This is a genomic window from Streptomyces fungicidicus, assembly GCF_003665435.1.
GTDB lineage: Bacteria > Actinomycetota > Actinomycetes > Streptomycetales > Streptomycetaceae > Streptomyces > Streptomyces fungicidicus.
On record NZ_CP023407.1, the window covers coordinates 286,339 to 512,631 of the forward strand.

General features: G+C 72.7%; 190 protein-coding genes, 6 pseudogenes and 1 riboswitch (2 of these 197 cut by a window edge). Of the genes and pseudogenes, 78 read left to right on the forward strand and 118 right to left on the reverse strand.

Annotated features, from left to right (window positions below; genetic code table 11):
- Together CNQ36_RS01145 and CNQ36_RS01150 are read left to right on the forward strand one after the other, a co-directional pair.
- Positions 1-571, forward strand: partial view of an NAD(P)-dependent alcohol dehydrogenase gene (locus tag CNQ36_RS01145; RefSeq protein WP_121544550.1) — the 3' portion only. The gene continues 530 nt to the left of window position 1, outside the view; only the last 571 of its 1,101 coding nucleotides appear in the window; the start codon falls outside the window, past its left edge; it ends in the stop codon at positions 569-571.
- Between the two features lie 52 nt (positions 572-623).
- Positions 624-1,532, forward strand: coding sequence for a class I SAM-dependent methyltransferase (locus tag CNQ36_RS01150; protein WP_121544551.1), 909 nt, complete (start codon positions 624-626; stop codon positions 1,530-1,532).
- A gap of 57 nt (positions 1,533-1,589) precedes the next feature.
- Here CNQ36_RS01150 and CNQ36_RS01155 read toward each other — a convergent pair whose 3' ends face one another.
- The 6 genes from CNQ36_RS01155 to CNQ36_RS01180 all read right to left on the reverse strand — a co-directional run bounded on the left by CNQ36_RS01155 (position 1,590) and on the right by CNQ36_RS01180 (position 10,311).
- On the reverse strand, positions 1,590-3,422 hold the full coding sequence (locus CNQ36_RS01155) for an AMP-dependent synthetase/ligase (protein WP_121544552.1): 1,833 nt from the start codon (positions 3,420-3,422) through the stop codon (positions 1,590-1,592).
- 41 nt (positions 3,423-3,463) lie between these two features.
- Positions 3,464-5,644 carry a 3-hydroxyacyl-CoA dehydrogenase NAD-binding domain-containing protein gene (locus tag CNQ36_RS01160; RefSeq protein WP_121544553.1) on the reverse strand — a complete coding sequence of 727 codons (2,181 nt, stop codon included), beginning with the start codon at positions 5,642-5,644 and terminating at the stop codon, positions 3,464-3,466.
- 51 nt (positions 5,645-5,695) lie between these two features.
- Positions 5,696-6,910, reverse strand: coding sequence for an acetyl-CoA C-acetyltransferase (locus tag CNQ36_RS01165; RefSeq protein ID WP_121544554.1), 1,215 nt, complete (start codon positions 6,908-6,910; stop codon positions 5,696-5,698).
- Positions 6,911-6,986: 76 nt separating this feature from the next.
- Positions 6,987-8,135: an acyl-CoA dehydrogenase family protein gene (locus tag CNQ36_RS01170; RefSeq protein WP_121544555.1), complete on the reverse strand. Its 1,149-nt coding sequence runs from the start codon at positions 8,133-8,135 to the stop codon at positions 6,987-6,989.
- Entirely contained in the window at positions 8,132-9,157 is a 1,026-nt protein-coding gene (locus tag CNQ36_RS01175; RefSeq protein WP_121544556.1) for an LLM class F420-dependent oxidoreductase, read from the reverse strand. Before CNQ36_RS01175 ends, CNQ36_RS01170 begins: the two co-directional genes overlap by 4 nt.
- Positions 9,157-10,311: a CaiB/BaiF CoA transferase family protein gene (locus CNQ36_RS01180; protein WP_121544557.1), complete on the reverse strand. Its 1,155-nt coding sequence runs from the start codon at positions 10,309-10,311 to the stop codon at positions 9,157-9,159. The genes CNQ36_RS01175 and CNQ36_RS01180 overlap by 1 nt, the downstream gene beginning before the upstream one ends.
- A 249-nt stretch (positions 10,312-10,560) precedes the next feature.
- Here CNQ36_RS01180 and CNQ36_RS01185 point away from each other — a divergent pair, with 249 nt between their 5' ends.
- The 4 genes from CNQ36_RS01185 (at position 10,561) to CNQ36_RS01200 (ending at position 14,280) form a co-directional block, all read left to right on the forward strand.
- On the forward strand, positions 10,561-11,295 hold the full coding sequence (locus CNQ36_RS01185) for a TetR/AcrR family transcriptional regulator (protein WP_121544558.1): 735 nt from the start codon (positions 10,561-10,563) through the stop codon (positions 11,293-11,295).
- 32 nt (positions 11,296-11,327) lie between these two features.
- The gene (locus tag CNQ36_RS01190; protein WP_121544559.1) at positions 11,328-11,837 is read left to right on the forward strand and encodes a DUF4334 domain-containing protein; all 510 of its coding nucleotides are present in this window, start codon (positions 11,328-11,330) and stop codon (positions 11,835-11,837) included.
- A complete protein-coding gene (locus CNQ36_RS01195) occupies positions 11,834-12,925 on the forward strand; it encodes an NAD(P)-dependent alcohol dehydrogenase (RefSeq protein WP_121544560.1) in 1,092 nt (363 codons plus the stop codon). The genes CNQ36_RS01190 and CNQ36_RS01195 overlap by 4 nt, the downstream gene beginning before the upstream one ends.
- Before the next feature lie 158 nt (positions 12,926-13,083).
- Positions 13,084-14,280, forward strand: coding sequence for a TetR/AcrR family transcriptional regulator (locus tag CNQ36_RS01200; protein ID WP_121544561.1), 1,197 nt, complete (start codon positions 13,084-13,086; stop codon positions 14,278-14,280).
- Between the two features lie 98 nt (positions 14,281-14,378).
- Here CNQ36_RS01200 and CNQ36_RS01205 read toward each other — a convergent pair whose 3' ends face one another.
- Positions 14,379-15,578, reverse strand: coding sequence for an oxygenase MpaB family protein (locus CNQ36_RS01205; RefSeq protein WP_004936459.1), 1,200 nt, complete (start codon positions 15,576-15,578; stop codon positions 14,379-14,381).
- 312 nt (positions 15,579-15,890) lie between these two features.
- Here CNQ36_RS01205 and CNQ36_RS01210 point away from each other — a divergent pair, with 312 nt between their 5' ends.
- Positions 15,891-19,175, forward strand: a complete 3,285-nt coding sequence (locus CNQ36_RS01210; RefSeq protein WP_121548316.1) for a GH92 family glycosyl hydrolase — start codon at positions 15,891-15,893, stop codon at positions 19,173-19,175.
- A 65-nt stretch (positions 19,176-19,240) separates the two neighbouring features.
- On the opposite strand, the gene CNQ36_RS01215 is transcribed toward CNQ36_RS01210, so the two are convergent.
- The 8 genes from CNQ36_RS01215 to CNQ36_RS01250 all read right to left on the reverse strand — a co-directional run bounded on the left by CNQ36_RS01215 (position 19,241) and on the right by CNQ36_RS01250 (position 29,745).
- Positions 19,241-21,172, reverse strand: coding sequence for a helix-turn-helix domain-containing protein (locus CNQ36_RS01215; protein WP_040908086.1), 1,932 nt, complete (start codon positions 21,170-21,172; stop codon positions 19,241-19,243).
- A gap of 140 nt (positions 21,173-21,312) precedes the next feature.
- Positions 21,313-22,701: an MFS transporter gene (locus CNQ36_RS01220; RefSeq protein WP_121544562.1), complete on the reverse strand. Its 1,389-nt coding sequence runs from the start codon at positions 22,699-22,701 to the stop codon at positions 21,313-21,315.
- 118 nt (positions 22,702-22,819) lie between these two features.
- Positions 22,820-23,617 (reverse strand): 3-hydroxybutyrate dehydrogenase, encoded by a 798-nt coding sequence (locus tag CNQ36_RS01225; RefSeq protein ID WP_121544563.1) that lies wholly within the window; start codon positions 23,615-23,617, stop codon positions 22,820-22,822.
- Between the two features lie 152 nt (positions 23,618-23,769).
- Positions 23,770-25,194 (reverse strand): 3-hydroxybutyrate oligomer hydrolase family protein, encoded by a 1,425-nt coding sequence (locus CNQ36_RS01230; RefSeq protein ID WP_121544564.1) that lies wholly within the window; start codon positions 25,192-25,194, stop codon positions 23,770-23,772.
- Positions 25,195-25,370: 176 nt separating this feature from the next.
- A complete protein-coding gene (locus tag CNQ36_RS01235; protein ID WP_228312890.1) occupies positions 25,371-26,903 on the reverse strand; it encodes an extracellular catalytic domain type 1 short-chain-length polyhydroxyalkanoate depolymerase in 1,533 nt (510 codons plus the stop codon).
- A 178-nt stretch (positions 26,904-27,081) separates the two neighbouring features.
- A complete protein-coding gene (locus tag CNQ36_RS01240; RefSeq protein ID WP_121544565.1) occupies positions 27,082-27,741 on the reverse strand; it encodes a CoA transferase subunit B in 660 nt (219 codons plus the stop codon).
- 1 nt (position 27,742) lies between these two features.
- Positions 27,743-28,525 carry a CoA transferase subunit A gene (locus tag CNQ36_RS01245; protein ID WP_121544566.1) on the reverse strand — a complete coding sequence of 261 codons (783 nt, stop codon included), beginning with the start codon at positions 28,523-28,525 and terminating at the stop codon, positions 27,743-27,745.
- A gap of 290 nt (positions 28,526-28,815) precedes the next feature.
- The gene (locus CNQ36_RS01250) at positions 28,816-29,745 is read right to left on the reverse strand and encodes a helix-turn-helix transcriptional regulator (RefSeq protein WP_121544567.1); all 930 of its coding nucleotides are present in this window, start codon (positions 29,743-29,745) and stop codon (positions 28,816-28,818) included.
- Between the two features lie 56 nt (positions 29,746-29,801).
- Between CNQ36_RS01250 and CNQ36_RS01255 the strand changes: the two genes are divergently transcribed.
- Positions 29,802-30,401 (forward strand): NIPSNAP family protein, encoded by a 600-nt coding sequence (locus tag CNQ36_RS01255; protein ID WP_121544568.1) that lies wholly within the window; start codon positions 29,802-29,804, stop codon positions 30,399-30,401.
- 29 nt (positions 30,402-30,430) lie between these two features.
- Here CNQ36_RS01255 and CNQ36_RS01260 read toward each other — a convergent pair whose 3' ends face one another.
- Entirely contained in the window at positions 30,431-30,865 is a 435-nt protein-coding gene (locus tag CNQ36_RS01260; RefSeq protein ID WP_004936428.1) for a VOC family protein, read from the reverse strand.
- A 67-nt stretch (positions 30,866-30,932) separates the two neighbouring features.
- On the opposite strand from CNQ36_RS01260, the gene CNQ36_RS01265 reads away from it, so the two are divergent.
- Positions 30,933-31,652 (forward strand): 2-phosphosulfolactate phosphatase, encoded by a 720-nt coding sequence (locus tag CNQ36_RS01265; RefSeq protein ID WP_121544569.1) that lies wholly within the window; start codon positions 30,933-30,935, stop codon positions 31,650-31,652.
- An 8-nt stretch (positions 31,653-31,660) separates the two neighbouring features.
- Here CNQ36_RS01265 and CNQ36_RS01270 read toward each other — a convergent pair whose 3' ends face one another.
- On the reverse strand, positions 31,661-32,617 hold the full coding sequence (locus CNQ36_RS01270) for an SMP-30/gluconolactonase/LRE family protein (protein ID WP_121544570.1): 957 nt from the start codon (positions 32,615-32,617) through the stop codon (positions 31,661-31,663).
- 133 nt (positions 32,618-32,750) lie between these two features.
- Between CNQ36_RS01270 and CNQ36_RS01275 the strand changes: the two genes are divergently transcribed.
- Complete coding sequence (locus tag CNQ36_RS01275; RefSeq protein WP_228312891.1) at positions 32,751-33,749, forward strand: winged helix-turn-helix domain-containing protein; 999 nt, start codon at positions 32,751-32,753, stop codon at positions 33,747-33,749.
- Between the two features lie 52 nt (positions 33,750-33,801).
- Positions 33,802-34,512, forward strand: a complete 711-nt coding sequence (locus tag CNQ36_RS01280; RefSeq protein WP_121544572.1) for a helix-turn-helix domain-containing protein — start codon at positions 33,802-33,804, stop codon at positions 34,510-34,512.
- Here CNQ36_RS01280 and CNQ36_RS01285 read toward each other — a convergent pair.
- The 5 genes from CNQ36_RS01285 to CNQ36_RS01305 all read right to left on the reverse strand — a co-directional run bounded on the left by CNQ36_RS01285 (position 34,494) and on the right by CNQ36_RS01305 (position 39,096).
- Positions 34,494-35,072, reverse strand: a complete 579-nt coding sequence (locus CNQ36_RS01285) for a dihydrofolate reductase family protein (RefSeq protein WP_121544573.1) — start codon at positions 35,070-35,072, stop codon at positions 34,494-34,496. The genes CNQ36_RS01280 and CNQ36_RS01285 overlap by 19 nt on opposite strands.
- 131 nt (positions 35,073-35,203) lie before the next feature.
- Positions 35,204-36,244: an NAD(P)-dependent alcohol dehydrogenase gene (locus CNQ36_RS01290; RefSeq protein ID WP_121544574.1), complete on the reverse strand. Its 1,041-nt coding sequence runs from the start codon at positions 36,242-36,244 to the stop codon at positions 35,204-35,206.
- Between the two features lie 200 nt (positions 36,245-36,444).
- The gene (locus CNQ36_RS01295) at positions 36,445-37,311 is read right to left on the reverse strand and encodes a nuclease (RefSeq protein ID WP_121544575.1); all 867 of its coding nucleotides are present in this window, start codon (positions 37,309-37,311) and stop codon (positions 36,445-36,447) included.
- A 105-nt stretch (positions 37,312-37,416) separates the two neighbouring features.
- Entirely contained in the window at positions 37,417-38,421 is a 1,005-nt protein-coding gene (locus CNQ36_RS01300; RefSeq protein WP_121544576.1) for a MerR family transcriptional regulator, read from the reverse strand.
- A gap of 3 nt (positions 38,422-38,424) precedes the next feature.
- Positions 38,425-39,096 carry a HEAT repeat domain-containing protein gene (locus CNQ36_RS01305; protein WP_121544577.1) on the reverse strand — a complete coding sequence of 224 codons (672 nt, stop codon included), beginning with the start codon at positions 39,094-39,096 and terminating at the stop codon, positions 38,425-38,427.
- Positions 39,097-39,239: 143 nt separating this feature from the next.
- Here CNQ36_RS01305 and CNQ36_RS01310 point away from each other — a divergent pair, with 143 nt between their 5' ends.
- A complete protein-coding gene (locus CNQ36_RS01310) occupies positions 39,240-39,782 on the forward strand; it encodes a GNAT family N-acetyltransferase (protein ID WP_121544578.1) in 543 nt (180 codons plus the stop codon).
- 33 nt (positions 39,783-39,815) lie between these two features.
- Here the strand turns inward: CNQ36_RS01310 and CNQ36_RS01315 are convergent, their stop codons facing one another.
- The gene (locus CNQ36_RS01315) at positions 39,816-40,655 is read right to left on the reverse strand and encodes an endonuclease/exonuclease/phosphatase family protein (RefSeq protein WP_121544579.1); all 840 of its coding nucleotides are present in this window, start codon (positions 40,653-40,655) and stop codon (positions 39,816-39,818) included.
- A gap of 156 nt (positions 40,656-40,811) precedes the next feature.
- On the opposite strand from CNQ36_RS01315, the gene CNQ36_RS01320 reads away from it, so the two are divergent.
- The gene (locus tag CNQ36_RS01320) at positions 40,812-41,345 is read left to right on the forward strand and encodes a hypothetical protein (protein WP_121544580.1); all 534 of its coding nucleotides are present in this window, start codon (positions 40,812-40,814) and stop codon (positions 41,343-41,345) included.
- A gap of 40 nt (positions 41,346-41,385) precedes the next feature.
- On the opposite strand, the gene CNQ36_RS01325 is transcribed toward CNQ36_RS01320, so the two are convergent.
- From CNQ36_RS01325 to aztB, 6 genes are all read right to left on the reverse strand, one after another.
- Positions 41,386-41,622, reverse strand: a complete 237-nt coding sequence (locus tag CNQ36_RS01325) for a hypothetical protein (RefSeq protein WP_121544581.1) — start codon at positions 41,620-41,622, stop codon at positions 41,386-41,388.
- 51 nt (positions 41,623-41,673) lie between these two features.
- Positions 41,674-42,579 (reverse strand): hypothetical protein, encoded by a 906-nt coding sequence (locus CNQ36_RS35155; RefSeq protein ID WP_228312892.1) that lies wholly within the window; start codon positions 42,577-42,579, stop codon positions 41,674-41,676.
- An 81-nt stretch (positions 42,580-42,660) separates the two neighbouring features.
- Positions 42,661-43,860, reverse strand: coding sequence for a zinc metallochaperone AztD (gene aztD, locus CNQ36_RS01335; protein WP_121544582.1), 1,200 nt, complete (start codon positions 43,858-43,860; stop codon positions 42,661-42,663).
- Positions 43,861-43,948: 88 nt separating this feature from the next.
- A complete protein-coding gene (gene aztC, locus CNQ36_RS01340) occupies positions 43,949-44,908 on the reverse strand; it encodes a zinc ABC transporter substrate-binding protein AztC (protein WP_121544583.1) in 960 nt (319 codons plus the stop codon).
- Positions 44,905-46,152 (reverse strand): hypothetical protein, encoded by a 1,248-nt coding sequence (locus CNQ36_RS01345; RefSeq protein WP_121544584.1) that lies wholly within the window; start codon positions 46,150-46,152, stop codon positions 44,905-44,907. The genes aztC and CNQ36_RS01345 overlap by 4 nt, the downstream gene beginning before the upstream one ends.
- Positions 46,153-46,166: 14 nt before the next feature.
- The gene (gene aztB / locus CNQ36_RS01350; protein WP_004936386.1) at positions 46,167-47,021 is read right to left on the reverse strand and encodes a zinc ABC transporter permease AztB; all 855 of its coding nucleotides are present in this window, start codon (positions 47,019-47,021) and stop codon (positions 46,167-46,169) included.
- A 15-nt stretch (positions 47,022-47,036) separates the two neighbouring features.
- Here aztB and aztA point away from each other — a divergent pair, with 15 nt between their 5' ends.
- The gene (gene aztA, locus CNQ36_RS01355; protein ID WP_004936384.1) at positions 47,037-47,780 is read left to right on the forward strand and encodes a zinc ABC transporter ATP-binding protein AztA; all 744 of its coding nucleotides are present in this window, start codon (positions 47,037-47,039) and stop codon (positions 47,778-47,780) included.
- Positions 47,781-47,809: 29 nt separating this feature from the next.
- On the opposite strand, the gene CNQ36_RS01360 is transcribed toward aztA, so the two are convergent.
- Positions 47,810-48,184 carry a hypothetical protein gene (locus CNQ36_RS01360; protein ID WP_004936382.1) on the reverse strand — a complete coding sequence of 125 codons (375 nt, stop codon included), beginning with the start codon at positions 48,182-48,184 and terminating at the stop codon, positions 47,810-47,812.
- 98 nt (positions 48,185-48,282) lie between these two features.
- On the opposite strand from CNQ36_RS01360, the gene sigJ reads away from it, so the two are divergent.
- The 3 genes from sigJ to CNQ36_RS01375 all read left to right on the forward strand — a co-directional run bounded on the left by sigJ (position 48,283) and on the right by CNQ36_RS01375 (position 52,173).
- Positions 48,283-49,200 carry an RNA polymerase sigma factor SigJ gene (sigJ, locus tag CNQ36_RS01365; protein ID WP_121544585.1) on the forward strand — a complete coding sequence of 306 codons (918 nt, stop codon included), beginning with the start codon at positions 48,283-48,285 and terminating at the stop codon, positions 49,198-49,200.
- Between the two features lie 145 nt (positions 49,201-49,345).
- A complete protein-coding gene (locus tag CNQ36_RS01370; RefSeq protein ID WP_121544586.1) occupies positions 49,346-50,596 on the forward strand; it encodes an MFS transporter in 1,251 nt (416 codons plus the stop codon).
- A gap of 209 nt (positions 50,597-50,805) precedes the next feature.
- Positions 50,806-52,173 (forward strand): PP2C family protein-serine/threonine phosphatase, encoded by a 1,368-nt coding sequence (locus CNQ36_RS01375; RefSeq protein WP_228312893.1) that lies wholly within the window; start codon positions 50,806-50,808, stop codon positions 52,171-52,173.
- A gap of 35 nt (positions 52,174-52,208) precedes the next feature.
- On the opposite strand, the gene CNQ36_RS01380 is transcribed toward CNQ36_RS01375, so the two are convergent.
- The 4 genes from CNQ36_RS01380 to CNQ36_RS35935 form a co-directional block, all read right to left on the reverse strand.
- Entirely contained in the window at positions 52,209-53,036 is an 828-nt protein-coding gene (locus CNQ36_RS01380; RefSeq protein WP_004936370.1) for an ABC transporter ATP-binding protein, read from the reverse strand.
- Positions 53,033-54,046, reverse strand: a complete 1,014-nt coding sequence (locus CNQ36_RS01385) for a FecCD family ABC transporter permease (protein ID WP_121544587.1) — start codon at positions 54,044-54,046, stop codon at positions 53,033-53,035. Before CNQ36_RS01385 ends, CNQ36_RS01380 begins: the two co-directional genes overlap by 4 nt.
- The gene (locus CNQ36_RS01390; RefSeq protein ID WP_121544588.1) at positions 54,043-55,095 is read right to left on the reverse strand and encodes an ABC transporter substrate-binding protein; all 1,053 of its coding nucleotides are present in this window, start codon (positions 55,093-55,095) and stop codon (positions 54,043-54,045) included. The genes CNQ36_RS01385 and CNQ36_RS01390 overlap by 4 nt, the downstream gene beginning before the upstream one ends.
- A gap of 60 nt (positions 55,096-55,155) precedes the next feature.
- A riboswitch (cobalamin riboswitch) is annotated at positions 55,156-55,367 on the reverse strand.
- Positions 55,368-55,703: 336 nt separating this feature from the next.
- Positions 55,704-55,868 (reverse strand): hypothetical protein, encoded by a 165-nt coding sequence (locus CNQ36_RS35935; RefSeq protein ID WP_476756070.1) that lies wholly within the window; start codon positions 55,866-55,868, stop codon positions 55,704-55,706.
- Positions 55,869-55,993: 125 nt separating this feature from the next.
- On the opposite strand from CNQ36_RS35935, the gene CNQ36_RS01400 reads away from it, so the two are divergent.
- Together CNQ36_RS01400 and exaC are read left to right on the forward strand one after the other, a co-directional pair.
- Positions 55,994-57,271 carry a GAF domain-containing protein gene (locus CNQ36_RS01400; RefSeq protein WP_121548319.1) on the forward strand — a complete coding sequence of 426 codons (1,278 nt, stop codon included), beginning with the start codon at positions 55,994-55,996 and terminating at the stop codon, positions 57,269-57,271.
- Positions 57,272-57,373: 102 nt separating this feature from the next.
- On the forward strand, positions 57,374-58,897 hold the full coding sequence (exaC, locus tag CNQ36_RS01405) for an acetaldehyde dehydrogenase ExaC (RefSeq protein ID WP_121544589.1): 1,524 nt from the start codon (positions 57,374-57,376) through the stop codon (positions 58,895-58,897).
- Positions 58,898-58,955: 58 nt separating this feature from the next.
- Here the strand turns inward: exaC and CNQ36_RS01410 are convergent, their stop codons facing one another.
- The 9 genes from CNQ36_RS01410 to paaA all read right to left on the reverse strand — a co-directional run bounded on the left by CNQ36_RS01410 (position 58,956) and on the right by paaA (position 66,549).
- Positions 58,956-60,215: a kynureninase gene (locus tag CNQ36_RS01410; protein ID WP_121544590.1), complete on the reverse strand. Its 1,260-nt coding sequence runs from the start codon at positions 60,213-60,215 to the stop codon at positions 58,956-58,958.
- Positions 60,212-61,060 carry an alpha/beta hydrolase family protein gene (locus CNQ36_RS01415; protein ID WP_121544591.1) on the reverse strand — a complete coding sequence of 283 codons (849 nt, stop codon included), beginning with the start codon at positions 61,058-61,060 and terminating at the stop codon, positions 60,212-60,214. The genes CNQ36_RS01410 and CNQ36_RS01415 overlap by 4 nt, the downstream gene beginning before the upstream one ends.
- Entirely contained in the window at positions 61,050-61,880 is an 831-nt protein-coding gene (locus CNQ36_RS01420; protein WP_121544592.1) for a tryptophan 2,3-dioxygenase, read from the reverse strand. Before CNQ36_RS01420 ends, CNQ36_RS01415 begins: the two co-directional genes overlap by 11 nt.
- Before the next feature lie 24 nt (positions 61,881-61,904).
- Positions 61,905-62,681: an SDR family oxidoreductase gene (locus CNQ36_RS01425; RefSeq protein WP_004936310.1), complete on the reverse strand. Its 777-nt coding sequence runs from the start codon at positions 62,679-62,681 to the stop codon at positions 61,905-61,907.
- Positions 62,682-62,757: 76 nt separating this feature from the next.
- Positions 62,758-63,891, reverse strand: coding sequence for a 2Fe-2S iron-sulfur cluster-binding protein (locus CNQ36_RS01430; protein ID WP_121544593.1), 1,134 nt, complete (start codon positions 63,889-63,891; stop codon positions 62,758-62,760).
- A gap of 7 nt (positions 63,892-63,898) precedes the next feature.
- A complete protein-coding gene (paaD, locus tag CNQ36_RS01435) occupies positions 63,899-64,420 on the reverse strand; it encodes a 1,2-phenylacetyl-CoA epoxidase subunit PaaD (protein WP_387912179.1) in 522 nt (173 codons plus the stop codon).
- Positions 64,414-65,205, reverse strand: a complete 792-nt coding sequence (paaC, locus tag CNQ36_RS01440; RefSeq protein ID WP_206278396.1) for a 1,2-phenylacetyl-CoA epoxidase subunit PaaC — start codon at positions 65,203-65,205, stop codon at positions 64,414-64,416. Before paaC ends, paaD begins: the two co-directional genes overlap by 7 nt.
- A 10-nt stretch (positions 65,206-65,215) precedes the next feature.
- Entirely contained in the window at positions 65,216-65,527 is a 312-nt protein-coding gene (paaB, locus tag CNQ36_RS01445) for a 1,2-phenylacetyl-CoA epoxidase subunit PaaB (RefSeq protein ID WP_121544594.1), read from the reverse strand.
- Positions 65,524-66,549 carry a 1,2-phenylacetyl-CoA epoxidase subunit PaaA gene (paaA, locus tag CNQ36_RS01450; protein ID WP_121544595.1) on the reverse strand — a complete coding sequence of 342 codons (1,026 nt, stop codon included), beginning with the start codon at positions 66,547-66,549 and terminating at the stop codon, positions 65,524-65,526. The genes paaB and paaA overlap by 4 nt, the downstream gene beginning before the upstream one ends.
- 324 nt (positions 66,550-66,873) lie before the next feature.
- On the opposite strand from paaA, the gene CNQ36_RS01455 reads away from it, so the two are divergent.
- From CNQ36_RS01455 to CNQ36_RS01465, 3 genes are all read left to right on the forward strand, one after another.
- Positions 66,874-67,122, forward strand: coding sequence for an acyl carrier protein (locus tag CNQ36_RS01455; RefSeq protein ID WP_077799511.1), 249 nt, complete (start codon positions 66,874-66,876; stop codon positions 67,120-67,122).
- A complete protein-coding gene (locus CNQ36_RS01460) occupies positions 67,122-68,606 on the forward strand; it encodes a class I adenylate-forming enzyme family protein (RefSeq protein WP_121544596.1) in 1,485 nt (494 codons plus the stop codon). Before CNQ36_RS01455 ends, CNQ36_RS01460 begins: the two co-directional genes overlap by 1 nt.
- A gap of 181 nt (positions 68,607-68,787) precedes the next feature.
- Entirely contained in the window at positions 68,788-69,417 is a 630-nt protein-coding gene (locus tag CNQ36_RS01465) for an enterobactin synthetase (RefSeq protein ID WP_121544597.1), read from the forward strand.
- Between the two features lie 49 nt (positions 69,418-69,466).
- On the opposite strand, the gene CNQ36_RS01470 is transcribed toward CNQ36_RS01465, so the two are convergent.
- From CNQ36_RS01470 to CNQ36_RS01485, 4 genes are all read right to left on the reverse strand, one after another.
- Complete coding sequence (locus CNQ36_RS01470; protein WP_121544598.1) at positions 69,467-69,664, reverse strand: antitoxin; 198 nt, start codon at positions 69,662-69,664, stop codon at positions 69,467-69,469.
- A gap of 67 nt (positions 69,665-69,731) precedes the next feature.
- Positions 69,732-70,961, reverse strand: coding sequence for a crotonyl-CoA carboxylase/reductase (ccrA, locus tag CNQ36_RS01475; protein WP_121544599.1), 1,230 nt, complete (start codon positions 70,959-70,961; stop codon positions 69,732-69,734).
- A gap of 23 nt (positions 70,962-70,984) precedes the next feature.
- Positions 70,985-74,875, reverse strand: coding sequence for a type I polyketide synthase (locus CNQ36_RS01480; RefSeq protein WP_206278397.1), 3,891 nt, complete (start codon positions 74,873-74,875; stop codon positions 70,985-70,987).
- Positions 74,868-83,504, reverse strand: coding sequence for a non-ribosomal peptide synthetase (locus CNQ36_RS01485; protein WP_121544600.1), 8,637 nt, complete (start codon positions 83,502-83,504; stop codon positions 74,868-74,870). The genes CNQ36_RS01480 and CNQ36_RS01485 overlap by 8 nt, the downstream gene beginning before the upstream one ends.
- 492 nt (positions 83,505-83,996) lie before the next feature.
- Between CNQ36_RS01485 and CNQ36_RS01490 the strand changes: the two genes are divergently transcribed.
- Positions 83,997-85,304, forward strand: a complete 1,308-nt coding sequence (locus CNQ36_RS01490; protein ID WP_121544601.1) for a phthiocerol/phthiodiolone dimycocerosyl transferase family protein — start codon at positions 83,997-83,999, stop codon at positions 85,302-85,304.
- 64 nt (positions 85,305-85,368) lie between these two features.
- Complete coding sequence (locus CNQ36_RS01495) at positions 85,369-85,887, forward strand: RNA polymerase sigma factor (protein ID WP_121544602.1); 519 nt, start codon at positions 85,369-85,371, stop codon at positions 85,885-85,887.
- Between the two features lie 100 nt (positions 85,888-85,987).
- On the opposite strand, the gene CNQ36_RS01500 is transcribed toward CNQ36_RS01495, so the two are convergent.
- On the reverse strand, positions 85,988-86,668 hold the full coding sequence (locus CNQ36_RS01500; RefSeq protein WP_121544603.1) for a PAS domain-containing protein: 681 nt from the start codon (positions 86,666-86,668) through the stop codon (positions 85,988-85,990).
- Between the two features lie 686 nt (positions 86,669-87,354).
- Between CNQ36_RS01500 and CNQ36_RS01505 the strand changes: the two genes are divergently transcribed.
- Complete coding sequence (locus tag CNQ36_RS01505; RefSeq protein WP_121544604.1) at positions 87,355-88,701, forward strand: helix-turn-helix domain-containing protein; 1,347 nt, start codon at positions 87,355-87,357, stop codon at positions 88,699-88,701.
- Between the two features lie 267 nt (positions 88,702-88,968).
- Positions 88,969-89,241: a DUF3253 domain-containing protein gene (locus CNQ36_RS01510; RefSeq protein ID WP_121544605.1), complete on the forward strand. Its 273-nt coding sequence runs from the start codon at positions 88,969-88,971 to the stop codon at positions 89,239-89,241.
- Between the two features lie 212 nt (positions 89,242-89,453).
- On the opposite strand, the gene CNQ36_RS01515 is transcribed toward CNQ36_RS01510, so the two are convergent.
- The 4 genes and pseudogenes from CNQ36_RS01515 to CNQ36_RS01530 form a co-directional block, all read right to left on the reverse strand.
- Complete coding sequence (locus tag CNQ36_RS01515; RefSeq protein WP_121544606.1) at positions 89,454-90,407, reverse strand: DUF5996 family protein; 954 nt, start codon at positions 90,405-90,407, stop codon at positions 89,454-89,456.
- A gap of 93 nt (positions 90,408-90,500) precedes the next feature.
- Complete coding sequence (locus tag CNQ36_RS35675; protein ID WP_323135669.1) at positions 90,501-90,770, reverse strand: CDGSH iron-sulfur domain-containing protein; 270 nt, start codon at positions 90,768-90,770, stop codon at positions 90,501-90,503.
- 40 nt (positions 90,771-90,810) lie between these two features.
- Positions 90,811-90,915 (reverse strand): annotated as a pseudogene (locus tag CNQ36_RS35680) ((R)-mandelonitrile lyase); the annotation flags it as partial.
- A gap of 47 nt (positions 90,916-90,962) precedes the next feature.
- Positions 90,963-91,979: a zinc-dependent alcohol dehydrogenase family protein gene (locus CNQ36_RS01530; protein WP_121544607.1), complete on the reverse strand. Its 1,017-nt coding sequence runs from the start codon at positions 91,977-91,979 to the stop codon at positions 90,963-90,965.
- A gap of 129 nt (positions 91,980-92,108) precedes the next feature.
- Between CNQ36_RS01530 and CNQ36_RS01535 the strand changes: the two are divergent.
- Positions 92,109-92,252, forward strand: a pseudogene (locus CNQ36_RS01535) (transcriptional regulator); the annotation flags it as partial.
- Positions 92,253-92,395: 143 nt separating this feature from the next.
- A complete protein-coding gene (locus CNQ36_RS01540) occupies positions 92,396-93,280 on the forward strand; it encodes an aldo/keto reductase (protein WP_121544608.1) in 885 nt (294 codons plus the stop codon).
- Positions 93,281-93,427: 147 nt separating this feature from the next.
- On the opposite strand, the gene CNQ36_RS01545 is transcribed toward CNQ36_RS01540, so the two are convergent.
- From CNQ36_RS01545 to CNQ36_RS01560, 4 genes are all read right to left on the reverse strand, one after another.
- Positions 93,428-93,721 (reverse strand): DUF1330 domain-containing protein, encoded by a 294-nt coding sequence (locus CNQ36_RS01545; protein WP_121544609.1) that lies wholly within the window; start codon positions 93,719-93,721, stop codon positions 93,428-93,430.
- 33 nt (positions 93,722-93,754) lie between these two features.
- The gene (locus CNQ36_RS01550; RefSeq protein WP_121544610.1) at positions 93,755-95,188 is read right to left on the reverse strand and encodes an MFS transporter; all 1,434 of its coding nucleotides are present in this window, start codon (positions 95,186-95,188) and stop codon (positions 93,755-93,757) included.
- A complete protein-coding gene (locus CNQ36_RS01555; protein WP_121544611.1) occupies positions 95,185-95,547 on the reverse strand; it encodes a MarR family winged helix-turn-helix transcriptional regulator in 363 nt (120 codons plus the stop codon). Before CNQ36_RS01555 ends, CNQ36_RS01550 begins: the two co-directional genes overlap by 4 nt.
- Before the next feature lie 127 nt (positions 95,548-95,674).
- Positions 95,675-96,487: a Rossmann-fold NAD(P)-binding domain-containing protein gene (locus CNQ36_RS01560; protein WP_121548323.1), complete on the reverse strand. Its 813-nt coding sequence runs from the start codon at positions 96,485-96,487 to the stop codon at positions 95,675-95,677.
- Between the two features lie 88 nt (positions 96,488-96,575).
- Between CNQ36_RS01560 and CNQ36_RS01565 the strand changes: the two genes are divergently transcribed.
- Positions 96,576-96,998 carry a winged helix-turn-helix transcriptional regulator gene (locus tag CNQ36_RS01565; RefSeq protein ID WP_004936220.1) on the forward strand — a complete coding sequence of 141 codons (423 nt, stop codon included), beginning with the start codon at positions 96,576-96,578 and terminating at the stop codon, positions 96,996-96,998.
- A gap of 280 nt (positions 96,999-97,278) precedes the next feature.
- The gene (locus tag CNQ36_RS01570; protein WP_121548324.1) at positions 97,279-98,112 is read left to right on the forward strand and encodes an alpha/beta fold hydrolase; all 834 of its coding nucleotides are present in this window, start codon (positions 97,279-97,281) and stop codon (positions 98,110-98,112) included.
- A 45-nt stretch (positions 98,113-98,157) separates the two neighbouring features.
- Here the strand turns inward: CNQ36_RS01570 and CNQ36_RS34555 are convergent, their stop codons facing one another.
- From CNQ36_RS34555 to CNQ36_RS01600, 7 genes are all read right to left on the reverse strand, one after another.
- Positions 98,158-98,325 carry a hypothetical protein gene (locus tag CNQ36_RS34555; RefSeq protein ID WP_163013174.1) on the reverse strand — a complete coding sequence of 56 codons (168 nt, stop codon included), beginning with the start codon at positions 98,323-98,325 and terminating at the stop codon, positions 98,158-98,160.
- 174 nt (positions 98,326-98,499) lie between these two features.
- Positions 98,500-100,266 (reverse strand): lectin, encoded by a 1,767-nt coding sequence (locus CNQ36_RS01575; RefSeq protein WP_121544612.1) that lies wholly within the window; start codon positions 100,264-100,266, stop codon positions 98,500-98,502.
- Positions 100,267-100,283: 17 nt separating this feature from the next.
- Positions 100,284-103,145 carry a lectin gene (locus CNQ36_RS01580; RefSeq protein WP_121544613.1) on the reverse strand — a complete coding sequence of 954 codons (2,862 nt, stop codon included), beginning with the start codon at positions 103,143-103,145 and terminating at the stop codon, positions 100,284-100,286.
- Between the two features lie 243 nt (positions 103,146-103,388).
- Positions 103,389-104,288 carry a DMT family transporter gene (locus tag CNQ36_RS01585; RefSeq protein WP_121544614.1) on the reverse strand — a complete coding sequence of 300 codons (900 nt, stop codon included), beginning with the start codon at positions 104,286-104,288 and terminating at the stop codon, positions 103,389-103,391.
- Between the two features lie 118 nt (positions 104,289-104,406).
- Positions 104,407-105,129, reverse strand: coding sequence for a DinB family protein (locus tag CNQ36_RS01590; RefSeq protein WP_121544615.1), 723 nt, complete (start codon positions 105,127-105,129; stop codon positions 104,407-104,409).
- A 144-nt stretch (positions 105,130-105,273) separates the two neighbouring features.
- Positions 105,274-106,794 (reverse strand): family 43 glycosylhydrolase, encoded by a 1,521-nt coding sequence (locus tag CNQ36_RS01595; RefSeq protein ID WP_121544616.1) that lies wholly within the window; start codon positions 106,792-106,794, stop codon positions 105,274-105,276.
- 111 nt (positions 106,795-106,905) lie between these two features.
- Positions 106,906-107,409 (reverse strand): MarR family winged helix-turn-helix transcriptional regulator, encoded by a 504-nt coding sequence (locus CNQ36_RS01600; protein WP_004936197.1) that lies wholly within the window; start codon positions 107,407-107,409, stop codon positions 106,906-106,908.
- 66 nt (positions 107,410-107,475) lie between these two features.
- Between CNQ36_RS01600 and CNQ36_RS01605 the strand changes: the two genes are divergently transcribed.
- On the forward strand, positions 107,476-109,599 hold the full coding sequence (locus tag CNQ36_RS01605; protein WP_410177114.1) for an MMPL family transporter: 2,124 nt from the start codon (positions 107,476-107,478) through the stop codon (positions 109,597-109,599).
- A 179-nt stretch (positions 109,600-109,778) separates the two neighbouring features.
- The gene (locus CNQ36_RS01610; RefSeq protein WP_121544618.1) at positions 109,779-110,678 is read left to right on the forward strand and encodes an NAD-dependent protein deacetylase; all 900 of its coding nucleotides are present in this window, start codon (positions 109,779-109,781) and stop codon (positions 110,676-110,678) included.
- Positions 110,679-110,709: 31 nt separating this feature from the next.
- Here the strand turns inward: CNQ36_RS01610 and CNQ36_RS01615 are convergent, their stop codons facing one another.
- Positions 110,710-111,021, reverse strand: a complete 312-nt coding sequence (locus CNQ36_RS01615; RefSeq protein WP_163013142.1) for a hypothetical protein — start codon at positions 111,019-111,021, stop codon at positions 110,710-110,712.
- Between CNQ36_RS01615 and CNQ36_RS01620 the strand changes: the two genes are divergently transcribed.
- The 4 genes from CNQ36_RS01620 to CNQ36_RS35685 all read left to right on the forward strand — a co-directional run bounded on the left by CNQ36_RS01620 (position 111,020) and on the right by CNQ36_RS35685 (position 113,004).
- Complete coding sequence (locus CNQ36_RS01620; protein ID WP_121544620.1) at positions 111,020-111,793, forward strand: methyltransferase domain-containing protein; 774 nt, start codon at positions 111,020-111,022, stop codon at positions 111,791-111,793. The two genes, CNQ36_RS01615 and CNQ36_RS01620, sit on opposite strands and share 2 nt — an antisense overlap.
- Positions 111,794-111,901: 108 nt before the next feature.
- Positions 111,902-112,336: a DoxX family protein gene (locus tag CNQ36_RS01625; protein ID WP_121544621.1), complete on the forward strand. Its 435-nt coding sequence runs from the start codon at positions 111,902-111,904 to the stop codon at positions 112,334-112,336.
- A 22-nt stretch (positions 112,337-112,358) separates the two neighbouring features.
- Positions 112,359-112,703, forward strand: a complete 345-nt coding sequence (locus CNQ36_RS01630; RefSeq protein ID WP_050782573.1) for a hypothetical protein — start codon at positions 112,359-112,361, stop codon at positions 112,701-112,703.
- A 142-nt stretch (positions 112,704-112,845) separates the two neighbouring features.
- Positions 112,846-113,004 carry a hypothetical protein gene (locus tag CNQ36_RS35685; protein WP_206278399.1) on the forward strand — a complete coding sequence of 53 codons (159 nt, stop codon included), beginning with the start codon at positions 112,846-112,848 and terminating at the stop codon, positions 113,002-113,004.
- A 10-nt stretch (positions 113,005-113,014) separates the two neighbouring features.
- On the opposite strand, the gene CNQ36_RS01640 is transcribed toward CNQ36_RS35685, so the two are convergent.
- Both CNQ36_RS01640 and CNQ36_RS01645 read right to left on the reverse strand, forming a co-directional pair.
- A complete protein-coding gene (locus CNQ36_RS01640; RefSeq protein WP_004936180.1) occupies positions 113,015-113,362 on the reverse strand; it encodes a DUF1330 domain-containing protein in 348 nt (115 codons plus the stop codon).
- A 683-nt stretch (positions 113,363-114,045) separates the two neighbouring features.
- Positions 114,046-114,456 (reverse strand): hypothetical protein, encoded by a 411-nt coding sequence (locus CNQ36_RS01645; RefSeq protein ID WP_121544622.1) that lies wholly within the window; start codon positions 114,454-114,456, stop codon positions 114,046-114,048.
- On the opposite strand from CNQ36_RS01645, the gene CNQ36_RS35565 reads away from it, so the two are divergent.
- The 3 genes from CNQ36_RS35565 to CNQ36_RS01655 all read left to right on the forward strand — a co-directional run bounded on the left by CNQ36_RS35565 (position 114,455) and on the right by CNQ36_RS01655 (position 118,334).
- Positions 114,455-114,589 (forward strand): hypothetical protein, encoded by a 135-nt coding sequence (locus CNQ36_RS35565; RefSeq protein WP_266104743.1) that lies wholly within the window; start codon positions 114,455-114,457, stop codon positions 114,587-114,589. The genes CNQ36_RS01645 and CNQ36_RS35565 overlap by 2 nt on opposite strands.
- A gap of 87 nt (positions 114,590-114,676) precedes the next feature.
- Positions 114,677-116,764, forward strand: a complete 2,088-nt coding sequence (locus CNQ36_RS01650; RefSeq protein WP_121544623.1) for a DUF4139 domain-containing protein — start codon at positions 114,677-114,679, stop codon at positions 116,762-116,764.
- 7 nt (positions 116,765-116,771) lie between these two features.
- Positions 116,772-118,334 (forward strand): mucoidy inhibitor MuiA family protein, encoded by a 1,563-nt coding sequence (locus CNQ36_RS01655; RefSeq protein ID WP_121544624.1) that lies wholly within the window; start codon positions 116,772-116,774, stop codon positions 118,332-118,334.
- A 13-nt stretch (positions 118,335-118,347) separates the two neighbouring features.
- Here the strand turns inward: CNQ36_RS01655 and CNQ36_RS01660 are convergent, their stop codons facing one another.
- Positions 118,348-119,835, reverse strand: a complete 1,488-nt coding sequence (locus CNQ36_RS01660) for an MFS transporter (protein WP_121548325.1) — start codon at positions 119,833-119,835, stop codon at positions 118,348-118,350.
- A 246-nt stretch (positions 119,836-120,081) separates the two neighbouring features.
- On the opposite strand from CNQ36_RS01660, the gene CNQ36_RS01665 reads away from it, so the two are divergent.
- The 4 genes from CNQ36_RS01665 to CNQ36_RS01680 all read left to right on the forward strand — a co-directional run bounded on the left by CNQ36_RS01665 (position 120,082) and on the right by CNQ36_RS01680 (position 124,910).
- Positions 120,082-120,948, forward strand: coding sequence for a hypothetical protein (locus CNQ36_RS01665; RefSeq protein WP_004936172.1), 867 nt, complete (start codon positions 120,082-120,084; stop codon positions 120,946-120,948).
- A 160-nt stretch (positions 120,949-121,108) separates the two neighbouring features.
- Complete coding sequence (locus CNQ36_RS01670; protein WP_004936170.1) at positions 121,109-122,023, forward strand: AurF N-oxygenase family protein; 915 nt, start codon at positions 121,109-121,111, stop codon at positions 122,021-122,023.
- A 45-nt stretch (positions 122,024-122,068) separates the two neighbouring features.
- Positions 122,069-123,628, forward strand: a complete 1,560-nt coding sequence (locus tag CNQ36_RS01675; RefSeq protein ID WP_121544625.1) for an FAD-dependent oxidoreductase — start codon at positions 122,069-122,071, stop codon at positions 123,626-123,628.
- A gap of 181 nt (positions 123,629-123,809) precedes the next feature.
- Positions 123,810-124,910 carry a DUF475 domain-containing protein gene (locus CNQ36_RS01680; RefSeq protein WP_121544626.1) on the forward strand — a complete coding sequence of 367 codons (1,101 nt, stop codon included), beginning with the start codon at positions 123,810-123,812 and terminating at the stop codon, positions 124,908-124,910.
- Between the two features lie 257 nt (positions 124,911-125,167).
- Here the strand turns inward: CNQ36_RS01680 and CNQ36_RS01685 are convergent, their stop codons facing one another.
- Together CNQ36_RS01685 and rpmG are read right to left on the reverse strand one after the other, a co-directional pair.
- Complete coding sequence (locus tag CNQ36_RS01685) at positions 125,168-126,226, reverse strand: NAD(+)/NADH kinase (protein WP_121544627.1); 1,059 nt, start codon at positions 126,224-126,226, stop codon at positions 125,168-125,170.
- A gap of 198 nt (positions 126,227-126,424) precedes the next feature.
- Complete coding sequence (gene rpmG / locus CNQ36_RS01690) at positions 126,425-126,589, reverse strand: 50S ribosomal protein L33 (protein WP_121544628.1); 165 nt, start codon at positions 126,587-126,589, stop codon at positions 126,425-126,427.
- Positions 126,590-126,688: 99 nt separating this feature from the next.
- Here rpmG and CNQ36_RS01695 point away from each other — a divergent pair, with 99 nt between their 5' ends.
- Positions 126,689-127,198 (forward strand): hypothetical protein, encoded by a 510-nt coding sequence (locus CNQ36_RS01695; RefSeq protein ID WP_004936152.1) that lies wholly within the window; start codon positions 126,689-126,691, stop codon positions 127,196-127,198.
- 7 nt (positions 127,199-127,205) lie between these two features.
- Here CNQ36_RS01695 and CNQ36_RS01700 read toward each other — a convergent pair whose 3' ends face one another.
- From CNQ36_RS01700 to CNQ36_RS01725, 6 genes are all read right to left on the reverse strand, one after another.
- Positions 127,206-127,772 carry an MSMEG_1061 family FMN-dependent PPOX-type flavoprotein gene (locus tag CNQ36_RS01700; protein WP_121544629.1) on the reverse strand — a complete coding sequence of 189 codons (567 nt, stop codon included), beginning with the start codon at positions 127,770-127,772 and terminating at the stop codon, positions 127,206-127,208.
- Between the two features lie 75 nt (positions 127,773-127,847).
- Positions 127,848-129,623, reverse strand: coding sequence for an SWIM zinc finger family protein (locus CNQ36_RS01705; RefSeq protein WP_121544630.1), 1,776 nt, complete (start codon positions 129,621-129,623; stop codon positions 127,848-127,850).
- Positions 129,620-133,153: a vWA domain-containing protein gene (locus tag CNQ36_RS01710; protein WP_163013177.1), complete on the reverse strand. Its 3,534-nt coding sequence runs from the start codon at positions 133,151-133,153 to the stop codon at positions 129,620-129,622. The genes CNQ36_RS01705 and CNQ36_RS01710 overlap by 4 nt, the downstream gene beginning before the upstream one ends.
- A 5-nt stretch (positions 133,154-133,158) precedes the next feature.
- The gene (locus CNQ36_RS01715; RefSeq protein ID WP_121544632.1) at positions 133,159-134,328 is read right to left on the reverse strand and encodes an ATP-binding protein; all 1,170 of its coding nucleotides are present in this window, start codon (positions 134,326-134,328) and stop codon (positions 133,159-133,161) included.
- Positions 134,329-134,363: 35 nt separating this feature from the next.
- The gene (locus CNQ36_RS01720; RefSeq protein WP_121544633.1) at positions 134,364-139,406 is read right to left on the reverse strand and encodes a hypothetical protein; all 5,043 of its coding nucleotides are present in this window, start codon (positions 139,404-139,406) and stop codon (positions 134,364-134,366) included.
- On the reverse strand, positions 139,403-140,257 hold the full coding sequence (locus CNQ36_RS01725) for a DUF4132 domain-containing protein (RefSeq protein ID WP_121544634.1): 855 nt from the start codon (positions 140,255-140,257) through the stop codon (positions 139,403-139,405). The genes CNQ36_RS01720 and CNQ36_RS01725 overlap by 4 nt, the downstream gene beginning before the upstream one ends.
- A 230-nt stretch (positions 140,258-140,487) precedes the next feature.
- Between CNQ36_RS01725 and CNQ36_RS01730 the strand changes: the two genes are divergently transcribed.
- On the forward strand, positions 140,488-141,060 hold the full coding sequence (locus CNQ36_RS01730; RefSeq protein WP_163013178.1) for a hypothetical protein: 573 nt from the start codon (positions 140,488-140,490) through the stop codon (positions 141,058-141,060).
- 104 nt (positions 141,061-141,164) lie between these two features.
- Here the strand turns inward: CNQ36_RS01730 and CNQ36_RS01735 are convergent, their stop codons facing one another.
- Positions 141,165-141,863 (reverse strand): restriction endonuclease, encoded by a 699-nt coding sequence (locus CNQ36_RS01735; RefSeq protein ID WP_121544636.1) that lies wholly within the window; start codon positions 141,861-141,863, stop codon positions 141,165-141,167.
- 659 nt (positions 141,864-142,522) lie between these two features.
- Between CNQ36_RS01735 and CNQ36_RS01745 the strand changes: the two genes are divergently transcribed.
- From CNQ36_RS01745 to CNQ36_RS35805, 4 genes and pseudogenes are all read left to right on the forward strand, one after another.
- Positions 142,523-143,131 carry a YdeI/OmpD-associated family protein gene (locus CNQ36_RS01745; protein ID WP_206278404.1) on the forward strand — a complete coding sequence of 203 codons (609 nt, stop codon included), beginning with the start codon at positions 142,523-142,525 and terminating at the stop codon, positions 143,129-143,131.
- Between the two features lie 184 nt (positions 143,132-143,315).
- A complete protein-coding gene (locus CNQ36_RS35795) occupies positions 143,316-143,618 on the forward strand; it encodes a transposase (RefSeq protein WP_410177129.1) in 303 nt (100 codons plus the stop codon).
- Positions 143,570-143,992 (forward strand): annotated as a pseudogene (locus CNQ36_RS35800) (transposase); the annotation flags it as partial. The gene CNQ36_RS35795 and the pseudogene CNQ36_RS35800, both read left to right, overlap by 49 nt.
- Positions 143,931-144,110, forward strand: a pseudogene (locus CNQ36_RS35805) (hypothetical protein); the annotation flags it as partial. The pseudogenes CNQ36_RS35800 and CNQ36_RS35805, both read left to right, overlap by 62 nt.
- Here CNQ36_RS35805 and CNQ36_RS01755 read toward each other — a convergent pair.
- The gene (locus tag CNQ36_RS01755) at positions 144,085-144,705 is read right to left on the reverse strand and encodes a hypothetical protein (protein ID WP_240659410.1); all 621 of its coding nucleotides are present in this window, start codon (positions 144,703-144,705) and stop codon (positions 144,085-144,087) included. The pseudogene CNQ36_RS35805 and the gene CNQ36_RS01755 sit on opposite strands and share 26 nt — an antisense overlap.
- A gap of 287 nt (positions 144,706-144,992) precedes the next feature.
- Here CNQ36_RS01755 and CNQ36_RS01765 point away from each other — a divergent pair, with 287 nt between their 5' ends.
- The 3 genes from CNQ36_RS01765 (at position 144,993) to CNQ36_RS34560 (ending at position 146,866) form a co-directional block, all read left to right on the forward strand.
- Complete coding sequence (locus CNQ36_RS01765) at positions 144,993-145,580, forward strand: SMI1/KNR4 family protein (protein WP_121544638.1); 588 nt, start codon at positions 144,993-144,995, stop codon at positions 145,578-145,580.
- Between the two features lie 131 nt (positions 145,581-145,711).
- Positions 145,712-146,701: a phosphotransferase family protein gene (locus CNQ36_RS01770; RefSeq protein ID WP_121544639.1), complete on the forward strand. Its 990-nt coding sequence runs from the start codon at positions 145,712-145,714 to the stop codon at positions 146,699-146,701.
- Between the two features lie 27 nt (positions 146,702-146,728).
- A complete protein-coding gene (locus tag CNQ36_RS34560) occupies positions 146,729-146,866 on the forward strand; it encodes a hypothetical protein (protein WP_163013180.1) in 138 nt (45 codons plus the stop codon).
- Here CNQ36_RS34560 and CNQ36_RS01775 read toward each other — a convergent pair.
- Together CNQ36_RS01775 and CNQ36_RS01780 are read right to left on the reverse strand one after the other, a co-directional pair.
- On the reverse strand, positions 146,863-147,669 hold the full coding sequence (locus CNQ36_RS01775) for a helix-turn-helix domain-containing protein (RefSeq protein ID WP_121544640.1): 807 nt from the start codon (positions 147,667-147,669) through the stop codon (positions 146,863-146,865). The two genes, CNQ36_RS34560 and CNQ36_RS01775, sit on opposite strands and share 4 nt — an antisense overlap.
- The gene (locus CNQ36_RS01780; protein ID WP_121544641.1) at positions 147,666-148,496 is read right to left on the reverse strand and encodes a helix-turn-helix domain-containing protein; all 831 of its coding nucleotides are present in this window, start codon (positions 148,494-148,496) and stop codon (positions 147,666-147,668) included. Before CNQ36_RS01780 ends, CNQ36_RS01775 begins: the two co-directional genes overlap by 4 nt.
- Before the next feature lie 334 nt (positions 148,497-148,830).
- On the opposite strand from CNQ36_RS01780, the gene CNQ36_RS01785 reads away from it, so the two are divergent.
- Together CNQ36_RS01785 and CNQ36_RS01790 are read left to right on the forward strand one after the other, a co-directional pair.
- The gene (locus tag CNQ36_RS01785; RefSeq protein ID WP_121544642.1) at positions 148,831-149,178 is read left to right on the forward strand and encodes a hypothetical protein; all 348 of its coding nucleotides are present in this window, start codon (positions 148,831-148,833) and stop codon (positions 149,176-149,178) included.
- A 171-nt stretch (positions 149,179-149,349) separates the two neighbouring features.
- Positions 149,350-149,565: a hypothetical protein gene (locus tag CNQ36_RS01790; RefSeq protein WP_040908036.1), complete on the forward strand. Its 216-nt coding sequence runs from the start codon at positions 149,350-149,352 to the stop codon at positions 149,563-149,565.
- Positions 149,566-149,610: 45 nt separating this feature from the next.
- Here CNQ36_RS01790 and CNQ36_RS01795 read toward each other — a convergent pair whose 3' ends face one another.
- Entirely contained in the window at positions 149,611-150,084 is a 474-nt protein-coding gene (locus tag CNQ36_RS01795) for a DUF4396 domain-containing protein (protein ID WP_121544643.1), read from the reverse strand.
- A gap of 103 nt (positions 150,085-150,187) precedes the next feature.
- Positions 150,188-151,183, reverse strand: a complete 996-nt coding sequence (locus CNQ36_RS01800; protein ID WP_121544644.1) for an aldo/keto reductase — start codon at positions 151,181-151,183, stop codon at positions 150,188-150,190.
- A 127-nt stretch (positions 151,184-151,310) separates the two neighbouring features.
- Here CNQ36_RS01800 and CNQ36_RS01805 point away from each other — a divergent pair, with 127 nt between their 5' ends.
- Complete coding sequence (locus tag CNQ36_RS01805) at positions 151,311-152,171, forward strand: helix-turn-helix domain-containing protein (protein WP_121544645.1); 861 nt, start codon at positions 151,311-151,313, stop codon at positions 152,169-152,171.
- Between the two features lie 84 nt (positions 152,172-152,255).
- Here CNQ36_RS01805 and CNQ36_RS01810 read toward each other — a convergent pair whose 3' ends face one another.
- Positions 152,256-152,867, reverse strand: coding sequence for a DUF998 domain-containing protein (locus CNQ36_RS01810; protein WP_004936101.1), 612 nt, complete (start codon positions 152,865-152,867; stop codon positions 152,256-152,258).
- Positions 152,868-152,982: 115 nt separating this feature from the next.
- On the opposite strand from CNQ36_RS01810, the gene CNQ36_RS01815 reads away from it, so the two are divergent.
- Complete coding sequence (locus CNQ36_RS01815; RefSeq protein WP_121544646.1) at positions 152,983-153,813, forward strand: alpha/beta fold hydrolase; 831 nt, start codon at positions 152,983-152,985, stop codon at positions 153,811-153,813.
- Positions 153,814-153,841: 28 nt separating this feature from the next.
- Here the strand turns inward: CNQ36_RS01815 and CNQ36_RS01820 are convergent, their stop codons facing one another.
- The 5 genes from CNQ36_RS01820 to CNQ36_RS01840 all read right to left on the reverse strand — a co-directional run bounded on the left by CNQ36_RS01820 (position 153,842) and on the right by CNQ36_RS01840 (position 160,293).
- Positions 153,842-155,032: an MFS transporter gene (locus CNQ36_RS01820; protein WP_121544647.1), complete on the reverse strand. Its 1,191-nt coding sequence runs from the start codon at positions 155,030-155,032 to the stop codon at positions 153,842-153,844.
- A 54-nt stretch (positions 155,033-155,086) separates the two neighbouring features.
- Positions 155,087-156,031, reverse strand: coding sequence for a carbohydrate ABC transporter permease (locus tag CNQ36_RS01825; protein ID WP_121544648.1), 945 nt, complete (start codon positions 156,029-156,031; stop codon positions 155,087-155,089).
- A gap of 1 nt (position 156,032) precedes the next feature.
- Entirely contained in the window at positions 156,033-156,965 is a 933-nt protein-coding gene (locus CNQ36_RS01830; protein ID WP_121544649.1) for a carbohydrate ABC transporter permease, read from the reverse strand.
- Positions 156,966-156,987: 22 nt separating this feature from the next.
- On the reverse strand, positions 156,988-158,358 hold the full coding sequence (locus CNQ36_RS01835) for an extracellular solute-binding protein (RefSeq protein WP_084828291.1): 1,371 nt from the start codon (positions 158,356-158,358) through the stop codon (positions 156,988-156,990).
- Between the two features lie 108 nt (positions 158,359-158,466).
- Complete coding sequence (locus CNQ36_RS01840) at positions 158,467-160,293, reverse strand: glycoside hydrolase family 2 protein (protein WP_121544650.1); 1,827 nt, start codon at positions 160,291-160,293, stop codon at positions 158,467-158,469.
- A 175-nt stretch (positions 160,294-160,468) separates the two neighbouring features.
- On the opposite strand from CNQ36_RS01840, the gene CNQ36_RS01845 reads away from it, so the two are divergent.
- The 7 genes from CNQ36_RS01845 (at position 160,469) to CNQ36_RS01875 (ending at position 170,756) form a co-directional block, all read left to right on the forward strand.
- A complete protein-coding gene (locus tag CNQ36_RS01845) occupies positions 160,469-161,482 on the forward strand; it encodes a LacI family DNA-binding transcriptional regulator (RefSeq protein WP_004936082.1) in 1,014 nt (337 codons plus the stop codon).
- A 253-nt stretch (positions 161,483-161,735) separates the two neighbouring features.
- Positions 161,736-162,767: a LacI family DNA-binding transcriptional regulator gene (locus tag CNQ36_RS01850; RefSeq protein WP_121544651.1), complete on the forward strand. Its 1,032-nt coding sequence runs from the start codon at positions 161,736-161,738 to the stop codon at positions 162,765-162,767.
- A 772-nt stretch (positions 162,768-163,539) separates the two neighbouring features.
- On the forward strand, positions 163,540-164,634 hold the full coding sequence (locus tag CNQ36_RS01855; protein ID WP_004936073.1) for an ABC transporter substrate-binding protein: 1,095 nt from the start codon (positions 163,540-163,542) through the stop codon (positions 164,632-164,634).
- Between the two features lie 67 nt (positions 164,635-164,701).
- Positions 164,702-166,261: a sugar ABC transporter ATP-binding protein gene (locus tag CNQ36_RS01860; protein ID WP_121544652.1), complete on the forward strand. Its 1,560-nt coding sequence runs from the start codon at positions 164,702-164,704 to the stop codon at positions 166,259-166,261.
- On the forward strand, positions 166,254-167,216 hold the full coding sequence (locus tag CNQ36_RS01865; RefSeq protein ID WP_004936065.1) for an ABC transporter permease: 963 nt from the start codon (positions 166,254-166,256) through the stop codon (positions 167,214-167,216). Before CNQ36_RS01860 ends, CNQ36_RS01865 begins: the two co-directional genes overlap by 8 nt.
- Complete coding sequence (locus CNQ36_RS01870) at positions 167,213-168,250, forward strand: ABC transporter permease (protein ID WP_121544653.1); 1,038 nt, start codon at positions 167,213-167,215, stop codon at positions 168,248-168,250. Before CNQ36_RS01865 ends, CNQ36_RS01870 begins: the two co-directional genes overlap by 4 nt.
- Positions 168,251-168,386: 136 nt before the next feature.
- Positions 168,387-170,756 (forward strand): AbfB domain-containing protein, encoded by a 2,370-nt coding sequence (locus tag CNQ36_RS01875; protein ID WP_121544654.1) that lies wholly within the window; start codon positions 168,387-168,389, stop codon positions 170,754-170,756.
- A gap of 62 nt (positions 170,757-170,818) precedes the next feature.
- Here the strand turns inward: CNQ36_RS01875 and CNQ36_RS01880 are convergent, their stop codons facing one another.
- The gene (locus CNQ36_RS01880; RefSeq protein ID WP_121544655.1) at positions 170,819-174,094 is read right to left on the reverse strand and encodes a LamG-like jellyroll fold domain-containing protein; all 3,276 of its coding nucleotides are present in this window, start codon (positions 174,092-174,094) and stop codon (positions 170,819-170,821) included.
- Between the two features lie 307 nt (positions 174,095-174,401).
- Here CNQ36_RS01880 and CNQ36_RS01885 point away from each other — a divergent pair, with 307 nt between their 5' ends.
- Complete coding sequence (locus CNQ36_RS01885; protein ID WP_121544656.1) at positions 174,402-175,472, forward strand: glycoside hydrolase family 43 protein; 1,071 nt, start codon at positions 174,402-174,404, stop codon at positions 175,470-175,472.
- A 1-nt stretch (position 175,473) separates the two neighbouring features.
- On the opposite strand, the gene CNQ36_RS01890 is transcribed toward CNQ36_RS01885, so the two are convergent.
- Together CNQ36_RS01890 and CNQ36_RS01895 are read right to left on the reverse strand one after the other, a co-directional pair.
- Positions 175,474-176,661 (reverse strand): GDSL-type esterase/lipase family protein, encoded by a 1,188-nt coding sequence (locus tag CNQ36_RS01890; RefSeq protein ID WP_121544657.1) that lies wholly within the window; start codon positions 176,659-176,661, stop codon positions 175,474-175,476.
- Positions 176,662-176,707: 46 nt separating this feature from the next.
- On the reverse strand, positions 176,708-177,280 hold the full coding sequence (locus CNQ36_RS01895; protein WP_121544658.1) for a TetR/AcrR family transcriptional regulator: 573 nt from the start codon (positions 177,278-177,280) through the stop codon (positions 176,708-176,710).
- A 110-nt stretch (positions 177,281-177,390) separates the two neighbouring features.
- Here CNQ36_RS01895 and ligA point away from each other — a divergent pair, with 110 nt between their 5' ends.
- A complete protein-coding gene (gene ligA / locus CNQ36_RS01900) occupies positions 177,391-179,478 on the forward strand; it encodes an NAD-dependent DNA ligase LigA (RefSeq protein ID WP_163013181.1) in 2,088 nt (695 codons plus the stop codon).
- A 46-nt stretch (positions 179,479-179,524) separates the two neighbouring features.
- On the opposite strand, the gene CNQ36_RS01905 is transcribed toward ligA, so the two are convergent.
- Complete coding sequence (locus CNQ36_RS01905) at positions 179,525-180,367, reverse strand: NmrA family NAD(P)-binding protein (protein ID WP_121544660.1); 843 nt, start codon at positions 180,365-180,367, stop codon at positions 179,525-179,527.
- Positions 180,368-180,442: 75 nt separating this feature from the next.
- On the opposite strand from CNQ36_RS01905, the pseudogene CNQ36_RS35810 reads away from it, so the two are divergent.
- Together CNQ36_RS35810 and CNQ36_RS01910 are read left to right on the forward strand one after the other, a co-directional pair.
- Positions 180,443-180,566: pseudogene (locus tag CNQ36_RS35810) on the forward strand (ATP-binding cassette domain-containing protein); the annotation flags it as partial.
- A 126-nt stretch (positions 180,567-180,692) separates the two neighbouring features.
- Positions 180,693-181,346 (forward strand): phosphoribosyltransferase, encoded by a 654-nt coding sequence (locus tag CNQ36_RS01910; RefSeq protein ID WP_206278406.1) that lies wholly within the window; start codon positions 180,693-180,695, stop codon positions 181,344-181,346.
- Positions 181,347-181,414: 68 nt separating this feature from the next.
- Here CNQ36_RS01910 and CNQ36_RS01915 read toward each other — a convergent pair whose 3' ends face one another.
- The 7 genes from CNQ36_RS01915 to CNQ36_RS01945 all read right to left on the reverse strand — a co-directional run bounded on the left by CNQ36_RS01915 (position 181,415) and on the right by CNQ36_RS01945 (position 189,060).
- Complete coding sequence (locus CNQ36_RS01915; RefSeq protein WP_121544661.1) at positions 181,415-182,212, reverse strand: VOC family protein; 798 nt, start codon at positions 182,210-182,212, stop codon at positions 181,415-181,417.
- A 91-nt stretch (positions 182,213-182,303) separates the two neighbouring features.
- Entirely contained in the window at positions 182,304-184,040 is a 1,737-nt protein-coding gene (locus CNQ36_RS01920) for a CocE/NonD family hydrolase (protein ID WP_121544662.1), read from the reverse strand.
- An 18-nt stretch (positions 184,041-184,058) separates the two neighbouring features.
- The gene (locus CNQ36_RS01925) at positions 184,059-185,000 is read right to left on the reverse strand and encodes an MBL fold metallo-hydrolase (protein ID WP_121544663.1); all 942 of its coding nucleotides are present in this window, start codon (positions 184,998-185,000) and stop codon (positions 184,059-184,061) included.
- A 35-nt stretch (positions 185,001-185,035) separates the two neighbouring features.
- The gene (locus tag CNQ36_RS01930) at positions 185,036-185,959 is read right to left on the reverse strand and encodes an alpha/beta hydrolase (protein WP_121544664.1); all 924 of its coding nucleotides are present in this window, start codon (positions 185,957-185,959) and stop codon (positions 185,036-185,038) included.
- Between the two features lie 5 nt (positions 185,960-185,964).
- Positions 185,965-187,080 carry an FAD-dependent oxidoreductase gene (locus CNQ36_RS01935; protein ID WP_004936024.1) on the reverse strand — a complete coding sequence of 372 codons (1,116 nt, stop codon included), beginning with the start codon at positions 187,078-187,080 and terminating at the stop codon, positions 185,965-185,967.
- A gap of 13 nt (positions 187,081-187,093) precedes the next feature.
- Entirely contained in the window at positions 187,094-188,050 is a 957-nt protein-coding gene (locus tag CNQ36_RS01940) for a phosphotriesterase family protein (protein WP_121544665.1), read from the reverse strand.
- A gap of 44 nt (positions 188,051-188,094) precedes the next feature.
- Positions 188,095-189,060, reverse strand: coding sequence for a phosphotriesterase family protein (locus CNQ36_RS01945; protein ID WP_228312899.1), 966 nt, complete (start codon positions 189,058-189,060; stop codon positions 188,095-188,097).
- Between the two features lie 250 nt (positions 189,061-189,310).
- On the opposite strand from CNQ36_RS01945, the gene CNQ36_RS01950 reads away from it, so the two are divergent.
- Genes CNQ36_RS01950 through CNQ36_RS01965 form a run of 4 tightly spaced genes read left to right on the forward strand, consistent with a single transcriptional unit; the run spans position 189,311 to position 192,741 of the window.
- Positions 189,311-190,483 (forward strand): cytochrome P450, encoded by a 1,173-nt coding sequence (locus CNQ36_RS01950; protein ID WP_121544667.1) that lies wholly within the window; start codon positions 189,311-189,313, stop codon positions 190,481-190,483.
- A complete protein-coding gene (locus CNQ36_RS01955; RefSeq protein WP_040908015.1) occupies positions 190,480-190,668 on the forward strand; it encodes a ferredoxin in 189 nt (62 codons plus the stop codon). The genes CNQ36_RS01950 and CNQ36_RS01955 overlap by 4 nt, the downstream gene beginning before the upstream one ends.
- A complete protein-coding gene (locus tag CNQ36_RS01960) occupies positions 190,665-191,807 on the forward strand; it encodes an NAD(P)/FAD-dependent oxidoreductase (protein ID WP_121544668.1) in 1,143 nt (380 codons plus the stop codon). The genes CNQ36_RS01955 and CNQ36_RS01960 overlap by 4 nt, the downstream gene beginning before the upstream one ends.
- 10 nt (positions 191,808-191,817) lie before the next feature.
- A complete protein-coding gene (locus CNQ36_RS01965; RefSeq protein WP_121544669.1) occupies positions 191,818-192,741 on the forward strand; it encodes a LysR family transcriptional regulator in 924 nt (307 codons plus the stop codon).
- 4 nt (positions 192,742-192,745) lie between these two features.
- Here CNQ36_RS01965 and CNQ36_RS01970 read toward each other — a convergent pair whose 3' ends face one another.
- The 10 genes from CNQ36_RS01970 to CNQ36_RS02015 all read right to left on the reverse strand — a co-directional run bounded on the left by CNQ36_RS01970 (position 192,746) and on the right by CNQ36_RS02015 (position 201,585).
- Complete coding sequence (locus CNQ36_RS01970; protein ID WP_121544670.1) at positions 192,746-193,891, reverse strand: RNA polymerase sigma factor; 1,146 nt, start codon at positions 193,889-193,891, stop codon at positions 192,746-192,748.
- 8 nt (positions 193,892-193,899) lie between these two features.
- Positions 193,900-194,307 (reverse strand): YciI family protein, encoded by a 408-nt coding sequence (locus CNQ36_RS01975; RefSeq protein ID WP_004936008.1) that lies wholly within the window; start codon positions 194,305-194,307, stop codon positions 193,900-193,902.
- A 124-nt stretch (positions 194,308-194,431) separates the two neighbouring features.
- Positions 194,432-195,040, reverse strand: a complete 609-nt coding sequence (locus CNQ36_RS01980) for a TetR/AcrR family transcriptional regulator (protein WP_121544671.1) — start codon at positions 195,038-195,040, stop codon at positions 194,432-194,434.
- 94 nt (positions 195,041-195,134) lie between these two features.
- Positions 195,135-195,803: a 3-oxoacid CoA-transferase subunit B gene (locus tag CNQ36_RS01985; protein ID WP_121544672.1), complete on the reverse strand. Its 669-nt coding sequence runs from the start codon at positions 195,801-195,803 to the stop codon at positions 195,135-195,137.
- Entirely contained in the window at positions 195,803-196,495 is a 693-nt protein-coding gene (locus tag CNQ36_RS01990) for a 3-oxoacid CoA-transferase subunit A (protein WP_121544673.1), read from the reverse strand. The genes CNQ36_RS01985 and CNQ36_RS01990 overlap by 1 nt, the downstream gene beginning before the upstream one ends.
- Complete coding sequence (locus CNQ36_RS01995) at positions 196,492-197,685, reverse strand: thiolase family protein (RefSeq protein ID WP_121544674.1); 1,194 nt, start codon at positions 197,683-197,685, stop codon at positions 196,492-196,494. The genes CNQ36_RS01990 and CNQ36_RS01995 overlap by 4 nt, the downstream gene beginning before the upstream one ends.
- Positions 197,682-198,935, reverse strand: coding sequence for an FAD-dependent oxidoreductase (locus CNQ36_RS02000; protein WP_121544675.1), 1,254 nt, complete (start codon positions 198,933-198,935; stop codon positions 197,682-197,684). Before CNQ36_RS02000 ends, CNQ36_RS01995 begins: the two co-directional genes overlap by 4 nt.
- A 28-nt stretch (positions 198,936-198,963) precedes the next feature.
- Positions 198,964-199,599, reverse strand: coding sequence for a maleylpyruvate isomerase N-terminal domain-containing protein (locus CNQ36_RS02005; RefSeq protein ID WP_121544676.1), 636 nt, complete (start codon positions 199,597-199,599; stop codon positions 198,964-198,966).
- Positions 199,596-200,423: a fumarylacetoacetate hydrolase family protein gene (locus CNQ36_RS02010; RefSeq protein ID WP_121544677.1), complete on the reverse strand. Its 828-nt coding sequence runs from the start codon at positions 200,421-200,423 to the stop codon at positions 199,596-199,598. Before CNQ36_RS02010 ends, CNQ36_RS02005 begins: the two co-directional genes overlap by 4 nt.
- Before the next feature lies 1 nt (position 200,424).
- Entirely contained in the window at positions 200,425-201,585 is a 1,161-nt protein-coding gene (locus CNQ36_RS02015; RefSeq protein WP_121544678.1) for a cupin domain-containing protein, read from the reverse strand.
- A gap of 72 nt (positions 201,586-201,657) precedes the next feature.
- Here CNQ36_RS02015 and CNQ36_RS02020 point away from each other — a divergent pair, with 72 nt between their 5' ends.
- Together CNQ36_RS02020 and CNQ36_RS02025 are read left to right on the forward strand one after the other, a co-directional pair.
- Positions 201,658-202,434, forward strand: a complete 777-nt coding sequence (locus tag CNQ36_RS02020) for an IclR family transcriptional regulator (protein ID WP_121544679.1) — start codon at positions 201,658-201,660, stop codon at positions 202,432-202,434.
- A gap of 221 nt (positions 202,435-202,655) precedes the next feature.
- Positions 202,656-204,293, forward strand: coding sequence for an MFS transporter (locus CNQ36_RS02025; protein WP_228312900.1), 1,638 nt, complete (start codon positions 202,656-202,658; stop codon positions 204,291-204,293).
- Here CNQ36_RS02025 and CNQ36_RS02030 read toward each other — a convergent pair.
- The 6 genes from CNQ36_RS02030 to CNQ36_RS02055 all read right to left on the reverse strand — a co-directional run bounded on the left by CNQ36_RS02030 (position 204,290) and on the right by CNQ36_RS02055 (position 214,704).
- On the reverse strand, positions 204,290-207,301 hold the full coding sequence (locus CNQ36_RS02030) for a 3-keto-alpha-glucoside-1,2-lyase-like domain-containing protein (protein WP_121544680.1): 3,012 nt from the start codon (positions 207,299-207,301) through the stop codon (positions 204,290-204,292). The two genes, CNQ36_RS02025 and CNQ36_RS02030, sit on opposite strands and share 4 nt — an antisense overlap.
- A 213-nt stretch (positions 207,302-207,514) precedes the next feature.
- Positions 207,515-208,261, reverse strand: a complete 747-nt coding sequence (locus tag CNQ36_RS02035) for a class I SAM-dependent methyltransferase (RefSeq protein WP_121544681.1) — start codon at positions 208,259-208,261, stop codon at positions 207,515-207,517.
- Between the two features lie 46 nt (positions 208,262-208,307).
- Complete coding sequence (locus tag CNQ36_RS02040) at positions 208,308-209,120, reverse strand: SAM-dependent methyltransferase (protein ID WP_121544682.1); 813 nt, start codon at positions 209,118-209,120, stop codon at positions 208,308-208,310.
- 151 nt (positions 209,121-209,271) lie between these two features.
- Positions 209,272-212,646: a pyruvate carboxylase gene (locus tag CNQ36_RS02045; RefSeq protein ID WP_121544683.1), complete on the reverse strand. Its 3,375-nt coding sequence runs from the start codon at positions 212,644-212,646 to the stop codon at positions 209,272-209,274.
- Positions 212,647-212,805: 159 nt separating this feature from the next.
- A complete protein-coding gene (locus CNQ36_RS02050; protein ID WP_121544684.1) occupies positions 212,806-214,014 on the reverse strand; it encodes a S8 family peptidase in 1,209 nt (402 codons plus the stop codon).
- A gap of 363 nt (positions 214,015-214,377) precedes the next feature.
- Positions 214,378-214,704, reverse strand: coding sequence for a nuclear transport factor 2 family protein (locus CNQ36_RS02055; protein WP_121544685.1), 327 nt, complete (start codon positions 214,702-214,704; stop codon positions 214,378-214,380).
- Positions 214,705-214,831: 127 nt separating this feature from the next.
- Between CNQ36_RS02055 and CNQ36_RS02060 the strand changes: the two genes are divergently transcribed.
- On the forward strand, positions 214,832-215,377 hold the full coding sequence (locus CNQ36_RS02060) for a DoxX family protein (RefSeq protein ID WP_121544686.1): 546 nt from the start codon (positions 214,832-214,834) through the stop codon (positions 215,375-215,377).
- 28 nt (positions 215,378-215,405) lie between these two features.
- Here the strand turns inward: CNQ36_RS02060 and CNQ36_RS02065 are convergent.
- A pseudogene (locus CNQ36_RS02065) lies at positions 215,406-215,546 on the reverse strand (DNA-binding response regulator); the annotation flags it as partial.
- On the opposite strand from CNQ36_RS02065, the gene CNQ36_RS34565 reads away from it, so the two are divergent.
- From CNQ36_RS34565 to CNQ36_RS02075, 3 genes are all read left to right on the forward strand, one after another.
- Positions 215,533-215,688: a hypothetical protein gene (locus CNQ36_RS34565; protein ID WP_163013143.1), complete on the forward strand. Its 156-nt coding sequence runs from the start codon at positions 215,533-215,535 to the stop codon at positions 215,686-215,688. The pseudogene CNQ36_RS02065 and the gene CNQ36_RS34565 sit on opposite strands and share 14 nt — an antisense overlap.
- Before the next feature lie 277 nt (positions 215,689-215,965).
- A complete protein-coding gene (locus CNQ36_RS02070; RefSeq protein WP_121544687.1) occupies positions 215,966-217,882 on the forward strand; it encodes an AMP-dependent synthetase/ligase in 1,917 nt (638 codons plus the stop codon).
- A gap of 140 nt (positions 217,883-218,022) precedes the next feature.
- Positions 218,023-219,990 carry an APC family permease gene (locus tag CNQ36_RS02075; RefSeq protein ID WP_121544688.1) on the forward strand — a complete coding sequence of 656 codons (1,968 nt, stop codon included), beginning with the start codon at positions 218,023-218,025 and terminating at the stop codon, positions 219,988-219,990.
- A gap of 81 nt (positions 219,991-220,071) precedes the next feature.
- On the opposite strand, the gene CNQ36_RS02080 is transcribed toward CNQ36_RS02075, so the two are convergent.
- Positions 220,072-221,271 (reverse strand): cysteine desulfurase-like protein, encoded by a 1,200-nt coding sequence (locus CNQ36_RS02080; protein WP_121544689.1) that lies wholly within the window; start codon positions 221,269-221,271, stop codon positions 220,072-220,074.
- 40 nt (positions 221,272-221,311) lie between these two features.
- Positions 221,312-222,409, reverse strand: a complete 1,098-nt coding sequence (locus CNQ36_RS02085; RefSeq protein ID WP_121544690.1) for an AI-2E family transporter — start codon at positions 222,407-222,409, stop codon at positions 221,312-221,314.
- Between the two features lie 114 nt (positions 222,410-222,523).
- On the opposite strand from CNQ36_RS02085, the gene CNQ36_RS02090 reads away from it, so the two are divergent.
- A complete protein-coding gene (locus CNQ36_RS02090) occupies positions 222,524-225,148 on the forward strand; it encodes a SpoIIE family protein phosphatase (protein ID WP_121544691.1) in 2,625 nt (874 codons plus the stop codon).
- A 78-nt stretch (positions 225,149-225,226) separates the two neighbouring features.
- Here the strand turns inward: CNQ36_RS02090 and CNQ36_RS02095 are convergent, their stop codons facing one another.
- Positions 225,227-226,293, reverse strand: the 3' portion of a protein-coding gene (locus CNQ36_RS02095; RefSeq protein WP_121544692.1) for a glycoside hydrolase family 64 protein. Its footprint extends 139 nt past the window's final position; the window shows 1,067 of its 1,206 coding nt (coding positions 140-1,206); its start codon lies beyond the right edge, outside the window — the gene reads right to left on this strand; the stop codon is at positions 225,227-225,229.

Genomic DNA, 226,293 nt, shown 5'->3' on the forward strand with positions numbered 1-226,293 from the left:
GGCGGTGCTGAACTCCTTCGGCGCCGGTCCGGGCGACACGGTCGCGGTCTTCGGCGCGGGGGCGGTGGGCCTGGCCGCGGTGATGGCGGCCACGGCCGCCGGGGCGGTGACCGTGGCGGTCGACCGGCATCCCGAACGGCTGGCCCTCGCCGAACGGTTCCACGCGCTGCCCGTGCACGCCGCGTCGTCGGACCTGCCCGGCCGCATCCGGCGGCTGACCGACGGCGGCGCGCAGTACGCGCTGGACACCACGGGCTCCGCCCGGCTGATCAACGACGCGCTTCGCGCCCTGCGTCCGACCGGCCACCTCGGTCTGGTGGCGCGGCTCCACACCGCGCTGTCCCTCGAACCGGGGACCCTGGACCGGGGCCGGCGGATGTCCCACATCTGCGAGGGGGACGCGGTTCCGGGACTGCTGATTCCGAGGCTGACGGCGCTGTGGCGGGCCGGACGGTTCCCCTTCGACCAGCTGACCCGTACGTACCCGCTCACCGGCGTCAACGAGGCCGAACGCGACTGCGACGCGGGGCGCGTGGTCAAACCCGTCCTGATTCCGCACAGCGGAAGCTGACCGCGAGCTCGCCCTCTCCCTTCCATGATTTGGCGTTACCCAAGGAGGACACATGGTCGTCACCGCACAGCGGAATCCCGGCGGGGAGGGTGTGGACGGCGGAGTCGGCGTGACCGCTCTCATGGTCGCCGCGGCACGCGCCCTGGAGACCCACCGCGACGACAGCCTGGCGCAGGACGTCTACGCGGAGCACTTCGTGCGCGCCTCGTCCGTGTCCGCCGGCTGGCCCGTCCGGCCGCAGCAGGTTCCGGACGGGGACGCCAATCCCCTGTGGGGACGTTTCGCGCGCTACTTCGGTCTGCGCACGAGAGTCCTCGACGACTTCCTCCTGAGGTCGGTGAGCGAGGGCGTGCGCCAGGTGGTCCTGCTCGGTGCGGGACTGGATTCGCGGGCGTTCCGGCTCGACTGGCCCGCGGGCTGCGTCGTCTTCGAGGTCGAGAGGGAGGGTGTGCTGGCGTTCAAGCACGCGGTGCTCAGCGCGTTGTCGGCCACTCCGACGGCGGCGGCGCGGGTACCGGTTCCGGTCGATCTGCGCGCCGACTGGGCGGGGGCACTGACCGACGCCGGATTCGACGCGACCCGACCGACGGCGTGGCTCGCGGAAGGGCTCCTCTTCTACCTGCCCCGTGCCGTCGAGACCCGTCTCATCGGCACGGTGGACCGGCTGAGCACGGGCGGGAGTGCCCTGGCCTTCGAGGTCAAGATCGAGAAGGACCTGAGGGAGTACCGCGACAGCCCGCTCTACACCTCGACAAGGGAACAGATCGGCATCGACCTGCTGCACCTCTTCGACGGAGAGCCGCGGCCCGACTCCGCCGGGGACCTGGCGGACAGGGGCTGGTCGACATCGGTTCACACCCCCTTTGACTTCACCCACCGCCACGGGCGCGGTCCCCTGCCCGAGGGGAACGACGCCCTGGAGGGCAACCGCTGGGTGTTCGCGGACAAGCCCCCGGTGTGAGTGCTGCGACGCCCGCGGGCCCGTGCGGGCACGGGCCCGGACGGAACGCGGTCCGGGTCAGTCCCGGTAGAGACCGGACAGCTCGCCGGCGTACTTGTCCCGGATGACGCGGCGCCGCATCTTCAGCGACGGGGTCAGCTCGCCGGTCGCCGGGCCCCATTCCTCGGCCAGCAGTTCGTACCGCTTGACCTGCTCGGTGCGGTTGAGCCGGGTGTTGGCGGCGGCCACCGCACGGTCCACCTCCGCACGGACGGCGGGGTGTTCCACCAGCCCCGTCAGTCCGCCCTCCGTCTCGACGCCGTGGGCCGCGGCCCACGCGGGGGCGGCCTCCGCGTCGAGCACCAGCAGGGCGACCAGGTAGGAGCGGTTGTCGCCGTGTACGAGCGCCTGGCCGATCAGGGGGTGTTCCTTGAGCGCGTTCTCCACCAGTGCCGGCGAGACGTTCTTGCCGGTGGAGGTGACGATCATCTCCTTCTTGCGGTCCGTGAGCCAGAGGTAGCCGTCCTCGTCGATCCGGCCGATGTCGCCGGTGGCCAGCCAGCCGTCGGCGTCGAGGGCGGACCGCACCGAGCCGTCCGCCTGGAGGTAACCGGAGAACACGGACGAGCCCCGGACCAGGATCTCGCCGTCCTCGGCGACGCGGATCTCCACGGAGTCGACCGGGCGTCCCACCGAGCCGAGCCGGAAGCCGGTCTTCGGGCTGTTGCTGGTGGCCACGCCGGTGGTCTCGGTGAGTCCCCAGGCGTCCATGATGACGATGCCGAATCCGGCCCAGAAGCGCACCACGTCGATCGGCATCGGCGCCGACGCGCTCGCCGACCAGGTCACCCGGTCCAGGCCGCCCGCGGCCAGCAGGGGCAGCAGTACGTCCTTGCGGGCGCGGTCGTAGCGCTCCTCGAGATCGGCGGGCGGCGTCTCGCCCCGCTCGCGGTAGCCGACGTGCTCACGGCCTGTCTCGAACGCCTGGTCTATGGCCTCCCGTTGCTCGGGCGGCATCAGCGAGAGGACGGCCCGTACGGCGGCGGAGAGTTTCTCCCAGATCCTCGGCACGCCGAAGAACTGCGCGGGCCGTACCTTGCGCACCACCTCGCCGACACGTGTCGGGTCGGCGCAGAGATGGACGTGCGAGGCCCGGTGGCAGGGCAGGTAGATGCCCAGCATCCGCTCGGCGATGTGGGCGAACGGCAGGTAGCAGATGTGCTCGACGTGCGGGGGCAGTTCCACCACGGCGTCCAGGGCGAGGGCGTTGGACATCACCTGGCGGTGGGTGAGGACGACGCCCTTGGGCTCGCCGGTGGTGCCGGAGGTGTAGACGACGGTGAGCGGATCCTCGGGGCGGGCGGCGTCCAGTTCCTTGGCGAACTGCTCCGGCAGCGGTTCGCGCAGCAGCGCGGCGTACGGGAAGTGGTCCTTCTCGGCCCCCGCCTCGGCCACCACCAGCCGTTCCAGCGGGGTGTCGGCGTCGGTCAGCAGGGGCTCCCACAGGGCGACCTGGGCGGCCCCCTCGACGACGGCGAGGCGGGCCCGGCAGTTGCGGGCGATGTGGGTGATCTGCTCGGGGGCCGCGGTGCCGTAGACACTGACCGGGACCGCGCCGAGGCGGACCAGCGCCAGGTCGGACAGCCAGTGTTCGGACCGGTTGGCCATCATCAGCAGGACGTGATCACCGCGGCCGACGCCGAGGGCCCGGTAGCCGGCGGCGAGGCCGCGGGTGTGCTCGTCGATCTCCCCCCAGCCGAGCGTCGTCCAGTTGCCGTCCGAATCCGCCGACTGCCAGGAAAGTGCCGGGAGTTGGGCGTACTCGCGGGCGTTTCGGGTCAGCAGTTGCGGCAGGGTCCGGTCGGCGGGGGCGCCGGGCAGGTCGCCGGTGGTGCGGGGTGCTGATGTCATCGGGGCCTCCTTGCGGGTCGAAGGGGAACGCTCGGAGCGGATCAGGAGTCGGTGAAGGTCTCGCCCCGCTCGGCCTTGCGCAGCAGCAGTTCGGGCGGGGCGAAGCGGTCGCCGTGCTTCTCCGCCAGTTCACGGGCGCGGGCCACGAAGCCGGGCAGCCCGCCCTCGTAGCCGTTGATGTACTGCAGCACGCCGCCCGTCCACGGCGGGAAGCCGATGCCGAGCAGCGAGCCGATGTTGGCGTCCGCCACCGAGGTCAGCACGCCTTCCTCCAGGCAGCGCACCGAGTCCAGCGCTTCGACGAAGAGCATCCGCTCCTTCATCCCGGTCAGGTCGGCGGGTTGCCCGGCGGGGTCCGTGAAGTGCTCCCGCAGTCCCGGCCAGAGCCCGGCGCGCTTGCCGTCGACGTAGTCGTAGAAGCCCGCGCCGCCGGACCGTCCGGGGCGGCCGAAGTCGTCGATCATGCGGTCCACCACGGCGTCCGCGGGGTGCGGCTCCCACTCGCGGCCCGACGCCTCGACCGCGCGGCGGGTCTCCTCGCGGATCCTGCGCGGGAGGGTGAGGGTGAGTTCGTCCATCAGGCTGAGGACCTTCGCCGGGTAGCCGGCCTGGGCGGCGGCCTGCTCGACGGAGGCGGGTTCGATGCCCTCGCCGACCATGGCGACGCCCTCGTCGATGAAGCGGCCGATGACCCGGGAGGTGAAGAAGCCGCGCGAGTCGTTGACGACGATCGGCGTCTTGTGGATCTGCCGCACCAGGTCGAAGGCCCGCGCCAGCGCCTCGTCCCCCGTCTTCTCGCCCTTCACAATCTCCACCAGGGGCATCTTGTCGACCGGCGAGAAGAAGTGCAGGCCGATGAAGTCCCGGGGCCGCTCCACCCCCTTGGCGAGGACGGTGATGGGCAGGGTGGAGGTGTTGGAGCAGAGCAGCGCGTCGGGGGCGACGACCTGCTGTATCTCCTGGAACACCTGGTGCTTGATGCCGGTGTCCTCGAAGACGGCCTCGATCACCGCGTCACAGCCGGCCAGGTCCTGGATGTCCGCGGTCGGGGTGATGCGTGCCAGCAGCGCGTCCGCCTGCTGCCGCGTCGAAGCGCCGCGTGCGACGGCCCTGGCGCACAGCGTCTCGGAGTGGGACCTGCCCTGCGCCGCCGCCTGCGCGGAGACGTCCTTCAGGACGACGTCGATGCCCGCCCTGGCGCAGGAGTAGGCGATGCCGGCGCCCATCATGCCCGCGCCGAGCACGGCCACCCTGGTCACCTTGCGCGGGGCGGCGCCCTTGGGGCGGCCGGCTCCCGAATTGACCGCCTGGAGGTCGAAGAAGAACGCCTGGATCATGTTCTTGGTGATCTGTCCGGTGACCAGTTCCGTCAGGTACCGGGCTTCCACCTCGAAGGCCGTGTCCAGGTCGACCTGGGTGCTCTCCACGGCCGCCGCGAGGATGTTGCGCGGGGCCGGGTAGGGGGCTCCCCCCGTCTTCTTCAACAGTGCTGGCAGGGAAGGGAGTTGCGCGGCCAGCTCCGGGTGCGAGGGGGTGCCGCCGGGGATGCGGTGGCCGGGTGCGTCCCAGGGCTGTGCGGAGCTCGGGTGGGCGTCGACGAACGCCCGTGCCCGGGCCAGGAGTTCGGACGGGTCGGCGGCGATCTCGTCGACCAGGCCGGCCTCCAGCGCGCGGGCCGGTCCGTACTGGGTGCCCTCCAGCAGAACCTTCCGCAGGGCGTCCGTCACGCCGAACATGCGGACCGTGCGGGTCACTCCCCCGCCGCCGGGCAGCAGGCCCAGGGTCACTTCGGGGAGTCCGACGCGGGCGGCCGGGCTGTCCAGGACCACCCGGTGGTGGCAGGCCAGGGCGATCTCGTAACCGCCGCCCAGCGCCGCGCCGTTGAGGGCGGCGACGACCGGCTTGCCCAGGGTCTCCAGGACCCGCAGCGAGCGCTTGACGCGCATCCCGGCCTCGAAGGAGGCCTCCGCGGTCCCGGGGCTGACGGAGATCAGGTCGCGCAGGTCGCCGCCGGCGAAAAAGCTCTTCTTGGCGGAGGTGACGATGACGCCCCGGATCGCGTCGCGGCGTTCCGCGAGCCGCGCCGCCACGGCGTCCAGCGAGTCGATGAACGCGGCGTTCATGGTGTTGACGGACTGGTCCGGGTCGTCGAGGACGAGGGTGACGACGTGGTCGTCGGACTCTTCCCAGCGGATGGTGGTGGGGCGTGTGGTGGTGTCCATGGCTGATGTCTCCCGTGAAGGCGAACGTGCGGCGGAGGCGGACGGCGCCGGTCAGAGGCGTTCCACGACGGTGGCGATGCCCATGCCGCCGCCGACGCACAGGGTCGCCAGCCCGTACCGCAGGCCGCGGCGCTCCAGTTCGTCGACGAGGGTGCCGAGGATCATCGCGCCGGTGGCGCCGAGGGGGTGTCCCATGGCGATGGCGCCGCCGTTGACGTTGACCCGGTCGGGGTCCAGTCCCATGTCCTTGACGTAGCGCAGGACGACCGCCGCGAACGCCTCGTTGATCTCGACCAGGTCGATGTCGTCGACGGTGAGTCCGGCCTTGGCGAGCGCCTTGCGGGAGGCGGGCGCGGGCCCGGTCAGCATGATGGTGGGATCGGCTCCGGAGACCGCGGCGGAGACGATCCGGGCTCGCGGGGTCAGGCCGTGCCGCTCGCCGGCTTCCTGGCTGCCGAGGGCGACCAGGGCGGCGCCGTCGACGATGCCGGAGGAGTTGCCCGCGTGGTGGACGTGGTCGATCCGCTCCACCCAGTGGTACTTCTGCAGCGCCACCGCGTCGAATCCGCCGAGTTCGCCGGTCCGGGCGAAGGACGGCCGGAGCGCGGCCAGGCTCTCCGCGGTGGTGCCGGGCCGGATGTGCTCGTCGTGGTCGAGGAGCAGCAGCCCGTTGCGGTCCCGGACGGGGACGACGGAACGGTCGAAGCGCCCCTCCTTCCACGCGGCGGCGGCCCGCTCCTGGGAGAGCGCGGCGTAGCAGTCCACGTCGTGCCGGGAGAAGCCCTCCAGCGTGGCGATCAGATCGGCGCCGACGCCCTGCGGCACGAATCCGGTGGCGTGGCTGGTACGCGGGTCCAGCGCCCAGGCGCCGCCGTCGCTGCCCATCGGGACGCGCGACATGGACTCCACGCCGCCCGCCAAGACCAGGTCCTCCCAGCCTGAGCGGATCTTCATGGCGGCCATGTTGACGGCTTCGAGGCCGGACGCGCAGAAGCGGTTCTCCTGCACTCCTGCCACCGTCTCCGGCAGACCCGCGAGGACCGCGGCGGTGCGGGCGATGTCCGCGCCCTGGTCGCCCAGGGGGCTGACCACACCGAGGACGATGTCGTCGATCGCCGCCGGGTCGAGGTCCGGGAAGCGGCGGAGGGTCTCGTGGAGGAGGCCGACGACCAGGTCGATCGGCTTGGTGCCGTGCAGGGCCCCGTCGGCCTTGCCGCGACCGCGCGGGGTGCGGATCGCGTCGTACAGGTACGCTTCGGTGCTCACCTTGGGTGCCTTTCCTGTCATTGTGCAGCGGGCCGCGGACGTGGCGCGGGTGCCGGCGAGTGGGACCGACCGGCGCTCAGGCGAGCAGCGAGCGGCCGATGATCTCCTTCATGATCTCGGTGGTGCCGCCGTAGATGGTCTGGATGCGGCTGTCGACGAAGGCCTTGGCGACCCGGTACTCGCTCATGTAGCCGTATCCGCCGTGGAGCTGGAGGCAGCGGTCGACGAGCCGCTTCTGCAGTTCGGTGGCCCACCACTTGGCCATCGAGGCGTGCACGGCGTCGAGCCGGCCCTGGCTGTGCTCGGCGACGCAGCGGTCCAGGAAGGTGCGGGTGACCGCGGTCTCGGTGGCCATCTCCGCGATCTCGAACCGGATGTGCTGCAGCTTCGCCAGCGGTCGCCCGAACGCCTCGCGCTCCTTGACGTACCGCGTGGTGACGGCGAGGGTCTCCTCGGCCGCGGCGGCGGCGCCGACGGCGATGGCCAGCCGCTCCTGTGCGAGGTTGCCCATGAGGTAGGCGAAGGCCTGGTTCTCCTCACCCAGCAGGTTCTGCTTGGGGACGCGCACGTCGTTGAAGAACAACTCGGCGGTGTCCTGTGCCTTCTGGCCGATCTTGTCGAGGTTGCGGCCGCGTTCGAAGCCCGCCATGCCGCGCTCGACGACGAGCAGGCTCTGCCCGCCGCTGCCGCCTTCGGGGGTGGTGCGGGCGACCACGACCACGAGGTCGGCGAGGATGCCGTTGGAGATGAAGGTCTTCGCGCCGTTGAGCAGGTAGTGGTCGCCCTGGTCGGTGGCGGTGGCGCGGATGCCCTGCAGGTCGGAACCGGCGCCGGGTTCGGTCATGGCGATGGCGGTGACGAGGTCGCCGGAGGTGAAGCCGGGCAGCCAGCGCCGTTTCTGCTCCCCGGTGGCGAGCCGGGTCAGATACGGCCCGACGATGTCGTTGTGCAGGCTCAGGGCGAGCCCGGAGGCGCCCGCGCGGGCGAACTCCTCGATGAGTACGGCGCTGTAGCGGAAGTCGCCGGTCCCTCCGCCGCCGTACTCCTCCGCGACGGCCATGCCCAGCAGGCCCTGCCTGCCCGCCGAGCGCCACACCTCACGGTCGACGACGCCGTCCTTCTCCCAGCGTTCGTGGTGCGGGACCACCTCCTTGGCGAGGAAGGTCCGCACGGTCTCGCGGAAGGCCTCGTGGTCGGGGCCGTACAGGTCTCGTTCCAGGGTCACAGCCAACTCCTCACGCGTTCGACCAGCCGGGCGGGATCGGGACCGACGGGGGTGACGTTGAGCATGGTCACGCCTGCCTCACGGAAGACCTCTACGCGGTCGCGGACGTAGCCCTCGGGGCCGGCCAGGCAGAGGAGTTCCAGCAGCTCGGCCGGTACGGCGGCCTCCGCGTCCCTCTTGCGGCCCGCCAGGTAGTGCTCCTGGACGGCGGCCGCGGCGGACTCGTAACCGTAGGAGCAGACCAGGTCGTGGTAGAAGTTGCGGCCTGGTGCGCCCATGCCGCCGACGTAGAGGGCGACGGTGGGGCGCATCAGGTCGCGGACGGCCTCGGCGTCGTCGCCGATGGCGAGCAGTCCGCCCGCGACGACGGACAGCGGTCCGAGCGCCGGGTCGCGGCGTGCGGCGCCCTCGGCGAGGGGTCCGCCCCAGACCTTGGCCGCGTGCTCCGGGACGTAGAGGAACGGCAGCCAGCCGTCGGCGAGTTCGGCGGTCATCCGGACGTTGGCCGGGCCGAGCGCCGCGACGTACACGGGGATGGTGTCGCGGACCGGGTGGGTGAGCAGCTTCAGGGGTTTGCCGAGGGTGCCGCCCTTCTCCGCGGGCAGGGGCAGGTCGGTGATGCCGTGGTGCTCGATCACCTCGCGCCGCCAGATCCGCCGGGACAGCCCGATCACCTCGCGGGTGCGGCCCAGCGGGCGGTCGTAGCGGCGGCCGTGCCAGCCCTCGACGACCTGCGGGCCGGAGGCTCCGACGCCGAGGAGGGCGCGGCCGCCGGTGAGGGCGTCGAGTCCGGCGGCGGTCTGGGCGATCAGGGCGGGGGTGCGTGAGTAGACGTTGAGGATGGCGGAGCCGATCCGCATCCGCTCGGTCCGCGCGGCGAGATAGCCCATGATCGTCGGGGAGTCGAAGCCGTAGGCCTCGGCCACCCAGACGGCGTCGAGCCCCGCGGACTCCAGAGCGGCGGCCCGGTCGGCGGCGGCGCGTGGGTCGCCGGCGTACACCAGGGGTGTGGACAGTTCCATCAGCGGTGGTCCTTCAGCAGTTCGGGGACGTCCCAGTCGCGGGCCACGTCGGGGGTGTGCGCGCCGGGGACGGCCGGGGGCAGCCGGAGGGTGCCGGGGGTGTCGGAGAAGCGGGGGGCGGGGGCGGGCTGGGTGATGCCGTACGCCTCGGTGTAGGTGCCCCGGGCGGTCAGGTGCGGGTGGCCGGCCGCGTCGCGCAGCGAGAGCACGGGCGCGACGCAGGCGTCGGTGCCTTCGAAGAGGGCCGTCCACTCCGCACGGGTGGCGGTCTTGAAGCGGGCGGTGAACACGGCGCGCAACCCGGGCCAGTTGAGCGGGTCGGCGCGGTCCGGCAGGTCCTCGTCGTGCAGGCCGAGCAAGGAGACGAACACCGCGTAGAACTGCGGTTCCAGCGCGCCCACCGCCATCCAGCAGCCGTCGGCGGTCTCGTAGACGCCGTAGTACGGGCAGCCCCCGTCGAGCAGGTTGCGGCCCCGGGCGTCCTGCCAGGTGCCCTCGGCGAGCATTCCCCAGAACATGGCGGTGAGGTGTGCGGTGCCGTCCACGATCGCGGTGTCCACCACCTGGCCGCGGCCGGTGGCGCGGGCGGTGAGGAGCGCGGCGAGGACGCCGGTGGTCAGGTAGAGGGAGCCGCCGGCGTAGTCGCCGAGCAGGTTGGCCGGGACGACGGGTTGTCCGTCCGGCGCGCCGATCATGGACAGGGCGCCGGCGGTGGCGATGTAGCCGATGTCGTGTCCGGCCAGGGACGCGAGGGGGCCTCGCTGCCCCCAGCCGGTCATCCGGCCGTACACCAGCGCGGGGTTGACCGCCATGCAGTCGTCGGGGCCGACTCCGAGCCGCTCCGCGACACCGGGCCGGTATCCCTCCACGAGGATCTCGGCGCGCGCCGCCAGCGCCCGTACCGTGGGCGGCCCTTCGGGCGACTTGAGGTCCACCAGGACGGAGCGCTTGTTGCGGTTGGTCACGTCGCGGGCCGGATCGCCGCCGAGCGGCGAGGGGCCCGGCCGGTCCACGCGCACCACATCCGCGCCCAGGTCGGCGAGCAGCATCGCGGCGAAGGGGCCGGGGCCTATCCCCGCCAGTTCGACCACTCGCACACCGTCCAGCGGGCCCGCGGTGGCGTGGCCGGGAGGGTCGGTGGAGTACGGGCTCATGGGTTCCTTTCTCGGTGCGGGGCGGTCCCGCCGCCGCCGACCGGGGACTTACTGAGCGTTCGCTAAAACGTAGAAGCGGACGACCGGGCGGTCAACTCTCCTCGCAGCACTTGTTTTTGTGGCCCGGCACCGGGAAAGTGACATCAGGCCGCCGGATCCACTGAGCGATCGCTAAGCAGCGAAGGGGAAGCGTTCCGGATCTCCCGGCCGTACGATGGCGCCGATCGCCACCCGTCCCTAGGAGAGTCGTTGAACGCCGCGCCGAGCCAGGACAGCACACCCCCAGCGGAGCACTGGCGCCACTACGGACCGCTCGATCTGCACCCGATCCTGCTGCGCGCCATGGAGGCCTTCAACGAGCAGGGCTACCACGGCACTTCGGTCCGGGACATAGCCGGCCGGGTCGGCGTCACGGTGCCCGCGCTGTACTACCACTACGAGAACAAACAGGCACTGCTGGCCACGCTGCTGGAGACGTCCATCAAGGACGTCCTGGACCGCTGCCGGGCCGCGGCGGGCGAAGCCGGGGACGATCCGCTGGCGCGGTTCTGCGGCATGGTCGAGTCGATCGTGCTGTACATGGCCCACCGACAGCAGCTGGCCTTCCTCGACACCGAGATACGCAGTCTGGAGCCCTCCAACCGGGCGCGCTACGTCGCCCTGCGCGACTATCTCGAGCACATGCTGCTGGACACGGTCGAGGCGGGCCGCGCCCAGGGCGTGTTCTCCACGCCGATCCCCGCCGACGCGGTGCGTTCGGTGCTCGTGATGTGCCAGGGGGTCGCCAACTGGTTCCGCGAGGACGGTCCGCTCACCGCGGAGGAGGTCGCCGAACGCCATGTGCTGCTGAGCCTCGGCACCGTGGGCCACCCGGGCGCGGTCAGGGGCGAACCGCCCCGGCGGTTCGCACGGCGCTCCGCCCTCCAGCACCCCTCCCCCGCCGGTTCCGCCGCAGACCGCCGGCATCCGCACGTCTCACCGTGACGTCAGTCAGCACCGACGAGAGGACACCGCTCATGGACCTGATCGAAGCCCGCGCCCGGTTCCAGGAGCTCCGGGAGCAGGACGGGCCCGTCAGCGCCACCGAACTCGACCGGATCTGGGCGGCGTTGGACACCGTCCGCCCCGAGGACATCCTCGGCGAGTGGAAGGGCGGCGAGTTCGCGACCGGTCATCCCCTCAACGGCATGCTCGAGAAGGCAGGCTGGTACGGCAAGACGTTCACCTCCGTGCACGACGTGAAGCCGCTGATGTGCCGTGACGAGAAGGGTGAGTTGTACTCCAACCGCGAGCTCGGCAAGGGCGAGGCCAGTCTGTGGACCGTCGAGTTCCGCGGCGAGACCACGGCCACCATGGTCTACGACGGGCAGCCGGTCTTCGACCACTTCAAGCGGGTGGACGACACCACGCTGATGGGGATCATGAACTCCAAGGGGGTCCCCGCCGAGGGGCCCTTCTACTACTTCTTCCTGGAGCGCGTCTCCGGGGACCCGCACGGGAGTCCGCGTGCGGGAGAGGATTCGTGAGGCGCGTCCGCGCCGCGGTCAGCGGGGCGCCCGGCGCCCCGTTCACCCTCCGGGACGCGGACCTGGAGGAACCGCGCCCGCGTGAGGTGCTGGTGCGGATGACCGCGGCCGGCATCTGTCACACCGACCTGGCGATGCGGGACACCTGGCCCCGCCACCTCACCCCGATGGTCTTCGGCCACGAGGGCGCCGGCCGGGTCGAGGCGGTGGGTTCACGGGTGACCGGCGTCGCGCCGGGAGACCATGTCTGCCTCACCTTCGCCAGCTGCGGCGAGTGCGCGCAGTGCGCGGCGGGCCATCCGGCCTACTGCCGGGCCTCGCGGGCCCGGAACCTCTCGGGTGGGCGCGACGACGGCAGCACGCCGCTCGCTCTCGACGGCGCACCGCTGCACGGCTGCTTCTTCGGCCAGTCCAGCTTCGCCACGTACGCCGTCGTCCACGAACGCGGCGTGGTCGGGGTGCCCTCCGACCTGCCGGCAGAGGTCGCCGCGCCGCTGGGGTGCAGCGGCCAGACGGGCGCGGGCACCGTGCTCAACCGGCTGCGTCCCGAACCCGGCTCCTCGCTGGTCCTCCTGGGCGCGGGCGGGGTCGGCCTGAGCGCTCTGATGGCCGCGGTGGCCGTCGGATGCGGCCCGGTGGTGGCCGTCGACCCGGTCGCCTCCCGCCGTGCGCTGGCCATCGGGCTCGGAGCCACGGCGGCCCTGGCACCGGGGGACGATCTGGTGGCGGCGGTGCGCGAGCTCACCGGCGGCGGTGCGCACCACGTCGTCGAGACCACGGGGCGTCCGGAGATGGCCCGCCGGGCCCTGGGCGCACTGCGCCCGCGCGGCGAACTCGCCCTCCTCGGTCTCGGCGGTGAGGTGACGTTCGACGTGATGGCTCTGCTCGCGGGCGGCGTCCGCGTCCACGGGGTGCTGGAGGGGGACTCCGATCCCGGCCGCTTCGTCCCCGAGCTGATCGCTCTGCGCGAGCGGGGCCTCTTCCCGCTCGAGCGGCTGGTCACCACCTTCCCGTTCGAGGACATCGGGGAGGCCGTGGCCGCCATGTCGGAGGGCCGTGCGGTGAAGCCGGTCCTCACGTTCGGCTGACCGGCCGCACCGGCACCGGGAGGGCGGGGTTCGCCGGAGGGCCTGCCCCGGCCGCACAGGCCCGGGAGCCGCCCGCGGGAAATGCTCCCGCGCGCGTGGCCTGTGCGGTCCGCGCCGAGGCAGCACGGGCTCCCGAGGGCTGTGATTGACTGATCGGCATGGCTCCCGCCTCCCCGTCCGCCCGTTCGGCCACGACCGCCGGTCCGGCCGCGGCCACCCGTCCCCGCAACCGCAGACAGCTCATCGTCGGCGCGGCCGGTCGGGTCTTCAGCGAGCGCGGCTACCACAAGGCGTCCATGGAAGAGGTCGCCGCCGGTGTGGGCATCAGCGCGGCCGCTCTGTACCGGCATTTCCCGAACAAGTACGCGCTGTTCGCCGAGTGCGCCCACGTCATGGTGGACGGACTGGTCGCCGCGCTCGACGAAGTGCCGCCCGGGGCGCCCCTGACAGACGTGCTCACCGCGCTCACCCGGGTCACCGTCGCCCATCGCGCGTCGGGCGGCGTGTACCGGTGGGAGGCGCGGTACCTGAACCGCGAGGACCGTCGCCGCCTCGCGGTCAAGTTCGGGCGCCTCGTCGAGCGGGTCGACGAGGCGGTGCAGCGCGAACTCCCCCTGTCCGACGGACGCCTGCGGGCCATGGCGGCCCTCGGCGCGATCGGGTCCATCACGATGCACCGCACCACCATCGCCCAACGCCGGGCCGAGAGCCTGCTGGTGGCGTCCGCGCTGCGGGTGGCCACGACCGACCCGGCGGCGGGCCGGCCGGCCGCGCACCCCGTCGAGCTGCCCGCCCGGCCGGTGCCGCGCACGCGACGCGAGGAGATCCTCGCCGCCTCCATCCCGCTGTTCGCCCGCAACGGGTTCGCCAGTGTCACCAACGGACAGATCGCGCAGGCGGTGGGACTGACCCCGTCAGCGCTCTACCGCCATTACCCCGGCAAGATCGACATCCTGGCGGCGGCATGCCTCCAGGCGGCGGGGCTGCTGGCTCAGGGCGTGGAGCGGAACCTGCACGAGGTGTCCGGTCCGCACGAGGCCGTCGTCGCGCTGGCGGCGACGTATGTGGCCTACAGCTTCGAGTACACCGAGCTCAACAGCGTCGCCGAGGCCGAACTGGTCGGCCTGCCGGACGAACTGCGGCGCCCCCTGGTCCTCGCCCAGCGCAAGCACATCGCGGTCTGGGAGCGGCAGTTGCGGCTGGCCCGTCCCGAGCTGGACCCGGCCCAGGCCCGCGTGCTGGTGCACGCGGGGTTCGGCGCGGTGGTCGAGACGGGACGCAGGCTGCGGTGGCGGGACAGCCCCGGCCATCGCGAGTCCGTGACCGCCCTGGTCGTGGGCACGCTGGGGCTCTGAACGGCGGCCGAAACCCCGCGGCGACGGGCGCCGCGTCGTGCGGAGCCTCCGATGCCCGCCCCCTGGGCCCCGCTGCCGGGGGCGGGCACAGGTGAGGCTCAGCCCGCCCTGTTCCCGGTGGGTATCGTGATGGGGGTGGTGCTCCCGGAGGAGCCCTTGTTCAGGAACAGCATGGCCAGGGCGCGCACGAACTGGTCGAACATGTAGAAGGTGCCGGGCATGACGGGCGACAGCCCCTCACGGAACAGGATGAACGCCGGCCACGCGGTGCGGACCAGGGCCGCCGACGCGTAGTCGCGCTTCAGGCCCAGCCAGTCGCCGACCTCGTCGCTGAGGACGTAGCGCACGAACTCGTTGAGGAAGCCGCGCGTGACGCCGAGGTCGATCTGCGCGGTCAGACCGAGCAGTTCCTCGGCCAGTGCGATGCCCTCGGTCGACGGGGTGAGGATCGGGGTGAGCACCCGCGCCGACTGCTTCTCGGCCTCCGCCCAGGTGCGGGGGATGTGCTCGTACGGCACACCGAGCAGATGGATGGCGACCTGCCACGAGTGCAGGAACGCCTCCTGGTCCGCGGCCGGGAACGGGACCTTCCAGTCGAGCAGCTTCCTGTACACGTAGGTGCCCAGGCTGTGGAAGGTGACGAGGATGTCGGCCGCGCTGATCGGGATGGTCTCGTCGGCGACCGCCCGCCAGTGCGGCGACTGCGGCAGCAGATGGCGCACCGCGGCGTGGACCACGCGCGTCTTGTTGGCGGTGACGACGAACTGTCCCGTCGGCCCGAAGGCTCCCAGCTCGGACAGGTCGTAGCCGAAGGTGAACGTCTTCGCCGCACGGTCCTGCATGTCGGCGCCGCCGGCGGACCAGTAGACGCTCTTGGCCTCGCGCGGGATCACGGTGCTCATGATGCCGCTGCCCAGGCCGTACAGCATGAAAAGGTACGTGTCCTTGCGGCGGTTGAAGTCGGCGGCCCGGGCGAGCTTGGCGGGGTCGGCCCAGGAGGGCAGCCGGTTGACCTGCCGCAGATACGCGGCGAAGTCGGCCGGCAGGCCGCTGGGCAGTGGGTCGTTGTTGTTCACCCAGGACGCCCACGCGGTGTTGATCGCCGGGACGTGACCCTTGTCGAGCATCGACGCCATCAGCGGGTCCGCCGCGTCGTCCCAGATCCACTCCGGACCGGTCCCCGCGGCGGCTCCGGTGCCCGAGCCCGTCGACGCCCACGCGTGGACGGGGTTCGCCACCCCCACGAGGCCGAGCGCGACACCGAGCGACAGGGCCTTCCGCCTGCTGAGGTTCTCCATTGCCTTACCTGCTTCCCTGATGGGTCAGAGGGTTTCAGATGCCTTCGCAGACTTGCCAGTTGCGCGGCCGATGCGTGATGGACGACGTCGCGCAGATGTGATTTCTGATTAACATAGCGAGGTGCGTCACGGTCGGCAATGGTGAGGACGAAGGGCTCGTCGCGGACCCGCGGACCGGTGGCGGGCGACCGTCGGCGCCAGAAGTGTTGACAACGATGTCAGAGCGTGATCTAGTCCGCTTCCGTCCGTCGCCCGGAGATCACCTCTCATGTCGCGCAGCACATGACGGGTGAGGAACAGGAGACCGCTTCCATGCACAGACCCCTCCGCCGATTGCGCGACCGGGCCTCCACGGTCCTCGCAGCACTGCTCGTCGCGGGCGGCGCCCTGGCACCGACGCCGGCCGTCGCGCAGGCCCCTTCGACCGCCGGTCAACTCACCTCTCTGGTCAACCCGTTCATCGGCACACAGAACTTCGGCAACACCTTCCCCGGCGCGAGCGCCCCGTTCGGCATGGTCCAGGTCAGCCCGGACACCGGCGGCCAGGGAGGCTACGACTACCAGCAGGACAGGATCCACGGGTTCAGCCAGACCCACCTCTCCGGCGTCGGCTGCTCCGTCATGGGCGAGCTGCCCCTCATGCCGACGACCGGAGCGGTCGACGACGTCGACCCGGCCGCCTACCGTTCGGCCTACTCGCACGACGACGAGGACGCCGAACCCGGCTACTACCGGGTGGGGCTGAAGACGTACGGCATCGACGCCGAGCTGACCGCCACGCCCCGTACGGGATGGCAGCGCTACACCTTCCCCTCGACCGGCCGGGCCAACGTGCTGTTCAACACCGGCAAGGCCAACCAGAAGGTGTACGGCTCGGAAGTACACGTCGTCGGCGACCGGACGGTGGAGGGCCGTGTCGAGGCCGGCAACTTCTGCGCGGGCAAGGACCGGCACACCGTCTACTTCACGGCGACCTTCGACCGGCCGTTCGCGTCGCACGGCACCTGGCGGGGCACCACGCCCACCCCGGGTGGGCGGGACGCGGCCGGCGAGGGCGGGAACGGCGCCTGGGTGACCTTCGACGCCGGCTCCGACCGCGACGTCGTCGTCAAGGTGGGGCTCTCCTACACGGGCGTCGAGGGCGCCCGGAAGAACCTCGAGGCGGAGACGGCCGACTCGTACGACTTCGACGCGACGCGCGCGGCACTGCACGAGACCTGGGAGCGGCAGCTCTCCGCAGTCAGGATCGACGGCGGGTCCACCGAGCGCCGACGCGCCTTCTACACCGCCCTCTACCACGCACAGCTGCACCCGAACCTCGCCGGTGACGTCGACGGCCGGTACGCGGGCTTCGACGGGAAGACCCACACCGCGTCCGGTTTCACCCCCTACCAGAACCTGTCCCTGTGGGACACCCATCGGCCGCAGAACCAACTGCTGCAGATGCTGCAGCCGAAGGTCGCCCGCGACGTCGCGCTGTCGGTCGTCGCGATCGGACGGGACGGCGGCTGGCTGCCGCGCTGGTCACTCGCCAACAGCGAGACCAACATCATGACCGGCGACCCGGTGACTCCCTTCCTCGTCGAGGCGTGGTCCAAGGGCCTGCTCGCCGGCCACGAGAAGGAGGCGTACGCGCTTCTCCGGAAGAACGCGCTCGGCACACCGCCGGACGACTCCCCCTACAACGGCCGTGCGGGAGCCGCCGCTTACCAGGAACGCGGGTACATCCCCAGCGGGCTGGAACCGGGCAAGGACTGCCCGGACAAGGGCGGCGACAACGAATGCCGTCATCCCGCGTCGGCGACGCTGGAGTACGCGGCTGCGGACGCCTCGCTGGCGCTGATGGCCGAAGGGCTCGGACACCGCGCGGACGCCCGGCTGTTCGCGGCACGCGGCCAGTGGTACCGGAACCTGTGGGACTCCTCCCTCGGGCAGTTCCGGCCGCGCACCACCGACGGCACCTGGCTGACGCCCTACGACCCCGTCGAAGCGGGCCACCAGTTCCATGAGGGCGGCGCCTACCAGTACCAGTGGCTGGTCCCCCAGGACCCGGCGGGGCTCGTGTCCCTGATGGGCGGCAAGCGGGCGACGGAGAAGCGCCTCGACGCCTTCTTCGCGTACGAGAAACTCCTCGAGGACCCTGCCGGGACCGCGCGCGAGGACTGGATCTCGGCGCCGTACGACTACTACGGGAAGCCGACCTACAACCCGAACAACGAGCCCGATCTGCACTCCCCCTACATGTACTTGTGGGCCGGGGCGCCCGCCAAGACCGCCACCGTGGTCCGCGCCGCGATGACGCTCTTCACCGACGGGCCCGACGGCATGACCGGCAATGACGACCTGGGAACCATGTCGGCCTGGTACGTCTTCTCCTCCCTGGGCCTGTACCCGACGACGAACGGCGGCGACTTCCTCGCCGTCTCCAGCCCGCAGTTCCCCTCCGCGGTCATTCGCGTCGGCGCCCACGGGAACAAGCAGGGCGGCACCCTGACGGTCCGGGCCCCGGGCGTGAGCGACACGCGACGCTACATCGAGCGGGCGGAGTTCGGCGGGAAGGACCTGCGCGCCACCTGGCTGGACTGGGACGCGGTCGCCAAGGGCGGGAACCTCGCCTTCGAGATGGCCGGCGAGCCGTCGGCGTGGGGGACGGGCAAGGGCGCGGAGCCGCCGTCCGTGAACCGGGCGCCGGCCGATTCCCGCCGGCACCTCGACGCGTCGCTCCGCACCGCTTCGGACGTCCTGCCGACGGCTGACACGGCGCAGAGCCTCCGTCTGAAGCTGGACGTGCTGGGCCAGTCCCCCGGCACCCTGCGGGTGCGCATCGGCGCCAAGGCTCCCAGCGGCTGGACCGTGCGGACCTCCGAGCCGTTCTCGCTCACCTCCCACCGGCTCCCCGTCCAGCGGACGGCGGAGGTGGACGTGAGCGTGCCGGCCGGAACCGCGCCGGGCTCGTACACCGTGCGGGTCACGGCGACCGCGAACGGCGTGAAGGGCGTGGAACGGCTCGCGACCGTCGAGGTGCGCGACGCGGCCCGCTGCGCGACGGACGCCGGGAAGGAGTGTGCCGTGGACCTCGCCGAGGAGGTGAACCACGACGGGACCGCGACCGTGGCGGCTTCCGGCGAGGGGGACTTCGACGGAGCGGGATGGAGCTACGACGGTGATCTGCTGCCGGCGGCGGGCCCGGTCGTCTGGGACGGGGTCACCTACGACGCTCCCGACCCGTCCGGGACGGCCGCGAACTTCGTCGAGGCCCGCGGTCGGGCGATGCTGCTCCCGGCCGGATCGTACGGCGCGCTGCGGCTGGTCGCCTCGGCCCACCACGGCCCGGTGACGACCGCGCTCACCGTCCGCTACACCGACGGAACCACCGCCGAGGTGCCGGTCACCGTGGGCGACTGGGCGGGGGCGGCACCGCAGGGCGGCTCCGTGGTACTGGAGATGCCGCACCGGATCAAGCGCGGCCAGGGAGTGGACGGGCCGCCGGTGCGTCTGTTCGGTTCCTCCGCGGACCTCGACGCGTCGAAGACCGTCCGTTCCCTCGGACTGCCGGACGATCCCCGGGTGCAGGTCTACGCGATCACTCTGAGGTAGTACCGCGTTCGTTCCCCGGCCCCGTCCCGTGATCGGAAGGCCCCTCGGCACAGCGGTGCCGCCGATCACGGTTCGGGGTCGAGCCTGCCTTGCCGGGCGAGGCGGTGCAGCCGCAGGGCGACCTGGATCTCCAGGGCTCTGCCGGGGGTGTTCCAGTCGGGGCCGAGGAGTTGTGCGACGCGGTCGAGCCGCTGCACCACGGTGTTGACGTGGACGTGAAGGGCGTCCTTGGCCCGGGAGAGGCTGGCGCCGTGGTTGAAGTAGGCGGTGAGGGTGCGGGCGAGTTCCGTGCCGCGCTGCGCGTCGTAGGTGAGAACGGGGCCGAGGACGTGGTCCACGTACCCCGTGATGTCCGTCCGGTCGCCGAGGAGGACCCCGAGGAAGCCGAGGTCGCTCACGGCGGCGCCGTCGCCGGTGCGGCCGAGCGCCTCGAGCGCCTGGAGGCAGCGGTGTGCCTCGTCGTGGGTGTGGGGAAGGTCCTCCGGTCCCGTGGCGGGGCCCGCCGCTCCGACGGTGATGGGGATGCCGAGGCCGCGGGTCAGTTCGTGGGCCAGTTGCTGGGCGAGTGCGCCCGGATCCGAGGTGGGCGCGAGCAGGACGGTGTGCCCGCTGCGGGTGCCTGCCAGGCCGCCGAGCGCGCGTGCGCGGCGGGCGACCTCGGTCAGCAGCCGGGAGCGCAGGGCCGGGTCGCAGGTGAGGACGAGGACCGCGTGGGGCTGGGCGAGGTTGATGTCCAGCTTTCTGGCGCGCAGCGTCAGGCTGCCCGCGTTGCGGTGGCCGCCCGGGGGGTGGGCGGTGAGCAGGTCGTCGAGGAGTTCGCCTCGGACGCGGTCCTCCGCCTCGGCCACCGACCGGCGCAGGAGGAGCAGCAGCGCGGTGACCAGACCGGCTCGTTCGAACAGACGCCGGTCGGCGTCGGTGAGATCGGCACGGCCGGTGAGGACGAGACTGCCGAGGAGTTCGGGGCCGGCCAGGACGGCGCACACCCAGTTGCCGTCGACGGGTACGGCCCGCCCGCCTCTGCGGGACGCTTCGACGCCCTGCTCGGGGAGGACGACGGGACCGGTCTTCAGGCGGGCGAGTTCGGTGCCGTCCGCGTCGTGGACGGCCAGGCCGCCGTCGAGGAGGGCCGCGATCTCGCGGGTGACGTCGTCGACGTCGCCGCCCCTGAGGACCAGGTCGGTGAGCCGGTCGTGGGTGTCGGCCGCGCGGTGCAGGGCGTCGCTGTGGGCGCGGGCCGTTCCGTTCGCGGCGTTCAGTTCGACGAGGGCGGAGCGGGTTTCCTCCAGCAGACGCGCGCTGTCGATGGCGACTGCGGCGTGGTCGGCGAGGGAGGACAGCAGGGCGATGGCCTCGGGAGTGAAGTCACGCGGAGTGCGGTCCGCGGCGAACAGCACGCCGATCACGCGTCGGCCGACGCGCAGGGGTACGCCGAGGATGCCGCGCAGGCCCTCCTCGTTGACTCCCTCGTCGATGGCTCCGGTGTGCCTGAAGCGGTGGTCGGTGCGGTAGTCGGGGCTCGCGTAGGGGCGGGCGGTCTGCGCGACCAGACCGCCGAGTCCTTCTCCCATGCCGAGGCGCAGTTGCTGGAACTTGGCGGAGACCGAACCGGCGGTCACCCGCATGAACGTGTCGCCCGCGGCGGGGTCGTTCAGGGTGAGGTAGGCGACGTCGGTGCCCAGCAGGGTGCGCGCCCGGTGCACGATGGCACGCAGTACGGAGTCCAGGTCCCGCAGGGCGGCCAGGTCGCTCGCGGTGTCGAACAGGGCGGCGAGCTCGGCCTCCCGCCGCCGGCGCTGGGTCAGCGTCCGGTGGATGCCGAGCGCGGTCCGGGTGGCCTCGGCGATGACGTCCTGGTCGTGCGGGCCGACGCCGGCGGCGCGTGCCTGCGCCGCGGGCTGGGCCAGTTGTTCGGCCGGAGCGTCCGCGGCGAGAAGGGCGAGCAGCTGCTGGAGTGCCGCCGTCACCGCGGTGGAGGCGTCGTTCTGGGTGGTCATGACGGCAGTCCTACCTCCGGCGCCGCGGCTGATGCGTGGATGGTCTGAGGGTGGCGGGTCCGGAGGGCGCCGGGCCCCGTGCGCACCCGCGGCGGTCCGCCCGTCCCCCATGGCCGGGCGGACCGCCGCACGGTGGCCTCTCAGACCCGGTTGGTGTCGGCGACCGCCGCCTCCCGCTGCTTCGGCGGCGCATCCGTGGTCGAGACGGTCAGGTCACGGCCGCGGGTCTCCTTGATGACGAGCACGGTGATGGCGGTGATCACCGAGGCGGCGCAGAGGTAGAGGGCGATGGGGGTCGACGATCCGTAACGCCTGAGCAGTTCCACCGCGATGATGGGGGCGAGGGCGCCGGCGACGATGGACGCGAGCTGTGAGCCCACGGAGGCCCCGGAGTAGCGGACCTTGGTGTCGAACATCTCGGAGACGAAGGCGGCCTGGGGCCCGTACATCGCGCCGTGCAGCAGCAGGCCCGCGGTGACCGACAGGGTGATCACGGCGAACGACTCCGAGTCGACCAGGGAGAAGAAGAAGAACGCCCAGACCGCCATGCCGACGGCGCCGATCAGCGTCACGGGCCTGCGGCCGATGCGGTCGGAGAGCGCTCCCCACAGCGGGATGGTGACGAAGTGGACGGCGGAGGCGATCAGCACGGCGTTCAGCGCGGTGCTCTTCGGCAGTTCGAGGTGGGTGGTGACGTAGACCAGCAGGAAGGAGGTGACGATGTAGTAGGAGATGTTCTCTCCGAACCGGACTCCGATGGCCGCGAGCACCTCACGCCAGCTGCGGCGGAAGACCTCGACGACGGGCGCCTCCTCCTTGACCCCGTCTGCGGCGTCCGCCTCGGCCTTGGCCTTGGCGGCGAGGAAGACCGGGGACTCGGTCACCGAGATGCGGATCCACAGGCCGACCACGACCAGGACGCCGGAGAGCAGGAAGGGAACGCGCCAGCCCCAGGACTCGAACGCCGCTTCGGACTGCACCGAGGCCAGCACCGCGAGGACCGCGGTGGCCAGCAGGTTGCCGGCGGGGACGCCGCACTGGGGCCAGGAGGCCCAGAACCCGCGGTGCTTGTCGCCCCCGTGCTCGGAGACGATCAGCACGGCGCCGCCCCATTCGCCGCCCAGGGCGAAGCCCTGGATGAGGCGCAGGACGGTGAGCAGGATCGGGGCGCCGACGCCGATGGTGCCGTAGGTGGGCAGCAGGCCCATCGCGAAGGTGGCGCCGCCCATCATCAGCAGGCTGAGCACGAGCAGCTTCTTACGGCCGATCTTGTCGCCGTAGTGCCCGAAGACCATGCCGCCGATCGGCCGGGCCAGGAACCCGATCGCGTACGTCATGAAGGCGAGCAGCGTGCCCACCAGCGGGTCGCTGCTGGGGAAGAAGAGGGTGTTGAAAACCAGCGCGGCGGCGGAACCGTAGAGGAAGAAGTCGTACCACTCGACGGTGGTGCCGATCAGGCTCGCGCCGACGATTCTGGCGATGCCGCCGGAGCGGGGCTCGCCCGGCTTGGCGGTCGTGGTCTCGGTCATGGGTTCACCGATTCTCGGGTGAGGGTGCGGGGACGGGCGTGGGGGGACGGGTGTGGGGGGCGGTCGTGGGGACGGGGCGGCGCGTGAGCGGCGCGTGGCCGGTGTCCGGGGCGGGGGGTCAGCCGGCTCCCCAGCCGCCGTCGAGGGGCAGGGAGGTGCCGGTGATGTAACTGCTGTGGTCGGCGCAGAGCCACAGCGCGGCCGCGGCGACCTCCTCCGCCTCCAGCAGGCGCTTGATGGGCGAGCGGGTGAGCAGTACGTCGGTCAGGACGTCCTCGGGGCTGATGCCGTGTGCGAGGGCCTGGTCGCGGATCTGGTTCTCGACCAGGGGGGTGCGGACGTAGCCGGGGTTGATGCAGTTGCTGGTCACGCCGTGGGGGGCGCCCTCGAGCGCGACCACCTTGTTCAGGCCCTCCAGGGCGTGTTTGGCGGCGACGTAGGCCGACTTGAAGGCGCTGGCCCGCAGTCCGTGGACGCTGGAGATGTTGATCACCCGGCCCCAGCCCTGCGCGTACATGTGGGGCAGGCTCCGGCGCATCAGCAGGAATGGAGCGGTCACCATGACCTGCTGGATGAGGGCGAAGCGCTCGGGCGGGAACTCCGTCACGGGCGCCACGTGCTGCAGGCCGGCGTTGTTGATCAGGATGTCGACCTCGGCCGGCAGCGCGTCGATCGCGGCCGGATCGGCCAGGTCGGCGATGTGCGCCTCGCCTCCGATCTCGGCGGCGACGGTCTTGGCCGCCTCGGCGTCCCGGTCGACCACGTGCACCACGGCGCCCGCTGCTGCCAGGGCGGCCGCGCACGCCCTGCCGATACCGCTGCCGCCGCCGGTGACCAGGGCGGCCCGGGAGGTCAGGTCCACACCGGCACCCGTCGATGCCGAGGGGGCGGTGGGCGGACGGAATTCGCTTGTCATGGCCGGAAACAGTAGGGAAACCTTCATGTCACACCTATGTATTCGACAGACACAATGAGTCCTCGGCCTGTAGTGGCATCCACCACATACAGAGGTATGCGGTCGGGCAGGGCAGGGGGCGGCCGTGGCGCGGGGCCACGGCCGCGGAGTGGTCACCCTTCGAGGCGGCAGCTGGTGAGCAGGCTCGCCGGGGTGGCGTCCTCGGGCCGGGCCACGGTGTGGCTCGCGGGCGGGCGGTGCCCGGTGGTGAGCCAGCTCTCCAGGGCGGTGAAGGACGAGCGGTGGCAGGGCAGCAGGGGCCGGAGCCGGTCCGGGAACGCGTCGGCGAGGGAATCGGTGTGCGTGCCGTCCTCGATGCGGTAGTAGCGGTGCAGGTGACCGCGGCCCGCCTCACGGATCATGCGGGCGTAGACGTCGGAGTCCTTGGTGATGGGCAGCAGGACGTCCAGCGTGCCGTGAAGGGTGATCAGCGGTTTGCCGATGCGGCCGGTCAGCGCGACCCGCTGGACGGCCTTGTGGACCTCGGCGGGACGGGCGGCGTAGTCGTAGTCGGCGTCGCAGCCGGGGGTCCTGGGGGCGCAGTAGGGGGTGCCGGCCTCCGTCGCACCGTCGTAGGAGGGGTCGAACTCCTCGCGGTAGATGCGCTGGGTCAGGTCCCAGTAGACCTGGTGGTGGAAGGGCCACAGGAACTCCGAGCCGGCCGGGAAGCCCGCCTCGTGCATGGCCGCGCGTGCCGCCTCCGCGTCGGGGCCGCCCGCCGCGTAGGCGGGGTAGTGGCGCAGGGTGGGCGGCAGGAAGGTGAACAGGTTGGGACCCTTCGCGTCCCAGAGGGTGCCTTCCCAGTCGACGCCGCCGTCGTACAGCTCGGGGTGGTTCTCCAGCTGCCACCGCACGAGGTAGCCGCCGTTGGACATCCCCGTGGCCAGGGTGCGCGTGGGCGGACGGTGGTAGCGCTGGGCGACCACGGCCCGGGCGGCGCGGGTCAGCTGGGTGACCCGGTTGTTCCACTCGACGACCGCGTCACCGGGCCGGGAGCCGTCCTGGTGGAACGCCAGACCGGTGTTGCCCTTGTCGGTGGCCGCGTAGGCGTAGCCGCGGGCGAGCACCCAGTCGGCGATGGCCCGGTCGTTGGCGTACTGCTCGCGGTTGCCGGGGGTGCCGGCCACGACCAGTCCGCCGTTCCAGCGGTCGGGCAGCCGGATGACGAACTGCGAGTCGTGGTTCCAGCCGTGGTTGGTGTTGGTGGTCGAGGAGTCGGGGAAGTAGCCGTCGATCTGGATGCCCGGCACGCCCTCGGGAACGGTGAGGTCCTTCGGGGTGAGGCCGGCCCAGTCGGCCGGGTCGGTGTGGCCGGATGCCACGGTTCCCGCCGTGGTCAGCTCGTTCAGGCAGTCGGACCGCTGATGGGCGGCGCCCGGTACGCGGAGGTGGGACTGGTTGGCGCAGTGGCCCGCGCGGTCGGAGGCCGGACGGGCCGAGGCCGATGTGGGAAGCAGGGCCACGGCAGTGGACAGAGCGAGAGCACCGAGTACGGCGCGCCCTCTCCAGCCCGCACTGATGCCGGTGGACAACACCATGGAGACCTCCAGTGGACGGCGGTGGATGGACGGGCTGGAGGCTAGGCGGCATGTCCGACACGGCGACATGTGTGTGCCCACCACGACCGCGGCCTCTCTGCAGTGGGCCGCAACCATGACGGGCACAAGACCGTGGACGCCGCGGGACGACGACCACGGTCATGACCGGCTCGCCTTCAGCTGCAGGTGCCGTCCGCGAGGGTGAAGTGGCCCGCGGGTGACTCCTTCAGGGTGTGGGTGACGAATATGTTGTACAGCCCCATGTTCTGGCCCGATCCCTTGGCATAGGTGTAGCCGCCGCTGGTGGTGGCGCGTCCTGCCTGCACATGGGCGTAGTTGCTGGCGGTCCAGCAGGCTGCCGTGCCTCCGGTGGTCCACGCGGTGACGAGGCCGGAGAGGCGCCCGGTGGTGCCGTCGGCACCGCGGGCGGCGACCGCGTAGGTGTGGGAGGTGCCCGGGGTCAGACCGCTGTCGGTGTACGACGTGGCGCCCACCGTGGTGAGCGGCGCCCCGTCGCGGTGGACGAGATAGCCGTCGGCGCCGTCGACGGGTTCCCAGCTCAGGCGGAGGGTGGTGTCGGTGGCGTCGCCCACGGTCAGACCGGTGGGGGCGGGCAGCCCGTCGTCCTCCACGGGTTCCGCCAGGCCGAAGAACTCGGTGATCCAGTGGCTGGAGCAGAGGGAGTCCTGGAAGTTGACGGTGCCGGTGCTGCCGCACTGCTGAGGTCCGCTGCCGGGGTCGACCGGCGTGGCGTGCCCGATGTCCGGGACGCGGTTCACCTCGACGGCCACCGAGCCGTCGGCGGCGGTGTATTCCTCGTGCCGGGTGGAGTTCGGGCCGATCAGGGAGATGCGGGCCGGCGTCTGGGAGAGGCCGTGCAGTGCGGTCCACTGGTCGCGCAGTTCGTCGGCGTTGCGGGGGACGACCTTGGTGTCCTTGTCGCCGTGCCAGACGGCCATGCGGGGCCAGGGGCCGGACCACGAGGGGTGGGCGTCGCGCACCCGCTGCGCCCATTGGGCCGGGGTGAGGTCGGTTCCCGGGCTCATGCACGTGCCGGCGGCCACGAGGTCGCCGGCGCAGCCGTAGGGCAGGCCCGCGACGACCGCGCCGGCCTGGAAGACGTCCGGGTACATGGCGAGCATCACCGACGTCATGGCGCCGCCGGCGGACAGGCCGGTGACGTAGGTCCGCCCGGAGTCCGCCCCGTAGGCGGAGACCGTGTGCGCCGCCATCTGACGGATCGACGCGGCTTCGCCCTGGCCCCTGCGGGTGTCGGCGGGCTGGAACCAGTTGAAGCACTTGCTCATGTTGTTCGCGGTCGTGGTCTCGGCGAAGACCACCAGGAACTTGTGCCGGTCGGCGAGTTCGGGCAGGCCGGAGTTGTCGGCGTACAACTGGGCGTTCTGGCTGCAGCCGTGCAGCGCGAACACCACCGCCGGGCGGTCGGGCAGGGACGCGGGACGGTAGACGTACATGTTCAACTGGCCCGGGTTGGCACCGAAGTCGGTGACCCTGGTCAGGCCGGCCGCGGCGTGGGCCGTCGGCGCCGGGCCGGCCAGGGCGGCCGCGAGGACCAGGGCCGCGACTGCCACGAGGCGGGACAGCAGTCCGCGCCACCCGCGCCCCGAGGGGGCGGGCGAGGCGACCGGGGGCGGTACGGACGGGATACGGGACGGCGGGACGGTGGTTCCCCGCGACGGCGACTGCATGGCGGCTCCCTCGGTGTCATGGGACACCGGGCGCTGTGCCGGCTCGATTCAGCCGGAGCGGCCCGGTGTCCGGCACCGTAGGGTGTGGCCGGCGGGCCACGGTATGGCAGGGACCCCCACAGCCCGACCGTCGCCACGGGAACGCGCGGGGATTGTGCCGCCGGCACGCTTCTGTTAGTCAGACACCGGCAGGCGCTTCCAGGTGCGCGGGCACGAGCAGGTCGGCGCCCGTCGCGGTGCGCACGTCGTCGACGCCCACTCCCGGGGCGAGTTCGGCCAGGGAGAACCCGTCCGGGGTGATGTCGATGACGGCGAGATCGGTGATGACGCGCTGCACGACACCGGTGCCGGTCAGGGGCAGGTCGCAGGTGGCGACGAGCTTGGGGCTGCCGTCCTTGGCGGTGTGCTCCATCAGCACGATGACCCGGCGGGCCCCGTGGACCAGGTCCATGGCACCGCCCATGCCCTTGACCATCTTCCCCGGGATCATCCAGTTGGCCAGATCCCCGGAGCTCGCCACCTGCATGGCCCCCAGCACGGCGGTGTCGATGTGCCCGCCGCGGATCATGCCGAAGGACAGCGCGGAGTCGAAGAAGGACGCGCCGGGCAGCACCGTCACCGTCTCCTTGCCCGCGTTGATCAGGTCGGAGTCGATCTCCTCCTCGAGCGGGTACGGGCCGACGCCGAGGATGCCGTTCTCGGACTGCAGCACCACCTCGACGCCCGGCGGCAGGTGATTGGGGATCAGGGTGGGCAGGCCGATGCCGAGGTTGACGTAGGTGCCGTCCACCAGTTCGCGGGCGGCCCGGGCCGCCATCTGCTCGCGCGTGAGTGCCATGTCAGGCACCGCCTTCCTGCTCGCTGCGCACACACCGTCGTTCGATCCGTCGCTCGGCGGCCGGATCGTCGGGGAAGACCCGGACCACCCGCTGCACGAACACCCCCGGCAGGTGCACCTCGTCCGGGTCCAGTTCACCGGGCTCCACCAGGTGCTCGACCTCGGCGACGGTGACCCGGCCGGCCATCGCGGCCAGTGGGTTGAAGTTGCGGGCCGAGGAGCGGAACACCAGGTTGCCGTGGCGGTCCCCGATGGTGGCCCGCACCAGGCCGTAATCGGTCCTGATGCCTTCCTCCAGCAGGTACTCACGGCCGTCGAACGTCCGTGTCTCCTTCGGCGGCGACGCCACCGCGACCTGCCCGTCCGGCGCGTACCGCCAGGGCAGCCCGCCGTCGCCGATCTGCGTCCCGGCCCCGGCAGGCGTGTAGAAGGCCGGGATGCCCGCGCCGCCCGCGCGCAGCCGTTCGGCGAGGGTGCCCTGCGGCACCAGCTCCACCTCCAGCTCGCCGCTCAGGTACTGGCGGGCGAACTCCTTGTTCTCGCCCACGTACGAGCTGGTCATGCGCGCGATCCGGCCGGCCCGCAGCAGGAGGCCGAGCCCCCAGTCGTCCACTCCGCAGTTGTTGGAGACGACCTTGAGACCGCCCGCCCCCTGCTCCAGCAGGGCGGCGATCAGCGCACTCGGTATGCCGCACAGTCCGAACCCGCCGACGGCCAGTGACGCCCCCTGAGGGATGTCCGCCACTGCCTCGGCCACGCTGTCGACCGTCTTGTCCAGCCCCATACTGCCCCTCTCCGTCAAGGGGCGCGTACGCCCCGAACGGCCCAGGCGCGCACATCGTCCGACCTGTGCGCCCATGGCCTTTCCCACGACGCGACGACACTAAGGACGCACGAGGGCCCCTCGGTATGGCTGCTTCCCCTACCTTCCGATGGGTCGGAGTGTGGCTCGTGACCAGGGCCGACCGGTGGGCGCCCGCCCGGGCTCACCCACCGCGCGGGCGAATGCGGTGTCACCCGTGCCCACACCTGTGGCCTGCGGGTATGTGTTCCGGCCATAGCGGTGCCGTGTGTTCAGACTCCGTAGCGGGTGGCCAGGGTCCGTGTCGTCGCGGCGATGCGGTCGCGGAGTTCGGCCGGTGCCATGACCTCGACGTCGGCGCCCAGCCGGAGGAACTCTCCGTGGGCGTGATCGATCGATTCGATGGGCACCCGGGTCTCCGTCCACCCCTCGCCCTCGGGTGTCACGCCGATACGGCGGGCACCCTCCGGAGTGAGCCGTACCAGAGCTTCGCCGGTGTGCAGCCGGGCCCGAAAGTCCTCCAGGTGGCCCTTCCAGTGCGCGGCGAGGTCGAAGTCGTCCGGGACGGTGAACCGATCCTCCAGGGACTGGAGTTCGAGGATCTGGTCGACGCGGTAGGTGCGAATCCCGTGCGGTCCGTTCGCGACCAGGTACCAGCGGCCGGCCTTGAGTACGAGCCCGTACGGCTCGACCCGGCGCTCGATCTCCTCCGGTGCCCGCCAGCGCCGGTACCGCAGGTGCACCGCCCGCCGTGTCCACACCGCGTCGGCCACCGAGGGCAGGTGAGGTGTCTGACCGGTGGCCCCGTACCAGCCGGGGGCGTCGAACAGGAAGCGTTCCTGGATCCGCCCGGCGTGCTCCCGCGGCTCCGTGGACAGGGCGGCCCGCAGTTTGAGCCGGGCGGTGGCGAGGGCGTCGCCGAGGCCCAGCTCGGTGGCGGGCCCGGGGAGCGCGGCGAGGAACGCGGCCCGCGCCTCGTCCGCGGTCAGTCCGGTGAGGCGGGTCCGGTAGCCGTCGACCAGTCGGTAGCCGCCCGCGTGTCCGGCGTCGCCGTAGAGCGGGATGCCGGCGGCACCGAGCGCCTCGACGTCCCGGTAGACCGTGCGGACCGAGACCTCGAGTTCCTCGGCCAGCTGCCGTGCCGTCATCCGGCCCCGGTCCTGGAGCAGGAGGAGCAGGGTGACCAGTCGGCTCGCACGCATGCCGCACAGTATTCACTGACAGTGGATGTCAGTGGAGTCCGCCTAGCCTGCGGCGCATGAACGACATCCACGTGCCTCACCCGGACCCGGACGGCCAAGGTTCGAGCATCGTCGAACTGCGGCAGTACACCCTGCGTCCCGGTGCCCGGGAGACGCTGATCGAGCTGTTCGAACGGGAGTTCGTAACCGGTCAGCGGGCGGCCGGGATCGCCGTCGGCGGCCGGTTCCGCGACCTCGACGACCCGGACCGCTTCGTCTGGCTGCGCCGGTTCCCGGACATGGCGCACCGCCGGCGCGCGCTGGAGGCGTTCTACACCGGCGCGGTATGGCGGAGGCACCGCGACGCGGCGAACGCCACCATGGTCGACAGCGACGACGTGCTGCTGTTGCGCGGTCCGGGCTTCGTGCCCGAGCCGGGCACCGGCGAGGTCGTCGCGACGGTCTGCCGGCCGCCGGACGCGGCTGCCTTCGACGCGTACGCCGCGGTGCACCTGGGCCCGCGCCACGCGCTGCACCGCACCGAGCACGCCGTGAACGACTATCCCCGTCTGCCCGTGCGCACCGGGGTCGACGTCCGGGTCTGGTTCGGGCCTGCCGGGGCGCCTCCCTGGCCGGTCCAGAGGCTGCGGCTGGAGCCTGTGACGACCGGCGGCTGACAGCGGGCCGGGCGCAAGGAGTGGCCGGCTCAGTCGAGGCAGAACTCGTTGCCCTCGATGTCCTGCATCACGATGCACGACTCGTTGTCGTCGTCCGCAGGCAGGAGCCGCACGCGTACCGCGCCGAGCGCCACCAGCCGTGCGCACTCGGCCTCCAGCGTGGCCAGACGCTCCTCACCCACGAGGCCGGTGCCGGCCCGCACGTCGAGATGCACCCGGTTCTTGGCGACCTTGCCTTCGGGCACCCGCTGGAAGAACAGGCGCGGACCCACTCCTGCCGGATCGGCGCAGGCGAACCACGAACCGCGGTCCTCGGGCGGCAGCGAGCGGTTGAACTCCTCCCAGGTGGCGAAACCCTCCGGCGCCGGGGGTACGGCATACCCCAGCACCTCGCACCAGAAGCGGGCGACCCGCTCGGGATCCGCACAGTCGAAGGTGACCTGGAACTGCTTGACCGATGCCATCGGCCCACCGTAACAGCGGGCTTCGCCCTGACTGCCGTTCGGGTCGGGCATGCGCGAGGATGACCGTATGGAGGCTCGTTTCCTGGGCATCGCCCAGCTGGTCGACGTCCCGTCCGCGGCGGTCGTGGTCGACGTCATGCGCGCGTTCACGGTGGCGGCGTGGGCCTTCGGCCAGGGGGCGGAAAGGATCGTTCTCGCCGGGTCGTTGGACGAGGCCCTGGCGCTCAAGGCCCGCCACCCACATTGGGTCACGCTCAAGGACGGTCCGCCCGCGCCGGGCTTCGACATGGTCAACTCGCCGGGTCTGCTGCGCCGCATCGACCTCGGCGGGCGGACCGTGGTGCAGAAGACCACGGCGGGGACCGTCGGTGCCCTGGCGGTCAAGGACGCGTCGCTGGTGCTCTGCGCCGGCTTCGTGGTGGCGGAGGCGACGGCTCGGATGCTCCGGACACACGAGGGCGACGGTGTCACGTTCGTGGTCACCGGTGAGGACGGACGTGCCGAAGAAGACCTGGCGTGTGCTCAGTACATCGCTCTCCGGGCAAGCGGGGAGGGGACGGCCGGCGCGGCAGAGTTCCTCCGCCGCGCCGGCCGGTCGCGTGCCGCGGGCGAGTTGGCGCGGGGCGTGCGTCGAGGAGCCCATCCCGACGACGCGGCGCTCTGTCTCGAGCTGGACAGGTTCCCCTTCGCCATGGTGGCGACGGTGGAGGACTCACTCATGGTGCTCCGTCCACACGCCGTGCCTTCACCGTCCGACGAGCCTTCGCAGGACCCGACGGGGGGCTGAGGTCCCGTTCAAGCGGTCCGCGGGCAGCTGGGATCGGCGATCGCCGACACCGTGTACGGGGGCTCACCGGGCGGATCGTCGAGCTGGCTGTTGACGACGTACAGCCGACAGCCGTGCCGGGCGAGCGTGGTGGGCAGGTCGAACGGCTCGCCGGTGATCCGGTGCCGCACCGCGCCGGTACGCAGGTCCTGGCTCAGCTCGGCGACGTACACTCCGCTCGGCGCACCGTAGTTGATCACCGCGTACAGGGTCCGGCCGCGCAGCACCATGCCGTCGGCGCCGAACGACTCTTCGCCCAGGCGCACTTGTTCCACCTCGCGCGAGGAGGTGTCCACCCGCCACAGTGCCTCCGTGCCGTTGGACGCCACCAGCAGCGTGCCGCCCTCGCGGTCGGCCACGATGCCGTTGAGCAGCCAGTACCGCGCGGGGAACCGGGGGTTGGCGCCGCGGATGTCGAGCCAGGGCCGCAGCGGGCCCAGCCGGCCGTGCCGCAGCTCGGCCCGGTGGACGACGGGGTTGGCCCAGTCGGTGACGTAGACGGCGTCCCTGGTGATCACGAGGTCGTTGAGATCCGCGGTGCCGAGGGGGCCGTCCTCGGCGGTACGCCGGGCCAGCAGCCGCCCTCGCTCGTCGTGCACCGTGAGGCTCGCGCCGCCGACGGAGTAGACGCGGCCGCGCCGGTCGGTGTGCACGCCGAGCGTGCTGGTGCGGTCGTCGATCCCCCGGGCGGCGAACGGACGCAGTTCCGGGTCGCCCACGTGGCCGCGGAACAGCCGGCCGGTGCCGTCGGACGACACGTACACCGTGCCGTCACGCGCCACGGCGATGCCCTCGGGCAGTACCCCCGGAGCCCGGGAGACGACATAGGTGTCGGGCAGGCCACGGGCGCCGGCGGCGCCGGTCTGGCCGGCGACCGCGAGGAGCACGGAGGCTCCCAGACAGAACAGACGTGTCGTCACGCGCATGGACGGACCTCCAGGGGCAGCCTTGGACGCAAGGCTTCGTCGACCGGGTCCCCAGGCTCACCCGTGGGGGGCGAGCAACGCGCGGCCTTTCAACCCTGGCTGAAAGGCTCGCGGTTGCCGATAATCGGTGGCCGTGATCCGTCTGCATTTCTCGCCCGCCGACGTGCGCCGCATCACGCTCGCGCCGCGTCCCGACGCCCTGTTCGAAACGGCGCTCAGCGTGCGCCTGCTGCTGGGCGGGCCGGCCGTGCACCAGGGCCGCCGCGCCCCGGTGACGCGATGGCGGCACGCGATGGACGGCACACCCGTCGGCCGGGCGGGCGTCCTGGCGGAGCTGGTCCGCCGGGACGACTACCTCCCCGACTTCCTGCTCCAGCCGACCGCCTCCTCCTTCGGCGAGGCGGTCGAGTCGGCCCACTCCCTGCCCACCGCGCGTCTGCACCAGGATCTGGCACGACTCCTCGAACCTCCGGAGGCAGTGCGGGGCCGCAACGGCCGGCTCCCCGGCGCCGACGGACGGCTTCGCGAACTCGCCGAGGGCAGCCCGCAGGGCCGCGACATGCTGGTGCGGGACCTGCGCCGCTACCACGACGCGTCGATCGCCTCCTGCTGGCACCACGTCACGGCCGCCGCGACGGCGGACCGCGCGCTGCGGGCCGAGATGCTGCTGCGCGGCGGAGTCGACGCGCTGCTCACCACGCTCGCCCCGTCGTGGCGCTGGCAGCCCCCGACCCTCCACCTGCCCTCGCCTTCGACCTTCGACGTGCCGTTGTGCGGACGCGGCCTGCTGCTCGTGCCTTCCTTCTTCGCCACCAGGCCGTTCCTGGGATACCACCCGGAGGAGCCGACGGTGCTCGTGTACCCCCTGCACGAAGGAGCCGGCACCACGGAGGTGTCCGCCGGGGCACTCGCTCCGCTGCTCGGCCGCACCAGGGCCGCCGTCCTGGAGGCGCTGCGGACACCTGCCACCACCACGGCCCTCGCCGAACGGACCGGCATCTCACTGGCCGGCGCCAGCCAGCACGCCGGCGTCCTGCGCGACGCGGGGCTGATCTCCACGGAGCGAACCGGCACGGCGGTCCTCCACACCCTGCGCCCTCTCGGCCGGGCCCTGCTGGACGGGAGAACGTAGGGTCCGGGCCATCACCACGGCGCGGCCGGCCGACCCGGCGTATCCTGCGCCCGTGGGACTGCGGTTCGAGACGCGCGGGTCCGACTCGCCGTGGGTCGACACCGTGTGGACGTGTACGAGTGAGCAGGTCACGGCGATGACGTCGGTGGCCGGGGCGTGTCTGGGCCTGGTGTTCTGGGAGCAGGACGGCACGGCGCACGCGGGCGTCACCGGGCCCGGGACCCGGGCCGGCACGGCGCCGGTGCCGGAGGGCGCGACGTTCACCGGCATCGAGTTCGCCGTGGGCACCTCGTTGCGGGCCCTGCCCTCACCGGTGCTGGTCGACGGCGGCATCCAGCTCCCCGACACCACGCCCCGGACGTTCCGACTGGACGGCGTGCGCCGGCGGACGCCCGGCCCCGACGACGCCGAGGCCCTGGTCGACCATCTCGTGCGGGCCGGGACCGTGGTCCGTGATCCACTCGTCTCCGAGGTGCTGCGAGGCCACCGACCGGACGTCTCGGCGCGCACGGTCGAACGCCGGTTCCGGGCAGCGACGGGGCTGACGCGGGGCGCCGTCAGGCAGATCGAGCGGGCCCGCACCGCCGCGCGGCTGCTGGCGGCCGGCTCCCCCGCCGCCGAAGTCGTCGCCGGGCTCGACTACTTCGACGAGCCGCACCTGGCGAGGGCACTGCGCGTTTACGTCGGCCGTACCGCCGGGCAGTTGCGCGAGGGTTCCGGCGGCGCGATCGCCCTCGACGTGGATCAGCGCCTGACGTCGTAGACCAGCTTCACGATCCCGTTCGAGTAGCTCTCCGACTCCCGCAGGCTCAGCATCCGCTTGTCCCGGTCGGCCCGCCCGAACAGGCTCTTCCCGGCGCCGAGCAGCACGGGGAAGACGAGCAGGTTGTACTGGTCGATCAGGCCCGCGTCGGACAGTCGCCGGGCGAGCTCGGCGCTCCCGTGGATGAAGATCGCGCCGCCCTCGCCCTCCTTGAGCGCGGCGACGTCCTCGGTCGAGCGCAGGACCGTCGTCGGACCCCAGTCGTCGACGAGGGCGTCGTCGGACAGGGTGCTCGACACCACGTACTTGGGCAACTCCTTGTAGTCGGCGTGGTCCTGTGAGCCGGGCCATACCGGTGCGAACGCCTCGTAGCTGCGGCGGCCGAACATCAGCGCAGTCGTGTCGGTGAGCTCCTCACCCTTCAACGACCAGGCTTCCGGCTCGAATTCGAGGTCCTTGACCACCCAGCCGCCACTGCGGTGTCCCTCCCCCGGCCCGCCGCCGGGCGAGTCCACGACGCCGTCGAGCGACATGAATCCGGTGTAGACCAGCTTCCGCATGCTGCTGTCTCCTCGTTCTGGGGCACGTTGCCGGGTCCACGCTAGAACGCGGCCGGGCCACCCGTCTTGGACGGAAACGACAGCCGCCGGCACTCGCGACGGCGCCGGCGAACGAGGCGAAGAGTGTGTTGTCACCCGTGGGGGACGACGACGGCCCGGCCGTTCACCTGGCCGGCGTGCAGGCGTTCGTAGGCGAGGGGCGCCTCGTCGAGGGAGTAGGTCTCGGTGTGCACGGCGACGGCGCCGGTCCTGGCGAGGCCGATGACCTCGATCAGTTCGCCTCGTGATCCCCAGTAGGGGGCGTTGACGGACACCTCGAAGGGCAGTGCGCCGAAGCCGACGGGCAGGGAGCCTCCGCCGATGCCCACGATGCTGATCTCGCCCTCGACCGCGGCCACGGCTCCCGCGGTGCGCACGGTCGGCTCCGCGCCGACGAAGTCGAACACGGCCTGGGCCCCGGTCCCGCCCGTCAGCTCCCGCACCTTGCCGACCGCCTGCGCGTCCGAGAGCACGGTCTCGTGCGCGCCGACGGTCCGGGCGAGCGCCAGCTTCTCCTCGCTGACGTCGAGGGCGATCACGCGGGCCGCGGACATGGCCCGCAGCAGCTGAACGGCGACATGACCTAGGCCGCCCGTGCCGATGACCACCGCGGTGGAGCCGGGCACGAGCCGGGGCAGCGCGCGCTTCACGGCGTGGTACGGGGTCAGCCCGGCGTCCGTCAGCGGCACCGTGGCGACCGGATCGAGACCGTCGATGGGGACGAGGTGTCGGGCGTCGTCGACGAGCAGGTACTCAGCCATCGCCCCGGGAGTGCCGAGCCCCGGCGGGAAGATGCCGAGCTCTGCCGCGCGCAGGCAGTAGTTCTCCTTCCCCTCCGCGCACTTGGCGCAGGTGCCGCAGCCCCAGGGGCCGTACACGACGACGGCGTCGCCCTCGTTCAGCCCGCTCACGCCGGCGCCGAGCGCCTCGACCGTGCCCGCACCCTCGTGCCCCAGGGTCAGCGGCAGTTCGTAGGGGAAGCCCTCGGCCGGCCAGCTCATCACCGCGATGTCCGAGTGGCACACTCCGGCCGCAGTGACCTTGAGCAGGACCTGGCCGGGACCCGGCTCGGGATCGGGCACGGTGACGACCTCCGGAGGAGCGCCGATGCGGCGGTACTGGAGCGCCTTCATGCTGGTGAGTCCCTTCCTCCGCGTCCCCGGCTCGGCGCCGGCGGCACACCCGCGCCGGACGGCACGTCGTACCGCCATGGTCGCCGCATCCGCCGGACCGCGCGCGCCGAGGACGCCGCCCGCGCCGATGCCGGGGCCTTCCGGACGGCCGGCCCCGTTCCGGGTCGGCGCGGCCGGTGTCAGGTGTCAGATGTCCGGTGTCAGGTGTCCGCGAAGAGCAGGTCCTCGGGGGGATGCGTCATCCGCACGGTCTGGCCGTTCGTGGCCTCCACGACATGGTGCAGGCCCACGCACCGCTCTCCTGTGGACAGGATGGAGAAGCGGTCGCCCACACCGGCCAGAAAGGCCGGGAAGCAGGCGAGCGGCACGGTGGGGCCGAGTTGCAGGTAGTCCACCAGCCGGCGGAACAGCTTGGGGAGAAGCACTGCGTCGTCCGTCAGCGTGGACAGTCCCGTGATCTTCGCCCCGGTGGTGGTGACATCGCTCGGCCACAGTCCCCGTCCCGCGTCCCGCGCCTCCGTCGCCGCGGTGGACATCTCGGTCCGCAGGCTGGTGAAGAGGGAGCGGTAGAAGGTCGGGTACGCCAGGCCCGTGGTGAGCAGGTGGTGGTTGACCGTCGTCCTGAGCACGGTCGCGTCGACGTCGATCTCACGGCCGCCGGCACCCGGGGGCGTTCCGCGCCCCGCGAGGGCGATGCAGCGGCCGTGGACATCGGCGCCGCGGGTGAGTACGAACCCCGGCACCGTGTCGGGGGTGGTGCCGGTCACCGTCTCGTCCGGGCGGTGCTGGACATCGGTGAAGCCCAGCCAGCTCAGCAGTTCGTCGCGCGCGGCGTGGGCGAACGGGAGCGGCTGGTGCACACGATTGGCGCCGTAATGTGTCTCGAGTGCGTCGACCGCGTCCAGCCGCAGTGTCGCGCGACCCGCCGCGTTGTGCTCGACGGCGCGGCCCAGGCCACCGCCGACCAGGTCCCACTCCGAGGGCTCGTCCGCGGTGAAGTGGACCGTGTCTCCGTCCGGCTGTGAGCCCACGACACCGTACACGCCCTTGATCAGCAACATGGGCATGGTGACTCCTTGGGGATGCGAACCAGCTGTGCGGCCCCCTGCTTCACATGGTGCGCCGCGAAGCGTGGTCCCGCACGGTGGGGTCTCCGGCGCGGGTGGGAACCGTCAGCGTCCGTCGCGCAGTTGGCGGAGGTAGGCCGCCGTCAGCGCGACGGCACGGTCGTCGTCGTGCGACAGCTCCACGAGGGCCCGGGACGCCGTGGGCCCCGGGATGTCCGCCAGCGCCTGGGTCAGCCGTACGCGTGCCGGTGCGCCCGTGTCCTCGTGGCCGAGGCGGCCGACGACCTCCGTCGCGATCCGCTCCGCCGTCGCGATGTCGCCGGCCAGCACGCTCAGCGCGTCGGCCGCGTCGGTGTCGTTCCTTCCCTCCACGATCATGTCGATGAGCGTGGGGACCGTATCGGCCAGGCCACGTGTCCCGAGCGTCAGAGCCGCGTACCCGCGGACCACGGCGTCGGGATGGGCGAGGGCGTCCCGCAGGCGGGCGGAGGCCTCGCCGTCGGGCATCTCGGCGAGTGCCTGAACGGCACGCTGCCGCACCGCGGCCACCGGTGAGTCCAGGCCCTCCGCCAGCAACGCCGTTCCGCCGCCGCCGGAACGCGCCAGCGCCCATCGCAGCGCCCCGGCGACGTTCGGCTCCGTCTCGCTCAACACCGCCTCCACCAGGGCGTCCACGGGTGCGGGGACGCTGTCGACGGGGGCAAGGGCCGCGCGCTGACGTGCGTCGGCGTTCTTCGAGCCCAGTGCCTGCAGGAAGGAGACGGTGTGCAGGACTTCCTCCCAGCCGGCCGGTTCCGCGGCGTCGATGCGGCACAGCCGTGTGAGCAACTCCGTTTCGACTGCGATGCGTTCACGCGTCTGACGGATGAGGTCGGCGACGAGCGCCGAGGGCTGGAAACCGGGATCGCCGAGCGCGCGGCCGATCTCCCGCAGCGACAGCCCCAGTGTCCGCAGGCTCTCGATGTGGAAGATGCGCCGGATGTCCTCGCCGGAGTACTCCCGGTAGCCGGTGCCGGTGCGGCCGGACGGCCGCACCAGTCCCAGCGACTCGTAGTGCCTGAGCATGCGGGCACTGACCCCGGAACGCCGCGCCACCTCACCGATCAACACCTTCTATCGTCCCTCATCGCCGGTGCCGCCGAGGGCCACGACCCGCTTCGCCTCCTCGATCGCGCACGCGAAGTCGGCGTCCGGGTCGCGCAGCAGCCGCTCGGTGGCGAGCGCGTGCGCGCGGACGCGCTCGCCGGGGGCCGCCGCGGCGGCGCGCAGCGCCGGCAGGATCACGTCACCGAGCGCGGCCAGTGCCCGGCTGAGACTGCGTTGCGTCTCCCGCTCACCGCGTCCCAGCTGCTCGGCCAGGATCGCGGCCAAGCCGGGCTCCTCGCCTTCCGGCACCAGCACGACCGCGGCCCGCCAGGCGGTCCGCGCCACTTCGTCGTCGGCGTCGGAGAGCAGCGCCCGGGTGAGCGCGGGCCACGCCCGCCGGTCCCCGATCTTGGACAGGGTGTGCAGCGCCTGGCTCCGCGCCTGCGCCCGCTCCGAGCGGACCTCGTGGAGCAGCCCGGGGAGGGTGAGTGACACCGGGTGGCGGGTGAGTGCCCAGGTCAGCATGTCGCGGACGAGGAACTCGGGCTCCAGCGCGCTTCTGTCGATGAGTTTGTCCACGAAGCGGGGGTCCGGCGTGGTGCCGGCCGCCAGCGCCGCCCGCAGCCGCACGGACGAACGGTCGTCCTCCAGCGCCCGGAGCGTTCGCGCCGCTTCGGTGTCCTGGCTCGTCATGGTCATCGGGACCACCTCCTCGGCAGGCAGTGAAGGGCTTGTCACTGTGTCAAGGTCAAACGGCGTTCCCTGGACGTGGCCACGGCGGTTGCCTTCCCCCGGCTTCAATTCGCTTGTCGGAGCCTCGTCCGTTCGGGTAGGAAGCGTGCATGCTGAAAGGCGACAAGGTCGGGCTCAGGGCCCGGCACGAGGACGACATTCCGGTCCTGCGGGCCGAGCTCTACGACGACGTGGTCAACGCCTCGCGGGCCGAGGGCGGCCCGTGGCGGCCGATCACTCCCGGCTCGAAGGATCCGCGGCTCGTGGTGGACGACAAGGAACAGGGGCACGTCCCGTTCTCCGTGGTGGAGCTCGACGGCGGCACGCTGATCGGCACCGCGACGCTCTGGGGCATCGACACCCACAACCGGGGGGCGCACATCGGGCTCGGGCTCCTGCCGTCCTCGCGCGGTAAGGGCTACGGCACCGACGTGGTCGCGGTGCTGTGCCGCTACGGCTTCGTCGTGCGCGGCCTGCACCGGCTGCAGATCGAGACGTTGTCGGACAACACCGCGATGCTGCGCTCCGCAGAGCGCAACGGCTTCGTCCGCGAGGGCGTGCTGCGTTCCTCGGCCTGGGTGATGGGCGAGTTCCTGGACGAGGTGCTGCTCGGACTGCTCAGCAGGGACTGGAAGCCGGCCCCGGCGGGCTGAGGCTCCTCGCACGCCCAGGCCCTGGGCCGTCCCTCACGACGGAGCCAGGTCGGTCCGCAGCAGGTGGTGGTCCGAGTAGCGGGTGGGCTCCACATGGTGCCGGAGCGGGGCGATGCCACGCAGGAAAACGTAGTCGAACTTGCTGTTCCAGTCGGTGGTCGGCTCGCAGGTTCCGGCGTCCGAGGGGCGGCAGCGGGGGTCGGCGTCCTCGGCCAGTTCCCACATCCGGGCGAGTTCGGGGGCGTAGGGCACGGCGTTGAAGTCGCCGAGCACGATCGCGCGATCGTGCCGGGCCACCGCCTCGGCGAGCACGCCGGCCTGTCCCGCCCGGACCTCCTCCTGACGTCGTTCGGCGAGGTGGGTGTTGAAGACGCGGACGGACCGGCCGCCCACCTCGGTGGTGACGGCCATGTAGCCGCGGTCCTCGGATCCGCCGTCCGGATACTCCACAAGGACCCGGTCCGTCATCGGCGCGGCCGAGAGGACCGCCTGGCCGAAGGCCCCCGGCTTCCACGGCGCTCCGCCGCACCGGCCCCAGTTCCGCAGCACCGTCCCGTACTCGACGTGGTAGACGAGCCCGTGCAGGCTCTCCAGATGGTCCCGGATCCTCTCGACGTCCCGTGCGCACGCTTCCTGCAGGGCGATGACCTGGGGCGCGTGACGGGCGATCTCCGCCGCCCGGTCGACGTCGCTCTCCTCGCAGGGGTTGCAGAGGTTCCAGGTCATGACCCGGTTCGGTACGACGTCCCGCACGGCGTCGACGGGCAGTGATCCGGCGAAGGGGGCGCCGATCGGGGAACTGGGGCCGAGGAGCACCATGCAGGCCACGATCACGGCACCCGCGAGCAACCGCGCGCCCCTTCCGAGCACCATGCCTCCCTGGTGTCGCACACGGGGCACCCGACGTCCCCATGGATGAGATTAAAGGACGGCGTTGTCGGCAACACATTGTCTGTCGTCGGCGGTGCGGCCCTCCCAAGTGGCCGAGGCGCCGGCGGCACCCGTCCCTTCCCGGCGAAGGTTGTAGCGATGCACCACCGCGCCCACCCCGTCCGCCGGCCGGCCGGCCCGCGACGGAAGGTGTCCCAACGGCCGACGGAGACGGTGCTGTTCAGCGGCGTCTACGGACTGATCCTGGCCAGCGCGCTGGCGGCCGCGCTCGACTCGCCCGGTGAGGCGTCCGACCCCGGGTCGGACGCGCTGTGGGTCCTGCTCACCGCCCTCGCCTCCGCGGCCGCCCACGGCTACGCCCATGTCGTCGCACACCGGATGTCGGGGGACGGCGGCGGTGCCCGGATCGGACTGCGCGCCATGCTCGCGGAGTGGCCGGTCGTCGTGGCGGCCGCCCCCACCGTCGTGCTGCTGCTGACCGCGATGCCCTCCTGGTGGACGGAGAGCCAGGCGGTGAACACCGCCCTGGCCCTCAACACCCTGCTGCTCGCCTGCTGGGGCGTGTGGACGGCGCGGAGCGCGGGGCGCGGCTGGGCGGCCTCCCTCCGGGCCGGGGCCGCCGACATGCTGATCGGCTTCGTGATCATCGGGGCGAACGCCGTGATCAAGTAGCGGTCACGGCCCCCGGCGCACCGCCCGACGGGCTCACCGGTCACACATCCGCTCCACCGGCCTCCCGGTGCCCGGTGAGCCGGGTCTTCAGCCGGTAGTCGACGGTCGCGTCGCGGTACACGTGGTGCGGCACGACCTTCTCGGGGAGGTGGTCGCGAGCGCTGTCGCTGACCGAGTCCCGCTCACCGGCGCCCGGGAAACGGACAGCCGTGCGGGGCGGCTCCGCGAAGCGCAGGCGCTCGGAGTGGACCCTCGCCCGGAACGCGATGTCCCACACCGGGCCCGCCGCCGACTCGCCGGTGCCGTCGGGGGCCGGGGCGTGCGCCGTTCAGGGCGGCTCGTCCCGTTCCCCGGTGGCGCGCCGGCGAGGGGGCCGCGGTGGCAGTTTCCCGTCCTCGGTCCGCACCCGGCGTTTGCGGGGGCCGCCCTGGCTGCGGGCTGCCCCGCTCTCCTGCTCCCCCGCCGCTGGGCGCGCACGCCGTGCGCCGGCGGTGCCCGTCACGGTCCGGGTGGTGTCGGCGACCTCCTGGTCCGCGACACCGGAGGCCGTCCGGCTCACTTCGCCCCCGGCGTCCTCCACCACGCGTCCGACGTCACCGCCCACCTCCTCGACGGCCGTGCCGGCTCCCTGTCCGACGTCCTCCGCCACCGAGCGGGCGCCGCGTCCCACTTCGTCGACTGCGGCTCCGGCGCCTTGGCCGACGCCCTCGACGGCACGTCCAGCACCTTCGCCGACATCCTCGACGGCACGTCCAGCGCCTTGACCGACATCCTCGACGGCACGTCCAGCACCTTGACCGACATCCTCGACGGCACGTCCGGCGCCCGTGCCCAGCTCGCCCACCGCCTGACCGGCTCCGCCGCCGACGTCCTGCACGGCGGAGCCGATACCCCGCGTGAGATCGCGCAGGAGCTCCGGATTGCGATCGAGCGTGGTGAGCACCCGGTTGATGATCATGGCGACGTTGTCGAGACGCACCTTGAGCTGGGCCTGTGCCTCCACCCCCGAGATGCCGAGGTGGACCCGGCCGAGGGAGACGTCGGCGCCCACGTTCAGCCGCAGCAGGTCCAGCACCTCCGTCTGCAGCGAGACGTGCGCCCGGAGGTTCTCCACGTCCAGGTCGATCTCGTCGACCTTCAGCACGGGGACGTCCAGATAGACGTCCGGGTCCGCCCCCGGGGCCGCGGTGGCCTCCACGGGGGCGGTCTCGTCGTCCTCGGTGTCGTCGTGCATCACCGCACCTCCCCGGATCGCCGGTGCTCCTCCCTCCATCTTGCGGCGCTGTCCGGATCGACGCGCGGGCTGCGCCGCCGGTCAGTGGAGGGCGACGCCCGAGAGTTCGTTCGTGCTCTGCGGCAGGGTCACCGACGCGAGGTGGCGGCCGGTCTCGATGTCGACGGCGTGCAGCTTGCGCTTGCCCGGTTCGGAGACGTACGCGGTGTGGTCGCGGACGAAGAGGGCGGGCCGTGGCTGCTGCCAGTCGAGGGGCTCCTTCCACGCGTCGACGACGGTGATCTTCTTCTCGACCCGGCCGGTCTCCGGGTCGAGGACGTGGAGGACGCCGTCGGTGCCGAGGACGAGTGCCTCGCCGTGCGGGCCGCGCCCGAGTGAGCGGAAGGAGTAGCTGGTGCCGAGGTCGACCAGGCGCAGCTTCGCCGTCGCGGTGTCGATGAGGGAGACGCGGGTCGGGCGTTCCAGTTCGGCGTCCGGGTCGGTCTTGTAGTCCCCGAGGAGAATCGGGGAGGCGTCGCTGCCGGCCTGGTTGCCGATCCGGCCGTAGTCGTCGGGGGCGTCGACCTTGGTGAACTTGCCGTTCCTGTAGAGGAGGACACCGTCCTCGCAGCCGACGGCGACGGCCTCGCCCTCGGCGGCGGCTTCGCCGTGCACGCCGGGGCAGTTCTCGCTGCGGGTGATCTCCTTGCCGTTCTCGTCCAGGACGAGCGCGCCGGTGCGCTTCTCCTCGGTGCCGAGGGTGCTGAGCAGTCGGCCGTCACTCAGTTCGATGGCGACTCCGTGGTGCGGCCGGGCCGAGGTGTAGGTGCGGCCTTCGGGCTTCCTGCCGCCGCGCAGGCCGGCCGGGTCGAAGACGTTGACCTCGCCGGTGCCGTCGGTGAAGAGCACCGTCTTGCCGGCGTGGCGGACGACGTGGCCCGGCTTGGCGCCTTCGTAGGTGATGTCGGTGAGGGACCGGCGGGCGGCGTCGAGGACCCGGAAGCCGCTGTCGGTGGAGACGATGACGTGGTCGTCGTCTCCGGCGGGATTGACGCGGTTGAAACCGGGCAGCTCGATGGTCCCGGCGAGTTCGAGGCTTTCGCCGTCCAGGATGTACAGACCGCCGTCGAAGGTGGCGACCAGCGGGTCCTCGACCGGGGTGGCGGGGGTGGCACTCGGCTCCTTCGCCGCCCGGGCGTCGGACGAGGTGGCTTCCCCTCCCCCGCAGGCGGTCAGGAGGGCGGACACCGTCAGGGCGACGGACGCACCGAGGGCGACTCTCTTCCGTATCTTCTTGTTCACTGTGTGTGTTCCTTTCGGCCGCGGGTGTGCGGCGTCGGTGGGCGGGTGGGGCGACCTGTGGTGCCGGTGCCGGCGCATGTGGCCGGGTTCAGCGGGGCGTGAGGCCTTCGGTCACGGCGGTGGTGTTGGCGCGCATCATCCGCAGGTAGGTGTCGGCGCCCTCGCCCTCGGCGGTGAGCGACTCCGAGTACAGCTCGATCACCTCGACCCGGCCGCCCAGTTCACCGCGCAGGACGTCGGCGAGTCGTGCGGGCCGGGAGGAGTCTGCGAACACCGTGCGCACCCCGGCCTCGCGCATGGCTTCGGTGAGGGAGCGCAGGTCGGAGGAGCTGGGCGACGCCAGGGTGGTACCGCTGGGTATGACCGCGCCGATCACCCGGAACCCGAACCGGTCGGCGAGGTAGCCGAAGACGTGGTGGTTGGTGACCAGGGCGCGCTTGTCCTCGGGTATGCGGTCGAAGGACTTCTCCATCCAGGCGGTGAGAGCGGCGAGTTGCCGGTCGTAGCGGGCGGCGTTGCGGCGGACCGTCTTCTCGTCCACGCCGCCCACCTGCTCGACCACCTCGTCGGCGATCAGGCCGGCGGCCTTGCGGACGCGGTCGGGGTCGGTCCAGAAGTGCGGGTCGGGCTGCCCGCTCTCCCGCTCGGGGCCTCCGTCGTCCGGCGCCCGGAAGGTGAGGGGGTCCACCGCCTCGCCGACCTCGAAGGTGGCCACCCCGGACTCCCGGGCGGCCTCCACGTGCCGCAGTACGTTCTCCTCCAGGCCGAGACCGTTGAAGACGACGAGGTCGGCGTTCTCCATCTCGGCGGCCTGCACGGCCGACAGTCCGAAGGAGTGCGGGTCGGCGTTGGGTTTCATGAGGACGGTGACGTCGGCCTCGGCACCGACGATCTCCCGGGTGACGTCGCCGAGGATGTTGGTCGTCACCACGACTCGGGGCCGCTCGTCGGGGCTCGCGCAGGCGGTGGCCGTGCCCGCGCAGAGGAGGGCGGTCAGGGCCGCCGCCGAGCGGCGTAGCCGCAGCAGGGTTCGTCCGGCCCGTGTCATCGTCCGGTCTCCACCATCAGCCGCGGTTCCATGTCCAGGTCGAAGGTGCGGGCGACGCGCAGACCGTCGTTGTAGTCGATCTCGTACACGCGCCGGTCCTTGGGGGCGTTGACGTAGGCGCGGCTGCGGTCGTTCTCGACCACCGGTCCGTCTCCGCCGGCGCCCGCCCGGTGTTCCCCGGTGAGGAGCCGCTCGGTCCGGGCGGTCTCCTCGCCGGTGGCCACGTCGTAACCGTGCAGGGCGCCGTCGGTCTCCAGGACGAGCAGCGGGGATCCCTCTCCCGCTGTGTTGGCGGCGACCACGGGGCCGGTCTCCACCCGGGTCCAGGTGCGTTCCGTGACGTCCAGTACCCACACGGCCCTGTCCCCTGCGTGCGCCGTGAGCGTGTCGCTGCCCGCGCGGTGGCGGAAGGACACCGCGCGTTCGTCCGCGGGCACGTCGCCGGCGTACGGGATCCGCTCGGCGGTGAAGTGTCCGTCGTCCTCGCTGATCAGCAGGGCGCCGTCGGCGCATCCGAGGACGACGCCCCGTCGGGTGACGGCGTCGCCCTTGGGGTCCTCGCAGGTGGCGTCCGTGGACGCGGCGCGCGCGCCGTCACGGGTGTGGACCGTGACCTCCGGCGTGCCTGTCCCGTCGTCGGTGAGGGTCAGCAGATGCTCCGCGTACGGCACCACCGCCCCGGCGTGCTTGCCGGGAAGCGGGCGGGCGGGGCCGACCCGGTGCTTCTCGAATGCGGTGCGGCGGTAGGTGACGGCGCGGCCGTCCTCACCGGTCACGGCCGTCACGGCGGTGTCGCCGCGGACGTGCGCACCCTTGTCGGCGGGCAGGCGGCCGACGTCGCGTATGCCGGCGCGGTAGTAGTGCACGTGGTCGCCGTGGTCCACGGTCCAGGTGCCGCCGTCGAGGACGCGTATGCCGTCCGCCGTGCGGAAGTAGCCGAACCTGCCGTCCGTGGTGAGTTCCACGGCGCCGGCCCTCGGGGACGTCTCGTGCGCCTTCCCGGTGGTGAGGTCCAGTACCCGGGTGTCTCCGGTCGTGGGGTCGTTGAGCAGCAGCCGGGACTGCTGCTCGGCCGCCTCCCGCGCTCCTTCGACATGGCCGTGCGGAGCGGTGGGAGTCGCGGAACCCGCCTTCGGGGTGGACGGGTTGCCGCCCTCTCCGGTGCAGCCGGCGGTGAGCAGGGTGAGGGTCAGCAGGGCGGCCGGCGCCCCGGCGGTGACGTTTCTTCGGACGAACAGGGACATCGTTCAGGTCTTTCTCAGTCGGTTGCCGCCGGACGGACGCCTGACGGGCGTGCGTCGCGGTGGTGGACGGCGGATGCCAGACGGGAGAGGAAGAACAGGCACACGGCCAGGGCCGACACGGTCGCTCCGGCCGCGGTGCCCAGATGCCAGGACAGCAGCAGGCCGCAGAACGTGGCGGTCACGCCGAGCAGTGCCGCCAGGGCCATCACGCCCGGCACGCTCCGCGCCCAGGGCAACGCGGCCGCCGGCGGGGCGATGAGCAGCCCCAGCACCAGCAGCGTCCCCACGATGTGGAACGACGCCACGATGGCCAGCGCCAGCAGCCCCAGCAGCACGCCATGGGCGAGGCGGGGGCGCAGGCCCAGTGTCCGGGCCTTGCGTACGTCGAACGCCAGGGCCAGGAAGGCGCGATGGCCGAGGACCGAGACGACGAGGGCCGCCACCAGGGCTCCGCCCAGCAGCAGCACGTCCTGTGCGCGCACGGCCAGTACGTCGCCGAAGAGGATTCCGGTCAGCTCGACCGCGAAGGACTGCGAACGCGACACGACGATGACGCCCAGCGACAGCATCCCCACGAAGAGCAGGCCGATCCCGGTGTCCTGGGACAGCTTCGGCGTACGGCCGAGGGCGGTGACGCCCGCGGCCATGACCGCCGCGCTCAGCAGCGCCCCCAGCAGGAGGTTGCCGCCGAGCAGCGCTGCCAGGGCGACCCCCGGCAGCAGTCCGTGGGACATGGCGTCACCGAGGAAGGCCATCCCCCTCAGCACCACCCAGGTGCCCGCCAGGGCACAGATCGCCGACACCAACATTCCGCCCCACAGCGCCCGTTGCACGAACGTCGCCTCGAAAGGGTCTGTCAACCACTCCATGCGGAGCACACTACAATGACAATCATGTTCAACAAACCCCACCTCCCCCTCGCCGCCTCCGGCGACGCGCCGTTCCACATCCGCCTGACGGGACTGACCGCGGGCTATTCGGGACGGCCGGCCCTGCATCAACTGGACGCGGAAATACCGGCGTTGACGATCACCGCGCTCGTGGGCCCGAACGGCAGCGGGAAGTCCACGCTGCTCGGCGTCCTGGCCGGTGTGATCCAGCCCACGGCAGGCGAGCTGCGCCGCAACGGCGGCCGGCCACCCGCCTTCGTCCCGCAGCGCGGCGCGGTCGGCGACGCCCTGCCGCTGACGGTCCGGCAGACCGTGGAGATGGGGCGCTGGGGCGACCGCGGCCCGTGGCGCCGGCTGACCCGGCGGGACCGCGCCCTCGTGGACACGGCCATGGACCGCCTGGGCATCGCCCACCTGGCCGCTCGTCAGCTGGGCGAACTGTCCGGCGGACAGCGGCAGCGCGCCCTGATCGCCCAGGGAATCGCCCAGGAGTCGGACCTCCTGCTGCTGGACGAGCCGGCCACCGGACTGGACCCCGGGGCCAGGGAACGCATGGCGACGCTGCTGACAGAGCTGGTGGCCGACGGCGTGACCGTCGTGCACGCCACTCACGATCTGGACGCGGCCCGCTCGGCCGGCACATGCCTCCTGCTGCACGAGGGGCGTCTCGTGGGACAGGGACACCCCGGGCAGCTCCTCACCCCGGCGGCGCCCGACCGGATCCGGCGGCCGGCCTGAGGCGAGGCCGGCCGCCGGACGAGCCGGCGTCAGCGCCGGGCCAGGGCCAGCACGCTCAGGCCGAACATCAGCACTCCCAAGGGGAGATGGACGGAGGGCACGTGCGCGATGCCGAGCACGACCTGAGCCGAGGCGAGCGCCAGGAAGCCCGACGCGTGCAGGACGGGCCGGGGCGAGCCGCCGCCCGGCCTCCACGCCAGCACCGCCGCCAGCACGTACAGCATCGACGCCCCGTACATCACGCGGGCGCCGGCGCCGTGCAGCGTCTCCCCGTAGGAGGAGGTCAGCAGCAGACCGGCGGAGACGGCCTGGAGGAAGATGGTCAGGGTCTGCAGGGCGATCGCGATCCGCAGGAACGAGGAGCCCCGGCGTGCGCCCGCCGTCGTCGTCACCTCAGTGGCCATGTCACAGTCCCCTTGTCCGCCGCTCGGGCAGTAGATCGATAAGGTCTCGACAGTCCGACGACACGGGCCGGCGAAAGGTAAGGGGGGTGGCCGCAAGCATGGCGACTGTCGGGGTGGACGCCGGCGAGGTGGCCGGCGAGCGGCGTCAACTGATCAATGTGGCCTACCGGTTGCTCGGCTCGGTGACCGAGGCGGAGGACGCCGTGCAGGACGCCTACGCCCGCTGGTACGCCCTGCCGCGGAGCCGGCGGGAGGGGATCCTGTCCCCCGGCGCCTGGCTGACGACGGTGACCAGCCGCATCTGCCTGGACCTGCTCGGCTCGGCGCGGGCCCGCCGGGAACGGTACGTCGGCGCGTGGCTGCCCGAGCCGCTGCCCGGGCGCAGCGTGGCGGGCCGCTCGGGCGGCACCGGCACCACCGGCCCGGCGGACCCCGCCGAACAGATCGTCCTGGACGAGTCGGTGTCCATGGCCTTCCTCGTCGTCCTGGACTCGATGACGCCCGCCGAGCGGGTGGCGTTCGTCCTGCACGACGTCTTCCGGTACCCGTTCGCCGAGGTCTCCGACGTTCTCGGCCGGACCCCCGCGGCCTGCAAGCAGTTGGCGGCCTCCGCCCGGCGGCGGGTGGGCGGCGCGCGGGCTCCGCTGCCGGCCGCAGGCCGGGCCGACGTGGTGAGGCGGGTCAAGGAGGCCTGGGAGACCAAGGACATCGTGGCCCTCGTCGGGGTTCTCGACCCGGCCGCCGTGATGACCGCCGACGGGGGCGGCATGGTCGGCACCGTCCTGCGCCCGGTCGAGGGCGGCGCGCGCATCGCCCAGTACATGGTCGCCATCGCCGACCGTGCTCCGGGGCTCGAGATCCTCGTGCGGCCGGTCAACGGCGTGCCGGGACTGGTGGCCAGGCGGTCCGGGGTCGTCGTGACGGTCGCCTCGTTCGACGTCTCCGACGGACGGGTCAGCCGGATCTGGGTGGTGCGCAACCCGGAGAAGCTACGGCCGTGGACGCGGGAGGGCTGACCGGGGCCGCGTGACGAACACCGTGGATCGTTATCATTCGTGTGACATGCACGGAACCGCCACCGCCCACTGAACCGGGGGCCATCGCGTCCGTCGTCCCGCGGCCCGGTCCGACAGCACCACTGCCCCGAAAGAGCCCTGCCCGATGACTGATTCCGCGGTGCGCCGACGCCGGAGAGCCCTCTTCGTCTTCTTCCTGATACCCGGCCTGGCGATGTCCTCGTGGGTCACCCGCACCCCGGACGTACGGGACCGGCTCGGTGTCTCCACCGGCGAGATGGGCCTGGTCCTCTTCGGTCTGTCCGTCGGCTCCATGCTCGGCATCCTCGGCTCCGGCCCGCTGGTCTCCCGCTTCGGCCCCCGGCCCGTGATCGGCGCCGGCACCGCCCTGATCGTGCTGAGCATGCTCCTGGCCGGCGCCGGCACCGCCGCCTCCTCGGCCCCCGCCGTCACGGCCGGTCTGTTCCTCTTCGGCGCGGGCATGGGCGGCGGCGAAGTCGCCCTCAACGTCGACGGTGCGGAGGTCGAGCGCCTCACCCGGCGCACCGTGCTGCCCGCGCTGCACGGCTTCTTCAGTCTCGGCACGGTCATCGGCGCCTGCGTGGGCATCGCCTGCACTGCCGCCGCCCTTCCGGTGTCGTGGCACCTGGCCGCGGTCGCGCTCGTGACGGCCGCCCTCTTCGCCCACGCCTACCGCGCCATCCCCGCCGGAGCCGGCGGGGCCCCGGACGACTCGGAGCAGGTCACGGACGCGGAGAAGGGGCAGCGGCCCGCGGTGTGGAAGGACCGGCGTCTGCTGCTCATCGGCGGCATCGTGCTGACCATGGCTCTGGCCGAGGGGGCCGCCAACGACTGGCTGCCGCTGCTCATGGTCGACGGGCACGGCATGGGTGCCGCCCTGGGGTCGGCCGTGTACGCGGGCTTCGCCGCCGCCATGGCGATCGGCCGTTTCGGCGGCGGCTTCTTCATCGACCGCTTCGGCCGCGCTCCCGTGGTCCGCGCCAGCGCCCTCTCGGCCGCCCTCGGACTCGCCGTCGTCATCTTCGCCGAGGCCCCCGTCCTCGCCGGAGCGGCCGTGTTCTTCTGGGGGCTGGGCGCCTCGCTCGGCTTCCCGCTCGCGTTGTCCGCGGCCGGCGACTCCGGTCCGCGCGCGGCGGCACGTGTCAGCCTGGTGGCGACCATCGGCTACGTCGCCTTCCTCGTGGGCCCGCCCGGCCTGGGTTTCCTCGGCGACCACTACGGGCTGCGCGCCGCGATGACCGTCGTCCTCGTCCTCGTCGCCGTGGCGGTCTTCCTCGCGCCCGCGGTCGCCACCCGCCGAGCGGCTCCGGCGCAGCCCCACCCCGGGCGGCGGCCGGAACCGGCCCACGAAGTCCGGGAGCCCGAACTCCCGTGACGGCCCGTTCCGCCCCCGTCTCCGCTCCCCCGCACCGGTGACGACGGACAAGGGCTGACGCGCGCGGTCGTGGCATGCCGCGTTCGGAGTAATCGGCGGATCCGGCTCTCCGCTCGTGTCACGCTGTGGGCTTGTTCGGTCACGGTCGTGTCGGGAGGCCGGGTGAACCACTCGGGTGAGTGGCTGTACCAGCGTGAGAGGCGTGGGCGGTGAACGGCGGGGGCGGGGCCGGGCAGCCGGGGGCGCCCGGACCGCCGTCGCGCCCGGGCACCGGGCTGGAGCAGGTGGGCGCGCAGTTGCGGGCGCTGACCGATGCCAAGGACCGGCTGCAGGGCCTGCTCGACGCGGTGCTCGCCATCAGCCGGGAACTGGACCTGTCGGTGGTGCTGCGGCGGATCGTCACCACCGCCATGGAACTGGTGGGTGCCCGTTACGGAGCACTCGGGGTGCTGCACGAGTCCGGCGAGTACCTGCGGGAGCTCATCACGGCGGGCCTGAGCGAGGACGAGCGCGCGGCGCTGGCCGGGGTGGACTTCCCGCACGGCGAAGGGGTGCTCGGGCACCTCATCCGTGATCCGAGGCCGCTGCGGGTCGGCGACATCGCCTCCCATCCCGCCTCGGTCGGCTTTCCGCCCGGCCACCCGCGCATGCGCACCCTGCTGGGGATCGCCATCAGCGTCCGCGGCGAAATCTACGGCGACCTCTATCTGTCCGAACGCCACGACGGGCGGCCCTTCGACCGCCACGACGAGGACATCGTCGTCGCCCTCGCCGGCGCCGCCGGTGTCGCGATCGAGAACGCCCGCCTGTTCGCACAGGTCCGCGACAGTGCCGAGACCTTCCAGCGTCTGCTGCTGCCCACCCTGTCCGATCTGAGCCCCTTCACCGCCGCCACCGTCTACCGGCCCGCCGCCGAGCCGAACCGGCTCGGCGGCGACTGGTACGACGCCCTCGTGCTGCCCGACGGCTCGGTCGGGGTCATGATCGGTGACGTCGGCGGCCACGACCTGCGGGCGGCCGCCGCCATGGCCCAGGCCCGCAGCATGCTCCGCGCGCTGTTCTACGACCGCCGCACCCCGCCCAGCGAAGTGCTCACCCAACTGGACCACACGCTGCACGCCACCACGGACATCCCGGTGACGACGGCCTGCCTGGCCCGGGTGGAGCCCGGGGAGTCCGGCTGGGTGCTGCGCTGGAGCACCGCCGGACACTTCCCGCCCCTGCTGATCGGCCCCGGCGCGGAGACGGAGTACCTGTACGCCGAACCCGGCCTGCCGCTCGGGGTGAGCACCGGCGAGCACCGCCCCGATCACACGCGCCCGCTGCCGCCGGGTTCGGTGCTGGTCTTCTTCACCGACGGACTCGTCGAGCACCCCGCACGTCCCCTCGACGAGAACCTGACCGCGCTCGCCGGTCTCGCCGCCTCCCTCGTCTCACGGCCGCTGCAGGAGTTCGTGCAGGCACTGGCCGACCGACACCCCAGCGACGGCCGCGACGACATGGCCGTCCTCGCGCTCCGCGTCCCTCTCGGCCCCGGTCCCCCGCCGGGCGCCGCCACGGCCGGACGCAGCCGCTGAGGTCGGCGGGGCTCCGCCGGTACCAGGGGAAGGCGTCAGGGCACGGGGGACGGACGGTCCTCCCCGGGGGACGCCGGCCTCGGGGCGCGGCGCAGGAAGCGGATCACCGGACGGTCCCGTTCGTGCGTCACCTCGGCGCGGACGCCGTAGACGTCCTCGATGAGGGCGGGGGTGAGCACGTCCGACGGGCTGCCCTCCGCGACGGTGCGGCCCTCCCGCAGGACGAGCAGGCGGTCGCAGTACATCGCGGCGAGGTTGAGGTCGTGCAGGGCGACGACGGTGGTGACGGGCAGCGAGGCGATCAGGTCGAGCAGGTCCAACTGGTGTTGGATGTCGAGGTGGTTGGTCGGCTCGTCCAGCAGCAGCTCGCGGGGTTCCTGGGCGAGGGCGCGGGCGATCTGGGCGCGCTGGCGTTCGCCGCCCGAGAGGGTGTGCCAGGACTGGGCGGCCCGGTCGGTCAGGCCGGTGCGTTCCAGGGCGGCGGTGACGGCGCGGGCGTCGGCGTCCGACGCCGGAACCCAGAGGCGACGGTGCGGGACACGGCCGAGGGCGACGACGTCGCGGACGGTCAGTTCGGTCTGCGTGTGGGCGTGCTGTCCGACGGTGGCGACACGGCGTGCGGCGGCGCGGCGGCCGACCTCGGGCAGGGGCCGTCCGTCGAGCGTGACGACGCCGGCGGAGGGGGCGAGGACGCCGGCGAGCAGACGCAGCAGCGTCGACTTCCCGGAGCCGTTGGGGCCGAGCAGGCCGACGGTCTCGCCGGTGCGCGGGAACAGGGTGACGCCGTCGACGATGAGGCGGCCGTCGGTGCGGCGGGCGACACGGTCCGCGCGCAGCCCGCCGTCCGGGCGGGAGTCCGTCATGTCTTCCTCCGGCCCCGGTACAGCACGGCGACGAAGGCCGGGACGCCGATGAGGGACGTCACCACGCCCACGGGGACCTCCTGGGGGTCGACGACGGTGCGGGCGAGGGTGTCGACCCACACCAGGAACACGGCTCCGGCCAGCGCGGTGACCGGCAGCAGCCGGGCGTGGCCGGAGCCGGTGAGCGCGCGGACGGCGTGCGGCAGCACCAGGCCGACGAAACCGATCGCCCCGGTGCAGGCGACCAGTACGGCCGTGAGCAGCGCCGTGGCGGACAGCAGCACCAGGCGGGCTCGGACGACGTGCACGCCGAGGCCGGCGGCGGCCTCCTCGCCGAAGGCGAAGGCGTCCAGTGTGGTGGCGTGGGCGAGGCAGACGGCCAGGACGGCGCCGAGGGCCGCCGCGCACAGCAGCACCTGGCCCCAGTCGGCGCCGGTGAGGGAGCCGAGCAGCCAGAACAGCACGCCCCTGGTGGTCTCGGCGTCGGCGGACGTCAGCACGATGAACGAGGTCAGCGCGGAGAACAGCTGCATGGCGGCGACACCGGACAGCACCACCCGGTCCATGCCGCCGCCGAGGCTGTGACCGAGCAGCATCACCAGGGCGAAGGAGAGCAGGGCCCCGGCGAAGGCGCCCGCCGACAGCGACACGGTGCCACCGCCCACCCCGAGCACCACGACGGCGACCGCGCCCGTTGAGGCTCCGGAGGACACACCGAGGACGAAGGGGTCGGCGAGCGGGTTGCGCAGCAGCGACTGCATGACCGCGCCGCACAGCGCGAGCCCCGCTCCGCACACGGCGGCCAGCAGGGTGCGCGGCATCCGCAGGTTCCACACGATGCCGTCCCTGAGCGGCGGCAGCGTGCTCCCGCCGCCGCCGAGGTGGCCGGCCACGGACGCCCACACGTCGGCGGTGGAGATGTCGGCGGGCCCGATGGTCACGGCGACGGCCAGGGAGACGGCCAGTGCCACGAGCCCTCCGCCGGTGAGCAGCAGGACCCTGCCGCTCACTTGGCGAGCCCGAAGTCGCGCAGCGCGGCGGCGACCTGTTCGATCCCTTCGACGGTGCGCAGGGACGGGTTCATCGCCTGCCCGCTGAGCCGGACGTACCGCTTCTCGCGCACGGCGGTGAGGTTGCGGGTGGCCGGGTTGGTCTCCAGGAACCGGATCTTGGCATCGGCGGACTCGGCGGTCTGGGACTTGCGGGTCAGGTCGCCGAGGACGATGACGTCGGGGTCGCGGTCGGCGACGGTCTCCCAGTTGATCTGCGGCCACTCGTCGTGGGTGTCGGCGAAGGCGTTCTCCGCGCCGACGGCGCGGGTGATGGCGCCGGGGGCGCCGCAGCAGCCGGCGAGGTAGGGCGACTGGGAGTTGGCGAACCAGTACATGAGGGAGGTGCCGGAGGCGTCCAGGCCGTCGGTGGCCTTGCGTACCCGGCGTTCCAGCTGTGCGACCAGTTCGTCGCCGCGTTCCTCGACACCGAAGGTGCGGGCCAGGTCGCGTATCTCGCCGTAGACGGTCTCGAGGGTCAGCGCCGTGGCGCGCGAGCCGTCGCCTCCGCTGTCGTTGTCCTTGCCGGCGGCGCAGTCGGACGGGGAGACGTACGTGGGGACGCCCAGTTTCTCGAACTGCTCACGGCTCGCGACGCCGCCCGTGCCGAGGGTGGAGACGAAGGAGGCGGTGACGAAGTCGGGTCCGGCGTCCAGCACCTTCTCGAAGGACGGGTTGTTGTCCGCCAGCCGGGGCACCGACGCGTTGGCCTTCTCCAGGCCCTTCATCACGGGGTCGGTCCAGGTGGCGGTGCCGGCCATGCGGTCGGCGAGGCCGAGGGAGAGCAGGATCTCGGTGGTTCCCTGGTTGAGGGAGACGACGTGCCGGGGCGCCGACTTCAGGGTGACCTCGTGCCCGCAGTTGTCGAGGGTCAGCGGGTAACCAGCTTCCCGCTTGCGCGAGTTGGAGTCGGCGTCGGCACCGGGGCCGCCGCACGCGGTGAGCGGCAGGGCAGCGGCGAGGAGGGCGGCCGCGACGCGGCGGCGGGAAGCGGTACGGGTACGGGGCATGGAGACGCCTTGCACTCGGGGCTCGAACGCGGAGCCTGGCCTACGGAGAACCTCCCCGCCCACGGCGGGTAGGCGCCAGCAGGTCTTCGGACTCGGGTTCGTCCGGACGGAGCGCCTTCCCGGGATGCCGTGCGCCGGCCCTTCGGCCGACCCGCGCCGCCCCAGTGGCGTCGAGTGCCCCGCCCGTCCCCCTCACCGCTGCGCGTCAGTTCCGGATTCCCACCGGATTCCCTGGCCTCGGATGTGGCACGACTGGCCCCCGCAATCTATCAAGATCACTCGTGGGGACCGGCCGCGGGGCGTGCCGGGCGTCAGCACCACGGACTTTTCCTCGGCGAACCAGGAGTGATCGACTCCCAGGCCCCGGACGACGTAGTCGCCCTGCCGGGCAGGCGGGACGCCGCGCCCCGCGGATGAAGCGCACCAGCGGCCATCCCCGGTCCAGTGCGGTGTCCTTGCCGGCAATGCCCAGGTACACGCTGTCGTTCATGGTTCCGGGAACGTAGTGCACGACGTGTCCCCGTCCGCGAGTACACGGCAGGGACAGGGCGACGCCCCGCCGCACCGGCGTGCGGCGAAGCGTCGCCCGCGGGCCCGCGAAGGGCCGTTCAGCTCTGCGGCCGCTTCCCGTGGTTGGCCGCGTGGTTGCGGCGGGCCTTCTTCTTCCGGCGCCTCTTCGAGGACATGGGCGTCTCCCTTGTGACGTGGGGCCGTGAGACCGTGTCCCGCCCGGCCGTTCCGGAACCGGCGGACGGCGATGGACCGCCGCCCATTCTTCCGCAGGGCTCCCGGCGCCGCGACTCGCGCCGTGCCGGACACCGCGCACGTCCACACTGTTGTCGCCGCGCGCCCGCCGGGCGACGATGGGCCCCAGCGCATCGCCCCGCGGGAGGCCATGGTGACCGATCCCTGGGTGGCCCTGGAGCCAGGAGCCGACCCTGCCGAGCGCGTACGCGCGCTGCACCGGGCGCACGAGACCTTCACCGAGGCCGGCACGGTGCCGCGCCCGGTGCGCGGCGTGGTCGCCGACTCGTGGCGGCGTTCGGCGCGCGCCGGGGTCCACCCGGACGGCTCCGCCGACGTCGAACTGACGGACGGTGACCTCGGGACCTACCGCGCCGAGCATCCGCTGGCCCATGTGATGCCGCTGTTCCGGGAGTTGCTGGGCACGTTCGCCTCCGACGGCCGCCATCTGCTGGCGGTGTGCGACGCGCGCGGCAGGCTGCTGTGGGTCGAGGGGCACGCGTCGACGCTGCGGCAGGCGGGGCGGATGAACTTCGTGCCGGGCGCACGGTGGTCGGAGAGCGCGGTCGGGACGAACGCTCCGGGCACGGCGGTCGCCGTCGGCCGTCCGGTCCAAGTGTTCGCGGCCGAGCACTTCGTGCGGCGCGTGCAGCCGTGGACGTGCGCGGCGGCACCCGTGCACGACCCCCGCACGGGGCGGCTGCTCGGTGCGGTGGACATCACCGGCGGCAACGGCCTCGCGCATCCGCACAGCCTCGGGTTCGTGCGTGCCGTGGCCCGTGCGGCGGAGTCCCAGCTGGCGTTGCTCACGCCGGGCCGCCCGGCCGCCCGCGGGTCCGAACTGGCGGTGCTGGGCCGCGACCGTGCCGTGCTGACGACGGGGGGCCGCGGGATACGGCTCAGCCGCCGGCACAGCGAGATCCTCGTCCTGCTGGCCGAGCGTCCCGACGGCCTGACCGGCGACGAACTCGCGTGCGCGCTGTACGAGGACGAGTCGGTGACGCCGGTGACGCTGCGCGCCGAGCTGGCCCGGCTGCGTCAGGTGCTCGGGCCGGGGGTGCTCGCGTCGCGTCCCTACCGGCTCACCCTGCCCCTGGAGTCCGACGCGGCCGTCGTCGAACGCCGGCTGGCGGCGGGCGCGGTCACCACCGCCCTGGCCGGCTACCCCGGCCCGCTGCTGCCCGCCTCCCGGGCGCCGGCGGTCGTACGGCTCAGGCGCCGCCTCGCCGACGGGCTGCGCGCTGCGCTGGTCGCGGGCGCGGATCCCGACCTGCTGGCCGACTGGGTCCACGCCCCGTGGGGCGAGGACGACGTGGAGGTGTGGCGGGCGCTGGCCGCGGCCCGGCCCACGCCGTCCCACCGGGCCCGGCTGGCCGCGCTGGAGGCGGAACTGGCGGCTCCGGGCGGGTGGGCCGGCCGCGAGGACGGGTAGCGGCGCCGGCCGGTCCGCAACGTGGTTGCAACGTTCGCGTCCCTACGCTCCGGCGCAGAGCTGCCCAACGGCGGGCGGCGCTGCCGAAGGAGGCCAGTCCGCATGACCCGTTACGCGGCGCCCGGAAGCGAGGGCGCGATCGTCTCCTACCTGCCCCGCTACGACCACTTCATCGGCGGGGAGTACGCGCCTCCGGTCAGGGGACAGTACTTCGAGAACCCGAGTCCGGTGAACGGGCAGCCGTTCACCGAGGTGGCACGCGGTACGGCGGAGGACGTCGAGGCGGCGCTCGACGCGGCCCACGCGGCCGCGCCCGGCTGGGGGCGCAGGTCGGCGTCCGAGCGGTCCGACATCCTGCTGAAGATCGCCGACCGCATGGAGGCCAATCTGGAGGCCCTGGCGGTCGCGGAGAGCTGGGAGAACGGCAAGCCCGTACGGGAGACCCTGGCGGCCGACATCCCGCTGGCCATCGACCACTTCCGCTACTTCGCCGGCGCCGTGCGCTCCCAGGAGGGCACGCTCAGCGAGGTCGACGGCGACACCGTCGCCTACCACTTCCACGAGCCGCTGGGGGTAGTCGCCCAGATCATCCCGTGGAACTTCCCCATCCTGATGGCGACATGGAAGCTGGCGCCCGCCCTCGCCGCGGGCAACGCGGTGGTCCTCAAGCCCGCGGAGCAGACGCCGGTCTCCATCCACTACTGGCTGAGCCTCGTCTCCGACCTGCTGCCGCCGGGCGTGCTGAACATCGTCAACGGCTTCGGCCCGGAGGCCGGCAAGCCGCTCGCGTCCAGTCCGCGGGTGGCGAAGGTGGCCTTCACCGGGGAGACGTCCACCGGACGGCTGATCATGCAGTACGCGGCCGAGAACCTGAAGCCGGTCACGCTGGAGCTGGGCGGCAAGTCGCCGAACATCTTCTTCGACGACGTGTGGGAGAAGGACGACGACCTGCGGGACAAGGCCCTCGAGGGGTTCACGATGTTCGCGCTGAACCAGGGCGAGGTGTGCACCTGCCCGTCCCGCGGGCTGATCCAGCGCGGCAACTACCCCGACTTCCTGGCCGCGGCCGTCGCCCGCACGGAGCTGATCAGGCCCGGGCATCCGCTCGACACCGACACGATGATCGGCGCGCAGGCGTCGAGCGAGCAGCTGGCCAAGATCCTCTCCTACATCGACATCGGCCGGCAGGAGGGGGCCAAGGTCCTCACGGGCGGCGAACGGGCCGAGTACGACGGTGACTTGAAGGGCGGCTACTACGTGCGGCCGACCATCTTCGAGGGCGACAACCGCATGCGTGTCTTCCAGGAGGAGATCTTCGGCCCCGTCGTCTCCGTGGCGTCGTTCGACGACTTCGACGACGCGATCAAGATCGCCAACGACACGTCGTACGGTCTCGGCGCGGGCGTGTGGACCCGCGACATCAACACGGCCTACCGCGCCGGGCGGGCCATCCAGGCGGGCCGCGTCTGGACCAACTGCTACCACGCCTACCCCGCGCACGCGGCATTCGGCGGCTACAAGCAGTCCGGGATCGGCCGGGAGACGCACAAGATGATGCTGGACCACTACCAGCAGACGAAGAACATCCTCTGTTCTTACAGCCCTCGGAAACTTGGCTTCTTCTAGAGCCTGAAGTCGGGTTGCCCGGAGGCATCGTCGCGCTCCAGGCAACCCGACGCCCCGTTCAGGTCACCGGACCCGGGGTGGGCGGTGCCGGGTCGTAGTCGGCCTTTTCGCCGAGGTCGCGCAGGCGCGTTGCGGCGGTGAGCATGTCCCGGTGGCTGGTGTAGAGGGCGTTGACGCCGAAGCGGAGCAGGTCGGGCGCGCGCATGTCCGCGATGACCCCGACCTCCGCGAGGGCGACGGCCAGACCGCGGGCGTGGGCGTGGCGGAGGGTGACCTGACTGCCGCGGCGGCCGGGTTCGGCCGGGGTGACGGGGGTGAAGCCCAGAGGGGGCAGGAGTGCGTCCACGCAGCGCAGGAAGAAGCCTGTCAGCGACAGGCTCTTGGTACGGAGCCGGGCCAGGTCGACGCCGTCGAAGGCGGTGAGGGCCGCTTCCAGGGCGAGCAGGGAGAGGATCGGCGGGGTGCCGATGCGGGCGCGGGCGATGCCGGGGGCAGGTGTGTAGGAGTCGGCCAGGGCGAAGGGATCGGCGTGGCCGGTCCAGCCCGGCAACGGGGTTTCCAGCGTGGTGTGGTGGCGTCGGGCGACGTAGAGGAAGGCGGGAGCGCCGGGGCCGCCGGAGAGGAACTTGTAGCCACAGCCGACCGCCAGGTCCACGCCCAGGCCGTCGACGTCCAGGGGCAGGGCGCCGGCGGCGTGGCACAGATCCCACAGCGCCAGGGCCCCGGCGTCGTGCGCGGCCCGGGTCAGCGTCCGCATGTCGTACAGCTCGCCGGTGCGGTAGTCGACGGGCGAGTAGCTGACGACGGCGACCCGATCGCCCTCGGCGGCGAGGAAGTCCGGAAGATCCCCCGGGCGCACGTGCCGTACCGCCAGGTCGCGGCGGCGGGCGACCGCGTCGGCGAGGTAGCGGTCGGTCGGGAAGTGCCCGGGGTCGGTGACCAGCAGCGGGCGGTCCGGGCGGAGGGCGGCGGCGGCGTCGAGGGCGGTGAACAGCTGCACGCTGGTGGAGTCGCCTGCGATCGTCTGCCCCGGCGCCGCTCCGATGAGCCTTCCGACGGTGTCGCCGACGCGCAGCGGCGCCTCCCACCAGCCGGCCGCGTTCCAGGAGCCGATGAGTCCGGTCGCCCACTGGCGCCGTACGACGTCGTCCAGGGCCGCCGGCACGGCGGCGGGCAGTGGGCCCAGGGAGTTGCCGTCGAGGTACACGACGTCCGGCGGGAGCAGGAAGCGGGCCCGGAGGTCGGCCAGGGTGTCGTCGGCGTCCAGCCGTGCGGCCTGCTCGTGCAGGCCGGCGGTCGCGGAGAGTGCGGGGGTCATCGGTGTGCGGCCTCCTCGTCCGCTCGGCCGGCGTCCGCCGGGAAGTGGGCGGCCGCCATGTCCCGGAGGGTGTCGGCGACCGCGCGGGCGCCGGGCGCCCCGGGTTCGATGAGGGTGTAGTGGCCGGTGCCGGGCAGGACGACCGTCCTGAGGTCCTGGTGCACGGCCGCGTAATCGCTGAACTGGGTGAGGGGGACCTCCTCGTCCGCGGCGCCGTGCAGGAGCACGGTGGGCACGCCCGTGGTCCCGGTGCCGCGCAGCAGGGTGAGGGGGTCGACCTCGGGCAGGCGTGCCGTGAAGTGCTCCTCGCCGCCGAGGAGTTGCAAGGCGGCGTCATCGCTGAGGCGGTCGCGGCGGGTGGCGGTGAGGTCGGTGATCGGGGCGAGGGCGAGCACACTCGTCGGCAGGGTGCGCGTGTACCAGCGGGAGGCGGGCGGCAGCAGGCCCCGGGCGGCGCACCACAGGGCCAGGTGGCCGCCGGAGCAGTGGCCTGCCAAGACGTAGGGGCGGCCTTCGGGCAGCGTGTCGACGATGCGGGCGATGTCGTCGAAGGTCTCGGGGTGGCCGCCCGCACCGCCGGATCGTCTGAAGCCCGGGAGCAGCACATTGAACCCCTGCGTGGACAGCCAGTCCGCGAAGGGGGTCAGGTGCATCCGGTCGTAGCGCCAGTAGCCGCCGTGCAGGAGGATCACCAGCGGGGCCTCCGGGCCGACGGACGGCCAGGCGTCGTAGGACTGGTGGGGGTGGTCGCCGTAGCGGCCGTGCACCGGGGCCAGGACCGGCTTCAGGCTCAGGACCCGTCGCTCCTCCTCGGCCGCGAAGGCGGAGATCGGCCTAGACGTCACCGCGCACCTCCCACAGTTCGGGGAAGACCGGCCGGGCGGCGCGCTGTTCGAGCCAGGCGAGACCGGCGGATCCGGCGCTGCCCGGTTTGGCTCCCATGGCGCGGCGGACCACCAGGACGTGGTCGAACCGCCAGCGGGTGACGAGTTCGGCGATGTCCGTGAGCAGTTCGCCCAGCGCGAGGTGGGGGTGGTGCTGCGGACCGGCGTAGACGTGCCTCCACGCCTCCACCACGCCGGGGTCTGCGTCGTAGGGGCGGATCACGTCCCGTTCGCGGACATGGGCCGGGACCGGCAGGCCCTGGCGGTGGAGGTAGGCCAGCACGTCGTCGTACAGGGACGGTTCGCGGTAGGTCTCGGCGAGCGCCTCGTGGACGGCCGGGTCTCCGCGGTGGGCGCGCAGCAGCCCGGCGGACTTGTCGCCGAGGAGGAACTCCATGTGCCGGTACATCGCCGACTGGAAGCCCGAGGCCCGGCCGAACGCGGCCCTGAAACCGTTGAACTGGGCAGGCGTCAGGGCGGCGATGGGCTCCCAGGCGCCGCTCAGAGCGGTCAGCGCGCGGCGGCTGCGCACCAGCGCGTCCATGGCTGCGGGCAGGTCGTCCTTGGCGAAGGCGACCTTGGCGGTGCGCCACTCGTGCACGATCAGGGTGAACCACAGCTCCATCACCTGGGTGGTGACGAGGAAGCCCATCTCGTCCGGGGCCTCGGTGAACGGGTGCTGCAGCGTGTTGAGGACCGAGGCGTGCACATACGTGTCGTAGGGGCTGGCGCCCTCGAAGGGGCAGGTCAGGGTGGAGTCGGTGCTCGTGCGGTCGTTCATCACATCTCCCAGGAGTGCGTAGGGTCACACACCGAGGTGGGCGCCGCCGGAGGCGTCGATCCACTGACCGGTAACCCAGCGGGCGTCGTCGCTCGCGACGAAGGAGACGACGTCCGCGATGTCCACCGGGTCGCCGAGCCGGCCGAACGTGGAGGCCTCGGAGTAGCGGCGGCGGATCTCCGGAACGGCGAGGGTGGGGTTGATCTCCGTCTCGGTGTAACCGGGTGCGACGGCGTTGACGGTGATGCCCCGCGGGCCGAGCTCATGGGCCAGGGAGAGGGTGAGGTAGTCGAGGGCGGCCTTGGTCATGGTGTAGGAGACGATCGCCGGGAAGGCGACGCGGGCCGCGACGGAGGAGATGTTGACGATCCTGCCGCCGTCCCGCAGGCGGTCCAGTCCGCGCTGGATGATGAAGAACGGCGCCTTGACGTTGATGGCGAAGACGCGGTCGTAGTCGGCCTCCGTCACCTGGGCGATGGGGCGGGGTACGGTGATGCCCGCGTTGTTGACGAGGATGTCCAGGCCCGCCGGGGCGTCCTGCTGCGCCAGGGCGTCGTCGAAGGCCGACCACAGAGTGTCGGCGTCGCCGGGGACGCCGAGTTCGGCGTGGAGGGGGAAGGCGCGGCCGCCGTCGGCCTGGATCTCCTTGACGGTCCGCTCGGCTGCCGTCAGGTCGTGGCCGTAGTGGACCGCGACGAGGGCGCCTTCGCGGGCGAGGCGGTGACTGATGGCTCTGCCGATGCCCCGGCTGCCTCCGGTGACCAGGGCGGTCTTCCCCGTGTGGCGGGCGGTGGCGGTCATCGTGGGTCTCCTTCGCTGAGGGGTGGCGTGGCGCTGACGGATCGGGCGTCGAAGGCCGACGTGATCGGATTGCCGGTCAGGCGTCGAAGTCGAGGGTGATCTCGGGAGTGCGGGGCCTGGCGCGGCAGACGAGCGTGTAGCCGGCGGCGCGGTCGCGTGCGTCCAGGGCGTGCTGGCCGTCCGCCGTCACCTGTCCGGATACGACCTTCGCGCGGCAGCTGCCGCAGACACCCTCCCGGCAGGCGTAGGGCATGTCGGGGTGGCTGCGCAGCAGTGCGTCGAGCAGGACCGGGTCGTCCGGCAGGACGGTGGCGGCACGGCGGCGCCCGTCCAGCAGGGCCGTGACCCGGTACTCCCCCGCCCCCAACGCCTGCCCGACCGGCTCCGGCTCCGGTGGCTGCCTGTCCTCGGCGGTGAACAGCTCCCAGCGGACGAACGACGGATCCGCGCCGAGGCCTGCCAGCACGTGCCGGACGGTGGCGACGAGGCCGGGTGGTCCGCACAGGGCGAACGTGGTGTCCGGGCCCGGCCGGGCGTCCACGGCGGCCAGCAGCCGGCGCACTCCGGAGGCGTCCAGCCGCCGTGCGAGCGGACCGCCCCCGCTCCCCCGGTCCTCCCGCGTCAGCACGTACAGGACGGTGAAACGGTCGACGAACTCGTCCTTGACCTCGGCCAGTTCATCGGCCAGCACGGCGTCGTCGGAGGTGCGCACCGAGTGGACCAGGCTGACGCGGCAGGTCGGGTCCCGGCGCAGCGCGTGGGCGGCCATCGGAGCCAGGGGGGTGATGCCGGTGCCGCCCGCGAGGAGCACATGATGGGCGCCCGGCAGCCGCGGCAGGGCGAAGGCGCCGGTGGGCGCGGAGAGTTCCAGACGCGCGCCCGGTACGAGCCGGGTGGTGGCGTACTCGCCGAAGCCGCCCGGGCCGGAGCGTTTGATCACCAGGCGGAGCGCCGAGGGGGCGTGCGGTGGTGGGCAGAGCGAGTAACTGCGGCGCAGTTCGGCGCCGGAGGCCTGCCGGTGCCGGACGACGACGTGCCGGCCGGGGTGGTGGGCGAAGACATCGCGCAGGTTGGTGGGCACGTGCAGGGTGACGGCGACCGTGTCGGCGCTCAGGTGACGGACCTCGCGGACGTCCAGCGGGTGCCAGCCGAAGCGGCGGGGCGGGCCGGCCGGTGCCTCGTCGGGGAGGGCGGGCGGGGCAGTGTTCACGTGTGCCTCACAGCGCGGTCAGGTGGGGGAAGGGCTCGCGGCACGCGGTGCACCACAGCACGGACTGACAGCGGGCCGGGCCGAAGGCGCTGTGCGGCCGGGTGGCCCTCGAGCCGCAGTGCGGGCAAGGCACGGCGCCCAGCGCGACGGGGACCGGACTGTCCGGCGCCGGGGTCACGGGTGGCGCGATGCCGTGCGCGGCGAGGGCGCGCCGCCCTTCGGGGGTGATGCGGTCCGTCGTCCAGGGGGGCGTCAGGACGTGCCGGACGCGGCCGTCCGGGTGGCCGCAGGAGGTCAGGATCCCCCGCACGGCGGCGGTGATCTCGGGCAGCGCGGGGCAGCCGAGGTAGGTGGGCGTGATCTCCACCTCCAGCACGCCGTCGGCGCCGGGGGCGACACGGCCCACCACGCCGAGGTCGCCGAGGCCGATCACCGGCAGTTCCGGGTCCGGGAGAGCGGCCACCCGCTCGCGCACCTCCTGGGCGGAGCGGCGGGCTGCGACCGGTGCGGGCGTGGATGCGTTCACCAGGTACCTCCGGGGAACTGCCGCCGCACGGACTGCAGTTCCGCGATCAGTGGCCCGAACTCCTCGGTGTGCAGGCCCGCGCGGCCGCCGGTGGCCGACCAGGTGGGAGCGGGCACGGCGAGGCCCGCCTCGGTGACGACGCCAGTGACCCGTCCTAGCCACGTGTCGCGCAGGGGTGCCGGGGAGGGCACGGTGCCGGAAGCGGCCAGGCGGCGCAGGAGGTCGTCATCCTCGAACAGTTCGCCGGCGTAGGGCCACACCCGCTCCAGGGCGTGTCGCATGCGGCGCGCGCTCTCGGCGGTGCCGCGTCCCAGCGTCACCGTCCAGCGATCGGCGTGCAGCCGGTGGAAGGCGACCTCCTTGGCGGCCCGGGCCCCGAACGCGGCGAGCTCGGGGTCGGCGCAGTGCGCGAGGCTCGCGTAGTGGAGGACGGCGAAGTGGGTGTAGGCGAGTTGCCGGGCCACGGTCACGGCGAAGTCGCCGTTGGGCAGCTCGGTCAGCAGGGCGTTGGTGAACTCGCGTTCCGAGCGGGTGTAGGCGAAGTCGTCCTCGGTGCGGCCGGTTCCGTCGAGGCGGCCGGCGCGGGCGAGCAGCGCGCGGGCGTGGCCGATCAGGTCGAGGGCGATGTTGGACAGGGCCAGGTCCTCGTCGATGGTCGGCGCACGGGTGATCCACTGGCACAACCGCTGCCCGAGAACGAGCGCGTCGTCGCCGAGGCGCGTCACGTACCGGGCCAGATCGGGGTGGGCGGCGGACGGCGGCACGTCCGGCAGGGTGCCGGGGCGCACTGCCACAGCGTCACTCGTCGTGCTCACCTTCGGGGCCTTTCTCGGTCAGCGGCGCGTAGTGCTCGGGGTAGCGGTACGGCTTGTGGCGGGCGCCCGCGAAGTACGGGTCGCGTTCGTCCGGGGAGGCCGTGTGGACGGCGTCGGAGCGGACCACCCACAGCGACAGGGGCTCGCCCCGGCGCGTGTACAGGTCGCGGGCGGCGGCCAGTGCCGCGTCCGGGCCGGCGGCACGCACCGACCCCACGTGCTGGTGCGCCAGGCCCCTGCGGGCGCGCAGGAACACCTCCCAGGACGACGGCGCGCCCTGTCGTGCCGCGCTCATGTGGCCGCTCCCCGCGGTTCGTCCGTCCTCGCGGCGTACGCGACGGCGGCCTCCCTGACCCAGGCGCCGTCCTCGTGCGCGGCCAGGCGGCTCGCGATGCGCTGCCGCGCCCAGTGGGTGTCGTCGCCCAGGGCCGTGCGGTAGGTGTGCCAGTCGACGGGCGTGAAGTCGTAGTGCCCGCGCTCCTCGTTCCAGCGGATCGCCGGGTCGGGCAGCGTCAGGCCGAGGCGCTCGGCCTGCGGGACGCAGGTGTCGACGAAACGCTGGCGCAGCTCGTCGTTGGTGTGGCGCTTGATGCCCCAGGCCATCGCGCGGCGGGAGACCGCGGCCCCCAGCGCAGCGGTCCGCGCGTCGGCGCCGCCCGCCTCCGTGTCGGGCGGTCCGAACATCAGCGCCACCGCCGGCAGCCACCAGCGGTCCACCGCGTCCTGCGCCATCTCCTTCTGCTCCGGGGTCCCCTCGCACAGGGTGCGCATCAGGTCGTAGCCCTGACGCACGTGGAAGGCCTCCTCCTGGCAGACGCGGCGCATCGCCCGGGCATAGGGCCCGTAGGACGTACGGCACAGGGGTGCCTGGTTGATGACGGCGGCGCCGTCCGTCAGCCAGGCGATGGCGCCGGTGTCCGCCCAGGTCAGCGCGGGATGGTTGAAGGTGGCCGAGGCGCGCTGCCGGCCGTGGTGCAGGGCGTCCAGCAGGTCGGCGCGGTCCACGCCGAGTGTCTCGGCCGCGGAGTACAGGTACAGGCCGTGGCCCGCCTCGTCCTGCACCTTGGCGAGCAGGACCGACTTGCGATGCAGGGACGGGGCCCGGGTGAGCCAGGCGCCTTCGGGCTGCATGCCGATGATCTCGGAGTGCGCGTGCTGGGCGATTTGACGGGCCAGCATGCGGCGGTAGCCGTCGGGCATCCAGTCGCGCGGTTCGATCGTCTCGCCGTCGGCGATGAGCGCGTCGAAGTGGGCGAGCAGGTCGTCCTCGTCCGCGGTGGCGGAGGCCGTGGTGGTGGCGGTGGTCGACGCGGTCACCGGGCACCGCCCGGGCGTGAGGTGACCGTCGCGGCGGTGTCGTGCTGCGGGCACCGTCGCGGGGACCGGACCCGTACCGGCTGCCTGGGCACGCAGATCACTCCTTCGGTTCGACGACCGCCCGCGCGGGGTGCCGGGCGGAGCGGGTTGCTTCGTTGCGGTAAGAGGCCGGGCGTGCGGCCCGGCTATCCCCGGCCCGCGAGGTTCGGGTGCGTGACAAAGCTCACGGGGCGGTCCGGGGAGTGCGGCCGGACGCGGCGGCCTCTTGAGGAGGTGACAGTCGTAGACCGCGGCGGCCGGCACGCCGAGGCGAAAGGGGAAACCGTGAGCACCATCAGGGAGTTGCTGGTCGAACTCACCGGCACCGTCGAATACGCCGACCGGATCGGCGACGACGCCGACCTGGCCGCCAGCGGCATCGACTCCGGGGACCTGGTGCGCCTGGTCCTGCTGGTCGAGCAGCGGCTCGGGGTCGAGATCACCGCCGAGGACATGGAGGAGCTGCGCACGATCGGTGACTACGAGCGTTTCGTGGCCGAGCGCGCGGGCGCCGGCGCGAGCGGCGGTGCGTGATGTGGCTGACGCAGCTGCTGGAGCGCAACCGTCAGTGCCGGCCCGGCCGGATCGCGCTGGTGGACGACGAACGCAGCGTCACCTGGGCCGAGCTGCACGACCGTACGCGGCAACTTGCCCACGGCCTGGCGGAGTCGGGCATCGGGCGGGGTGACCGGGTGGCCGTGCTCTCCAAGGACCGGATCGAGGTCCTGGAGAGCTACTTCGCGCTGGCCCGACTCGGCGCGCTGTTCGTGCCGCTCAATCACAGCCTGGCCGAGCCCGAGGTCGCCGGGATCGTCGAGCGGGTCGGCGCGGTGGCCGTCCTCGGCGAGTCCGAACTGCTCGACCGCCACGCCGAACTGCCGAAGTCGGTGCGTCTCCGGGTCGCCTTCGACAAGCCCGCCTTCGCGCGGCTGGGCACCCTGGCCGAAGAGCGGGAGCTGCCGGACGTCGCCGACACCGACCCCATCGCCGTACTGCACACCTCGGCGACCACCGGACAGGCCAAGGGGGTGACGGTCGACAGCGCGTCCTTCCGCGCGATCGCCCTCGGCTGGCTGGTGTCGGCCCGCCCTACCGACGACATCGTCATGGTCAACTGCTGCCCGCTCTACCACGGCAGCATGGTCGTGTCCCTCACCTACCTGGCGGCCGGAGCGACAGTCGTGCTGATGCCCGGATTCACTCCGCAGCGGGCGCTGTCGGCGGTGGAGCGGCACCGCGCCACGCACATGTGGCTGGTGCCTCAGATGCTGCGCTTCATGCTCCAGGCGAAGGCGTCCGGGCACACCGACCTGTCCTCCCTGGGGGAGGTGCTGTACGGGGCCGCCCCCATGCCGCTCGACGTCTACGCCGACGCGGTCGAACGGCTCGGGTGCGGCTTCCGGCAGGTGTACGGCATGACCGAGGTGGGGGGCCCGTTCGTCACGCTCGGTCCCGACGAGCACCCCGCGCCCGGGGACGTGACCGCCCGCATCCCGTGCGGACGGGTCGTGCCGGGCATGTCCGCCCGCGCTGTCGACGAGGCGGGCCGGGAACTGCCGCCCGGCGAAATCGGCGAGATCGTGGTGCGCGGGCCGGGCGTCATGCGGGGCTACTGGAACGACCCGGAGGCCACCCGCCAGATCACCCGCGACGGCTGGATCAGGACAGGTGACCTCGGCTTCATGGACGACGAGGGCCGCATCAGCCTGGTGGACCGCACCAAGGATGTGATCATCCGCGCGGGGCAGAACGTCTACCCCTCCGAGATCGAGCGCGCCCTGATGACCCACCCGGCGGTCCGGGACGCGGCGGTCGTCGGCATGCCCGACGAGGACTACGGCGAGGTGCCGCTGGCCTACGTGACCCTGGAGACGGGCGCGGAGCCGAGCACCGCGGAGTTGCTCACACACGTGACGGGGCTGCTCGCACCGTACAAGCGGCCGCGACGGGTGGAGTTCATCGAACAGGTGCCGCGCAATCCCGCCGGCAAGATCATCAAGAAGCTGCTGCGGGTATGAGGGTGCGCGAGGGCGGACGGCGATGAGTGAACGCCCGACGCGCCCCGGGCCGGCCACGACGCGGACGCCGTGGCCGGCCCGAGCTGGTGCGGAGCTCGTGCCGGCGGTTCAGAGCCGCGGGAGACCCCTGTGGTCGGGCCGGGCTGAAGAGGGGCCGCACCGTGGCAAGCCCTCGCCGTGGGTGCGCGACGACCTGGCCGCGCTGCGTCCGCTCCTTCTCGCCTCCGGGCTCGGGCTCGGTGTCGCGGCCGCATCCGAACCGGGCGCGGAACCGGCCGGGCCCGCCGAGGCGGCTGCCGCGGCCTCGATGCCGGAGCAGCGGCGGCGGGAGTTCCTGGCCGGCCGGAGGGCCGCCCGCCGGGCCCTGTGGGCGGTGGGGCTGGACTGCGGTGAGATCCCCCGGTCGGGGCGCCTGCCGGTGTTCGCGCCGGGCCGGGCCGCGTCGATCTCGCACAGTGCGGGGATCGCCGTCGCCGTGGCGCGCGGCGCCGACGGGGAATTGCCTCTCGGCTGTGACCTGGAGCTGCGGCCCCTCCCCCGCGCAGCGGCCCGTCTGGTGCTGCGTGCGGACGAGGAGCCGCTGCTCGCGGTCTGGTCGGTGACCGCATTGTTCTCCGCCAAGGAATCCGCCTGGAAGGCCCTCGCCGTGACGGACGGGGGCCTGCGGGACTTGCGGGCCTCGTCCTGCGGGGACGAACTGCGTGTCGGCCTTCGCGTGGATCCCGCGCGTGCCGTGGGGGTGCGGGTCGTGCACGTCGGGGCGGCGGGCGTCTTCAGCTACGTGACCGGCCAGGATACCGTCCCCGGCTGACAGAAGCCGCCCGTCCCCGGGCGCGCCGGGAGACGGGCGGGGCGACGGATCAGCGCTCCGGCGTCGTGCCGCCGTCCCGGTAGGAACGCCGCACCGAGTCGGCCGCCTTGTCGGTCCGGGCGTCGTACTTGTTGCCCGTCCGCTCGTCGACCATGCGCTCGGCGCCCGAGACGCCCTTGTCCGCCTGGTCGGGGTGGCCCTTGGCCATCTCCTTGGCCTTGTTCATCATGTCGCCCAGCTTGCCCATGGGGGTACCTCCAAGAGGTGCGCGTGCGTCGTACCCCGCCGCAGGTACCCCTCAGGCCGCGGGCGAATCACCCCAGGTCGCCCACCCGGGCCGCCATGTTGCCCGCCGGGTGCCGGTTGTCGTGGATGAGCTGGTGGGCGAGGCCGATCTCGTCGAAGCCGAAGGTCCGGGACAGGCACGGATCGATGATCCCCTGGTCGATCAGCCGGGTGACCTCACGTGCTTCCCGTGCCGTGGCGACGTGCGAGCCCTGCAGCCGCTTCTGGCGCATCCACAGGAACCGCAGATCGACGTCGCCGTTGTAGCCGGTGGTGCCGCCGCACAGCACGACCATGCCGCCGTTGTCGCACAAATACAGGGAGGTGGGGATGGTGTCGGCGCCGGAGTGTTCCAGCACGATGCGCGGGCTGCGGCGCTCGCCCAGCACCTCCCAGAAGGCCCGTCCGAAGGCCCTGGCTCCCGACAGCCAGCGTGCCGTCGCCGCTTCGTCGGAGGTGTCCGGCAGCCTCCCCCAGTGGTCGAACCTCCGCCGGTCGATGAAGCCCTCGGCGCCCAGCTTGAGGCAGAAATCGCCCCGTTCCTCGCTGGAGACGACCGCGACGGGGATGCCGCCGACGTGCCGGACGAGTTGGATGGCGATGCAGCCCAGTCCGCCCGCGCCACCCCAGATCAGTACCGGGTCGCCGGGGCGGACCGTGTGCGGCGGCCAGCCGAAGAGCTGGCGGTAGGCGGTGGCGGCGGTCGCCATGTAGCAGGCGGCCTCCGCCCAGGGCAGCCGCGCGGGCTTGGGGTGGCACATGTAGTCGTCGACGACGGCGAACTGGGCGAACGAGCCGTAGTTCTCCTCGTAGCCCCACACCCGCTGGGTGGCGGACCACGTGGGGTCGCCGCCGAGACGGATGTCCTCGGCCTTCTCGTCCCAGCGGTTGGCGAGGACGACGACCTCGTCGCCGAGCTCCACCCCGCGTACGTCCTCGCCGACCGCCCACACGATCCCGGACAGGTCGGAGCCGCCGATGTGGAAGTCCTCGGTGGCGCCCGCCTTCTGCCGTGCGGCGATCACGTCGAGCGGCGAACCGAGCGCCGCCCAGACGTTGTTGTAGTTGATGCCGGCCGCCATCACCTTCACCAGGACCTGGCCGCGCCCCACGGGCGGCACGTCGACCACCTCGGTACGGAAGGCGTCGACGGGCTGTCCGTAGCGCTCACGGCGGATGAGCGAGGCGTACATCTTCTTCGGGGCGGTGCCGAGCTCGGGGGCGTCACCGAGTTCGTAGAGGTCCTGGGTCGCTTGCACGCTGGTTCTCCTCGTCGCGGGTTTCACGGGGAAGGGGGTGCGCAGGCGCGGTCGCCGAGGGCACGCAGTGCCTTCGTGACCGCTTCGCCGATGCGGGCGATGGGTTCGGGTTCGGTCATCTCGTAGTGGCCGCAGGGCACGCGGTGGTCGTGGAGGGTTCCGTCGACGTGCGGCCGCCAGCTGTCGGCCTTGCCGGGCAGCACCGCCAGATCCGCCGGGTGCTCGGTGTGCTGCTCCTCGGCGGCGCTGAAGAACAGCACGTCACCGCGGTAGGTGCCAGGGGTGAATTGGGGCGCGATGCGCAGGTTGTTGCGCATGACGGCGGCGATGGCGGCGGCCTCGGCGCCGGTGACGGGGACGCTCGCCGGGTCGGCCGCGACGCGGGCGTCGATCTGGTCCAGGACCGCCTCCACGGGGGCCTGTGCGTCGACGGGGAGGCCGGCCACCCTGGACAGCAGGGCGGCGACCTGACGTGCTGTGGCGTCGTCGTCGTGTGCCGTGCCGTGCGGCTGGGGCGCGTCGAGCATGGCGAGGAGTTCGACCTGCTCGCCGTCGCGTTGCAGGGCGCAGGCCATCGCGTGGGCGACGAATCCACCGTAGGACCAGCCCAGCAGCCGGTAGGGGCCGCGGGGTTGCACCTGCCGTACCAGGTCGAGGTAGTGGGCGACCATGGCGGCGGCGTCCGGGGCGGGCGGCCGGGTGCCGTCGAGGCCGGCGGCCTGGATGCCGTAGACGGGCTGATCGCCGCCGAGGTGGGGCAGCAGGCCCGTGTAGCGCCAGGCGACGCCCGCGCCGGGGTGGACGCAGAACAGCGGGGCGGCGCTGCCCTCGGCACGCAGCGGCAGCAGCGGGCCGAGCGCGGAAGAGGTGGCCCCCGGGGTCTGCCCGGCCGGCCCGCCGGCCGCGGCGAGGACTCCGGCCACGGTGGGCGAGGCCAGCAGGGTCGCCGCCGGGACGTCGAGGACGCCGGTCTGGCGCAGCCGTCCCGCCAGCAGCACGGCGCGCATCGAGTCGCCACCGAGGTCGAAGAAGTTGTCGTGCACCCCGATGCCGCCGATGCCGAGGGTCTCCTCCCAGAGCCGGGTGACCTCCCGTTCGTGGTCGTCGCGCGGCGGTACGTTTTCGGTCGCCAGCCGGGGCCGGGGGGCGAGGCCGGGGTCTGCCGCTGTCGTGCTGTCGCCGGAGGGGGCGGGCTCCGTCCGGGCGCCGGGCGCGTCGATCCAGTGACGGTGGCGTTCGAAGGCGTACGGGGGCAGCGGCACCCGTCGGGGCGCGCCCGGCACCGGGGGCAGCGCGCGGTCCACGCCCGCGCTCCACAGCCGTCCCAGCGCTTCGGCGAGGACGAACCCGTCGGACGCCTCGGCCTTGGCGTGCCGCATGGTGGTCACCGTGACCGGCGCCTCGTCGGTGAGCCTGCCGGTGGCGAGCTTGGTCAGGGTGTCGCCGGGCCCGATCTCCACGAGGACGGGGCGCAGCCGGTCCCACAGGGCGGTGATGCCGTCGGCGAACCGGACGGTGTCGCGGGTGTGGTCGATCCAGTGCCGTACGGAGGTGGCCTGGGCGTCGGTGATCCAGGTGCCGGTGACGTTGGTGACGTACGGGATGCGCGGCGGGCGCAGGGTGACCTGGCTCAGGTGGGTCTCGTAGGCCGGCAGGACGGGGTCCAGGACGTGGGAGTGGGCCGCGACGGGGATGCGCAGGCGGCGGAACGGGACGCCGCGACGGGTGAGTTCGGCCTCGAAGCGGGCGACGGCGTCGAGGTGCCCGGCGACGGTGCAGGCGCCGGGGCCGTTGACGGCGGCCAGGGACAGGTCGGCGTCGAGCAGGGGCCGGATCTCCTCCGCCGGGGCGGCGACGCCGACCGTGGCCCCGCCGGCGGAGCTGATGAGCCGGATGCGTTCGGTGACCAGGGGCAGCATGTCCGCCAGGTCGATGACGCCGGCCAGGCAGGCGGCCGTGTACTCGCCGAGCGAGTGGCCGATCAGCGCGTCGGGGCGCACGCCCGACTCCATGAGGGTGCGGGCCAGGGCGTACTCGGTGACGACGAGCCCGAGGAACGCGCGGAGGTCGTCGGGCCGTCGCTCCTCGTAGAGGGCGGTGCGCAGGTCGGTGCCGAGGACCGGCCGCAGGATGCGGGCGCACTCGTCGACGGTGTCGCGGTAGACAGCCTGGTCGCGGTACAGCTCCTCGCCCATGCCGGGGTACTGGGTGCCGCCGCCGGGCAGCAGGAACGCCACCCGGACCGGGTCGCCGGACAGCGGTGGGGTGGCCGGGGCGGCGGAGCGCAGCGCGTCGAGGGCCTCGGCGCGGGAGGCGGCCGAGACGGTGAGCCGGTGGCGCAGCGCGGGCCGGTCGGTACGCAGGGAGTGGGCCACGTCGTCCAAACGCAGGTCCGGGCGGCGCTCCAGATGCCGGGCGAGTGCCTCGGCCTGGCCGCGCAGGGCACCGGCGGTGCGCGCCGACAGCGGCAGCACCACGCGGCGCTCCTCCTCGGGCGGGCGCGGCGCGTCGGGTGCGACGCGAGGTGCCTCCTCCAGGATGACGTGTGCGTTGGTGCCGCCGATGCCGAAGGCGCTGACGGCGGCCCGGCGGGGGTGCTCACCCCCGGGCCAGTCCTCCAGTGCGGTGGGCACGCGGAAGGGGCTCGCGTCGAAGTCGATGAGCGGGTTGGGCCGGTCGAAGTGCAGGCTCGGCGGGATCTGCCGGTGTTCCAGGGCCAGGACGGCCTTGATGAGTCCGGCGATGCCGGCGGCGGCTCCGAGGTGGCCGATGTTGGTCTTGACCGAGCCGAGCGCGCAGAAGCCGGTCCTGTCCGTGCTGTGCCGGAAGGCTTCCGTCAGGGCGGACACCTCGATCGGGTCGCCGAGTTTGGTGGCGGTGCCGTGGGCCTCGATCAGGCCGATGGTGCCGGCGTCGACCTCGGCCTGGGCCTGTGCGGCGAGGACGACCTCGGTCTGTCCGGCGGCGCTGGGCGCGCTGAAGCCGACCTTGCGCCGGCCGTCGTTGTTGACGGCGCTGCCGCGGATCACGGCGCGGACGCGGTCGCCGTCGGCGAGGGCGTCCTCCAGCCGCTTGAGGACGACGGCTCCCACTCCGTCGCCGGAGGAGGTGCCGGCGGCGTCCGCGGCGAAGGCCCGGCAGTGCCCGTCGGGCGAGAAGGGTCCGTCGGGCACGTGGCGGTAGCCCAGGACGGCGGAGGGGTTGAGGGAGACGGCGGCGGCGAGCGCGGTGTCGCAGCGGTGGTCGAGCAGGTCCTGGCAGGCGGTGTGCACGGCGACCAGCGCGGTGGAGCAGGCCGTCTGCAGGGACACGCTGGGCCCGGTGAGGCCGAGTTCGTAGGAGACGCGGGTGGCGAGGGTGCCGAGGGAGTTGGCCGTGGCCGCGTGGACGAGGGCCACCGAGCCGGGCTGCCCGGCGAAGCGGGGGTGGACGTGGGCCGGGTAGTAGCGACTGTCGCCCGCCCCGGCGTACACGCCGAACGTCTCTCCGGCCCGGTCGGTGCCGAGGCAGCCGGCGTCCTCCAGGGCGTGGTAGGCCGTCTCCAGCAGCAGTCGCTGCTGCGGGTCGACGACGGCGGCTTCGGCGGGGCTGTAGCCGAAGAAGCCGGAGTCGAAGCGGTCGATGCCCTCGACGACGGACGCCTTGCGGATCAGTGACGGGTCGTCGAGGTCGCGCGGGTCGCCGCCCGCGGCGAGGAACTCCTCGTCAGTGACGGACCGTACGGACTCCCGGCCGGCCGCGAGGTTGTCCCAGAAGGCGTCGAGGTCGTCGGCGCCGGGGAATCGGCCCGCCATGCCGATGACGGCTACGGCGGGGAAGTCCTCGTCGTGGGGTGCGGTGGTGTCGTGCACGGCCTGTGCCTCGTCCTCTCCCGGTCCGTGGGTGTGCGGTGTGCCGTCGGCCCGGTCACGCATGGCCGCGGTCCTTGCCCTGACGGACGGTGCGGCGGGCGCGGGCGGCGCGTTGCCGGCGTGCTTGTTCCCGGGCGCGGTCGAGGCCGTCGTCGGTCTCCGGCCGGGAGGGCGCCTCGGCGTCCGGCACCGGGCCCGCGCCGGTGGCCGACAGGTGGCGGGCCAGGTCCCGGACGGTGGGGTGCGCGAACAGATCGACCACCGACAGCTCGCTGCCGAAGGCGCGGTTCACGGCGGTCTGGGCGGTGACCAGGAGCAGGGAGTTGCCGCCCAGGTCGAAGAAGTTGTCGTCCAGGCCCACCCGGTCGCGGCCCAGGACGTCGCACCACACCTCGGCGAGCCGGCTCTCCAGCCGCCGCAGGCCGTCTTCCGTCTCCGTCTCGTCGGGGCGAGAGCTCGTGCCCGCCGAGCGCAGCGTCCACCCGTCGTCGGACAGGCCGGCCGCGCGGACGCTGCCGGTGACGGCGTGGTACAGGGCGCCGAGGTCGGCGCCGTCCCGCAGGCCGACGCGCGCGGCCAGGCGGCGGGTCTGGCGCACGGGGGCCACGACGTGGCTGCGCACCCAGGGGGCGGTGCGGTCGGCGCCGATCAGCAGGTGCGGCTCGTCCAGGGTGCGGGCGAGGTCGAAGGAGCGCAGCGCGGCGGGAACGTCGAGCGGCCGGTAGCCACGGGCCTCGGAGAGCGCGGTGAGACCGTAGCCGCGGCTCATGCCCCGTTCGCGCCACATGCTCCAGGCGAGCGACTGCGCGGGCAGGCCGAGGCCGCGGCGGTACCCGGCGAGGGCGTCCAGGTAGGCGTTGGCGGCGGCGTAGGCGGCGTTCATGGCGCCGCCGAAGAAGCCGTTGACCGAGGAGAAGGTGACGAAGGAGGTGACCGGGTGGTCGGCGGTGAGCCGGTGCAGGATCCACGCGCCGCGCACCTTCGCCTCCAGCGCCCGGCGCCAGGTGGGGGTGTCCAGTTCCCCGACGGGGCGCTCCACGAGCGTCCCGGCCAGGTGCAGCACCGACGTCAGGGGCACGCCCCACGCCTCGGTGGCGGCCTCGACCGCGGCGCGGACGCGGGCCTCGTCGGTGACGTCGGCGCGGGCGTAGCGGACCTCCCCGCGTTCACGCAGCCGCGGCAGGGCGTGGGCCTCGTCCTCCGGGGAGCGCCCGACGACGAGCAGCCGGGTGCCAGGGGTGCGCAGCAGGTGGGCGGCGATCTCGGTGCCGACGCCGCCGAGGCCTCCGGTGAGCAGGGTGAAGCCCTCGTGCGCGGGCGGCTCGGCGCGGGTCGGGCTGTCGGGCAGGGGGGCGAGGCGGCGTTCGTAGCGCAGCCCGTCGCGGTACGCCACGTCCGCGCCGTCCGCGCCGGCGGCCGCCTCCGCCGTCAGGATGGTCAGCGGGTCGGTGCCGTCGCCCGGTGGCAGGTCGAGGTGCCGGGTCCGCAGCCAGCCGCACTCCTCGGCCAGCGACTTGAGCAGCGCTCCGGCCAGGGCGTGGGCCGGGGAGGGGTGGTCGCCGGGGTGGACGGCGTGGGCGCCCGCGGACACGTGGACCAGGTCCACGGGGCGCTGCCGGCCGGGCCGGGCGATGAGGGCCCGGGTGAAGGCGAGCAGCCGCTCCGCACCCGTCGTGTCGTCGGGCGCCGCCGGGGGGCCTCCCCGGAACCCGTCGAGGTGGAGGACGGCGTCGACGGGCCGATGGTCCTGCTCCAGCCGGCCAAGGAGCGCGGCGTAGTCGGACTCCTCGGCGGGCCGGACGCGGTAGTGCGCGGCGTCGATCCGGGTGTACGACGGTCCTTCGCCGACCACCGTGCACAGGCCCCCGGCGGTGCGCAGCGCGTCGGCGAGCCGTTGCGCGAGTGCGCCGGCTCGCGGGTCGCCGCCCGCGAGGACGAGGGTGTGCCGGCCGGACGCCGTGGGACGGGTACCGGCGCGTTCCACACGCTGCCACACCGGGCGCAGGAACCAGTCGGGGACGGTGGCCGCGGTGCCCAGCAGCACCTGGGTGCGGCGCACCTCGTCGTCGAAGTCGCCCGCCTCGAAGCTCTTGCGCAGCTTGGTGCGCTGGATCTTGCCGATCTCCGTCTTGGGGACGGCGTCCCGCGCCACCGGGATGAGGAAGGCGGGGCTGACGCCGATCTCCCGGGTGACCTTGCCGGCGATCTCGCGCAGGGCGCGGGCCTCGTCGGCGGTGGCCTCCGGGGTGAGGTGCAGGAACAGGGCGAGTTCGTCGGTGGGTGAGGAGGGGTCGGTGCGTACCGCGACCGCGGCGGTGAAGCTCCGCTCCGCGTAGGGCAGTTCCTCGACGCACGCCTCGATCTCGTGGCTGTAGTGGTTGACGCCGTTGACGATGATGACGTCCTTGGCGCGGCCGGTGATGTAGAGCTCGCCGTCGCGCAGGAACGCCAGGTCGCCGGTGTCGAACCAGCCGTCGTCGGTGAACGCCTCGGCGTTGGCCGCCGGGTTGTCGTGGTAGCCGCCGGTCACCGAGGTGCCGCGGACCTGGAAGCGGCCCGCCTCGCCCTCGGTGAGGACCGTGCCCTGTTCGTCGGCGATCCGCATGGCGAACCCGGGGTAGGGCCGGCCGCAGCTGACGAACATCCCTTCGTCCGGGACGGGTTCGGGGGGCAGGACGGCATCGGTGACCACGGAGCAGGTCTCGGACATGCCCCAGCCGGGGTGCATCACGTCCTGCGGCAGGCCGAAGGGCTCGAGCGTGTGCAGGAACGCGCGGGCGGCGGAGGCGACGACGACCTCACCGGCGTTCATGACCAGCCGCATCGGCGACAGGTCCCAGGCGCGGCCGGTGAAGCGGTGAGCCTGTTCGGCGAGGAGCCCGAAGGCGAAGTTGGGCGCCCAGGTGACGGTGACCCGGTGCCGGTCGGCGAGGTCCATCCAGCGCAGGGGGTCCTGCAGGATCCAGGAGGTGGGGGCGTGGACCTGGCGGCAGCCCAGGTACACGTCGCGCAGGTGGAACATCACCACGCCGGTGACGTGGTCGAGCGGTATCCAGTTCAGGGAGACGTCGTCGGCGCCGAGGCCGTTCATCTGCTCGGTGGCGGCCGAGCGGGTCAGCACGTTGCGGTGGGTGAGCCGCACCGCCTTGGGCAGGCCGGTGCTGCCGGACGTCATGAGCATCAGCAGGAGGTCGTCCGGTGCGGCGGGGTGCCAGTCGTGGTCCTCGGGCGCCTCGCGCAGGGCGTCGGCGGTGGTGATGCGCGGCCCGGGCCAGTCCTGCCGCGCGGCGACCGCGCGCAGACCGGCCTCGCGGCCGGCGGAGCACACGATCCAGGGCCGGCCGAGCATCCGCCAGATGCCCTCCAGCTTGGTCAACGCCGCGGAGGGGGTGTCGTAGGAGGCGGGGACGGTCAGCGGGACGGCGACGAAGCCGCCGAGGACGCAGCCCCACAGCACGGCGAGGAAGTCCTCGGTGACGTCGCACTGGAGGATGACCTGGTCGCCCGGGCGCAGTCCGGCCCGGCGCAGTCCGGCCAGGACGCGGGAGGCCTCGGGGACGAGGGACGCGTAGGTCCGCCGGTGCTCGCTGCCGTCGGCGTGGACGTGGACGATGTCGCCCCGGTCCCGTGCGGCGGCGCGGCGCAGTGCCTCGGCCCAGCTGGGCACGGACGGCTCGACGAGGGCGGGGCCTTCGCTGACGGCCGGAACGCCGGAGGTTTCCGCGGTGCGGGCGTTGGGGGCGGCTTCGGCGGAGCGGTCGGGCAGTCCGGTGTGGCGGCGGTCCAGTTCCTCGGGGGCGTTCTCCACCGACACGTCGACCGTGGTGACGTCGGCCAGCTGGGCGAGCCGCTCCCGCCAGGTCCGGGCCGCGGTCGCGTCGACGGCGGGCAGGGCACGCAGTGCCGCGCCGTCCACGGTGCCGTCCTCGGCCCGGGGCAGGGCGTTGACCACCGTGACGCGGACGGAACCGTGCCCCGCGCGGTCCAGGAGCTCCTCGACACGTTCGGCGGCGTCGGACCGCCCGGGCACCACGTACAGGCGCGACGGGGCGTCGCCGCCTCCGGACAGGGCGTGGGCGTCGCGGATGCCGGGCACGGACAGGGCCGCGTCCTCCAGGACGGAGGGATCGGCCACGGCCGGGGCGGGGGTGCGCTCGGGGAGCGCGGGCAGGCCCCCGAGGCGGGTCGCGGGGTCCGCGCTCACCGTGCTCAGGACGTCGTGCAGCGCGCGGGCGAACGCCTCGGCGGTGCCGGCGTCGTAAAGGTCGGTGGCGTACTCGACGTGCAGCGTCAGGCCGTCAGGGGTGCCCTCGGGGCCGTGGTGCTCCAGGACGTCCACGAAGAGGTCGAACTTGGCGGTGCCGGTCGCGGTGGGCCGCAACTCGGTTCGGGTGCCGTCGAGTTCGAGGACGGCAGGCTTGTTGTTCTGCAGGGCGAGCATCACCTGGAACAGGGGGTGACGGCCAGGTGTGCGGGGCGGGTTGAGGTCCTCCACCAGCCGGTCGAAGGGCAGGTCCTGGTGGTCCAGGGCGGCCAGGTCGGCGGTGCGCAGCCGGGCGAGGAGGTCGAGGAAGGCGGGGTCGCCGGAGGTGTCGGCGCGCAGCACGAGGGTGTTGGTGATCAGGCCGATCAGGGGGTCGAGGCCGGGTTCGGTGCGACCGGCGACGGGGGTGCCGAGGACGATGTCCTCGCCGGCGCCGCAGCGGGTGAGCAGGGCGCTGACGGCGGCGTGCAGCACCATGAACAGGCTGGCGCCCTCGCGGTCGGCGAGGCGCAGCAGGGCGCGGTGCAGGGCGGGGTCGACGGCGAGTTCGACGTGCGCGCCGCCGCCGCGCGGTGCCGGGGGCCGTGGCCGGTCGCCGGGCAGGGTGCACTCCTCGGGCAGGCCGTCCAGCGCGGTGCGCCAGTGGGTGGTGAGCCGTTCGATACGGCCGGGGCCGTCGGGTCCGGGGGCCAGCAGGGCGCGCTGCCACAGCGCGTAGTCGGCGTACTGCGCCGCCGGCGGGGTCCACTCGGGTGCCCTCCCCCGGCGGCGGGACGCGTAGGCGGCGGACAGGTCGGCGGCGAAGGGGCCGAGCGACCAGCCGTCGGCGGCACCGTGGTGCAGGACCAACAGCAGGACCCGCTCGGTCCCGGTGCCCAGCAACCAGGCCGCGAGAGGGCTTTCGGCGGTCAGGTCGAACCGGCGCCGCAGCGCGGCGGTCACATGGGCGGCGGTCTCGGCGGCGGGGCAGTCGATCCGCCGCAGCACCGGGCGCAGCTCTGCCGTCTCCAGGACGCGCTGGTAGGCCACTCCGTCGTGCTCGGCGATCACCGTGCGCAGGCTCTCGTGCCGGTCGGCCAGGTCGCAGAGGGCCGCGTCGAGCGCCTCTGCGTCGAGGTCGGGCTCGGCGGGGACGAGGAGCGGGATGTTGTAGGTGGCCGCGCCCTCGTCGAGCCGGTGCAGGAACCACATGCGTTCCTGGGCGAAGGACAGCGGCACCCGCGGGGGGCGCGCGATGTCGCCGAGGACCGGCCGGGGCGAGGCGTCGTGCCCTCCTACGGCGAGCCGTCGCGCGAGCGCCCCCGGGGTCGGCGTCTCGAACAGGGCGGTGATGGGGATCTCCGCGCCGGTCTCGTGCCGCAGACGGGCCAGCAGTCTGGTGGCGAGCAGGGAGTCGCCGCCCAGGTCGAAGAAGCCGGCGTCCACCCCGACGGACTCCCGCGGCAGCTGCAGTACCTCCTCGAACAGGGCGCACACCAGGACCTGTTCGGGTGTGGTGGGGCGGGTGCCGGACGCGACGGTGGTGAAGTCGGGGTCGGGCAGCGCCTGGACGTCGAGCTTGCCGTTCGCGGTCAGCGGCAGTGCGTCCACCGGGACGCAGACGGCGGGGACCATGTGGTCGGGCAGGTGGGCGGCGGCGTGGGCGCGCAGGTCGGCGGGGCTCACGGGTGCGTCGCCGGAGGGGACGGTGTAGGCGACGAGGTGCAGGGCGCCGTTGCCGGCGTGGCGGGGCACGACGGCGGCGCGGGTGACGCCGGGGTGGGCGGCGAGGACGGCCTCGATCTCGCCGGGTTCGACGCGGAAGCCGCGCAGCTGGATCTGGGCGTCGGCGCGGCCGACGTAGTCGAGGGTGCCGTCGGGGCGGCGCCGGGCCAGATCGCCCGAGCGGTACATGCGGGTGCCGGGCGGGCCGTAGGGGTCATCGAGGAAGCGCTCGGCGGTCAGCTCGGGGCGGTGCAGGTAGCCGGGGGCGACACCGGCGCCGGAGACGTACATCTCGCCGGTCGCGCCGGGCGGCACCGGGCGTCCCGCGGCGTCCAGCAGGTGGACCCGGAGGTCGGCGAGCGGAGTGCCGATGACGCCGGCGCGGCGCGGGTCGTCCAGGTCGGCTTCGGTGAGCCGGTGGTGGGTGACGTGCACGGTGGTCTCGGTGATGCCGTACATGTTCACCAGCGTCGGTCGGTCGAGGCCGTGCCGGTCGGCCCAGGGGCGCAGCCGCGCCGGGCGCAGGGCCTCCCCGCCGAAGACGACATAGCGCAACGCCCCACTGCCGTGACCGTGTTCGAGGTCGGCGTCGATGAGCTGCTCGAACGCGGACGGTGTCTGGTTGAGGACGGTCACGCCCTCGCGGTGCAGCAGGTCGAGGAAGTCGCGCGGCGAGCGGCTGACGGCGTAGGGCACGACGACGATCCGGCCACCGTGCAGCAGGGCGCCCCAGATCTCCCACACGGAGAAGTCGAAGGCGTAGGAGTGGAACAGCGTCCACACGTCGTCGGCCCGGAAGTCGAAGTGCTCGGCCGCGGCGGCGAAGAGGCGTACGACGTTGGCGTGCGGCACGGGTACGCCCTTGGGGCGGCCGGTGGAGCCGGAGGTGTGGATGATGTACGCGGTGTCGGACGGGCTGAGCGGGCCGTGCCGTTCGGTGTCGGTCAGGTCGGTGCCGGAGCGGCGGGCGAGATCTGCGGCCACCTGGGGGTCGTCCAGCAGCAGGGTGGGGACGGCGTCCTGGGCGAGGTGAGAGTGGGCGTGTTCGGTGACGAGGACGACGGGGGCCGCGTCCTCGACGACCAGCCGCAGCCGCCCGGCCGGCTGACCCGGGTCCAGGGGCAGGTAGGCGGCGCCGGTCTTCAGGACGGCCAGCAGGGCGGGCAGCAGCCGGATGCCGCGCTCAAGGGCGAGCGCCACGACCCGGCCGGGGCCCGCGCCGTGCTCGGTCAGCAGCCGGGCGATCCGGTTCGCCTCGGCGTTGAGACCGGCGTAGGTGAGCCGCTCGTCCCGGTGGCTGACGGCCGTGCGCTCGGGCCCGGCCGCGGCCCGTTCCTCGAACAGCTCCGTCAGGGTCCGCCCGACCGGATATGTGTGCGCGGGTGTGTCGCCGGGGTGTTCGCCCGGCAGCAGGATGTCCAGATCACCCAGCGGCGTCGCCGGGTCGGCCTCGGCCAGCAGGCGCAGCAGCGTGCGGAACCGGTCGCGGTGCAACGCGAGTTCGTCCTCGCCGTACAGGGCGGGGTTGGCGTCTAGGGCCAGCCACAGTCCGCCGCCGCGCTGTCCGGGACGCACCGAGATCTGCAAGTCGTCGACGGCTCCGCCGGACAGGTGGTGCCAGGTGGTGGGGTGACCGCCGAAGACCGGGGACTCGTCGAACGGGACGATGTTCAGCACCGGCCCGTGCAGTCGGCGTCCGGTGCCCAGCAGGCCCAGGTCGCGGCGGAGGAACTCGCCGCGGTAGCGCTGGTGGCGGCGCAGGGCCCGCAGTTCGTCGGCGACCGCCCGGGCCAGCTCCGCGACGCTCGTCGCGGGGGCGGCGGCCACGCGCAGCGGCAGGACGTCCGAGGCGGTGCCGGGGGTGCGCAGGGCCGCGCTGCCCAGCCGGCTCATCGTGGCCATGCCCAGGACCAGGTCGCGGGCGCCGGTCATCCGGTGCAGGTAGACGGCGGTCGCGGCGGTCAGCAGGTCGGTGCGCCGGACACCGAGGCGGGCGGCCGCGGCGTCCAGGGCATCGGTCTCGGCGGGCGTCAGTTCGGCGGTGCGGCGCAGGAAGGGCGCGGTGGGGGGCGCCGTGCGGGCAGTGAGCCGGGCGGGTTCGGGCAGGCCGGCCAGACGCCGCGCCCAGTGGTCACGGTCGCGGGCAAAGCGCTCGGAGGCGAGGTAGGCCGCCTCCTCCTCCTGGAGCCGGCGCACCGGCGCGAAGGCGCACGGCTCCGGTTCGCGGTCCTCGGCCAGCGCGTTGTACGTCTCGGCCAGGCGGCGCCCGAGGAGCTTGTAGCTGTAGCCGTCCAGCAGCAGGTGGTGTGCCCTCAGCAGCCACAGGTGCCGGTCCTCGGCGAGGGTGAGCAGGGTGTGCGCGAACAGGGGGCCCTTCTCCGGGTCCACCGGGGTCGCGAGGTCGGCGCGGACGTACTCCCATGCGGTGGCTTCCGGATCGGCGGCGCCGCTGACGTCGGCCCGGTTCAGACTCCAGTCGTCCGCCTCCGGAGCCGGGTGGCAGCGCGGACCGTCGTCGGTGTCGGCGAACCGCAGGGCGAAGGTGTCGGCCTCGGCGACGACGCGCCGCAACGCGGTCTCGAACAGGGCGCTGTCGAGGGGACCGTGGATCTCCACGGCCTCCGCGGTGTTGTACGCGGCGCTGTCCGGTGCGAGCCGTCCGGCGTACCACAGGCCCTCCTGGGCTCCGGACAGCGGTCGACGTGCGTCGTCCTGGAGTGACATAGCGCAAACCTCACGTGGCAAACCGAAGATGTCCCGGACGGCGAGGCCCGGCCGGATCGGACGGGTGCGGCCACCCTTGTGCCACCCCCGTGTCGCCCGCGCACGGCGTACCGCCGCACACCGGGCGCGGCCCACGGGGGGATACAGGGGATGCAAAGGCCGCACACCGGGGTCAGGGCGATCACGCCGTCTGCCCCGGTTTCACGTCACAGCACGTTGAGGCACCCGCACGGGCCGGGTCAAGGCGAACCGGCCCGCCGGCGGGCGCTTCAGTGATTTCCCTGAAATCCGCCGGGCCAGGGAGTGCGGACCACTGCTCAACTTCTAGGGAAATCACGCGACTTCCCCGCCCAGGAGCCTGTGGGCTGGATTCCGCCGCGCTCCGCCGTGCACCCTCGAAAGGCCCCCGACCTCCCCGCGGACCACCGCGGCGGCAGACCCGTCCCGGGGCCGTGGACTTCCGGAACGAACGACGGAAAGAAGGCTGACGGCATGCACCGTGCGCTGTGTCCGGTCGAGACGCTCTACGTGAGCCAGAGAAGCAGGGCCGTGCTGTCCTGCACCCTGCGTGGACCGGTGGATGTCGCGGCACTGTCGGCCGCGTTCGACGCCACTACCGAGGCGAACCCGCCGCTGCGCTCCCGCATCGAACAGGACGGGGCGGGGCACCTGTTGCGCGTCCTCGACGCCGACGAGCTGCCCCGGCTGGTCACCCGGACCGGCGACGAGGCCGAGGCCTACGCGGCGGAGCTGAACAGGCCACTGCCGCTCGGAGGCCCCCTCAGCCGCGCCGTCCTGGTCAGTGCACCGGGCGGGGACCGCCACCTCTTCGTGCTGGTGATCGACCACACCATCACCGACGGCCACAGCAGCATCGCACTGCACAACGCCCTGTGGGACCGCTACCGGCAGTTGGTCGAGGGGGGCACCGGCGAGAGCGCCGATCCGGAGGGCCCCCGCTGGCCGGAGCCGGTGAGCCGGCTGCTGCCTGCCGTCGACGACGCCGACACGACGAAGTACCTGGCCGGCCGCCTGGAGGAGGTACGGCGCCATCCGGTCGAGCTGGTCCCCTACGACGCCGCCCTCGGCGAAGGGGCCGACGCCGGCGGGCACATCGAGGTCCGCAGGACGACCCTGGACGCGGACCTCACCTCACGGCTGCGCCGGACGGCGCGCGCCTCGGGCGTCTCGGTGCACGCTCTGATCTCCGCGACCCTTCTGGTGACGGCGAGACGGCGGCTGCCGGGGGACGACGGAGCCCGCACGCTCGGCTGTCTCTCCCCCGTGGACCTGCGCTCGCGGCTGTCCCCGCCGCTGCCCGCCTCCGCCCCGGTCCCCGCGGTCACCACCCACCTGCAGTCCCTTCAGGTGTCCGCAGGCTCCGAGCCGTTGGAGGTCGCCCGCGCCGTGCACGCCCGTCTCAGCGACTTCCTCTCCCGAGGCGACCACGTGCACGAGATGCGCATCACGCCGGAGATCCGCCGCAACCCCGCCCTGCAACTGGCCACGGTGATCGCCACCAACATGGGCGTGGTCCCGGGCCCCCGCCTGCCCGGCGGGCTGCGGGCCGTCGACGTACGACTGGTCCCGGGCCGCGAGCACTACTTCCCGCAGGCCGGTCGTAGCCCCGTCATGGCCTGCGTCGTCTCCTTCGAGGGCCGGCTCAGCATCGAGTTCCCGCACTCCACCGCCTGCTACAGCCCTGACTTCATGAGGGCATTCCGCGACGACGTGCGCGCCGGACTCCTGGCCTTCACGGATGCGGTCGAGCCCGAGCACGCCCTGGCCGCCACCGGCTGAGTACGACCGCCCGTCCGCCCCTTCCGTCCCCGCCCCGCCCGGCCGTAAGGAACCTCTGTCCGTCATGACGACCGTCAGCGAACTTCCCTCCGCCCTCACGCTGCTCCCCCGAGCCCAGGCGGGCGACGAGCACGCGATGAACCACCTGCTGACCGCCATCACGCCCTACGTGGCGCGTATTTGCCGGTCCATCACCCATGACGACGGCGCCGACGCCACGCAGGAGGCACTGCTGGCCGTCTACCGCGGCCTGGGATCCCTGCGCGAACCAGCGGCGTTCTACGGCTGGGTGCGCTCCGTGTCGGTCCGGGAGGCCGTCCGCACCGCCAAGCGCTACGGCACGGAGCGCTGCTGCTCCGAGGTGGAGGCTCGGCAGGAGACGAATCCCCTGGACGCGGTGTACATCAGCGATGTGCTGGAACGCCTGTCGCAGGCGCACCGACAGGTCCTCGCCCTGCGTGTCTACGGGCTCAACGAGGAGGAGATGGCCGAGGTGCTCGCCCTGCCCGTGGGCACCGTCCGTTCCCGTCTCTTCCGTGCCCGCCGCCGGTTCCAGGAAGCCTGGCAGCCCTCGGCGGCGTGAGGCCGGTCCGGCCCCCGCGGGGGCCGGACCGTTACGGCGGCGGCCGTGGCGGTGTTTCCGCCACGGCCGCCGTGCGGGGCCCGGCAGGCCCCGTTCCGCACTACCGCACGCATTCCGGGAGGACACGCGGGGGCCACTGCCCCGCGGCGAACATCCCGAGGGCGTGTGCCCGCGCCACGAGGGCGGGCCGGTTGGGCGCGTCGAAACGACGCAGCATCTGTCCGACGCGGTACTCGATGCCCTGGCGGCTCAGATACAGACGGGAGGCCAACTGCACCGTGGATTCGCCATTCGCCACACCCTCCAGAACCTGCGCGTCCAGGGCGCTGAGCACGGGCCCGCCGGTGACCGCTTCCGCCGTCCGGCGCAGCAGGACGACGACACCGGCCATCTCACCCGAGGGGTGCCTGACGGCGATGGCGGTGATATCGGCATGGAAACTGCGGCCGTCGCCGTCCCGGCCCGTCACCTTCTGCTTGAATCTCCGGCTGGGCCCCGAGGAAAGCGCGGCGAATTGTTCCCGCAAATGGCCCGGAGTCCGCGACCGGAGCAGTTCGAGGAGTCCGCGTCCGCAGATCTCGTCGGCACTCAGACCGAATTGGCGGGCGAATTCGGGTTCCGCGGCCGTGACCACGAGGTCCTGCGGGGAGAGGTGAGCCGTACAGGTGGCCGCCGGGGTCACGTGGTCCTGCGCGGCGATCAGGTCGCGGCGGGCGGGAACAGCTGTGGCTGCGGTCCTCTTCTTGCTGGGCGAGGCGTCGGGGTAGCTCTTGGTGGCCACGGACGTACCTTCCTTCTTCCTGCACGTGGGGGGCTGGGAAGGGTGTCAGGGACGCGGAGCGGACCGATGCGCTGTACCTGGGTGTCGACGAGCGCCCGGTGACGGCACCCGCCACCTCGTCGGTGGCCGGGGCCGGAGTTCCGCGTCGTTCCCGGCCGGCGGCGGGCCCCGGAACCGGGTTCAGGTCGGGTGAGCGGAGGGTGCGGAGGGAACGGTGCCGAGGCGACCGTCATCCGGGTCTGCTGGGCAACGTTGTCATCACTGCTGTTCGAGCCCGAGGTGCGGTCCCGTCGACGGGCGGGCGGGCGACACGGAAGCCCTGTCGAGACGAGAAGCCCGTTCGGGCAGTGGGGAGCACGAAAACCTCCACGAGGCGAAGAGGGGATCGTCAGGGGGAAGCCTCCTTCGAGATTAAGGGGAGACAACCCTTGAGACAAGAGTTTGCCAGGTGATCTGGGCAATGCGTCAACTCTTGTGCGAGCGGGCCGAATTCGGGCCCCGCGAACCGCCGTCACCAACAATCCCGCCGGCCCGGGACGCTGCCCATTGGAATGCGCTTACCCGCCACACCTAACGGCTTGTCGCCCCTTGCCGCGCTCCTTGAAGTGCTGACAACTCACCTGCCCGATCGGGCAAGCGGAACCACGGATACCGCGCCGACCGGGCCACCGAACCCGAGGAGGGAGATGCTCGACCAGCCGCAGTTCGGCCGTCGGCTCAAAAGACTCCGGACCGCACGCGGCCTGAGCCAGGCCGACGTCGTCGGCGACGGCATGTCGACGGGACACCTGTCACGCCTGGAGTCCGGCGGCCGGCGACCCACCGAGCGCACCGTGGCCTACCTCGCCCGGCGACTCGGCGTCGACGCTTCGGCCCTGACCGGCCCGCAGGACGACGGGTCCCTGAGCGGAGTGCTGGCCGCCGTGGTCTCGGCGCCGTCCGGGACGGACAGCACCGCGGCGCTCGACCGCGCGGTCGAGGACGACCCCGGCGACGACCCCGCCGCCCGCTGGCAGGCCCTGTGGCTGCTCAGCCAAGCCGCCGGTCGCGACGGCGACCACCGGTCGGAACGCACACGGCTGCTGGAACTCCTGGCGCTGAGCCGCTCGTTGGACGCCCCCGACCTCCACACCCGCTCGCTCGTCCGCTACGCGCGCTGCACACGGGCCATCGGCGACCTGGACACGGCGGAATCGGCGGCGACGGAGGCACTCGCCCTCGCCCGCACCGCGCACCTGTGCGTGCCCGACACCCTGGCCGCCCTGCTGGAGCTGATCAGCACCGAGACGGAACTGGGCCGGTGGGAGGCGGCCTCGCAGCACGTCGACGAGTTGGACCGCGATCTGCTGCCCCGGGCCTCTGCCGTACAGGCAGCCGAGGCCCTGTGGACGGCCGCCGTGGTCAGCAGCCGCAAGGGCGACGACGCGGCCGCCATGGCCCGGCTGGACCAGGCCCTGAGTCTGCTCAAGGACGGACGGGAGGACCTGACCGCGTGGGCCCGGCTGCGGACCGCCGCCGCCGCTGCGGCCCTGCAGATGTCACCGCCCCGGGTGGCTGCCGCAGAGGAATGGCTGACAGCGGCCGCCTCCGTCCTCGATCTGACCGGCACGCCTGCGCAGCTCCAGGAACTGCACGCCCTCCAGGCTCATCTCGCCTTCGCGCAAGGGCGGTTGGAGGACGCCGCCCTGCTGAGTCGGACCGTGCTGTCCGAGGAGGACCTGCGTCTCCCCTACCGTGACCGGGTACGGCTGTCGGTCCTCGACGGCCGGCTGGCGATCCACGCGGGCCGGGTCGAGGAGGGCGTCGCCGCGCTCCAGCAGCTCGCACGGCAGGCCACGCAGTCCGGGTACGTCGGCCTCGCCGCCCACGTCTGGCAAGTGCTGGCCACCGCCCTGGCTGCCGGCATCCACCCCTCCGGGGCGGCCCCCTGCCACACGTGCCGCGGCCGGTCGGGCGGGCCGCGGTCCGTCAACGGGCGGGGCACTCGCGCCGGCGGGGCGGACGGCCTCGCAGAGAGCAGAGGGAAGCCGTGACGACGGCGCGACGGCCCAGCCGGCGCGAACGGCCTGGGCCTCGCGCCGACCCGTCACTGACCGGCCGGAGGGCCGCCCACGCGCGGGCACGGGCACGACGGCACCGCGGGTGTGCGGGTGTGCGGGTGTGCGGGTGTGCGGGTGTGCGCTCAGCCTCCAGCAGATCGCGCGGAGCGGATCCGGAAGCGCTTCGGTCAAGCTGGGCCGCCACGGTGCGGGCGGCGACTCGTCCTGCCGTCGCACAAGCCCTCCGGCACACTGGATCGCATGGAAGAGATGGACCGGCAGCTCGGTCTGCGGCTGGAGAAGGCCATCATGAGCCTGCTGGAGCGCCGTGCCGACACCGCGTCGATCTGTCCGTCCGACGCGGCGCGCGCGGTCTACGAGGGAGACGACGGCTGGCGGGCCCTGATGGAACCGGCCCGCCGCGCGGCATGGCGTCTGGTGAACGACGGCGAGGTCGAGGTGACGCAGGGCGGCCGGCCCGTCGTGGAGACGGAGACGCGCGGACCCGTACGTATTCGGCGCGCGCGCCGGTAGCGGCAGCTGGGCACCTCCAGGTGCGGACACGGCCACGGCACGATTCCCGGACCGCCCCCGAAGGTGGCCGTGGACGGTCAAGGAACGCGTCGCCTGCCCCGAAGACCGACCGCCGGCGTCAGTTCAAGGACGGCGTCCGCCCCCAGCGCAACGGCGAACAGTTCGCCAACCGGGTCTGCGGCAAAGCCTCCCGGCGCCCGGGGCGGAGTCGGTCACTTCGAAGCCCACCGGGGCGAAGAAGCAGCCGCCCACCGCAAGGGGTCGTCCTCCAGCGCCGCGCGGTCCCACTGTCCGCGCACCGCGGCGGCTTCGTAGGTGGTGTGGAGGAACTCGGTGAGGGCGCGGTCGGGGTCGGGCGCGGCACGGACGGTCTCGTAAGGCAGCAGGAACTGCTTGAACTCCGCGCTGAAGTGGGCGCCTTCCGGGCCGACCGGGTAATCGGCGAACCCGTCGGGTTCGGGGTAGGCATAGGCGTAGAAGGCGCCCTCCTCTCCACCGCCGGGCCAGAACCCGCAGCTCGACAGCTCCCGGGAGTAGCCCTCGACCATGACCCAGTCCCCGCAGTTGGGTGCGCCGCCAGGGTGCGGCGGAGCCGCCCGTCCGGAGAAACGGGTGCAGGCCAGATCCATCGCGCCCCAGAAGAAGTGCACCGGGCTGACCTTGCCGACGAAGTACGAGCGGAACTCGCCCATGACCCGGTTAGCCTGCAGCATCTGGCGCCAGAACAGGGCAGCCGCTTCCCCGTCGTAGGAGGCGTGGTCGTGGTCCTCGGCGAAGGGGATGGCCGGCTCGACCTCGTTGGGGTACGGATGGATCGGGGCGTCGATCCCCAGCTCATCGAGCTCGTGCAGGATCCGGCTGTAGAACTCGGCGACCGGCATGGGACGGAGCGGGAAGCTTCGCGCGCCGCCGTCGCTGCTGCGGACGTCGAGCCGGTGGCCGACAAAGTCGAACTCGATCTCGAACGCCCCGGCGCGGTACGGGATGGCCGACGTCGTCAACCCGCGGGGGCTGACGTACAGAGTCACCTGCCACCAGTGGTTGATCAGGGGTGCGTGGGCCATCCGGATCTTTCCCACGATCTGGGTCCACATGTGGAGAGTGTCGCGGGTGGCGGTCCAGTCCGAGACCCGCAGGCTCGGCCAGTACGTCGCTGGTGCGGTCATCGCTTCTCACATCCGACGCGAGGTGGGAGCGGGTGGCGAACAGGAACAGCACCGTCCGCCGCTACCAACATACGGGAAGCGGGCCGGGCCGCATCACTGACCGCAGGGCCCCGCGTGGTCGCAGTAAGGCTGGAGGCGGCTCTGCCCGCAGCCGCACAGCACGGCCCTGGTCTCGGCTCGCACACCTTGCGGTGTGTCCACGCTCAGCTCCCCGCGCACGGTCAGTTGCCCGGCGGCACTGCGGGTGATCGTGGTGGGCCGGTCGGGGCGCCCCTCCGTTCCCGTCGTGCTCGGCTGCTCAGTCGCTGACCTTGCTGCGGGGCTGGTACAGCAGGTCCTACGCTCGTCGAGAGTCGTGCGCACCAGCGCCGACCCGACTCCCGCACCCTCGTACTCCGCCTTGCAGCCGGGCCGGATCGGCCGGGGTCTCGATCATGTTGAGGTAGACGTCGCCGGTGAAGCGCTCTGCGGGGGCCTTGACGGTCGGGGTCTGCGTGACGATTTCCATGGAAGGCGTTCCTTGCTGTGGGGGGAGGGCGACGCCGTGGCCGGCGGTCAGGGCCTGAGGAGGGCCTTGATGGCCCGGCGCTCGTCCATGGCCCGGTAGCCCTCGGCGACCTGGTCGAGGGGCAGGGTGAGATCGAAGACCTTGCCCGGGTCGATCCGGCCGGTCACGACTCGCTCGACGAGGTCGGGCAGGTAGCGGCGCACGGGGGCGGGGCCGCCGCGCAGGCCGACGTGGGAGAAGAACAGCTCCGGCCCGTCGACGGAGACGTCGTGCGGGACGCCGACGAAGCCGACGCTGCCGCCGGGGCGGGCGGAGTGCAGCGCCTGCCGCATGGCCTGCGCGGTGCCCACGCACTCCAGCACGCTGTCGGCGCCGATGCCGCCGGTGAGGTCCTTGATCCTGGCGATGCCCTCGGCACCGCGCTCGGTGACGATGTCGGTGGCGCCGAACTCCCGGGCCAGCTTCTGCCGGGACGCATGGCGGCTCATGGCGACGATCCGCTCCGCGCCCCTCTCCTTGGCGGCGATCACCGCGCACAGCCCGACCGCTCCGTCGCCCACGACCACGGCGGTGGAACCCGGCCGCACCTCGGCGGCGTCGGCGGCCCACCAGCCGGTGCCCATGACGTCGGAGACGGCCAGCAGACCGGGCCACAGCTCCTCGTCCGGCACCACGTCCGTGGCGACCAGGGTGCCCTGGGCGTTGGGTATGCGGACGTACTCGGCCTGGCAGGTGCTCATGAACTCGCGGTGCAGGCAGTTCGACGGGAAACCGTTGCGGCAGTTGGCACAGGTGTTGTCCGAGGTCGCGAACGAGCCGACGACGAACTGGCCCGGCTTCACCGCCGTGACCTCGGAGCCGACCTCCTCGACGAAGCCGACGTACTCGTGCCCCATCGGATGGGCGTCGCCGATCGGCTCCAGGCCGCGCCAGGGCCACAGGTCGGAGCCGCACACACAGGTGACGGCCGTGCGGATGACCGCGTCGGTGGGGTGGAGGATCTCCGGGTCGTCCAGCGTCTCGAAGCGGACGTCACCGGGGGCGTGGATCACTGCGCCGCGCATGGGGGTTCCTTTGCTCACATGGATTCGGACCTCTGTGGACGGTCCGCGTACGGCCGCCCCCGGGCGGAAGGCCGGGGACAGTGCCGTCTCCTCCAGGTAACCCCATCGGCTGCGGCCAACCAGGCACCGAGCCTGGAGATGGCGGCCGAACCCGGCCTCACGGTCACCATCTACACGGCGGAACCCGGCTCCCCCTCCGAAGAGGGCCTGCGCCTGCTCGCCTCCTGGTCCGCGACACGGGAAGCCCTCGCCGGACCGCAGCGGGAGGACTGACCGGCCCCCGGGGCGGGCGGCGCCCGAAGTGCTCGCGCGGCTGTGAGCAGGCAGTCTGTGAGCAGCGCGGAGGACGCCCGGCGCGCGCCTCCGCGGCGCCTCGTGGTGCCCGCACGGGCTACTCACCTCGAAAGGTCCCTGTGATGCAGACCCTCACCCTCAACAACGGCGTCGAGATGCCGGCCCTGGGACTCGGCGTCTTCCAGACCCCGCCCGACGAGACCAGGGCCGCTGTCGCGGACGCGCTCGACCTCGGCTACCGGCACATCGACACCGCCGCCGCCTACGGCAACGAACGCGAGGTCGGCCAGGCCGTCCGCGACTCCGGGGTGCCGCGCGACGAGATCTTCATCGAGACGAAGATCTGGATCAGCGACTTCGGGTACGACGAGACCCTGCACGGCTTCGAGAAGAGCGCCGCGAAGCTGGGGGTGGACCGTCTCGACCTGCTGATCCTGCACCAGGCCCTGCCGTCGGAGTTCGACAGGACCCTCGCCGCCTACCGCGCACTGGAAAAGCTCCTCGCCGACGGCAAGGTGCGCGCCATCGGCGTCAGCAACTTCATGGTCGACCACCTGACCACGCTGCTGGACGCCACCTCCGTCGTGCCGGCGGTCAACCAGCTGGAGATCCACCCCTACTTCCAGCAGCGTGCCGTGCTCGACTTCGACGACCGGCACGGCATCCTCAATCAGGCGTGGTCGCCGATCGGGGGGATCACCTTCTACCCGGGCTTCGGGGAGGACCGCAGGAGCGTCCTCGAGGACCCGGCCGTCACCCGCGTCGCCGAGGCGCACGGCAAGAGCCCCGCCCAGGTGCTGCTGCGCTGGGGTCTGCAGCAGGGCCGCTCGGTCATCCCCAAGTCCACCAGGCGCACCCGCATCGCCGAGAACATCGACGTCTTCGACTTCGAGCTCACCGCGGCCGAACTCACCGCCCTGGACGCGCTGGAGACCGGCCGGCGCGGCGGCCCCGAACCCGAGGACGTCACCCTCGCCGACTTCGGCCGCGCCGTCCCCGAGGCCTGACCCGCCCGGCGGCGGGCTGCCGGCGGCGGTCCTGTTCCGTGACCGGCTCAGGTCCGCACCGGCGGCGGCCTGTCCCCGGCCGCCCGCGCCGCAACGGCGCAGAACCCGGTCGTGGGCTCGCCACGTGAGGATCCGACCGGACGTGGGTCAGTCGATGCCTTCGACGATGCGGAAGTCCCGCTCGACGCCGTCGGAGAGGGCGACCAGCGCCTCCTGGTAGGACGCGCTCTCGCGCGCCGCGACGGCCTGCTCGAAGCTGTCGAACTCGATCAGGACGGTGCGCTCGGCGATTCCGGCGTCGTACGCCACGACCCGACCGCCACGGACGAGGACCCGGCCGCCCCCGGCCGCGACGGCCAGGCGGGCCAGCTTGTTGTAAGCAGCCAGCTTCTCAGGGTCCGAGATGGTGCGGTAGACGCTGACCCAGTAGCCCTTGGGCATGGAACCTCCGGTGTCGGGATGAGTGCATCTGACTTACGGGGTGGTCCCGGACGAGCGTCGGCGGGCGAGAGCGAGGCTTGTCAGCGTCGTGATCGCCATGGCGCCGATGCCGACCAGCGCCGCGGTGGTGTAGGCGCCGTCGTCGGGGAAGAGGTGGCCGGGGCCGGTGCCCGCGGCGAGGATCAGGCCGCCGATGGCGCTGCCCAGGGAGTACCCGACGCTGCGGACGACGTAGTTGAAGCTCATGGCGCTCGACGTCTCGCTCCTGGGGGTGACGGCCAGGATGACGCCGGGCATCGCGGCCGAGAAACCGCCGACGCCGAAGCCGAGCACGCCCATCGCCACGAACAGTTCGGCCAGGTCCGACCTGGCCGCCGCGAACAGGGCGAACCCGCCGCCGACCACGACGGCGCTGCCCGCCAGGAGCAGAGGGCCGGCGATCCGCGTCCGGACCCGCGGCATGAGCTTGCCGGCGACGAACCCCAGCACCGAGAACGGGATGAGGACCAGCCCGGCGAGGAAGGTCGTCAGCCCGAAGCCGTAGCCGGCGCCGTGCGGCGTCTGCGCGTACCGGGTGATGAGCGTGAGCAGGAGGTACATGCCGATCCCGCCGACGAACATGGCGAGGTTCGCCCCGGCGACCGCCGGGTGCCGCACCGCCCGCACGTCGACCAGGGGCGTCGTGCTGCGCAGTTCGACGACGGCCCAGACGCAGAGCAGCACCACCGCGACGACGGCAAGGCCCGCGGCCACGGCGAGGTGGCGGCTCCACAGAGTCCGTTCGCCGGCGAGGAACAGCACCAGGAGCAGCGCGGCGGCCAGGACGACCGCGCCTGCCACGTCCACGCGGGCGGAGCGGCCTTCGGGGGCTTCGGGCATGGAGCGCCACGCGGTCAGGAGGGCGGCGGCGGTGACGACCAGGCCGAGGCCGTAGGCGGCCCGTACCCCGCCGAGCTCGGCGAGCAGTGCGGCCAGCGGGTAGCCGACGCCGGCCCCGATGATCGAGACCACCGAGATCAGGGCGATCACTGCCGCGCCGCGCTCCTCGGGGAGGTGGTCCCGGGCCACGCCCATCATCAGCGCCGTCAGCCCGAGCCCGACGCCCTGGGCCGCCCTGCCTGCCAGCAGCCACGCGAACGGCAGCGGCAGCACGGTGAGCACGCTGCCGGCGACGACGACCGCCAGCGTGGCGAGGATCGTGGTCCGCCGGTGCGGGCCGGCTCCGAGCCGGCCCAGGACCGGCGTGGCGACGGCGCCGCTGAGCAGCGCGATGGTCAGCGTCCACTGCGCGCTGCCGAGCGAGACGTGGAACGAGGTCGCCACACTGGTGATGAGCGGCGTCCCCAGGCTGGCGACCGCCGCCACGACCAGAGCGACGAACGTCAGGGCGGGGACCAGCAGCCGCGGTTCGGAACGCGCCACCGGGAACGCCTTCTCCGCGGCCCCGCCCACCGGTTGCCCGGTCACTGCTTCGGCCTTTCGCGGGCCTGGCTTTCGAGCTCCGCCAGATGCTTCAGGGCCGGAAGGGCCGCCACCAGCGCCTCGACCTCGTCGCCGGTGAGCCCGCCGATCAACCGCTCGAACGCGTGGACGCCCGCCTGGCGCCGCGTCCGGACATAGGAGGCGCCGGCCTCGGTCAGGCACACCAGAGTGACCCGCTTGTCGGACGCGTCGCCCCGCCGCTCGACCAGGCCGGACTCCTCCATCACCCGGACCAGGGCGGTCATCGCGGGCTGGGTGACGCCCTCGACCGCGGCCAGATCGGTGATGCGCCGCGGGCCGGTCCGGTCCAGCGTGGCCAGGGTGGCGGCGGACGTCAGGCTCATGTCCCGGGGCAGGCGTCTCGCGGCTCTGGTGGCCAGGCCGTAGAGGGCTTCCCCGATGGCGGCGGACGCGCCAGGAGCGGTGTCTTGACGACTCATGCCCGAAGCATAGCCTTTTTATATTCATAGTTTATGGAAATCGCGGACTGGTACGGGCGGCCTCGACGGCGGTGGCCAGTGGATCGCGGGGTGCGCGGCCGAGCAGGTCGGCGAGGTCGGGTGCGGTGCCGTCCAGGAAGCCGTGCCGGACGCCGGTGGCGATCGAGGCCAGCATCGGCGGCTGGAACGGCAACAGCCCCGGCGTCTCGAGGAGCCTGCGCCGGTACTCGCCCAGGCTGATGGCGCGGTGCGCGACACCGAGTCCGCCGGCCACCTGTCCGGCCGTGACCGGTGTGCCGACGAGGTCGTAGACGCGCCCGCCGTGAGGTGCGGGATCCGACGCCACCACCGCCGCGGCCTCGGCCAGGTCTTCTCGCGCGACCGCGGCCAGCGCACCCTCACCGAAGGCGGACTCCACACCGTCACCGGCCCACATCAGCAGGCCCCCGAAGAGTTCGGCGTACAGGCCGTTGCGCAGGATCGTCCACGGCACCCCGCTCCCCCGCACCAGGCGCTCGGTCGCCCGGTGCGCGAGTGCGAAACCGAGGTGATCGCCGGCGGTGGTCAGGCTCGTGTAGACAACATGACCGACGCCGTCGCGGACGGCGGCGTCCAGGACCGCCGCGTGCCGGGCGACGACCCGGTCGTCCTCGGCATAGCCGGCGGAGACGAGCACCAGAGTCGACACACCGGCGAGGTCGAGGTCCGCGGGGTCGTCGAAGTCGAGACGCCGCATCCCCTCGCCCGGCGTGCGGCTGCCGCCGCTCGCGACGGCACCGCGGGCGTGCAGCGCCGCAAGTGCGGCCGAGCCGAGGTTCCCACGCGCTCCGGTCACCAGAATCATGATCACTCGCAGTCTTCCGTCGTGGTTCCGATCAGTAACTACGCTTGATCCTCGACCGCACTCTCACCGGCCACAAGAAGGCAGTCCGATGTCACTCACGCACACCGCGGTAACCACCACCCCCGCCGAACTGGACCCGTGCGGACGCGAAGACCACCCCGACTGCGGCATCCGCGACGTCCTGGACCGCATCGGGGACAAGTGGTCGGTGCTCGTGATCGTCGAACTCGCCGGGGGGCCACGCCGCTTCCGTGAACTGCAGCGCGCCGTCGACGGCATCTCCCAGCGCATGCTCACCCTCACCGTGCGCAGGCTCGAACGCGACGGCCTCGTGCTGCGCACCGTGTACCCGACCGTCCCGGCCCGGGTCGACTACCGCCTGACCGGGACCGGGGCCGGCCTGACCCACTTGGTCAAGGCGCTCGCCGACTGGTCCCTCGCACACCGTGACGTCATCGCCGAGGCGCGGCACGCGTACGACCGGGCCCACCCCGACCACGACATCCGCTGACACGAGCAGCGGGATCGAGCCCCCGAGGCCGCCCGGCGGGTTCGTGGGAGCATGCCGTCCCATGACCCCACACGACTTGACGGCCGAGGTCCGGCAGCTGCTTCACGAACTCTGCGTCGACCTCGGCTTCTGTCTGCCGCCCGAGGAGCGTCGGCGCCTGCGGGAAGCACCGCCGGCCGACGCGGACGGCTTCACCGGCGCCGTCTTCGCGGCGGAGGGCTTGGACCCCGGCCCGCATTCCGAGTTGTGGCGCCAGGTTCGGGACCGGGTGGAGCGGCACATGCGCAGATGGGGCGAGCCGCGTATCCATGTGACGGATTGGGACGAGACCGACGGCCGGGGCGTGCCCGCGGTCTTCGTGCACAACATCTTCACCTGGGGCGGAGACGACCTCTACGGCTTCGCGGCGCAGCGTCCACTGGCCGACCGTCACCGTCTGCTGCTGGTGGACCGGCGCGGTTACGGTCGCAGTCCGGACACCGCGCGCGGCGACTTCGAGACCGACGCCGACGACGTCGTCGGCCTGCTCGGCGAACCGCGTTCCGGCCCGGACGGGCACCAGGGGCCGGCGCATCTGGTCGGTCACGGCAACGGCGGGGTGATCGCCATGCTCGCCGCCGCCCGCCGCCCCGATCTGGTCCGGTCGCTGACGCTCATCCAGCCGTCCGCCTTCACGGCCGCCGCCGAGCACCCCACCGTCGCGGCGATGCTGGAACGCGTGGCCGGGACGGCTCCCGGGCACCTGCCGGAGTCCGTGACCGCGGCCGAGTTCCTGCGCGCCTCCACCGAAGGCATCGGGCTGCCGATGCCGGAGCCGACCGCACGGCGGCTGCGGGCGGTGGCCACGTCGATGCGGGAACGGCCCATCTGGGAGGCGAACGTTCCGCTGGAGCCGCTGCGTTCCGCTCCATGGCCGACGCTGATCGTCTGCGGTACTTGGGAGGACGCCCCCACCCTCTACCGCACCCACGTCGGCGAACCGCTGATGGCGTGCGCCGAGGTCCTCACGGACGCCCTCGGCGCCCGGTTGCTGCGCGTCCCGGGTTTCTACCCGCACACCCAGCATCCGGACGCCGTCAACGCGGCCCTGCGACAGCATTGGGGCATCCGGTGATCCGGGCCGCGTGCATGCCGCCGCCGGACCACCGGAATGACCGCATCACCGCCTGCGGGGCCGGCCGGTGCCGATTCCCGCCACATGCAGCGCCAGGGCGGTCAGCCCCAGCAGCATGACGTTCACCGAAGAAAACACGTCGTTCGTGCCGATCTCCGCCGCGTTGATGAGGAACGCGATGAAGAACAGGACCGCTGCGACTATTCCGACCATGACAAGCTCCCTCTCCTCAGGATGAAGCCCGTATGCCCGCCCAGCGCGCTCGCAGACCCACCGGAACCGGAACCGCGCCGGAAGAGCCTCACAGTCGCCGGACGCGCAGCACACAGCTCCGCATGGGCAGGGTGCACTCACCGCGGGACGTTTCCGGTTGGGCCTGGGCGGTGGTCAGGGCAGGGTCCATTTCTGGTTGGGTCCGGTGTGGCAGGTCCACAGATGGACCGGCGTCCCGTCGTTCCACGTACCGCCCGAGGCATCCAGACACTTGCCCGACTGCGGATTGCGGACCGAACCGTCCGACTGCGCCGACCACTTCTGCGCCCCCGTCCCGTTGCACGTCCACAACTGCACCCGCGTACCGTCCGCACTCCCCCCACCCGAGACGTCCAGACACTTCCCCAACACCCTCAACGAACCGTCACCCGCAACCGACCACCGCTGCGCCACCGTCCCGTTGCACGTCCAGAGCTGCACCCGAGTACCGTCCGCCGTACCGGCATCGGCCACATCCAGACACTTGCCACCGACACCCCTCACCTCACCCGTGCGCGGATCGGAAGGGGTGCCGGCCTGCTTGATCCGGATGTTGCGGAAGGCCACCTCGTCGCCGTCTCCGTGGTTCTGCAGGCCGATGTGCCCCTGCCGCAGGCTGCGCGCCGGGTCGGTGTTGGTGAAGTCGTTGATCCTGCGGCCGTTGAGGAAGAGCTCCAGCCACTCCCCGGTGACGCGGATCTCGTACGTGTTCCACTCCCCCGGCGGGTTCAGCGCCGCGTCGCGTGCCGGCAGGTCGGCCGACTGGAATCCGTACACGGCTCCCGTGGTGCGGTCGGCGGCGTCGGTGGCGTCGATCTGGATCTCGTAGCCGTTGTTCACCGCCGACCACGGGTCGTCGGACGACGGGAAGCCCACGAACACACCGGAGTTGTCGTCGCCGCTCGCCTTCCAGTCCAGTTTCAGGGAGTAGTCGCCGGTGATCTCCCTGGCGTCGTACCAGAGCAGGCCCAGACCGCCGTGCGAGGTCAGGGTGCCGTCGGCCAGGGTGAAGCCGCCGGGTCCCGCCTGCTTCCAGCCCGTCGTGCCGGTGCCGTCGAACAGCGGCGTGTAGCCGGTCTCCGGGCGGCAGTCGGCCTGGGTGGTGCCCGCGGCCCAGCGGATGCCTCCGAGCAGGTGCCGGCGGAAGACGGGATCCGCGTAGGACTCCTCGGTGTGGCCGCCGCCTGTGTAGAAGGCGCGGCCCCCGGCGTAGTCCTTGCACCATGCGATCGGGTGGTCTCCGGACATGCTGCCGCCGGAGTAGCTGGACTCGTCCAGCGAGGCGAGGACGTGGGCGGTGGTGCGGGGGTTGGTGCGGTAGTTGTACCACTCGTCGGTGCGCTGCCAGGTGCCGCCCAGATGCGCGGTGGCGTCGTGCGCCCGGTCCTCGACCTCGACGGTGGCCTGCTGGATGGCCGGGTGGGACTGGAAGAGGGCGCCGGCCAGCCCTTCGTAGAACGGCCAGTCGTACTCGGTGTCGGCGGCTGCGTGGATGCCGACGTATCCGCCGCCCGCCCCGAGGTACTGCTCGAAGGCGGTCTGCTGGGTGGGGCCGAGGACGTCGCCCGTGGTCGACAGGAAGGCCACGGCCCGGTACCGGGCCAGGTTGGCGGTGGTGAAGGCCTGCGGGTCCTCGGTGGCGTCGGCGGTGAAGCCGTTCGCCGCTCCGAGGTCGCGCAGTGCGGTGATGCCCTCGTCGATCGAGGAGTGGCGGAAGCCCGCCGTCCGGGAGAAGACGAGGAGCCGGTACGCGGGGTCGGCCGCCGCGGCCGCCGCGACGTCCGCGGTGCGGGCGGTGTCCTGTGCGGCCGGTGCGGCCTCCGTCAGGGTCGCGGCCTGGAGCGTCAGGCAGAGCACGGCACCTGCGCACAGGCGGAGCGCCGTCTTGAGAGGGGTACGCATCGTGGGTCGCCTCCTGGCTACGGCAGGGTCCATTTCTGGTTGGGTCCGGTGTGGCAGGTCCACAGATGGACCGGCGTCCCGTCGTTCCACGTACCGCCCGAGGCGTCCAGACACTTGCCCGACTGCGGATTGCGGACCGAACCGTCCGACTGCGCCAACCACTTCTGCGCACCCGTCCCATTGCACGTCCACAACTGCACCCGAGTACCGTCCGCACTCCCCCCACCCGAGACGTCCAGACACTTCCCCAACACCCTCAACGAACCGTCACCCGCAACCGACCACCGCTGCGCCCCCGTCCCGTTGCACGTCCACAACTGCACCCGAGTACCGTCCGCCGTACCGGCATCGGCCACATCCAGACACTTGCCACCCACACCCCTCACCTCACCCGTGCGGGTGCCGTCGGCGGAGGTGGTGAAGGAGAACTCGTCGACGTCGAAGAGGGCGCCCGCGCCGCCCTTGAAGACGAGGTGGAGGGTGGTGGGTCCGGCCGGCTGGTCGCTCAGCGGCGCCGTGACGTCCGTGAAGGTCTCCCAGCCGCCGGTGACCGGCACCGTGGCGGTGCCGAGCAGGGTGCCTGCGGGTGATCCGGCGCGGACCTCGAGGGTGCCGCCGGAGCCGGCCGAGGAGACGCGGGCGGTGAAGCCGGTGGTGTTGTCGAGGCTGTAGGGAGTGAAGGAGATCCAGTCGCCGTTGTGGATCTCGCCGACCGTCCTGCCGCCGTGTGCGGAGGCGTGGTTGACGACCTGGACGCCGGCGGAGTCTCCGTAGTGCTCGGCCTGCCGGTGGCTGGGCTGGGTGATGTGCTGGTCGTGCGCGGTGAGCGCGGGCTGGCCGCCGGCGCCCTTGTCGGTGTACTCGGCGTCGACGACGCCGAAGATGTTGGCGTTGGGGTCGTGTTCGCCGTCGGCCAGGGTCCGCAGGGTGCCGGTGCAGCCGGTGGCCGAGGTCTGCGGGTGCCCGTGGCTGTCGTGACCGACGATGAAGGTGACCTTGACCTTGGCGCAGTCGATCGTGCCGTCCTCCGGGTCGGTGACCGTCACCCGGAACGGGATGGCGTCGCCGAAGTCGTGGATCCGTCCGTCGGCCGGGGTGTCGAGCCGCACGGTCGGTGCGGTGTTGCCGACGGTGATCCGGACGGAGGCGGTGGCGGACTTCCCGGTGGGGTCGGTGACCTTCAGCGTGGCGGTGTACTGGCCGTTGACGGTGTAGGTGTGGGAGGGGTCGGCCGCGGTGGAGACGGCGCCGTCGCCGAAGGTCCAGGCGTGGGTGAGCGCGCCTCCGTCCGGGTCGGAGCTGCCGGCCGAGGAGAAGCCGACGGTGAGCGGTGCGGTGCCGGAGGTGGTGTTCGCCCTGGCCTGGGCCACCGGGGCGCGTCCGCCGGTCACGTGCTCGATGCGGTAGAGGGCCGAGTTGGCGTCGCCGTTGAAGTAGCCGGTGCCGTAGTCGAGGACGTACAGCGCGCCGTCCGGGCCGAAGGCCATGTCCATCACCTGGGTTCCGCTCCAGGGGAAGGCGTTGATGGACTGTACGGTTCCGTCGCCGCCGGTCTCGATCCGCTTGATCCAGCGGCGGCCGAACTCACCGGCGAAGAAGTCGCCGTCGTACTCGGCGGGGAACTTCACCTCGGAGGTGGAGCCGGCGTCGTAGCGGTAGACGGGTCCGCCCATGGGCGACTCGGATCCGTTGCCGAACTCGGGGACGGATCCGCCGTCGTACGGGATCCAGGCGGGCTGGGCGGGCGGCAGGTCGGTCAGGCCCGTGTTGCGGGGTGAGGTGTTCTTCGGTGCCGCGCAGTCGAAGGACGGGCCCGAGGCGCCGGTGCCGAAGTCGTGGTCGGTGTACGCGTCGTTCCTGCCGGTGCAGTAGGGCCAGCCGAAGTTGCCGGCCCTGGTGATCCGGTTGAACTCGACCTGTCCTGCGGGGCCGCGGGAAGCGTCGGCGGTGCCGGCGTCCGGACCGTAGTCCCCGACGAGGACGGCGCCGGTGGCCTTGTCGACGCTCATCCGGAAGGGGTTGCGGAAGCCCATCGCGTAGATCTCGGGCCGGGTCCTCGCGGTGCCGGGTGCGAAGAGGTTGCCCGCCGGGATGCCGTACGTGCCGTCGGCGTTCACCTTGATGCGCAGGATCTTGCCGCGCAGGTCGTTGGTGTTGCCCGAGGAGCGCTGGGCGTCGTAGGCGGGGTTGCGCGAGGCGCGCTCGTCGATGGGCGTGTAGCCGTCGGAGGCGAAGGGGTTGGTGTCGTCGCCGGTCGACAGGTACAGGTTGCCGGCCGCGTCGAAGTCGATGTCGCCGCCGACGTGGCAGCACAGTCCGCGGGAGGCGGGCACGTCGAGGATCTTCTTCTCGCTGCCCGGGTCCAGGGTGCCGTCGGCCCTCAGGACGAACCGGGACAGCCGGTTGACGCCGTCGAACGGGGTGAAGTCCGAGGCGTTCCCGTCGGCCGGGGCGTCGCCGGCCGGCGTGCCGAGCCGGGGGGCGTAGTAGAGGAAGACGAAGCGGTTGGAGGCGAAGGCCGGGTCGACGGCGACGCCCTGCAGGCCCTCCTCGTCGTGGCTGTACACCTCCAGCCTGCCCGCCACGGTGGTGTTGCCCGCCGCGTCGGTCAGCCGGAGTGTGCCGTCGCGCGAGGTGTGCAGCACCGAGCGGTCCGGCAGGACGGCCAGTGTCATGGGCTCGCCCGTCTCGGCCACTCCCTTGGCGAGGGTGACCTGCTGGAAGTCCTCGGCCGCGGCGGCGGAGGACTCGGCGGGGACGGCGGGGGTTCCGGCGGGGGCGGCGGCGGCCGGGCCCAGGGGCAGCGTCAGGCCCAGGGCACACACCGCGGCCGTCAGCAGTGTGCGGACGCGTCTGAGTCCGAGCGGTTTCGTGCGCACGGATGTCTCCAGGGATATGGGGGGTGGCGGCGGTCCCCGAGGGGCCCGCCGTGAAGGAGTACGGGCGCGCGCCGTCGCGCCGTCGGACGCCGGTCCGTCACCCGGGCGGGCTCATGACCGGTTCATTTCAAGGAAGTTAGCGGGCCGGGTACGAACGCGTAACCCCTTTCGCACGCGGTCCCGCGTCTTCTTCCTCGCGTGGGACAAAGTGCCGTCCCGGCGTGAGCGGGACGCGGGGAGGTCTCAGGCCGTCCCGGCGCCGGCCGCGTGACGGTCGTCGCCGCCGGTCAGGGTGCGGGCGAGCGGCACTCTCGAGAGGGCCGACACACCCGCGACGATCAGGGCGACGCCCAGCAGCTGCGGAAGCAGCCACCAGCCCCCGCGCACGTACTCGGCGTAGATCGTGACCCCGAGGGCCAGGCTCACGCTCGCGTCGCCGAGTGTGATCGCCGGCTGGGAGGCGACGAGGGGGCCCGCCTGCATCGCGTTCTCCAGGAAGAACAGCGCGGACACGCCGAAGAGGGCGAACCCGTAGGTCTGCCAGGCGGTGAGGAACGCGACGACGCCGTCGTCGTCGAGGGTGTGCATCGACGCCTTCATCAGCGCCGCCGTCACGGCGTACGCGACGGCGGTGGCGAGACCGAAGCACGCGGCGCGCCCCCGCCCCTCGGGCCGGCGGATCCCGGTGAGCACGAGGCCGGCGATCGCCGCGACGCACACGGCGAGCGCCGGGATCCACAGGTCCATCGGCACATGGGTCCGGTTTCCCTCGGGTGACGCGGCGCCCAGCGCGACGGCGAGCCCCGCGACCACGGCGCAGACGGCCGCCCAGCCGGCGCGGGACAGCCGCCCCCGAAGCAGCAGCGTGCCGATCACCAGCGTGAACGGCAGCTCCAGCACCAGGAGCGGCTGAACGACCGTCAGCGGACCTGTGGCGAGCGCCACGGCCTGGCAGAGCGCGGCGGCGATGACGGCGGCGATGACGGCGAGCCAGACACGGCGCCGCAGCAGGTCGAGCATGAGTCCGGCGCGCAGCTTGTCGGACCGTGGCACGGTCAGGGCGGCCTTGCGCTGGAGCACGGTCGCGAGGGCGTTGCTGAGCGCGGCTCCCAGCGCGAACAGGGCCGGCAGCAGGATGTCCACCGTGTGGGTCCTCCGGGATGACGAGACGCCCCTCCCCCGTTCCCTGCCATGGTGACCCGCCCTGCCCGCTGCGCGCGGACGCGCGCGGGGCGTGTCGCGAAGTGTCCGCGCGGGTCCGTCAGGACGCGGGGGCGCCGAAGCGGGCCCGCCACAGGTCGCGGAGCAGTCCGATCTCGGCCATGTGGTGGATGAACTCGAGGCAGGACCCCGTGAGCACGGCGGCGAAGGGGTAGTCGGCGTCGTTGCTGTGCGGGTACTGCGACAGGCCGACGGTGTCGAGCTGCTCCTCGGTGAGGGCGCCGACGCTCTCGCGCCAGCGGTCGATCAGCGCCCAGAACCGCTCGAGCGCCAGGTCCGCGGAGGGAGTGAAGTCGACCAGCAGACCGGGCTCCCTGCGGCGTTCGCCGAAGGTCCACTCCCACTGGCCCGCGAAGCAGGAGTGCAGGTGTCCCAGGCGCCACGCGATGGTGGTGACCGGCGGCGCGTCGGGCTCCGGCTCACCGGTGTGGGCGAGGACCTCCTCGACCCGCTCGACGCCGACGCTCCAGTCCTCGGCGATCCTGGCGACCGTCATGCCGCCCGCGGCCTGCCGGGCGACCTCGGCGTACTCGCTCGCCGGGATGTCCGGGGCGCCCTTGTCGAGCACCCACTCCCCCGGCCCGTACGCCCTGGGTGTCGCCGCCTCACCGCGGCGCCGGATCGACCAGCAGCCGGGCACCGGCTCCCACAGGTACTCCTCGTCGCCGAGCCCGGTCAGCCGCACCGCCGCCATCTCGCGGGCCTGGTCGAAATGGTCGAGCAGCAGGCCCAACCGGTCCGTTCTTACGCCCTCGGTCTCCATCCCGGCCCCTTCGCGGTCGCGTCCAGCACCTCGGCGTGCTCCACCGGAAGTTAACCGCTCGTCCTCGCGGGCGCGACAGGTTTCCCGTCCGGCGCCGGGCCGGCCGTCGGTGGCGCCGGGGCGCCGACGGCCGGTGGCGGCGGGTCAGTTCACATAGACCTCGGCGCGGTCGATGCTCACGAACGACGCCGTGGACTGGGAGTTGTGCTGTCCCATGACCCGGACGCGCAGTGTGTGGCTGCCGTGGGCGAGCCGCGGGCTGGTGTACTGCACGGCCTCGCCGACACGGATCGGGCCGTGGAAGTCCACCCGCTCCTCGGGGCCGCCGTCGATGCTGACGGCCGCGTAGCCGTTGCCGGTGTCCTTGACCGAGAGGAGGGAGATCCGGGTGCCGGTGAAGGAGAAGGTCGCCGTGGCGCCGGTCCGGTCGCTCCAGTGGTCGTCGCTCCAGAAGCACTGGGTCGCGCAGCCCGTACCGGAGTTCCAGGAACCGGTGTAGGTGACACCGCCGGGGCCGCTGGAGCGGCCGTCGTCGTTGATCCAGTAGTTGCCCGAACCGGGGTCGCCGGAGGGCAGGTCCTGGGTGGCGCCCATCGCCAGCGGCCGGCCGAAGTCGGGGCTGCCGTCGGCCCGCCAGGTGAACTTCTGCGCCCGGGTCGTCCGGTTGCTGTAGGTGTTCACCGACGTGGTCTTGGCGTGGTACACGATCCAGTCCTCGGTGCCGTCCGGGGAGCGGAAGAAGGCGTGGTGCCCCGGCCCGAACACCCCCCGGTCGTCCGCGCGGGAGAACACCGGGCCCTGGTGCTGCCGCCAGTTCCCCGGCACCAGCGGGTCGGCGCCCAGCGGCATCGACATCATCCAGACCTGGTAGTCCGGTTTGCCCGTGTCGCAGGTGGAGTACGTCATCCAGACCCGGCCGTTGCGGTACAGGAACTCCGGGCCCTCCCGCACCTCGGGGCATCCGCCGGCCGCGTCGAAGGCGACGGCGTCGCCGGAGACGGTGTACGGGTCGGACATCGGGGCGATGTTGATCCCGTTGTGCTGGTACCGGTTGATGCCGCTGTACGCGAGATACAGCCGGCCGCCGAGCTGGAGGATGCCCGCGTCGATGGCGAAGTCGTCGGCGTGGTTGGGCGGGGCGAGCTTCGCCTTGAAGCGGTAGGGGCCGGCCGGGTCGTCGCGTTCCGACTCCAGGACGTACAGCCGGTGGTGGTCGTCGACGCCGTCGTCGGCCGTGTAGTACAGGTACCAGCGGTCACCGAAGCGGTAGAACTCCGGGGCCCAGATGTTGCGGTTGCGGGACGGGTCGGAGTCCGTCCACACGGTGATCGGGTCGGCCGTCGCCAGGGTGCCCAGGGACGGGGAGCGCCACATCCTGATGCTGCCGCCCTGGGTGGTGGTGAGGTAGTAGTTCCCGTTCCAGTGCGTCATGAACGGGTCGGGCCCGGTGTTGAGCGGGTTGCGGAACGTTTCGGCTGCCGCCGCGGCGGCGCCCGGCGAGGGTGGTGCGGACGCCGCCGCGGCGGCCGGGGCCGCGGGCAGCAGACCGAGGACGAGCCCGAGGAGGGCGGCGGCGAGGAGCAGGACGCGTCCGCGGGGGCGGACACGGGGGGCGAAAGGCACGGGGGGTCCTTTCCGGGAGGGAGATCTCGGCCGGAAGGCCATGGCGGGCAGGAGCCGTACGGCGTCTTTACATCGATGTAATGACGCGGCGCCATGCTAGGGACGCGGTGGCTCACCGTCAATGGCCCTGGCGTCGGGCCGAGTTGCGCGCGCTCAGGGCCGGGAGGGCCGGCTGCGCAGCAGCGTCAGTTCGCGGTTCATCTCGTCCAGGAACCGGGCGACGACCCGTAGTTCGTCGTCACGGAAGCGGGCGCGCGCGGCGTCGGTGCCCCGGGCCAGGGGCTGGAAGTAGTCCCTGGCGACACTCTTGGCCGCCTCCGCGTAGTGCAGGTGCACCACACGGCGGTCGCCCTCGGCACGGACCCGCCGGATGTGCCCCGCCTTCTCCAGCCGGTCCACGCACGCGGTCACCGCACCCGAGGTGAGGTCCAGCTGGCGGCGCAGCCGCCCGGGCGTCATGGGCCCGTCGTCGGGGTCGGCGTCGAGGATCGCGACCAGGGCCTGGACATCCGTGAGGTGCAGGCCCTGCGCCTGGGCGAACTCGTGGGCGATGCGGTTGAACTCGGTGTTCATCCGGCGCAGAAGGACGGCGAAGGACTGCAACCCCGTCGGATCGTTCCGGGGAAGGGATGAGGAGGGGTTGTCGGTCCCGTGCATACCTCCAGTATATGGTTACTCAATGATTGAGATAATCAATCGCTGACATACTTGATCGTTACGATGATGGGAAGACGTGTGAGAACCGCACCCGGCCGGGCCCGCTGGCTCGTCCCGTTGGTCCTGCTCGTGGTCTGGCTCGGCGTGGGCGGCACGCTCGGCCCCTACGCGGGCAAGCTGGGCGAGGTCGCCACCAACGACCAGGCCGCGTTCCTGCCGCAGAGCGCCGAATCCACCAAGGTGATCGAGGCCCGCGAGGCGTTCGACCAGTCGGAGACCCTGCCCGCGATCGTCGTGTGGACGGCCGGCGGGGACCGGGTCACCGACGCCCAGCAGTCGGCCGCCACCCGCGCGGTGGCGGAGCTCGCCGGACGGCCCGGAATCGTGGGCGCCCCGTCGCCCGCCCTCCGCTCCGACGACGGGCAGGCGCTGCAGGCCGTCGTCCAGCTGGAGCCCGACCTCGGCGACGAACTGTCCGACGTCCTGGGCGACGTGGAGGAGCGCGCGGCGAGCGTGCCGGGCGCCACGGCGCAGACGGCCGGCCCGGCGGCGAGCCAGGCCGATCTGTCGCAGGCGTTCGCGGGCATCGACGGACTGCTGCTGGGCGTGGCGCTCGGCGCGGTCCTGCTGATCCTGCTGCTCGTCTACCGGAGCGTCCTGCTGCCGTTCCTGATCATCTTCCAGTCCGTCCTCGCCCTGGGCCTCGCGTGCGCGGTCGTCTACGCGCTGGCAGACCGGGACGTGGTGCGGGTCGACGGCCAGGTGCAGGGCATCCTGTCCATCCTGGTGATCGGCGCCGCGACGGACTACGCGCTGCTGCTCGCCGCACGGTTCCGCGAGGAACTCGCCGTGCGGGACGACCGGTTCGCGGCGGCGCTGGCAGCCGTCCGCCGGTCCTTCGGCGCCATCACGGCGAGCGCGGCGACCGTGGCGCTCGCGCTGCTGGCGCTGCTGGCCAGTGACCTCACCAACAACCGCGCCCTCGGCCCGGTCGGCGCCATCGGCATCGTGTGCGCCGTGCTGTCCAGTCTGACGTTCCTGCCGGCCGCGCTGGCGCTGCTGGGCCGGAAGGCGTACTGGCCCTCCCGGCCGAGTCGGTCGGACGCGTCCACGGAGGGGCACCGGGTGTGGCGTCGCGTCGCCGCGCGGGTCGGCGCCCGGCCGCGCCGCACCTGGGTGGTGACCGCGCTCGGTCTCGCCGTGCTCGCCGCGTTCTCACCGTCGCTGTCCGCCAAGGGGGTGCCCCTCGACGAGATCTTCGTGAACGACGCGCCGTCCGTCTCCGCCCAGGAGACCCTCGGCGAACACTTCCCCGGCGGCTCCGGCAACCCCGCCGTGATCATCGCCGACGCCGACCGCGCCGCCGAGGTGACGGCGGCGGCGAGGAAGACCGAAGGCGTGGCGGCGGCCGGCGCCGTCTCCGAATCCGGACGGCCCGGAGGCGGTGAGCCGCTCGTCGTCGACGGGAGGGTCCGCATCGACGCCACCCTGAGCGACGCCGCGGACAGTGACGCCGCCAAGGAGACGATCGTCCGGCTGCGCGCCGACGTCCACGCGGTGTCCGGAGCCGACGCGCTGGTCGGCGGGTACACGGCCCAGCAGTACGACACCCAGCAGACCGCCGCACAGGACCGCACGCTGATCGTGCCGGTGGTGCTCGGCATCATCCTGCTGATCCTGGTCCTGCTGCTCCGCTCGCTGCTCGTGCCGGTCCTGCTGGTCGCGACCGTGGCGCTCAACTTCCTGGCGACGCTGGGGGTGTCGGCGCTCGTCTTCCAGCACCTCCTCGGCTTCAGCGGCACGGACGCGTCGGTGCCGCTGTACGGGTTCGTGTTCCTGGTGGCGCTCGGCGTGGACTACAACATCTTCCTGATGTCCCGGGCCCGGGAGGAGGCGCTCGTGCACGGCAACCGGGAGGGAGTGCTGCGCGGGCTGACCACGACCGGCGGAGTGATCACGTCGGCCGGGGTGGTGCTGGCCGCCACCTTCGCCGCCCTGACGGTGATCCCGCTGGCCTTCCTGGTCCAGATCGCGTTCATCGTGGCGTTCGGCGTCCTGCTCGACACCCTCGTGGTCCGCTCGCTCCTGGTGCCCGCGCTGGTGCTCGACATCGGCCCCCGGGCCTGGTGGCCCAGCGTCCTGGGCCGCGAGAGCGCCGGAGCCGCCGACGGGCCGAAGCCCTCGGCGTGACGGCCGCCGGCTCGCCCACGGCCGTGGTGTGACCGCCCGCCGGACGTCTCCCCGCGTCGTTCCACGACGGGGGGAGACGTCCGGCGGGCGCTTCAGGAGAGGGCGAGTTCCGCGTTCGCGCGCTCGCTGTTCAGCGCCAGTACCCGGCCCGCGACCGGTGTTTTCCGTACCCTTGCGGCATGCGCACGCGCCCCACTCTCAGCTGGACCCCTCCCGCGGACCTCCCGCCCGGCACCACGGATGTCGAACCGGTCGCCGACGCGCTGAGCACCGGCGGCGTGCTGGTCCTCAGCGGGGCGGGCATCTCCACGGAGTCGGGCATCCCCGACTACCGGGGCGAGGGCGGGAGCCTGAGCCGGCACACCCCGATGACCTACCAGGACTTCACGGGCAGCACCCAAGCACGGCGCCGGTACTGGGCCCGCAGCCACCTCGGCTGGCGGACCTTCGGGCGCGCCCGCCCCAACAGCGGACACCGGGCCGTGGCCGCGTTCGGAAGACGGGGCCTGCTCACGGGGGTGATCACCCAGAACGTGGACGGACTGCACCGGGAGGCCGGAAGCGAGGGGGTCGTCGAACTGCACGGCGGCCTGGACCGGGTCGTCTGTCTCACTTGCGGCGACCTCAGCGCGCGCCGTGAGCTGGCGCGGCGGCTGGAGGAGGCCAACCCGGGCTTCGAGCCGGTGGCCGCGGGGATCAACCCCGACGGCGACGCCGACCTCACCGACGAGCAGGTCGGCGACTTCCACGTGGTGCCCTGCACCGTCTGCGGCGGCATCCTCAAACCGGACGTGGTGTTCTTCGGCGAGACGGTCCCGCCGCAGCGGGTCGAGCACTGCCGCGCGCTGGTCCGTGCGGCGGAGTCGCTACTGGTCCTGGGCTCCTCCCTGACGGTGATGTCCGGGCTCCGGTTCGTCCGTCAGGCCGCCGACGCGGGCAAGCCGGTACTGATCGTCAACCGGGACCCGACCCGGGGCGACCGGCGCGCCGTCACCCGGGTCGCGCTTCCGCTGGGCACCGCCCTCACCACCGTGGCCGGCCGGCTGGGCGTCCCCGTCGACGACCGGAGCGCCACCTGAACGCCCGGTGACGGGGCGGCCCGCCGCCCCGTCAGCCACCACCGCAGTGTGAGTGCGCGTTCCGCAGCCGGCCGCGAGAGACTCCGGCGACTCGGCCACCCGGCGTGCCACGGCTCGGCCGGGCGGGCCACCGCCGCGTCGAGTCGGCACGGGCCTGCTCGTCGCTCTCGGTGTCGACGGCCTGCTCCTCCACCCCGGCCGTCCGGCGGACGTGCACCACCTCCGGCGGGCTGTCCGCGTCGCGGGCGAGTCGGGCCGCGGCGTCGACGATGCCGGCGGCCCGGTCGTGCGCGCCGACGGCGACGATCACGGAACGCACGGCGGATGCTTGACTGGGCCGCATGTCATCGACTCTTGGCACGCCCCCGCCCGATCAGGCCGCCTACATGCTGCGGGCCGCCGCGGGTGACGCCGGCCGTGCGTACAAGCAGCGGCTGCTCGACCTGCTGGACATCCGTGCGGGGCAGACCGTCCTGGACGTGGGATGCGGACCGGGCACGGACCTGCCGGCGCTGGCGGAACGCGCAGGTGACGGCGGCACGGTGATCGGGGTCGACCATGACCCCGCCATGCTGCTCCGGGCCCGCGAGCGCACCGCCGGTCTCGACCGGGTGGAGGTCAGGGAAGGGGACGCGCACGCGCTGCCCGTCGCACCCGGCACCGTGGACCGGGCCAGGATCGACCGCGTCCTCATGCATGTCGCCGAACCCGCGGACGTGCTCGGCCAGCTCCGGCGCGCGACCCGCCCCGGTGCGCGGATCGGCCTCGCGGAGCCCGACTGGGACACCCTCGCCGTCGACTCCGAGGACCTGGAGACCAGCCGCGCCTTCACTCGATACACCACCGCCGAGGCCGTCCGTCACGCGACGATCGGGCGCAGCCTGCCGCGCCTCGCCGAAGGCGCGGGCTTCCGTGTCGAAGCCGTACTCGCCACGACGCCCGTCTTCCGTGACTTCCACGAGGCCGACCACACCCTGGGGCTCGGCCGCAACATGCAGCGGGCCATCGACGCGGGGTACGTCGACCACGACCGGGGCCGCCGCTGGTTCGCCGCTCTCTCCGAGGGGCCGTTCTACGCGTCGTTCACCTTGGTCGGCGTGATCGGCTCCCGCTGAACGGCCGGCCCCGCGCGTACGTAGGACTAGGGCGGACGGCCTCCCGCCCGTCCGTCCACCGGCGCGGCCCTCCTGTGCCGCGCCGGCCTATACGAGGAGTACGCGACGATGGACACCGCACGCCTGGACGACCGGCTCTCCCGCCGCCAGCCCCTCGTCCTGGGCCTGTTCCGCATCGTTCTCGGCCTGCTGTTCGCGAGCGAGGGCGCCGCCACGCTCTTCGGCGTACTGGGCCGGGAGGCCAGTCCCGCGGGTGACTGGCCGTTCTGGTACGCGGGGGTGATCGAGCTCGTGTGCGGCGCCCTCGTCCTGCTCGGGGTGGTGACCCGGGGCGCGGCGTTCCTCAGCTCGGGGGCCATGGCCTTCGCCTACTTCACCGAACACCAGAAGGACGGGCTGTTCCCCCTGCAGAACGGCGGCCTGTCGCCGGCCCTGTTCTGCTGGGGCTTCCTGCTCCTGGTCTTCTCCGGGCCCGGCGCACTTTCCCTGCCGGCGCTGCTGCGCCGCGACGAGGTGCTCAAATCCTCCTCAAGCTCCTTGTGACGTACGTTACTTGAGCGCAAGGATGATCTCCGTGAAAGGTATCGGGTCACTGAGCACCAAGAACAACTTCGTCCTGCTCATCCGGGACACCGAGATCGTCGGCGGGGCGCTGCGCGAGGCCCTTGCCGATGCCTCCCCCGAGGAGCGGCCGGGCCTGGAACGCGCGATCGCGCTCGCCGAGTCCGCCGCCGCCGCGACCGACACCGAACTGCGTGCCCGCTGGGTCCGCGCCCGGCTCGCCGACGCCGGTTTCACGGGGGACGTCTCCTCGGTAGCGGCGGTGAAGGCGCTCCGCCGGGCGGAGCGGGGGCTGAGCCTGACGGCAGCGGTGGAACTGCAGAAGGCGGCGGTGGCACACCCCGAGTAGCCGGCGGACATGGCCGAGGACACGGCGGCGTTCCTGCGTCGAGCCGGAGTCGCTCGACGCGCTGACGCCGGACGGCGCCGAACTCGCCTTCTTCCGCGAGCTGTACGAGCCCGTCACACCGGACGGAGCGGACCACTGGCCGGTGGCGGCGGGCAAGATCGCGTCGCACACGGACCCGCTGGAACAGCCTGACCTGGTCAACCGGCTGTTCCTGGAACACCTCGCGCGGGACACGGTCGAGACGATGATGCCGCTGCGGCGCGCGCCGGCGGCCGGGGCTGCCGGCGGCGCCACGGCCTGACCGGCCGGGCTCAGCCGCCGGCGGACGCCTCGCGCATGGCCTTCGCGGTGGCGGTGGCGTCGTAGCCGGGCGGCACTCCTTCGACCAGGATGATGTCGCCTTCGATGTGCCGGGAACGCAGCGGCGCGATCTCCTGGTACGCGGGTGAGTCCCACCATGTCCGCGCCTCCTCGATCCCGGGGAAGCCGATCATCACGACATGCCCCGGCCAGCTGCCCTCCTTCACCTCGTGTTCCGTGACGTGCACGAGGAAGCGGCCGCCGTACGGCTCGAAGGTGCCGGAGATGCGCTCGATGTACTCCAGGATGTCCGGGTGGGGGTCGGCGGGCCGCAGGTGGGCTATGACATAGGCGGGCATGATGTCCTCTCCGGTCTCTCTGACGTCGTACGCCGATGATCCTGGCAGCCGGCGGGTGCGGGGTCGATGACCTGACGGGTAATCGACGCGGTGGCCGTCCCGGCACACCCCGCGCCACCCGCACGGGGGATTCGGCCGGACGGCCGGCGGAGCATCCAGCCGACGCGACGGGCACCCCGCCGGGTCCCATAGGACAGTGGGACCATGAACCGTCACCGACGCCCACCCCGGCGCGCCCCGTGGATCGCGGGCGGCGCCGCCGTGCTCGTCCTCGGCGGCCTCGGCGTCTGGGCGTTGGTCGCTCGGGACGGTGGTACTCCCAGTCCCGAGCCCTCGTCCTCGTTCGACCTGTCCCTTCCCACACTGAGCCCCTTGCCGTCGTGGACGTTCACCACACGGCCTCCGACCACGGGGCCGGGCACTCCGACGCACCTGCTGCCACCCGCGCTCACGATGTCCCCGCCCAGTCGGCCGAGCCCGCCGGGCCGGAGACCGACGAGCGGGCCGGTACCGCCGGGGCAGCGGCCCAGCGGCGGGCAGGTACCGCCGGGGCAGCGGCCCACGACGAAACCGGCACCACAGCAGCAGAGACCGACGTCCGAACCGGTACCGCCCGGCCAGCAGCCGACCGCCGGGTCGGTGCCTCCGGGCCGGAAACCAACCGCCGAGCCAGTACCGCCTGCTCAGAAGCCGACGGCCCGATCGGCGGCGCCCAGCCGGCGGCCGGCGACCGAACCGGCACCGCCCAGCCGGCAGCCCACCTCTCGGCCGGCGCCGCACAGCCCCGCGCCGGAGCCCCGCCCCACCGGGACCCGCGCGTCGGCCGCGCGCACTCCGCAGACGGGACCGGCGTCACCGCCGGCACCGACGCGGCCGCCCGTCTCCGAGCCGCCGCCACGGCCCGCCTCGCCCAAGCCCCCGTCCTCCACCACGGCGCCCCAACCGACGGCGACACGCCCCGCGCCCTCGAAGCACGTCCCGTCGCCGCCCGCCGGGACCCCCGCCCCGACACCGACGAGCGGCGGTGGCGGCGAGAAACGGCCGACCACCACGTGGTACACCTCCCCGGCCGCGGCGGCCGCCGCCCACCGCATGGCGACCGCCGGGACGGTCGGCGACCCCGCCTGTTCACTGGCGGCGGTGGGGCAGCCGGATCCCGGGCTGGTTCCGCCGGACGGCCGTATCGGCATCGGGCGTCACGGCACCTACTGGTGCCTGGTCTGGTGATACCTCACATCGTCAGATCGTCGCGGGCTGCGTCGCCGCACCGCGTAGGCTGCCCTCGGCACGGAGACGGCTGGGCGGGGGAAGCACATGACGGCTGGGACGGTACCGGGGTGGGCGTCGGCACTTGATGCGGTGGTGGTGTACGCGCAGGGTGCGCTCTGCCGTCGCCTGGCCCGGGGCACGGTGCCGCCGGACGGCCGGGTGCGCGTGGCGGGACTGCCCCGCTCGCTCGACCCCGACTCGTTGCGGGTCCGCGTCACCGGTGCGTCCGGGGTGCGCGTCACCGAGGCCCGGGTCGAAGTGGAGGCCCAGCCCCTCGACACGGAGCTGCGCGACGAGTTGCAGCGCGAAGTGGAGCGGCTGCACGACGAGTACGCGGCGGCCCAGGGCCGCCGCGACCGGCAGCTGGCGCTGATCGAGGAGGTCGCGGCCCTGCGTCCGGTGCCCCCGGCCCGCAAGCGGGACGACCCGCACCGCCGCACCCCGGTCGACGCGTGGCTGGAACTCTCCGCCTTCGTCGACGAGCGGCTGACCGGGCTGCACAGCGGTCTGCGGGAACGGGAGGAGGAGCTGCGCCGGACCGAGCACGAGCTGGGCGTCGCGGTGGACCGGCTCTCCCGTGCCTCCACCGACGCGCCGTCGGCGCGTGTGGCCGGCTCGCCGTGCGCGGCCGTGACGCTCGACGGAGCGGACGGGACGGACGTGGAGCTGGAGGTCGAGTACGGGGTGCCCGGCGCCGTGTGGGTGCCCACCTACCGTCTGACGTACCGTCAGGGCGAAAACGACGGGCGTCTGTTGCTGCGTGCGTCCGTGGCCCAGCGCACCGGCGAGGACTGGAACGGTGTGCGCGTCGCGCTGGCCACCGCCGATCTGCGCCGTCGCACCGGCCTGTCCCGGCTCCGCTCGGTGCGCATCGGGCGCAGCCAGCCCGCCCCCACCCGGTCGGGCTGGCGTGAGCACCCGGCCGGGCTGAGCGATCTGTTCTCCGGTTACGACGCGGCGGGTCCCCGCCCCGACACCGGCGCCCGGTCGCCGGCGGTCGGGGCGAGCGCCGCACCACCTCCCCCTCCGCCCCCTCCGCCCCCGCCGGCGCCCGCGGTGTACGGAGGGCACCCCGCCGCACCGCTCGCGCCCGGTGGCCCGCCGGGCTTCCCGCAGGCGGCCGCGTTCGGCAGCGGTGCGGACGACTCCCCGGCCCGGTCCCGGTCGCGCGGCAGGCCCCGCACCGGCGGCCGGCCCGGCGCGGCCGGAGCCCCGCCGGCACCCGCGGCCCCCGGCGCGGCACCCCCGGCGTCGGGGGCGTTCACCGAGGCCGCGGCCACGGCGCCCGCCGCCGGTCCGCCGCGACCCGGCGGTGCCGAACTCGACTACGCCGCGCTCGTCCTGTGCGGCCCCGAGGAGCGCGACGGCCGCCGGGGGCGGCTGTTCCCCGGCTCCGGCTCCGACCCGGTGACCACCGAGTACCGGCGCCGCGCCGAGACGGTGGCGGCGCTGCCCCTGCCCGGACACGCCGTGCGGCCCCGCGAGTCCGCGGGCTCCTTCGACCACCGGTACGACGCCACCGCGCCGGCCGACATCCCCTCGGACGGCTCATGGCACACCGTCACCGTCGGGGAGATACCGGTCGGTCTGCGCACCGAGTACATCTGTGCGCCGTCCGTGGAGCAGACCGTGTACTCGACGCTGGTGCTCTCGAACGCCACCGGCCAGGCGCTGCTGGCCGGCCCGGTGGACGTCACCGTGGACGAGGACTACCTGCTGACCGCGGCACTGCCCACCCTCGCCCCGGGCGGTGTGTGCCGGGTGGGCCTCGGGCCGGCCGAGGCCATCGGCGTCACCCGCCGTACGAATCTGCGCGAGTCGACCTCGGGTCTGCGCAACAACGTCACCGTGCTCGACCACCGGATCCATGTGGAGCTGGTCAACCGGCTTCCCGTACCCGTCTCCGTCGAGGTGCGCGAGCGGGTGCCCGTCACCTCCGACCCGGACGTCCGGATCGAGGAACGCGCCGACTGGACGGCGCCCGAGGACGGCGCGGGACCGGAACACCACGTGCCGGGCACCCGTCTGTGGCGCGTCGAGCTGCCCGCCGGAGGCACCGCCGCGCTCGACGGCGGCCACGAGATCCGGATCCCGGCCGGCAAGGCCCTGACCGGCGGCAACCGCAGGAGCTGACACAGTCATGTCTACGTCATCGGAGACGACCCTCCCCCTCCCCGTCACCGCCGTCACCTGCACGGAGGACCGCGCCCACGTGGAACGCGCCGCGGTGCTGGAGCTGCGGGCGGGCACCCAGCGGCTGCGGCTCGGACCGGTCAGCGCGCTGGCGGTCGACCGCACCCTCCACGCCGAGCTGACCGCCGGCCACCCGGCGGCCGTGCTCGACGTGCGGATCGTGCGCGAGTGGAGGCCGCGCGGGCCGCGGCCCGGCGACGACGGCTCCGCGCTGCGCCGCCGTGCGACCGCCCTGGAGGAGGAGCGGACTTCCCTGGAACAGCGGCGTGACCGGCTGCACGTCCGTCGCGACCTGCTCGGCCGTCTCGCCGCCGATCTGCTGCGGGAGATCGGCGAGGGCGCCGGCTTCGGTGAGGCGGAGAGCGACCGCTGGGCCCGGGAACTGGACCGGGTGGACGGCGAACGCGACACCCACGCCGAGCGGCTGCGCGCCGTGGAGGCAGCGCTGGCCGCCGTCACCGCCGAGCTCTCCGAGACGCGGCGGGCCCTGGAGCTCTCCGAGACGGAGCCCGCCGAGCTGGTCGGACACATCGACGTGACCGTCCGTGCCGAGGCCGACGGGCCCGCCGAGCTGCGCCTGAGCCACCTCACCCCGTGCGCCCTGTGGCGGCCGGCCTACCGGGCCACGCTCGACGGTGACTCGCTCGCGCTGGACACGGAGGCGGTGGTCTGGCAGCGCACGGGCGAGGACTGGACGAACGTACGGCTGACCCTGTCGACGGCGCGCTCCGCGCGGGCCACGGAACCGCCCCGGCTCGGCGAGGACCGGCTGACGCTCCAGGACCGTTCCCCCGCGGAGCGCCGTGCCGTCCACGTCGACCTGCGCGAGGAGGAGACCGCGGACCTCGGGCCCCTCCCGGCGCTCGGGCTGCCGGGAGTGGACGACGGCGGCGAGGTGCGCGTACTCCACTCCCCCGCGCCCGTCTCCGTGCCCGCGGACGGCCGCGCCCACCGGGTTCCGCTCTCCTCCTTCACCGCGTCCGCGCGAAGTGAGTACGCCTGCTCGCCGGAGCTGTCGCCCCTGGTCGCTCAGGTCGTGCGGTTCGACAACCGGTCCGGGCACGCTCTGCTCGCCGGGCCCGTCGACCTCGTCGGCGGCAGCGGGTTCGCCGGGCGCGGCACCCTGGACTTCACCGCTCCGGGCGCCCCGGTCGAGCTGGCCTTCGGCAGCCGGGACGACCACCGGGTCGTGCGGCACACCGAGGAGACCCGCGAGACCGCCGGACTCACCCAGCGGACCGTCGTCACCCGCACCGTGCGGCTGCATCTGTCCCGGTTCTCCGCGCCGGGCGAGCACGACGACCGGACGGTCGTCGTGCGGGAGCGCGTCCCGGTGTCCGAGGTGTCGGCGGTGGAGGTGCGCCTGCGCCGGGAGGCCTGCTCCCCCGCGCCCGACGCCGTCGACGCGGACGGCATCGTGCGCTGGGACGTCCCGCTGGCCCCCGGCGGCCGGCGCACGGTCACCCTCGTCTACGAGGTCTCGGCGGCCGCCAAGGTCACCGGAGTGTGAGCCGGCGGCGGGCTCAGAACTTCGGCGTCGGAGCCCGAGCCTCCACCATGTCCGCCGCCTCCTTCTCGGTCTGCACCGAGGGCGGCGAGCCCTCGAGGGGCTGCTGGGCCGTCTCCTTCATGCAGGCCACCGCGACGACACCGACCAGGGCCGCGGCCATCGCGTAGTACGCCGGCATCATGTCCGAGCCGGTCGCGCCGATCAGGGCGGTGATCACCAGCGGGGTGGTGCCGCCGAACAGCGACGCCGACAGGTTGTAGCCGACCGACAGGGAGCCGTAGCGCACCGACGTCGGGAACATCGCGGGCAGCGCCGCCGACATGGTGCCGAGCAGGCACACCAGCGACAGGCCGAGCATCAGCATGCCGGCCGAGACCCCGAGCAGACTGCCCTGCCGCACGAGCAGGAACGCCGGGGCGGACAGGAGGAAGAAGCCCAGCATGCCGGTCATCAGCAACGGCTTGCGGCCGTAGCGGTCGTTCAGCCGGCCCACCTGGTTGATGATCAGCATCAGCAGCGCCATGGTGGCGACGAGGATGAGCAGACCGTGGGTCTCCGTGTAGTGCAGCTCGTCGGAGAGATAGGTCGGCATGTACGACAGCAGCATGTAGTCGGTGACGTTGTACGCGCCGACCAGCGCGATGCACAGGATCAGCGGCCGCCAGTGCTGCCGGAAGATCCTCAGCAGGTCGCCGCGGGCCGTGGTCTCCACCGAGTTCGCGGCCTCGTTGACGTGGACGTTCCCCTCCCCCAGTTTCAGGTACGCCGGGGTGTCGTCCAGCTTCAGCCGCAGGTACAGGCCGACGATGCCGAGCGGTCCGGCGACCAGGAACGGGATGCGCCAGCCCCAGGCGTCCATGGCGCCGGTGCCGAGCCAGGCGGTGAGCGCCGTGACCAGGCCCGCCGCGCCGGTGTACCCGGCCAGCGTGCCCAGCTCGAGGAAGCTGCCGAAGTAGCCGCGCCGTTTGTCCGGGGCGTACTCCGCGATGAAGGTGGAGGCGCCGCCGTACTCGCCGCCGGTGGAGAATCCCTGGAGCAGCCGGAACAGGATCAGCAGCAGGGGTGACCAGAAGCCGACGGCCGCGTACGTCGGGAGCAGGCCGATCGCGGCAGTGCCGATCGCCATGAGGATCATCGTCAGCGCGAGCACCTTCTTGCGGCCGACCTTGTCGCCCATCGGGCCGAAGACCATGCCGCCGAGCGGACGCACCAGGAAGGCGACGGCGAAGGTGGCGAAGGACGACAGCAGCTGCGCGGTCTCGCTCCCGGAGGGGAAGAAAACCCGGCCGATGGTGCCGGCCAGATAGGCGTAGATGCCGAAGTCGAACCATTCCATGGCGTTGCCGAGCGAGGCGGCCTTCACCGCGCGCTTGACCGCCCGCTCGTCCGTCACCGTGATGTCCGAGCGGCGCAGCCTCGGGTTGCGACGGCGCCGGATGGCACGGAACAGGGTCGGGTGGCGGCTGACCGCCTCGGGCGGGGGCTCGGGCCCCTTGTCGATGGAGGACGTGTCTGGGTTCCTTTCCGTGACATACCGATGCAGACGGAACGTATCAGCGTCTTCGGGGAGACGCCGGACAGCACGGCGCGCGGCGGGCCGGGTGCCCCGGCCGGCCCGGTTCTCACCTGTATGCCTCCGCTGCGCTGGTCGCCCGGGCGGAGCGGTGGTGCGGTGAGAGGGCAAGGGCAAGAGAGCGCCCGGGGCAGGTCGGCACCGGGGCGCTCGTCCCATCCTCAGGAGGCATTCGTGACCACCCCCCGCTCGATCGTCTGCTCGTCCCGCGTCCTGGCCGCCGTACTGGCCACCGGGACCCTTCTGACCACGGCGGCCTGCTCCAGCGCGGAGGACGGTGCGTCGGCCGGGTCGGAGACCGCCTCCGCGGCCGTCGAGCGGGCCCGCGCGACACAGACCGGCTCCCCCACGTCCACGGCGTCCTCCCCCACCGCCTCGTCGTCCGCCTCGCAGCTCACCGAGACCGGCGCGAAGAACGCGCTGATCACCGCGGCGGACATCGAGGACAACTGGACCCAGGTGGAGAACCCGCAGGCATGGAAGGACTCCCTGCTGGTCGGCAAGGTCGACGTGGCCGCGTTCGTCACGGGGAAGAGCGACGCGCAGGACTGCCAGAACCTGGTCGACTCGCTGTACGACGAGACCCTGCTGGGCAGCACGTCAGGGGTGTCGGCGCTCACCGGGTTCCAGGAGGACGACGCCCGGCTGCTCTACCAGGTCGCCTCCTACGACAAGGCCGCCCTCGACAAGTCGATGACGTCGCTGCAGTCGCTCCCCGACACCTGCGACCAGTTCACCCTGACCGGCGGGGACAACGGCGACCGCACCGTCCAGGTCGTCGCGATGTCGCTGCCCGACGTGGGCGACGCCCGGCAGGGAATGACCGTGACGGTGAAGGGCGACAGCAACGGCCGGCCCGTGACCCTCACCGTGGACGTCGCCGTCGTCCAGGTCGGCGCGAACGCGATCACCGTCACCAACGGCGGGACCGCCGGCATCTCCCACGACACCACCACGACCGCCGTGAAGCAGGGCACGCAGCGGCTCCAGGAGGTCCTGGCCGGCGGCACGCCCCAGCCCACCCCGAGCGGCATCAACTGACGCGGGAGAACGGCGCCGCGGTCGTCACGCCCCCGGGTCCTCCGCTTCACCGCTCGGCTACTTGGGGGTAGGAACCGGGCTCCTCTTGTTATAAGGTTCGTCAGCAAGCGGCTCGTTACCCGCGGTAATGCTCACGGACCCCGACTCGAGGAGCCTCAGCATGGCCATCAGCACTCCCCCGTCCGAGGCCGCCGGCCGGCCCTCCCAGGACGGCGTGGCCCGGCGGCTGCTGGACTCGTCCGCGCAGCTCTCCTACGACCCGCTCACCGAGGTCGACTGGGACACTCCGCTCGACACGGACTTCCACGGCGCCAGTCCGGAGTGGAGCACGCTCTACGGGACGGCGTACTGGGACGAGCTGACCGACGCGCAGCGCAAGGCGCTGACCCGCCAGGAGGCCGCGTCCGTCGCCAGCACGGGCATCTGGTTCGAGATGATCCTGCAGCAGATGGTGCTGCGGGACATCTACGCGAAGGACCCGACCGACGACACCGTCCAGTGGGCGCTCACCGAGATAGCGGACGAGTGCCGGCACTCGATCATGTTCGCCCGCGGCGCGAAGAAGCTCGGGGCCCCGGCGTACCGCCCGCACCGGTTCGCGGTCGAGCTCGGGCGCCTCTTCAAGACCGTGGCCTTCGGGGAGGCCGCGTACGCGGCGATCCTGGTCGCCGAGGAGGTCCTCGACGTCATGCAGCGCGACTGGATGCGCGACGAGCGGGTCGTCCCCTTCGTCCGCACCATCAACAACATCCATGTCGTCGAGGAGTCGCGGCACATGAAGTTCGCCCGCGAGGAGACGCGCAGGCACCTCGCCGGCGCCGGGTGGCTGCGCCGCCGGGTGCACGCCCTGCTGATCGCCGTCGCGGCCTACGTCATCGTCACCAGCATGGTGAACCGGAAGGTCTACGGTAACGCCGGGCTGGACGAGCGGCGTGCGATCCGTGAGGCGAAGGCCAACCAACACCACAAGTCGATGATGCGCGCGAGCTGTTCCGGGCTGATGGAGTTCCTGGCCTCGGTGGGCCTGCTCACCGGCCCCGCGCTCTTCTTCTACAAGCGCGCCAACCTCACCTGACCCCCCAGCCCGCGCCTACCCCGGCCTCCAGCGGAGCGGACGACCATGGCCTTCGCGATCACCCAGACCTGCTGCAACGACGCCACCTGTGTGTCCGTCTGCCCGGTCAACTGCATTCATCCCACGCCCGAGGAGCGGGCCTTCGGCAGCACGGAGATGCTGCACATCGACCCGAGGAGCTGCATCGACTGCGGCGCCTGCGCCGACGCCTGCCCGGCGGACGCCATCCTGCCCGTGGACCGGCTGTCCGAGGGACAGCGGGTGTACGAGCGGATCAACGCGGCCTACTTCGAGAACGACCACAACGGCGCCGACGACGACAGCGACGCCACGCGGTCCCCCGCGGCAGCGGCCGTGCCGGAGAGGACCGGCCCCAACTTCCACGCCTGGGGCGAGCCGGTCTTCGACCGGGTGCTGCCGGCCGACTTCGGGGCGCTGCGGGTCGCGATCGTCGGCACCGGACCGGCCGGCATGTACGCCGCCAGGGACCTGCTGCTGCACACACCGGCCGAGGTGACGCTCATCGACCGGCTTCCGGCCGCCGGCGGGCTCGTGCGGTACGGCGTGGCGCCGGACCATCCGGGCACCCGGAAGGTCGGCGAGACCTTCGCCCGCTTCCGCGCCCATCCGCGGGTGCGGACGTATCTGGGCCTCGACGTCGGCAGCCATGTCACGGCGGAGGAGATCGCCGCCCACCACGACGCGGTGATCTACGCGGTGGGCGCCGCCACGGACCGGCGGCTCGGCATACCGGGCGAGGACGGACCGGGCAGCGTCTCCGCCACCACCTTCGTGGCCTGGTACAACGGGCACCCGGAGGTCGCCGCGGACGCCGTCCGCCTGACGGCCGAACGGGTCGTCGTGATCGGCAACGGCAATGTCGCGCTCGACGTCGCCCGGATCCTGGTCTCCGACCCGGAGTCCCTGTCCGGCACCGAGATCGCCGGTCACGCGCTGGCGGAACTGCGCCGCAGCAGGGTGCGCGAAGTGGTGCTGCTCGGGCGCCGCGGCCCGCAGGACGCGGCGTACACCAGACCGGAGTCGCTGGCCCTGCAGCACCTTCCCGGGGTGGACCTGCTCGTCGACGACCACGATCCGCGCATCGGCGCGGCGATCGACGGCGCCGGGCCGGGCGACAAGGCCGCGGTGCTGCGGCCAGTGGCGCGGGAGGCCGTCGACTGGTCCCTGCCGCCGGCCCCGGCAGGACGGCGGCGCATCGTGTTCCGCTTCCTCTCCGCCCCGGTGGCGGTCCGCGGCGCCGAGGGCACCCGCGCGGTGCGCGTCACCGGCGGCGCCGGGGAGCTGGACATCCCGGCCGGTCTGGCACTGCGGGCGGTCGGCTACCGGGGGGTCGCCCAGGCCGGGCTGCCGTTCGACGAGGTCACCGGGACCGTGCCGCACCAGCGCGGCCGGGTGACCGGCGGGACCGGGACGTACGTCGTCGGCTGGATCAAGCGCGGGCCCTCGGGAGGCATCGGCGCCAACCGCGCCTGCGCCGCCGAGACGGTCGGCACCCTGCTGGCCGACGCGGTGGCGGGCGCGCTGCCCGCGCCGGCCGGCGGGACGAGGGAGTTCCGCCGCCTGGTACGCCGCCGGCGCCGCTGACTCGTTCCCGGGCCGTCCGTGCTCCCCGCCGCACGGCCCGGAATCCGGTGCGGCCGGAGGCCGCCCGACGTGGTGTCGGCCACTCTTCAGCGTTCCCGGCGTAGTAGACATCCACGGGAGGGGCACTGGAACGGGGCCCGTCGTCCGGCGACGAGCACGACGAGAGAGCGGGGAGTGACGCGTGCTGCTGAAGACGTTCCGCTGGGCCTTCGCGGTCACGGCCCTCGGCCTGGTGGCCGGTGTGCTGTACGACGGCTGGACGGCCCTGGGGCTGGTCGCCATCCTCGCCGTCCTCGAGGTCTCGCTGTCCTTCGACAACGCGGTGATCAACGCCGGCATCCTGAAACGGCTCAACGCCTTCTGGCAGCGGATGTTCCTCACCATCGGCATCCTGATCGCCGTCTTCGGCATGCGGCTGCTCTTCCCGATCGTCATCGTCACCGTCAGCGCCCGGCTCGCGCCGTCCCAGGCCGTTCACCTCGCGCTCACCGACAAGGACCGCTATCAGCAGCTCGTCACCGACGCGCACCCGGCGATCGCCGCGTTCGGCGGGATGTTCCTGCTGATGATCTTCCTCGACTTCATCTTCGAGGACCGCGAGACCAAGTGGCTGGGCCCCCTCGAACGGCCCCTCGCCAGGCTCGGGCGGATCGACATGCTGTCGGTCTGCCTCGCCCTCTGCGTCCTCCTCGTCACCTCCCTCACCTTCGCCGCCCACGCCCACCAGCACGGCGGCACGCACGCCGACAAGGCGCAGACGGTTCTCGTCTCGGGCATCGCGGGACTGATCACGTACCTGGTCGTGGGCGGGCTCTCCGGCTTCTTCGAGGGCAGGCTGGCCGACGAGGAGAGCAGGCGGCAGAGCGAGGAGCGGTCCGGCGGCGCGGGCGGAGGCGGGTCCGCGCTCGCCCTGTCGGGCAGGGCCGCGTTCTTCACCTTCCTCTACCTCGAGGTCCTGGACGCCTCCTTCTCCTTCGACGGCGTCATCGGCGCCTTCGCCATCACCAACGACATCGTCCTGATGGCGCTCGGCCTCGGCATCGGCGCCATGTACGTCCGTTCCCTCACCGTCTACCTGGTCCGCCAGGGCACCCTGGACGACTACGTCTACCTGGAGCACGGCGCCCACTACGCGATCGGCGCGCTCGCCCTCATCCTTCTCGTGAGCATCCAGTACCAGATCAACGACGTCGTCACCGGCCTCATCGGCGTGACGCTCATCGGCGCGTCCTTCTACTCCTCGGTCCGCCGCAACCGTGCGGTCCGGGCCACGTCAGAGTGAGCGCGCCGCCCGACCGGCAGGGCGTGCCACCGGTCGGGCGGCCGGCCGCCGGCGACAACGGCCTGTTCTGGCCCGCGGCAGATACGGGTGCCCGCCGGGCCCGTTGCGGGGAGCGAGCGCCGGGCCGGTCTCGCGCCGCACCTCGATGTCGTAGCTCGTGCCGGGGCCTTCGTGAGAACCACGCGCATGACCGCACCGTAGGAGACGGCGGCGGTGTGCCGCACCTCATTCCGGAGTGCGGCGGCCGGGTTCCGGGCTCATCCGGCCGGGCCCCGCGGCAGGGCGAGGTGCGCCAGGTCCCCCGGGGGCGGGCCGCTCACCGGCCAGAGGGGTGCGGGCACACCGTCGGCGACGGCGGCGGGCGCGTCGGTGAGGTTCATCCGGTGGCGGAGGCGGCCGTAGAAGTCCACCGGGCCGAGCCGCGCGACCCGCAGCCGGTGCGGCGCCGCGTACACGCCGATCCAGTCACCGGGGCCGAGCACGCCGCGGAGCTGGCCGTCGATGCTGACGGCGGCGCGGCCCGAGTGTTCGAGCACCCGCAGCCCGACGGGTTCGTCCGGGGCGGCCACGACCGAGCGGTCGAACGTCATGTGCGGTGCCACCGGGGTGAACACCAGCGTCTCGGCGCGCGGCGAGACCACGGGACCGCCGGCGGCGAAGCTGTAGGCGGTCGAGCCGGTGGGGGTGGCCACCAGCAACGCGTCGGCCGAGTACGAGGCCAGCAGCCGTCCCGCGATGTACACGCCGGCCGACACCTGCCGGTCGCGGGCGAGCTTCTCCAGCACCACGTCGTTGAGGGCGGTCACGTCCAGCGGGACGCCCCACTCGCCGCCCGTCTCGCAGTCGGAGCGCACGCTCGTCGGGGGCAGGAGCGGGCCCCGGCCGTACTTCGTGACGGCCTCGATGTCGGAGGGCACCTCCAGGCGGCGGGAGGCGCGCATCGTCAGCAGCATCCGCCGCTCCACGTCGAGCCGGCCCTCGCGCACGGCGTCCAGCGCGGCGCGGATCCGGGCCATGGGCACCTCGGTCAGGAAGCCCACCCGGCCCAGGTCGACGCCCAGCACCAGGGCGTCGGCGGAGGCGGCGAGCCGGGCCCCGCGCAGGAAGGTGCCGTCGCCGCCCAGGGTGACGACGAGGTCGGGATCGCCCGCCGCCGCCACCTCCTGCCGGGCGCTGCGCCGTCCGCCGTCGTGCCACACGTCGATGTCCCTGCAGACGACCCCGTGCGCCTCGCACCACGCCCGGACCGAGCGCGCGGCCTCCGTGGCCTCGGGACGACCGCCGTGCACGACCATGCCGACCCGCTCCACCGTCATCTGCGCCTCCAGAACGTCCGTTTGGTCCATCCTGGCCCGGCGGCGGGCGGGCGGACGCCGCGCCACACCGCGGACGGCCCGGCACCGTGGTCACGGTGCCGGGCCGTCCGGCCGGCCGGTGCGCGGCCCGTCAGCCCTGACGGGCCCCGGGACGCGGACCGTCCTCGCCGGTCACGCCGGTCACGCCGGTCACGCGGGTCATCGTTCCTCGCGGAAGACGACGTGCGCGCCGGCGACCGGGTCGTACTTCCGCAGGACCAGCCGGTCGGGGTCGTTCGACCGGTTCTTGCGGGTCACGTAGGTGACTCCGGTACCGGCTGTCGACATCAGCCTGACGACCGGCCGTGCGGTACTGCGTGCCATGGGGTGCTCCTTCCGACGCCTCATGAACACGTCCGCCCGCACGGTTGTTCCCAGGGGGTCCGGGACATCGGAGCGGCCGGGGACGGGAAGCCTCGCGTCATGTCCACCCATGCGACGGCTTCGCCCGGAGTGCAGGTCTGTTCCCTGAAGCGGGACACCCCTCAGTCGATCCCGGCGAACAGCCCCTACAAGGTCATCAGATTCCCCTTCGGGGCCGCCGAGTCCTCCGACCGGTTCAACATGCACCAGGTCAACCAGCCGGACGGGTACGTGATCACGAGCTGGGACACCGACGACCGGTCAGGGCTGATATGGCCCAGCACGGCCGGCTGGGGCGTCCTGTACGCGATGATCCAGTGGGAGGCTGGCGGCTACGACGAACTGCGGGACCAGTTCGTCCGGGATCCGCTCGGCCTCACCCCGGCGCCCAACGACACCACGGCGACGGAGCACCGGCCGCCCAGTCCCGGCATGCAGTGCTGGACGAAACAGTGGGGTGTCTTCGTCGACCCGGCCGTCCCGCTGGCGGTGCGCGCCACCCATGACGACGGCGTCGCGCGGAACATCGTCCTGGCGGAGTTCAAGCTCGTCATCCACGAGGCCGCCTGACGGGCGCTCAGCCCGTGCGCCCCCACGAGTCGGGGCTCCACAGCCCCGACCTGTTGAGAGACTGCGGGCAGTGCAGATAGATCTCGTCGATGTCCAGCACCAGGGCCAGCCGGGGCCGCCGGCCGTCGCGCGTCATCGCGTCGAAGAAGGGCGCGTCGGTGAGGATGCGGGCGCGTCCGTTGACGCGCAGCACCTGCTTGCCGCCGGGAATCAGATAGAGCAGGCCGGCGTGCGGATTGGCGAGGACGTTGTGGAAGCTGTCGCCCCTGCGGTTGCCCGGCCGGTCGGGCAGCGCGAGGGTGCCGGGCCCGAGGACGTGGGTGAACCCCGGGGCGTCGCCGCGCGGGGAGACGTCGCAGTTGCCGTCGGCGTCGGAGGTGGCGAGCAGACAGAACGGCGAGCGGGCCAGGATGTCCAGGTCGTCGTCGGTCAGCCGGTCGTGCACCTTGTCGATCACTACCGGCCACGGCTCGCCGAGGAGGTGCCGCAGCTCCTCGGGGGAGCCGAGCTCGACCCAGCCCTCGTCGCTGACGGTGCCCGGCCGGAGCGGGGCGGTGTCGGTCGTGTGCGGCAAGGGCCGGCTCCCAGCTGTGCGTGTCCCAAGGGTGGTTGCGCAGAGAACACTATCCGATGTTAGGTACGCCTTACCTCAGTGGATCGGGGTCGCCGGGGGACGCGCACCGCCCGCCCCGGTCGCGGTGGCCCCCCAGGCGTCCGCGCACAGGGCCCGTTCGACCGCGTCGGTGTAGACGGCGGCGGCCAGCCAGGACCGGCCGAAGCGGTCCGTGTCGGCCGGGAGCAGGCGGCCGAAGACGTCGCGGGAGCGGTCCGCGGCGGCGGCGTGGAGGTCGTCCAGGAGGTCGCCCGCCGTGGCGAGGCCGGCCCGGCGCAGGCGGGCTCCGTCGTCGGGCCGGTCCCCGGCGAAGGCGAGGACCCGGCGGCCTCCCGACACCGCCTGGTGGACGCGGCGGCGCAGCAGGTGCAGCGGGGCCTCGTCCCCGGCGGGCAGGGCCCGGTCCGGGGGCGCGACCACCCCGCCGGGCAGATCGGCGTGCTGGAGGCGGTCCAGGCCGAGGTCCACCCGGGCGTCCGGGTCGGCGGGGTGCTCGGCCGCGAGCAGCAGGGCGCGGGGGAACGGTCCGGGCACCAGGCGTGCGACGATCCGCAGCCGGCCGCGGCCGGCTGCGGCGAGCAGGCGGAGGTTCTCGCGGCAGGGCAGTGACGGGTCGTCATGGGCGGTGGTCAGCAGCACGGACAGTCCGTCGCAGTCGGCCAGCAGGCAGTCGCCCGCTGTCTCCCGCACGGCGCCGACGGGGGTCACCTCGAGGAACAGCAGGTCCCGCCCCCCGTTCAGCGCCCGGGACACCTGCTCGGCGGCGGGCTCGGCCCACAGCCGGTCCAGCGGCTCGGCACGCCATGCGACGCCGCTCGCGCGCACCGCCCGCACCCCCGCCCCCGCGCCGAGCCGCCCCGTCGGGGAGACGGTCGCCCCGGACACGGCCAGCCCGGCGCGGGACAGTTCGCGGTGGGTCAGGGAGGTGTCGCCGATCCGCACCGCCCGGTCGGCGGCGTCGGTCGCCCGGGCGGGACCGCCCGGCGCCACGTCCGACACCGTGTACAGACGTCCCTCGGCGTCCGCGGTCCAGGTGACCGCGCCCGCGTACCCGGTCGCCGTGAGCACGGGCTCGGAGAAGAGGCCGTACAGGCGCAGGGAGCCGTCCGGCCGGTACGGCTGCCGGGCCGTGCCGCGCAGGTCGGTCAGCTCCGGGCCGGTGGCGTGCGGGAGGCGGTGGGCGACGCCGAGGACGCCGGCCAGCGCGCCGGCGAGGTCGGTGAGCCGGTACCCGGGATCGCCGGAACGGGCCGCGCGCACCCCGGTCACCACGGCGACCGCGGCGGCCGAGAGCCTGGGGAGGCCGGCCAGGCGGGCGGTGTGGGCGGCGTGCAGCAGTTCCGCCTGGAGCACGGCGCCGGCCCCGTCGGTGCCGGCTTCCAGGACGGCGGCGGCCGCGTCGGACACCGCCCGGGCCGCGGCACGCCGACCGGCGTTCGCGGCATCGTCCCCCGCCTCCGCCGCCGGTGCCGTCTCCGGCTCGTCGGGCGTCTCCGGCTTCTCCGGGTCCCCGGCCGGGGCCTCGTCGGCGACCGGCGCGGCCGAGGCCGCCGCCGCGCGGTGCAGGCAGTCGGGGGCCAGCAGGCACCCGCAGCGGATCGCGTCCGCGCGGGTCACCGCCCCGCCGGGCGCGTGCAGCACCAGGTCGGTGTCGTCGTCGACCGCGATCCGCACGGTGTCGCCGTCCCGGACGGCCGGACGCGCCACGAGCTTGGTGACGCCCGCGTCCAGCCGTTTCCGGAGCCGGGGCGGGAGCGCCCCGACGAGTTCGGCGGTGACGGACGGGACGACCGGAGGCAGGTCCGGGCTCATGCGATCTTCTCCCCTACCCAGCGGGCCAGTTCGAGCGGACTGAGGGCGGCGACGGGCATGCCCGCGGCGACGAGTTGGCCGGCCACACCCGTGGAGTAGCGGGGCCGGCCGGTGTCGTCGAGGCTCGCGCAGCCCAGGACGTGGCAGCCGGCCGAGACCAGCGCGCGGACCTCGGCGAGCAGGCCGCCGAGGGGGTAACCCTCCTCGAAGTCGCTGACCACCACGACGAGGGTGCGTGACGGCACGGTCACGAGCTCGCGCGCGTGCCGCAGCCCGGCGGCAATGTGGGTGCCGCCGCCGACGCTGACCTCCAGCAGGAGCGACAGCGGGTCGTCCACGTGCCCGGTGAGGTCGATCACCTCCGTGGAGAACGCCAGGAAGTGGGTGGAGAGCGTCGGCACCCCCGCGAGCACCGAGGCGGTCAGCGCGGCCCACACCGTGGACGCCTCCATGGACCCCGAGACGTCCGTGACCAGGATCAGCCGCCAGTCGGCGGCCCGGCGGCCCCGGGCGCGGAAGACGGGGTGCTCGGGGATCACCCGGACCGTGCCGTCCGGGTCGCGGCGCGCGGTCGCCAGGTTGGCCCGGAGGGTGCGGGGCAGGTCGAGGCCACCGCCGGGTCGTTTGCTGGGGCGTGGCAGGGCGGTGCCGTGCAGGGCGGGGCGCAGGCGGGTGGCCAGCTGCCTGGTGAGTGCCTCGACCAGCCGCCGCACGAGCGGTCGCAGGGCGGCCAGCCGTGCCTCGGGCAGTCCCCCGGCGTGCCGCAGCACGGTGCGCAGCAGGTCCACCGAGGGCCGCACCCCGTCCGCGTCCAGTTCGGTGAGGACGTCGGTGCGGCCCGACGCGGCGGCGGCCGCCAGGACCTCCTCCCGGATACCGGGTCCGAACAGCGCGGCCAGTTCCTCCGACCACTCCCGCACTCCGGGATACGGGGCCTCGCGTCCGCCGCCGGTTCCACGGCCCGTGAGCCCGCCGCGGCTGCCTTCGCCGCGTCCGCTGCCGTACAGCTCGTCCAGCGCGGTCGCGAGTGGCGCGGCGGAGGACGGCAGTCCGTCGGTGCGGCGGCCGAGGAGGAGGCGCCAGCGGTCGGCGGGGGCGAGGCGGCGGTCGTCGGCCGCGGCGGCCTGCGGGACGGTGTCCGGGAGGACTTCCGGCGTGCCGCCCGCAGGCGGGGGCAGCAGTGCCAGCGACCGCAGTGTCTCGCGGGCCGCGAGGTCCGCCGAGGTCCACGCGGCGAGCGCGGCCGGGTCGACGCCGCCGGTGTCGGCGACGTGTGTGGTGCCCAGGCGCTCCTCGACGGCGGCGAAGAGCCGGTCGCGGGCGGCGGGGCTCAGGGTGTCGAAACCGCCGCGCAGCGCGGGGAGCCGGTCGAGGAAATCCCGGTCGGGCAGCTCGGTGATCCGGGTGAGCAGGGGTTCCAGCGCGGGCGCCGCCGCCTCCAGCAGCGGTCCCGCAGCGGTCAGCAGGCCGCCGAGCCGGGCGGTGAGCGCGGCTCGGGAGTCGGGGTCGGTGGCCCCGTCGACCCAGGAGGCCACACGGTCGCCGAAAGTGTGCGCGTCCTCGTGCCCGAGCAGGACGCGTACGGCCCCGGCGGCGCCGCGCATCAGCGGGGAGCCGTCGGCGGCCAGCCGGTCCAGGGCGTCGGCGAGCCGGATCCCGCCCAGCAGGTCCGCCCGGTGGGACAGTTCGAGCAGGGCGTGGGCGTCGGCGGGGTCCTCGGACCCGGTCAGGCCGTCGACCTGCCGCACCGCCGCCGCCGTGAGCAGTTCCGCCGCGGCGGCCGCCCGGGCGTCGCGGTCCGGGTCGGCGGGGAGGCCGGGGACGTGACCGGCCCGCAGCCGGTCCAGCAGGGCGAGTCCGGCCAGGAGTTCCGGCAGGGCGGCGGCCGTGGGCAGGATGTCCGCGACGTCGTCGAGCCGTTCGCCGGCGAGCCCGGTCAGGCCGCACTCCGCCGCCCGTTCCAGTCCTTCGAGGGCCTGCGCGGCCGTGGGCCCGCCCTCGTCGGCCTCCTGGCGCCGCCGCTGGCGCAGCACGCCTTCGGCCGCCTGCGCGGGGGTGACCCCGCGCACGCCGGCAGCGGTCAGCATGGCGGCCGTGGCGGGTGTCCAGCGCACCTCCCAGCGGGAGGTGAGGGCCTCGGCACCGCCCGCGCCGACGACCTCGCGGGCCTCCGCGTAGGGCACCCCGCACACCGTCAGCCTGCGCAGCAGCAGTTCGCGCCGCCGGTCGAGGTCGGAGCGCAGCGGGTCCAGCCGCAGATCTCGTGCGGGGCCGGGGCCGCCCTCCCTCGGTCCGGGCAGGGAGAGCCGCGCCAGTTCGGCCTCGACCGCGGGGACGAGGCCGCTGCGCGGCGCGGCGGGCGCGGGGCGGCCGGTGCGGGTGCCGACGAGCACGCGCTCCATCGCCCGCGCCACGGCCCGTCCCCGCCCGTACGGTTCGCCCTGCGCGAGCACCGTCTGGACGGCCTCGACCAGTTCGCCGCGGCCCGCCGCGGGCAGCCCGCGCAGCCGGGCGAGGTCCGAGGCGAGCCGGCTGATCTCCCGGGCGTCGGCGGGACCCGAGGGGTGCCCGAGGCCGCGCAGTTCGGCGCAGACGCGTACGGCCGCGCGGGCCAGCGCCTCCTCCAGGGCCGCCGGGTCGCCCGCCGCGCGCAGGACCATGTCCTGCCACTCCGGGTCCCGGATGCCCGCCGGGTAGCCGGACCGCTCGTCGAGGAGGGCGTAGGTGTAGGGGATCAGCGAGGTGTTCCACTCGGGCCGGCGCGCGTCGTCCGCGACCGGGCCCTCCTCCTTCTCCTCCTTCGTGTCCCGCTGGAGCAGCGCCGGGGCGTGGAAGGCGCCGACCACCACGGCTGCCCGTTCGCCCCGCGCGGTGGCTTCGGCCAGCCGGGCCCGCATCCAGCGTTCGCGCCGCAGGTCCAGCTCGGGTACGCCGCCCGAGGCGGCGGCGTCCTCGCGCAGGGCCCACCCGGTGAGCAGGGCGGCGCGCCGCAGGGCCTCGGGCGGGGAGCCGGGGGCGGTCGCCTCGACCAGCCGGTCCCAGAGGTCGTCCCCGGCACGGCCCGTCAGCCGGGTCCGCAGCGCCTCGGCGAGCCCGGGGCCGCCCGCTGCCCGCTCCGCGGCCCGCCGTCCGTCGCTCCACGCGGGGTCGGCGAGCGGCAGGTCGCAGGCGGTCACCGGCACGCCGTGCCGGACGGCCCAGCGCACGGCGGCCAGTTCGGGCGAGAAGTCGGCGAACGGGTAGAACGCCGGTCCCCCGTCGCCGCCGTCGCCGGCTGCGGCGAGCGCCACCGGGGCCCGGGTCTCCTCGTGCCCCAGCCAGGGCAGCCACCGCTGCATCTCCGCAGGCAGTTCGACGAGGAGCACCTCCGGCTCCGCCTCGTCCAGCAGCGCGGGCACAGCCGCGGCCAGGGAGGGCGCGTGGTGCCGTACGCCGATGAGGCAGGGCGCGGACGGGCCGGTGAGCAGGGCGAGCGCCTCGTCGGGGGTGACGGGCGGGGCGTCGGTGGCGACCCCGTGGGAGAGGGACACGGCCGTCAGCCCTCCAGGACCGTGCGCAGGTCCCACAGGGTGCGCCAGGTGGCGGAGCCCTGCTCGGCGCGGCGCCGGACGGGGCCGTCCCAGTAGCCGCGCAGCCGGGCGGCGTCGGCGGGGTCGTCCTTGCGGACCACGCCGAGCAGGTGGCCGGGCAGCAGTCCGAGCACGTCCCGGTCACCCGGGAAGTAGGCGGCCGCTAGGGCGAGCGCGCCGGCGACGGACACGGCTTCGGCGGTGCTCATCACCGTCGAGGGCCGCTCCACCTCCCAGCCCTCGGCCGACCGGCCCTCGCGCAGGTCCCGGAACGCGGTCACCAGGGCCTCCAAGACGGCGTCGTCGACCTGGAAGGGCGCGCCGGAGCGCTCCACGGCGGCCCGCGCCTGGCCGCGCACCAGCGCGGTCTCCGCGTCGAGGTCGCCGATGGGGCCGACCGTCTCGAAGTTGAAGCGGCGCTTGAGGGCCGCGGACATCTCGGAGACGCCCTTGTCCCGCAGGTTGGCGGTGGCGATGAGGTTGAATCCGGGTGCCGCGTGCGCCAGGGCGTCGTCGGTTCCGGCGAGTTCGGGCACGGCGATCCGCCGCTCGGAGAGCAACGACACCAGGGCGTCCTGCACTTCGGGCAGGCAGCGGGTGACCTCCTCGACGCGGGCCGTCGCGCCCCGGGACATGGCGGTCAGCACCGGGGACGGCACGAGCGCCTGCCGGGTGGGGCCCTGGGCCAGAAGCAGCGCGTAGTTCCAGCCGTACTTGAGCTGGTCCTCGGTGGTTCCGGCCGTGCCCTGCACGACCAGTCCGCTGGTGCCGCACACGGCGGCGGAGAGCAGCTCGGACAGCATCGACTTGGCGGTGCCGGGCTCGCCGACGAGCAGCAGGCCGCGCTCCCCGGCGAGGGTCACCACGCATCGCTCGACGAGTGCCCGGTCGCCGACGAACTTGCCCTCGACGACCAGGCGGTTCGGCACTCCGGCGGGGGCCTCGGCGGTGTCGGGCAGCTTCAGGGCCCGGCCGTCGCTGCCCATGACGAAGGTGACGACCGCGCGCGGGGTGAGCCGCCAGGCGGGCGGGCGGGGTCCGTCGTCGTGGGCGGCGAGGAAGGCCAGTTCGGTCGCGTACCGGTCCTCGGGCGGGACGATCTGGCGGGCCGGGGCGGGCGGGAGGGTGGTGGTCATGGGTGCGGATTCTTCCGGGTGCGGGTGGACGGTGGTCATCGGCGGCGGCCCTTGCGGGTGGCGCGGGTGGTGAGTTCCTCGTAGGCCGGGGCGTCGCCGGCGCGGACACGCTCCCAGGCGCGTGTGAACAGTTCGGGCACCGGCATCAGCGGCACCGCGCGGGAGTGGCCGCCGACCGGGTAGAGCGCCTGCTTCCAGACCTCCACCGGAAGCCCGGGCGACTTGAGGTCGAGCCAGCCGCAGGGCAGGAACAGGGTGCGGCCGGCGCGGGCCCGCTTCGCCTCGACGACCAGGCCGGTCGCCGCCAGTTCGGCGCGGGCCTTCTTCATGCGGGCGGGCTTCCAGCCCGTCCAGCGGGCGCAGTTGCGGTCCGTGGGGTCGGGCAGGGCCAGGAGCTGCAGGTAGAGCGCCGCCGCGTCCTCGCCCAGGCCGTGGGCCCCGGCGACCTCGGTGACCAGGCCGGGTACGCACAGGGAAGGGTCCTGGGCGTATCCGGCGGGCCCTTCGGCGTCCGTCCCGGCGGCGAGGGCGCGGGCGAGTTCGTCGCCGAGGATCGTCCGCAGCGCCCGCATGCCGTCGCCCCGCGCGGTTCCGACGATTCCCTCAACCAGGCCGAACACGGGGTCGTCCGCCGTGGTGAGGGCGCCGGTGCGGACCAGGACGGCCTCCTGGTCGCCGTACCAGGGGCGCAGTGCCAGTGCCTCGCCGACGGGTGTCAGGCCGTGCGCGCCCGCGCCGCCGGTGGCGGGCATTCCGTACGCCTTGCGCAGTTCGACGGCGGTGGACGAGCCCTTCTCCGTCCACCCCAGGTCGAGGTCGAGCAGCAGCTCCGGGTCCGCTACGCGGCGGCGCAGCGCGGCCAGCCCGGCCGGCAGGACGGCGCGCAGGGGGTGGCCGTACGGCAGGGAGTAGGCGAGTCCGGCCAGCGCGGTCACGGCGCGGGTCAGGTGGTGGCGTCCGGGCAGTGCCCGGGGGTCGTCCGGTACCAGGCGGCCGTCCTTGTCGGGGCGCAGCGCCGTGGTGCGGCTGATCCAGGGGGTGCGCCGCGGGTTGAGCACCTCCTCGACGGAGCCGGTGGCCAGACCGGCCAGGGAGAGTTCCCCGGCGAGGTCCTCGGGCAGGCGGACGACGCCGTCGAGGCGCTCCGCCCACACCCGGCCGGCCGTCTCCGTGTCGGGTCCGGCGGTCCACAGGTCTCCGGGCCGGGCGGGCAGCAGCGCGCCGATGAGCGCCGCGCGGTCGTCGGGCCCGAGCGACGCCAGCAGCGCGTCGGCGAGCTGCTTCTGGCGCGGTTTCAGGCCGGTGGCGGCGATCACCTCGTCGGTCAGCTGGGAGGGCCTGCCGGCGAGCAGCAGGGCGGCCTGCGCGGGTCCCAGCCCGCCCCGGGTGGCGGCGGCCAGGATCCCGGGCGCCTCCGGCTGCCAGGGGGCGGCGCCCTTGTCCCGGATCAGCGTGGTCACCTCGGCGAGTTCCGCGGCGGGGAACACCGGCGGGTGCGCGGTCTCCCGCTCCAGCGTGAAGTGCGCGACGGCGCCGAACGCGGCTGCCGGGTCGTGGTCCAGGGCCAGCCAGTTGACGCGCCCGCGGTGGAGGTCGACGTTCTGGCAGCCGAGGACGACGACGGTGCGGCCGTCCCGGCGCAGCACCTGGCCGGAGCGCTCCTGCTTGTGGTGCGGCTCGCTCAGCACGATCTCGCGCAGCGCGCCCCCGGGCACGGCCAGCGGGCCTTCCGTGACCGCGTCGAACAGCAGCAGCAGCGCTTGTCGGTGTGTTTCCGTCAGGGTGGCCGCGGCGGCGCGGTACGCGAGGGGCCGCAGCACGTCCAGCACGGACGTCCACACGGCGCCGTCGCCGGGGACGGTGAAGTCCTCGCTGTGCCAGCCGCCGGCGGACCCGGTGAGCCGGGCGGAGGAGTGCAGGGGCTTGCCGTCCGCGGGTTTGCCGGACAGGACGTGGTTCACGGCGCGGATCTGGCGCAGCGTGCCCCACCGCAGCCCGCCGCCCCACCAGCCGTGCAGCTCGGCCAGACCGGCGGTCGCCTCGCGCAGTGTCTGGTCGTCGCCGTCCTGGGGGCGGTGGTCGGCGAACATGCCCTCGAGGCGCTTGCGTTCGGTCCGGGGCCGCTCGACCGGGGGCGTCACGAACGTGGCGACGGATTCCGCGAGGCGCAGCACCGCGTGGACGAGGGCGGTGACGCCCCGGAGCAGGCGGGGCTCGGTGAGGTCGGGCAGGCAGTGGGCGACGGCCTCCCGCAGGACCTCGTCGGCGGTCGGGACGGCCGGCTTGGCGTTCTTCCCCGGGGTGCTCCCGGTTCCGTCCGCCGTGTCCGCCCGGCCGGCCGCAGCCATCTCGGCCTGCCGCCGGGCCAGTGCCCGGGCGCCCGCGCGCAGCAGTTCCTCCGCCTGTCCGTCGCTCAGCGCCCGCAGGATCGCCGACGCGCTCTCGTCGCGGGGCCGCAGCGCGTGCCAGAAGTCCACCGGCGGCACGAGTCGGGTGCCGGCGGCGAACTCGCCCCCGCGCTCCAGGGGCGTCAGCCGGCCCAGCTCCCGCACTCCGCCGGCGTCGTCGCCGGTGTACAGGGTGATCTGGCGGTAGTGGCTGACGACGAGGGGCTCGACGCCGCCCGGCAGCCGCAGGGTGCCGATCGGAACGCCCGGTATCCGCCCGCCCGTCGGCAGGGTGGTGCTCCGGCCGTCCGGAGTGCCGACGGTGGTGCGGGCCTCGTCGCCCTCGCCCTCGGTGCGCACCCAGCGGCCGAGGACCGTGCCGTCCGTGCCGAACGGGCTCTCCTCCAGGCCCGGTTGCAGGGGCAGCACGGCGCAGTGCTGCTGGACCAGGGTGGCGCCGTCACGGATACCGGACTGCAGGAACGCGGGCAGCGAGGCCCGGCCGTGGGTGCCGGTGGCCGGGTCGTACTCGAGCCACACCTGCCGGGTTCCCTGCCGTCCCTGGCGCCAGTACGAGGTGCCGTCCCCGAGGATGCGGCGGGCGGGCGGCAGGACGGTGTCGCCGGCGTGCAGGGCGCGCCCGCCGGTGGCACGCCCGCCGTCCGGCAGCGGGACCGAGGTCTCGCCGGCGTCGCCGCTGCCGTACCAGTGCGGGAGCTTCTCGCCGCCGAGCGGGAACACCTCCGCGGGGCGGGCCGACCAATAGCCGTACTGCTTGCCGTCCTGCCGCCACATCACCAGCAGTTCGCCGTCCGTGAAACGGAACGACGGGCGCTGCCAGCGGTCCAGTCCGGTCGGCAGCCGCAGGTCGTGGTCGAGGAGGATCTCCCGGGGTCCCACGACGACCGCCTTGTGCCTGCGGGAGAGGATCAGCGCCGGCCAGGCCTCGTGGACGGCGAGGGTGTCGTCGCTGTCGCGACGGGTCTCGGCGTCGAGCCGCCGCAGGGCCTCGTCGAGGGCGGGCCAGCCCAGTTCGTCCGGGATGCCGGCGCGCAGGGTGCGGCCGAGGAGCGGTGCGATGTCGAGCGCGGCGGCGCGGGCGACGGCCCCCGGACTGACCCCGGCGGCGACCGCGCGGAACGGGCGCAGCCGTTCCAGGGCGGCGCGCGCGGCGGCCAGGCCGGTCGCGGCGTCCAGTTCGGCGGCGGCGTCGTCCAGCCACTCGCGGAGCACGTCGGCGAGCACGGGGTGCGCGGTGAGGCGCTCCAGGATCTCCTGGCCGCCGCCCCGGCGCTGTACGTTGCCGACGGCGGCGTACAGCAGGCGCCGGGCGCGCGGGTCCGCCGCGACGGCTGTCAGGTCGCGTTGTCCGGGCCGGGTCTCCCGCAGCCACTGGCCCAGGGCGAGGTGGACCTCCTCGCCGGCCGCGGGCGGGGTCAGCGGAACGTCCTGCGCCACGCACAGGTCCAGCAGGTCGAGGTCGGTGCCGGCGTGCCAGCGGCCGGTGAAGAGGTCCACGGCGCGGTCCTGGGCGCGCAGGCGCGTCGCCATGCGTTCCACCAGCGCGAGGGTGGCGGGCGAGCGGTCGCTGACGGTGCCGCCGTGCTTGCGGTGCAGTGCCCAGCGGCTGAGCCAGTCGGCGGCGCCGACCGCGTCGGCCGCCTCGTCCTCACCCGTCAGGAGCCGGTCGGCGCCGGTCTCGGCGAGCAGCGCCAGCCAGAACTCGTCGTCGGCGGTGGAGCGGCCGAGACCGGCCGGCATGATCTCCAGCAGCCGGACCCGTACGGCGGGCCGCTGTCCGGCGAGGGCGACGAGCGTCGTCCGGTAGGTGTTCCAGAAGGAGGCGGGGGCCCGGACCGCGGCGGGCGACGCGAGCAGGTCCGCGACCAGCGCGCACTCCTCGGTGTCCCGGTCCAGGCCCGCGGCCTTGATCAGCGCGCGGGCGTCCTGGGGCAGCGACGCGTACGGCGGCATGCCGGCCGCGCAGCGCTCCACGGTCAGCTGCCGGAACTGCGCCCATGCCTCGGCCGGGGTGAGCCGTGCCCCGAGGGCCTTCACATGCTCCTTAAGTGCCTTGACGGTCAGTGCCCCGGCGAACGCGAACTCCAGGAACACCGCCCGCTGCCGCTCCTCGTCCACGGTCAGCGCGTGCACCCGCTCGGCGTCCCGGGCCTTGCCGAAGAACGCCGCCGCGTAGGTGGTGTTCTCGTGCTGGAGGAAGACGCGGGCGGCCTGTTCGTAGAAGGTGGGAAGGAAGTGCGGGACGGCCCGGCCGAGCCGCGTGCCGAGCGCCTCGAAGCCCTCCTTCGCCGTGCCGGGGCGGGACTTGGCCTGCCGGGCGAGCCGCTCGACGTCCTTGACCAGCGCCAGCGCGTGGTGCCCGTTGGCGGGGTCGTTGACCAGCGCCCAGGCGGGAAAGCCGAGAGTCTCCCGGCGGACCTGTCCGACCTCGGGGGTCCGCGCGTCGCGGACCAGTCCGAGGAAGTCCAGGGCGAGGTCCTCGGCCTCGCCGAGCGTGCCCGGCACCAGCCGCACCACGCTGCGCTCGTCCAGTGCGGGATGCGTGTAGGTGCGGACGGTGAGGACGTCGGCGTCCTCCCGGTCCGTGGTGCCCGGGGGCAGTACGGCGCCGGCGTCGAGCAGTGCGGCGGCGGTGGTCTCGTCCCGGGTGGTGCCGTCGTACGTCGTCATGCCGCACGCTCCTCGTCCTCGATGTCGCGTCCGGCGTACAGCGCGGCCGCCATGCGCATGCCCTCCGACCAGGCCACGGGCCCGACCTGACCGAGCTTGAGCACCCGGCCGGCCGTGTCGGTGAAGACCAGGGGGCCGGTCTCCGTCTCCTCGTATCCGTCGTAGTCGCCGACCCACACCCGGGCCTCGACGGCGCGGCCCTCCTCCACCACGGAGCACACGGCGTGGCCGCCGCGCACGCGGTAGCCCAGCTGGGTGGCGCGGCCGTGCAGGAAGCGCAGTTCCTTGAAGGCGCCGCCCGCGTAGTCCTCGACGGAGGCGGCCTCGGCGTCGAGTGCCGCGGGCCGGTGCCACACCTCGCGGAAGAGCTGCTGCGCGCGCTGCTCGACGCCGAGTTCGACGGCGAACTCCCGGAGGTCCTCCAGGTCTTCGAGGAGGACCGGGTGCGGCAGGCGCACCAGGTCCGGGGTGAGCCGGACGGTGTCGCCGTCGAGGTCGACCACGCCGAGGCCGCGCTCGGGGTCGGCGTCGCGCAGGAATCCGGCCACCGCGCCGTCCGTCCCCGTGACCACCACGTCGCGGAGGGCGGCCCGCCAGGCGGGGTCGGGCCAGACCCCCGCCAGGACCGCGAAGGGGACCGGCAGCGAGCGCACCATCCACCGCTCCACGTCGGCCAGGCACTGCCGTTCGTGGCGCTCCAGCCACTCGGCGAGCTGCCGCAGCCCCATCACCGCCGGATCGTCGGCGATCTTGGGCGGTACGGACTTCAGCCGCCGTCCGGCCGCGTTGCGGCACACCACCTTGCCGTCGTCGAGGGCGACCTCGTAGCCGCCTGCCGACACCCACCCCATGCGTGCCTCCCGCACCCGCAGTGATCAAGTACCGGGAACTGTAGAGCGTGCCGCTGACAACGGGTCCGGGGTGACGCCGAGGCGCCGTGCCCACCCGCGGGGGTGGTCCGTTAAGGGGTGGCTCCAGCTGGGGAACGTTTATCGTTCGTGACTGGGCAACGTTCTGCATCAACGGAGGATGGCAGGCTCTTACCTATGTTCCGCACCGGGTCAGGCCTACCGTGGACGAGGTGAACGAACCCACCGCTTTTGGTTGGCTGGTGCTCCTCGGGCTTGTGCTGCTGGTTGCCAAGCTGGTCGACGATTCCACTGCCAAGCCGACCGAGACGGGGCCGCCAGTCGTAACGGGGCCGCCCTGGGAAAACCGAGTCGAGTCGGCACGCCACTTCATGAAGTTGCACCTCACCTCCGGAACGGGCGACGAGCACTACCAAGAGGCCCAGAGGCGCCTGGCCACCGGCATGGAAGCCATCGCGGACGAGTCGATCAAACGAGCGTCGCACTATGGGCACCATCAGGCGCTGCTGCATCTTGCGGTGATCCACGCCATGGAGAAGGAGTCTGACCGAGCCAGATGGGCATTCGACACGGCTGTCCTTGTAGTGAACCCTGCGGGTACCGAACCCGATGACTTCAGGCCCACGATGGCCGGGATAGCCCTGGTCTGGCTGGAGGCCCGCCCGTGGCGTGCCGAGCAGTGGGAGAAGGCCGTATGTAGGGAACACCCTGGGCTGTCCGGCTCGCAGATACGCGCCAAAGCCATCGAAGCGATCCTCGAAACGATTCCGCCTTTGAAACCGTGACTCGCCGGCATCTTCCTCTGATCCTCCCGGCAGTCCCAGGTACTCACCCGGGACGGGCAGCAGAGCCCGTCCCCGCGGTCGGGGTACCACGGGTGGGGCGGCTGTCATGAGCGTGCTGTCGGCCGCCGCGGTGGAGGTCCCGCACCCAGCAGTTCCCACAACGGGCGCGAGCCGGTCGCCCATTGCGCGAGGACCTGGCGGTCGACGAGGTGAAGGCGCTGTTGGCGGGCGAAGGCGCGGCCGGGCCGGGTGATGCGGCCGTTGGTGACCATGACGACGACGTCCGCTCGGTGGACGGGGCGGCCGGTGCCGTTGAGGACCTGCAGATCGGGTGTGCCGACGGCCGCGCCCCGGTCGCCGTTTCTGCGGTGCTTGCACTGGATGACCCAGCGCCGGCCGTAGGGGTCGGTGGCCTTCACGTCCGCGCCGAGGTCGCCCCGGCCGCCGACCTGAGCGGCGTCCGCGCAGCCGTCGCGGTGCATCAGGTCCCTGATGGCGTGCTCGAACTGGCGGTGGGTGAGCGCGTCCAGCTGCCTGAGCCCGTAACGCAGTGCACGCGTCCGGACCCGCTGCCACTGCGCGCGCTGGGTACGGTGCTGCCACCATCCCAGCCCTCCGAGCAGCAGGACGAGGACGGCGACGACGAGGACCCACCAGTGGGCGATCAGCCAGTTGACCACCATCACCAGCAGGCTGATGGCCGCCAACGCGGCAATCCCCACGGCCGGCAGCCGCATGTCCTCCTGCTGCTGCCGGCGGCTGCGCCCCGGTCGCCGGCGGCGCTGAGGCGGGCGCCGGCTCATCAGTGGCCATCCGGGGTGGAGAAGTCGACCGGGTACGAGACCGTCGGCGTGGGCCGTGGCGCGCTCACGCTCGCCGGTGGCTGACCCGGGCTCTGATCGAAGCGGATCGGATGGTTCCCCACCGGCCCCTCCCCCGGCTTCGAACGGGAACCACCCGGCGCCCACCGAGAGTGCCCGCGCACCGGTGTCCCGTCGGAACGCACATACGACCGTACGTACGGCATCTGGTCCTCCCCCGAGTTCATCACGTCCGAGTGAGGACCATGCTCGAGGCGACCACTGACAAACGATCCAGGTGGGAGCGGTCGGAGTGCCCGTTCAGGACAACGGCTCCCCGTCGTCCGCACCGACTGCTGTCCGACTTCACTCGAACGACAGTTCCGCGCCGGCTCACACCTGCGCACACCTGTCGGCAGACACCACCCGTGGTGACCGACCGCCCCCGTACGCCCGGCCCGTCCACAAGAGCCGGCAGGCCCGCTCTTCGGCCCTCAAGACGAGTTCCCGGCCCCGTTCACGCCCGACCGAGCGCCGTTCCACCCGCCCCGTGAGGAACGTCGTCGTGCTCAGCCGGCGGACTGTAAACGGACAACCAGGACGTGGCCGGACTCAACATACGCACGACACATCCTGCATCCGAGGCCGTGCCCGACTGCGTCATGCCAATCGGCCAGGTGTGGTTCGCTGCTGGGGTGACTCAGGACTTGGAGATCGTCGCATTCGAATCCGCCGAGGCGTTCGAGGCATGGCTCGGTGAGAACCACGCCGTCTCACCGGGCATCTGGCTCAAGCTCCGCAAGAAAGGCCCCGGAATCGTCGCCCTGGACTACGTCCAAGCGCTCGAGGTGGCACTGTGCTACGGCTGGATCGACGGCCAGAAGGGCAAGTTCGACGACCAGTGGTGGCTCCAGCGGTTCACCCCGCGCACACCGCGCAGCAAGTGGTCCAAGGTCAACCGGGGCAAGGCGGCAGCCCTGATCGAACAGGGCCGGATGCGCCCGCCGGGACAGGCCGAGGTCGACCGCGCCAAGGCGGACGGTCGCTGGGAGGCAGCCTACGACGGTGTGAAGACCGCCACGGTGCCGGACGACCTCGCGGCGGCCCTGTCCGCCAACCCCGGCGCGGCGAAGTTCTTCGAGACACTGGACCGGCAGAACCGCTACGCCATCCTGTACCGGATCCAGGACGCCAAGAAGTCCGAGACCCGGGCGCGCCGGATCGAGAAGTACGTGGCAATGCTGGCGAAGGGCGAGAAGCTGCACCCGTAGTGACCACGGCCGTGTGATGCCCCGGCGTCCCGCCGCGCCCGCAGCCCTGGCAGCAGCCACCCCGTGCCCTCACCGAGGGCGACGAAACTCTGAGCAATCATCCCATTTGGCTGAATAGGCTGCTGCCGTGGCGCGGATTGTTAAGCGACTGGTGCCGGATGAGCTGTGGGAGTTGCTCCAGCGAGTGGTTCCGGAGGCACCGTCGCGGCCGCAGGGTGGTGGCCGGCGTCGCCACGGCGACCGTGGGGTCCTGGCCGCGATCGTGTTCGTGGCGACCTCGGGCTGCACATGGCAGCAACTGCCCGCGGCCTCATTTGGGCCGCCCGGCGCGACGGCCCACCGCCGGTTCACCGAGTGGACCAAGGCCCGGGTGTGGGCCGAGCTCCACCGCCTGGTCCTTGACGATCTCGGTGCCCGCGGTGACCTGGACTGGTCGCGGTGCGCGATCGACTCGGTCAACATGCGAGCCCCGAAAAGGGGGACCTGACAGGTCTTAATCCTGTCGACCGGGGCAAGTACGGCTCGAAGATCCACCTGATCACCGAGCGGACCGGTCTGCCCCTGTCCGTCGGCATCTACGGTGCCAATGCCCACGACAGGCAGGCCCTGATCCCGCTCGTGAAGGGCATCCCTCCAATCCGGTCCCGCCGAGGACCGCGCCGACGAAGGCCCGGCAAGCTCCACGCGGACAAGGGCTACGACTACCTTCACCTGCGGCACTGGCTGACACAGAGCGGCATTCGGCACCGCATCGCGCGTAGGGGCATCGAGAACTCACAGCGACTCGGTCGACACCGCTGGACGATCGAACGGACGATGGCCTGGCTTGCCGGCTGCCGCCGACTCCACCGCCGCTACGAACGCAAGGCCGCTCACTTTCTCGCCTTCGCGAGCATTGCCTGCACCATCATCTGCTTCCGCAGACTCGAGTCTGGGAGAAGCCGCGCGAGCGCTCAGGCGTTGGCGGCTCCGTAGTGGAGGGCGCCACCTATCGGCAGCAAGTATCCAACGCCCCGTTCCTGCGGCATCTGCCCTGCCAATGTTCCGGCGTCCGCACAGCCGGAGACCTCGAACCCGACGACCCCCAAGCTGAAGGCGGCTCTGGTGAACGTCTCCCTGCCGATGGCAGCCAGCCAGTCGTCCATCACGTCGGATCTGAAGAAAGGCCGACCGTCCCAGTAGGCGAGGCCGGCGTTGTCCAGCGCGCCGACCGGAACATAGAAGTCCAGCCAGTCGCTGCTGTCATCGCCGCCACGGATGGCCACACAACCACACACGACCAGCTGGTTCGTCGGCAGACGAACCTGACCGCAAAGGTGGCCGTACTCGGTCAGAGAACTGACTGTGCACGGCACCGGGTGCTGCTCCTCAGGCTCGAGATCCCTCCGGCCGAAGCACCCCTGGACGCCTGCCGCAGCCCACAGGGCTGTCAGTACGTCCTGCAATCGGGCATCATCGGTCGCCCCGATCTCGATCGCCAGCTCATAGAAGCCGTCGGACCAGTTGGTCGGGTTCCGGAAGGAAGCAGGAGACGTCATGACGTGATCATGCTTCCATGCCCAGTCCAGAGCCACCGTATTCGGGCTGCGGCCAACCAAGCCCTGAGCAGGCACACGCTCAGCATCGAAGACCCGGAAATCATCCCCGGGCCCGCCGGGAGTGCGGCGGCAGCTGAGCGGAGCGTCGCCCAGCACCGTCGCTGCCTCGCGCACCGGTTCGCCAACCGGACCCGGCCCGGCATGCCGACGTCCACGCACTACTGACGTCGGGACACAGCCGGCGCTCGGTCCAGCGGCAGCTCTCGCAGAATGAGCTCTGGTGCCGTGCGATAGATTGCGGGCGACACGAGAGAAGAGCTCGCATGGACTCCCGCATCCCGCGGTTGCGACGCAAGCTGGCACGCATCCCCTACGCGCCCAACCGAAGCCACTCCTTTGGGGAGGAGCGGCACGAGTTTCGTCTCGGCCCCCGCCTCACCAAAGGGCAGGCAGAAACCTTTCAGACCGAGCATGACGTGGAACTCCCACAGCCCTATCGTGATTTCCTCACCAACATGGGCGGCAGCGGTGCGGCTCCGTACTACGGACTGATCCCGTTGGAGGACTGCACGCTCTTCACGATGAACTCCAGAGACGCCAGCACGGGCTCGAGGGGATTCAGCCGGGCCTACCGCCCCACCCGCCGTGGTGACCTGTTCCTGCGCGTCATCGAACGCGGCTGCAGCGATCTCGTCCTCATAGGCGTAACAGGCCCCCTCACCGGGCGCATGCTCATCGGCAACGCAGACGGTTTCCGGGGCCCGAACGTCTCCTCAGCCCCGGACTTTCTCGCCTGGTACGAACGATGGCTCGACCACATGGCTGCCGGACAGGACAACCGGGCTCTGGAACTCACCTCACCCCAGCTCCGAGCGCAGCCGATTCGGCAGCGGTCCGCTCACTCGCCGTGACCACTCCACAGAACCTGAGCCAGAACCGGAATTCGTGAACAAAGCCACGGCTATGAACCTGCCAAGGCCGGCTGATTCACTGGAAGCCGACTCGGCCAACGGGGCGTCTGGCCCGGGGATAGGGTCGGCGGATGCGCCAGTTCACGGATAGTGAAGCCTTGTCAGGGATCGTGCCTGAGGCACTGGGGGCGGGAGTCCGCGTTGTCCGAGTGGACCGGTTGCGTGGTGGGAGCAAGAAGGGCGTCTACCGGGTTCACACGAGCGGATCACGTGCAGCGAGTGTGATCGTCTACAGCTGGGCCGAGGCCGAGGACTTCTGGCCGGCTGCGGAAGCCGTCGACCCGGCCCACCCCTTCGCTCACGCCTCCGGGCTGGCCCCCTTCCTGGCGGCCCAGCGGAGACTGGACGGCCTTGGAGTCCGGGTTCCAGGGGTGCTTCTCGCTGACGACAGCCGACGCCGCTACCCGGCGGACGTGGCAGTCGTCGAGGACATTGCCGGCGGCACTCTGGAAGCGCTCCTGGAGACGGATCCCGCACGCGCGTCGCATGCCTTGAACGAGCTGGCCGCGACGCTCGACCTGATGCACCAGCAGCACAGTCAGCACTACGGCAGGGTGGACTTGCTCGAACGGGGTGACAAGGCGAGTGGCGATTCATGCGAGCAACTGGTGCTCGAGCGTGCCGTCGAGGACCTCGCCGAGGCGGCCGAACGCGACCCCGGCATCGGATCAGCCGCGGCCCCGTTGCACGTCCGCCTGGAGGAACTGGCCACACGAGTGGCTCCGCGCACGCAGCACGGGCTGATTCACGGAGAACTCGGGCCCGACCATGTCCTGGTCGATGCGTCCGGGCACCCCGTCCTCATCGACATCGAGGGTCTGATGTTCTTCGATGTCGAGTGGGAGCACGTGTTCCTGCGGCTTCGTTTCGGTGACCGGTACCCGGCCTTGTCCCGCCCCGGACTCGATCCGGCACGGCTCGACCTCTACATGCTTGCGATGCGCCTCTCACTGGTGGCCGGCCCTCTTCGCCTGCTCGACGGCGATTTCCCGCACCGCACGGTGATGCGGGAAATCGCCGAGCACAACGCGAAGGCGGCGCTGGCTCTGTTGGTCCACTAGCGTCGAAGAGGAACGATCGCACTGCCGTTGGGCAGTCCTGGCGGCTGCGCCGAGAGAAGTCCGCACACCGGCCTGACCCTCTACCAGGTCCTCGACCTTCCCCAGGACCTGCTGGAAACGAAGCCGCCGCAGACAGCCCAGAACCTGACGAAGCACTACTCCTAAGGGTGGTAGCACTCGCGGGAGGTACCGCCGGCCGGGAGGAAGCAGAGGCGCAGGCCGGTGCGGGGTGCCCCGCCGATCATCGGGGTGAAGCGGTAGACGCGGGTGTCCGCCGGGGTGCGGACGACGACGCTGCGCGGGCGGGCGCCGGGCGCGGTGACCTCGACCGTGTCCCCGGGGCGGGCGTGCCAGACGCGCCCCCACGCGGCGGCGCACACCGTGCTGTACCGGATCTCCACGCGGGCGCCGGTGCCGGTGCGGTGGGGCGGACCGAGCGCGTCGGCCCGGCCGGGCAGTCCGCAGGCCATCCCGTCGGGGTCCCTCCCGTCGCAGCCGTCGCCGTGGCAGCCGGGGGCCGGATCCAGTGCCGGGGAGACCGGGGCCGCCGGGCGCCCGGAGTCCCGGTCGGGCAGTGACACGGCGGCCGCCGCAGCCACCGCCGCCGCCAGGGCGGTCACGGTGCCGAGGGCGAGCCGGCGCCGGTGCCGCCGGGGGCGCGCCACGCCGGTCCCGGCGTCGTGCTCCGGTTCCTTCGGCGGCGGTGCGGCGGAGCGGGCGCGACCGCTCCACTGGGCGTCCGCCAGCTCCCAGAGCGCGAGCAGCCGCCCGGATGGTTCGCCGGCCCTCTCGCAGAGTGCCTCGACGGCCTGCCGGGGCACCGGCAGCCTGCCGTTGAGATAGCGCTCCCAGGACGACTTGCTGTACGGGGTGCGCGCGGCCAGGGCCGCCAGGCTCAGGCCGGTGCGGGCGCGCAGCGCGCGGAGCCGTTCGGCCAGGGCCGCGCACTCGGGGGCGGGGTCGGTCATCCGCGCAGCACCCGCCAGGTGTGCGGGCCCACGATGCCGTCGGCGGGCAGTCCGGCCTCCTTCTGCAGCCGCGTCACGGCCGCGATCGTGCGCTGCCCGTAGATCCCGTCGACGGTGCCCGGGTCGATGCGGTGGTGCTTGAGCAGGCACTGCGCCTCCACCACGTCCCAGCCCGGTCCGGCGAGCACGGCGGTGCGTGTCGTGCTGTATCCCGCGGCCAGGACCCCGCCGCTGCGGCGCACCGGGCAGGGATAGGTCTTCCACGGCTCGAAGACATACCGTCCGGGCCCGTGCCGGGCGGACGTGGCGCTGCCGCCGGAACCCGGCTGGGCGGTCGGGGCGCCTGCCGCGTCGCCCGTCGCCGTGCCGTCGTCGGCACCGCCGCCCGGGGCGGCCGTCAGCCATCCCGCGCACAGTCCGGCGAGCGCGGCGGCCACGACGGCGGCCGCCGCGACGGGCCGGGAGACCCCGGGCCGCGGTCCGTCCCGCTCCTCCGCCCCCTGGCGCGGCCCCGCCGGTACGGGGGTGTCGTCCTCCGTGTCCGCGGCGGGCGCGGTCCGCCGCCGCCAGGCCTCCTCGGCCACCTCGTACAGGACCAGCAGCCGGGTCGGTTCCGTCCCCGTGATCCGGGCCAGCTGCTCCACGGCGTGACGCGGCGGCAGCGCCTTCCCGTTGAGACAGCGCTCCCACGAGGAGCGGCTGTAGTCGGTCCGGGCCGCGAGCGAGGTGAGGCTCAGCCCGCTGCGGTCCTTCAATCTGCGCAGCTGCACGACGAGTTGCCGGACCCGCTGGTCCAGCGAGTCGGGCAGTTCCTTCCAACGCGGCATGGCTCGCTCCGTAGGCGTCGGCGGACTCCGGGGTCCTCCCCCGCTCCATGTTCCGACCACTGGCAGCCCCGGCGCGGGATTCCGGTTCCCGGTCACACCCCTGGCCCATACGTCTTCGGCCACTCCCGGCGACGGCAGGCGTCCCGGCGGCACGGCGTCCCGCGCGGCGTCCGGGCAGGTCGGCGCGTGGGACGTCCCACGGTGTCCCGGCCGGCCCGGCGTCGCTGGCCGTGCCCCGGAATGGCCAGCAATCTCAGTAGGGCCGAGCCGGACGGAGCGGGCCGCTCCACCGCCGCCCGCACCGTCCTCCAGCCACTACCGACAAGGGGAAGTCATGAACGCGTTCACCTCGTTCGCCGCCGCCACGACCGCGGCGGCGGTTCTCGCCATCGGACTCGCCGGCGGCGCCACGGCCGCCGGTCACACGCCCGCCGCGCACGACGGCGTGACCGGGCGGGCCGCCGCCGCCGGAACCGCGCCCGCGTGCATCGAGCGCACGAGCGTCACCAACAAGCCCGAGGGCGGCGTGCGGGTCCACCTGCGCAACTTCTGCGGCAGGACCATGCACGTCAAGGTGGTCGTCAAGAACTGGTCGGACAGCGGGTGCAAGTCCATGCCGAACGGGTCCGGCTGGCTCTTCCAGACCGTCGGCGGCCGGTACGACCGGACCGTGGTCTGCTGAGCGGGGCGGCGGGAGCGGCTGACGCCCCGCCGCCTGCCGTGGCCCCGGGCTGCCGTGAACCGGCTCCCGGGGCCATCAGGGTGGTCACAGGCCGTGTCGGGAGGCCGTCCCCGGTCCGGCTGGCCATCCTGGGTCGGGAGCGGCCCCCTTCCGAGCGACAAGGAGCACGGCATGCCCACGGACCCGGTCGGACGATTCCTCACGGCGCTGGACCCGGAGCACCGGGACGCCGTCAGCGGCAGACCGCGCGCCGAGCAGGAGCAGCTCGCGGCGGCCTGGGAGCGGGAGCTGGAGGCCGACTCCGAACTCGACTCCCTCGACGAGCTGTCCCCGCCCGCGGCGGAGGCCGAGGCGGCCCGCCGCGTCCTCGAACGCGAGAAGGGCTAGCCCGCGTCCGTACCGCGCGTGCTCCCGGTCGCCTCGCGGCCGGGATCAGTGGTGGGCGTGGGCGACGGCATGTCCCTTGCCCCGGCCGATCATCCACTTGTTCACCGGCGTGGTGATCAGGAACGCCACGGCGAAGCCGCCGAGCAGCGCCGACCAGAAGAGGCCGTCCGACAGCTGCGCCTCCATCGCGCCCGGCGTCAGGGCGATGATCGCGTTGTCGACCAGCTCCATCACCGCGATGGAGACCGTGTCGGCGGCCAGTGCCACCTTGACCGCGGCCCGGAGGGACAGGCCGGCGCGCATCACGGCGAAGAGCGTGAAGGAGTAGCCGAAGACGAAGGCCAGGGCGATCGCGAGGATCATGGTCGGCACGTTGCCCCACAGCAGGGCGGTGCCGATGACCATGCCGAGGATCTCGCCGACGGCACACCCGGTGAGGCAGTGCAGCGTCGCCTTCATGGCCGTCGCCCAGGTCGCGTGGCCGTGCCCGGTCGCGGCGTGATGTGTGCTGTGGTCCATCGCCTCGTCCCCAATCGTCGTCCGGTGCGGCCGGTGGCGGCCCGCACCGGACAACATATACCCCCTAGGGGTATATTCCCAGTTGTCTGCGGCGGCGCTCGGCTCAGTTCCCGACGCCGAGGTGGGACATGAACGCGGGCGGGTACCGGTCGCCACGCGCCGCACCCGGCGGGACCGCCTTCTCGATCACGGCGAGGTCGTCCGGGGTGAGGGCCAGATCCAGCGCCGGCAGCGCCTCCGCCAGGCGCGCGCGGGTGCGCGCGCCGACCAGCGGCACGATGTCCTCGCCCTGGGCGGCCACCCAGGCGATGACCAGCTGGGCCACCGTGCACCCCTTCGCCCCGGCGATCCGGCGCAGCGCTTCGACGAGGGCGAGGTTGTGTTCCACGTTGCCGCTCGCGAACCGGGGGCTGACCGCGCGGTGGTCGCCGGGGCCGGCGCTGTGCCCGGCGGTCCAGTGCCCGGAGATCAGGCCGCGGCCGAGGACGCCGTACGCGGTCAGGCCGATGCCGAGTTCCCGCAGCGCGGGCAGCACGTCCGCCTCCACGGAACGGGAGATCAGCGAGTACTCCATCTGCAGGTCGGTCACCGGGTGTACGGCGTGCGCCCGGCGGATCGTCTCCGCGTCGACCTCCGAGAGGCCGAGATGCCGCACGTGTCCGGCCTCGATCAGCTCCTTGATCGCGCCCACCGTCTCCTCGATCGGCACCGCCGGGTCCAGCCGGGCGGGGCGGTAGATGTCGATGTGGTCGGTGCCGAGGCGGGTCAGCGAGTAGGCCAGGAAGCTCCGCACCGCCTCCGGGCGGCCGTCGTAGCCGCCGAAGACCGGACGCGGTCCGCTCAGCATGCCGAACTTGACGCTCAGCCGGTAGCTGTCCCGGTCGCGGCCGCGCAGCGCCTCGGCGAGCAGCAGCTCGTTGTGGCCCATCGCGTAGAAGTCGCCCGTGTCGAACAGCGTGACGCCGGCCTCCAGCGCCGCGTGCACGGTGGCGATGCTCTCCTTGCGGTCGGCCGCTCCGTAGGCACCGGACATGCCCATCGCCCCCAGGCCCAGCGCGGAGACGGCGGGACCCTCGCTGCCCAGCGTGCGTGTGTGCATCGTGTCTCTCCCTCGTGGTCGGTCTGTCACCCACCCTGTGCGGGGCGGCCGGCCGGCGGAAGCGGAGCGTTCATCATGGGAGCGCCGCTCCCTGGATGGGCGCGGCCGCGCAAGGGACCATGAGGTCATGGAACGTGAGGAACTCGCCGACTTCCTGCGCCGCCGCCGCAAGGGCATCCGCCCCGCCGAGGTCGGCATCACCGACGGCCCCCGTCGCCGCACCCCGGGACTGCGCCGGGAAGAGGTCGCGATGCTGGCGGGCATGTCGGTGGACTACGTCGTACGGCTCGAGCAGGGCCGCAGCAGTCAGCCCTCGGCGCAGTTGCTCGTCGCGCTGGCCCGTGCGCTGCGTCTTTCCGACGACGAGCGCGACCACCTGTTCCACCTGGCGGGTCACCGGCCCCCGCCCGCCGACGGGGTGGCCCGGCCGGCCCGGGCGGGTCTGGTGCGCCTGCTCGACCTGCTCGGCGACGCGCCGGCCATGGTGCTGTCCGACCTGGGCGAGGTGCTCGCCCAGAACCGCGCGTCCGTCCTGCTGGCGGGCGACCTCACCGGTTTCACCGGCGACCGGCGCTACGTCGTGTACCGCTGGTTCACCGACCCGGGCACCCGCGCCGTCCATGTGCCCGAGGAGCGGGACCACCACGCTCGCTGGCTCGTGGCCGACCTGCGCGCGGCAGCCGGGCGCAGGTCGGGCGACCCCACGGTCACCGGACTAGTGGACCGGTTGCGGGCAGCGAGCTCCGACTTCCGCGCGCTGTGGGCGGAGCACGAAGTGGCTGTCCGGCGCGCCGACCGCAAGACCTTCCTGCACCCACGGGTGGGCCGCCTGCGGATGGACTGCGAGACCCTGGTGACCCTCGACCAGCGGCAGCAACTGCTGGTACTCACCCCGGCGGACGCCGGGGCCCGCGAACGTCTGGAGCTGCTGCGCGTACTGGGCAGCGAGGAGTTCCCCCTGGGGGCGCCCGGCGCACCCGGGCCGTGAAACCGGCGGCCCCGACGAAGCGGTCGAGGCGGGTTCGGTCACCTGGCAGAGGCCGCCAGCCCGCCCTCGGCTCATCGGCGCCGGTCAGTCCTGCCGGGGCGCGGGCCACCGGGCGCCGTCGCCGAAGTGACGGAGGCACGAGGTGACCACCACGAAGGGCCACACGGACTGGAGGGCCGTCACCACGCGCTCCGCGACGCCGGCCGGGCCGTCGCGGTGCACCTCCACGAGGAACCATGCCGCGCCCGCGACCATCAGGGCGGTCGCCATGGCCGACGGCGCGGGCCGCAGGGCCCAGGGAGCGGTGCCGCCGGCGGCGGCCAGGACCGGCCACAGGGCCAGGAGCGCGAAGCCGACGGCGGCGACAGAGCCATGGCGCAGCGATCCTCCGCTGCTCGGCACCGGGAGCAGCGCCACCACCAGCGCCGCCAGGCCGCCCCCGGCCAGCGCGACGCGTCCCGCCGTCGCCGCCGCGCGCAGCCCCCAGGCGGTGAGCAGATGACACGCGCCCAGGGCGAGGAGCGCCCCGGTCATCACCCAGGATCCCGCGGCGCCGTAGGCGGCCAGCACGCTGATCGTCTGGGTGGCGGGGTCGTAGGCGGGGCCCTCCAGCGAAGCGGCGATCATCCAGCCGCTGATCAGCAGCACGGGCGCGCACCCCGACGACAGCAGGACCCATCTGGGAACAAGCAACATCGAACCACCATAGAACGCACCCGAACGTACTTCAGCGGGCATTCCGGAGATGAGGCGCACAGGGCACGCGCGTAGGGTGATTGCCGTCGGTCAGGTTCACGCGGAGGGATCATCCATGGGCACGATCACCACCCCCGACGGTACGACGATCTTCTACAAGGACTGGGGTCCGCGCGACGGTCAGCCGATCGTCTTCCACCACGGCTGGCCGCTCAGCGCGGACGACTGGGACAACCAGATGCTGTTCTTCCTGTCCCACGGCCATCGCGTGATCGCGCACGACCGGCGCGGTCACGGACGTTCCAGCCAGACCCCGTCCGGCCACGACATGGACACCTACGCCGCCGACGTGGCGGCGCTGGCCGGCGCCCTCGATCTGCGGGACGCCGTGCACGTCGGGCACTCGACCGGCGGCGGCGAGGTCGCGCGCTACGTCGCCCGGGCCGAGCCGGGCCGGGTCGCCAAGGCGGTGCTGGTCGGCGCGGTCCCGCCGGTCATGGTCAAGTCCGAGTCCAATCCCGGCGGTCTGCCGATCGAGGTCTTCGACGGGTTCCGCGCGGCCCTGGCCGCCAACCGCGCGCAGTTCTTCATCGATGTGCCGTCCGGCCCGTTCTACGGGTTCAACCGGCCCGGCGCGGAGGTCTCCCAGGGGCTGATCGACAACTGGTGGCGGCAGGGGATGATGGGCGCGGCCAACGCCCACTACGAGTGCATCAAGGCGTTCTCGGAGACCGACTTCACCGAGGACCTCAGGAAGATCGACGTTCCGGTCCTCGTGGCGCACGGCACCGACGACCAGGTGGTGCCCTACGAGGACTCCGCGCCGTTGACCGCCGAGCTGCTCAAGAACGCGACCCTGAAGTCGTACGAGGGATATCCGCACGGCATGCTGTCGACCCACCCGGACGTCCTCAACGCCGACATCCTCGCCTTCGTGCGGTCGTAGCGGGGCCGTTCTCCGGCCGGTCCGGCGGTCAGGTGGCCGCCGGCACCGGCCGGCGCAGGAGGTAGGCCGCCGCGGCCACGACGAGGGCTCCCATGCAGGCGATGAACACCAGCCCCGCGCCCTCCAGGCCCATCGGGCCGGTCAGCAGGCCCACCCCGATGACCGGCACCGAGATGCCCAGGTACGCCACCACGAACAGCGTCGAGATCACCGCCGCCCGCCGGTCCTCCGGGGACGCCTCGCCCACCGCGGTGAGCGCCCCCCGGAACGCGAGCCCCTGGCCGAACCCTCCGGTGAGGGCGCTCAGCACCACCAGCGCCAGCAGATTCCCGTACAACGCGCCCGCGAGCAGGGCCAGTCCGGCGAGGAGCCCGGCGCAGCCCAGCGGCAGCGAGCGGCGCACCGGGACCCGGCCGGCGGTCAGCTGCCCTCCGATCGACGCGAAGAACGCCAGCGCCACGACCAGCCCGCTCACGGCGTGGTCGGTCACCTGGAGGGACTCCGCGAGGAACGCGGGGCTGACGGAGGTGAACACGCCGAACAGCGCGAATCCGACGAACGACGCGGTGGCCGCGGGCCCGAACACCGGCCGCACCGGAGCGGGCACCCCGGGCCGCTGCGGTCGTACGGTGCTCAGCGGGCGGCGCTCCCGCACGGTCTCCGGGAGCCACAACAGGACAGCGGACGAGCAGGCCACCAGGGCGAGGTGCACGCCGAACGGCAGGTACAGCGGCCAGGGCGCGTACTGGGCGAGCACCCCGGCGAGCAGCGGACCGCAGCCGAGGCCGCCCATGTTGACGGCGGTGGCGACGAACGTGGCCCGCGAGTCACCGGCCCGCGGCGCCGCTTCCATGACGTACGCCGTGGCGGCCCCGGTGAAGAGTCCGGCGGAGAGCCCCGACAGCAGCCGCCCGGCGTACAGCCAGCCCAGGCCGGTGGCCAGCAGGAAGCAGCCGGCGCTCGCGGCCGCGCAGCCCAGTCCCCACTGCAGTACGGGACGCCTGCCCACGGCGTCCGAGGCGTTGCCCGCCAGCAGCAGCACGCCGATGACGGCGAAGGCGTACACGGCGTACACCACGGTGACCGTCAGCTCGGAGAAGCCGAACTTCTGCTGGTACAGGGGGTAGAGCGGGGTCGGCAGCGTGGTGCCGGTCATGCACACCCCGAACACCGCACCGCCGAGCAGACACACCCGCCATCCGCGGCGATCACCGGCCATGGTCCGACGCTAACGCCTCGCCCGGCCGCGGTCCCCCGCGGCACGCCACCGGGGTCACTGACCGCCCAGGCCGGTGGTGGCCACCGACTTCACGATGTGCCGCTGGAAGAAGACGAACACCAGCACGAGAGGCAGCGCGGCCAGCACCGAGGACGCCATCGTCTGGGCGTAGTTGACGCCGTAGGCGTCCTTCACGGCGGTGATGCCGACCGGCAGGGTCATCAGTGCCGGGTCGGACGTCGACACGAACGGCCACATGAAGTTGTTCCAGGCTCCGATGAACACGAAGATCGACACCGCGGCGAGCATGGGGCGGGACAGCGGCATCATCACCGACCAGAAGACCCGCGCGTGGCCGGCGCCGTCGATGCGGGCGGCCTCCTCCAGCTCCCGCGGGATGGTGTCGAAGTGCTTCTTCAGGATGAAGACCATCACCGGCGCGACCGTCTGCGGCAGGATCACCGCCGCGTAGGTGTCCACCAGGTTCAGGGTGAGCATCTGCTGGAACCAGGGGACGATCAGCAGCTGCGGCGGCACCAGGATCGACGCCACGACGACGGTGAACAGCCATCGGCGGCCGCGGAAGAGGGTACGGGAGAAGGCGTAGCCGGCCATCGCCGACACGGTCACGGTGACGACGGTGACGGCCGCGGCGATGAAGAGGCTGTTCAGCATCCACAGCGGCAGGTCGCCGCGCTCGATCACGGTGCGGAAGCCGTGCAGGGTGAAGCCGCCCCGCGGCCAGATCCAGTGCAGCGGATCGCTGGCGTCCTGCTCGGACTTGAACGCCGTGAGCACCGCCCAGGCCATCGGCAGCAGCCAGATCAGCGCCATCACCGCGAGTGCCGCGAGGGCCAGGGTGCGGGAGAGCCGGCTCGCGCCGAGGGTGAGGTTGGGGCCGCGCCGCTCGCCCGGCCTGTCGCGGTGGGCCCGGCGCGCGGCGGGGAGCGGGGAGACCGTGCGGCGCGCGGGCCGTGTCCGGACGTCGGTGAAGGTCATGTCACTTCTCCCTGCGGCGAAGGGCGACGAACTGCACGGCGGAGGCGAGGACGACGAGGGCGAAGAAGACGTAGCTGATGGCGGAGGCGTAGCCGAGCCGGTAGCCGGTGAAGCCCATGTCGTAGAGGTACTCGACGACGGGCCGGGTGGAGCCGTTGGGCCCGCCCTTGGTGAGCAGGTACACCTGGTCGAAGACCTTCAGCGAGGCGAGGATCTGCAGCACCGTGACCACGCCGATGATGCGCCGCAGCTGCGGGAGCGTCACATGCCACAGCCGCCGCCAGGCGCCCGCTCCGTCCAGCGCGGCCGCCTCGTAGAGATGGTCGGGCACGGCTTGCAGCGCGGCCAGGAACAGCAGGAAGTTGAAGCCGACGGTCCACCACACGGTGGCGATCACGATGGCGTACAGGGCGACGGACTCGTCGCTCAGCCAGGCGTAGCCGTCCAGTCCGACCGCCTGCAGGAGGTGGTTGTAGAGGCCGAGGTCCGGCTGGTAGAGCCAGAGCCACAGCAGACCGATCACACCGACCGGCAGCAGGTACGGTGCGAAGAACGCGAGCCGCCACACCCACTGTCCGGGCAGCCCGGTGTACACCAGCAGGGCCATGGTGAGGGCGACAGCCACCAGCGGCACGGTGGAGACGACGGTGAACCACACGGTGTGCCACATGGCGCGCCACATCTCGGCGTCGCCCAGGGCCTCCGTGTAGTTGTCCAGCCCGATGAAGGACGCGTCGCGGGCGGCCAGCGAGGTGTCGGTGAGGCTCATCCAGACGCCGTGCACCAGGGGCCACACCATGAAGAGGGCGAACAGGACGAGGAACGGCAGGGCGAAGAGCAGCCCCGGGGGGAGGGCACGGCGCAGCGCGGCGCCGGGCCCCGTGGCGGTCCGGCCGGACGGCGGCCCGCCGGGGGAAGCGAGTGGAGTGGACATCTGCTGCCTCCTTCGCGGCGGCTCAGGCCGGACTGGGCTGGGACAGGGCGGTGTTGATCCGCTCGACCATGGCGCGGGCCGCCCGGTCGGGCGCCAGGCCGTCGAGCATCGACTGCTGGAGCACCTGCGACATGGAGTTCTGGAAGTCGGATCCGGCTCCGGCGAACCAGACGGCCGGGTCGAGCACCACGTGGCCGGCCGCCGCCGCGTACCGCGCCTGCGGCTCCAGGCGGGCGTAGTCACGGGTGCGGGTCACCGGCTGGTACGCCGGGATGTGGCCGGCCTTCGCCCAGATGTGACCGGCCTTGAGGATCGCGGCCACCGCCTGGTGGGTGCGCCTGCGGTGCGCCTCGTCGGGGTCGGGGCGCCGCGGCAGGACGAAGGAGTGGGAGTCGGCGTAGACCGCCGGAGTGCCGAACACCGTGGGGAAGGGCGCTGCCCCGACCTTCGGATCGGCGGCCCGGAAGGTGCCGAGCTCCCACTCGCCGGAGAGGATCATCGCGCTCTGCCCGTTGGTGAAGTGGGCGAGGGCCGCCGGGTAGTCGAGGCGGCGGGGGTTGGCGCGTCCGTCGACCAGTTTCTGCATGAAGGCGATGACCTCGGTCATCGCGTCGACGTTCGCCGTGACGGTGCCGCCGGCGGGCAGGTCGAAGTCGTTGCCGGTCTGCCGGTAGAGCCCGTAGAACAACCGCCAGCCCTGCGCCGTGTCGTTGACGTAGCCGAAGGCGATGCCCTGCTTGCCTGAGGCCCTGGCCAGTTCCCGGCCGGCCTCGAGGAACCGCTCGGGAGTGGAGAAGGCGTCCTGGTCGAGGCTTCCGTCACCGGTCAGCAGCCCGGCCTCGCGGGCGGGGTCCGGGTGGAAGAAGACGATGAACGGGTGGGTGTCCAGCGGTACGGCGAACGTCCGGCCCCGGTACTGGGTGCGGCCCCAGACCGCCTCGGCGAAGTCCTTCTCGTCGACGCCGAACTCGGCGAGCAGCCCGGTGTCCCAGGGGTCGAGGAGTCCCAGCGGCGCGTATCCCGCGAGGCGGGACATGTGGGAGACGGCGACGTCCGGGCCGCGCCCGCCGGCCGAGGCCATGGCGAGCTTGGTGTAGTAGGGCGTGCCCCATTCCAGCACGGTCCGCTCGACGCGGGTGCCCGGCATGTCCGGCCGCGCGCTCTCGATCAGTTCGTCGAGCAGGGCGCCGTCGGCGCCGCTGAACAGGTCCCACATGCGGACGGTGCGCGGGTCCGGGGAGGCCGCGGCGGAACCGCAGCCGGCGAGGGCCCCGCCGCCGAGGAGTACGGCGGCGGAGGCCAGCGAGGCCCGTAGCAGACCTCGTCGGGATGGGGCGGCTCGGTCACCTCCCGGCCTGGCGGAGGCGGCCCGTGGGCCAGGCAGGTCGACCATGGCACTCCCTTTCTGTGCATCGATGTACGTCACCGGCGGACGCCGCGGGCGACTGCCGTGGGCTCGGTGACCCGGTTCCGGTCGTCCGCCGGCCCGGGCCCGGTGCCGTCAGCCGCCGGACTCGCAGGCGGCCCTGCGCTGCTGGGTGCCGCGCAGTACGGCGGTGTCGAACTTCTCGGCGCGGTCGAAGCCGTAGACGCCGTTGCGCTCCTGGAAGACGTCGGTGAGCTGCGTGTAGCAGTAGCCGAACATGTCAGGGTCGTCGAGCAGGACGTCGATCAGGCCGGTGAAGCGGGTCAGGAACTCCTCGGCGGTGCGCGGCCGTTCGCCGTACCCCCAGGACGTTCCCCGCTCGTCGCCCGCCGCGGTCGCGGCCACGGCGGCGTCCCACCAGATCCCGCCGAACTCACTGCAGAAGTAGGGCTGTCCGCGGTAGGGGACGGACCAGTCACGGCCGTCGGGGGCGGTGTTGACGTACGGGCGGTCCTCGGCGAGTCCGGCCATGGTCCGGGCGAAGACCTCCGGGTCCTGCTCGTAGGAGTGCGAGTCGTAGACGTCGGTCTCGGGCACACGGTGGGCGTAGCCGGAGGCGTCGATCACCGGGCGGCTCGGGTCGGCCTGCTTGGTGGCCAGGAACATCGCCCGGGTCACGTCGTCGAGCGGGGTGATCCGGTCGTGCAGGTTCTGGTACGTCTCGTTCAGCGGGCACCAGCCGATGACCGAGGGGTGCGAGTGGTCGCGTTCCAGGGCTTCCAGCCACTGGGCGACGTAACTGGCGTCGGGGCGCTGGTTGTCGTCGCGGACGCCGGTCTCGCAGCCCCAGTCGCCGAACTCGCCCCACACCAGGTAGCCGAGCCGGTCGGCGTGGTACAGGTAACGCTCCTCGAACACCTTCTGGTGCAGCCGGGCGCCGTTGAAGCCGGCCCGCAGACCCAGTTCGATGTCGCGGGCCAGGTCGGCGTCGGTGGGGGCGGTCATCAGGCCGTCCGGGTAGTACCCCTGGTCGAGGACCAGCCGCTGGAACACCGGCTCGCCGTTGAGCAGGACCCGCTTGCCGTGGATGGCGACCGACCGCAGCCCCGCGTAGGACGTCGCCTCGTCGACCACGCCGCCCGTCACGTCGAGGATCTGCAGCCGCAGTCCGTACAGGTGCGGGTCGGCCGGCGACCAGGTGCGCACCCGGTCCTCGGGCACGGTGAGCACCAGCCGGGGGCACAGGTCGAGGTCGGCCCGGGCGGAGGCGGACACGACCTCGCCGTGTTCGTCGGAGAGGACCGCCCGCACCCGGTGTCCGGGCAGGTTGCCGGTGACCGGGAGGTCGATGTGGAAGGAGTGCGAACCCAGGTCGGGGGTGATCCGCGGGCGCTTGAGGCGGACGGCGGCCGGCACCGGCTCGAGCCACACCGTCTGCCAGATGCCGGTGGTCCGGGTGTAATGGCAGTGCGTGTTGGCGTACCAGGTCGCCTGCTTCCCGCGGGCCTGCGGGCCGTGCCGGGTGTCGCGGGCGCGGACCACGATCACGGCCTCCTCGCCGGGCTCGGCCGCCCCGCGCAGTTCCGCGGTGAAGGGGGTGAAGCCGCCGCGGTGGCGGGCCACCTCGGTGCCGTTGACCCAGACGGTGGCGTCGTGGTCCACCGCGCCGAAGTGCAGCAGCACGTCGTGGCCGGACCACTCGGCGGGGACGGTCACCGTGCGCCGGTACCAGACGGCCTCCAGGAAGTCCGTGTCGCCGATCCCCGACAGCTCGGACTCGGGGCAGAAGGGCACGAGGATCTCGTCCGCGAGGTCGCGGTCGCGCAGTCCGCGCTCCAGTCCACTGTCCCCGCGGTCCGTCTCGAACTGCCAGCGACCGTTCAGGTTCAGCCACGCCTCGCGGACGAACTGGGGCCGGGGGTACTCCGGACGCGGGACGTCTAGGGGCAGGGGCGTGCTCATGCTGCTCCTCATCACTGCTGGTGCGCTGCGTACGGGGTCATGCGACCATACGATTACATCGATGTAAATGGTGGCGGCGAAAAGTTTTCGACGGCATGATTCACGCCGCCCCGGCCGGGTCCGGCGCGGCTGCCGTTACGATCCCGGAGGCAGCGGCAGGGACGAGAAGGGAAGCATGGGCAGGCCCAGGATCAAGGACGTGGCGGAGTACGCCGGCGTCTCACCGAAGACGGTGTCGAACGTCCTCAACGACTACGAGCACGTCTCGGAACAGACCCGGACCGCCGTGCGGGAGGCCATCGACGCGCTGGGCTACCGGGTCAACATCGCCGGACGGCAGCTGCGCAGGGGCCGCACGGGCATGATCGCGCTGGCCGTGCCGGACCTGGACGTCGCCTACTTCGCCGAGCTGGCCCGCAACGTCATGGCGGAGAGCGAACGCCGGGGCTGCACCACGCTCCTGGTCGAGACCGGCGGGCGGCGCGAGAAGGAACTGGCCGCGGTGCGGGGTTTCGACGCCCAGTTCACCGACGGCGTCATCCTGTCGCCGCTCGATCTGCGGCCCCCCGACCTGGCCGACCGCGACACCCGGCTGCCGCTGGTGCTGCTCGGCGAGTGCAACCCGCCCGGCAGCGCCGACCATGTGGCCATCGACAACGTGGCGGCGGCGCGGGAGGCGACCGAGCACCTGCTGTCGCGCGGGCGCCGGCGCATCGCGGTGATCGGCGGCGACCTGAGCGGGGCGCGGGACACCAGCAGGCTGCGCACCCTGGGCCACCAGGAGGCTCTGGCCGCGGCCGGGGTCGCCCTGCGCGACGAACTGATCCTTCCGGTACCCGCGTTCCGGTGGGCCGACGGCGCCGCCGCCGCCCGCGCCCTGCTGCGGCTGCCGGAGCCGCCGGACGCGCTGCTCTGCCTCAACGACCACCTCGCGCTGGGCGCGGTGCGGGCCCTGCACGAGGCCGGCCGGTCGGTTCCCGGGGACCTGGACGTGGTCGGCTTCGACGACATCGAGGCCACCCGGTTCAGCATCCCCACCCTCACCACCGTCGCCCCCGACAAGCGGGGCATCGCCCGGCGGGCGGTGGAGCTGCTGCTGGACCGGATCGCCGCGGACGGGGCCGGCGGTCCGGCGGTCGACGAGACGGCGGGGCACCGGCTGCTCGTGCGGGAGAGCTCGGGAGGATGAGGTCCGCCCGACCCGTCAGGTCCGCCCGGCACCGTCAGGTCCGCCCGGTCACGGCCGGACGGCGCCGCGGCCGTCCGGCCCGGTGAGGGCCGTGGGGGCGTCCACGACGCGTCCACTCCCCCGCCTTGTCAGTGTCACGAGACGGCGTGTATAACGTTGTAAAACTTGAGCCCAGCGGCTCGGCGCACGGCTCATGGTGACGGCACGCATCCGCACCGACCAACCGAGTCGGGCCGCTCACGAAGGGATTGCCGTGCGGGTCAGCCTCAAGGACGTCGCCGCGCACGCGGGGGTCTCCATCAAGACCGTCTCCAACGTGGTGAACAACTACCAGCACGTCACCCCGGCCATGCGCGAGCGTGTCCAGCGGTCCATCGACACGCTCGGCTATGTGCCCAACCTCGCCGCCAGGCATCTGCGGAAGGGGCGCACGGGCATCATCGCGCTCGCCCTGCCCGAGCTCGGCAACCCGTACTTCGCCGAACTGGCCGCCTCCGTCATCGACGCCGCGTCCGAACACGACTACATCGTGCTGCTCGACCACACCGGGGGCATGCGCGAGCAGGAGCTGCTGGTGAGCCAGGGCTTCCGGGCACGGGTCATCGACGGACTCATCCTCAGCCCCATCGAGCTGGAGACCGACGACCTGCGCGACCGCGCGCAGGAGGTGCCGCTGGTCCTGCTCGGCGAGCGGGACTTCGACCTGCCGTACGACCACATCGCCATCGACAACGTCGCCGCCGCCCGGGCCGCGGTCCGGCATCTGATCGCCCTGGGCCGCCGGGAGGTGGCGTTCATCGGAGCGCGGCGCGGACGCAGCGAGCCCGCGCAACTGCGGGTGCGCGGCTGGCGGGAGGAGCTGACCGCGGCCGGACTGCCCGCCGACGAGGGGCTCGTGGCCGCGACCGACGGCTGGGGACACGCCGACGGCGCGCTCGCCATGAACCACATCCTGGACAGCGGACGCCGGCCCGACGCGGTCTTCGCCTACAACGACCCGATGGCGATCGGGGCGATGCGGGTGCTGCACGAACGGGGGCTGAGGGTCCCGGAGGACATCGCCGTCGTCGGCTTCGACGACGTGATCGAGGGCCGCTTCGGGGCGGTGACGCTCACCTCCGTGTCACCGGACAAGGCCGCCATCGGCCGGCTGGCGGTGGAGTCGGTGCTCGCCCGCCTCAACGACCGGGCGCCGGAACCACGCCGGATCTGGGCGGACTACCAACTCGCGGAGCGGGAGAGCACGCTGGGGAGGCCCGGGGCGGGGCGGCCGACGGGCGTCTGACGCGCCCACCGGGTGCGGGGCGGCACCTGGGCAGGTGACCGGGGCCCCGCCGCGTGCTCCCGCGCGCCGACAGCGCCCGTGACACGCCCACGGCACCGCCTCCGGGGTGGCCGACACGCCGCAGCGCCCGGGGCACGGCGCACCCTGACGCGCCGACCACCGGGCGGATACGCCACCGCGGCGATCACCCGGGCGGGGCCGGCCGCGCTCACGGCAGCGGCCGACGGTACCGGACCGCGCGCCGGGGTGGGCCGAGTGCGCCCGGAGGCGTGCGACACGCCCGCGGAACCGGCACGCGCCTTCCGTGCCGACACGCCGGGATGTCCACGAACGAGGGCGTAGGGGCCATGGGTTGAGCGACCGCCCGGGGCCGGCCAGGACCACACCCGGGCGACTACCCCGCGGTCGGCGGGAGCCCGTCACCGCGCGCCCGTGCGTGAAGCTCGTTACGCGTGACGCCACTTGAGCAGCCCAGCGCGTGCGGGGAATGGGCGTGCCCGAACGCGTCGCCCGTCGGCGGGACTTCATCGCGCGCGGCCGAGCCGCACGACAAGCGCTTCCCCTCACGGCCGGCACCCGAGGCGTGCCCGCCACTCCGTCGCTCCGTTCCCTCCTCACCTCGTGCGCGAGGGGTTTACAGCATCCTTCCAACGATGTAAAACCTCCTTGCGGCGCACCGGACGCCGCCTCGCACAGGGGGAGCAGCTCCACATCCGCGCGTCCTTCGGCTCCCCAGTTCCCTTTTTCAGCGTCACCCGGATCGGGGTCACCCATGCAGCGCACCACTCACCGTTCCCTCCTCCTCGCCCGTCCCGTGGTCGTGGCCCTGGCCGCCGCCGTGGCCCTGACCGCGAGCTCCTGCGCCAAGTCGGAGGACGACGCGTCGGACGGCAAGAAGTCCCCGGCGGCCGCCGACGCGGGTCAGAAGGTCGTCACACCGAAGCCGGGCAGCAAGACCTGCACGATCGACGCCTACGGCGGCGAGAAGATCGACCTGAAGGGCGCCACGGTCGGCTTCTCCCAGTCGGAGAAGGAGGCCAACCCCTTCCGCATCGCCGAGACGCAGTCCATCAAGGACGAGGCGGCCAAGAGAGGCGTCAAGCTGCTCACGGCCAACGCCCAGTCGCAGTTCTCCAAGCAGATCAGCGACGTCCAGGACCTGCTCGCCAAGGGCGCCGACCTGCTGGTGATCGCCCCGCTCAACTCCGACGGCTGGGACCCGGTGCTGCAGGCCGCCGCCGCGAAGAAGGTCCCGATCGTCACCATCGACCGCAAGATCAACGCCACGGCGTGCAAGGACTACGTCTCCTTCATCGCCTCGGACTTCGTCGAGCAGGGCCGGCGCGCCGCCGACCAGATGATCGAGGCCACCGGCGGCAAGGGCGAGGTCGCCATCCTGCTGGGCTCGGCCGGGAACAACGTCACCACCGAGCGCACCAAGGGCTTCAAGGAGCGGGTCGCCGAGAAGGCGCCCGGTCTGAAGGTCGTGTTCGAGCAGACCGGTGACTTCACCCGCGAGAAGGGCCAGCAGGTCACCGAGCAGCTCATCCAGTCAAAGCCCGGCATCAAGGGCGTCTACGCGGAGAACGACGAGATGGGCCTGGGAGCGGTCGCCGCGCTGAAGGGCGCCGGCAAGAAGGCCGGCGACATCAAGATCGTCACGGTCGACGGTACGCGCAACGCCGTCCAGGGCGTCGTCGACGGCTGGATCAGCGGCGTCATCGAGTCCAACCCGCGGTTCGGCCCGCTGGCGTTCCAGACGCTGGACACCTTCACCCGGGGCGAGGAAGTCCCCCAGGACATCGTGATCCAGGACAGCGCCTACAACGGCGACAACGCCGAGCAGGACCTCGGCAAGGCCTACTGATCCGCTCTCCGGGGCCCGGCTCCCGGGCCCCCTTCCGTCCGTCACCCCTTTCTTCCTGGAGGCACAGGTGGCTCCCCCCGCCGAAGTCCTCGCCGTCCGCGGACTGAGCAAGACCTTCCCCGGCGTCCGGGCCCTGGACGACGTGGACCTGACCCTGCACCCCGGTGAGGTCCACGCCCTGATCGGCGAGAACGGCGCCGGCAAGTCGACCCTCATCAAGGTCCTCACCGGGGTGTACCGGCCCGACGCCGGTGACATCGTTTTCCAGGGCCGAGCGGTCTCCTTCGCCACCCCGCTGGAGGCCCAGAAGGCCGGGATCTCGACCATCTACCAGGAGGTCAACCTCATCCCGCTGCTGAGCGTGGCCCGCAACCTCTTCCTGGGCCGCGAGCCGCGCAACCGTTTCGGCCTGCTGGACTTCGCCCGATTGAACCGCGAGGCCGAGGAGGCGCTGGGCGCCCACGGCGTCCGGGTGGACGTCCGCAGGCCGCTGCGCACCCTGGGTGTCGGGGCGCAGCAGATGGTCGCGCTGGCCCGCGCGGTGGCGAGCGAGGCGCGGATCGTCATCATGGACGAGCCGACCTCGTCCCTCGAACCGCGGGAGGTCGAGACGCTGTTCTCGGTCATCCGCCGGCTGCGTGACGACGGCATCGCCGTGGTCTACGTCAGTCACCGCCTCGACGAGCTGTACGCCGTGTGCGACACGGTCACCGTGCTGCGCGACGGCCGCCGGGTCCACCACGGCCGCCTCGCGGACCTCGACCGGCTCTCCCTGGTCTCCACCATGCTGGGCCGGGAGCTGGGCGAGGTCCGCAAGGAGGGCCTGACCAAGTTCACCGGCGAGCATCACGCCACCGGCTCCGGGCCGGTGCTGGAGGCCCGCGGGCTGTCGGCGCCGCACAAGCTGCACGACGTGTCGGTGAGCATCCGCCCGGGCGAGGTCGTCGGTCTCGGCGGGCTGCTCGGCTCCGGACGGACCGAGACGGCGAAGGCCATCTCCGGTGCCCTGCGGACGAGTTCCGGCAAGGTCACGGTGGCCGGGGTCCCGCTGCGCGCGGGCTCCACGCCGGCCGCCATCCGGGCGGGCATCAGCCTGCTGCCGGAGGACCGCAAGAGCGAGGGCATCGTGCCCGGTCTGTCGGTCCGCGAGAACATCTCGCTGGCCGTGCTGCCCCGGCTCTCCCGGTTCGGGCTGGTCTCCGAGGCACGCGTCGACAGCATCGTGGACACCTTCATCGAGCGACTGCGCATCAAGGCCTCGTCGCCCCAGCAGAAGGTCGGCGAACTGTCCGGGGGGAACCAGCAGAAGGTGCTGCTCGCCCGCTGGCTGGCGATGAACCCGAAGGTGCTGCTCCTGGACGAGCCCACCCGGGGCATCGACGTCGGCGCCAAGGCCGAGGTGCAGAAACTCGTGGACGAACTGGCCGCGGACGGCCTGGGCGTCCTGCTCATCTCCTCCGACCTGGAGGAACTGATCGAAGGGTCCGACCGCGTGGTCGTACTGAAGGACGGTGCCGTCGTCGGCGAACTGAACGGCGACGAGGTCACCGAGGACAAGCTGATGCGGACCATCGCCGGGCACGCCCCGGAGCGGGACGCGGTCGGGGAGGCGGCCACCGATGGCTGAAGCCGCCCTCCGGACCGTCCCGTTGGACAAGGCCCGCATCCTGCACTGGCTGCAGACGTACGGCGTCTACGCCGGCGTGGCGCTGCTGCTGGTCGTGAACGTCGTCATCACCCCGCACTTCCTGTCCGCGGAGAACTTCCGCACCCAGGCCGTGCAGGTCGCCCCCGTCATCATCGTCGCGCTCGGCATGGCGCTGGTCATCGGCACCGAGGGCGTCGACCTCTCGGTCGGCGCCGTGATGGCCCTCGCGGCCTCCGTGACGGCCCTGTACCTCGGTTACGGTCTCCTGCCCGCACTGCTCGTGGTGGCGCTGTTCGCCGCCGGGGTCGGGCTCGCCAACGGCGCGCTGGTCGCGTTCGTCGGGGTGCAGCCGATCGTGGCGACGCTGGCGCTCATGGTCGGCGGACGGGGCATCGCCCTGGTGCTGCTGCCGCAGCTCGAGGACCTGCGCAACCCCTCACTGGCCTCCCTGGGCTCCGGTGACGTGCTGGGCGTGCCGTACCTGATCCTGATCGCCGCCGGCCTGGCGCTGCTGGTGGCCTTCGTCGTCCGCCGCACCACGTTCGGGCGGCAGCTGCTCGCGATCGGCGACAGCCGCCCCGCCGCGCAGCTCGCCGGGCTGCCGGTGCGCCGCGTGCTGATCGTGGTGTACGTGGTCTGCGCGCTGCTCGCGGCCGTGGCGGGCGTCCTCGCCACGGCGCGGCTCCAGGCCAGCGACCCGACGTCGCTGGGCAACCTGATGGAGCTGTCGGCCATCACCGCGGTCGTGGTCGGCGGGACACCGCTGACCGGCGGCCGGGTGAACATCGCCGGGACGGTGGCGGGCGCCGTCCTCATCCAGCTGCTCACCGCCACCCTCATCAAGCACGATCTGCCGCCCTCGTGGACCCAGATCGCGCAGGCCATAGTGATCGTGTGCGCGGTCTACGCGGCACGGGGACGGGGGAAGCGATGACCGCCACGAAGACGGACGCCCCGGTGGCCCCGGCGGGCCGCGGGAAGCAGCCGGCGGCCGGCGAGCCGGCGGGCCCGGCACGCTCCGAGCAGGTGAGCGCCCTGGTCCAGCAGCACGGTGCGCTCGCGGTGCTGGTGGTGGTCTCCCTGGTGGCGTCGTTCAGCTTCGACTCCTTCGCCACCGGCGACAACGTCGGCAACATGGCGACGAGTTCGGCGTTCCTCGCCATCGTCGCGCTCGGCATGACCTTCGTCATCATCACCGGGGGCATCGACCTGTCGGTCGGCTCGCTGTTCGCGCTGGGCGGGGTGCTCGCGGCCTGGGGTTCGCGGCACGGGACGCTGGTGGCCCTGCTGCTGCCGCTGGTGGTGTGCGGGGCGGTCGGCGTCGTCAACGGGCTGCTGGTGGCCCGTTCCCGGCTGGCCCCGTTCATCGTCACGCTGGCGGCGATGCTCGGTGCGCGCGGTCTGATGCTGGCCCTGACCGACGAGGGGGCGGAGACCTATCTGATCGGCAAGGGCTCGTTCCTGGCCGAACTCGGGCAGGGCACCACGTTCGGGCTCGGCAACCCCGTCTGGATCACGCTGGCGCTGTTCGCCGCCGGGGCCGTCGTGCTGCGCCGCACACGCTTCGGACAGCATGTGTACGCGGTCGGCGGCAACGAGGACGCGGCGGCGCTGATGGGCGCTCCGGTGGCCCGCACCAAGATCCTGGTCTACACGCTGTCCGGGGTGCTGGCCGGGCTGGCCGGCGCGCTCAACGCGGCCTGGCTCGCCTCCGGGGTGACCATCCTGGGCAACGGCATGGAACTGGAGGCCATCTCGGCCGTCGTCATCGGCGGCACGCTGCTCACCGGCGGACTCGGCTATGTCAGCGGCTCACTGGTCGGTGTGCTGCTGCTGAAGGTGATCCAGAACGTCATCAACCAGATCGGCTCCCTGGACTCCTCCTACCAGCAGGTCGTCAGCGGCGCCTTCCTGGCCGTCGTGGTCGTCGCCCAGACGTGGCTGGGCCGCAGACGGCAGCTGATGTGAAGCTCCGGACGCGGCGGCGGGCCACTCGCACCTCCCGCCGCCGCGTCCGGGCACCAGACGGCCGGTCACGCTCCCCCGCGCGGCCGGCCGTTTCCGTACGCGCACGTCTCCCACCCCCACTGCAGAAGGAGTGACGATGCGTCGATCGACCGCACCACCTCGTCCCGTTCCCCGGCACGGACGGCGCGGGCGGTGGCTCACCACCGTGCTGGCCGTGCTGACGCTCCTGGCAGGCACGGTCCTCACCGTCTCCGCCACCGGCGCCGCGACCGCGGCGCCCCGGGCGTGGACCCCGAAGCCCGCGCCGATGACCACCCCCTGGACCGGCCAGGTCCCGGTCGACAACCCGCTGCCCGAGTACCCCCGCCCGCAGCTCACCCGGCCCGACTGGGCCAATCTCAACGGGATCTGGGACTTCGCCGTCACCTCTGCGGACGCCGGGCGGCCCGCCTCGTTCACCGAGCAGATCCGGGTGCCGTTCGTCGCCGAGTCCGCGCTCTCGGGCGTCCAGCGGCGGATCACCCAGAACGACAAGCTCTGGTACAAGCGCACCTTCACGGTCCCGTCGGACTGGAACGGCCGCCGCGTCCAGCTCCACTTCGGCGCCAGTGACTGGCGCACGACCGTGTGGGTCAACGACCGGCAGGCCGGGGCCGCCCACAGCGGCGGCTTCGACTCCTTCTCCCACGACATCACCGACCTGCTGAACGGCGGCACGAACACCGTCGTCGTCTCCGTGTGGGACCCCACCCAGACCGGTGGCCAGGCGGTCGGGAAACAGCGGATCAACGAGGTGACGCCCCATCCGGGTGGGGGCATCTTCTACACCGCGGCCTCCGGCATCTGGCAGACGGTGTGGCTCGAGCCCACGGCTGCCGCGCACATCACCCGACTCGACATGGTGCCCGACCTGGGCGCCAACCGTCTCAAGGTCACCGTGCGGGGCGCCGGTACCAGCGGTCACCAGGCCCGTGTGACCGTCTCCAGCGGCGGTGCCACGGTCGGCACCGCCACCGGTCCGGTCGGCGGCGAGTTCACCGTCGCGGTCCCGAACGCACGCCGCTGGACGCCCGACGATCCGTTCCTCTACGACGTGAAGGCGGAGCTGCTGTCCGCCGGCACGGCGGTCGACGCCGTCGGCGGCTACACCGGCATGCGCTCCGTCGGCCTCGCCCGCGTCGACGGCGTGCTGCGCCCGGTGCTGAACGGCGAGTTCGTCTTCCAGACGGGCACGCTGGACCAGGGCTACTGGCCGGACGGCATCTACACGGCCCCCACCGACGCCGCTCTCCGGTACGACCTGCAGAAGCACAAGGACCTCGGCTTCAACATGGTGCGCAAGCACATCAAGGTCGAGCCGCAACGCTGGTTCTACTGGGCCGACCGGCTCGGTCTGCTGGTCTGGCAGGACATGCCCGCCATGGATCTGCGCACCCCCGACGCCGCCGCTCGCACCCAGTGGGAAACCGAGTACGACCGCGTCATCGACCAGCACCGCAGTTCGCCGTCCCTGGTGATGTGGGTGAACCAGAACGAGGGCTGGGGCCAGTACGACCAGGCCCGCGTGGCTGACGAGGTCAAGGCGTACGACCCGTCGCGGCTGGTGAACAACATGAGCGGGGTCAACTGCTGCGGAGCGGTGGACGGCGGCAACGGCGACGTGGTGGACCACCATGTCTATGTGGGTCCCGGCACCACGGTGCCCAGCGCCACCCGGGCCGCGGTGCTCGGCGAGTACGGCGGGCTGGGCTTCAAGGTGGCCGGCCACGAGTGGTACCCGGGCGGTGGCTTCAGTTACGAGGACCAGCCCGACACCGCCCATCTGAACAACCGGTTCGTCGGGCTGCTGGACGGCATCCGTGAGGTGCGCCTGCCCCGTGGTCTGTCCGCCGCGGTCTACACCGAGATCACCGACGTGGAGAACGAGGCCAACGGTCTGCTCACCTACGACCGTCAGGTGGTCAAGGTCGACGAGGCCAGGGTCAGGGCCGCGAACCGGGCGCTGATCGACGCCTCCCGTTCACCGGCCGCCCCCGTGACCCTGCCCACCGGTCAGTTCAAGTCCCTGCGCGTGACGACGCCGGGCCTCACCGACCGCTCCGTGCGCCACCGGGACGGTGCGGTGTTCACCGCGGTCGTGGCCGCCGGCAGTGACGCGCTGCTGAGGAACGACGCCACCTGGCGGATCGTGCCCGGTCTGGCCGACGGCACGTGCTACTCCTTCGAGTCGCGGAACTACCCCGGCGAGTACCTGCGCCACCGCGAGTACCGCGTGTACAAGGAGGGGGGAAGCGGCGACCTGTTCCGGGCCGACGCCACCTTCTGCCCGGTCCGGGGCGCGAACGGCGGCGTCAGGCTGTCCGCGTACAACTTCCCCGGGCAGTATCTGCGGCACTTCGACGCCGAGTTGTGGCTGGCCACCCCGGGCGGCACCCACGCCTGGGACAATCCCGCCCTCTTCACCGAGGACACCACCTGGACGGTGGAGGCCCCCTGGGCGCCCTGACGCATGGGAGGAGGGGTGGTGCGGGCGCCGTAGGCGCCCGCACCACCCCTCCTCCGACGGGGCTACCGCTCGACCCCGTCGTAGAGCGCGCTCACCTCCTCGGCGGTGAGCGCCTTGTCGTAGGCGTGGACCTCGTCCACCGCGCCGTCCCAGAAGTCGGTGTTCTCACCGTTGTACTGGGCGCGGCCCACGGCGAGCGGCCCGGTGGCGACGTAGGCGGGGCCGGCGGTGGCGGACGACGCCTGCTTTCCGTCGACGTAGAGGGTGATCCGGTTGGTGGCGTCGTCACGCACGCCGACGAGGTGGTACCAACGGCCGGTCTCCGGCCTGGTCTCCAGCCGGGCGCGCTGCCCGTCGGGCGTGCTGAAGGCGAACGCGCCCTGTCCGTACTGCAGATAGAACGGGCTCGCCTGGCGCCGTCCGTCCTGGCTGACGGCGGTGGCGTAGTTGCCGGGCAGGGCGTCGAGGGTGACCCAGGCGGAGACGGTGTAGCTGCCGGTGGTGTCGATCACCGGGCCGTCGGTCTGGGCGTACTGGTCCCGGCCGTCGAACGCGAGGGCGCTGCCGCTGACTCCGGTGGTCCAGCCGGCGCCCCCGTTGAGGGTGAGCGGCTTGTTGTTCGGGCCGTCGTCCTTCGCGGTGCCGCCGGTGCCCTCGTCGAGTGCCCAGGATCCGCCGCCCTTCAGCGGCTCCCGGTCCCCCGCCGCGGCGCCGGCCGCGATGACCTTGCCGTTGATCTCCCGCACCCGGACCGGATCGACCTTGATCTCCCGGCGGTCGTAGGTGTAGAGGCCGTTGAGTTCGTTCTCCAGGTCGGTGATCTGGGTGTACACCGAGCCGGAGAGTTCGGCGCCGGCCTGGTCGAGGTAGAACTTCTCGGTGTTCTCGACGTACTTGCGGGTCAGTGCCTCCTTGTCGGTGACACCGCTGTAGATCACGGTCGGGGTGCCCGGCCACATGTGGCCCGGGGTCCGCAGCGTGAAGCCGCCGTGCTCACCGTCCATGGCCGCCCGGTGGTCCGGGAAGGGCGCGTCGTCGTTGTTGTAGTCGTGATGGTCGATGATGTCGCCGGCGCCCGAGTCACCCTTGGAGTTGCAGCAGTTGACACCGCTGTGGGCGTTGACGATACGGGACGGGTCGGCGGCCTTCACCGACTGGGCGATACGGCCGGTCTCCTCGCGGTTCCACTCGCCCCAGCCCTCGTTGAAGACGATCCAGCCGATGACGGAGGGCGAGTTGTGGTGCTGGCGCATCATCTCCCGGCCCTGGTCGACGAAGGCCTTCTGTCCGGTCTCGTTGTTGAGGTTGCCGGAGACGAAGTCCTGCCAGACCAGCAGTCCGAGCTTGTCGGCGTGGTAGAACCAGCGCGGCGACTCCACCTTGATGTGCTTGCGGACGGCGTTGAAGCCGAGCTTCTTGTGCGCCTTCAGGTCGAACGCCAGGGCGTCGTCGCTGGGCGCGGTGTAGAGGCCGTCGGGCCAGAAGCCCTGGTCGAGGGTGGCGAGGGAGAACACCGGCTTGCCGTTGAGGACCAGCTTCTTGAAGCCGCCGACCTCTTCGATGCCGATCTCGCGCATGCCGAAGTAGCTGCCGACCTCGTCGGTGGACCTGCCGTCCCTCAGCTTGATGTCGAGGTCGTAGAGGTAGGGGTCGTCCGGGCTCCACAGGTGCTGCTTGGACACGGGCAGCTTCAGCTCGCTGTTGGCCGGTCCGCCGACCCTGCCGACGACCTTTCCGCGGGCGTCGCGGGCGACGGCCTCGACGCGGGCGTGCTTCGAGGCGCTCTCCGACTCGACGGTCACCGCCAGGGTGCCGGTGTCGATGTCGGGTGTCGTGACGACGTTGTCAATGGAGGTGTCTGCGACGGGCTCCATCCAGACGGTCTGCCAGATGCCGGACGACTGGGTGTAGAAGATGCCGCCGGGGTTGGTGGACTGCTTGCCCATCGGCTGGTTGGCGCCGCCGGTGTCGGTGACGGCGACCACGATCTCCTGCTTGCCCCGGCCGGTGAGGGCGTCGGTGATGTCGGCGGTGAAGGCGTTGTAGCCGCCGGTGTGTTCGGTGACCTTCTTGCCGTTGACCCACACGGTGGCCCGGTAGTCCACGGCGCCGAAGTTGAGCTTCAGCCGGTTGGCGTTGCCGCCGCTGCCGACCTTCCAGCTCTTCGGCACCTCCACGAGCTTGCGGTAGAACATGTGGTCCTCGTGCCGCTCGAGCCCGGAGAGCTGCGACTCGACCGGGAACGGCACGGTGATCTTCTCGTCGAGGTCCTTGCCGAAGACCGGCTGCTCGCCGGCCTTCGCGCCGCTGAACTGCCAGGGCCCGTTGAGGTTCTTCCACTGTGAGCGGACCTGCTGCGGGCGGGGGTACTCCGGCAGCGGGTTCTTCGTGTCGACCTTGTCGCCCCACGGCGTGGTGATGCGGTGGGTGGACGTGTTCACGGCGTAGCGGACGATCCGGGGCACGGCCTTGCCGCCGGCCGTGAGGCCGCCGTCGCCGTCGTAGGTGAACCGGACCTGCTGGTTCTTCTGGATCGGCTCGGAGAGCGTGATCAGCAGGGAGTCGGGGTCGCCGGGGTAGGCCGACACCGACTTGACCGGCATGGCGGTCGTGTCGGCTTCGACCTTGAGGTGGCCGGCCACCTCGGCGAGCCCGCCCACCGGGTCCTCGAAACGGGCGCGCAGTCTGCGGCCGTCCTCGGTGACGGTGGGCTCGACCGGGAAGACCTCGAAACCGGCGGGCGGGGTGAACGCCGTTGTCGGCACGAGCTGCTTGGGCATCGTCGGCGTGGACCAGCGCAGGAACATGTTCGCCCCGCCGACGTCCTGGAACATCTCCATGCGGAAGTCGTGCTTCTCACCGGCGGTCAGCTCGACCGCCGCGCTGGTCTGTTCCTTGTCCCAGTCGCCCACCCAGTGGTCGATGACCGGTTCGCCGTCGATGAAGAGCCGGAAACCGTTGTCGCCGATGGCGTGGAAGGTGTATTCGCCGGTCTCCGGTGCCTCGATCTGCCCGGTCCAGCGGGCGGTGGTGTGCTCCGTGCGCCCGGTCAGCTCCTCGAAGGTGCTGGTCAGACCGGAGAAGTTGATCTGCGGTTCCAGCAGGGTGCCGCCGAGTTCGGCGAAGTCCCGGGCGCCCGGCGCCGACATGCTGAAGTACTCGCCCTTCAGGCCGTGCACCACGACATCGGCGTCGGCGGCGCTCGCGCTCGCGGAGACGCCGGCGAGCGGCACCGCGGCCGACGCGGCCGGTGCCAGCGCGCCCGTGGACAGCGCCAGGGCCGTCACGGTCAGGAGGGTCCACCATCGGGATCTCGGGCGGGTGAGTTGTCTTGTCATCGAACCTTTCCTCGCGCAGAGGGCTTGGGGCCGGCACGAAGCAGGGGGCGGCATCGGCTCGGCCCCGGATTCCTTCCAACGTTGGAAATCCGGTGTGCAGCGGAATGACAACACGGCGGCCGGGCGCTGTCCAGGGATCGCGCACAGCTGACGTGCCGTCAGAAGCGCGCAGGGGCACGGGCGGGCGGCCGGCGGGCGGATTCCCGGGGCGTGCACCCGTATTGACATGCCCGGCCCCATCCCACAACCCTGGGAGGGCGCACCTTTCATCGATGTAAATCTCCGTCAACGGAGGTGAAACGGGACGATGGGACTCTCTCACCGTCTGGCGGGCGCAGTCGGCTTCGTGCTGTCCGGTGTCCTCGCCGCCGCCCTGCCCCTGACGTCCGCGGAGCCCGCCCGGGCGGACCAAACCGGGCTGCGCGCCGCGGACCCGAGCGTGATCCGGGTGGGCGGCACCTACATCTCCGTGCAGTCGGCGGGCGGCGGCATCGCCGTACGGCAGGCTCCGTCGACGGACGCGCTGGACTCGGCGGCCCCCCGGCAGGTCTGGTCGGACACCCGCGACCGCGGTGAGGTCTGGGCTCCGGAGATCGTGCGGGACGGCGGCCGCTACTACATCTACTTCTCCGCGGGGCGCGGTGCGGCCCACCGGATGTACGTGATCAGCTCGGCGAGCCCCGACAGCGGCTACTCCGCCGAGACGAAGCTCGCCCTGCCGGACGACAAGTGGGCCATCGACGGAACCCTGTTCACCTTCGACGGGCAGCGCTGGTTCGTCTGGTCCGGCTGGGCCGGCGACACCAACGTCGAGCAGAACCTGTACATCGCCCGGATGAGCGGCCCGACCACGCCGACCGGCGCCCGGCACATCATCTCCCAGCCCAGGGAGAGCTGGGAGCGGGTGGTGGGCAACCCGTTCATCAACGAGGGGCCGGAGCCGGTCAGGGACCCCAGCGGGCAGCTGCACATCGTGTACTCCGCCAACGGCAGCTGGAGCGACCAGTACTGCCTGGCCGACCTGCGGCTGCGGGCGGGCGGCGACCCGACGTACGTGTGGGACTGGTACAAGTCCAACGGCTGCCTGTTCGGCTCCCACCGGGCCACCATGATGGCCGGCTGGGACCCGACGCTGTACGTCAACGGTCCCGGCCACCACAGCTTCGTCCTGCTGAACGGCGACATCGGCACCAGCCCGCCCGCCGGCCCCCGGTTCCCGCTGATGTTCCACGCGGTGCCGAAGGGCACGCCGTACGCCTGGGAGAACCGGTACTGGTACACGGGCACGTTCTGCTGGTGGGGCGACACCACCTACAGCCGCGCCAACGTGCCCGGGCCGAACAGGGACACCGGCTGGAGCCTGAAGTTCTTCGAGTAGGTCAGCCCTCGCCGTCCGCGAACGGCCCGCCGGCCGCGAAGGCGTGGGCGGCGAAGCGTTCGCCGATGCGGCGGTGGGCGGCCGCGTCGGGGTGCAGCCGGTCGGGCAGCGGCAGTTCGCGGTGGTCCGCCTCGCCGTAGAGGTCCCGGCCGTCGAGGTGGTACAGGTTCGGGTCGTCCGCCGCGCGCTGTGCCACGACGCGCCTCAGCTCGTCGCGGATGACGTTGAGTGTCAGCTTGCCCGCGTCCCGTTCCGCGGGGTCACCGGTGGCGGTGAACAGGAGCCGGCCCTCGCCGAGACGGCTGAAGTCGTAGGCGGTGGGTCCGGGTGTGTCCTCGTGGAGGGGACACAGGATCGGCGAGACGACCAGCAGCGGCGTGGCGGGGTGGCCGTCGCGGATGGTGTCGAGGAAACCGTGGACCGCCGGGGTGAAGGCGCGCAGCCGCATCAGGTCGGCGTTGACCAGGTTGATGCCGATCTTGACGCTGATCAGGTCGGCGGGCGTGTCGCGCATGGTCCGGGCGATGAAGGGGTCCAGCAGGGCGCTGCCGCCGAAGCCCAGGTTGACCAGTTCCACTCCGCCCCGGGCCGCGGCGAGCGCGGGCCAGGTGGTGGTGGGGCTCGCGGCGTCCGAGCCGTGGCTGATGGAGCTGCCGTGGTGCAGCCACGTCCTGCGGCCGTCGGCGGGCGCCGGCGCTACGGGGGCGTCGGTGCGCAGGGCGAGAAGTTCGGTGGTCTCGTTGTGCGGCAGCCAGATCTCGACGGTCTTGTCGTCTGCGGACAGGCCGGTGAAGCGGAGGGTGGAGGCGGGGCCGGCGGCGTGCTCGGCGGTTCCCGTGGCCATGTCGATGGTCAGGGTGTTGCCGCCGGACGCCGTCGCCCGGCCCACCGGGCGTCCGTCCACGAGCAGGTCGTACACGCCGTCGGGGCGGGGCGGGACGCCGGTGTAGACCCGTTTGGTGGGCAGCGTGTCGAGTTCGACGGCGGTCGCCCGGGTGCGGAAGACCAGCCGTATGCCGGAGGGCTGGGACTCGGCCATGGCGAGCTGTCCGTCGGCGTGCCGGGCTCGGATGCGGGCGGGCAGGCGGTGGGGCAGGATCCCGGCGCCGGTGTGCTCCAGGTCGAGGGCGCCGCGCACGATGTCCGCGGTGATGGGTGTGGTGGTCCAGGCGGGCGGGGTGGAGGTCATCGGTTCGTTCCATCGGTAGGGGCGGCTGGGTGGTTCGGGGTGGCGGTCAGGGCGCGGGCCAGTTCCGCAGCAGGGCGTCCAGCGCGTCGAGGACGCGTGTCCAGGTCTCCTGCGTGTCGGGGGCGCTGTGGCTGAACCCGCCGCCCATCTCGATGCTGACGTAGCCGTGGAACACGCTGCCCAGCAGCCGGACGGCGTGGGTCTGCTCCGGTTCCGCCAGGTCGTAGCCGCGCAGCAGGGCGCGGGTCATCCGGGCGTGCCGGACCCCCGCGCTGCCGGCGGCCGCTTCCGGGCTGAGCCGGTACTGGGCCGCCGCGTAGCGGCCGGGGTGCTCGCGCGCGTAGTCGCGGTAGACGTCGGCCAGCGCGGTCAGGGCGTCCTTGCCCGCCCGCCCGGCCAGGGCGTCGGCGGCACGGTCGGCCATCTCCTCCAGGGCGAGCAGCGCGATCCGTGTCCTGAGGTCCTCGGAGTTCCTCAGGTGGGAGTACAGGCTCGCCACCTTGACGTCGGAACGCCGGGCGAGCTCGGAGACGGTCACCCGGTCGAAGCCGACCTCGTCGGCGAGTTCCGCTCCCGCCCTGGTCAGTCGCTCGGCGGTCAGCCCTGCGCGCGCTGCCATAACCATCCTCTCCCTCGGCTAGAGCAAGTATGCATTTGCCTAAACGGTTTAGGCAAATGGCCGAGTGGCGCACCCGCCGGTGGACGCCGTTGTCAGTGGTGGGCGGCAGGATGCGACGCATGACAACACCTGCAGCAGTGATCGTGGACGCCGCCGCCTACGCCCAGGCCGTCGAGGACGCGGTGCGCGCGGCGGCCGCCTACTACGGCGGCGGCACCTCGGCGCTGGACGACGACGCGTACGACCGGCTGGTGCGCGGGATCGCCGACTGGGAGGCGGAGCATCCCGACGCGATACTGCCGGGCTCCCCCACCGGGAAGGTCGCCGGCGGAGCGGTGGAGGGCGACGTACCGCACACGGTGCCGATGCTCAGTCTCGACAACGTGTTCTCCGCGGAGGAGTTCACCGCCTGGACTGCCTCCCTGGCCCGCCGCATCGGCCACGACGCGGCACGCTTCAGTGTGGGTCCGAAGCTGGACGGGCTGGCCGTCGCCGCCCGGTACAGCGACGGCCGGCTCACCCGGCTGATCACCCGCGGGGACGGGACGGCCGGGGAGGACGTCTCGCACGCGATCGGCACCGTCGAGGGGCTGCCGGAGAAGCTGGAGGAGCCGGTCACCGTCGAGGTGCGCGGTGAAGTCCTCATGACGACCGCCCAGTTCGAGCACGCCAACGAGGTGCGCACCGCTCACGGCGGACAGCCGTTCGCCAACCCGCGCAACGCGGCCGCGGGCACGCTGCGGGCCAGGGATCGGGTCTACACCGTGCCGATGACGTTCTTCGGCTACGGCCTGCTGCCCCTGCCCGGCACCGACCCCGCCCTCGCCGGGCGGCTGGACGATCTCCCGCACAGCGAGCTGATGGCACTGGCCGGCGATCTCGGGGTGCACACCAGTGCCCGGACCGCGGTCCCCGACGTCGTCGCCGGGACCGTCGAGGAGGTGCTGGCCCGGGTGAAGGAGATCGCCGCGGCGCGCGCCGAACTGCCCTTCGGCATCGACGGGATCGTCATCAAGGCCGACCTCGCCGAGGAGCAGCGGGCCGCCGGGTCCGGCTCCCGCGCCCCGCGCTGGGCGATCGCCTACAAGCTGCCCGCCGTCGAGAAGATCACCCGGCTGCTGGAGGTGGAGTGGAACGTCGGACGCACCGGGATCATCGCGCCCCGGGGCGTCCTCGAGCCGGTGGTCATCGACGGCTCCACCATCACCTACGCCACCCTGCACAACCCGGCCGACATCACCCGCCGCGACCTGCGTCTCGGCGACCACGTCATGGTCCACCGCGCGGGTGACGTCATCCCCCGCATCGAGGCCCCGGTGGCCCATCTGCGCACGGGCGAGGAGCAGCCGATCGTGTTCCCCGCGCAGTGTCCGCGCTGCGGTTCGGACATCGACACCGGCGAGGAGCGCTGGCGGTGCGCCCAGGGCCGCAACTGCCACCTGGTCGCCTCCCTCGCCTACGCCGCGGGCCGCGACCAGCTCGACATCGAGGGCCTGGGCGCCACCCGCGTGGTGCAGCTCGTCGACGCGGGACTGGTGGCCGACCTCGCCGACCTGTTCGCCCTGCGGCGCGAGCAACTGCTCGCGCTGGAGCGCATGGGGGAGACCAGCACCGACAACCTGCTCGCCGCGCTCGCCAAGGCCAAGGAGCAGCCGCTGTCGAGGGTGCTGTGCGCACTGGGCGTGCGGGGAACCGGACGGTCGATGTCCCGGCGCATCGCCCGGTACTTCGCCACCATGGACGGCATCCGCGCGGCCGACGCCGACGCCATGCAGCGGGTCGACGGCATCGGCGCGGAGAAAGCCCCGTCGATCGTCGCGGAGCTGGCCGAACTCGCCCCGCTCATCGACAGACTGGCCGCCGCCGGCGTCAACATGACCGAGCCCGGCGCCACCCCGCCGCCGGCCGCCGACGCGGCCCCCGCGGGCGACGCCCCGGCGGACGGCGGCCCTCTGGCCGGCATGACGGTGGTGGTCACCGGCGCGATGACCGGCAGCCTGGAGAAGCTCTCCCGCAACGAGATGAACGAACTGGTCGAACGGGCCGGAGGGCGTTCCTCCTCCAGCGTCTCCCGCAAGACCTCCCTCGTGGTCGCGGGCGAGGGGGCCGGTTCCAAGAGGGCGAAGGCCGAGCAGCTCGGCGTCCGGCTGGCCACGCCCGACGAGTTCGCCGCCCTGGTCGCCGGCTTCCTCGGCTGACCCGGCCGGGGCCTGCGCCCGCTCCGGGCGCAGGCAGGGGGGCGCCTCAGGCGCCGGCGGTGAACGCGCCGGCGTGTTCCGCGGCCCACTGGGCGAAGGTGCGGGCCGGGCGGCCGGTGACCTTCTCGACCGTGTCGAGGACCGTGCGGCCCACTTCCGGGGTGTTGCCGTACGCCTCGAGCAGGAAGCCGATGACGTCCTCCGGGTGCCCGGCCGCCCGCCACTGGGCGACGGCTTGCTCCCGCGTCAGCTCGACCAGGGTGATGTCCCGGCCGCGGGCGGCGGCGATCGCCGTCACCTTGTCGCCGACGGTCAGCAGCTCGGGGCCGGTGATCAGGTACTCCTGGCCGGCGTGTCCGTCCTCGGTGAGCGCCACGGCGGCGACGGCGCCGATGTCGCCCTCGTGGACCATGGCGCTGAGCCGGCCGACGAACGGTTCGCGCACCTCGTCCGACGCGGCGACGCCGTCCGCCCACTCCAGGGCGTTCCCCATGAACTCGACCGGCATCAGCACGGTCCAGTCGACGCCGTCGTCGGCGCGCACGGCGTCCTCCAGCAGGGACGGCCCGCCGCCGTGCAGCACGGTGACCCGGCGCACACCGGCCGCGCGGGCCAGCTCCAGGATCCGCGGGCCGGTCTCCAGCGGGGCGAAGCGGGCTCCGCCGAAGGTGATCAGGTGAAGTCCGGTGACGCCCTCCAGGGCCGGGATCAGGCTCTCGGGCTCGGTCAGATCGCCCTGGAAGACCTCGACGCCGGCCGGGAACACGGCCGCGGCGGCGTCCCTGGTGAACGCGCGCACCGCGTGCCCCCGGGCGAGCAGTTCGGCGACGACCTGGCGTCCGACGGTACCGGTGGCGCCCGTGACGAGAATCGTGTGGCTTTCAGTCATGGGACGACCGTAGGAAGCCTCGCGGTCAGGTTCCGTCCGCGATCGACTCCGTCGGCGGCCCGGCCTCGACACCCGGCCCGCGAGATCTTCGGCGGCGCCGAGCTCTCCGGCGGCCAGTGGCAGCGGCCGGCCTGCTCCCGCGCCCCTGTACCGGCGCCCGCCGCTGCTGATCCTCGACGAGCCCACCTCCCGGGCAGACCTGCTGCCGCTGTCGCAGGAGCGCTGACGCCGGGCAGACACCGCCCGCTGTGGCATCCGCGGCGGGAGGTGAGAGCCGGGCCGAAGGCGGTTACCCGGTAGCGGTGGCCGAGGAAGGGAGCGAGCCGTGCGATTCCGAAGCCGTGAGTTCGCCGGTCAGGAGCTGGCCGTCAGGATGCTGGAGTGGGCGAGCAGTGGCGATCTCGCGAACGTGACCGTGCTGGCCTTGCCGCGCGGCGGTGTCCCGGTCGGTGCGGAGATCGCCCGGGCGATGCAGGTTCCCCTGGACGTCGTGGTCGTCCGCAGGGTCGGGGTCCCCTGGTCCTCCGAGGTGGGTGTCGGGGCGATCGCCGGGGACGACCCGCCGGTGTTCGACCGTACGGGGCTCAGGGCCATGAACCTCACGGTGGACAGGCTCGGCCCGGAGGTGGCCCGGGCGCGGGTCGAACTGCGTCACCGGGAGCGGGTCTACCGCGGGGGACGGCCCGCCCCGGACATCGCCGGGCACAGCGTCGTGGTCGTGGACGACGGGCTGGCCACCGGGATCACGGCCCTCGCCGCCCTGCGGCACCTGCGGCGCGGCGGCCCGCTGCGGCTGACGCTGGCGGTGCCGGTGTGCGGTCGCGAGACGGCGGCGGCGCTCCGGGAGGAGGCCGACGACGTGGTCTCCCTGTACCTGCCGGAACGGGTGCGGTCCGTCGGCGACTGGTACGACGACTACCACCCGGTCTCCGACCAGGAGGTACTGGACGCCCTGCGGGAGCTGCATCCGGCCCCCTGAGGCTCTCGCTCGCGGCGGTCCACGGGGTGACGGCGGGAGCGGCGCCGGGCGCTCCCGCCGGCCCGGGCTCAGCCCTGCGCCGGGGTGAGCACCACGAAGTCCGCGCCGGCCGGGTCCAGACAGACGGCCAGGCGGCCGACGCCCTCCGCGTCGTCCGGTCCCATCTGCACGCTGCCGCCGTTCGCGGTGACCTCGGCGACCGCGGCGTCACAGTCGGTGACATGGAAGACCGGGTGCCAGTAGGGCCGCCCGCCGGCCGGGGCGAGGTCCTCCTTGCGAACCTCCATGAGGCCGCCGTGCATGCGCTCCTGGGGCTGCCCGGCGGGGGTGATCAGGGTGTACGTGCCCTCACCCCCCGGCATCTGCATCTCGCTGTACTGCCAGCCGAGGACACCGCCGTAGAACTCCTTCGCGGCCGCCGCGTCGCTCGTGTACAGCTCGGTCCAGGACAGCGAGCCCGGCTGGTCCACCAGGTCGACGCCCTTGGTCTCCCCCGGCTGCCAGACGGCGAACTGGCCGCCCAGCGGGTCGCTGTACTGGGCCATCCGCCCCCACTGTTCGAGGTCCATCGGCGCGACCCGCACGGTGCCGCCCGCGCGTTCCACCGCCCGGGTCGTGGCGTCCGCGTCGGCGACGCTGTAGTAGATCATCCAGGCGGGACGCGCGCCCTCCTCGGTGAGCTTGCCGAGCCCGGCGACGATCTTGCCGTCCTTGCGGAACATGCCCCCTTCCATCTCCTCCCCGTCACCCATCGGCTCGTAGTCCCAGCCGAGGACCGCGCCGTAGAACGCGGCGGCGGCCGGGACGTCGGGCGCGCCGAGGTCGAGCATGCAGGGCGAGCCGGGGGCGAAGTCAGTGGTGATCACCGCGGTGTCCTTTCGCTGGTTCCCTTTGGGCTCAGCGTGCCACCGGGCACTGACACCCGCCCTCCGGCTTGGCCGTCCGGGCGTTCCCCGGCTACTCCCCGTCGGCCGCCGCGCGCTTCGTGAACGGCAGCAGGAGCCGTGAGGGGTGGGCGGCGTCACGGTAGATCTTGTGGGTGACGGGCCGGCCGACCGGCAGATGGAAGGCGTCCGGCGGCAGCAGCGCGTTGTGCGCGTCGGCCGGCGGCTCGTTGTTGGAGAGTTCCACGACCAGCCTGTGGCCCGGCAGGAACGTCGCCGCGAACGGGTAGACGCGCAGTACGTACTCCTCGATCTTCCCCGGCTCGACCGGCACCGCGCGGGTGTGCGGGTGGTAGGGGTCGCCGTCGGTGGTGCGCTGCTCGTCGAGCTCTCGGTGCGACGCCTTGAGGTAGGCGGTGGTGACTAGCTGCCGCTTGCCGCCCGGGGCCTCGTCCCACATGCGCAGGATGAAGTTGGTGTCGGGCTGGTCGATCTCGGCGAAGAGGTGCGCCGCCCCCTGGCCGATCATCTCGGTGGGCTCGGTGAACGGCTCGGTGCTCCAGCTGAGCGTCTCCACCTTGTCGGTGACCGTGAGCGGCGCCTGGTAGAAGCCGTCGGGCACGGCGTGCTCGGCGCCCATCGGCTCCGGCTCGAAGGAGAGCCTGTGGCGCGGGCGGAGGTAGAGCGGCCGGTGCTCCACGTCCTTCGGGGGCCACTGGGCGCCGGTGACGTACTCGCGGGAGCCCTCGACGTGGACCGTGACGGCCGGCTCGTCCATCACCCCGTTGTCGATGCCCTTGATCCAGTGGTCGTACCACCGGAACATCTTGTCGTGCTCCTCGACGAAGGGGCGCGACTGCATGGGCGGGTAGGGGCCGATGTCCAGCTTCTTGGGGCCCTTGAGGCGGTTGAAGACCTCGATGGTGCCGTCCAGCGTCCAGCCGCGGCCCTGGTCGATCTGGAGCCAGACCGGGATGTCGATCCCGGGTGCGAGGGTGACCGGGTTGCGCTCCTCGTACCAGTCGCCGTCGACCTCGTTCATCACGATGTCGAACCAGGCCTCGTGGTTCTTCGGGTAGTTCAGCACATGCACCAGGTTGGGCCAGGCGGCCACGTCCGGGTCCCGCAGGCGCTCGGCGACACGCTTCCTGATCTCCTCGGGCGAGTGGGTCTCCAGCATGCGGGACTTCACGCCGTCGGTGAAGGCCCAGCCCGAGTCGCCGCCGCGGCCCTCACGGGCGGCGCGCGGCATGAACCACATGACGCCGCCGTGGTAGGTGGTCTCGTAGAAGTCGTAGTGGCCGCCGCTGACGAAGATCGCCTTGAGGCTCGGCGGGCGCTCGGCCGCGGCGAGCACCTGCATGGAGCCGAAGTAGGAGATGCCGATCATGCCGACGTTGCCGTCGCACCACGGCTGCGCGGCCACCCACTCGATGAAGTCGTACGCGTCCTGGCCGAGGGAGACGCCGCCGGCGTTGTAGTTGCCGATGTGCTCGCCCCCGGACGCGCCGGAGCCGCGCAGGTCGCCGATGACGTGGACGTAGCCCTCCTTGACGACGCGCGCGATGTCACCGGCCTCGATGCAGCCGTCCCACATGGGGCTCGGGCGGCGCTGCGGCGGGGTGGTCAGCGCCAGCGCCTGGAGCTCCTTGCCGTACGGGCTGAGGGCCACCAGCGCGGGCCGGGGGGTGTCGTCCACGCCGGTGTAGGCGTCGGCCGCCAGCGTGACGCCGTCGCGCATCGGCACCTGGAGGTCCTTGCGGACGGCGATCGGCTGCTCGCCCGCGCGGATCGTGTGAAGGTCGGTCATGGTGAGGAAGCTCCTGTACTACATGTTCTGTTCGAGGTGCGTGCGGTAGCCGGCCATCGAGGTGAAGAACGGCGACGGCTCGAGGGTGGGGTCGCCGGTGTAGCCGAGTTCCTCGGCGACGCGGGCGAACGGGGAGTACGGCGAGTCCGTGTCCCGCAGGCCCTCCTCCAGGCATCCGCAGGCGGCCGCGGCGACGCGGCTCTCGATGTCGAGGCTCTGGGTGAGGGCCTCCCGGGCCTGGTCCGCGTCGAGCTCGACGCCGTACGGCGTGCCGTCGGCGCGGCGGTAGGGGTGCCCCAGGTAGAGGTGGCGGGGACGGATCCCGTCACGCAGGTACTCCAGGCCGGCGCGGTAGGCGCCGGGGTCGGTGTAGCCGGGGAAGCCGTTGGCGGCTCCGTGGACCTGGACGGCGTCGCCGGTGAACACCGACCGCTGTCCGTCGACGACGTAGGCGACCGATCCGGGCGTGTGGCCCGGCACGGCGTGCACCGACACGGTGACGCCGCCGCCGAGGGAGAGCGTCTCGCCGCCCCTGACCAGCAGGGTCGGCTCCATCTCCCCGGAGATGACGGCCCGGGTGGCGGCCGTCACCTTCGCCTCGCCGCCGGGGTCGTCGAGGTACCGGCCCCGGCCGGTGAGGTACTCCTCCACATGGGCCCGGCGCGAGCGGAGCATCGGCGCGTCGGCCTCGTGGATGACCACCTCGGCGCGCCGTCCGGTGAGTTCCCACAGGGCGTGCGCCCCGCCGACGTGGTCGATGTGACCGTGGGTCAGCAGGATCCACCGCACGTCCTCGATGCGGCGCCCGATCGCCTCGAGCGCGGGAGCCATCCCCTCGGCGGGCGAGGAGGCGATGCCGGTGTCGACGATCGCCGGCTCGGGCGCGTCGATGTAGAAGCTGTACAGACCGAACCGGCCCCACGGCGACACCAGGGGGTGGACGTCGACTGCCTGCGTCATGGTCCTCTTTCCGAACTCGTACCGGGCCGGCCGGGTCAGCGGCGGCCGAGGAAGTCGCGCGTCTCCTCGAAGACCTTGTGGTACTCCGGGATCCACGAGAAGTGCTGGACGAAGCCGTGGCCCGCGCCCTCGTAGCGGCTGACCGTCGCCTCCACGCCGGCCGCGCGCAGCCGCTCGCCGTACAGCTCGCCCTCGTCGCGCATCGGGTCGTACTGGCCGGTGACGACGAGGGCCGGCGGCAGTCCGGTGAGGTCCGCCCGCTTGACCGGCGAGACGAGCGGGTCGGCGGGATCGGCGCCGCTGTCGAGGTAGAAGGCGTTGAAGGGCTTCAGCCCGGCCGTCTCCAGGCCGTAGCCCACGGCGTTCTCCCGCAGCGAGGCATGACGGTCGGCGTCGAAGTCCAGGTCGAGCGAGGGGTAGTAGAGGATCTGGTGCGTGATCCGGTCGAAGCCGTCGTCGTGCGCCTTCGCCGCGACCGCGGCGGCGAAGTTGCCCCCGGAGCTGTCTCCGGCGACGGCGAGGGTCGTGCCGTCCCAGGCCAGACCCGCTCTCTCGCCGGCGGCCCAGCGCACGACCGCGTGGCAGTCGTCGAGGCCGGCGGGGAAGGCGGCCTCGGGTGCGAGTCGGTAGCCGACGGAGACGACCTTCAGTCCGGTCTCCTTCGCCAGCGAGCGCGCGACGTGGTCGTGCGTCTCCAGGCTGCCGAGGAAGAACGCGCCGCCGTGGAAGTAGACCAGCAGGCCGTACGCGTCGGCCTCGGCGGGCGTGTAGATCCGGACCGGGACCTCGCCCGACGCGGTCCGCACGGTCGTGTCCTCCACCGCGTGCAGCGGCAGGCGCTCCTCCGGGGGAGCGACCTGCGCCTCGTCCGCGGCGCGCAGGGCGACGGGGTCGAGCGGACCGGGGGGCGGGGCCGGCATGGCGGCGAGGATCCTGGCGATCTCGGGATGCAGTGGCATGGGGGTCACTCCTGCGATGCGGTGGCGGCGGGCTTCTGGCCCGGGAACACGTCGTTGATCTCGTCCTCGGTCCAGCCCTGGCGCGAGATGCGCTGCAGTTCGTCGGTCACCGGCTTGCGGGTGGCCTGGTACCTGGCCAGTCCCTCCTTCAGCGAGCCGGCCTCGCGCAGGGCGTCGGCGAGCGCGCCGCCGTCCTCGATGGCCGAGTTCGCGCCCTGGCCCTGGTGGTGCAGCATCGAGTGGGCGGCGTCGCCGACGAGGACGACGGAGTCGGAGTGCCAGGTGTCGACCGGGTCGATGTCGTAGACGGCGCGGATGTTCACGGTGCTCATGTCGAGGTCGCGCGTGATGCTGACGAGACGCTCGTCGAAGCCCTCCACCGTCTTCAGGAGATCGTCCCTGGTGACCTCCGGGTTCCAGGTGCCGTCCGGGCAGAGGGCGGTGATGTCGAACGACACCTGGTTGCGGTGGCGCAGCGGCAGGAGGTAGACCTTGGTGCCCCGGCCGATGTACATCCGGAGGTTGTCGTCGGTGACCATCCCGTGGGCGGCGTCGGCGGAGATGACCGCGCGGTAGGCGTGCTCGCCGGAGAACACCGGGCCCCGGTCGCTGAACAGCTGGTGGCGCACCACCGACTTGATGCCGTCGGCGCCGACGACCAGGTCGGCCTCGACGGTCCGGCCGTTCGCGAAGGTGAGGACGGCGCCGTCGCCCTTGTCCCGGACCGTCTCGAGCTTGTGGCCGAGGTGCACCATGCCCTCGGGGAGGACGCCCATGAGGGCCTCGATGAAGTCGCCGCGGTGGATCAGATGGGTGTGGGTCTGCTCGCCGTCGGCAGGCCACGTCTCTTTCATGATCGGCTCGCCGGTGGCCGTGAGGATCTCGAAGTACTCGCTCGGCGACGTCACCTTCGCGATGGCGTCGAAGACGCCCCACTGGCGGAACCGGTTCATGGTCGCGGGGCGCAGTCCGATGCCGGCGCCCACCTCCCGGATCCGGCCTGCCTGCTCGTAGACGCTGACGTCGGCGCCGAGCAGGCTCAGGGCCTTGGCGGCCGCCGCTCCGCCGTATCCCGCTCCGACGACGGCGATCTTCAGGTTCTTCAGCTCTGAGGACTGCATGGTGGTTCTCTCTCTACTTCTGCAGGGTCAGGAAGTCGGCGGGGTTGTCGACGAAGATCGTCTTGATGGCGGCCTCGTCGAGGCCGGCGGCGCGCAGGTCCGGGATTAGGTCCTCGAAGATGTAGTTGACGGTGTGGCCCTTGACGCCGGGCCAGCCCAGCGGGCTGCAGTTGGCGTCGGCGGAGGCGAGGACCTGCTTCAGCCGGCGGCCTCCGTCGACGAAGCGCAGGAAGTGGTCGAGGCGCTCCTTGCGGGGGCGGGCCCAGAACGGCGGGTCCGGCAGCTCGGTCTCGTAGCCGAAGGTGTCGAAGCCGATGCGGCCGCCCTTCTCCGCGATCCACACGTCGCGCGTCCTGTCGGCGTTGACGCCGTCGTCGACGTGCCCGAACAGGACGCGGTCCAGGGGAAGTCCCTCTTCGTCGAAGATCGTGATCGCGTTCTCGGCGTCGATCGCGAGGTGGGTCAGCACGGGTGCGCCCGTGGCGAGCGCGGCGCGGGCGGCGGCGCGGTAGATGCGCTTGTCCAGGTCGGTCATGCGGCCGCCGCGGCTGACGCCGACCTTGATGACGCCGGCGCGGCTGCCGGTGCCGCCGATGCCGACGGTGATCTCGTGGACGAACTGCCGCGTCAGGTAGTCCACGCCGGCGTTCGCGAAGTGCGGCAGCGCGGTGTCGCCGCCGACGAAGCCGGTGCAGGCGACGATGTGCACGCCGGTCTTCGCGGACAGCGACTTGTAGTAGTCGACGTCGCGGCCGTTGCAGATGCCGGTCGCGTCGACGAAGGTGCCGCCGCCGTACTCGTGGAACGCGCGGAGCTTCGGGACGGTCTCCTCGTACCGCTGCTCGGGGGCCTTCCACCACTTCGTGTCCAGCTCGGAGCCGGGCATGCCGTAGCCGATGTGCTCGTGGACGGCCACGAGACCCAGCTCCTCGGTCGGGACCGGCCCCAGGACGGTATTCACTCGCGACACAGAATTCACCTTCGGGAAATGGAACGTGATGGGCGTGGGCGTGCTCAGCGCACCGACAGCAGGGCGCGCGGGTTCTCCTCGAGAATCCGCCGCACGTCCCCGTCGCCGAGGCCCCGTGCCGTCAGGAGCGGGACGAAGGTTGTCAGGACATGGCTGTACGGCAGGTCGTTGCCGGTGTGGCCCTTCGCCACGCCGGTGGCGCCGGCGGACAGCAGGATCCGGTCGCCGAAGCCGGCCCGCACCAGTTCGGCGACCAGGGCGGCACGCTCGGCGTCCGTGATGTGTTCCCCGCCCTCCGTGCCGACGTGGTCGAGCGCCGCGTAGGCGCCGCGGCGGACGGTCTCCAGGGGCGCGCCGGCGGAGACGGCGTCCGCGCGGTCGAGTCCGCCGACGACGACGCGGCCGGCCGGCAGCTTCTCGTCCAGGACGACGTCGAGGTCGTGGACGGCGTCGCTCCCGTACCGGAGGGAGACCGCGACGCCGGTGGCCAGGGCGGTCCGGGCGGCGCCGCGGAAGAGGCTCTCGTCGGTCGCGGTCATGCCGGTGCGGGTCGCGGTGGTGGCCACCAGGCCGGCGGCGCCGCGCCGCTCCACCCGGGGCACGACCATGCCCTCGGTGACCTCCTTGGTGAAGAGGTCGGCGAACTTGCCGGCCGGCCACGGGGTCGGCGGGTTGGTCTGCGGCGTCAGGAAGTAGCCGCCGAGCAGCTCCTCCGGGCCCTGGCCCGTCGAGGCGACGATGTGCACGCCGGTCGCGCGGGAGAGGGCCTCGTACAGCCGGACGTCCCGGCCGTGGAACATGCCGGTGCTGTCCACGATCGTGCCGCCGCCGTGGGCGCGGAAGTCCCTGAGCTTCGCGGCGAGGGTCTCGAAGATCTCGGCGCGGTCGATGGTGACGTCGAAGGCGTACTCCGCGCCCGGGACCACCGACAGCAGCGCCTCGTGGACCGAGACGACGCCCAGTTCCTCGGCCGGCACCGGGCCGAGGACGGTGTTCACGGTGTTGCTCATGCCGCTCATGCCTGCCTCACGTCTGCGGGATGGGGTGCTCGGCACCCTGTGGCTGCGGTCACGTTAACCATTCGATTTACACGCCGTCAATGAAACGAACACCACGAAAAAACAATCTGCGCAGGGTTGCGCGAACGCCTCCGACCAGCACCCCACGGGTGCCGCCAGGAGCCATACATGAACGCCACGCATGATGGGGTATGCAAAGCATTCACTTGCTGGATGCAGGACCGGCCACTTCACTGAGGGCATGACCAAGCCGCCCACCTCCGACGTCGACCTCTTCGCCGACGACGTCCTGCTGGACCCCTTTCAGGCCTACGCCGAGCTGCGGGAGCAGGGCCCCGTAGTCCATCTCCGGAAGAACGACGTCTACGCACTGACCCGGTACGACGTCATCCGGGGCGCGCTCGCCGACTGGGAGTCGTTCTCGTCGGCCTCGATAGCCTTCAATCCGACGGCCAACGAGGCCCTCACCGGGACCTCGCTCGCCTCCGACCCTCCGGCGCACACCCAGCTGCGGGCAGCCCTCACCGAGAACCTGTCCCCGCGTGCGCTGCGCGGTCTCAAGGGCCGGATCGAGAAGAAGGCGGACACCCTCGTCGCCGAACTCGTCGAGCGGGGCTCCTTCGAGGCCGTCGACGCCCTCGCCCGCGCCTTCCCCCTGGAGGTCGTCGCGGACCTCATCGGCTTCACCGGCCACGTGCGCGACAACATGCTGCGCTGGGGACAGGCCGCTATGCAGGTGCTCGGCCCGATGAACCAGCGCACGGCCGAGAACTTCCCCGTCGCCGGCGAGCTGTACGCCTGGTGCTCCGCGGTCCGGGCCGACGACCTGGCCGAGGGCTCCGTCGGCCGGGGCATCTTCGAGGCCGAGGCACGCGGCGCCATCCCCCCGGACACGGCCGGGCACATCATCCACCAGTACCTCGGGGCCGGCGTCGACAGCACCATCGCGGCGATCGGCAACATCGTCGCCCTCTTCGCCAGACACCCCGACCAGCTCGCCCTGGTCCGCGCGGACCCCTCGCTGGTGCCGGCGGCGTTCAACGAGGTGCTGCGCTTCTGGCCGCCCATCAACGCCTGGGGGCGGCTCGCCACCAGGGACGTCGACATCGACGGGACCGTCGTCCCGGCGGGCGCCCAGGTCGCGGTGCTGCTCGGATCCGGCAACCGCGACCCCCGGCACTACGACGACCCGGACGCCTTCCTCGTCACCCGCAACCCGGTCGACCACCTGGCGTTCGGCTACGGGCCGCACGGCTGCGCCGGCCAGGGACTCGCCCGTCTGGAGGCGCACGCCGTGATCGAGGCGCTGTCCCGGCGCGTCGGCCGTCTCGTCGCCGGACCGGAGGTCCGCGTTCCCAGCAACACCACCCGGAGCGTCGAAGAGCTCCCCGTCCTGGAGGTGATCCCCGCGTGAGGATCGTTCTCGACCGCCCCCGCTGCGAGGGCCACGGCCTGTGCGAGGAGGCCGCGCCGCAGCTCATGCACCTCGACGACGAGGGCGAACTCGTGCTGGACCGCGAGGAGGTCGACGGTGCGGACGCCGCGCTGGCGAACGCCGCCGCCCGCGTCTGCCCGGTCGCCGCGCTGAGGGTCGCATGACCACCCGCGCACCGGCCCGTGTGGTCGTCGTCGGCAACGGGATCGCCGGGCTCACCGCCGCCGACACGCTCCGCGAGGCCGGCTTCGACGGCGAGCTGACCGTCGTCGGCGACGAACCGCACCCGGCGTACAGCCGCCCGGCACTGTCGAAGGCGCTGCTGCTCGACGGCGACGACCTGACCTCGCACGAACTGCCGCCGGCCGGCCACGGGGCGACGGAGCTGCTCGGGGTGCGGGCGACCGGGCTGGACGTCGACCGCCGGCGCGTCACGCTCGACGACGGCACGCAACTGCCGTACGACCGCCTCGTGCTGGCGACCGGATCGCGCGCCAGACGGTTGTCCGGGCTGCCCGGGGAACTCACCCTGCGCGGGCTCGACGACGCCCTGTCCCTGCGCGGCCGGCTGGCGGCCGCGCCGTCGGTCGTCGTGGTGGGCGGGGGCCCGCTCGGCATGGAGATCGCGTCGGGCTGCCGGGCCGCGGGCTGCGAGGTCACCCTCGTCTCCCAGGGCGTCCCGCTGGTCCTCCAGCTCGGCCCGTACCTCGCCGGTGTGTTCACCGGGGCGGCGCGGGAGCACGGGCTGACCGTCCTCGAGACCGCGGCCGCGCGGATCGAGGGGCACGGCGCGAACGCCCGGGTCGTCCTCGACGAGGGCACGGTCCTGGAGGCGGACGTGGTCCTGACCGCCGCCGGCGACATTCCCAACACGGAGTGGCTCGCGGGCTCGGGGCTCACCGCGAAGGGTGCCGTACCGGTCGACAGCCGGGGGCTCGTCCGCCCCGATGTGGCCGCCGTCGGCGACCTCGCGGCGTTCCCCACCGCGCACGGCGTGCGCCGCGTCCCCCTGTGGAGCAGCGCGATCGAGCAGGCCAAGGTCGCCGCGAGGGCCCTGCTCCGCGGCGACGAGGCGCCGCCGCTCGACTTCCAGCCGTACTTCTGGACCGAGCAGTTCGGGCTGAGCCTGAAGGCGGTGGGTCATCTGCCGGCGGAGGGCGAACCGGAGTATGTCGACGGGGCTCCCGGGGGCGGACCGGCGCTGATGCGCTGGCCGCACCAGGACGGCACCGCCGACGCCGTGGCGCTCAACTACCGGATAGCCATCCCCCGGCTGCGCCGGATGACCCGGGCCGCCGCGTAGGGTTCCCCGCATGAGCGAAGGGGACGAGGGCACCACGGGTTCGGAGCTGGACCGTCTGGCGTCGGTCAACCTCAACCTGCTGGTGCCCCTCCTCGCCCTGCTCGAGGAGCGTTCGGTGACCCGGGCCGCGGAGCGGGTCGGTCTGTCCCAGCCGGCGATGAGCCACGCGCTCACCAGGATGCGGCGTCTGCTCGGCGACGAACTCGTCGTGCGGCAGGGGACGGGCGTCACTCTGACCCCGCGGGCGCTGCAGCTGATCGCGCCGCTGCGCAGCGCCCTGCGACAGACGGCACGCGTCGTGGACCTGCCCCGCTTCGACCCCGCGACGGACCAGCGGGTCGTCACGGTCGCCATGACGACCAGCACGGCGTTCGTCGTCGGCGCGCGGCTGTCGCGGCTCGTCGCCGAGCGCGCCCCGCACGCCACGCTGCGGCTGCGGACGATCACGGTCCCGGCCGACGCCACCTTCACCGACCAGGGCGTCGACGTGGTGCTGATCTCCGAGGGGCACTCCTCGCCCTATCCGCGCGAGCGGCTGTACAACGACCGCGTGGTGGTCGTGGCCTCTCCGGACACGCCGCCGGAAGCGAGCGCGCTCGACCTCCTGACCACCCAGCGGCACGTCGTCGTGGACACCGACCGGAGGGTCTTCCCCTACTCCGTGCTGGAGGAGAAGGGCATCCCCTACAGCGTCGGCAGGCTGAGCTCCGACTTCCTGCTGGTGCCCTTCCTGGTCGCCCGCGCGGGCGGGGTCGCGCTGATCCGCCACCGGGTCGCCGTCGCCATGCGGTCCCTCGCCGACCTGCGGATCGAGGAGTTCCCGTTCCCCCTTCCGGGGCTCGGGATCGACATGGTCTTCAACCCCCGGCTGAGCGACCAGTACTTCGTCGAATGGCTCCGGGCGCTGCTGTTCGACGTCGCCGCCCACCTCTGACGTCTCAGGCCGGCCGGCGGGAGTTGAGCCGGGCGGCCTGACGCGTGAGGTGGTCGCGCTCGGCGAGGTCGGACGCCTTGTGGGCCGCCTCGGCGTACAGCCGCGCCGCCGTCACCGGGTCTCCGTCGCGCTCGTGGAGGTACGCGGCCACCGCGGTGTGGCGGGGCAGTGAGGCGTCCAGCTCCGCGAGGGCCGCCAGCCCGGCGCGCGGTCCGTCGGCCTCGCCGACGGCGACCGCGCGGTTGAGCCGGACGACCGGACTGTCGGTCAGGCGCGTGAGTTCGTCGTACCACTCGACGATCTGCACCCAGTCGGTCTCCTCGGCGGTGGGCGCGTCGGCGTGCAGGGCGGCGACGGCGGCCTGGGCCTGGAACTCGCCCAGCCGGTCGCGGGCGAGCGCCGTCTGCAGGATGCCGATGCCCTCGGCGATCGCCCCGGTGTCCCAGCGTCCGCGGTCCTGTTCGGCGAGCGGCACCAGGCTGCCGTCGGGCGCGGTGCGGGCGGCGCGCCGGGCGTGGTGCAGCAGCATGAGGGCGAGCAGCCCCGCCACCTCGGGGTGGTCGACGGCGGCCGCGAGCTGCCGGGTGAGCCGGATGGCCTCGGCCGCGAGGTCGACGTCACCGGAGTAGCCCTCGTTGAAGACCAGGTAGAGGACGCGCAGCACGGTGGCGACGTCGCCGGGCCGGTCGAACCGCGCGCCGGCGACGGTGCGCTTGGCCCGGCTGATCCGCTGTGCCATCGTCGCCTCGGGCACCAGGTAGGCCCGGGCGATCTGGCGGGTGGTGAGCCCGCCGACGGCGCGCAGTGTCAGCGCGACCGCGGAGGACGGCGTCAGTGACGGGTGGGCGCACAGGAAGTACAGCTGGAGCGTGTCGTCCGCGTCGGACGCGGGCCCGGGCGGCGGCTCCTCCTCGACGAGGTCCTCACGCCGGCGGCGGGCCGCGTCCGCCCGCGTGGCGTCGAGGAACTTGCGCCAGGCCACGGTGACCAGCCAGCCCTTGGCGTCCCTCGGCGGGTCGGCGGGCCAGACGCGGATCGCCTCGACCAGCGCGTCCTGTACGGCGTCCTCGGCCGCCGCGAAGTCGGCTCCGCGGCGGACGAGGACGCCGAGCACGCCCGGCGTGAGGCTTCTCAGCAGGGCCTCGTCCATCGCCGGCGTCAGTCCGTGATGGTGGGCGGCGCGGTCAGGAACGGGCGCAGCTCGAGCCACTCGTGGATCGGCCTGCCGCCCGCCCCGGGGGCGGCCGACAGCTCCCCGGCGAGTTCGACGGCGCGCTCGTAGCCGTCGACGTCGATCACCATCCAGCCGGCGATGAGGTCCTTGGTCTCGGCGAACGGGCCGTCGGTGACCGGCGGGCGCCCCTCGCCGTCGTACCGGACGAACGTCCCCTCGGGGGCGAGCGCCTGGCCGTCGACGAACTCGCCGGTCTTCTCGAGCCGGTCCGCGAAGTCCTGCATGTACTGGACGTGGGCCGAGATCTCCTCGGGCGTCCACTGGTCCATGGGGATGTCGTTGACGGCGGCGGGGGCGCCCCGGTAGTGCTTCAGCAGCAGGTACTTGGCCATGGTGTGCTCCTCGGTGCGGTGCGGACCATTGTGGTCGCGCTCACCCCGGGGACGGAGCCGGACGCGGGTTCTCGACATCCGCGCCGCACATTTTTCCCGCGGATCTCCCGTGCCGGGCATCCCGTCAGGTCAGCAGCCGCACCCAGCTCGCGCCGAGCTCGTCGAGCATCTGCTCACGGGTGAGCTTCCAGTCGGCGCGGTGCCAGTGCTGGGCGACGTAGTCGAGCTGGGCCATGGCGAGCACTCCCCGGAAGTGACGCTGGTGGGGTTCGAGGCGCCCGGCCGCCGTGAGTCCGTCCTCGATGTCGCTGATGGCCTCCTCCAGCCAGCGTTCGACCAGGTCGGGGAGGTCCGGATCGATCACCGCGGCATCACGGCCGATGCGGATGATCGGACGGATGGCCGGCCAGCTCTCGGCGGTGCGCCGCAGCCACGCCATGATCGCTTCCGGGGTCCCCTCGGCGACGGTGGCGACCAGGTCCCTGGCCGTCGAACCGTGTTCGGGGGAACGGACGCGCTGGAGCACCTCGTTGAGCTGTTCGTCGATCAGCGCCTTCATCAGTTCGCTGCGCGAGGGGAAGTAGGCGTAGAAGGTCACCCGTGTGGTGCCCGCCGCGGTGGCGATGTCGTCGACCGTGGTGGCGGCGTACCCCTTCGTCTTGAACAGCTCGAGTCCCGACTCCAGCAGCAGACGGCGCGTCATCCGCTTCTGTGCCTCACGAAGGTTCGCCATGCCGGAGATCCTAACGCCGTCCGTGCACGGCGAACGCACACACCGGCTCCTAGCTTTGCGTGACATAAGTGATCTTTACCATGCGTACGGCTTCTCAGATGCGCAGCTCGACGGAGAGCCGCTCCCCCAGTTCCGCCGCCGTGACGCCGTACGTCTCCAGGACCCTGGCCCCGTCCGGACCGGTGGCGAAGACGCCGTGGTCGGTGTAGACGCGGTGGACGCAGGCGGCCCCGGTGAGCGGGTAGGTGCACGCGGGGACGAGCTTGGGCGTGCCGTCCCGGGTGAACAGCTTCATCATCACCAGCACCTGCCGCGCTCCGACGGCGAGGTCCATCGCGCCGCCGACGGCGGGGACGGCGTCCGGGTCACCGGTGTGCCAGTTGGCCAGGTCGCCGTGGTGGGAGACCTGGAACGCCCCGAGGACGCACACGTCCAGGTGACCGCCGCGCATCATCGCGAAGGAGTCGGCGTGGTGGAAGTACGCCGCTCCGGGCAGCTCGGTGACCGGGACCTTGCCGGCGTTGGTGAGATCGGGGTCGATCTCGTCGCCGGTGGCGGCCGGGCCCATGCCGAGCATGCCGTTCTCGGTGTGCAGCACGATCCCGGAGTCCGCCGACAGGTGCTCGGCGATCCGGGTCGGCTGTCCGATGCCGAGGTTGACGTAGGAACCGGCCGGGATGTCGCGGGCGATGCGGGCGGCGAGTTCCTCGGTGGTGAGCGGGCCCCGGCCGGTGTGTTCCACCACGGTGGCTGCGGTCGTCATCAGCGGGCTCCTTGCACGGTGAGCCGGCGGGCCTCGGCCCGTACCAGGCGGTCGACGTAGATGCCCGGGGTGACCACGGTCTCCGGGTCGATCTCCCCTGCGGGCACGATCCCGGCGACCTGGGCGACGACCGTGCCGGCGGCGGTGGCCATCACGGGGCCGAAGTTCCGGGCGGTCCTGCGGTAGACGAGGTTGCCCACGGTGTCCGCCCGGTGGGCGGATATCAGGGCCACGTCACCCTTGATCGGGTGCTCCAGGACGTGGACGCGGCCGTCGATCTCCCGCGTCTCCTTGCCGTCCGCCAGCGGGGTGCCGGCGCCGACGGGGCTGTAGAAGGCGCCGATACCCGCCCCGGCGGCCCGCATCCGCTCGGCGAGGGTGCCCTGCGGTACGACCTCCAGGCCGACGCGTCCGGCCCGGTACAGCTCGTCGAAGACGTACGAGTCGCTCTGCCGGGGGAAGGAGCAGATCACCTTGCGCACCCGGCCGGCCGCGAGGAGGGCGGCCAGGCCGACGTCGCCGTTGCCCGCGTTGTTGGAGACGACGGTCAGGTCGCCGGCGCCCTGCCGGATCAGCGCGTCGATCAGGTCGAACGGCATGCCCGCCAGCCCGAATCCGCCCACCAGGACGGTCGAGCCGTCCTCGATGCCCGCCACGGCCTCGTCGGCCGTCTCCGCGATGGTCGTGGTCATCCTTGGCCCACCTCGTCGCTCACGTTCTCCAGGACCACGGCGAGGGCCTGGCCCACGCCGATGCAGATCGCCGCGACGCCCCAGCGCTCGCGCCGCTCACGCAGCACCTTCGCCAGCGTGCCCAGCAGCCGGCCGCCCGAGGCGCCCAGCGGGTGCCCGAGGGCGATGGCGCCGCCACGGGTGTTGACGATCTCCGGGTCGACGCCCCAGGCGTCCACGCAGGCGAGCGACTGCACGGCGAACGCCTCGTTCAGCTCCACCGCGCCGACGTCGCCCCAGCCGATCCCGGCCCGGCGCAGCGCCCGCTCGGCGGCCTCCACGGGGGCGAAGCCGAACCGCTGCGGCTCGACGGCGTGCACGCCGCGCCCGGCGATCCGGGCGACCGGGGCCAGCCCGATCCGTCCGGCCGCCTCGCCGGTGCCGAGGAGCACGGCGGACGCGCCGTCGCTCAGCGGGGAGGCGTTGCCCGCGGTGATCGTCCCGTCCGGGCGGAACGACGGCTTCAGGGCCGCCAGCCTCCCGGGGTCGGTGCCGGGGCGGATGCCCTCGTCGCGGGCGAGGTCCTCCACGGGCAGGACCAGGTCGTCGTAGAAGCCCTCGTCCCAGGCCGCGGCGGCCAGCCGGTGCGAGCGCGCCGCGAAGGCGTCCTGCCGCTCGCGGGAGATCGAGAACTCCTCCTGGAGCTGTTCGTTGCACTCGCCCAGCGAGACCGTCCATTCCTTCGGCATCGCGGGGTTCACCAGCCGCCAGCCGAGGGTGGTGGACACGGCCGTGACGTCACGGGCGGGGAAGGCGCGGTCCGGCTTGGGCAGCACCCACGGCGCGCGGCTCATGGACTCCACCCCGCCGGCGACGACGACGTCCGCGTCGCCGGACTCCAGGGTGCGGGAGGCGACGACCGCCGCGTCCAGGCTGGATCCGCAGAGCCGGTTGACGGTGGTGGCGGGCACGCTCACCGGCAGTCCGGCCAGCAGCACCGCCATCCGGCCGACGTTGCGGTTGTCCTCGCCCGCGCCGTTGGCGTTGCCCCACACCACGTCGCCGATCGCGGCGGGGTCGAGGCCGGGCGCCTTGGCCAGCACGCCCGTCAGCGCGGCGGCGGCGAGGTCGTCGGGGCGCACCCCGGCGAGGGCCCCGCCGAAGCGGCCGAACGGGGTGCGGGCCGCCGCGTAGAGGTAGGCGTCGCTCATGCCGCGCCGCCGGCCGGCACGGGTTCGCCGGTGACCGCCGAGTCCAGCGGTATCGCCGTGAACATCGGCGGCTCCTCGTCCGGGGTCAGCGCGGTCGGGCCGTACAGCCAGTCGGTGAACGCGTAGTCGTAGGTGTCGCGGGCGCGCAGCAGCACGTTGCGCTGCTCGCGGGCGAGACCGTCGAGGTGCCACAGCTCGCCCCACTTGCGGGACGTGGTCAGGACGCGTCGGCAGTGCTCCGGGCGGACGGCCTCGTAGGCGGCGAGCGCGGCGGTCCAGTCCACCGTGCCGTCCTCGGCGCGGTTGCGGGCGACGTGCTCGCCGAGCACCCAGCCGTCCTCGATGGCCATGATCGCGCCCTGCGCGATGTACTGCAGCGGCGGGTGCGCAGAGTCGCCGAGCAGCGCGATCCGGCCGTGCACCCACGTCATGATCGGGTCGCGGTCGAACATCCGCCACCACTTGTCCCGCCACATGAAGGGCAGGCCGTCCTGGACGAACCCGCAGGTCCCGGCGAAGGCGGCGTCGAGTTCGTCCGGCGTGCCCCAGTCGTCCCGTCCGGCGAGCGCCTTGGGCGACTCGAAGACGGCGACCTGGTTGAGCATCTCGCCGCCGCGCAGTCCGTAGTGGACGAAGTGGCACCGGGGGCCGATGTACACCACGACCTCGCTGAGGTCGACGGACTCCACCCGGGGCTGCGCGGCCGGGACGGTGCCGCGGTAGGCGACGTACGCCGAGGAGACGGGCCGGTCGTCGACGAACAGCTTGCGGGCGGGCGAGTGCAGGCCGTCGGCCGCGATGACCATGCCCGCCTCGTGGGTCTCGCCGGAGGCGAGGGTCACCCGGGCGCCGCCGTCGGTGTTCTCGTACGAGGTCACCCGGGCGTCGTTGACCAGTTCGACGCCGGCCCGCTCGCAGGCGCGCAGCAGCAGGCCGTGCAGGTCGCTGCGGTGGATGACCAGGTACGGGTAGCCGTAGCGCCGCTCCAGGTCGCGCAGGTCGAGCCGGGTCAGCTCGTCGCCGTCGACGGCGTCGCGCATGACCATGGCGTCCGGGACGACGCCGAGGCTCTTGGCCTCGTCCAGGAGGCCGTAGTCGTCGAGGATGCGGGTGCAGTTGGGGGCGAGCTGGATGCCCGCGCCGACCTCGCCGAAGGCGGGGGCGCTCTCCAGCAGGCGGACGCTCTGGCCCTGGCGGGTCAGGGAGCAGGCCACGCCGAGGCCGCCGATGCCGCCTCCGACCACGATCACATCAGGGTGGGACATGGGAATCACTTCTCTACAGCCACGGGCCGAGCTCGGGAGCGTCGGCGAGCGAGTGGGGACGGCCGGCCAGCCAGGCCGCGACCTCCGGCAGCGGACCGTCGGGGAGCTCGGTCAGCCCGCGTCTGGCGCGGATCTCTCCGGCCAGGGCGGTCAGGAAGCCCTTCGGGAGGTCGGCGAAGGTGACGACGCCGGTGCCGAGGTCGACGGCGTGGACGCACACCTCGCGGGCGCGCATCCACGGCAGCTCGGTCGCGGGGACGGTGCGGCCCTGGGCGGTGACCACCTCGTGCTGCCACTGTTCGCCGGTGAGCGCGTCCAGTCCCTCCCCGAGCCGTCGCGCGGAGCCGGTGAGCCAGGAGCGGAGTTCGCCGGCCGACAGGGTGGGGCCCTTGGCGATGCCGGCGGCGCGCTCCTCGGCGGAGGCGTACATCGGCGTCTTCTCGCCGGTGGCCGCCCAGTGCACCAGGTTGCACAGGGCGTCGGCGTTGGCGGCGACATGCGCCACCAGGTGCTTGCGGGTCCACTCCGGCAGCGCGCTGGGGGCACGGAAGCCGGCCTCGTCGAGGCCCGCGACGGCGTCGAGCATCAGCTCGGTGCCGGTACGCGCCCAGGCGCGGGCGTCGGCGAAGGTGCGCGCGGCCCCGGTCACTCCCCGACCACCTTGTTGGTGCAGGCGCCCAGGCCGGCGATCTCGGTGCTCACGGTCTGGCCGGGGAGCAGGAAGACCTTGGGGTCGCGGGCGTTGCCCACGCCGGCCGGAGTGCCGGTGGCGATGATGTCGCCCGGGCGCAGGGTGATGACGGTGGAGATGTACTGGACCAGGAAGACCGGGTCGAACAGCAGCGTGCCGGTGTCGTCCTGCTGCGTGACCTGGCCGTCGACGACCGTCCTGACCTCGAGCGCGGGGCGGACGCCGCCGACCTCGTCGGGGGTGACGACGTAGGGGCCGACCGGGGTGGACGCCTCCCAGATCTTGCCCTGGGTCCACTCGATGGTGCGGAACTGCCAGTCGCGCACCGAGATGTCGTTCATGACGGTGAAGCCGGCGATGGCGTCGGCGGCCTGCTGCTCGTCGGCGCGGCGCACCTGGGCGCCGATCACGACGGCCAGTTCGACCTCCCAGTCGAGCGCCTCGGTCTCGGCCGGCTTGACGATGTCGTCGTTCGCGCCCAGCAGGGTGTCGGCGAACTTCGGGAAGAGGGTCGGGTGACTCGGCAGTTCCCGGCCCATCTCCTTGATGTGGTTGGTGTAGTTGTGGCCGACGCAGACGACCTTGGAGGGGTTCGGGACGACCGGCGCGAAGTCGGCGCCCTCGACCGGGTAGGTGGTGCCGGACGCGGCGGCGGCCTTCGCCCGCCAGTCGGCCCGGGCGAACAGCTCGCCCAGGTCGGCGTGTCCGAGGTCGACGAGGACCTCGCCGTCGAGGCGGACCGCGCGGGTCCCGTCGGCGGTGCGGAGGGTGGCGAGCTTCATGTCAGGCGTCCTTCTGGGTGCGGTCGAGCTTGAGCGCCTCGAAGACGGGCGCGTCGGAGAAGCGGAACAGGTCGAGGGCGCCCTCGTCGGAGTCGGAGGCGCCGGCCTCGGAGCGGGCGGAGAACGGCTCCCAGGACGGGACGACGAACAGGTCGCCGCGGGTCACGGTCCAGGACCTGTCCCCGACGGTCACCACGCCGGAGCCGTCGAAGACCTGGTGGACGGACGATCCGGTCTCGCGCACCGGCGCGGTCTCGGCGCCCCGGGCGACGCGGTGGAACTCGGCGCGCAGGGTCGGCAGCACGTCGGAGCCGTCGTGCGGGTTGGAGTAGCGCACCGCGGCGTGGCCGGGCTCGACGGTGCCGCCGAAGCCCTCCTTCTCCAGCAGCAGCTGGTCGCGCAGGGCGGCGTTGGTGTATTCCCACTTGTACGACAGCAGCGGGCTGCCCGGCGCGGCGGGGACGGCCGACAGGGGGCGCAGGCCCGGGTGTCCCCACAGGCGCTCGGAGCGCGACCGCTCGGGCGTGGTCCGCTCGGCGTCGCCGATCTCGTCGCGGCCGAACTCGAAGAACTGTGCCTCGGTGACGTACTGGAAGGGGATGTCCAGGCCGTCGATCCAGGCCATCGGCTCGGAGGTCGCGTTGTGGTGGGCGTGCCAGTTCCAGCCGGCCTGCGGGAGGAAGTCACCGCGGTTCATCGGCACCGGGTCGCCGCCGACGACCGTCCACACGCCCGAGCCCTCGACGACGAAGCGGAAGGCGTGCTGGGTGTGACGGTGCTCGGGTGCGTCCTCGCCCGGCATGAGGTACTGGATGGCCGCCCACAGGGTCGGTGTGGCGAAGGGCCGGCCGCCGAGGGAGGGGTTGGCCAGCGCGATGGCCCGGCGCTCGCCGCCGCGCCCGACGGGGACCAGGCCGCCGGCCCGGTCCGCGAGTTCCCGCAGCCGCTGCCAGCGCCACAGGTGGGGCACGGCGCGCGAGCGCGGGTGGGCCGGCATCAGGTCGCCGATCTCGGTCCACAGCGGGACGAGCAGCTCCTGTTCGAAGCCCCGGTACAGCTCTTCGAGCGCCGGGGTGACCTCGGGTTGCCCCTCCGCGGCGACGGCCTGGAGCCGGACCGGGGAACCCGTTGCGGTGTCATGGGCGAGGGAGGAGTGAGTCACGCTCCACAGACTGCGCCGTGTCTTCAGAGAGAACATGTAGATTCTGGAGAGCAGAATCTTTGAGGAAGTGCCATGGACAAGCCGCTCAAGACTCCCCCGCCGTACCCCGTCGCCAGCGTGGACCACGCGCTGCGGGCCGCGACGATCCTGCAGATGGAGGGCGGTGCGACCGTGTCGCAGATCGCCGAGCGGCTCGGCGTGGCCAGGTCGACCGCGCACCGGCTGCTGGCGATGCTGGTCTACCGGGACTTCGCCGTGCAGGACGAGGACCGCGTCTACCGTGCGGGTCCGGTGCTGGAACTCGCCGCGCACTCCCAGTCGCTGGTGTCGCGGCTGCGCGCGGCGGCCCTGCCGCATCTGCGGCGCGTCGTCGACCTGGTGGACGAGACCACGAACCTGATCGTGCGCACCGGGGACACGGCCCGGTTCATCGCCAGCGTGGAGTGCCGGCAGGCGCTGCGGGTCGGTTCCCGGGAGGGCATGGTGTTCGCGGCCCACCGCACGACGGCGGGGCTGCTGCTCCTCGCCGACCTGTCCGACGCGGAACTGGACGAGGTGTACGCCCCGGAGCGCTACCGGGACCGTCCCGGCGACCGGCCCGACCTCGCCCGGCTGCGGACGGAGCTGGCGCGGCTGCGCCGCAACGGTTTCGCCGTCAACAAGGAGCGCTCCGAGCGCGGTCTCGTGGCCGTCGGGGTGCCGGTGCGCGACCGGGACGGCACCGCGCTGGCCGGTCTGTCGGTCTCCATGCCCGGCGTGCGCTACGACCCGCACCGGCTCCAGCCCCTGGTGGCCACCCTGGACGCGTCGGCGCGCGCCCTGGAGGCCGACCTGGCGGAGGTCCGCTGAGTCCGCGGTCCCGGGGGCGAATTTGTCTTACATCTAGATCGCTCATCTTAAGTTGTGCATTTTTCATTGACGCGACGTAAAGCGAAGTGTCATTCTCCCGGCACCACGCCGGACTCGCGACGTGCCCTCTCCCCCACCTCGTACGCAGAGCCGAGCGCCTTGACGCTCCCGGGCTCCCGTCTTCTCGGGCCGCCCGCTTTCCCAGCCAGGGAGAACCAGCAATGACGCTCAACGACGGGACGACGACGTCCCACGGCCCCACCGCGGGGGCCGCCCGGACACCGGGCTACGCGGGAACACTGGCTGCCGCCTGCGGCGCGGTCTTCGTGGCCCAGGTCGCGAACGCGCTGCCCGCCTCGCTGAACGGACTCCTCCAGCAGGACCTGAACACCCACGGCTCCCAGCTCACCTGGATCACCGCCGCGTTCATGATCGCCGTGGTCTGCTTCGAGTTCACCTTCGGTGTCCTCGGTGACCTCTTCGGACGGCGCAGGCTCGTGGTGGCCGGCACGGCCCTCGTCGCCGCGGGAAGCGCCGTGGCCGCGATGGCGCCCAGCGTCCAGGTGCTGTGGATCGGCGCCGCCCTCAACGGCCTGGGCGCGGGCGCCATGTTCCCCGGTTCGCTCACCGCGATCAGCGCGGTCACCCGCGGAATGCGGGAACGGGCGCACGCGGTGGCGGTCTGGAGCGGCTTCCTGTCAGCCGGCGCCGCGGTCTCCCCCCTGCTGGGCGGCATGTTCGCCAAGGTCGGCTCGTGGCGTGGCTCCTTCTGGGTGCTCCTCGGACTCGCCCTGGCCAGCATGGTGCTCACCCTGGTCCTGGCCACGGAGTCGAAGGCCCCGGAGGGCCGCAGGCTCGACGTCCCCGGTCAGATCACCTTCGCCATCGGCCTCATCCTGGTCCTGTACGGGGCCGTCGAGGGCCCCGAGTCCGGCTGGACCACCCTTCCGGTGATGCTGGCCTTCGGTGTCGGCGCGTGCTTCCTCGCCGCGTTCGTGCTGGTGGAGCTGGGCGCCGAGTCCCCGATCTTCGACCTGAGGCTGTTCCGCAACCGCGCCTTCACCGTGTCGTCCGTCGTCGCGGTCATCGGCATGCTCGCCTTCCTGGGCGCCTGCTTCGCCACGAGCATGTGGCTGGGTCCCGTGCAGCACCAGGACCCGATCCGCGTCGCGGTCCCCTTCCTGCTCCTGCAGGGCCCCGCCTTCCTGCTCATCCCGGTCGTCTCGCGCCTCCTGCACCGGGTCGCCGCGACATGGCTGCTGACCTCGGGGTTTGTCCTGATGGCGATCGGGTGCCTCCTCTTCGCCGGGATGGACGTCACCGACACCGGGCTCGGCGGCTTCGTCGCGCCGTCCCTGCTGATCGGCGTCGGCTTCGCGCTGACCGTCAGCTCCGTGACGGCCGTGGCGCTGAACAGCGTGCCCCGGCATCTGGCCGGCATGGCCAGCGCCACCACCAACATGCTGCGCGACCTCGGCTTCGCCCTCGGCCCCGTGGTCGTCACCGCGGTCGCCCTCAGCGGCGCCGGGTCGGCGTTCACCGCGAAGCTGGCCGGCGCGGACCTGACCGCCGGCCAGCTGGCGGCGGCACGCGAGATCGCCTCCGCCGGCGGCCCCATCGCCGTGAACAGCCTGCCGCCCGGCGCCCCGGGCTCCGCCGCCCACGGCGTCGCCCTGGAGGCCCTGGGCAGCGGGTTCGGCACCGCGTATCTGGTGTGCGCCGTGGCGGCCGTCGTCGCCGCCGCCCTGACCGCCTTCGGCATGATCGGCCTCGGCCGCTCGCACGCCGGGGACGAGGAGTCCGGCGCAGCGCCGTCCGCCGCGGACGGCAGGGCGCCGGACCCGGCCGCCGCCCGCTAACCCAGCGGCTCGATACGGATGTTGCGGTAGCGCACCGCGTTCCCGTGGTCCTGCAGCCGGATCGCTCCGGCCGCGGGACCTTCGGGCGCTCCACCGCCCGTCGGACCGTCGATCGCGACGTCGTCGTGGACCTTCCTGCCGTTCCACACCACGGTGACCCGCGCGTCGGCCGTCTTGTTCCCCTCGGCGTCGTAGCGCGCCGCGCGGAAGACGATGTCGTACGACTGCCAGGTCTCGGGCGCCTTGGCCGCGTTGACGTCGGGCGCCTTCTTCAGATAGATCGCTCCCGCCTCATCGGTGTCCGGGGTGGTGTCGCCGTAGGAGTCCAGGATCTGGATCTCGTAGCGGTCCTGGAGGTAGACGCCGCTGTTGGCGCGGTCCTGGCCCGTCACGTCCGGGGGCAGCTTCGGCAGCCGGTACTCCAGGTGGAGCCTGAAGTCGTCGAAGCCGTTCTTGGTGCGGATGTCCCCGCAGCAGACCTCCATCGCCCCGCCGCTGACCGGCCACTGCGCCGGACGTCCGTCGGTGTGCTGCCACTGGCCGAGGCCGTCGCCGTCGAACAGCGTGACCGGGCTGCCGTGCGGGAGCACGGTGAGCAGGTCCAGGTTGACGTGACCGGTGTCGCCCTCGTCGTACCGGTAGGCGACGGTGTTGTGCCCGGCGCGGAGCCTCAGGGACTCGGTCTGTGTCGACCAGGTGTCCCAGTCGCCGGTGTCACGGAATGTGGTCCGTCCCGCCTTCTTCCCGTTGACGTACAGGGAGAGGGTCTTGGTGCCCCGGAAGGGGTTCGGGCCGTTGGAGTAGCGCATGCCCAGGTCGTACGTGCCGGTCCGGTCCACCCGGACGTCGAAGGTGGTCGTGGCGCCCTGGGTGCCGTACCGGTCGACGAAGCCGCTGCCGGAGTAGCCCCGGTGGTCGGTGTTGACGCCGGCCGCGCCGGTGAGGGCCGCCTCCTCGGCCTCGTACAGCGGGCCGTGTTCCGGCTGTACGCCGGGCATGGCGTTGAGCGTGTACCAGGCCTCCGTGCTCCACAGGGTCTCGCCCGACTCCGAGCCGAACGGGCGCGGCGAGCGGACGTGCACCACGCGGCCCGGCTTCAGGCCCTCGACCGCCAGGGTCACCTTCCTGCGGTCGCGGGACAGCTCCGCCGAGGTCACCTTCAGGGTCTCCTCGGCGATCTTGGGGCCGCCGTAGTCGCGCGTCGGGGTGTAGCGCCACTGCTCGGCCTCGTAGTGGCTCACCAGGTCGTCCGCGGTCTCCCGGGAGAGCGGCTGGGTGTACTCCAGCTCGAAGCCGCCCTTCTTCACCCGCATGGCCTGGATGTCGAAGGTGTTGCCGCCGTTGGGGGACAGCTTCTGCAGCCCGTACTTGAGCTTGCCCTCCTGGCCCCAGTTGCCGTCGGCGCCCAGACCGCCCGCGTAGATCGCTCCGTCGGGGCCCATGGTGATCCGGTTGACGCCGGCCTCGAGGCCCTGGGTGAAGCGGAAGACGGCGCCCTGGTACTGGCCCTTGACCTTCTCCAGGTAGGCGCGCTGGAGACCGCCGTAGGTGACGTCACCGAAGAGCATCTGCCCCTTGAACCTGCCCTTGGTCAGGTAGAGGGGTGTGCTGGGCGAGTTGGCGATCTCGTTCTGCGGGAGCCAGAGCACCGGCTGGGTGACCGGCTTCGCGTCGAAGGGGCCGGCGGGGTTGGTGTAGTGGTTGAAGAAGCGGTCCTGCTTGATGTGGACCAGCTTCGACGAGGGCAGCCAGCCGCCCTGGTTGTCCGTCGCGAAGATGTCGCCGCCGGGGCCCCAGCCGATGCCGTTCGGGGTGCGCAGGCCGCCGGCGAGGTAACTGACCTCGCCGGTCTTCCGGTTGACCTTGACGGTCGTGCCGCGGCAGGCCGCGGGCTGCGGATCCGTGGTGGCTCCGCCGTAGTTGATGGCGACGGACAGGTTCAGGTAGAAGTAGCCGTCGCGGTACAGGAGTCCGAAGGCGAACTCGTGGAAGTTCCCGCCGTACGGCCAGGTCGCGAGGGTCCTGTACTCGTCCGTCACGCCGTCGCCATCGCTGTCGCGCAGTTCCGTCAGTTCGTGCTTCTGGGAGACGAAGACGGTGCCGTCGACGACCTTGAGGCCCATCGGCTCCTTGAGACCCTCGGCGATCCTCGTGGCCTTCACCTTCTCGGGGCCGGTGCTGCCGGTGACCTCGTCGAGGACGTATACCTCGCCGGCGGTGTTGTCGGTGCCGCCCCAGGTGCTCACGGCCAGGCGGCCGTCGGGCAGCCAGTCCATCCCGGTGATCTGCGGTTCGAAGCCGTCGGGGCGCAGGTCGGTGAGGGTGTGGTCGGGGCGCACCGAGTTGAGCGGGAGGCCGTCGCCGGGCGAGTCGGTGATGCCCTCGCACTCCTTGCGGCCCGGGGCGGTGACCCGGACCACGCCGGCGTCGGTGCTCAGGGCAGCGTTCGGCACGGTCTCGAATCCGTCGGCGCCCGGCGGCCGCCAGGCGAGGCTGAGCACCTGGTCGCCGCCGCGTTCGAAGTGGTCGACACGCAACGCGTGCATGCCCTCGGTGAGTTCGACGGCTCCGTCCTTGGGCTCGGCGCCGTGCAGCCCGTCGTGGTCGATGACCAGCCGGTCGTCGATCAGCAGCCGCGAGCCGTCGTCGCTGGACAGCCGGAAGGTGTACGAACCGTCGGCCGGCACATGGATGTTGCCGGTGACCTGGGTGACGAAGTTGTCGCCGAACCCGCCGAAGTCGTCGGTCGAACTCCAGTCGATCGTCGGCATCAGCTTGTCGACGTTGGGGGTCTGTCCGGGCTTGAGCGTGCAGATCGTGTCGAGCGGGACCTGGACGTCGAAGACGCGCAGGGTGACACCGGGCTCCTGGGGCGGCACATCGGCCCGCGGCGCGGAGTCCGGCCGGGCCGATGCCACGGGGGATCCCCAGAGTCCGCCCGCGACGAACGCGCCGACGAGCAGCACTGTCAGGCGTCTTCGGGCACGCCGGTACAGCCGTGCGTCCATGCTTCCTCCTGCTGAGTCGACCGGAGGGCCGGATGACTCCGGTGCCGAACGGGAAACGCCAACGGTTGCGGCGCACACGCTAGGAGACTTCTGCTCAGCACGTCCATACTTTGTCATCGATGAGTTCAAAGTCCTGCCGGCGGGCGGCATGCATCGATGCGAGGGATGCGCGCGGGCTCGGGTGCGCGGCGGCGGTCTGCTGCGCAACAGGCCCTAGGAGTCGGACGGGAGCCGGTAGACGGACACATGGGAGGGCGAGTCCGCGGTGAACTCGGCGCCGTCCCAGTCGGCGTGCCGGGACTCCAGCTCGAAGCCGGCCAGCCGGGCCATCAGGTCGAGCTCGGCCGGCCAGATGTAGCGGTGCGGGCTGCGGAACAGTTCCGCCCGCTCGGTGCCGTCGTCGAAGCGGAAGTGGTGCGACACGACGTGCTGACGCAGGATGTCGTACGTGTCCAGGCCGATGTAACCGGGCTCGGTCCGCCACACCGTGGCGGTCTGCCCCGGTGGGAGCTTGCGCAGTTCGGGAACCCACAGTTCGACGACGAAGCGGCCGCCGGGCCCGAGGTGGCGGGCGGCGTTGCGGAAGCACTCGACCTGGTCGGCCTGGTCGAGCAGGTTGGAGATGGTGTTGTACACGAGGTAGACGAGGCCGTACTCACCGGGGACGACGGTGGTCGCCATGTCCCCGATGACCACCGGGATCGTCGATTCGTCGGCCTTTGTGCGCAGTTGCTCCACCATCGGCCGGGACAGCTCGATCCCGGTCACCCGTACTCCGCGCCCGGCGAGCGGAACGGCCACCCGGCCCGTGCCGATGGCGAACTCGAGGGCCGCTCCCCCTCCCGCGAGCCGGGCCAGCCGCTCCACCGTCGGTCCCAGCACCCCGGGCGCGAACATGCCCGTTCCGGGCGTGTCATAGCGCCGGGCGACGTCCGCGTTCCAGAGCTCCTTCTGTCGCATTGCGCCAACGCTCCTCTGCGGAGCGGGCGTTGTCCAACGAATTACGTCAGGGCTTGCGGGCCAGGCCGCCGTGCTCGGCGATCGTCTCCGGCGCGGGCGAGGTGGTGTCGGGACGCCACAGCTGTACCGAGACGACGCCGGGGTCGACGAGTTCCAGCCCGTCGAAGAACGCCGTGATCTCCTCGACGGTCCGCAGGTTGTAGGGGACGGCGCCGCTCTCGTTGTAGCCGTCCTGGGCCCGCTCGAAGACCGGGTCGATGCCGCGCGAGCCGTCGTTGACGGAGAGGTAGCTGCCGGACGGCAGGGCGGCCATCAGCGTGCTGACGATGGAGCGCGCCCGGTCGTAGTCCGCGACGTGGCCCAGGATGTTGCTGAGGATGAGGGCGGTGGGGCGCTCGAGGTCCAGCGTCTCCCGCGCGGCTTCCAGGATGCGCTCCGGCTCCAGGACGTTCGCGTCGACGTACGCCGTCGCCCCCTCCGGGGTGGAGTAGAGCAGCGCGCGGGCATGGGCCAGGACCATCGGGTCGTTGTCGACGTAGACGATCCGGGAGTCCGGGGCGATCCGCTGGGCGACCTGGTGGGTGTTGTCGGCCGTGGGCAGGCCGGTCCCGATGTCCAGGAACTGGCGTATGCCCTGCTCACCCGCGAGATAGCCGATGTTGCGCCGCAGGAAGGCCCGGCTGCTGCGGGCGATGGTGACGATGCCGGGGAAGACGCCGGTGTAGGCGTCGCCTGCCTCCTCGTCGACCGGGTAGTTGTCCTTCCCTCCCAGCCAGTAGTTCCAGATGCGGGCCGAGTGCGGCACCGAGGTGTCGATCTTCTGTTGCGCTGATCCGGGCGCCGCGGCAGGGTCGGTCATGAGTACCGTCCGTAGTCGTTCGAGGGCTGTTCTGGCCAACGCACAATCTACGTTCCCACAGCTGCCCCGCGGGGGCTTCTCCGCCGGGTCCGCCCCGCGGGGCGGACCCGGCTCGTGGGGCGGACCCGGCTCGTGGGCCGGCCCGCCGCGCTCAGCCGAGTTCGGCGAGCAGGTCGCCGCCCTCCACCTGCTGGATCCGGTTGATCGCCAGCCGGGTGACCGTGCCGGACTTCGGGGCGGTGATCGAGGCCTCCATCTTCATCGCCTCGATGGTGGCCACCGTGGCGCCGGCCTCCACCTCGTCGCCCTCGGCGACGGCCAGCGTCACCACACCGGCGAACGGCGCCGCGACATGGCCGGGGTTGGCCCGGTCGGCCTTCTCGGTCACCGGGACGTCGGAGGCCGCGGCCCGGTCGCGGACCTGGATGGGCCGCAACTGCCCGTTCAGCGTGGCCATCACGGTCCGCATGCCCCGCTCGTCGGCGTCGCCCACGGCCTGCAGTTCGATCAGCAGCCGGACACCGGGGTCGAGGTCGACGCTGTACTCCTTGCCCGGGCGCAGCCCGTAGAAGAAGTTCTTGCTGTCCAGCACGCCGGTGTCGCCGAAGGACTGCCGGTGCGTCTCGAACTCCCGCGTGGGGCCGGGGAAGAGAAGCCGGTTGAGGGTCGGCCGGCGGTCCTTCGCCAGGCCCGCGCGGTCGTCGGCGGTCAGCTCCTGGACGGGCTTGGGCTCGGCGCGGCCCCGCAGGGCCCTGCTGCGGAACGGCTCGGGCCAGCCGCCGGGCGGGGTGCCCAGCTCGCCGCGGAGGAAGCCGATGACGGAGTCCGGGATGTCGAACCGGTTGGGCTCCTCCTCGAAGTCCCGCGGGGAGACACCCGCGCCCACCAGGTGCAGGGCCAGGTCGCCGACCACCTTCGACGACGGGGTGACCTTCACCAGGCGGCCGAGCATCCGGTCGGCGGCGGCGTACATCGCCTCGATGTCCTCGAAGCGGTCGCCGAGCCCGAGGGCGATCGCCTGGGTGCGCAGGTTGGACAGCTGACCGCCGGGGATCTCGTGGTGGTACACACGGCCGGTCGGCGAGGCCAGGCCCGCCTCGAAGGGCGCGTAGACCTTGCGGACGCTCTCCCAGTAGGGCTCCAGGTCGCCTACGGCCTGGAGGTCGAGGCCGGTGGAGCGCTCCGAGTGGTCGGTCGCGGCGACGAGCGCCGACAGCGACGGCTGGGAGGTGGTGCCCGCCATGGACGCCACGGCCCCGTCGACCGCGTCCGCGCCCGCCTGGACCGCGGCGAGATAGGTGGCGAGCTGACCGCCGGCGGTGTCGTGGGTGTGCAGGTGGACCGGCAGGCCGAACTCCCGGCGCAGGGCCGACACCAGCGTCGCCGCCGCGGGCGCCCGCAGCAGCCCGGCCATGTCCTTGACGGCCAGCACATGGGCGCCGGCCTCGACGATCCGCTCGGCGAGCCGCAGGTAGTAGTCGAGGGTGTAGAGCCGCTCGGACGGGTCGGACAGGTCGGCGGTGTAGCACAGGGCCACCTCGGCGACGGCCGTGCCGGTCTCGCGTACCGCCTCGATGGCCGGCCGCATCTGGGAGACGTCGTTGAGCGCGTCGAAGATGCGGAAGATGTCGATTCCGGTCGCCGCGGCCTCCTGGACGAAGGCGTCCGTCACCTCGGTCGGGTACGGGGTGTAGCCGACGGTGTTGCGGCCGCGCAGCAGCATCTGGAGGCAGATGTTGGGCACGGCCTCCCGCAGGGCGGCCAGCCGCTCCCACGGGTCCTCGGCGAGGAAGCGCAGGGCGACGTCGTAGGTGGCGCCGCCCCAGCACTCCAGGGAGAGCAGCCCGGGCAGGGTGCGCGCCACCACGGGGGCGACGGCGAGCAGGTCCTTGGTGCGGACGCGGGTGGCGAGCAGCGACTGGTGGGCGTCGCGGAAGGTGGTGTCCGTGACACCGACGGCCGGCGAGGCGCGCAGCCATCGGGCGAACCCCTCGGGGCCGAGTTCGGCGAGCCGCTGCCGGGAGCCGGCCGGGGGCTCGCCGTCGGGCAGCGGCGGCAGCTTGGTCAACGGGTCGATCAGCTGGGGCCGTTCGCCGTGCGGCTTGTTCACGGTGACGTCGGCGAGGTAGGTGAGCAGTTTGGTGCCGCGGTCGGCGGAGTGGCGCGAGGTGAGAAGCTGCGGACGCTGCTCGATGAACGACGTGGTGACCTGTCCGGCCTGGAAGTCCGGGTCGTCCAGGACCGCCTGCAGGAAGGGGATGTTGGTGGCGACGCCGCGGATGCGGAACTCGGCCACCGCGCGCCGGGCGCGGCCCACCGCGGTGCTGAAGTCCCGGCCACGGCAGGTCAGTTTGACCAGCATCGAGTCGAAGTGGGCGCTGATCTCGGTCCCGGCGTGGGTGGTGCCGCCGTCCAGGCGGATGCCGGAGCCGCCGGGTGAGCGGTAGGCGCTGATCCGGCCGGTGTCCGGGCGGAAGCCGTTGGCCGGGTCCTCGGTCGTGATCCGGCACTGCAGCGCGGCGCCCCGCAGGGTGACGGTGTCCTGCGAGAGACCGAGGCCGGCGAGCGTCTCGCCCGCCGCGATGCGCAGCTGCGCCTGCACCAGGTCGACGTCGGTGACCTCCTCGGTGACCGTGTGCTCGACCTGGATGCGCGGGTTCATCTCGATGAAGACGTGGTTGCCGTCCCGGTCGAGGAGGAACTCCACCGTGCCGGCGTTGTGGTAGCCGATCTGCCGGGCGAAGTTCACGGCGTCGGCGCAGATGCGGTCGCGCAGCTCCGGGTCGAGGTTGGGCGCGGGCGCGAGTTCGATCACCTTCTGGTGGCGGCGCTGCACCGAACAGTCCCGCTCGAACAGGTGAATGACGTCGCCCTGGCCGTCGGCGAGGATCTGCACCTCGATGTGCCGGGGTTCGACGACGGCCTTCTCCAGGAACACCGTGGGGTCGCCGAACGCGGACGCCGCCTCCCGCGAGGCCGCCTCGATGGCCTCCCTCAGCTGTGCGGGATCCTCGACGCGGCGCATGCCGCGCCCGCCGCCGCCCGCGACCGCCTTGACGAACACGGGGAAGCCGACGTCGTCCGCAGCGCGGACGAGTTCGTCGACGTCGGTGGAGGGGGCCGAGGAGCCGAGCACCGGCACGCCGGCCTCCCGGGCGGCGGCCACGGCGCGCGCCTTGTTGCCGGTCAGTTCGAGGATCTCCGGGCCGGGTCCCACGAAGGTGATGCCGGCCTCCTCGCACGCCCTGGCCAGCTCGGGGTTCTCGGACAGGAATCCGTAGCCCGGGTAGACGGCGTCGGCGCCGGCGCGGCGGGCGGCCCGGACGATCTCCTCGACGGAGAGGTAGGCCCGCACCGGATGTCCCGGCTCGCCGATCTCGTACGCCTCGTCGGCCTTCAGCCGGTGCAGCGAGTTGCGGTCCTCGTGCGGGAAGACGGCGACGGTTCGGGCGCCCAGTTCGTAGCCCGCGCGGAACGCCCGAATCGCGATCTCGCCGCGGTTGGCGACCAGCACCTTGCGGAACATTCTCGATCCCTTCAGCCTGCCGGTGACGAAGACCATCGTGTCGGTGGCAGGTCCGGTACGCCATGTGAACCAGGCCACTCACCCCCGGTCCGACGGCGCGGCGAGGGGCCACAGAGGAACGTTTCCCCACTGTGGCCCCCCAGGCATGCCGACGGAGGGCTACTCCGTGACCCTCAGCAGCTTGTTCGGGGTGCCGCTGCCGGGGTTGCCGATCTTGTCGGCGGTGGCCGCGCCGGTCAGCGCCGACGCCACGGCCGCCGGGCCGGCGTCGGGGTGGCCGGCCAGGTACACGGCGGCCGCGCCCGCCACGTGGGGGGAGGCCATCGAGGTGCCGGATATCGTCTTGGTGCCCTCGTCGCTGTCGTTCCAGGCCGAGGTGATGTCGGAGCCGGGCGCGTACAGGTCGACGACCGAGCCGTAGTTGGAGAAGTCGGACTGGGCGTCGTCCTCGGTGCTGGAGGCGACGGTGAGGGCCTCCGGTACGCGTGCGGGCGAGCCCCCTCCGGCGTCGGCGGACTCGTTGCCGGCCGCGACGGCGAAGGTGACCCCGGAGGCGACGGCCTTGGCGACCGCCGCGTCGAGCGCGGGGTCGGCGGCGCCGCCCAGGCTCATGTTGGCCACGGAGGGGCCCTCGTGGTTCTCGGTGACCCAGTCGATGCCGGCGACGACCTGCTCGGTGGTGCCGGAGCCGTTGTCGTCCAGGACTCTGACGGCCACGACGTTCGCCTTCTTGGCGACTCCGTGCGCGGCGCCGGCGATGGTGGCGGCGACGTGCGTGCCGTGGCCGTTGCCGTCGTCCGCGGTGTCGTCGTCGTCCACGGCGTCGTAGCCGTGGCTCGCCCGTCCCTCGAAGTCCTTGTGCGTGACGCGTACGCCGGTGTCGATGACGTAGGCGGTGACGCCCTCGCCCCCCTTGTCGGGGTAGGTGTACTTGCCGTCGCCGGCGGTGTCCTCCTGGTCGACGCGGTCGAGGCCCCAGGAGGGCGGGTCGTCCTGGGTGGCGGTGGTGTGCAGGGTGCGGTTGGCGACGACGGCGCCGACGGCCGGGTCGGCGGCCAGGCGCCGGGCCTCGGTGGCGGACAGTCCGTCGGCGGCGAAGCCGTCGAGGGCCGAGCCGTAGGACCGGCTGAGCTCGCCGCCGTACTCCCGGGCCAGGTCCTTCTTGCCGGCGGAGGTCGTCTTCTCGTCGAGCACGACGATGTAGCTGCCCGCGACGGCGTCCGCGGCGTTCAGGCCGTACACGGTTCCCTGCGCGGGCTCGGCGGCATGGGCGGACGCCGCCCCGAGCAGGGCCGCCGTGGCCGCGGCCGACACGGCGCAGGCGGCGGCGGTGACCTTCAGCGCGACGGTTCGCATCTGATGCGTCATGAAGAGGGATCTCCTCGTCAGGTGTGGGGGGTTGACCTCCGCCGCGGTGTCGCGGGGAGGCTGACGAGAAGACTGGTCACTTGTCGCGAGCAGATCAATGGCATGATCCGGCGGTCGTCGCGACGCGACCGCGGATCTCCACAACGTCCGCCCAAGTCGGAGCCAACCGACGGGCAAAAGCCGAGCTGAGGGCGTTGTTTGAAGCGCCAACCAGCGACTGCGCGAGATTGGTGACCATCCCGTCACCCAACCCTCACCGCGCCGGCGTTTGGCCTAGCCGCGCCCGCCGGGACACGGCCTCGGGGCGTGCGGTACCGGACGGCGGTCCTGCCGGCGCGGACCCGTCCGGCCGTCGTGCGACGGTCAGGCCTGGCCCGTCTCGAAGCGGGAGATGCGGCCGTCGTCGTCGACGGTGAAGGACCAGCGGGTGCGCATCTCGCCCCAGGTGTCGTTGCTGTAGCGGGCGAGGAGACGGCGGCCGCCGCCGGACTCGTTGTCGACCTCCAGGTGACCGTGGGAGGAGAAGATCTCCCGGTCGATCCACTCGTCCAGGTCACGGTCGGAACCGTCGTCCGCCATGGTGGCGCCGGGCGCCAGCAGCGCCAGGAACGCCGCGCGGTCGTGGGCGTTGACGGCCGTGACGAAGGCGCGGACGGCGGGATCGCTGAGGCGGGTGGTCTGAATCGTCATGTGTGCCAGCGTCGTGCCGGCCGGCGGTGCCCGCCACCCACGTCACCCGAACGGCAACCGGCGGCGCGCCGGTCCGGTGTCCGGGATGCGACGGTGGTCGGGCCAAGCCACTGCTCCGGGAGACGACGTGACCTGTGACGACCGACGTGATCTGGGACTGCTGCTGCTCCGGCTGGGAACGGGAGGGGTGCTCGCGGCGCACGGCGCGCAGAAGCTGTTCGGCTGGTTCGGCGGTGGCGGCATCGAGGGCACCGGCCAGTTCATGGAATCCATCGGCTACACGCCCGGCAGGACCAGCGCCACGGCGGCGGGCCTCGCCGAGGCCGGCGGGGGCCTGCTGCTCGCCCTCGGCCTCGCCACCCCGGCGGCGGGCGCCGCGGCGGCCGGCGCGATGGCGGGCGCGTCCGCCGTGCACGCGCCCAACGGCTTCTTCAACCAGGAGGGCGGCTTCGAGTACGCCGCGTCCCTGGGCCTGACGGCCGCCGGGCTCGCCGTCACGGGTCCCGGACGGCTCTCCCTTGACCACGCGCTCGGCCACGCGGTCAACCGCGGCTGGATGATCCCGGTGGCGTTCGCGGCGACCGCGGCGGCCACGGTGGTGACCGTGGGGGCGCGCAGCCGCCGGCTGCGCAGGGCCAGGGAGGGCCGGCAGGAGGCGCTGTTCGAGGAGTGAACCGGTCGGGGCCCCGCGCGCGGCCGTGTCAGGCCCGGCGCCGGGCGTCCTCCAGGTAGTGCGGCACGGCCGCGACCCGGCGGTCCGAGCGGTCGACCGACGCCAGGTCGAGCTTGGCGAAGATGCTGCGGATGTACTTGTGCACGGCGCCGTCGGTGACGACCGTACGCACCGGGTCCGGCGCCGCCGGCCATCTCGCCACGGCCACGGTGCGCCGGCTCGTCCCGGACGGTCGTACCCCGCACGAGGGGACCGGCGGCCTGGAGGCCGGCGACCTGGCCCGCTCCGTGTGGGGCGGCACCGCGGTCTGACGTTCAACGCGACCGCCGACTCCCTGCCTCCCGCGACCACCGCCACGGCGCACGGCCCGGAGCCCCCGCCCCCGGTTAACTCTCCGAGCGCGCGGGCGTCCTGGCGGACCGGACGGAGGACGCGGCCGTGAGCGAGCCGGCGCGGGCGATCCGCGCGCCGGAGCGGCTGGAGTGGTCCCGGGCCTTTGACTCAGCCTTACGCGCGGGTAAGTTGACTCTCGAGTAAGTAAGCACGGCAGCACCAGCACGAGAGAATCAGCCGCGACCGGGAGCCGTCATGGGCGTACGCAGGGATCTGAAACGGGCGAAACGACGCACGGACCTGGCGGGCCGAGCCGGGGTCGAGACCGTCAGGGACGCGCGGGGCGTCGTGCGTGAGGCGCGCACGACGGCTCTCGCACCGCGGCTGACCGCCGGCAGCACCGCCGACATCCCGTTCGCCAACGCGGCCGAGGCGCCCGGTGCGGTCGTCCTGCGGCGCGAGGAGCGGGGCGCCTGGCACCCGGTCACGGCGGCGGCCTTCGCCCGCGAGGTCACCGCCGTGGCCAAGGGTCTGATCGCCGCCGGGCTGGAACCGGGCGGCCGGGTCGCCGTGATGTCCCGCACCCGCTACGAGTGGACGGTCCTGGACTTCGCGATCTGGTCGGCGGGCGGAGAGAGCGTTCCGGTCTACGCCACCTCCTCCGCGGAACAGGTGGAGTGGATCGTCCGCGACTCCGGCGCCCGGTACGCCGTCACGGAGACCGCGGAGAACACCGCCACCGTCGCCGCCGCCACCGCCGCCCATCCGCGAGCCCCGCGCGTGTGGGAGCTGGACGCGGACGCCCTCGCCGAGCTCACCGCGCTCGGCCGGGACGTCCCCGACGAGGCGGTCGCGAAACGCCGTACGACCCTCACCCCGGACACCGTCGCGACCGTCTGCTACACCTCCGGCACCACCGGCCGACCCAAGGGCTGCGTCCTCACCCACGCCAACCTGTACGCCGAGGCCGCCCAGACCGTCGAACTGCTGCACCCCCTCTTCAAGGAGGTCACCGGGCAGCTCGCCTCCACCCTGCTCTTCCTCCCGCTCGCCCACATCCTCGGCCGCACCATCCAGATCGCCTGTCTGCTCGCCCGCATCGAGATCGGCCACTTCCCGAGCATCAGGCCCGACGAACTCCGGCCCGCGCTCAAGACGTTCCGCCCCACGTTCCTGGTGGGCGTGCCCTATCTCTTCGAGAAGATCCACGACACCGGCCGGGCCACCGCCGAGAGGATCGGCCGCGGCGCCTCCTTCGCACGCGCCCACCGGGTCGCCGTACGCTTCGGCGAAGCCCATCTGAACCGGTTCCTGGGCCGCGGCAAGGGCCCAGGCATCGGCCTGTACGCCGCGTGGGCGCTCTACGACCTGCTGGTCTACCGCAGGGTGCGCAAGGAACTCGGCGGCCGGATGCGGTACGCCATCAGCGGCGGTTCCCCGCTGGAGCGCGACCTCAACCTCTTCTTCTACGCGGCCGGGATCATGGTCTACGAGGGCTACGGGCTCACCGAGACCACCGCCGCCGCGACCATCGTCCCGCCCCTGAGCCCCCGGCCCGGCACGGTGGGCCTGCCGGTCCCCGGCACCGCGGTCCGGATCGCCGACGACGGCGAGGTGCGGATCAAGGGCGGCATCGTCTTCGGCTCCTACTGGAACAACCCGGCCGCCACGTACGAGGTGCTCCACGACGGCTGGTTCACCACCGGGGACCTCGGCTCCCTGGACGAGGACGGCTATCTGACCATCACCGGCCGCAAGAAGGACATCCTCGTCACCTCCGGCGGCAAGAACGTCTCCCCCGCCGTCCTGGAGGACCGGCTGCGCAGCCGGCCGCCCGTCGGCCAGTGCCTCGTGGTCGGCGACAACCGCCCCTTCGTGGGCGCGCTGATCACCCTCGACGCCGAGACGGTCGCCCACTGGCTGTCGGTGCGCGGGATGCCCGCCGGCACCCCGATGTCCGAGGTCGTCCGCGACCCCCGGATGCGCGCCGACGTGCAGCGGGCCGTCGACTACGCGAACGAGGCCGTCTCCCGCGCGGAGTCCATCCGCTCCTTCACCCTGATCGAGGGCGAGTTCACCGAGGAGAACGGTCTGCTGACACCGTCACTCAAGGTCAAGAGGCAGGCGGCGCAGCAGGCCTACGCGAAGGAAATCGAGGCGCTTTACGCCTGATGCCCGGTATTAACGAAAGCTTGATGCCCTCGGACCCCTGAATCACAGGCCACTTCATCACTCTCTGCTTACGCTGATCGTGTCATCCGCGGGACGTTCCCACGTCCCGCGCGGTCAGCCTGTCAGAAGAGAGCGCGCCGATGGCAACCGTCACTCACCCCCCGGCCGGGCGCCTGCGCGCCTGGATGCTCGAGGGTCTGTCCGACATGGGCGGGAAGGACGGGAGGGACGACGGCCAGGACCCGCCGCTCCCACCCGGGGCTCCGCGCGAGGAGGGCCGGCCCTGGTACCGGGTGATGTGCCTGACCGGCGTGGACTATTTCTCCACCCTGGGCTACCAGCCCGGGATCGCGGCGCTGGCGGCGGGGCTGCTCTCGCCGGTGGCGACGATCGTGCTGGTGGTCGTCACCCTGGCGGGCGCCCTGCCGGTGTACCGGCGGGTGGCGGAGGAGAGCCCGCACGGTGAGGGTTCGATCGCCATGCTGGAGCGGCTGCTGACGTTCTGGAAGGGCAAGCTGTTCGTCCTCACGCTGCTCGGCTTCGCCGCCACGGACTTCCTGATCACCATCACCCTGTCGGCGGCCGACGCCTCCACCCACCTGGTGGAGAACCCGCATCTGGCCGGCGCCCTGCACGACAAGCAGCTGCTGATCACCATGGTGCTCATCGCGCTGCTCGGCGCGGTCTTCCTCAAGGGGTTCCTCGAGGCGATCGGGGTAGCCGTCGCCCTGGTGGGCACGTATCTCGCGCTCAACCTCGTGGTCGTCGTCACCGGGCTGTGGCACGTGCTCACCGCGGGACACGTCGTCACCGACTGGTCCAGCGCGCTGACGGCCGAGCACGGCAACGTCCTCGTCATGATCGGCGTGGCCCTCGTCGTCTTCCCCAAACTGGCCCTCGGCCTGTCGGGCTTCGAGACCGGCGTGGCCGTCATGCCGCACGTGCGGGGCGACGCCACGGACACCGAGGAGCGGCCGGCCGGACGGATCCGCGACACCAAGAAGCTGCTCACCACCGCCGCCCTGATCATGAGCGGGTTCCTGATCACCACGAGCTTCCTCACCACCCTGCTCATTCCCGAGCGGGAGTTCCAGCCCGGCGGCGAGGCCAACGGCCGCGCGCTCGCCTATCTCGCCCACGCCTACCTGGGCAGCGCCTTCGGCACGGTGTACGACGTGTCGACGATCCTCATCCTGTGGTTCGCCGGCGCCTCCGCGATGGCGGGCCTGCTCAACCTGATGCCGCGCTATCTGCCCCGCTACGGCATGGCACCGCACTGGGCGCGGGCGGTGCGCCCGATGGTCATCGTCTTCACCCTGGTCGCCTTCCTGGTCACCTGGGTCTTCGACGCCAGCGTGGACGCCCAGGGAGGCGCGTACGCCACGGGGGTGCTGGTGCTGATCAGTTCGGCCGCGGTCGCGGTCACCATCTCCGCGCGAAGGGCCGGCCGGCGCGCCTCGTCCATCGCCTTCGCGGTCGTCTCCGCGGTGTTCCTTTACACGACCGTGGTGAACGTCCTCGAGCGCCCGGACGGCGTGAAGATCGGCGCCTGCTTCATCGCCGCGATCATCCTCGTCTCGCTGCTGTCGCGGCTGTCCCGCGCCTTCGAGCCGCGGGTGACCCATGTGGCTCTCGACCCCCTGGCGGAACGGTTCGTCAGGGACACGGCGCACCGCACGATCCGCTTCATCGCCAACAAGCCCGGTGACCGGGGCCTCGCCGAGTACCGCGACAAGGCCGAGAAGATCCGCGCCGTCAACGAGGTCCCGTCACTGGAGGACTTCGTCTTCGTCGAGGTGACCGTCACCGACCCCTCCGAGTTCGAGGGGGCGCTGACCGTGCGCGGCGAGGTGCTGCACGGGCGGTACCGCGTGCTGACCCTGGAGAGCTCCTCGGTCTCCAACGCGCTGGCCGCCTTCCTGCTCCATGTCCGCGACACCACCGGCCGGATCCCGCACATGTACTTCGAGTGGACGGAGGGGAATCCGTTCGCCAACTTCCTGCGCTTCCTCCTCTTCGGCCAGGGCGAGGTGGCGCCCGTCGCCCGCGAGGTCCTGCGCGAGGCCGAGCCCGACAGCTCCCGCCGCCCGCGGGTCCACGTCGGCTGAACGGCCGGGCTCCCGTGGCGAGGCACCGGCACACGCTCGCCGAGGGCGACTTGCCACCGCGGGGCCCGGCCGTCACACCGTTCACTCCAGGAAGTCCGCCAGGCCCGTCAGGAGGCGGTCGACGTCCTCACCGCTGGTGTAGGGGGCGAGTCCGACGCGCAGGCCGCCGGTGTCGCCGAGGCCGAGATGGCGGGAGGCCTCCAGCGCGTAGAAGTGGCCGGAGGGCGCGTGGACGCCGCGTTCGGCCAGGAAGCGGTAGGCGTCGGCGGTCTCGCGGCCGTCGAGGGTGACGAGCAGGGTCGGGGTGCGGCGGGCGGCCCGGGAGTGGACGGTGACCCGCGGCAGGGCGGCCAGTCCCTTCTCCAGCCGGTCGCGCAGGGCGCCCTCGTGTTCCTCGATCCGCGCGAAGGCCGACGCGAGCCGCTCGCGGCGGGTGCCGCCCGGTGCGCCCAGTCCGGCCAGGAAGTCAACCGCCGCAGCGGTGCCCGCGAGGAACTCGTAGGGCAGCGTGCCCAGTTCGAAACGCTCGGGCACCACGTCCGTGGAGGGCAGCAGTTTGTCCGGGCGCAGCGTCTCCAGAAGCGCGGGACGGGCCGCCAGGACACCGAGGTGAGGGCCGAGGAACTTGTAAGGGGAGCAGACGAGGAAGTCGGCGCCGAGCGCCTCGATGTCGGCCAGGGCGTGCGCGGCGTAGTGCACGCCGTCCACGTACAGCAGGGCGCCGGCCTCGTGCACCAGCCGTGCGATCTCCGCGATCGGGGGGACCGTGCCGAGCAGGTTGGATGCCGCGGTGACGGCGACCAGCCGGGTGCGGCCGGAGAGCACGGCGCGGATGTGGTCGGCGGTCAGTTCGCCGGTAGCCGGGTCGAAGTCCGCCCGGCGGACCGTGCAGCCGGCCCGCTCGGCCGCCTGCACCCAGGGGCGGATGTTGGCGTCGTGGTCGAGCCGGGTGACGACCACCTCGTCGCCGGGTGACCAGGTCGCGGCGAGCGTGCGGGAGAAGTCGTAGGTGAGCTGGGTGGCGCTGCGGCCGAAGACGACGCCCGCCGGGTCGGCCCCCAGGAGGTCGGCCATGGCGCGGCGGGCCCCGGCGACGATCGTCCCGGCGTTGCGCTCGCCCGGCAGGGCGTCGCCCCGGTTGGACAGCGGCCGGGACAGCGCGGCGGCGATCGCCTCGATGACGGGCTGCGGCGTCTGGGTGCCGCCGGGGCCGTCGAAGTGGGCGGTGCCGGCGGCCAGCGCGGGCACCCGGGCCCGCAGGGCGGTGAGGTCGTACGTCACGTGAGGCTTTCCTTCCGGAGGACGGGGGCCGGTGTGCCGGTCAGGTCTGCGCGCCGTCGGCCCGCGGTTCCCGCGGCGGGTCGGCGAGCTGTTCGCGCAGATAGTTCCAGACGACCGCGAGCAGCGCGGCGACGGGTACGGCGAGCAGGCTGCCGACGATGCCGGCCACGCTGCCGCCCAGTGTCACCGCCAGCAGCACGACCACCGCGTGCAGCCCTAGTCCGCGACTCTGGATCATGGGCTGGAACACATTGCCCTCGAGCTGCTGCACCACCACGATGACGGCCAGCACGAGCAGCGCGTTCATCAGCCCGTTGGACACCAGCGCGATCAGCACCGCGACGAAGCCGGCGAACAGGGCGCCCACGATGGGCACGAACGCCGACACGAAGGTCAGCACCGACAGCGGCAGCACGAGCGGGACGTTCAGGAGCCACAGGCCCAGTCCGATGAACACCGCGTCGAGCAGGCCGACGAGCGCCTGCGACCGCACGAAGGCGCCGAGGGTGTCCCAGCAGCGCGCGGCCACGGCCGGGACGTCGGTGGCCAGCCGGCCGGGGAGCTGCCGGGCGAGCCACGGCAGGAAGCGCGGGCCGTCCTTGAGGAAGAAGAACATCAGGAAGAGCGCCAGGACGGCCGTGACCACACCGCTGAAGACGGTGCTCACGCCCGTGACGGCGGTGGTGGCGATGGCCCCGGCGCTGTCCTGGATGCGGGCGGTCGCGGTGTCGAAGGCACCGGCGATCTGGGCCTCGCCGATGTTCAGCGGCGGCCCCGCGGCCCATTCGCGCAAGTGCTGGACGCCCTCGACGACACCGTCGGCGAGCTTGCCGGACTCGGACGTCACGGGCACCGCGATCAGTGCCGCGGTGCCCGCGGCCACCAGCAGGAACAGCACGGTCACCAGGGACGCGGCGAGCGCCGGCGCCATGCCTCTGCGGCGCAGGAAGCGGGTCGGGGGCCAGGTGAGCGTGGTGAGGAGCAGCCCGACTATCAGGGGCCAGACCACCGACCACATCCGGCCGAGCGCCCACACGGCCACCGCGGCCGCCACCAGGACCAGCAGCAGCTCGCCGGAGATACGCGCCGAGGTGCGCAGCGCGGCGCGGGTCTTCCCCGCGTTCAACGTCGCAGACATGGAGGCACCCTATGGGGCGGCGGGTCGCCGGGATCACCGGGGACCGGTCCGGGGGACGTCCGGCGGGCCCGTGTCCGCAGCGAAAGGCCGGGGCCGGTGAGGCACACTGAGGTGATGGGCGACCTCAATGCCCGCGGGACACCGTCGCGCCGGTTCCCTCAGGCGCCGGAGAGTGTGGCGCAGGCCCGGCGGTTCGTCGGGGCCGCGCTCGCCGGTGCCGCGCCGGACCTGGTGGCCACCGCCCAGCTGCTGGTCAGCGAACTGGTCACCAACGTGGTGCTGCACGCCCGCACGGAGGCCGAGGTGACGGCCCGGTCCGAGGGCGGCACGGTCCGGGTGCGGGTCGGCGACCGCCGTCCGGACCGCGCACTGGTGCCGCACGGGTGGCCGCCGTACGCGGGTACGGGGCAGGGTCTGCCGCTGGTGGCCCGGCTGGCGTCCCGGCGGGGCGTCGAGACGGGTGACCGGGGCAAGACCGTGTGGTTCGAGCTGGGGCCCGAGGGGCCGCCCCGGCGCCCGGACGACTGGGAGCCTCCCGCGGCGCCCGCGGGCGGGGAGGCGACGGTGACGCTGCTGGACGTGCCGACGGCGCTCTGCGCGGCGGCCGAGCAGCACCGGCACACCCTGCTGCGGGAGGTCACGCTGGCCGTGGCCGCCGGGCAGGACGTCGGAGTGACCCCGCGGGACGCCGCCGTGGCGCAGGACACGAGCCAGCTGATCACCGCGTCCGTGACGGCCGCGCTGCGGCCGCATCCCGCCGAGCGGGGACTCCGCTCGCTGCCCCTGTCGCTGCCGCCGGACGCCGGGCCGTCGGTGCGGACCCTGCGCGCGGTCCTCGACCTCGCCGAGGAAGCCGCCCGCGAGGAACACCTGCTGACGCTCCCCGCGCTGCCGCGGCAGCGGCTGTTCCACCAATGGCTGTTCGACCAGATCGTCGGTCAGCTGGCCGGGGGGCACCCCACGGCATGGACGGTGGTGCCCGGCGTTCCCGGCGCCGGCCCGTCGGAGCTGGTGGCGTGGGACGCCGGGCATGTGCAGGCCAGCAGGGTTCCCACGATCGCCGCCGACGAGCGGAACCGGATCATCGCGGTGAACGGGCCCGCGGCGGACCTGCTCGGCTGGAACGCGGGCGACCTGGTCGGGCGGCCGCTCACCACCCTCGTCCCGGAGCACCTCCGGGCACGGCACGTCACGGCGTTCACGTCCCTGCTGCTCAGCGGGCAGCCCCGGATCCTGGGCCGCTCGGTGCCGCTGCCCGCGCTGCACCACGACGGCCGGCTGGTTCCCGTGCGGCTGTTCATCCAGCCGCAGGAGACGGCCGACGGCCGGACCGTCTTCGTCGCCCAGCTCACCCCGCGGGGCGCCGTGCCCAGCCCTTCCACGCATCCGCCGGGCAGGATCCGTCCGCCCATGGGACAGCGGCAGCCGGACCGGTCGTCGCCGATGGCCGCCGAGGACACCGGGCGGTCGGCGGACCGTTCCGCGCTGGTGCGGCTCTCGCTGCTGGCCGACACCGCGGCCGCGCTGAGCAACGCCCCGTACCTGGACGAGGGTCTGGAGCGGGTGGGCCGGATCCTCACCGACCGGCTGGCCGACTGGTGCGCGGTGGACCTGTTCACCGAGGACGCCCGGGTGGAGCGGGCCCGCGTCGTCCACCGCTCGTCGGGCGATGCCTGGCCCGAGGATTACCAGGGGCGGCTGCCGCCGCTGTCCGACGCCGCCCGGGGGCCGCTGGCGCGTGCGCTGCGCGGGGCAGGCCCGCTGCTGCTCACCGGTCCCCCGTCGCCCAGCCAGGTCGCGAGTCCCCTGGACGCGCACTACCTGGGACTGTTCCGGACCATGGGCGCGGACAGCGCCGTCGTCGCCCCGCTGCGGGTCCGCAGACAGATCATCGGCGCGCTCACGGTGGCCCGCCACGCACGGGACGCGCCGTTCACCGAGGAGGACCTGCCGCTGGTCCACGATCTGGTGCGCAGTCTCGCCCTGGGAGTGGACAACCTCCGTCTCCACCAGGAGACGCGCAACATCGCCGAACGCCTCCAGCGCTCGCTGCTGCCGAAACTGCGGGACGCCGGGAACGTGCAGCTCGCCGCACGCTACGCCGCGTCCTCCGCCACCGCCCAGGTCGGCGGCGACTGGTACGACAGTTTCCTCCTGCCCGACGGGGACACGGCGCTGGTCATCGGCGACGTCACCGGGCACAACCTGGACGCGGCGATCACCATGAGCCAGCTGCGCAGCATGCTGCGTGGCATCGCCGTGGACCGTCAGGAGCCGCCGTCGACCGTGCTGCGCCGTCTCGACCTGGCGAACCACAGTCTCTACCGCGAGTCCACCGCCACCTGCATCTACGGCCTGGTCAAGGGCCCCGAGGAGGGGCCCTGGCAGCTGGTGCACTCCTCCGCGGGGCATCTGCCGCCGTTGCTCGTTCGCCCGGACGGCCGCACACGGTTCCTGGAGGGGGGCTCGGGGCTGCTGCTGGGGGTGGATCCCCGGATTCGACGCCCCGAGGCACGGGACGCGATCCCGGCGCACGCGACGGTACTGCTGTACACCGACGGGCTGATCGAACGCCGGGGGGAACACCTGGACGACGCCATGGAGCGGCTGCGCGTGCACGCCGCCGCGCTGGCCCGGGAGCCGCTCGAGGCGTTCTGCGACGAGTTGCTCATCGGTCTGGGCGCCGACGGTGACGACGACATCGCCGTCCTGGCCGTGCGGCCCGTGCCACCGCCCTGAGCGCTCCCCGGCGGCGGTCCGGTGGCGGCACCCGCTGTGCGCGCCGCCACCGGCTCGGTGTCCGCGGTACAGGAGCGGTCAGTTGAAGGGGTCGAGGGTGAGCAGGGCCTGGCTCGGGTTGCCGTCGTGGACGAGCGACTCGTGGTTGCCCACGTCGTCGAAGGCGAAGGCGTACGCCTTCCCGTCGGCCATCTGCGCGTGGATGGCGCGGGCGTAGTGGTTGGTGACGCCGTCCCGGTAGAAGTCACCGGAGCCGGAGTCGGGCTGGCTGGGGTTGGTGAGGAGCGTGGAGCGGTTGAAGCCCGCGCAGAGGGTGCGCGAAATGGGGCCGCGCACCTGGTCGTTGGGGGCGTCGAGCTTCCCGTGGCAGCCGAAGACGGAGGAGGCGTCCGGCTTCTGGAAGCTGGTGACGACGGCGCCCGCGCTGTTGGTGAAGTTCATGACGCCGCCCGAGACCCGGCCGTAGTACTTGACGCCCGGCTGGTCGGTGAAGGGCGTGACCGTCAGCGTGGAGCCGGCGTACTTCTGCCAGACCCGGTTGATGTAGTCGTCCATGACCGACGCCGGAAGGGCGCCCGTCTCCAGCCCGTACAGCGGGGACAGGGCCCGCAGCACGGTGCCGTCGGAGCGGGTCTGGATCAGGTTGGCCCAGCCTCCGGACTGTCCCCTGAGGGTGTTGAGCACCGCGTTGTAGCCGCCGGACTTGAGCTTGCCGGTGCTCGTCGTGCCGCCGTCGGCGCGGCGCACCCCCACCGAGTAGGGCGCGGAGAACATGTCGACCTGGGTGCTGTTGAGCCACAGGCCCGCGTCGTTGAGCGTGTACTCCGACCAGTTGAACAGGATGTCGCGGTTGGGGTCCGTCGGGTTCTGCACGGCGGGCTGGACCAGACCGCCGGTGGTCAGCTTGAACACGAGCTTCTGGCCGTAGGAGAAGTAGATGCGGCCGGAGAACTTCGGGAGGCGGACGGTCGTGGACCGTCCCGCCGCCGGGCCCGTGATCGAGGCGTCGGGCGCGGGGGTGGGCGGGTTGCCGCCCGCGGGCCAGGGGTGGAAGGTGCCGCTCGCGTCGGCCCAGCCCTGTCTGCCGGTCGACAGCTGGGTGCCGAGGTTGTAGACGTACAGCTGCTCGCCGCGGCCCGAGTTGT

What these genes read in the sequence shown, in the direction of transcription:
- CNQ36_RS01485 (WP_121544600.1), bottom strand. Translation starts at nt 83,504, where the DNA reads ATGTCACTCCAGGACGACGCACGTCGACCGCTGTCCGGAGCCCAGGAG.
- CNQ36_RS01735 (WP_121544636.1), bottom strand. Translation starts at nt 141,863, where the DNA reads ATGAGCCGGCGCCCGCCTCAGCGCCGCCGGCGACCGGGGCGCAGCCGC.
- aztA (WP_004936384.1), top strand. Translation starts at nt 47,037, where the DNA reads ATGACAATCATGTTCAACAAACCCCACCTCCCCCTCGCCGCCTCCGGC.
- CNQ36_RS01620 (WP_121544620.1), top strand. Translation starts at nt 111,020, where the DNA reads ATGTCATCGACTCTTGGCACGCCCCCGCCCGATCAGGCCGCCTACATG.
- CNQ36_RS01255 (WP_121544568.1), top strand. Translation starts at nt 29,802, where the DNA reads ATGAACGACATCCACGTGCCTCACCCGGACCCGGACGGCCAAGGTTCG.
- CNQ36_RS01240 (WP_121544565.1), bottom strand. Translation starts at nt 27,741, where the DNA reads ATGGCACTCACGCGCGAGCAGATGGCGGCCCGGGCCGCCCGCGAACTG.
- CNQ36_RS01560 (WP_121548323.1), bottom strand. Translation starts at nt 96,487, where the DNA reads ATGATTCTGGTGACCGGAGCGCGTGGGAACCTCGGCTCGGCCGCACTT.
- CNQ36_RS01875 (WP_121544654.1), top strand. Translation starts at nt 168,387, where the DNA reads ATGCGTCGATCGACCGCACCACCTCGTCCCGTTCCCCGGCACGGACGG.
- CNQ36_RS01625 (WP_121544621.1), top strand. Translation starts at nt 111,902, where the DNA reads ATGGACACCGCACGCCTGGACGACCGGCTCTCCCGCCGCCAGCCCCTC.
- CNQ36_RS01235 (WP_228312890.1), bottom strand. Translation starts at nt 26,903, where the DNA reads ATGCAGTCGCCGTCGCGGGGAACCACCGTCCCGCCGTCCCGTATCCCG.
- CNQ36_RS01175 (WP_121544556.1), bottom strand. Translation starts at nt 9,157, where the DNA reads ATGGAACTGTCCACACCCCTGGTGTACGCCGGCGACCCACGCGCCGCC.
- CNQ36_RS01345 (WP_121544584.1), bottom strand. Translation starts at nt 46,152, where the DNA reads ATGTCCCTGTTCGTCCGAAGAAACGTCACCGCCGGGGCGCCGGCCGCC.
- CNQ36_RS01800 (WP_121544644.1), bottom strand. Translation starts at nt 151,183, where the DNA reads ATGCACACACGCACGCTGGGCAGCGAGGGTCCCGCCGTCTCCGCGCTG.
- CNQ36_RS01590 (WP_121544615.1), bottom strand. Translation starts at nt 105,129, where the DNA reads ATGGAGACCGAGGGCGTAAGAACGGACCGGTTGGGCCTGCTGCTCGAC.
- CNQ36_RS01285 (WP_121544573.1), bottom strand. Translation starts at nt 35,072, where the DNA reads ATGCGGAAGCTGGTCTACACCGGATTCATGTCGCTCGACGGCGTCGTG.
- CNQ36_RS01380 (WP_004936370.1), bottom strand. Translation starts at nt 53,036, where the DNA reads ATGACGGACTCCCGCCCGGACGGCGGGCTGCGCGCGGACCGTGTCGCC.
- CNQ36_RS02035 (WP_121544681.1), bottom strand. Translation starts at nt 208,261, where the DNA reads ATGCGACAGAAGGAGCTCTGGAACGCGGACGTCGCCCGGCGCTATGAC.
- CNQ36_RS01460 (WP_121544596.1), top strand. Translation starts at nt 67,122, where the DNA reads ATGTGGCTGACGCAGCTGCTGGAGCGCAACCGTCAGTGCCGGCCCGGC.
- CNQ36_RS01650 (WP_121544623.1), top strand. Translation starts at nt 114,677, where the DNA reads ATGACGGCTGGGACGGTACCGGGGTGGGCGTCGGCACTTGATGCGGTG.
- CNQ36_RS01265 (WP_121544569.1), top strand. Translation starts at nt 30,933, where the DNA reads ATGGAGGCTCGTTTCCTGGGCATCGCCCAGCTGGTCGACGTCCCGTCC.
- CNQ36_RS01220 (WP_121544562.1), bottom strand. Translation starts at nt 22,701, where the DNA reads ATGACCGAGACCACGACCGCCAAGCCGGGCGAGCCCCGCTCCGGCGGC.
- CNQ36_RS01225 (WP_121544563.1), bottom strand. Translation starts at nt 23,617, where the DNA reads ATGACAAGCGAATTCCGTCCGCCCACCGCCCCCTCGGCATCGACGGGT.
- exaC (WP_121544589.1), top strand. Translation starts at nt 57,374, where the DNA reads ATGACCCGTTACGCGGCGCCCGGAAGCGAGGGCGCGATCGTCTCCTAC.
- CNQ36_RS01540 (WP_121544608.1), top strand. Translation starts at nt 92,396, where the DNA reads ATGCAGACCCTCACCCTCAACAACGGCGTCGAGATGCCGGCCCTGGGA.
- CNQ36_RS01975 (WP_004936008.1), bottom strand. Translation starts at nt 194,307, where the DNA reads ATGGCCAAGTACCTGCTGCTGAAGCACTACCGGGGCGCCCCCGCCGCC.
- CNQ36_RS01870 (WP_121544653.1), top strand. Translation starts at nt 167,213, where the DNA reads ATGACCGCCACGAAGACGGACGCCCCGGTGGCCCCGGCGGGCCGCGGG.
- CNQ36_RS01890 (WP_121544657.1), bottom strand. Translation starts at nt 176,661, where the DNA reads ATGACCTCCACCCCGCCCGCCTGGACCACCACACCCATCACCGCGGAC.
- CNQ36_RS02045 (WP_121544683.1), bottom strand. Translation starts at nt 212,646, where the DNA reads ATGTTCCGCAAGGTGCTGGTCGCCAACCGCGGCGAGATCGCGATTCGG.
- CNQ36_RS01505 (WP_121544604.1), top strand. Translation starts at nt 87,355, where the DNA reads ATGCTCGACCAGCCGCAGTTCGGCCGTCGGCTCAAAAGACTCCGGACC.
- CNQ36_RS01810 (WP_004936101.1), bottom strand. Translation starts at nt 152,867, where the DNA reads ATGTTGCTTGTTCCCAGATGGGTCCTGCTGTCGTCGGGGTGCGCGCCC.
- CNQ36_RS35155 (WP_228312892.1), bottom strand. Translation starts at nt 42,579, where the DNA reads ATGCACGACGACACCGAGGACGACGAGACCGCCCCCGTGGAGGCCACC.
- CNQ36_RS01570 (WP_121548324.1), top strand. Translation starts at nt 97,279, where the DNA reads ATGCGCAGATGGGGCGAGCCGCGTATCCATGTGACGGATTGGGACGAG.
- CNQ36_RS01745 (WP_206278404.1), top strand. Translation starts at nt 142,523, where the DNA reads ATGCCAATCGGCCAGGTGTGGTTCGCTGCTGGGGTGACTCAGGACTTG.
- CNQ36_RS01945 (WP_228312899.1), bottom strand. Translation starts at nt 189,060, where the DNA reads ATGAGCAACACCGTGAACACCGTCCTCGGCCCGGTGCCGGCCGAGGAA.
- CNQ36_RS01780 (WP_121544641.1), bottom strand. Translation starts at nt 148,496, where the DNA reads ATGCCGCGTTGGAAGGAACTGCCCGACTCGCTGGACCAGCGGGTCCGG.
- CNQ36_RS01985 (WP_121544672.1), bottom strand. Translation starts at nt 195,803, where the DNA reads ATGACGACCGCAGCCACCGTGGTGGAACACACCGGCCGGGGCCCGCTC.
- CNQ36_RS01270 (WP_121544570.1), bottom strand. Translation starts at nt 32,617, where the DNA reads ATGCGCGTGACGACACGTCTGTTCTGTCTGGGAGCCTCCGTGCTCCTC.
- CNQ36_RS02040 (WP_121544682.1), bottom strand. Translation starts at nt 209,120, where the DNA reads ATGACCGACCCTGCCGCGGCGCCCGGATCAGCGCAACAGAAGATCGAC.
- CNQ36_RS01865 (WP_004936065.1), top strand. Translation starts at nt 166,254, where the DNA reads ATGGCTGAAGCCGCCCTCCGGACCGTCCCGTTGGACAAGGCCCGCATC.
- CNQ36_RS02055 (WP_121544685.1), bottom strand. Translation starts at nt 214,704, where the DNA reads ATGACGATTCAGACCACCCGCCTCAGCGATCCCGCCGTCCGCGCCTTC.
- CNQ36_RS01495 (WP_121544602.1), top strand. Translation starts at nt 85,369, where the DNA reads ATGACGACCGTCAGCGAACTTCCCTCCGCCCTCACGCTGCTCCCCCGA.
- CNQ36_RS01960 (WP_121544668.1), top strand. Translation starts at nt 190,665, where the DNA reads ATGACCACCCGCGCACCGGCCCGTGTGGTCGTCGTCGGCAACGGGATC.
- CNQ36_RS01150 (WP_121544551.1), top strand. Translation starts at nt 624, where the DNA reads ATGGTCGTCACCGCACAGCGGAATCCCGGCGGGGAGGGTGTGGACGGC.
- CNQ36_RS01200 (WP_121544561.1), top strand. Translation starts at nt 13,084, where the DNA reads ATGGCTCCCGCCTCCCCGTCCGCCCGTTCGGCCACGACCGCCGGTCCG.
- CNQ36_RS01770 (WP_121544639.1), top strand. Translation starts at nt 145,712, where the DNA reads ATGCGCCAGTTCACGGATAGTGAAGCCTTGTCAGGGATCGTGCCTGAG.
- CNQ36_RS01555 (WP_121544611.1), bottom strand. Translation starts at nt 95,547, where the DNA reads ATGAGCCTGACGTCCGCCGCCACCCTGGCCACGCTGGACCGGACCGGC.
- CNQ36_RS01795 (WP_121544643.1), bottom strand. Translation starts at nt 150,084, where the DNA reads ATGGACCACAGCACACATCACGCCGCGACCGGGCACGGCCACGCGACC.
- CNQ36_RS01855 (WP_004936073.1), top strand. Translation starts at nt 163,540, where the DNA reads ATGCAGCGCACCACTCACCGTTCCCTCCTCCTCGCCCGTCCCGTGGTC.
- CNQ36_RS01605 (WP_410177114.1), top strand. Translation starts at nt 107,476, where the DNA reads ATGGGAAGACGTGTGAGAACCGCACCCGGCCGGGCCCGCTGGCTCGTC.
- CNQ36_RS02070 (WP_121544687.1), top strand. Translation starts at nt 215,966, where the DNA reads ATGGGCGTACGCAGGGATCTGAAACGGGCGAAACGACGCACGGACCTG.
- CNQ36_RS01315 (WP_121544579.1), bottom strand. Translation starts at nt 40,655, where the DNA reads ATGGTGCTCGGAAGGGGCGCGCGGTTGCTCGCGGGTGCCGTGATCGTG.
- CNQ36_RS01565 (WP_004936220.1), top strand. Translation starts at nt 96,576, where the DNA reads ATGTCACTCACGCACACCGCGGTAACCACCACCCCCGCCGAACTGGAC.
- CNQ36_RS01825 (WP_121544648.1), bottom strand. Translation starts at nt 156,031, where the DNA reads ATGACCTTCACCGACGTCCGGACACGGCCCGCGCGCCGCACGGTCTCC.
- aztC (WP_121544583.1), bottom strand. Translation starts at nt 44,908, where the DNA reads ATGACACGGGCCGGACGAACCCTGCTGCGGCTACGCCGCTCGGCGGCG.
- CNQ36_RS01595 (WP_121544616.1), bottom strand. Translation starts at nt 106,794, where the DNA reads ATGGCCTTCCGGCCGAGATCTCCCTCCCGGAAAGGACCCCCCGTGCCT.
- CNQ36_RS02020 (WP_121544679.1), top strand. Translation starts at nt 201,658, where the DNA reads ATGGACAAGCCGCTCAAGACTCCCCCGCCGTACCCCGTCGCCAGCGTG.
- CNQ36_RS01545 (WP_121544609.1), bottom strand. Translation starts at nt 93,721, where the DNA reads ATGCCCAAGGGCTACTGGGTCAGCGTCTACCGCACCATCTCGGACCCT.
- CNQ36_RS01670 (WP_004936170.1), top strand. Translation starts at nt 121,109, where the DNA reads ATGGCCATCAGCACTCCCCCGTCCGAGGCCGCCGGCCGGCCCTCCCAG.
- CNQ36_RS02030 (WP_121544680.1), bottom strand. Translation starts at nt 207,301, where the DNA reads ATGGACGCACGGCTGTACCGGCGTGCCCGAAGACGCCTGACAGTGCTG.
- CNQ36_RS01950 (WP_121544667.1), top strand. Translation starts at nt 189,311, where the DNA reads ATGACCAAGCCGCCCACCTCCGACGTCGACCTCTTCGCCGACGACGTC.
- CNQ36_RS01905 (WP_121544660.1), bottom strand. Translation starts at nt 180,367, where the DNA reads ATGACTGAAAGCCACACGATTCTCGTCACGGGCGCCACCGGTACCGTC.
- CNQ36_RS01645 (WP_121544622.1), bottom strand. Translation starts at nt 114,456, where the DNA reads ATGCGGTGGGCGGCGGCCGCCGCGGCCGGGGAGGTGTACCACGTGGTG.
- CNQ36_RS01840 (WP_121544650.1), bottom strand. Translation starts at nt 160,293, where the DNA reads ATGAGCACGCCCCTGCCCCTAGACGTCCCGCGTCCGGAGTACCCCCGG.
- CNQ36_RS35565 (WP_266104743.1), top strand. Translation starts at nt 114,455, where the DNA reads ATGGCGACCGCCGGGACGGTCGGCGACCCCGCCTGTTCACTGGCGGCG.
- CNQ36_RS01390 (WP_121544588.1), bottom strand. Translation starts at nt 55,095, where the DNA reads ATGCCCCGTACCCGTACCGCTTCCCGCCGCCGCGTCGCGGCCGCCCTC.
- CNQ36_RS01480 (WP_206278397.1), bottom strand. Translation starts at nt 74,875, where the DNA reads ATGCGTGACCGGGCCGACGGCACACCGCACACCCACGGACCGGGAGAG.
- CNQ36_RS01490 (WP_121544601.1), top strand. Translation starts at nt 83,997, where the DNA reads ATGCACCGTGCGCTGTGTCCGGTCGAGACGCTCTACGTGAGCCAGAGA.
- CNQ36_RS01425 (WP_004936310.1), bottom strand. Translation starts at nt 62,681, where the DNA reads ATGACCGCCACCGCCCGCCACACGGGGAAGACCGCCCTGGTCACCGGA.
- CNQ36_RS01675 (WP_121544625.1), top strand. Translation starts at nt 122,069, where the DNA reads ATGGCCTTCGCGATCACCCAGACCTGCTGCAACGACGCCACCTGTGTG.
- CNQ36_RS01305 (WP_121544577.1), bottom strand. Translation starts at nt 39,096, where the DNA reads ATGACCATGACGAGCCAGGACACCGAAGCGGCGCGAACGCTCCGGGCG.
- CNQ36_RS01190 (WP_121544559.1), top strand. Translation starts at nt 11,328, where the DNA reads ATGGACCTGATCGAAGCCCGCGCCCGGTTCCAGGAGCTCCGGGAGCAG.
- CNQ36_RS01845 (WP_004936082.1), top strand. Translation starts at nt 160,469, where the DNA reads ATGGGCAGGCCCAGGATCAAGGACGTGGCGGAGTACGCCGGCGTCTCA.
- CNQ36_RS01250 (WP_121544567.1), bottom strand. Translation starts at nt 29,745, where the DNA reads ATGCGTGCGAGCCGACTGGTCACCCTGCTCCTCCTGCTCCAGGACCGG.
- CNQ36_RS01920 (WP_121544662.1), bottom strand. Translation starts at nt 184,040, where the DNA reads ATGACCGACCTTCACACGATCCGCGCGGGCGAGCAGCCGATCGCCGTC.
- CNQ36_RS02025 (WP_228312900.1), top strand. Translation starts at nt 202,656, where the DNA reads ATGACGCTCAACGACGGGACGACGACGTCCCACGGCCCCACCGCGGGG.
- sigJ (WP_121544585.1), top strand. Translation starts at nt 48,283, where the DNA reads ATGGCGACTGTCGGGGTGGACGCCGGCGAGGTGGCCGGCGAGCGGCGT.
- CNQ36_RS01655 (WP_121544624.1), top strand. Translation starts at nt 116,772, where the DNA reads ATGTCTACGTCATCGGAGACGACCCTCCCCCTCCCCGTCACCGCCGTC.
- CNQ36_RS01370 (WP_121544586.1), top strand. Translation starts at nt 49,346, where the DNA reads ATGACTGATTCCGCGGTGCGCCGACGCCGGAGAGCCCTCTTCGTCTTC.
- CNQ36_RS01880 (WP_121544655.1), bottom strand. Translation starts at nt 174,094, where the DNA reads ATGACAAGACAACTCACCCGCCCGAGATCCCGATGGTGGACCCTCCTG.
- CNQ36_RS01290 (WP_121544574.1), bottom strand. Translation starts at nt 36,244, where the DNA reads ATGAAGGCGCTCCAGTACCGCCGCATCGGCGCTCCTCCGGAGGTCGTC.
- CNQ36_RS01775 (WP_121544640.1), bottom strand. Translation starts at nt 147,669, where the DNA reads ATGACCGACCCCGCCCCCGAGTGCGCGGCCCTGGCCGAACGGCTCCGC.
- paaB (WP_121544594.1), bottom strand. Translation starts at nt 65,527, where the DNA reads ATGAGCGCGGCACGACAGGGCGCGCCGTCGTCCTGGGAGGTGTTCCTG.
- CNQ36_RS01830 (WP_121544649.1), bottom strand. Translation starts at nt 156,965, where the DNA reads ATGTCCACTCCACTCGCTTCCCCCGGCGGGCCGCCGTCCGGCCGGACC.
- CNQ36_RS01155 (WP_121544552.1), bottom strand. Translation starts at nt 3,422, where the DNA reads ATGACATCAGCACCCCGCACCACCGGCGACCTGCCCGGCGCCCCCGCC.
- CNQ36_RS01970 (WP_121544670.1), bottom strand. Translation starts at nt 193,891, where the DNA reads ATGGACGAGGCCCTGCTGAGAAGCCTCACGCCGGGCGTGCTCGGCGTC.
- CNQ36_RS02050 (WP_121544684.1), bottom strand. Translation starts at nt 214,014, where the DNA reads ATGACGCATCAGATGCGAACCGTCGCGCTGAAGGTCACCGCCGCCGCC.
- CNQ36_RS01245 (WP_121544566.1), bottom strand. Translation starts at nt 28,525, where the DNA reads ATGGGGCTGGACAAGACGGTCGACAGCGTGGCCGAGGCAGTGGCGGAC.
- CNQ36_RS01600 (WP_004936197.1), bottom strand. Translation starts at nt 107,409, where the DNA reads ATGCACGGGACCGACAACCCCTCCTCATCCCTTCCCCGGAACGATCCG.
- CNQ36_RS01720 (WP_121544633.1), bottom strand. Translation starts at nt 139,406, where the DNA reads ATGACGACGTACGACGGCACCACCCGGGACGAGACCACCGCCGCCGCA.
- CNQ36_RS01320 (WP_121544580.1), top strand. Translation starts at nt 40,812, where the DNA reads ATGCACCACCGCGCCCACCCCGTCCGCCGGCCGGCCGGCCCGCGACGG.
- CNQ36_RS01210 (WP_121548316.1), top strand. Translation starts at nt 15,891, where the DNA reads ATGCACAGACCCCTCCGCCGATTGCGCGACCGGGCCTCCACGGTCCTC.
- CNQ36_RS01630 (WP_050782573.1), top strand. Translation starts at nt 112,359, where the DNA reads ATGATCTCCGTGAAAGGTATCGGGTCACTGAGCACCAAGAACAACTTC.
- CNQ36_RS01215 (WP_040908086.1), bottom strand. Translation starts at nt 21,172, where the DNA reads ATGACCACCCAGAACGACGCCTCCACCGCGGTGACGGCGGCACTCCAG.
- CNQ36_RS01160 (WP_121544553.1), bottom strand. Translation starts at nt 5,644, where the DNA reads ATGGACACCACCACACGCCCCACCACCATCCGCTGGGAAGAGTCCGAC.
- CNQ36_RS01990 (WP_121544673.1), bottom strand. Translation starts at nt 196,495, where the DNA reads ATGACCACGACCATCGCGGAGACGGCCGACGAGGCCGTGGCGGGCATC.
- ligA (WP_163013181.1), top strand. Translation starts at nt 177,391, where the DNA reads ATGCGACGCATGACAACACCTGCAGCAGTGATCGTGGACGCCGCCGCC.
- CNQ36_RS01180 (WP_121544557.1), bottom strand. Translation starts at nt 10,311, where the DNA reads ATGAGCCCGTACTCCACCGACCCTCCCGGCCACGCCACCGCGGGCCCG.
- CNQ36_RS01925 (WP_121544663.1), bottom strand. Translation starts at nt 185,000, where the DNA reads ATGACGCAGGCAGTCGACGTCCACCCCCTGGTGTCGCCGTGGGGCCGG.
- CNQ36_RS01790 (WP_040908036.1), top strand. Translation starts at nt 149,350, where the DNA reads ATGCCCACGGACCCGGTCGGACGATTCCTCACGGCGCTGGACCCGGAG.
- CNQ36_RS01895 (WP_121544658.1), bottom strand. Translation starts at nt 177,280, where the DNA reads ATGGCAGCGCGCGCAGGGCTGACCGCCGAGCGACTGACCAGGGCGGGA.
- CNQ36_RS01230 (WP_121544564.1), bottom strand. Translation starts at nt 25,194, where the DNA reads ATGGTGTTGTCCACCGGCATCAGTGCGGGCTGGAGAGGGCGCGCCGTA.
- CNQ36_RS02090 (WP_121544691.1), top strand. Translation starts at nt 222,524, where the DNA reads ATGGGCGACCTCAATGCCCGCGGGACACCGTCGCGCCGGTTCCCTCAG.
- CNQ36_RS01515 (WP_121544606.1), bottom strand. Translation starts at nt 90,407, where the DNA reads ATGACCGCACCAGCGACGTACTGGCCGAGCCTGCGGGTCTCGGACTGG.
- CNQ36_RS01930 (WP_121544664.1), bottom strand. Translation starts at nt 185,959, where the DNA reads ATGCCACTGCATCCCGAGATCGCCAGGATCCTCGCCGCCATGCCGGCC.
- CNQ36_RS01205 (WP_004936459.1), bottom strand. Translation starts at nt 15,578, where the DNA reads ATGGAGAACCTCAGCAGGCGGAAGGCCCTGTCGCTCGGTGTCGCGCTC.
- CNQ36_RS01805 (WP_121544645.1), top strand. Translation starts at nt 151,311, where the DNA reads ATGGAACGTGAGGAACTCGCCGACTTCCTGCGCCGCCGCCGCAAGGGC.
- CNQ36_RS34555 (WP_163013174.1), bottom strand. Translation starts at nt 98,325, where the DNA reads ATGGTCGGAATAGTCGCAGCGGTCCTGTTCTTCATCGCGTTCCTCATC.
- CNQ36_RS02010 (WP_121544677.1), bottom strand. Translation starts at nt 200,423, where the DNA reads ATGAAGCTCGCCACCCTCCGCACCGCCGACGGGACCCGCGCGGTCCGC.
- CNQ36_RS01575 (WP_121544612.1), bottom strand. Translation starts at nt 100,266, where the DNA reads ATGCGTACCCCTCTCAAGACGGCGCTCCGCCTGTGCGCAGGTGCCGTG.
- CNQ36_RS01815 (WP_121544646.1), top strand. Translation starts at nt 152,983, where the DNA reads ATGGGCACGATCACCACCCCCGACGGTACGACGATCTTCTACAAGGAC.
- CNQ36_RS01935 (WP_004936024.1), bottom strand. Translation starts at nt 187,080, where the DNA reads ATGCAGTCCTCAGAGCTGAAGAACCTGAAGATCGCCGTCGTCGGAGCG.
- CNQ36_RS01310 (WP_121544578.1), top strand. Translation starts at nt 39,240, where the DNA reads ATGCTGAAAGGCGACAAGGTCGGGCTCAGGGCCCGGCACGAGGACGAC.
- CNQ36_RS01640 (WP_004936180.1), bottom strand. Translation starts at nt 113,362, where the DNA reads ATGCCCGCCTATGTCATAGCCCACCTGCGGCCCGCCGACCCCCACCCG.
- CNQ36_RS01835 (WP_084828291.1), bottom strand. Translation starts at nt 158,358, where the DNA reads ATGGTCGACCTGCCTGGCCCACGGGCCGCCTCCGCCAGGCCGGGAGGT.
- CNQ36_RS01685 (WP_121544627.1), bottom strand. Translation starts at nt 126,226, where the DNA reads ATGACGGTGGAGCGGGTCGGCATGGTCGTGCACGGCGGTCGTCCCGAG.
- CNQ36_RS01885 (WP_121544656.1), top strand. Translation starts at nt 174,402, where the DNA reads ATGGGACTCTCTCACCGTCTGGCGGGCGCAGTCGGCTTCGTGCTGTCC.
- CNQ36_RS01470 (WP_121544598.1), bottom strand. Translation starts at nt 69,664, where the DNA reads ATGGGCAAGCTGGGCGACATGATGAACAAGGCCAAGGAGATGGCCAAG.
- CNQ36_RS01965 (WP_121544669.1), top strand. Translation starts at nt 191,818, where the DNA reads ATGAGCGAAGGGGACGAGGGCACCACGGGTTCGGAGCTGGACCGTCTG.
- CNQ36_RS01785 (WP_121544642.1), top strand. Translation starts at nt 148,831, where the DNA reads ATGAACGCGTTCACCTCGTTCGCCGCCGCCACGACCGCGGCGGCGGTT.
- CNQ36_RS02075 (WP_121544688.1), top strand. Translation starts at nt 218,023, where the DNA reads ATGGCAACCGTCACTCACCCCCCGGCCGGGCGCCTGCGCGCCTGGATG.
- CNQ36_RS01360 (WP_004936382.1), bottom strand. Translation starts at nt 48,184, where the DNA reads ATGGCCACTGAGGTGACGACGACGGCGGGCGCACGCCGGGGCTCCTCG.
- CNQ36_RS01715 (WP_121544632.1), bottom strand. Translation starts at nt 134,328, where the DNA reads ATGACCACCACCCTCCCGCCCGCCCCGGCCCGCCAGATCGTCCCGCCC.
- CNQ36_RS01765 (WP_121544638.1), top strand. Translation starts at nt 144,993, where the DNA reads ATGGACTCCCGCATCCCGCGGTTGCGACGCAAGCTGGCACGCATCCCC.
- CNQ36_RS01420 (WP_121544592.1), bottom strand. Translation starts at nt 61,880, where the DNA reads ATGAACGACCGCACGAGCACCGACTCCACCCTGACCTGCCCCTTCGAG.
- CNQ36_RS01995 (WP_121544674.1), bottom strand. Translation starts at nt 197,685, where the DNA reads ATGAGCGACGCCTACCTCTACGCGGCGGCCCGCACCCCGTTCGGCCGC.
- CNQ36_RS01410 (WP_121544590.1), bottom strand. Translation starts at nt 60,215, where the DNA reads ATGACCCCCGCACTCTCCGCGACCGCCGGCCTGCACGAGCAGGCCGCA.
- CNQ36_RS01820 (WP_121544647.1), bottom strand. Translation starts at nt 155,032, where the DNA reads ATGGCCGGTGATCGCCGCGGATGGCGGGTGTGTCTGCTCGGCGGTGCG.
- CNQ36_RS01260 (WP_004936428.1), bottom strand. Translation starts at nt 30,865, where the DNA reads ATGGCATCGGTCAAGCAGTTCCAGGTCACCTTCGACTGTGCGGATCCC.
- CNQ36_RS01705 (WP_121544630.1), bottom strand. Translation starts at nt 129,623, where the DNA reads ATGAGCCCGGACCTGCCTCCGGTCGTCCCGTCCGTCACCGCCGAACTC.
- CNQ36_RS01610 (WP_121544618.1), top strand. Translation starts at nt 109,779, where the DNA reads ATGCGCACGCGCCCCACTCTCAGCTGGACCCCTCCCGCGGACCTCCCG.
- CNQ36_RS01725 (WP_121544634.1), bottom strand. Translation starts at nt 140,257, where the DNA reads ATGGGGTGGGTGTCGGCAGGCGGCTACGAGGTCGCCCTCGACGACGGC.
- CNQ36_RS01510 (WP_121544605.1), top strand. Translation starts at nt 88,969, where the DNA reads ATGGAAGAGATGGACCGGCAGCTCGGTCTGCGGCTGGAGAAGGCCATC.
- CNQ36_RS01695 (WP_004936152.1), top strand. Translation starts at nt 126,689, where the DNA reads ATGTCCACCCATGCGACGGCTTCGCCCGGAGTGCAGGTCTGTTCCCTG.
- CNQ36_RS35935 (WP_476756070.1), bottom strand. Translation starts at nt 55,868, where the DNA reads ATGGGCGGCGGTCCATCGCCGTCCGCCGGTTCCGGAACGGCCGGGCGG.
- CNQ36_RS01530 (WP_121544607.1), bottom strand. Translation starts at nt 91,979, where the DNA reads ATGCGCGGCGCAGTGATCCACGCCCCCGGTGACGTCCGCTTCGAGACG.
- CNQ36_RS01980 (WP_121544671.1), bottom strand. Translation starts at nt 195,040, where the DNA reads ATGGCGAACCTTCGTGAGGCACAGAAGCGGATGACGCGCCGTCTGCTG.
- CNQ36_RS02085 (WP_121544690.1), bottom strand. Translation starts at nt 222,409, where the DNA reads ATGTCTGCGACGTTGAACGCGGGGAAGACCCGCGCCGCGCTGCGCACC.
- CNQ36_RS01295 (WP_121544575.1), bottom strand. Translation starts at nt 37,311, where the DNA reads ATGCCCATGTTGCTGATCAAGGGCGTGTACGGTGTCGTGGGCTCACAG.
- rpmG (WP_121544628.1), bottom strand. Translation starts at nt 126,589, where the DNA reads ATGGCACGCAGTACCGCACGGCCGGTCGTCAGGCTGATGTCGACAGCC.
- CNQ36_RS01615 (WP_163013142.1), bottom strand. Translation starts at nt 111,021, where the DNA reads ATGCGGCCCAGTCAAGCATCCGCCGTGCGTTCCGTGATCGTCGCCGTC.
- aztB (WP_004936386.1), bottom strand. Translation starts at nt 47,021, where the DNA reads ATGGAGTGGTTGACAGACCCTTTCGAGGCGACGTTCGTGCAACGGGCG.